General features: G+C 64.0%; 215 protein-coding genes, 2 tRNA genes and 2 pseudogenes (1 of these 219 only partly in view). 107 read left to right on the top strand and 112 right to left on the bottom strand.

Going from position 1 to position 221,544, the window contains the following annotated elements; genetic code table 11:
- From mmsB to araD1, 6 genes are all read right to left on the bottom strand, one after another.
- Window positions 1–697: the 5' portion of a multiple monosaccharide ABC transporter permease gene (mmsB, locus tag RTCK_RS01780; RefSeq protein WP_142520214.1), read on the bottom strand. 494 nt of this gene lie to the left of the window's left edge; the window shows 697 of its 1,191 coding nt (coding positions 1–697); its start codon is at window positions 695–697; its stop codon lies off the left edge, out of view.
- Window positions 694–2,256, bottom strand: a complete 1,563-nt coding sequence (gene mmsA / locus RTCK_RS01785; RefSeq protein WP_142591145.1) for a multiple monosaccharide ABC transporter ATP-binding protein — start codon at window positions 2,254–2,256, stop codon at window positions 694–696. The genes mmsB and mmsA overlap by 4 nt, the downstream gene beginning before the upstream one ends.
- 51 nt (window positions 2,257–2,307) lie before the next feature.
- Entirely contained in the window at window positions 2,308–3,363 is a 1,056-nt protein-coding gene (gene chvE, locus RTCK_RS01790) for a multiple monosaccharide ABC transporter substrate-binding protein (RefSeq protein WP_408004497.1), read from the bottom strand.
- Between the two features lie 89 nt (window positions 3,364–3,452).
- On the bottom strand, window positions 3,453–5,297 hold the full coding sequence (locus tag RTCK_RS01795) for an IlvD/Edd family dehydratase (protein WP_142591148.1): 1,845 nt from the start codon (window positions 5,295–5,297) through the stop codon (window positions 3,453–3,455).
- 48 nt (window positions 5,298–5,345) lie between these two features.
- Window positions 5,346–6,269, bottom strand: coding sequence for a Gfo/Idh/MocA family protein (locus tag RTCK_RS01800; protein ID WP_142591150.1), 924 nt, complete (start codon window positions 6,267–6,269; stop codon window positions 5,346–5,348).
- Between the two features lie 8 nt (window positions 6,270–6,277).
- Entirely contained in the window at window positions 6,278–7,267 is a 990-nt protein-coding gene (araD1, locus tag RTCK_RS01805) for an AraD1 family protein (RefSeq protein ID WP_142591152.1), read from the bottom strand.
- Between the two features lie 307 nt (window positions 7,268–7,574).
- Here araD1 and ytfQ point away from each other — a divergent pair, with 307 nt between their 5' ends.
- The 5 genes from ytfQ to RTCK_RS01830 all read left to right on the top strand — a co-directional run bounded on the left by ytfQ (window position 7,575) and on the right by RTCK_RS01830 (window position 12,937).
- On the top strand, window positions 7,575–8,534 hold the full coding sequence (gene ytfQ / locus RTCK_RS01810; RefSeq protein WP_142591154.1) for a galactofuranose ABC transporter, galactofuranose-binding protein YtfQ: 960 nt from the start codon (window positions 7,575–7,577) through the stop codon (window positions 8,532–8,534).
- A gap of 94 nt (window positions 8,535–8,628) precedes the next feature.
- The gene (locus RTCK_RS01815; RefSeq protein WP_142591156.1) at window positions 8,629–10,149 is read left to right on the top strand and encodes a sugar ABC transporter ATP-binding protein; all 1,521 of its coding nucleotides are present in this window, start codon (window positions 8,629–8,631) and stop codon (window positions 10,147–10,149) included.
- The gene (locus RTCK_RS01820) at window positions 10,149–11,177 is read left to right on the top strand and encodes an ABC transporter permease (protein WP_185927870.1); all 1,029 of its coding nucleotides are present in this window, start codon (window positions 10,149–10,151) and stop codon (window positions 11,175–11,177) included. Before RTCK_RS01815 ends, RTCK_RS01820 begins: the two co-directional genes overlap by 1 nt.
- Window positions 11,174–12,160, top strand: a complete 987-nt coding sequence (gene yjfF, locus RTCK_RS01825; protein ID WP_142520205.1) for a galactofuranose ABC transporter, permease protein YjfF — start codon at window positions 11,174–11,176, stop codon at window positions 12,158–12,160. Before RTCK_RS01820 ends, yjfF begins: the two co-directional genes overlap by 4 nt.
- Complete coding sequence (locus RTCK_RS01830; protein ID WP_142520204.1) at window positions 12,161–12,937, top strand: FadR/GntR family transcriptional regulator; 777 nt, start codon at window positions 12,161–12,163, stop codon at window positions 12,935–12,937.
- On the opposite strand, the gene RTCK_RS01835 is transcribed toward RTCK_RS01830, so the two are convergent.
- Window positions 12,934–13,431, bottom strand: a complete 498-nt coding sequence (locus tag RTCK_RS01835) for a metallophosphoesterase family protein (RefSeq protein WP_142520203.1) — start codon at window positions 13,429–13,431, stop codon at window positions 12,934–12,936. The two genes, RTCK_RS01830 and RTCK_RS01835, sit on opposite strands and share 4 nt — an antisense overlap.
- Window positions 13,432–13,589: 158 nt before the next feature.
- On the opposite strand from RTCK_RS01835, the gene RTCK_RS01840 reads away from it, so the two are divergent.
- Together RTCK_RS01840 and RTCK_RS01845 are read left to right on the top strand one after the other, a co-directional pair.
- Entirely contained in the window at window positions 13,590–13,790 is a 201-nt protein-coding gene (locus tag RTCK_RS01840; protein WP_328803891.1) for a CrpP-related protein, read from the top strand.
- Window positions 13,791–14,071: 281 nt separating this feature from the next.
- Window positions 14,072–14,779, top strand: coding sequence for a BA14K family protein (locus RTCK_RS01845; protein ID WP_185927872.1), 708 nt, complete (start codon window positions 14,072–14,074; stop codon window positions 14,777–14,779).
- A 16-nt stretch (window positions 14,780–14,795) separates the two neighbouring features.
- On the opposite strand, the gene RTCK_RS01850 is transcribed toward RTCK_RS01845, so the two are convergent.
- A tRNA-Ile gene (locus RTCK_RS01850) sits at window positions 14,796–14,871 on the bottom strand.
- A 149-nt stretch (window positions 14,872–15,020) separates the two neighbouring features.
- On the opposite strand from RTCK_RS01850, the gene RTCK_RS01855 reads away from it, so the two are divergent.
- On the top strand, window positions 15,021–15,773 hold the full coding sequence (locus RTCK_RS01855) for an SIMPL domain-containing protein (RefSeq protein ID WP_142591162.1): 753 nt from the start codon (window positions 15,021–15,023) through the stop codon (window positions 15,771–15,773).
- An 83-nt stretch (window positions 15,774–15,856) separates the two neighbouring features.
- On the opposite strand, the gene RTCK_RS01860 is transcribed toward RTCK_RS01855, so the two are convergent.
- The 4 genes from RTCK_RS01860 to RTCK_RS01875 form a co-directional block, all read right to left on the bottom strand.
- On the bottom strand, window positions 15,857–16,210 hold the full coding sequence (locus RTCK_RS01860; protein ID WP_142591164.1) for a hypothetical protein: 354 nt from the start codon (window positions 16,208–16,210) through the stop codon (window positions 15,857–15,859).
- Between the two features lie 128 nt (window positions 16,211–16,338).
- Window positions 16,339–16,761: a secondary thiamine-phosphate synthase enzyme YjbQ gene (locus RTCK_RS01865; RefSeq protein ID WP_142591166.1), complete on the bottom strand. Its 423-nt coding sequence runs from the start codon at window positions 16,759–16,761 to the stop codon at window positions 16,339–16,341.
- 41 nt (window positions 16,762–16,802) lie between these two features.
- Window positions 16,803–17,156, bottom strand: coding sequence for a DUF1428 domain-containing protein (locus RTCK_RS01870; protein ID WP_142520149.1), 354 nt, complete (start codon window positions 17,154–17,156; stop codon window positions 16,803–16,805).
- A gap of 89 nt (window positions 17,157–17,245) precedes the next feature.
- Entirely contained in the window at window positions 17,246–18,286 is a 1,041-nt protein-coding gene (locus RTCK_RS01875; protein ID WP_142591168.1) for a zinc-dependent alcohol dehydrogenase family protein, read from the bottom strand.
- A 104-nt stretch (window positions 18,287–18,390) separates the two neighbouring features.
- On the opposite strand from RTCK_RS01875, the gene uvsE reads away from it, so the two are divergent.
- Complete coding sequence (uvsE, locus tag RTCK_RS01880) at window positions 18,391–19,476, top strand: UV DNA damage repair endonuclease UvsE (protein WP_235988470.1); 1,086 nt, start codon at window positions 18,391–18,393, stop codon at window positions 19,474–19,476.
- 2 nt (window positions 19,477–19,478) lie between these two features.
- On the opposite strand, the gene RTCK_RS01885 is transcribed toward uvsE, so the two are convergent.
- The gene (locus tag RTCK_RS01885) at window positions 19,479–20,399 is read right to left on the bottom strand and encodes a DUF930 domain-containing protein (protein WP_142591170.1); all 921 of its coding nucleotides are present in this window, start codon (window positions 20,397–20,399) and stop codon (window positions 19,479–19,481) included.
- Window positions 20,400–20,455: 56 nt separating this feature from the next.
- On the opposite strand from RTCK_RS01885, the gene RTCK_RS01890 reads away from it, so the two are divergent.
- Window positions 20,456–20,845 (top strand): DMT family transporter, encoded by a 390-nt coding sequence (locus tag RTCK_RS01890; RefSeq protein ID WP_142591172.1) that lies wholly within the window; start codon window positions 20,456–20,458, stop codon window positions 20,843–20,845.
- Window positions 20,846–20,903: 58 nt separating this feature from the next.
- On the opposite strand, the gene rpoD is transcribed toward RTCK_RS01890, so the two are convergent.
- The 3 genes from rpoD to RTCK_RS01905 form a co-directional block, all read right to left on the bottom strand.
- Entirely contained in the window at window positions 20,904–22,955 is a 2,052-nt protein-coding gene (rpoD, locus tag RTCK_RS01895; protein ID WP_142591174.1) for an RNA polymerase sigma factor RpoD, read from the bottom strand.
- Between the two features lie 421 nt (window positions 22,956–23,376).
- A complete protein-coding gene (gene dnaG / locus RTCK_RS01900; RefSeq protein WP_142591175.1) occupies window positions 23,377–25,383 on the bottom strand; it encodes a DNA primase in 2,007 nt (668 codons plus the stop codon).
- A gap of 155 nt (window positions 25,384–25,538) precedes the next feature.
- A complete protein-coding gene (locus tag RTCK_RS01905) occupies window positions 25,539–25,988 on the bottom strand; it encodes a GatB/YqeY domain-containing protein (protein WP_185927885.1) in 450 nt (149 codons plus the stop codon).
- 323 nt (window positions 25,989–26,311) lie between these two features.
- Here RTCK_RS01905 and carA point away from each other — a divergent pair, with 323 nt between their 5' ends.
- Entirely contained in the window at window positions 26,312–27,517 is a 1,206-nt protein-coding gene (gene carA, locus RTCK_RS01910) for a glutamine-hydrolyzing carbamoyl-phosphate synthase small subunit (protein ID WP_142520142.1), read from the top strand.
- A 30-nt stretch (window positions 27,518–27,547) separates the two neighbouring features.
- Here carA and RTCK_RS01915 read toward each other — a convergent pair whose 3' ends face one another.
- The 4 genes from RTCK_RS01915 to RTCK_RS01930 form a co-directional block, all read right to left on the bottom strand.
- Entirely contained in the window at window positions 27,548–28,930 is a 1,383-nt protein-coding gene (locus RTCK_RS01915; RefSeq protein ID WP_142591177.1) for an MATE family efflux transporter, read from the bottom strand.
- 117 nt (window positions 28,931–29,047) lie between these two features.
- Window positions 29,048–30,304, bottom strand: a complete 1,257-nt coding sequence (locus tag RTCK_RS01920) for a TCR/Tet family MFS transporter (protein WP_142591179.1) — start codon at window positions 30,302–30,304, stop codon at window positions 29,048–29,050.
- A gap of 213 nt (window positions 30,305–30,517) precedes the next feature.
- Entirely contained in the window at window positions 30,518–31,429 is a 912-nt protein-coding gene (ypfJ, locus tag RTCK_RS01925) for a KPN_02809 family neutral zinc metallopeptidase (protein WP_142591180.1), read from the bottom strand.
- A gap of 63 nt (window positions 31,430–31,492) precedes the next feature.
- On the bottom strand, window positions 31,493–32,710 hold the full coding sequence (locus RTCK_RS01930) for an MFS transporter (protein WP_142591182.1): 1,218 nt from the start codon (window positions 32,708–32,710) through the stop codon (window positions 31,493–31,495).
- 305 nt (window positions 32,711–33,015) lie between these two features.
- On the opposite strand from RTCK_RS01930, the gene carB reads away from it, so the two are divergent.
- Together carB and RTCK_RS01940 are read left to right on the top strand one after the other, a co-directional pair.
- Window positions 33,016–36,501, top strand: a complete 3,486-nt coding sequence (gene carB / locus RTCK_RS01935) for a carbamoyl-phosphate synthase large subunit (RefSeq protein WP_142591184.1) — start codon at window positions 33,016–33,018, stop codon at window positions 36,499–36,501.
- Between the two features lie 190 nt (window positions 36,502–36,691).
- Window positions 36,692–37,351 carry a DUF6766 family protein gene (locus tag RTCK_RS01940; protein WP_142591185.1) on the top strand — a complete coding sequence of 220 codons (660 nt, stop codon included), beginning with the start codon at window positions 36,692–36,694 and terminating at the stop codon, window positions 37,349–37,351.
- A gap of 1 nt (window position 37,352) precedes the next feature.
- On the opposite strand, the gene RTCK_RS01945 is transcribed toward RTCK_RS01940, so the two are convergent.
- Together RTCK_RS01945 and RTCK_RS01950 are read right to left on the bottom strand one after the other, a co-directional pair.
- On the bottom strand, window positions 37,353–38,843 hold the full coding sequence (locus tag RTCK_RS01945) for a UdgX family uracil-DNA binding protein (RefSeq protein WP_142591187.1): 1,491 nt from the start codon (window positions 38,841–38,843) through the stop codon (window positions 37,353–37,355).
- A complete protein-coding gene (locus tag RTCK_RS01950; RefSeq protein ID WP_142591444.1) occupies window positions 38,843–40,075 on the bottom strand; it encodes a putative DNA modification/repair radical SAM protein in 1,233 nt (410 codons plus the stop codon). Before RTCK_RS01950 ends, RTCK_RS01945 begins: the two co-directional genes overlap by 1 nt.
- A gap of 231 nt (window positions 40,076–40,306) precedes the next feature.
- Between RTCK_RS01950 and greA the strand changes: the two genes are divergently transcribed.
- From greA to RTCK_RS01970, 4 genes are all read left to right on the top strand, one after another.
- Window positions 40,307–40,783, top strand: coding sequence for a transcription elongation factor GreA (greA, locus tag RTCK_RS01955; RefSeq protein WP_142520134.1), 477 nt, complete (start codon window positions 40,307–40,309; stop codon window positions 40,781–40,783).
- 8 nt (window positions 40,784–40,791) lie between these two features.
- Window positions 40,792–41,841 carry a glycosyltransferase family 4 protein gene (locus RTCK_RS01960; RefSeq protein WP_142591189.1) on the top strand — a complete coding sequence of 350 codons (1,050 nt, stop codon included), beginning with the start codon at window positions 40,792–40,794 and terminating at the stop codon, window positions 41,839–41,841.
- A 61-nt stretch (window positions 41,842–41,902) separates the two neighbouring features.
- Complete coding sequence (locus tag RTCK_RS01965) at window positions 41,903–42,703, top strand: hypothetical protein (protein WP_142520132.1); 801 nt, start codon at window positions 41,903–41,905, stop codon at window positions 42,701–42,703.
- Between the two features lie 46 nt (window positions 42,704–42,749).
- The gene (locus RTCK_RS01970) at window positions 42,750–43,484 is read left to right on the top strand and encodes a hypothetical protein (RefSeq protein ID WP_142520131.1); all 735 of its coding nucleotides are present in this window, start codon (window positions 42,750–42,752) and stop codon (window positions 43,482–43,484) included.
- A gap of 22 nt (window positions 43,485–43,506) precedes the next feature.
- On the opposite strand, the gene RTCK_RS01975 is transcribed toward RTCK_RS01970, so the two are convergent.
- On the bottom strand, window positions 43,507–43,974 hold the full coding sequence (locus RTCK_RS01975; protein WP_142520130.1) for an Lrp/AsnC family transcriptional regulator: 468 nt from the start codon (window positions 43,972–43,974) through the stop codon (window positions 43,507–43,509).
- Window positions 43,975–44,206: 232 nt separating this feature from the next.
- On the opposite strand from RTCK_RS01975, the gene trxB reads away from it, so the two are divergent.
- The 4 genes from trxB to RTCK_RS01995 all read left to right on the top strand — a co-directional run bounded on the left by trxB (window position 44,207) and on the right by RTCK_RS01995 (window position 48,005).
- Entirely contained in the window at window positions 44,207–45,181 is a 975-nt protein-coding gene (trxB, locus tag RTCK_RS01980; protein ID WP_142520129.1) for a thioredoxin-disulfide reductase, read from the top strand.
- 9 nt (window positions 45,182–45,190) lie between these two features.
- Window positions 45,191–46,093 carry a LysR family transcriptional regulator VtlR gene (locus RTCK_RS01985; RefSeq protein WP_142591191.1) on the top strand — a complete coding sequence of 301 codons (903 nt, stop codon included), beginning with the start codon at window positions 45,191–45,193 and terminating at the stop codon, window positions 46,091–46,093.
- Window positions 46,094–46,534: 441 nt separating this feature from the next.
- A complete protein-coding gene (locus tag RTCK_RS01990) occupies window positions 46,535–46,843 on the top strand; it encodes an ArsR/SmtB family transcription factor (RefSeq protein ID WP_142522827.1) in 309 nt (102 codons plus the stop codon).
- Window positions 46,844–46,883: 40 nt separating this feature from the next.
- The gene (locus RTCK_RS01995; protein ID WP_142520127.1) at window positions 46,884–48,005 is read left to right on the top strand and encodes an alkene reductase; all 1,122 of its coding nucleotides are present in this window, start codon (window positions 46,884–46,886) and stop codon (window positions 48,003–48,005) included.
- A gap of 106 nt (window positions 48,006–48,111) precedes the next feature.
- On the opposite strand, the gene RTCK_RS02000 is transcribed toward RTCK_RS01995, so the two are convergent.
- On the bottom strand, window positions 48,112–48,381 hold the full coding sequence (locus RTCK_RS02000; protein WP_142520126.1) for a DUF2188 domain-containing protein: 270 nt from the start codon (window positions 48,379–48,381) through the stop codon (window positions 48,112–48,114).
- A 202-nt stretch (window positions 48,382–48,583) separates the two neighbouring features.
- Here RTCK_RS02000 and RTCK_RS02005 point away from each other — a divergent pair, with 202 nt between their 5' ends.
- Window positions 48,584–49,711 carry a calcium:proton antiporter gene (locus RTCK_RS02005; protein WP_235988479.1) on the top strand — a complete coding sequence of 376 codons (1,128 nt, stop codon included), beginning with the start codon at window positions 48,584–48,586 and terminating at the stop codon, window positions 49,709–49,711.
- A 140-nt stretch (window positions 49,712–49,851) separates the two neighbouring features.
- Complete coding sequence (locus tag RTCK_RS02010; RefSeq protein ID WP_142591194.1) at window positions 49,852–51,114, top strand: PQQ-dependent sugar dehydrogenase; 1,263 nt, start codon at window positions 49,852–49,854, stop codon at window positions 51,112–51,114.
- A 27-nt stretch (window positions 51,115–51,141) separates the two neighbouring features.
- On the opposite strand, the gene RTCK_RS02015 is transcribed toward RTCK_RS02010, so the two are convergent.
- From RTCK_RS02015 to RTCK_RS02025, 3 genes are all read right to left on the bottom strand, one after another.
- Window positions 51,142–51,528, bottom strand: coding sequence for a type II toxin-antitoxin system VapC family toxin (locus tag RTCK_RS02015; protein WP_142520123.1), 387 nt, complete (start codon window positions 51,526–51,528; stop codon window positions 51,142–51,144).
- The gene (locus RTCK_RS02020) at window positions 51,525–51,797 is read right to left on the bottom strand and encodes a type II toxin-antitoxin system Phd/YefM family antitoxin (protein WP_142520122.1); all 273 of its coding nucleotides are present in this window, start codon (window positions 51,795–51,797) and stop codon (window positions 51,525–51,527) included. Before RTCK_RS02020 ends, RTCK_RS02015 begins: the two co-directional genes overlap by 4 nt.
- 86 nt (window positions 51,798–51,883) lie before the next feature.
- Entirely contained in the window at window positions 51,884–53,086 is a 1,203-nt protein-coding gene (locus RTCK_RS02025) for a pyridoxal phosphate-dependent aminotransferase (RefSeq protein ID WP_142520121.1), read from the bottom strand.
- A gap of 209 nt (window positions 53,087–53,295) precedes the next feature.
- Here RTCK_RS02025 and RTCK_RS02030 point away from each other — a divergent pair, with 209 nt between their 5' ends.
- The 3 genes from RTCK_RS02030 (at window position 53,296) to RTCK_RS02040 (ending at window position 55,312) form a co-directional block, all read left to right on the top strand.
- Window positions 53,296–53,631: a hypothetical protein gene (locus tag RTCK_RS02030; RefSeq protein ID WP_142520120.1), complete on the top strand. Its 336-nt coding sequence runs from the start codon at window positions 53,296–53,298 to the stop codon at window positions 53,629–53,631.
- A 126-nt stretch (window positions 53,632–53,757) separates the two neighbouring features.
- On the top strand, window positions 53,758–54,654 hold the full coding sequence (locus tag RTCK_RS02035; RefSeq protein WP_142591196.1) for a DMT family transporter: 897 nt from the start codon (window positions 53,758–53,760) through the stop codon (window positions 54,652–54,654).
- Between the two features lie 442 nt (window positions 54,655–55,096).
- On the top strand, window positions 55,097–55,312 hold the full coding sequence (locus tag RTCK_RS02040) for a cold-shock protein (protein WP_046633016.1): 216 nt from the start codon (window positions 55,097–55,099) through the stop codon (window positions 55,310–55,312).
- A gap of 15 nt (window positions 55,313–55,327) precedes the next feature.
- Here the strand turns inward: RTCK_RS02040 and RTCK_RS02045 are convergent, their stop codons facing one another.
- Window positions 55,328–56,020 (bottom strand): MBL fold metallo-hydrolase, encoded by a 693-nt coding sequence (locus RTCK_RS02045; protein WP_142591198.1) that lies wholly within the window; start codon window positions 56,018–56,020, stop codon window positions 55,328–55,330.
- Window positions 56,021–56,104: 84 nt separating this feature from the next.
- Entirely contained in the window at window positions 56,105–56,293 is a 189-nt protein-coding gene (locus tag RTCK_RS02050) for a hypothetical protein (protein ID WP_142520117.1), read from the bottom strand.
- A gap of 298 nt (window positions 56,294–56,591) precedes the next feature.
- Between RTCK_RS02050 and RTCK_RS02055 the strand changes: the two genes are divergently transcribed.
- Genes RTCK_RS02055 through RTCK_RS02065 form a run of 3 tightly spaced genes read left to right on the top strand, consistent with a single transcriptional unit; the run spans window position 56,592 to window position 59,169 of the window.
- A complete protein-coding gene (locus RTCK_RS02055; protein ID WP_142591448.1) occupies window positions 56,592–57,059 on the top strand; it encodes a MarR family winged helix-turn-helix transcriptional regulator in 468 nt (155 codons plus the stop codon).
- Window positions 57,059–57,754 carry a response regulator gene (locus tag RTCK_RS02060; RefSeq protein WP_142520116.1) on the top strand — a complete coding sequence of 232 codons (696 nt, stop codon included), beginning with the start codon at window positions 57,059–57,061 and terminating at the stop codon, window positions 57,752–57,754. The genes RTCK_RS02055 and RTCK_RS02060 overlap by 1 nt, the downstream gene beginning before the upstream one ends.
- A 38-nt stretch (window positions 57,755–57,792) precedes the next feature.
- The gene (locus RTCK_RS02065; protein WP_142591200.1) at window positions 57,793–59,169 is read left to right on the top strand and encodes an ATP-binding protein; all 1,377 of its coding nucleotides are present in this window, start codon (window positions 57,793–57,795) and stop codon (window positions 59,167–59,169) included.
- An 18-nt stretch (window positions 59,170–59,187) separates the two neighbouring features.
- Here RTCK_RS02065 and RTCK_RS02070 read toward each other — a convergent pair whose 3' ends face one another.
- The 4 genes from RTCK_RS02070 to RTCK_RS02085 all read right to left on the bottom strand — a co-directional run bounded on the left by RTCK_RS02070 (window position 59,188) and on the right by RTCK_RS02085 (window position 61,505).
- Window positions 59,188–59,529, bottom strand: coding sequence for a tRNA-binding protein (locus tag RTCK_RS02070; RefSeq protein WP_142520114.1), 342 nt, complete (start codon window positions 59,527–59,529; stop codon window positions 59,188–59,190).
- Between the two features lie 7 nt (window positions 59,530–59,536).
- Window positions 59,537–60,358 (bottom strand): pyrroline-5-carboxylate reductase, encoded by an 822-nt coding sequence (proC, locus tag RTCK_RS02075; RefSeq protein WP_142520113.1) that lies wholly within the window; start codon window positions 60,356–60,358, stop codon window positions 59,537–59,539.
- Window positions 60,355–60,855: a type III secretion system chaperone family protein gene (locus RTCK_RS02080; protein ID WP_142520112.1), complete on the bottom strand. Its 501-nt coding sequence runs from the start codon at window positions 60,853–60,855 to the stop codon at window positions 60,355–60,357. Before RTCK_RS02080 ends, proC begins: the two co-directional genes overlap by 4 nt.
- 392 nt (window positions 60,856–61,247) lie before the next feature.
- Window positions 61,248–61,505 (bottom strand): accessory factor UbiK family protein, encoded by a 258-nt coding sequence (locus RTCK_RS02085; RefSeq protein WP_142520111.1) that lies wholly within the window; start codon window positions 61,503–61,505, stop codon window positions 61,248–61,250.
- Between the two features lie 199 nt (window positions 61,506–61,704).
- Between RTCK_RS02085 and lgt the strand changes: the two genes are divergently transcribed.
- The 8 genes from lgt to RTCK_RS02125 all read left to right on the top strand — a co-directional run bounded on the left by lgt (window position 61,705) and on the right by RTCK_RS02125 (window position 70,321).
- Window positions 61,705–62,520 (top strand): prolipoprotein diacylglyceryl transferase, encoded by an 816-nt coding sequence (gene lgt, locus RTCK_RS02090; RefSeq protein WP_142591450.1) that lies wholly within the window; start codon window positions 61,705–61,707, stop codon window positions 62,518–62,520.
- Between the two features lie 15 nt (window positions 62,521–62,535).
- Window positions 62,536–63,633 (top strand): class I SAM-dependent methyltransferase, encoded by a 1,098-nt coding sequence (locus tag RTCK_RS02095; protein ID WP_142591203.1) that lies wholly within the window; start codon window positions 62,536–62,538, stop codon window positions 63,631–63,633.
- A 124-nt stretch (window positions 63,634–63,757) separates the two neighbouring features.
- Window positions 63,758–64,552, top strand: a complete 795-nt coding sequence (pgeF, locus tag RTCK_RS02100; protein ID WP_142591205.1) for a peptidoglycan editing factor PgeF — start codon at window positions 63,758–63,760, stop codon at window positions 64,550–64,552.
- Window position 64,553: 1 nt separating this feature from the next.
- On the top strand, window positions 64,554–65,705 hold the full coding sequence (locus tag RTCK_RS02105) for a M24 family metallopeptidase (protein ID WP_142591207.1): 1,152 nt from the start codon (window positions 64,554–64,556) through the stop codon (window positions 65,703–65,705).
- A gap of 79 nt (window positions 65,706–65,784) precedes the next feature.
- Window positions 65,785–66,516 carry a hypothetical protein gene (locus RTCK_RS02110; RefSeq protein WP_142591209.1) on the top strand — a complete coding sequence of 244 codons (732 nt, stop codon included), beginning with the start codon at window positions 65,785–65,787 and terminating at the stop codon, window positions 66,514–66,516.
- 111 nt (window positions 66,517–66,627) lie between these two features.
- The gene (locus RTCK_RS02115; RefSeq protein WP_142520106.1) at window positions 66,628–67,560 is read left to right on the top strand and encodes a ribose-phosphate pyrophosphokinase; all 933 of its coding nucleotides are present in this window, start codon (window positions 66,628–66,630) and stop codon (window positions 67,558–67,560) included.
- A gap of 110 nt (window positions 67,561–67,670) precedes the next feature.
- Complete coding sequence (locus tag RTCK_RS02120) at window positions 67,671–69,941, top strand: methyl-accepting chemotaxis protein (RefSeq protein WP_142591210.1); 2,271 nt, start codon at window positions 67,671–67,673, stop codon at window positions 69,939–69,941.
- A gap of 128 nt (window positions 69,942–70,069) precedes the next feature.
- On the top strand, window positions 70,070–70,321 hold the full coding sequence (locus tag RTCK_RS02125; protein ID WP_142520104.1) for a hypothetical protein: 252 nt from the start codon (window positions 70,070–70,072) through the stop codon (window positions 70,319–70,321).
- 31 nt (window positions 70,322–70,352) lie between these two features.
- On the opposite strand, the gene RTCK_RS02130 is transcribed toward RTCK_RS02125, so the two are convergent.
- Window positions 70,353–72,407, bottom strand: coding sequence for a putative bifunctional diguanylate cyclase/phosphodiesterase (locus RTCK_RS02130; protein ID WP_142591212.1), 2,055 nt, complete (start codon window positions 72,405–72,407; stop codon window positions 70,353–70,355).
- A 263-nt stretch (window positions 72,408–72,670) separates the two neighbouring features.
- On the opposite strand from RTCK_RS02130, the gene RTCK_RS02135 reads away from it, so the two are divergent.
- From RTCK_RS02135 to RTCK_RS02150, 4 genes are all read left to right on the top strand, one after another.
- A complete protein-coding gene (locus tag RTCK_RS02135) occupies window positions 72,671–73,279 on the top strand; it encodes a 50S ribosomal protein L25/general stress protein Ctc (protein WP_142520102.1) in 609 nt (202 codons plus the stop codon).
- 235 nt (window positions 73,280–73,514) lie between these two features.
- Window positions 73,515–75,887: an EAL domain-containing protein gene (locus RTCK_RS02140; protein ID WP_142591214.1), complete on the top strand. Its 2,373-nt coding sequence runs from the start codon at window positions 73,515–73,517 to the stop codon at window positions 75,885–75,887.
- Window positions 75,888–76,116: 229 nt separating this feature from the next.
- Window positions 76,117–76,833 (top strand): aminoacyl-tRNA hydrolase, encoded by a 717-nt coding sequence (gene pth / locus RTCK_RS02145; protein ID WP_142591216.1) that lies wholly within the window; start codon window positions 76,117–76,119, stop codon window positions 76,831–76,833.
- A gap of 54 nt (window positions 76,834–76,887) precedes the next feature.
- Window positions 76,888–77,811: an oxygenase MpaB family protein gene (locus RTCK_RS02150; protein ID WP_142591218.1), complete on the top strand. Its 924-nt coding sequence runs from the start codon at window positions 76,888–76,890 to the stop codon at window positions 77,809–77,811.
- Here RTCK_RS02150 and clpS read toward each other — a convergent pair whose 3' ends face one another.
- Window positions 77,812–78,126: an ATP-dependent Clp protease adapter ClpS gene (gene clpS, locus RTCK_RS02155; protein WP_142591220.1), complete on the bottom strand. Its 315-nt coding sequence runs from the start codon at window positions 78,124–78,126 to the stop codon at window positions 77,812–77,814. It lies immediately after the preceding gene.
- Between the two features lie 151 nt (window positions 78,127–78,277).
- Here clpS and ychF point away from each other — a divergent pair, with 151 nt between their 5' ends.
- The 3 genes from ychF to RTCK_RS02170 are packed head-to-tail and all read left to right on the top strand — an operon-like array spanning window position 78,278 to window position 80,331.
- The gene (ychF, locus tag RTCK_RS02160; protein ID WP_142591222.1) at window positions 78,278–79,381 is read left to right on the top strand and encodes a redox-regulated ATPase YchF; all 1,104 of its coding nucleotides are present in this window, start codon (window positions 78,278–78,280) and stop codon (window positions 79,379–79,381) included.
- A 15-nt stretch (window positions 79,382–79,396) separates the two neighbouring features.
- The gene (locus RTCK_RS02165; RefSeq protein ID WP_142591224.1) at window positions 79,397–79,867 is read left to right on the top strand and encodes a MaoC family dehydratase; all 471 of its coding nucleotides are present in this window, start codon (window positions 79,397–79,399) and stop codon (window positions 79,865–79,867) included.
- A complete protein-coding gene (locus RTCK_RS02170) occupies window positions 79,864–80,331 on the top strand; it encodes a MaoC family dehydratase (protein ID WP_142591226.1) in 468 nt (155 codons plus the stop codon). Before RTCK_RS02165 ends, RTCK_RS02170 begins: the two co-directional genes overlap by 4 nt.
- A gap of 23 nt (window positions 80,332–80,354) precedes the next feature.
- Here the strand turns inward: RTCK_RS02170 and RTCK_RS02175 are convergent, their stop codons facing one another.
- The 4 genes from RTCK_RS02175 to petA form a co-directional block, all read right to left on the bottom strand.
- Complete coding sequence (locus RTCK_RS02175; protein ID WP_142520094.1) at window positions 80,355–80,894, bottom strand: adenine phosphoribosyltransferase; 540 nt, start codon at window positions 80,892–80,894, stop codon at window positions 80,355–80,357.
- A 116-nt stretch (window positions 80,895–81,010) separates the two neighbouring features.
- Window positions 81,011–81,889, bottom strand: a complete 879-nt coding sequence (locus tag RTCK_RS02180) for a cytochrome c1 (protein WP_142591227.1) — start codon at window positions 81,887–81,889, stop codon at window positions 81,011–81,013.
- Window positions 81,890–81,914: 25 nt separating this feature from the next.
- Window positions 81,915–83,210, bottom strand: a complete 1,296-nt coding sequence (locus RTCK_RS02185; protein WP_142520092.1) for a cytochrome b — start codon at window positions 83,208–83,210, stop codon at window positions 81,915–81,917.
- A 10-nt stretch (window positions 83,211–83,220) separates the two neighbouring features.
- A complete protein-coding gene (gene petA / locus RTCK_RS02190; RefSeq protein WP_142520091.1) occupies window positions 83,221–83,799 on the bottom strand; it encodes a ubiquinol-cytochrome c reductase iron-sulfur subunit in 579 nt (192 codons plus the stop codon).
- 349 nt (window positions 83,800–84,148) lie between these two features.
- Here petA and RTCK_RS02195 point away from each other — a divergent pair, with 349 nt between their 5' ends.
- The gene (locus RTCK_RS02195; protein WP_142520090.1) at window positions 84,149–85,084 is read left to right on the top strand and encodes an endonuclease/exonuclease/phosphatase family protein; all 936 of its coding nucleotides are present in this window, start codon (window positions 84,149–84,151) and stop codon (window positions 85,082–85,084) included.
- A gap of 6 nt (window positions 85,085–85,090) precedes the next feature.
- Here the strand turns inward: RTCK_RS02195 and RTCK_RS02200 are convergent, their stop codons facing one another.
- On the bottom strand, window positions 85,091–86,953 hold the full coding sequence (locus tag RTCK_RS02200; protein WP_235988482.1) for an ABC transporter ATP-binding protein: 1,863 nt from the start codon (window positions 86,951–86,953) through the stop codon (window positions 85,091–85,093).
- Window positions 86,954–87,089: 136 nt separating this feature from the next.
- Entirely contained in the window at window positions 87,090–88,943 is a 1,854-nt protein-coding gene (locus RTCK_RS02205; RefSeq protein WP_142591231.1) for an ABC transporter ATP-binding protein, read from the bottom strand.
- Window positions 88,944–89,305: 362 nt separating this feature from the next.
- On the opposite strand from RTCK_RS02205, the gene RTCK_RS02210 reads away from it, so the two are divergent.
- Together RTCK_RS02210 and RTCK_RS02215 are read left to right on the top strand one after the other, a co-directional pair.
- Complete coding sequence (locus RTCK_RS02210) at window positions 89,306–89,767, top strand: tRNA (cytidine(34)-2'-O)-methyltransferase (RefSeq protein ID WP_142591233.1); 462 nt, start codon at window positions 89,306–89,308, stop codon at window positions 89,765–89,767.
- 119 nt (window positions 89,768–89,886) lie between these two features.
- Window positions 89,887–91,539, top strand: coding sequence for a Na/Pi cotransporter family protein (locus RTCK_RS02215; RefSeq protein WP_142591236.1), 1,653 nt, complete (start codon window positions 89,887–89,889; stop codon window positions 91,537–91,539).
- 17 nt (window positions 91,540–91,556) lie between these two features.
- Here RTCK_RS02215 and RTCK_RS02220 read toward each other — a convergent pair whose 3' ends face one another.
- Window positions 91,557–92,792: an MFS transporter gene (locus RTCK_RS02220; protein ID WP_142520085.1), complete on the bottom strand. Its 1,236-nt coding sequence runs from the start codon at window positions 92,790–92,792 to the stop codon at window positions 91,557–91,559.
- Window positions 92,792–93,361 (bottom strand): NADPH-dependent FMN reductase, encoded by a 570-nt coding sequence (locus RTCK_RS02225; protein WP_142591238.1) that lies wholly within the window; start codon window positions 93,359–93,361, stop codon window positions 92,792–92,794. The genes RTCK_RS02220 and RTCK_RS02225 overlap by 1 nt, the downstream gene beginning before the upstream one ends.
- A gap of 85 nt (window positions 93,362–93,446) precedes the next feature.
- Here RTCK_RS02225 and soxR point away from each other — a divergent pair, with 85 nt between their 5' ends.
- Entirely contained in the window at window positions 93,447–93,929 is a 483-nt protein-coding gene (soxR, locus tag RTCK_RS02230; protein WP_142520083.1) for a redox-sensitive transcriptional activator SoxR, read from the top strand.
- On the opposite strand, the gene RTCK_RS02235 is transcribed toward soxR, so the two are convergent.
- The gene (locus RTCK_RS02235; RefSeq protein ID WP_142520082.1) at window positions 93,930–94,184 is read right to left on the bottom strand and encodes a hypothetical protein; all 255 of its coding nucleotides are present in this window, start codon (window positions 94,182–94,184) and stop codon (window positions 93,930–93,932) included.
- Window positions 94,185–94,329: 145 nt separating this feature from the next.
- Between RTCK_RS02235 and hemF the strand changes: the two genes are divergently transcribed.
- The 3 genes from hemF (at window position 94,330) to RTCK_RS02250 (ending at window position 95,964) form a co-directional block, all read left to right on the top strand.
- Window positions 94,330–95,244, top strand: a complete 915-nt coding sequence (hemF, locus tag RTCK_RS02240; RefSeq protein WP_142591240.1) for an oxygen-dependent coproporphyrinogen oxidase — start codon at window positions 94,330–94,332, stop codon at window positions 95,242–95,244.
- Window positions 95,245–95,488: 244 nt separating this feature from the next.
- Complete coding sequence (locus tag RTCK_RS02245) at window positions 95,489–95,689, top strand: hypothetical protein (protein ID WP_142591242.1); 201 nt, start codon at window positions 95,489–95,491, stop codon at window positions 95,687–95,689.
- An 89-nt stretch (window positions 95,690–95,778) separates the two neighbouring features.
- Window positions 95,779–95,964 carry a DUF1059 domain-containing protein gene (locus RTCK_RS02250; protein WP_142591244.1) on the top strand — a complete coding sequence of 62 codons (186 nt, stop codon included), beginning with the start codon at window positions 95,779–95,781 and terminating at the stop codon, window positions 95,962–95,964.
- Window positions 95,965–95,976: 12 nt separating this feature from the next.
- Here the strand turns inward: RTCK_RS02250 and RTCK_RS02255 are convergent, their stop codons facing one another.
- Genes RTCK_RS02255 through RTCK_RS02265 form a run of 3 tightly spaced genes read right to left on the bottom strand, consistent with a single transcriptional unit; the run spans window position 95,977 to window position 98,490 of the window.
- Window positions 95,977–97,239, bottom strand: coding sequence for a CCA tRNA nucleotidyltransferase (locus tag RTCK_RS02255; protein ID WP_142520078.1), 1,263 nt, complete (start codon window positions 97,237–97,239; stop codon window positions 95,977–95,979).
- Window positions 97,236–97,871 carry a CoA pyrophosphatase gene (locus RTCK_RS02260; protein ID WP_142520077.1) on the bottom strand — a complete coding sequence of 212 codons (636 nt, stop codon included), beginning with the start codon at window positions 97,869–97,871 and terminating at the stop codon, window positions 97,236–97,238. The genes RTCK_RS02255 and RTCK_RS02260 overlap by 4 nt, the downstream gene beginning before the upstream one ends.
- Window positions 97,864–98,490, bottom strand: coding sequence for a DUF1285 domain-containing protein (locus tag RTCK_RS02265; RefSeq protein ID WP_142520076.1), 627 nt, complete (start codon window positions 98,488–98,490; stop codon window positions 97,864–97,866). The genes RTCK_RS02260 and RTCK_RS02265 overlap by 8 nt, the downstream gene beginning before the upstream one ends.
- Window positions 98,491–98,656: 166 nt before the next feature.
- On the opposite strand from RTCK_RS02265, the gene RTCK_RS02270 reads away from it, so the two are divergent.
- The 5 genes from RTCK_RS02270 (at window position 98,657) to RTCK_RS02290 (ending at window position 106,003) form a co-directional block, all read left to right on the top strand.
- On the top strand, window positions 98,657–99,670 hold the full coding sequence (locus RTCK_RS02270; protein WP_142591246.1) for an AAA family ATPase: 1,014 nt from the start codon (window positions 98,657–98,659) through the stop codon (window positions 99,668–99,670).
- Between the two features lie 26 nt (window positions 99,671–99,696).
- Window positions 99,697–100,617 carry a DUF58 domain-containing protein gene (locus RTCK_RS02275; protein WP_142591248.1) on the top strand — a complete coding sequence of 307 codons (921 nt, stop codon included), beginning with the start codon at window positions 99,697–99,699 and terminating at the stop codon, window positions 100,615–100,617.
- The gene (locus tag RTCK_RS02280) at window positions 100,614–103,424 is read left to right on the top strand and encodes a DUF4159 domain-containing protein (RefSeq protein ID WP_142591250.1); all 2,811 of its coding nucleotides are present in this window, start codon (window positions 100,614–100,616) and stop codon (window positions 103,422–103,424) included. The genes RTCK_RS02275 and RTCK_RS02280 overlap by 4 nt, the downstream gene beginning before the upstream one ends.
- A gap of 13 nt (window positions 103,425–103,437) precedes the next feature.
- The gene (locus RTCK_RS02285; protein ID WP_142591252.1) at window positions 103,438–105,504 is read left to right on the top strand and encodes a hypothetical protein; all 2,067 of its coding nucleotides are present in this window, start codon (window positions 103,438–103,440) and stop codon (window positions 105,502–105,504) included.
- A gap of 79 nt (window positions 105,505–105,583) precedes the next feature.
- Window positions 105,584–106,003, top strand: a complete 420-nt coding sequence (locus RTCK_RS02290) for a GNAT family N-acetyltransferase (protein ID WP_142591254.1) — start codon at window positions 105,584–105,586, stop codon at window positions 106,001–106,003.
- Between the two features lie 6 nt (window positions 106,004–106,009).
- Here RTCK_RS02290 and RTCK_RS02295 read toward each other — a convergent pair whose 3' ends face one another.
- Together RTCK_RS02295 and RTCK_RS02300 are read right to left on the bottom strand one after the other, a co-directional pair.
- Window positions 106,010–107,323 carry an MFS transporter gene (locus tag RTCK_RS02295; protein ID WP_142591256.1) on the bottom strand — a complete coding sequence of 438 codons (1,314 nt, stop codon included), beginning with the start codon at window positions 107,321–107,323 and terminating at the stop codon, window positions 106,010–106,012.
- Window positions 107,324–107,396: 73 nt separating this feature from the next.
- Window positions 107,397–107,912: a GNAT family N-acetyltransferase gene (locus RTCK_RS02300; protein WP_142591452.1), complete on the bottom strand. Its 516-nt coding sequence runs from the start codon at window positions 107,910–107,912 to the stop codon at window positions 107,397–107,399.
- Window positions 107,913–108,160: 248 nt separating this feature from the next.
- On the opposite strand from RTCK_RS02300, the gene RTCK_RS02305 reads away from it, so the two are divergent.
- Window positions 108,161–109,144, top strand: coding sequence for a glutathione S-transferase family protein (locus RTCK_RS02305; protein WP_142591257.1), 984 nt, complete (start codon window positions 108,161–108,163; stop codon window positions 109,142–109,144).
- A 1-nt stretch (window position 109,145) separates the two neighbouring features.
- On the opposite strand, the gene RTCK_RS02310 is transcribed toward RTCK_RS02305, so the two are convergent.
- Window positions 109,146–109,634: an NUDIX domain-containing protein gene (locus tag RTCK_RS02310; protein WP_142520068.1), complete on the bottom strand. Its 489-nt coding sequence runs from the start codon at window positions 109,632–109,634 to the stop codon at window positions 109,146–109,148.
- 64 nt (window positions 109,635–109,698) lie between these two features.
- Here RTCK_RS02310 and RTCK_RS02315 point away from each other — a divergent pair, with 64 nt between their 5' ends.
- Window positions 109,699–110,652, top strand: coding sequence for a metallophosphoesterase family protein (locus RTCK_RS02315; RefSeq protein ID WP_142520067.1), 954 nt, complete (start codon window positions 109,699–109,701; stop codon window positions 110,650–110,652).
- A gap of 82 nt (window positions 110,653–110,734) precedes the next feature.
- Window positions 110,735–111,352 (top strand): hypothetical protein, encoded by a 618-nt coding sequence (locus RTCK_RS02320; protein WP_142520066.1) that lies wholly within the window; start codon window positions 110,735–110,737, stop codon window positions 111,350–111,352.
- Here the strand turns inward: RTCK_RS02320 and RTCK_RS02325 are convergent.
- The 12 genes from RTCK_RS02325 to RTCK_RS02380 form a co-directional block, all read right to left on the bottom strand.
- Window positions 111,280–112,122, bottom strand: coding sequence for an alpha/beta fold hydrolase (locus tag RTCK_RS02325; protein WP_185927874.1), 843 nt, complete (start codon window positions 112,120–112,122; stop codon window positions 111,280–111,282). The two genes, RTCK_RS02320 and RTCK_RS02325, sit on opposite strands and share 73 nt — an antisense overlap.
- A 4-nt stretch (window positions 112,123–112,126) precedes the next feature.
- Window positions 112,127–113,845, bottom strand: a complete 1,719-nt coding sequence (gene leuA, locus RTCK_RS02330; protein WP_142591261.1) for a 2-isopropylmalate synthase — start codon at window positions 113,843–113,845, stop codon at window positions 112,127–112,129.
- Between the two features lie 309 nt (window positions 113,846–114,154).
- The gene (gene brnA / locus RTCK_RS02335) at window positions 114,155–114,394 is read right to left on the bottom strand and encodes a type II toxin-antitoxin system BrnA family antitoxin (RefSeq protein ID WP_185927875.1); all 240 of its coding nucleotides are present in this window, start codon (window positions 114,392–114,394) and stop codon (window positions 114,155–114,157) included.
- Window positions 114,372–114,644, bottom strand: coding sequence for a BrnT family toxin (locus tag RTCK_RS02340; protein WP_142522822.1), 273 nt, complete (start codon window positions 114,642–114,644; stop codon window positions 114,372–114,374). The genes brnA and RTCK_RS02340 overlap by 23 nt, the downstream gene beginning before the upstream one ends.
- A gap of 39 nt (window positions 114,645–114,683) precedes the next feature.
- Window positions 114,684–115,865, bottom strand: a complete 1,182-nt coding sequence (locus RTCK_RS02345; protein ID WP_142591263.1) for a benzoate/H(+) symporter BenE family transporter — start codon at window positions 115,863–115,865, stop codon at window positions 114,684–114,686.
- Between the two features lie 120 nt (window positions 115,866–115,985).
- Window positions 115,986–117,710 carry an ABC transporter ATP-binding protein gene (locus RTCK_RS02350; RefSeq protein ID WP_142591265.1) on the bottom strand — a complete coding sequence of 575 codons (1,725 nt, stop codon included), beginning with the start codon at window positions 117,708–117,710 and terminating at the stop codon, window positions 115,986–115,988.
- Between the two features lie 22 nt (window positions 117,711–117,732).
- Window positions 117,733–119,718: a Fe(3+)-hydroxamate ABC transporter permease FhuB gene (gene fhuB / locus RTCK_RS02355; protein ID WP_142591454.1), complete on the bottom strand. Its 1,986-nt coding sequence runs from the start codon at window positions 119,716–119,718 to the stop codon at window positions 117,733–117,735.
- Window positions 119,711–120,568, bottom strand: a complete 858-nt coding sequence (locus RTCK_RS02360; protein WP_142591456.1) for an ABC transporter substrate-binding protein — start codon at window positions 120,566–120,568, stop codon at window positions 119,711–119,713. Before RTCK_RS02360 ends, fhuB begins: the two co-directional genes overlap by 8 nt.
- Before the next feature lie 32 nt (window positions 120,569–120,600).
- Window positions 120,601–121,380: an ABC transporter ATP-binding protein gene (locus RTCK_RS02365; protein WP_142591458.1), complete on the bottom strand. Its 780-nt coding sequence runs from the start codon at window positions 121,378–121,380 to the stop codon at window positions 120,601–120,603.
- Between the two features lie 26 nt (window positions 121,381–121,406).
- Entirely contained in the window at window positions 121,407–123,593 is a 2,187-nt protein-coding gene (locus tag RTCK_RS02370) for a TonB-dependent siderophore receptor (protein WP_142591267.1), read from the bottom strand.
- A gap of 132 nt (window positions 123,594–123,725) precedes the next feature.
- Window positions 123,726–124,607, bottom strand: a complete 882-nt coding sequence (locus tag RTCK_RS02375; protein WP_185927876.1) for a helix-turn-helix domain-containing protein — start codon at window positions 124,605–124,607, stop codon at window positions 123,726–123,728.
- 146 nt (window positions 124,608–124,753) lie between these two features.
- A complete protein-coding gene (locus RTCK_RS02380; RefSeq protein ID WP_142520060.1) occupies window positions 124,754–125,341 on the bottom strand; it encodes an ATP-dependent Clp protease proteolytic subunit in 588 nt (195 codons plus the stop codon).
- A 212-nt stretch (window positions 125,342–125,553) separates the two neighbouring features.
- On the opposite strand from RTCK_RS02380, the gene RTCK_RS02385 reads away from it, so the two are divergent.
- Window positions 125,554–126,141: a HupE/UreJ family protein gene (locus tag RTCK_RS02385; protein ID WP_142591269.1), complete on the top strand. Its 588-nt coding sequence runs from the start codon at window positions 125,554–125,556 to the stop codon at window positions 126,139–126,141.
- Window positions 126,142–126,203: 62 nt separating this feature from the next.
- Here the strand turns inward: RTCK_RS02385 and queF are convergent, their stop codons facing one another.
- The 4 genes from queF to RTCK_RS02405 all read right to left on the bottom strand — a co-directional run bounded on the left by queF (window position 126,204) and on the right by RTCK_RS02405 (window position 130,150).
- Window positions 126,204–126,668 carry a preQ(1) synthase gene (gene queF, locus RTCK_RS02390; RefSeq protein WP_142591271.1) on the bottom strand — a complete coding sequence of 155 codons (465 nt, stop codon included), beginning with the start codon at window positions 126,666–126,668 and terminating at the stop codon, window positions 126,204–126,206.
- The gene (locus tag RTCK_RS02395; protein ID WP_142591273.1) at window positions 126,665–127,603 is read right to left on the bottom strand and encodes a cation diffusion facilitator family transporter; all 939 of its coding nucleotides are present in this window, start codon (window positions 127,601–127,603) and stop codon (window positions 126,665–126,667) included. Before RTCK_RS02395 ends, queF begins: the two co-directional genes overlap by 4 nt.
- 137 nt (window positions 127,604–127,740) lie before the next feature.
- On the bottom strand, window positions 127,741–127,890 hold the full coding sequence (locus RTCK_RS02400) for a hypothetical protein (protein ID WP_185927877.1): 150 nt from the start codon (window positions 127,888–127,890) through the stop codon (window positions 127,741–127,743).
- A gap of 70 nt (window positions 127,891–127,960) precedes the next feature.
- Entirely contained in the window at window positions 127,961–130,150 is a 2,190-nt protein-coding gene (locus tag RTCK_RS02405) for an anthranilate synthase (protein ID WP_142591275.1), read from the bottom strand.
- 260 nt (window positions 130,151–130,410) lie between these two features.
- Here RTCK_RS02405 and RTCK_RS02410 point away from each other — a divergent pair, with 260 nt between their 5' ends.
- On the top strand, window positions 130,411–131,406 hold the full coding sequence (locus tag RTCK_RS02410; RefSeq protein ID WP_142591277.1) for an extensin-like domain-containing protein: 996 nt from the start codon (window positions 130,411–130,413) through the stop codon (window positions 131,404–131,406).
- Between the two features lie 64 nt (window positions 131,407–131,470).
- On the opposite strand, the gene RTCK_RS02415 is transcribed toward RTCK_RS02410, so the two are convergent.
- Both RTCK_RS02415 and RTCK_RS02420 read right to left on the bottom strand, forming a co-directional pair.
- A complete protein-coding gene (locus RTCK_RS02415) occupies window positions 131,471–132,382 on the bottom strand; it encodes a bifunctional GNAT family N-acetyltransferase/nucleoside diphosphate kinase regulator (RefSeq protein ID WP_142591280.1) in 912 nt (303 codons plus the stop codon).
- 225 nt (window positions 132,383–132,607) lie between these two features.
- The gene (locus RTCK_RS02420) at window positions 132,608–134,284 is read right to left on the bottom strand and encodes a formate--tetrahydrofolate ligase (RefSeq protein WP_235988484.1); all 1,677 of its coding nucleotides are present in this window, start codon (window positions 134,282–134,284) and stop codon (window positions 132,608–132,610) included.
- Window positions 134,285–134,447: 163 nt separating this feature from the next.
- Here RTCK_RS02420 and RTCK_RS02425 point away from each other — a divergent pair, with 163 nt between their 5' ends.
- Complete coding sequence (locus RTCK_RS02425) at window positions 134,448–136,010, top strand: DUF2235 domain-containing protein (RefSeq protein ID WP_142591284.1); 1,563 nt, start codon at window positions 134,448–134,450, stop codon at window positions 136,008–136,010.
- A gap of 78 nt (window positions 136,011–136,088) precedes the next feature.
- Here RTCK_RS02425 and RTCK_RS02430 read toward each other — a convergent pair whose 3' ends face one another.
- Window positions 136,089–138,308, bottom strand: a complete 2,220-nt coding sequence (locus RTCK_RS02430; RefSeq protein WP_142591286.1) for a TonB-dependent hemoglobin/transferrin/lactoferrin family receptor — start codon at window positions 138,306–138,308, stop codon at window positions 136,089–136,091.
- A gap of 375 nt (window positions 138,309–138,683) precedes the next feature.
- Between RTCK_RS02430 and RTCK_RS02435 the strand changes: the two genes are divergently transcribed.
- On the top strand, window positions 138,684–139,409 hold the full coding sequence (locus tag RTCK_RS02435; protein WP_235988494.1) for a helix-turn-helix transcriptional regulator: 726 nt from the start codon (window positions 138,684–138,686) through the stop codon (window positions 139,407–139,409).
- Between the two features lie 4 nt (window positions 139,410–139,413).
- Here RTCK_RS02435 and RTCK_RS02440 read toward each other — a convergent pair whose 3' ends face one another.
- From RTCK_RS02440 to RTCK_RS02455, 4 genes are all read right to left on the bottom strand, one after another.
- Window positions 139,414–140,556 carry a DUF2333 family protein gene (locus RTCK_RS02440; RefSeq protein WP_142591289.1) on the bottom strand — a complete coding sequence of 381 codons (1,143 nt, stop codon included), beginning with the start codon at window positions 140,554–140,556 and terminating at the stop codon, window positions 139,414–139,416.
- Entirely contained in the window at window positions 140,549–141,451 is a 903-nt protein-coding gene (locus RTCK_RS02445; protein WP_142591291.1) for a hypothetical protein, read from the bottom strand. The genes RTCK_RS02440 and RTCK_RS02445 overlap by 8 nt, the downstream gene beginning before the upstream one ends.
- A gap of 84 nt (window positions 141,452–141,535) precedes the next feature.
- Window positions 141,536–141,985, bottom strand: a complete 450-nt coding sequence (locus tag RTCK_RS02450; RefSeq protein WP_142520045.1) for a pseudoazurin — start codon at window positions 141,983–141,985, stop codon at window positions 141,536–141,538.
- A gap of 79 nt (window positions 141,986–142,064) precedes the next feature.
- Window positions 142,065–142,655 carry a thymidine kinase gene (locus RTCK_RS02455; protein WP_142591293.1) on the bottom strand — a complete coding sequence of 197 codons (591 nt, stop codon included), beginning with the start codon at window positions 142,653–142,655 and terminating at the stop codon, window positions 142,065–142,067.
- Window positions 142,656–142,845: 190 nt separating this feature from the next.
- On the opposite strand from RTCK_RS02455, the gene RTCK_RS02460 reads away from it, so the two are divergent.
- The 9 genes from RTCK_RS02460 to RTCK_RS02500 all read left to right on the top strand — a co-directional run bounded on the left by RTCK_RS02460 (window position 142,846) and on the right by RTCK_RS02500 (window position 151,366).
- Entirely contained in the window at window positions 142,846–143,793 is a 948-nt protein-coding gene (locus tag RTCK_RS02460; protein ID WP_142520043.1) for a choline ABC transporter substrate-binding protein, read from the top strand.
- Window positions 143,794–143,890: 97 nt separating this feature from the next.
- Window positions 143,891–144,727, top strand: coding sequence for a choline ABC transporter permease subunit (gene choW, locus RTCK_RS02465; RefSeq protein WP_408004498.1), 837 nt, complete (start codon window positions 143,891–143,893; stop codon window positions 144,725–144,727).
- Entirely contained in the window at window positions 144,724–145,782 is a 1,059-nt protein-coding gene (choV, locus tag RTCK_RS02470) for a choline ABC transporter ATP-binding protein (RefSeq protein ID WP_142520041.1), read from the top strand. The genes choW and choV overlap by 4 nt, the downstream gene beginning before the upstream one ends.
- Window positions 145,779–146,582 carry a HugZ family pyridoxamine 5'-phosphate oxidase gene (locus tag RTCK_RS02475; protein ID WP_142591295.1) on the top strand — a complete coding sequence of 268 codons (804 nt, stop codon included), beginning with the start codon at window positions 145,779–145,781 and terminating at the stop codon, window positions 146,580–146,582. The genes choV and RTCK_RS02475 overlap by 4 nt, the downstream gene beginning before the upstream one ends.
- A 99-nt stretch (window positions 146,583–146,681) precedes the next feature.
- Window positions 146,682–147,002, top strand: coding sequence for an ArsR/SmtB family transcription factor (locus RTCK_RS02480; protein WP_142520039.1), 321 nt, complete (start codon window positions 146,682–146,684; stop codon window positions 147,000–147,002).
- A gap of 173 nt (window positions 147,003–147,175) precedes the next feature.
- Entirely contained in the window at window positions 147,176–148,504 is a 1,329-nt protein-coding gene (locus RTCK_RS02485) for an aspartate aminotransferase family protein (RefSeq protein WP_142591297.1), read from the top strand.
- 211 nt (window positions 148,505–148,715) lie between these two features.
- Window positions 148,716–149,528: a cyclase family protein gene (locus RTCK_RS02490; RefSeq protein WP_142591299.1), complete on the top strand. Its 813-nt coding sequence runs from the start codon at window positions 148,716–148,718 to the stop codon at window positions 149,526–149,528.
- A gap of 12 nt (window positions 149,529–149,540) precedes the next feature.
- Entirely contained in the window at window positions 149,541–149,957 is a 417-nt protein-coding gene (locus RTCK_RS02495; protein WP_142520036.1) for a carboxymuconolactone decarboxylase family protein, read from the top strand.
- 302 nt (window positions 149,958–150,259) lie between these two features.
- The gene (locus tag RTCK_RS02500) at window positions 150,260–151,366 is read left to right on the top strand and encodes an ABC transporter substrate-binding protein (RefSeq protein WP_142520035.1); all 1,107 of its coding nucleotides are present in this window, start codon (window positions 150,260–150,262) and stop codon (window positions 151,364–151,366) included.
- 141 nt (window positions 151,367–151,507) lie between these two features.
- On the opposite strand, the gene RTCK_RS02505 is transcribed toward RTCK_RS02500, so the two are convergent.
- From RTCK_RS02505 to RTCK_RS02515, 3 genes are all read right to left on the bottom strand, one after another.
- A complete protein-coding gene (locus RTCK_RS02505; RefSeq protein WP_142591301.1) occupies window positions 151,508–151,810 on the bottom strand; it encodes a hypothetical protein in 303 nt (100 codons plus the stop codon).
- A gap of 181 nt (window positions 151,811–151,991) precedes the next feature.
- Window positions 151,992–152,669: an SDR family oxidoreductase gene (locus tag RTCK_RS02510; RefSeq protein WP_142520033.1), complete on the bottom strand. Its 678-nt coding sequence runs from the start codon at window positions 152,667–152,669 to the stop codon at window positions 151,992–151,994.
- A gap of 101 nt (window positions 152,670–152,770) precedes the next feature.
- Complete coding sequence (locus RTCK_RS02515; RefSeq protein ID WP_408004499.1) at window positions 152,771–153,016, bottom strand: DUF982 domain-containing protein; 246 nt, start codon at window positions 153,014–153,016, stop codon at window positions 152,771–152,773.
- Between the two features lie 122 nt (window positions 153,017–153,138).
- Here RTCK_RS02515 and ade point away from each other — a divergent pair, with 122 nt between their 5' ends.
- Window positions 153,139–154,833: an adenine deaminase gene (gene ade / locus RTCK_RS02520; RefSeq protein ID WP_142591303.1), complete on the top strand. Its 1,695-nt coding sequence runs from the start codon at window positions 153,139–153,141 to the stop codon at window positions 154,831–154,833.
- Window positions 154,834–155,445: 612 nt separating this feature from the next.
- Window positions 155,446–155,757 carry a helix-turn-helix domain-containing protein gene (locus RTCK_RS02525; RefSeq protein WP_142520030.1) on the top strand — a complete coding sequence of 104 codons (312 nt, stop codon included), beginning with the start codon at window positions 155,446–155,448 and terminating at the stop codon, window positions 155,755–155,757.
- Between the two features lie 116 nt (window positions 155,758–155,873).
- Here the strand turns inward: RTCK_RS02525 and RTCK_RS02530 are convergent, their stop codons facing one another.
- Window positions 155,874–156,080: a hypothetical protein gene (locus RTCK_RS02530; protein ID WP_142520029.1), complete on the bottom strand. Its 207-nt coding sequence runs from the start codon at window positions 156,078–156,080 to the stop codon at window positions 155,874–155,876.
- Window positions 156,081–156,546: 466 nt separating this feature from the next.
- Here RTCK_RS02530 and RTCK_RS02535 point away from each other — a divergent pair, with 466 nt between their 5' ends.
- Window positions 156,547–158,421: a HAMP domain-containing methyl-accepting chemotaxis protein gene (locus tag RTCK_RS02535; protein WP_142591305.1), complete on the top strand. Its 1,875-nt coding sequence runs from the start codon at window positions 156,547–156,549 to the stop codon at window positions 158,419–158,421.
- A gap of 54 nt (window positions 158,422–158,475) precedes the next feature.
- Here the strand turns inward: RTCK_RS02535 and bglA are convergent, their stop codons facing one another.
- Window positions 158,476–160,128 carry a beta-galactosidase BglA gene (gene bglA / locus RTCK_RS02540; protein WP_142591307.1) on the bottom strand — a complete coding sequence of 551 codons (1,653 nt, stop codon included), beginning with the start codon at window positions 160,126–160,128 and terminating at the stop codon, window positions 158,476–158,478.
- Between the two features lie 155 nt (window positions 160,129–160,283).
- Here bglA and RTCK_RS02545 point away from each other — a divergent pair, with 155 nt between their 5' ends.
- Both RTCK_RS02545 and RTCK_RS02550 read left to right on the top strand, forming a co-directional pair.
- Window positions 160,284–161,195: a sugar kinase gene (locus tag RTCK_RS02545; RefSeq protein ID WP_142591309.1), complete on the top strand. Its 912-nt coding sequence runs from the start codon at window positions 160,284–160,286 to the stop codon at window positions 161,193–161,195.
- Window positions 161,196–161,303: 108 nt separating this feature from the next.
- A complete protein-coding gene (locus RTCK_RS02550) occupies window positions 161,304–161,603 on the top strand; it encodes an oxidoreductase (RefSeq protein ID WP_142591311.1) in 300 nt (99 codons plus the stop codon).
- A 65-nt stretch (window positions 161,604–161,668) separates the two neighbouring features.
- On the opposite strand, the gene der is transcribed toward RTCK_RS02550, so the two are convergent.
- From der to RTCK_RS02565, 3 genes are all read right to left on the bottom strand, one after another.
- Window positions 161,669–163,096, bottom strand: a complete 1,428-nt coding sequence (gene der, locus RTCK_RS02555; RefSeq protein WP_142591313.1) for a ribosome biogenesis GTPase Der — start codon at window positions 163,094–163,096, stop codon at window positions 161,669–161,671.
- Between the two features lie 33 nt (window positions 163,097–163,129).
- Window positions 163,130–163,801 (bottom strand): tetratricopeptide repeat protein, encoded by a 672-nt coding sequence (locus tag RTCK_RS02560; protein WP_142591315.1) that lies wholly within the window; start codon window positions 163,799–163,801, stop codon window positions 163,130–163,132.
- 98 nt (window positions 163,802–163,899) lie between these two features.
- On the bottom strand, window positions 163,900–164,484 hold the full coding sequence (locus tag RTCK_RS02565; RefSeq protein ID WP_142520022.1) for an NnrU family protein: 585 nt from the start codon (window positions 164,482–164,484) through the stop codon (window positions 163,900–163,902).
- 127 nt (window positions 164,485–164,611) lie between these two features.
- Between RTCK_RS02565 and RTCK_RS02570 the strand changes: the two genes are divergently transcribed.
- Genes RTCK_RS02570 through mazF form a run of 3 tightly spaced genes read left to right on the top strand, consistent with a single transcriptional unit; the run spans window position 164,612 to window position 166,283 of the window.
- The gene (locus tag RTCK_RS02570) at window positions 164,612–165,595 is read left to right on the top strand and encodes a polysaccharide deacetylase family protein (protein ID WP_142591317.1); all 984 of its coding nucleotides are present in this window, start codon (window positions 164,612–164,614) and stop codon (window positions 165,593–165,595) included.
- A 59-nt stretch (window positions 165,596–165,654) separates the two neighbouring features.
- Window positions 165,655–165,918, top strand: coding sequence for a type II toxin-antitoxin system antitoxin MazE (gene mazE / locus RTCK_RS02575; protein WP_142591319.1), 264 nt, complete (start codon window positions 165,655–165,657; stop codon window positions 165,916–165,918).
- Window positions 165,918–166,283: a type II toxin-antitoxin system toxin MazF gene (gene mazF / locus RTCK_RS02580; RefSeq protein WP_142591321.1), complete on the top strand. Its 366-nt coding sequence runs from the start codon at window positions 165,918–165,920 to the stop codon at window positions 166,281–166,283. Before mazE ends, mazF begins: the two co-directional genes overlap by 1 nt.
- Before the next feature lie 343 nt (window positions 166,284–166,626).
- Here mazF and sbmA read toward each other — a convergent pair whose 3' ends face one another.
- The 5 genes from sbmA to RTCK_RS02605 all read right to left on the bottom strand — a co-directional run bounded on the left by sbmA (window position 166,627) and on the right by RTCK_RS02605 (window position 172,149).
- Window positions 166,627–167,904: a peptide antibiotic transporter SbmA gene (gene sbmA, locus RTCK_RS02585; RefSeq protein ID WP_142591323.1), complete on the bottom strand. Its 1,278-nt coding sequence runs from the start codon at window positions 167,902–167,904 to the stop codon at window positions 166,627–166,629.
- Window positions 167,905–168,019: 115 nt separating this feature from the next.
- A complete protein-coding gene (locus tag RTCK_RS02590; RefSeq protein WP_142591324.1) occupies window positions 168,020–169,201 on the bottom strand; it encodes a YbfB/YjiJ family MFS transporter in 1,182 nt (393 codons plus the stop codon).
- Between the two features lie 451 nt (window positions 169,202–169,652).
- On the bottom strand, window positions 169,653–170,408 hold the full coding sequence (gene map / locus RTCK_RS02595; RefSeq protein ID WP_142520016.1) for a type I methionyl aminopeptidase: 756 nt from the start codon (window positions 170,406–170,408) through the stop codon (window positions 169,653–169,655).
- 4 nt (window positions 170,409–170,412) lie between these two features.
- Window positions 170,413–171,483 carry an LLM class flavin-dependent oxidoreductase gene (locus tag RTCK_RS02600; protein ID WP_142591326.1) on the bottom strand — a complete coding sequence of 357 codons (1,071 nt, stop codon included), beginning with the start codon at window positions 171,481–171,483 and terminating at the stop codon, window positions 170,413–170,415.
- A gap of 195 nt (window positions 171,484–171,678) precedes the next feature.
- Window positions 171,679–172,149: an SRPBCC family protein gene (locus RTCK_RS02605; protein WP_142591328.1), complete on the bottom strand. Its 471-nt coding sequence runs from the start codon at window positions 172,147–172,149 to the stop codon at window positions 171,679–171,681.
- 191 nt (window positions 172,150–172,340) lie between these two features.
- Between RTCK_RS02605 and RTCK_RS02610 the strand changes: the two genes are divergently transcribed.
- On the top strand, window positions 172,341–172,646 hold the full coding sequence (locus RTCK_RS02610; protein WP_142520014.1) for a hypothetical protein: 306 nt from the start codon (window positions 172,341–172,343) through the stop codon (window positions 172,644–172,646).
- 41 nt (window positions 172,647–172,687) lie between these two features.
- Here RTCK_RS02610 and RTCK_RS02615 read toward each other — a convergent pair whose 3' ends face one another.
- From RTCK_RS02615 to RTCK_RS02625, 3 genes are all read right to left on the bottom strand, one after another.
- Complete coding sequence (locus RTCK_RS02615) at window positions 172,688–173,938, bottom strand: RNA polymerase sigma factor (RefSeq protein ID WP_142591330.1); 1,251 nt, start codon at window positions 173,936–173,938, stop codon at window positions 172,688–172,690.
- Window positions 173,935–174,309, bottom strand: a complete 375-nt coding sequence (locus RTCK_RS02620; RefSeq protein WP_142591332.1) for a YciI family protein — start codon at window positions 174,307–174,309, stop codon at window positions 173,935–173,937. Before RTCK_RS02620 ends, RTCK_RS02615 begins: the two co-directional genes overlap by 4 nt.
- A gap of 86 nt (window positions 174,310–174,395) precedes the next feature.
- Window positions 174,396–176,069 carry a BCCT family transporter gene (locus tag RTCK_RS02625; protein ID WP_142591334.1) on the bottom strand — a complete coding sequence of 558 codons (1,674 nt, stop codon included), beginning with the start codon at window positions 176,067–176,069 and terminating at the stop codon, window positions 174,396–174,398.
- 279 nt (window positions 176,070–176,348) lie between these two features.
- Between RTCK_RS02625 and RTCK_RS02630 the strand changes: the two genes are divergently transcribed.
- The 5 genes from RTCK_RS02630 (at window position 176,349) to RTCK_RS02650 (ending at window position 179,348) form a co-directional block, all read left to right on the top strand.
- Complete coding sequence (locus RTCK_RS02630) at window positions 176,349–177,053, top strand: glutathione S-transferase N-terminal domain-containing protein (RefSeq protein WP_142591336.1); 705 nt, start codon at window positions 176,349–176,351, stop codon at window positions 177,051–177,053.
- 10 nt (window positions 177,054–177,063) lie between these two features.
- The gene (locus tag RTCK_RS02635) at window positions 177,064–177,519 is read left to right on the top strand and encodes a GFA family protein (protein ID WP_142520009.1); all 456 of its coding nucleotides are present in this window, start codon (window positions 177,064–177,066) and stop codon (window positions 177,517–177,519) included.
- 86 nt (window positions 177,520–177,605) lie between these two features.
- Window positions 177,606–178,034 carry a VOC family protein gene (locus RTCK_RS02640; protein WP_142520008.1) on the top strand — a complete coding sequence of 143 codons (429 nt, stop codon included), beginning with the start codon at window positions 177,606–177,608 and terminating at the stop codon, window positions 178,032–178,034.
- Window positions 178,035–178,243: 209 nt separating this feature from the next.
- Window positions 178,244–178,735, top strand: a complete 492-nt coding sequence (locus tag RTCK_RS02645) for an invasion associated locus B family protein (RefSeq protein WP_185927878.1) — start codon at window positions 178,244–178,246, stop codon at window positions 178,733–178,735.
- Between the two features lie 40 nt (window positions 178,736–178,775).
- Window positions 178,776–179,348: an SH3 domain-containing protein gene (locus RTCK_RS02650; protein WP_142591338.1), complete on the top strand. Its 573-nt coding sequence runs from the start codon at window positions 178,776–178,778 to the stop codon at window positions 179,346–179,348.
- Window positions 179,349–179,369: 21 nt separating this feature from the next.
- On the opposite strand, the gene glpK is transcribed toward RTCK_RS02650, so the two are convergent.
- Window positions 179,370–180,863: a glycerol kinase GlpK gene (gene glpK, locus RTCK_RS02655; RefSeq protein ID WP_142591339.1), complete on the bottom strand. Its 1,494-nt coding sequence runs from the start codon at window positions 180,861–180,863 to the stop codon at window positions 179,370–179,372.
- A gap of 85 nt (window positions 180,864–180,948) precedes the next feature.
- Window positions 180,949–182,403: a TrkH family potassium uptake protein gene (locus RTCK_RS02660; protein WP_142591341.1), complete on the bottom strand. Its 1,455-nt coding sequence runs from the start codon at window positions 182,401–182,403 to the stop codon at window positions 180,949–180,951.
- Window positions 182,404–182,613: 210 nt separating this feature from the next.
- On the opposite strand from RTCK_RS02660, the gene RTCK_RS02665 reads away from it, so the two are divergent.
- From RTCK_RS02665 to RTCK_RS02680, 4 genes and pseudogenes are all read left to right on the top strand, one after another.
- On the top strand, window positions 182,614–183,060 hold the full coding sequence (locus tag RTCK_RS02665; RefSeq protein WP_142591343.1) for a DUF2231 domain-containing protein: 447 nt from the start codon (window positions 182,614–182,616) through the stop codon (window positions 183,058–183,060).
- A complete protein-coding gene (locus RTCK_RS02670) occupies window positions 183,057–184,688 on the top strand; it encodes a PQQ-dependent sugar dehydrogenase (protein ID WP_142591345.1) in 1,632 nt (543 codons plus the stop codon). The genes RTCK_RS02665 and RTCK_RS02670 overlap by 4 nt, the downstream gene beginning before the upstream one ends.
- 114 nt (window positions 184,689–184,802) lie before the next feature.
- On the top strand, window positions 184,803–185,813 hold the full coding sequence (locus RTCK_RS02675; RefSeq protein ID WP_142591347.1) for a 2-hydroxyacid dehydrogenase: 1,011 nt from the start codon (window positions 184,803–184,805) through the stop codon (window positions 185,811–185,813).
- Between the two features lie 276 nt (window positions 185,814–186,089).
- Window positions 186,090–186,484 (top strand): annotated as a pseudogene (locus tag RTCK_RS02680) (RidA family protein); the annotation flags it as partial.
- Window positions 186,485–186,493: 9 nt separating this feature from the next.
- Here RTCK_RS02680 and RTCK_RS02685 read toward each other — a convergent pair.
- Window positions 186,494–187,030, bottom strand: coding sequence for a DUF2380 domain-containing protein (locus RTCK_RS02685; RefSeq protein WP_142591348.1), 537 nt, complete (start codon window positions 187,028–187,030; stop codon window positions 186,494–186,496).
- A 158-nt stretch (window positions 187,031–187,188) separates the two neighbouring features.
- On the opposite strand from RTCK_RS02685, the gene RTCK_RS02690 reads away from it, so the two are divergent.
- From RTCK_RS02690 to xdhB, 3 genes are read left to right on the top strand one after another with little or no spacing between them, the layout of a single operon-like run.
- Window positions 187,189–187,965: a 3-hydroxybutyrate dehydrogenase gene (locus tag RTCK_RS02690; protein WP_142591350.1), complete on the top strand. Its 777-nt coding sequence runs from the start codon at window positions 187,189–187,191 to the stop codon at window positions 187,963–187,965.
- A 14-nt stretch (window positions 187,966–187,979) separates the two neighbouring features.
- Window positions 187,980–189,452 carry a xanthine dehydrogenase small subunit gene (xdhA, locus tag RTCK_RS02695; RefSeq protein WP_142591352.1) on the top strand — a complete coding sequence of 491 codons (1,473 nt, stop codon included), beginning with the start codon at window positions 187,980–187,982 and terminating at the stop codon, window positions 189,450–189,452.
- 1 nt (window position 189,453) lies between these two features.
- Window positions 189,454–191,790: a xanthine dehydrogenase molybdopterin binding subunit gene (gene xdhB / locus RTCK_RS02700; protein WP_142591354.1), complete on the top strand. Its 2,337-nt coding sequence runs from the start codon at window positions 189,454–189,456 to the stop codon at window positions 191,788–191,790.
- Window positions 191,791–191,801: 11 nt separating this feature from the next.
- Here xdhB and RTCK_RS21150 read toward each other — a convergent pair.
- Window positions 191,802–192,056, bottom strand: a pseudogene (locus RTCK_RS21150) (sunset domain-containing protein); the annotation flags it as partial.
- Window positions 192,057–192,168: 112 nt separating this feature from the next.
- Window positions 192,169–193,107 carry a GGDEF domain-containing protein gene (locus tag RTCK_RS02705; RefSeq protein WP_142519997.1) on the bottom strand — a complete coding sequence of 313 codons (939 nt, stop codon included), beginning with the start codon at window positions 193,105–193,107 and terminating at the stop codon, window positions 192,169–192,171.
- A gap of 172 nt (window positions 193,108–193,279) precedes the next feature.
- Here RTCK_RS02705 and xdhC point away from each other — a divergent pair, with 172 nt between their 5' ends.
- A complete protein-coding gene (gene xdhC, locus RTCK_RS02710; RefSeq protein ID WP_142591356.1) occupies window positions 193,280–194,104 on the top strand; it encodes a xanthine dehydrogenase accessory protein XdhC in 825 nt (274 codons plus the stop codon).
- 323 nt (window positions 194,105–194,427) lie between these two features.
- Window positions 194,428–195,324 carry a LysR substrate-binding domain-containing protein gene (locus tag RTCK_RS02715; RefSeq protein WP_185927879.1) on the top strand — a complete coding sequence of 299 codons (897 nt, stop codon included), beginning with the start codon at window positions 194,428–194,430 and terminating at the stop codon, window positions 195,322–195,324.
- 10 nt (window positions 195,325–195,334) lie between these two features.
- Here RTCK_RS02715 and RTCK_RS02720 read toward each other — a convergent pair whose 3' ends face one another.
- Complete coding sequence (locus RTCK_RS02720; RefSeq protein WP_142591360.1) at window positions 195,335–195,673, bottom strand: hypothetical protein; 339 nt, start codon at window positions 195,671–195,673, stop codon at window positions 195,335–195,337.
- Window positions 195,674–195,955: 282 nt separating this feature from the next.
- On the opposite strand from RTCK_RS02720, the gene puuD reads away from it, so the two are divergent.
- The 4 genes from puuD to RTCK_RS02740 all read left to right on the top strand — a co-directional run bounded on the left by puuD (window position 195,956) and on the right by RTCK_RS02740 (window position 200,208).
- Window positions 195,956–197,185, top strand: a complete 1,230-nt coding sequence (puuD, locus tag RTCK_RS02725) for a urate hydroxylase PuuD (RefSeq protein WP_142591362.1) — start codon at window positions 195,956–195,958, stop codon at window positions 197,183–197,185.
- On the top strand, window positions 197,182–198,510 hold the full coding sequence (gene guaD / locus RTCK_RS02730; protein ID WP_142591364.1) for a guanine deaminase: 1,329 nt from the start codon (window positions 197,182–197,184) through the stop codon (window positions 198,508–198,510). The genes puuD and guaD overlap by 4 nt, the downstream gene beginning before the upstream one ends.
- A 16-nt stretch (window positions 198,511–198,526) precedes the next feature.
- Window positions 198,527–198,907: a helix-turn-helix domain-containing protein gene (locus RTCK_RS02735; protein WP_142591366.1), complete on the top strand. Its 381-nt coding sequence runs from the start codon at window positions 198,527–198,529 to the stop codon at window positions 198,905–198,907.
- Window positions 198,908–199,062: 155 nt separating this feature from the next.
- Window positions 199,063–200,208 carry an alpha-hydroxy acid oxidase gene (locus RTCK_RS02740; protein ID WP_142591368.1) on the top strand — a complete coding sequence of 382 codons (1,146 nt, stop codon included), beginning with the start codon at window positions 199,063–199,065 and terminating at the stop codon, window positions 200,206–200,208.
- A gap of 28 nt (window positions 200,209–200,236) precedes the next feature.
- Here RTCK_RS02740 and RTCK_RS02745 read toward each other — a convergent pair whose 3' ends face one another.
- From RTCK_RS02745 to RTCK_RS02795, 11 genes are all read right to left on the bottom strand, one after another.
- Window positions 200,237–200,416, bottom strand: coding sequence for a DUF3606 domain-containing protein (locus RTCK_RS02745; RefSeq protein ID WP_142591370.1), 180 nt, complete (start codon window positions 200,414–200,416; stop codon window positions 200,237–200,239).
- Window positions 200,417–200,544: 128 nt separating this feature from the next.
- Entirely contained in the window at window positions 200,545–201,351 is an 807-nt protein-coding gene (locus tag RTCK_RS02750; protein ID WP_142591372.1) for a hypothetical protein, read from the bottom strand.
- Window positions 201,352–201,428: 77 nt separating this feature from the next.
- Window positions 201,429–201,785, bottom strand: coding sequence for a hydroxyisourate hydrolase (gene uraH / locus RTCK_RS02755; RefSeq protein ID WP_142591374.1), 357 nt, complete (start codon window positions 201,783–201,785; stop codon window positions 201,429–201,431).
- Window positions 201,782–202,276, bottom strand: coding sequence for an ureidoglycolate lyase (locus tag RTCK_RS02760; protein ID WP_142591376.1), 495 nt, complete (start codon window positions 202,274–202,276; stop codon window positions 201,782–201,784). Before RTCK_RS02760 ends, uraH begins: the two co-directional genes overlap by 4 nt.
- Window positions 202,277–202,278: 2 nt before the next feature.
- Window positions 202,279–202,641 carry a HepT-like ribonuclease domain-containing protein gene (locus tag RTCK_RS02765; RefSeq protein WP_142591377.1) on the bottom strand — a complete coding sequence of 121 codons (363 nt, stop codon included), beginning with the start codon at window positions 202,639–202,641 and terminating at the stop codon, window positions 202,279–202,281.
- The gene (locus tag RTCK_RS02770; protein ID WP_142591379.1) at window positions 202,638–202,931 is read right to left on the bottom strand and encodes a nucleotidyltransferase family protein; all 294 of its coding nucleotides are present in this window, start codon (window positions 202,929–202,931) and stop codon (window positions 202,638–202,640) included. The genes RTCK_RS02765 and RTCK_RS02770 overlap by 4 nt, the downstream gene beginning before the upstream one ends.
- 67 nt (window positions 202,932–202,998) lie before the next feature.
- Window positions 202,999–203,358: a HepT-like ribonuclease domain-containing protein gene (locus tag RTCK_RS02775; protein ID WP_142591381.1), complete on the bottom strand. Its 360-nt coding sequence runs from the start codon at window positions 203,356–203,358 to the stop codon at window positions 202,999–203,001.
- Window positions 203,355–203,648 carry a nucleotidyltransferase family protein gene (locus RTCK_RS02780; RefSeq protein ID WP_142591383.1) on the bottom strand — a complete coding sequence of 98 codons (294 nt, stop codon included), beginning with the start codon at window positions 203,646–203,648 and terminating at the stop codon, window positions 203,355–203,357. The genes RTCK_RS02775 and RTCK_RS02780 overlap by 4 nt, the downstream gene beginning before the upstream one ends.
- 58 nt (window positions 203,649–203,706) lie before the next feature.
- Window positions 203,707–204,204, bottom strand: a complete 498-nt coding sequence (gene uraD, locus RTCK_RS02785; RefSeq protein ID WP_142591385.1) for a 2-oxo-4-hydroxy-4-carboxy-5-ureidoimidazoline decarboxylase — start codon at window positions 204,202–204,204, stop codon at window positions 203,707–203,709.
- Window positions 204,201–205,127 carry an allantoinase PuuE gene (puuE, locus tag RTCK_RS02790; RefSeq protein ID WP_142591387.1) on the bottom strand — a complete coding sequence of 309 codons (927 nt, stop codon included), beginning with the start codon at window positions 205,125–205,127 and terminating at the stop codon, window positions 204,201–204,203. The genes uraD and puuE overlap by 4 nt, the downstream gene beginning before the upstream one ends.
- Before the next feature lie 65 nt (window positions 205,128–205,192).
- Window positions 205,193–206,398 (bottom strand): NAD(P)/FAD-dependent oxidoreductase, encoded by a 1,206-nt coding sequence (locus tag RTCK_RS02795; protein WP_142591389.1) that lies wholly within the window; start codon window positions 206,396–206,398, stop codon window positions 205,193–205,195.
- Between RTCK_RS02795 and mnmD the strand changes: the two genes are divergently transcribed.
- Complete coding sequence (gene mnmD, locus RTCK_RS02800) at window positions 206,391–207,101, top strand: tRNA (5-methylaminomethyl-2-thiouridine)(34)-methyltransferase MnmD (protein ID WP_142591391.1); 711 nt, start codon at window positions 206,391–206,393, stop codon at window positions 207,099–207,101. The two genes, RTCK_RS02795 and mnmD, sit on opposite strands and share 8 nt — an antisense overlap.
- A gap of 52 nt (window positions 207,102–207,153) precedes the next feature.
- Here mnmD and RTCK_RS02805 read toward each other — a convergent pair whose 3' ends face one another.
- Window positions 207,154–210,798: a response regulator gene (locus RTCK_RS02805; protein ID WP_142591393.1), complete on the bottom strand. Its 3,645-nt coding sequence runs from the start codon at window positions 210,796–210,798 to the stop codon at window positions 207,154–207,156.
- A 353-nt stretch (window positions 210,799–211,151) separates the two neighbouring features.
- Here RTCK_RS02805 and RTCK_RS02810 point away from each other — a divergent pair, with 353 nt between their 5' ends.
- Together RTCK_RS02810 and RTCK_RS02815 are read left to right on the top strand one after the other, a co-directional pair.
- Window positions 211,152–211,478, top strand: a complete 327-nt coding sequence (locus RTCK_RS02810; RefSeq protein ID WP_142519975.1) for a hypothetical protein — start codon at window positions 211,152–211,154, stop codon at window positions 211,476–211,478.
- Window positions 211,479–211,773: 295 nt separating this feature from the next.
- Window positions 211,774–213,324: a DEAD/DEAH box helicase gene (locus RTCK_RS02815; RefSeq protein ID WP_185927880.1), complete on the top strand. Its 1,551-nt coding sequence runs from the start codon at window positions 211,774–211,776 to the stop codon at window positions 213,322–213,324.
- 62 nt (window positions 213,325–213,386) lie between these two features.
- Here the strand turns inward: RTCK_RS02815 and RTCK_RS02820 are convergent, their stop codons facing one another.
- The 3 genes from RTCK_RS02820 to RTCK_RS02830 form a co-directional block, all read right to left on the bottom strand.
- Window positions 213,387–214,136, bottom strand: a complete 750-nt coding sequence (locus RTCK_RS02820; protein ID WP_142591397.1) for an SDR family oxidoreductase — start codon at window positions 214,134–214,136, stop codon at window positions 213,387–213,389.
- Window positions 214,137–214,215: 79 nt separating this feature from the next.
- Window positions 214,216–215,088, bottom strand: coding sequence for a DMT family transporter (locus RTCK_RS02825; protein ID WP_142591398.1), 873 nt, complete (start codon window positions 215,086–215,088; stop codon window positions 214,216–214,218).
- 210 nt (window positions 215,089–215,298) lie between these two features.
- Window positions 215,299–215,625: a hypothetical protein gene (locus RTCK_RS02830; RefSeq protein ID WP_142591400.1), complete on the bottom strand. Its 327-nt coding sequence runs from the start codon at window positions 215,623–215,625 to the stop codon at window positions 215,299–215,301.
- Window positions 215,626–215,787: 162 nt separating this feature from the next.
- Here RTCK_RS02830 and RTCK_RS02835 point away from each other — a divergent pair, with 162 nt between their 5' ends.
- A complete protein-coding gene (locus RTCK_RS02835) occupies window positions 215,788–216,273 on the top strand; it encodes a hypothetical protein (protein ID WP_142591402.1) in 486 nt (161 codons plus the stop codon).
- Here RTCK_RS02835 and RTCK_RS02840 read toward each other — a convergent pair.
- Both RTCK_RS02840 and RTCK_RS02845 read right to left on the bottom strand, forming a co-directional pair.
- Window positions 216,255–216,482: a DUF3329 domain-containing protein gene (locus RTCK_RS02840; RefSeq protein WP_185927881.1), complete on the bottom strand. Its 228-nt coding sequence runs from the start codon at window positions 216,480–216,482 to the stop codon at window positions 216,255–216,257. The genes RTCK_RS02835 and RTCK_RS02840 overlap by 19 nt on opposite strands.
- A gap of 4 nt (window positions 216,483–216,486) precedes the next feature.
- Complete coding sequence (locus RTCK_RS02845) at window positions 216,487–217,710, bottom strand: ROK family transcriptional regulator (RefSeq protein WP_142591404.1); 1,224 nt, start codon at window positions 217,708–217,710, stop codon at window positions 216,487–216,489.
- Window positions 217,711–217,913: 203 nt separating this feature from the next.
- Here RTCK_RS02845 and xylF point away from each other — a divergent pair, with 203 nt between their 5' ends.
- The 4 genes from xylF to RTCK_RS02865 all read left to right on the top strand — a co-directional run bounded on the left by xylF (window position 217,914) and on the right by RTCK_RS02865 (window position 221,469).
- A complete protein-coding gene (xylF, locus tag RTCK_RS02850) occupies window positions 217,914–218,954 on the top strand; it encodes a D-xylose ABC transporter substrate-binding protein (RefSeq protein ID WP_142519968.1) in 1,041 nt (346 codons plus the stop codon).
- A gap of 156 nt (window positions 218,955–219,110) precedes the next feature.
- Window positions 219,111–220,424 carry a sugar ABC transporter permease gene (locus tag RTCK_RS02855; protein WP_142519967.1) on the top strand — a complete coding sequence of 438 codons (1,314 nt, stop codon included), beginning with the start codon at window positions 219,111–219,113 and terminating at the stop codon, window positions 220,422–220,424.
- A gap of 13 nt (window positions 220,425–220,437) precedes the next feature.
- On the top strand, window positions 220,438–221,223 hold the full coding sequence (locus RTCK_RS02860) for an ATP-binding cassette domain-containing protein (protein ID WP_142519966.1): 786 nt from the start codon (window positions 220,438–220,440) through the stop codon (window positions 221,221–221,223).
- A gap of 169 nt (window positions 221,224–221,392) precedes the next feature.
- A tRNA-Arg gene (locus RTCK_RS02865) sits at window positions 221,393–221,469 on the top strand.
- Window positions 221,470–221,544: the final 75 nt, after the last annotated feature.

Consider the following 221,544-nt stretch of genomic DNA (forward strand, 5'->3'; position numbering starts at 1 on the left):
CGATGATCGCGAAGATCACGAGGTTCTTGACGAGGAAGAAGCCGAAGGGTTCAGTCTCCACGTCATGCGAGATGCGCCGCGCCCGGCTCTTGAAGTTCTGCCACACGAGCAGCACCGCAAGCCCCAGTCCAAGCACCAGCGAGGTGACATAGATGCCGTTGGCCGAGCTCACCATCTCCGGGATATAGCCGGACGAGAGCTTCTGGAAGGTCGGATCGAACGGCCCGATCGAACGGCCGCTGAGCACGGCGATCATCAGGCCGCGGAAGACCAGCATGCCCGCGAGCGTCACGATGAAGGACGGGATCTTGAAGTAGGCGACCCAGAAGCCCTGTATGGCACCGATTACCCCGCCCAGCACCAGGCAGAGGATTGCCGCAATCACGAAGTGAACGTCGTACTGCACCATCAGCATCGCGGCGACGGCACCGATGAAGCCGGCGACCGAGCCCACGGACAGGTCGATATGGCCGGTGACGATCACCATCAGCATGCCCAGCGCCATGATGACGATATAGCTGTTCTGCAGGATGATGTTGGTGAGGTTGAGCGGCTTGAGGATCACGCCGTCGGTCGTGAAATAGAAGAAGACGACGATGGCGACCAGCGAGATCATCATCCCGTATTCGCGCAGGTTCTCCTTCCAGAACCCGGTGCCGCGCTGCGGGGCAGCCATGGTATTGGGCGGGTTGCTCATTGATCCCTCTCCTTGCGGCGCATGATGGCGCGCATGATGTTTTCCTGCGTGGCCTCCTCTCCGGCCACCTCCCCGACGAAATCGCCCTCGTGCATCACCATGATCCTGTCGCAGATGCCGATCAGTTCCGGCATTTCAGACGATATCACGATGACAGCCTTACCGGCGTCCGCCAGTTCGTTGATGATCGAATAGATCTCGTACTTGGCGCCGACATCGATCCCGCGGGTGGGCTCATCGAGGATCAACACGTCCGGGCCGGTGAACAGCCACTTGGACAATACTACTTTCTGCTGGTTGCCGCCGGAAAGCTTTCCGGTTTCCTGGTAGACGTTGTGGCTGCGGATGCGCATGCGGTTGCGGAACTCCTGCGCCACCTTCATCTCCCGGATGTCGTCGATGACGGCACGCGTCGAAACGCCGCCGAGATGGGCGAGAGAGATGTTCTTGCGGATGTCCTCCGGCAGGATGAGGCCGAGTTGCTTCCTGTCTTCCGTGACGTAAGCAAGGCCCGCCTTGATCGCCTTGTGGACGTCGGAAAGATCGACCTCCTGCCCGCGGATACGCACCGTGCCGGTGATGTTGCGGCCCCAGGACCGTCCGAAGACGCTCATGGCGAACTCGGTGCGGCCGGCTCCCATGAGCCCGGAGATGCCGACGACCTCCCCTGCCCGCACCTGCATGGAAACCTTCTTCACCACCTGCCGTTCGGAATGCTGCGGATGGTAGACGGACCAGTTCGCCACCTCGAAGATCAACTCGCCGATCTTCGGCTCCCGCGTGGGGTATCGGCTCTCCAGGTCCCGATCGACCATCCGGCGGATGATCTCGTCCTCCTCCACCACGCCGTCATGGCAGTCGAGCGTTCCGACGGTCCGGCCGTCACGCAGCACGGTGATGCGATCGGCGACGGCGGAAATCTCGTTGAGCTTGTGCGAGATAAGGATCGACGTGATGCCCTGCTCCCGGAACTCCTTGAGAAGTTCGAGCAAGGCCGCGCTGTCCTTTTCATTGAGGCTCGCAGTCGGTTCGTCGAGGATCAGCAGGCGCACGTCCTTCGACAGCGCCTTGGCGATTTCCACCAGTTGCTGTTTGCCGACGCCCATATTGGTGATCAGCGTGTCCGGTGCTTCGCTGAGGCCGACTTTTGCAAGCAGCGCCTTTGTGCGCTCGTGGACGGCCGACCTGTCGATGATGCCGAAGCGCGACGGCGGGTTCGACAGGAAGATGTTCTCCGCGATCGACATCAGCGGAATGAGTGCCAGTTCCTGATGGATGATGATGATGCCGAGCGCTTCGGAATCGTTGATGTCGCGGAATTGGCGCTCGTGACCGTCGAACAGGATCGAGCCTTCGTAGCTGCCATGCGGATAGACGCCGGAGAGGACCTTCATCAGGGTCGATTTTCCCGCTCCGTTTTCCCCGACCAACGCGTGAATCTCTCCTTCGCGCACGGTGAAGCTAACGTCGGAAAGCGCCTTAACGGCGCCAAATGATTTCGAGATGCCACGCATCTCGAGAATGGGCGGTCGATCCGCCGAAACCACGGGTGCAAGCATCCGGAACTCCGTGTGAGATGAAGGCGCCCTCATCGGGCGCCTTCCGATGCCTTACTTGATCTGGTCGGCGGTGTAGTAGCCGCTGCCAACAAGCACTTCTTCCCAGTTGTCCTTGTTCACGACCACCGGCTTCAAGAGGTAGGACGGTACGACCTTGACGCCGTTGTCATAGGTCTTGGTGTCGTTGACTTCCGGCTCCTTGCCACCCATCACGGCATCGACCATGTCGACCGTCACCTTGGCAAGCTCGCGGGTATCCTTGAAAATCGTCGAGTACTGTTCGCCGGCAAGGATGGACTTTACCGAAGGCACTTCCGCATCCTGGCCGGAGACGATCGGCATGGGCATGTCGCCGGAACCGTAGCCGACGCCCTTCAGCGACGACAGGATACCGATGGAGATGCCGTCATAGGGCGACAGCACCGCATCGACGCGCTTGTCGGCATAGGTCGAACTCAGGAGCGCGTCCATGCGCGCCTGCGCAGTCGCACCGTCCCAGCGAAGCGTCGCCACCTTGTCCATACCCGTCTGGCCGCTGCCGACAACGAGCTCGCCGCTGTCGATCATCGGCTGCAGCACGCTCATCGCGCCGTCATAGAAGAAGTAGGCATTGTTGTCGTCCGGCGAGCCGCCAAAGAGTTCGATGTGCCAGGGGCCTTCCTTGCCGCTGGCCTTCAAGCCGTCGACGAGGGACTGTGCCTGCAGCACGCCGACCTGGAAGTTGTCGAATGTGGCGTAGTAGTCGACGTTAGCGCTGTCACGGATCAGGCGGTCATAGGCGATGACCTTGATGCCCTGGTCGGCCGCCTGCTGCAGGACGTCGGAAAGGGTCGTGCCGTCGATCGATGCGATGACCAGCACCTTGGCGCCCTTCACGATCATGTTCTCGATCTGCGACAGCTGATTAGGCACGTCGTCTTCCGCGTACTGCAGATCCGTCTCGTAGCCGCGCTCCTGCAGCACCTTCACCATGTTGTCGCCGTCGGCGATCCAGCGCGCTGATGACTTCGTCGGCATGGCAACGCCGACGAGGCCCTTGTCCTGGGCGCCGGCCGGAGCGGCGAACGCCATCGACGCCAGCATCGCTGCGGTCGTCAGCAGTTTCATCAATCTCATGACATCTCCTCCTCAAGGGCGGGTCTTCTACTCCCGCCGAAAAACCGGGCGACGGCCTCCTGCCGCCGCCCCACTCCAACTCAGTGGTTGTCGCGCGGAATGCCTTCCGTCTGCGCGATCCGCTGGTATTTCACGGCCGGCTCCAGCACGGCGCCGGTCTCCATCTGCCCGACAACGGACCGCTGGATTTCCTGCCAGGGCGTCTGGTGCTTCGGATAGCGGTAGCCGCCCTGCGCTTCCAATTCCCGGCGACGTTCCGCCAGTTCCTCGTCAGAGATGAGGATGTCCGCCTTGCCGCGGCCGACATCGATGCGCACGCGGTCGCCGGTCTTCAAGAGCGCCAGACCGCCTCCGGCAGCGGCTTCCGGCGAAGCGTTGAGGATGGAGGGACTACCCGAGGTTCCCGACTGGCGGCCGTCGCCGATGCAGGGAAGCGAAGTGACGCCCTGCTTGAGCAGGTAGTCGGGCGCACGCATATTCACGACTTCGGCGGCGCCCGGATAGCCGATCGGACCGGCACCGCGCATGAACAGGACGGTGTGCTCGTCGATGGCGAGCGCCGGGTCGTCGATCCGCTTGTGGTAATCCTCGGGGCCGTCGAAGACCACCGCCCTGCCCTCGAAGGCATCCGGATCATCGGGGTTCGACAGGTAGCGGTCACGGAATTCCGGAGAAATGACGCTGGTCTTCATGATGGCGGATGAGAACAGGTTGCCGCGCAGCACGCGGAAGCCGGCGCGCTCCTTGAGGGGCTGCTCGAACGGCCGGATGACTTTTTCGTCCTCGATGATCGCGCCGCGGCAGTTCTCGCCGATCGTCTTGCCGTTCACCGTCATGGCGTCCTCGTGAATGAGGCCCTGCTTCATGAGTTGGTTGACGACGGCCGGAACGCCGCCGGCATGGTAGTAATCCTCACCGAGATACTCGCCAGCCGGCTGCAGGTTGACGAGCAGCGGCACGTCCTCGCCATAGGTCTGCCAGTCGTCGACCGAAAGCTCGACGCCCATGTGCCGGGCCAGGCCGTTCAGGTGGATCGGGGCGTTGGTGGACCCGCCGATCGCTGAGTTGACGCGGATGGCGTTGATGAAGGCCTCGCGGGTCATGATGTCGGAGGGTTTCAGATCCTCCTTGACCATTTCCACGATCCGCAGTCCCGTCAGGTAGGATACTTCCTGCCGGTCGCGATAGGGAGCCGGGATGGCGGCGGAACCCGGCAACTGCATGCCGAGCGCTTCGGCCAGCGAGTTCATCGTGGTCGCCGTGCCCATGGTATTGCAGTAGCCAGTCGACGGGGCCGACGAGGCAACCAGCTTCACGAAGCCGGCATAGTCGATCTCGCCCTTGGCCAGCAGTTCGCGGGCCTTCCAGACGATGGTGCCTGAACCGGTGCGCTCGCCGCGGAACCAGCCGTTCAGCATGGGGCCGACCGACAGCGCGATCGCCGGGATGTTGACGGTCGCTGCCGCCATCAGACAGGCCGGCGTGGTCTTGTCGCAGCCGATCGTCAGCACGACACCGTCCAGCGGATAGCCGTAGAGCACCTCGACGAGGCCGAGATAGGCGAGGTTGCGGTCGAGACCGGCGGTCGGACGTTTTCCCGTTTCCTGGATCGGATGGACGGGGAATTCGATGGCGATGCCGCCTGCCTCACGGATGCCTTCGCGCAGGCGGTGGGCGAGTTCCAGGTGATGGCGGTTGCAGGGCGAGAGGTCCGATCCGGTCTGGGCGATGCCGATGATCGGCCGATCCGACTGCAGCTCCGCCTGGCTGAGGCCGAAGTTCATGTAGCGCTCCAGGTAGAGCGCCGTCATGTCGGCATTGGCCGGATTGTCGAACCAGGCGCGGGAACGCAGCTTGCGCGCTTCGCCCCGTGTTCGATCGGTCTCGGCGATCTCGGTGGAAGGCAGGTTTTCGGAGTTGCTCATGATCTTCTTCTCAAGCGTGAAATGAAAGGAAAGACGGCCGCAAGACCGTCAGTCCTCGAAAGCCTCGACGGCCGTTCGGCGTCCCAGCATGAAGGCATCGGCCACATGCACCAGCGGTGCAAAGTCGGCATCGATGCGCCCGTCACCGACCAGCGACACAAAGTGCCGGTAGAGGTTGCGGTATTCCCGGTCCTCCTCGACGATGCGCGGTTCCCCGTCCACCATCAGGCGGCTGCCGCCATGGGTCAGCACCACCGGCCCCTCCTCCGTTTCGATCCGGATGTCCCAGGTTTGCGGCCCGGTCTGCCGCCAGTCGAACTCGGCCTCGACGGGCACGCCGGACGCGGTCTGGAAGGCGAGGCTCGCGGCGATCGGCGCCGCACGGTTTTCTGGAAAGAAGAGTTCGCAGCACACGAGATGGAAGGTCTCGGGCAGGATACGGGTGACGATCGACAGCGCGTTGATGCCCGGATCGAAGACGCCCAGGCCACCGGGCTCCCAGATCCAGGCTTGGCCCGGATGCCAGTGACGTACGTCCTCCTTCCATTCGACCGCAACGCGGCGAATGGTCCGGCCGGCGAGGAGCGCCCGCGCCGGCTCGACGGCCGCGGCCTCGCGCGAATGCCAGGTGGCGAAAAGGGTGACACCCTTGGCCTTCGCAAGGGCCTCAAGGGCATGGACCTCCGCCAGCGTCGCGCCGGGAGGCTTTTCCAGCATCACGTGCTTGCCCGCAGCGAGCGCCGCCCTGGCCTGCGCGAACCGCCCCTGCGGCGGCGTACAGAGCGAAACGGCATCCACCCAGACGTCCGACGCCAGCAACTCGTCGATGTCGTTGAACGAGGCAAATCCCTCCAGCGCCGCATTGCGGCTCGCCACGGCGACAAGGTCGATGCCGTCGGTCGCTGCGATCGCGCCGAGATGCTGATCCCTGGCAATCTTCCCGAGCCCGACGATGGCGAGGCGGATGCTCATCGAACCCCTCAGAGCTTTCGGACGGAGACGGAGGTGGCGGCGGCGACCGTCAGCCTGTTGACGAGCGACAGCTTGAAGGGCTCGGCGGAAATCTCGAACACGTCACCCGGCTCGGTCTTCACCCCTTCGGAGAAGGAGAGCGTCGCGGTGCCGAAAAAGTGGACGTGCAGGTCGCCCGGCCGACGGAAGAGATCGTACTTGAAGTTGTGATGTTCGAGGTTGGCGATGGAGTGGGACATGTTTGCCTCGCCGGAAACGAAGGGCTTCTCGAAGATCACTTCCTCGCCGCGGCGGATGCGGGACATCCCCTCGACGCTCTGCGGCAGCTCACCGACGATCAGTTCCGGCCCGAGCGCCGCCTGGCGGAGCTTCGAATGGGCAAGCCACAGATAATTGCCCTTCTCCGTCACGTGGTCGGAGAATTCGTTGGCAAGACAGAAACCGAGGCGATAAGGCGTTCCGTTCGCGCCGATCAGGTAGATGCCGGCAAGCTCCGGCTCCTCGCCGCCGTCGAGCGCAAAGGCCGGCGACACGAGATCCTCGCCGGTGGCGCGCAACTGCGAGCCGTCTCCCTTGTAGAACCATTCCGGCTGCACGCCTTCCTGACCTTCGGAAGGCTTGCCGCCCTCGACGCCCATCTGGAACATGCGCATGGAATCGGTCGGCTTCTCCGCCGATTGCGCCGCCTTGTGCATCTTGTCGCGGCCGTCGGCCGAGCCGAGATGCGTGAGACCGGTGCCGGCAACGAAGAAATGCGCCGGATCGGGATGCGAGGCGGGAAGCCCGAGACGCCCTTCCCTCCGCGCAAGCTCCAGATCGACCTCCGCCCCGTAACCGAGGGCGTCGATTCTTTCGGCAAGCGACTGGCCGGCCTCGATGGCGCTCTTTGCCAGCTCATAGGTGGACGTCACGCCGCGAACGGCCCGCGCAGATCCAACACCATCCCATGCGACAACCACCTGGCCATCGCCATCACGCACCTGAAGAATTCGAAGCATGGATCCTCTACCTGAGCATTTGCCGCGATGCCGATGCGGCATCCTCCTCCCATCACCGGGTGACGGAACATAAATAGGACTATTTGAGGCGAGGCTTGCTTGTCAAGGCAAGAGCAAGACATCAGGCTGTCTGACAACTATATTCCGAGCAGTCTATTTCGATGATTGATATCAAGGCCTTACTGCGAAAATGCTGCAGCCGTCGACGAAGATTCCAGCTGACGGCTGTCAAAACCCCTTGCAAAAGTATGACAATATGTCGATGGTTGTGCTGTCCATACGCCATCATCTTCTGGGAGGATTAAAGATGAAGAAGGCTCTCGCGGCGTTCACCGTCGCCTTTTCCGCATGCCTTGCGTCGAGTGTTTCCGCACAATCTCTGACTGTCGGCTTTTCGCAGATCGGCTCCGAATCCGGCTGGCGCGCCGCCGAGACGACGGTCACCAAGCAGGAAGCCGAGAAGCGCGGCATCGACCTTAAATTCGCCGACGCGCAGCAGAAGCAGGAGAACCAGATCAAGGCGATCCGCGGCTTCATCGCCCAGGGCGTCGACGCCATCCTTGTCGCCCCGGTCGTCGCCACCGGCTGGGATGCCGTCCTGCAGGAAGCCAAGGAGGAAGAGATCCCGGTCATCCTGCTCGACCGCCAGATCGAGGCGCCCGAGGATCTCTATCTGACCGCCGTCACCTCCGATCAGGTTCACGAGGGCAAAGTCGCCGGCGACTGGCTCGTGAAGGAAGTCGGCGACAAGGAATGCAAGGTCGTGGAGCTTCAGGGCACCACCGGCTCCTCACCGGCAATCAACCGCAAGAAGGGCTTCGAGGAGGCCATCGCCGGCCACGCCAACATCACCATCGCCCGCTCGCAGACCGGTGACTTCACCCGTACCAAGGGCAAGGAAGTCATGGAGAGCTTCATCAAGGCCGAGGGCGGCGGCAAGGACATCTGTGCCGTCTATGCCCACAATGACGACATGGCGGTCGGTGCCATCCAGGCGATAAAGGAAGCCGGCCTAAAACCGGGCTCCGACATCAAGATCGTCTCGATCGACGCCGTGCCGGATATCTTCAAGGCCATGGCCGACGGCGAAGCCAATGCGACGGTCGAACTGACGCCCAACATGGCAGGCCCCGCCTTCGACGTGCTCGATGCCTACCTGAACGACAAGAAGGAGCCGCCGAAATGGATCCAGACGGAATCCAAGCTTTATACGGCCGCCGATGATCCGATGAAGGTCTACGAATCCAAGAAGGGCCTCGGCTACTGATCGACCCGGAGGAGAGGCTTGCCGTCTCCTCCCTCAATCCAACGGCCGGAACTGCCGCCTGCGGCTCCGGCCGCAGGCCGCAGGACGTCCGCACATGGAACAAACTCCCCTTCTGGAAGCGCGCGCCATCGGCAAGAGCTTTCTCGGCATACCCGCACTCGACAACGTCGATTTCACGCTGAACCGTGGCGAGATACATGCCCTGCTCGGCGAAAACGGCGCGGGTAAATCCACGCTCATCAAGATCCTGACCGGCGTCTATACCCGCGATCGGGGAAGCGTGACGCTGGAGGACGCGGAAATCGCACCCGCCAACGTCGCGGAAGCACAGGCGCTCGGCATCGGCACCGTCTATCAGGAGGTAAACCTGCTGGAGAACCTGACGGTCGCCGAAAACCTGTTCCTCGGGCGGCAGCCGCGGCGCTTTGGACTGGTCGACAAGCGGGAGATGCGCAGGCAGGCCCGAAGCCTGCTTGAGGGCTACGGCCTCGCGATCGACGTCGACGCCCTCCTCTCCTCCTACTCCGTCGCGATCCGGCAGATCATCGCCATCGCACGCGCTGTCGACCTTTCCGGCAAGGTCCTGGTGCTGGACGAGCCGACGGCCAGCCTCGATGCCCATGAGGTCGAGATGGTGTTCGCCGTGCTGCGCCGCCTGCGCGACCAGGGGCTCGGCGTCATCATCATCACGCACTTCCTGAATCAGGTCTACGCCATCGCGGACCGGGTGACCGTGCTGCGCAACGGCCGCCTCGTCGGCAGCCGGCCCACCGCCGAACTTCCCCGCATGGACCTGATCTCGATGATGCTCGGCCGCGAACTGCAGCACATCACCCGCGATCATCATGCGGTGGAAGCCACGGTCGACAAGGGCGAGGCGCCGATCCGCTTTTCCGGCTACGGCAGGCGCGGCAGCGTTGCTCCCTTCGACCTCGACCTTCGCCCGGGCGAGGTGGTGGGCGTCGCGGGCCTGCTCGGCTCCGGCCGGACGGAAACCGCCTTCCTGCTCTTCGGCGTGGAACCGGCCGACAGCGGCATCGCAAGCATCGACGGCCGCGAACTCCGCATCGCCTCTCCGGAGGCTGCCATCCGCCACGGCTTCGGCTTCTGTCCGGAAGAGCGCAAGACGGACGGCATCATCGGCGAGTTCTCCGTCAGCGAGAATATCGCGCTGGCGCTGCAGGCCAGGCAGGGCTGGGCGAAGCCGATCGCCTCCCGCGAAAAGCGCGCCCTTGCCCAGGAGTTCATCAAGTCGCTCGATATCCGCCCGCCGGATCCCGACCGGCCGATCAAGTTCCTCTCCGGCGGCAACCAGCAGAAGGCGATCCTGGCGCGCTGGCTCGCCACCCATCCGCGCCTGCTGATCCTCGACGAGCCGACCCGTGGCATCGACATCGGCGCCCATGCCGAAATCCTCAAGATGATCGAGAGGCTGTGCGCAGAGGGAATGTCGCTTGTGGTCATCTCCTCCGAACTTGAGGAACTGACGGCCGTCGCCCACCGCGTCATCGTGCTCTCCGACCGCCGCCACGTGGCGGAACTCACGGGCGAGGCGATCACCGCCGACAACATCATGAAGGCGATCGCCGCACCCTCGCAGACGGAGGCCGCCTGATGAACGCGCTGACCCGCCGCCTGCGCCGGATCGCACCGCAGCTCGCCGCGCTGGCGATCATCATCGCGCTGATCAGCCTTCTGTCGCCGGGCTTCCTTGACGTGACCTTCCAGAACGGCCGCCTCTACGGCAGTCTCGTGGACGTCATGGTGCGCGCCGCACCCGTCGCGCTGCTGACGATCGGCATGACGCTCGTCATCGCCACGCGCGGCATCGATCTCTCCATCGGCGCCGTCATCGCCATCTGCGGCGCCGTGGCGGCAACGCTCATCAGCGACGGTCACTCCCTGGTGACCGTCATTGCGGTATCACTCGCAGTCGGGCTGGTCTGCGGCCTGTGGAACGGCTTTCTCGTGGCCGTCCTGGACATCCAGCCGATCATCGCGACGCTGATCCTGATGGTCGCCGGCCGAGGCATCGCCCAGCTCATCACCGAGGGCGTCATCCTCACCTTCAACAACGAAGGCTTCGCTGCCTTCGGGTCCGGCGCGTTCCTGGGCGTACCGATCCCGATCCTGATGTGGATCGGCGCAGCGCTCCTCGTCGGCCTGCTGGTGCGCCGCTCGGCCCTCGGCTTTCTTATCGAGGCGACCGGCATCAATCGCCGCGCGGCCATGCTCGCCGGCATCCGCGCCCGCTTCCTCTTGTTCTTCGTCTATGCGGTGTCCGGCATCATGGCGGCGGTGGCCGGCCTGATCGTCACCGCCGACATCCGCGGCGCCGATGCCAACAATGCCGGGCTCTGGCTGGAGCTCGACGCGATCCTCGCCGTGGTGATCGGCGGCAATTCGCTGAACGGCGGCCGCTTTTCGATCCTCGCCTCGCTGATCGGTGCGCTGATCATCCAGTCGATCAATACCGGCATCCTCGTTTCCGGCTTTCCGCCAGAATTCAACCTCGTCATCAAGGCGGGCATCATCATCCTGGTACTGACGCTGCAGTCTCCGGCGGTCGGCACGCTGCTCGGCTTCCTGAAGCCGCTGCGACGGACGGCGCAGCCCGGCCAGGCCGAAAGGACGGTGCCATGATCCATGCCCGCAACCTTCCGTTCGTCGCGGCGCTGGCGATCTTCTTGCTCGCCTACCTCGCCTGCGTCTTGCAGTTCCCGAACATGCTGTCGACACGGGTTCTCGGCAATCTCCTGACCGACAACGCCTTCCTTGGCATTGCGGCCGTCGGCATGACCTTCGTCATCCTCTCGGGGGGCATCGACCTTTCGATCGGCTCGGTGATCGCCTTCACGAGCGTCTTCGTCGCCGTCATGGTCGGCAGCCTCGGCGTCAACCCGGTCCTGGCCTTTGTCGCCGTCCTCTTCATCTCCACCGCCTTCGGGGCAGCCATGGGGCTGATGATCCGCTTCCTTGCCATCCCGCCCTTCGTGGTGACGCTGGCGGGCATGTTCCTTGCGCGTGGTGCGGCCTACCTCATCTCGACGCAATCAGTGCCGATCTCCCACCCGGTTATCGATGCGATCCAGGGCTTCTATTTCCGCTTCCCCGGGGGCGGCCGCCTCACCGCCATGGCCATGCTGATGCTGCTCGTCTTCGCGATCGGCGCTTTCGTGGCCGGACGCACCCGCTTCGGCGCCAATGTCTATGCGCTCGGCGGCAATCCGCAGTCGGCAGAGCTCATGGGCGTGCCGATTGCCCGCACGACGATCGGAATCTATGCGCTGTCGGGTTTTCTGTCCGGCCTCGCGGGCATCGCCTATACCCTCTACACCTCTTCCGGCTATTCGCTGGCGACGGTCGGGGTGGAACTGGACGCGATCGCCGCCGTGGTCATCGGCGGCACGCTGCTCACCGGCGGTGCCGGCCTTGTGGCGGGAACACTTGTCGGCATACTGATACAGGGGCTCATCCAGACCTATATCGTCTTCGACGGCACGCTGTCCTCCTGGTGGACGAAGATCGTGATCGGCATCCTGCTGTTCACATTCATCGTGCTGCAGCGCGCCATCGTATGGTATTCGGATCGGAAGCTCGCCGAGGGTCGCCTGAAGGAGGTTTGATTGGGACTGCTGGAATCGACGATCACCGGACGCAAGCGGCGCAGCAGCCATGCGCATGTGGTCGCGGAACTCGGCAGCGCCATCGTATCCGGCCGCATTCCCGAAGGCTCGCTGCTGCCCGGCGACGCGGAACTCTCTTCCCGCTTCGGCGTCTCCCGCACGGTGCTGCGAGAGGCGATGAAGACGCTGGCCGCCAAGCGGCTGGTTGAACCCAAGGCAAAGGTCGGCACCCGGGTCGTCGACCGCTCGAACTGGAACTTCTTCGATGCCGACGTGCTGGGATGGCGCTGCGAATCCGGCTTGGACTTCGAGTTCATAGAACATCTCGCGGAGATGCGCATGGCGCTCGAGCCGGCCGCGGCCGCGGCCGCCGCCAGGCGCGCGTCCAACGACGACATCGTGCAGCTCTACGCGATCGCTGCCAGGTTCGACGACCTCGCCCATACGCCGGAAACCATCGCCAAGGTGGACCTGGAATTTCACCTGGCGATTGCACGCATGTCCGGCAATCCCTTCATGCGCTCCGCAAGCGCCATCGTGGAGGCGGCGCTCGCCATTTCCTTCCAGTTGTCCTCGCCTGCCGCCTCGCCTGAAAAAATCGACGAGGTGGCGACCAATCACCTGCGCATCGTCCATGCCATCGCCTCTCGCGATCCGGAAAAGGCCGTCCAGGCGATGCGCCACGTGATCGATGTCGGCAGGAGCCGCATTCGTTCGTCGCTTGCCTCCTCGCCGCATGCATCCGGTGAGACCGCGGCCCTCGTTCCTGTCCGCTAACGTTTGGAACCAGTCTTCAGCAGGTCTTCCAGCCGCACCGGGTGCAGACCCCGCGCATCGACCCCCACATCGAACTGGCGAGGCACGGGCTTCAACCTGCCGTGGGAATGGCCATGCAGGTCGATCGATCCTTTACCCATCTTGTTCCAGGTGCGGAAGGCATAGTGGCAGAGCACCAGCAGGTGCTCCCCTGCCCTCAATTCGGCATAGTGCTGGACGCTTGCCCATCCCTTTGCCTCGGTAACCGCAACCGGGTCGTTGTTGCCGATGACCAAATGCTTCGCGCCGTTAAGGCGCGCGAGCAGAAGATCGGGATCGCCGGCGCGCAACGACATGAAGTCTCCCAGATGCCAGACCTCGTCCTCCGTGGAGACCATCTGGTTCCAGTTTTCGATCAGCGCCTCATCGTGCTCCGCCATGTTCGCGAACGGCCGGCGGTCGATCCGCAGGACCCGCGGATCGCCGAAATGGGTGTCGCTGGTAAAGTGGATCATGCTGGTAAACGCTCTATTCCTTCGGTCGGCCGGAAGCGGCTGCCGAGGTGGCATTAGACTTTGGGTTAAAGGGACGCTTGCCGGGAATCAAAGCCTCTGCCATGGTCCGCGCGACCTTAGAATCATCTAATATGAATTTTCCGCCAGCAAGTTAGACAGTGTCGCCAGAAACGCTCGTACAGTATCAGCATGATGGAATGAAGGCGAGGTCACGCGGCCTCGACTACGGAAGCAACCCGTTCATGGCAAGGGATCGCATGCCGCAGGTTACCGGAGAGCCCGTTGCCGAATGGCGCCAGAAGGCCGAGGCATGGCTGTTCGGCTGGCTGCTCGAAAACACCTGGTGCGAGACGGACTAGCCGCCGTCACTTGTAGACGGGCGTCGTTGCCGGAGGCTGGTAGTCCGAAGGCGGTTTGGTGGCGCAACCGGCGAGCAGCAGGGCGGCGAACAGGGCAAGAGTCTTCACGGCAGTCTCCGAATCTCTGCCGAAGAGCTTACGAAACCCTCGTTACCAATCTCTGAATCCGCCTGCCGATAGCCGCGATGCCACCGCCCTCCGCGTCCCGCAGGAGCAGCTTTCAGGGGAACTCCTTCCGCTGGCCTGCATTCTACGCAGGAATGCCGAATGCGGAGAATGCCATGAAATCGCTCGTGTCTCTGGTGCTGGGCGTCAGCCTTGCCGTCGCACTCTTCATCGGTGCCGTTGCCGCCGTTGCATGGCTGATTTCGGAGCACAATCCGCATCGGTTCGCCAATCTGGATGAACGGCCCCTCTGGACCAACCGCCCGGTAAAGATCGATCCTGCCTCGCAGGACTACGAGCGGGTTGCCGCCGCCCCCGTCCCGCCAGTCTTCCAGGCCATGGCCGTCGATATTCCGGAAGATCAGGAAAGAGAGATGCGGATGGCCTCCCAGGCGCAATCGCAGGAGCCCGGCATAGACGAGACGACCACGGGTGCCGTTGACGCCAGCATGGAACTGGCCGGCACGCCGCATGCCGACTGGTGCTCGCAGAAGTATCGCTCCTATCGGGTCGGCGACAACAGCTACCAGCCCTATAGCGGCCCGCGCCGGCAGTGCATGTCCCCCTATATGGGCAGTATGCAGGTCACGACCGGCCCGGACGAGCCCCAGCCGGAGCCGGGCTTCCATGACGTGGCCGAGTCGGGCTACCCGTCCGAGGATCCCGTCTACGCCGCCAGCGACGCTCCACGCGGTCCCGGGTCGATGGAAGCGGACGCGCATCTCGAATGGTGCTTCGCCCGCTACAATTCCTACCGCCCGCAAGACAATACCTACCAACCCTACAACGGCCCACGCCGCCAGTGCACGTCTCCTTTCGGATGATCGATGGTAATGAGGGTGGTGGGCCCGGAGGGACTCGAACCCCCAACCAAGCGGTTATGAGCCGCCGGCTCTAACCATTGAGCTACAGGCCCTGCCCAGGGGGCATAGGGAGGCGCAATGGCTCGCCTGCCCCGGACGCCCGCTCTAACGCAATTCCGGCGATGCCACAAGCCGTCGCCGCAATAGCCACACAATCTCCGGCAAGCTAGTCTTCAGGGACAAGAACTGAAGAGGAATCATCATGCTCCGCTCCACCCGCTCGACGGTTGCCGCCTGGACACTCCCCGTCCTCCTGGCGTTCTCCACCACGACCATAGCCCTTGCCCAGGAACCCCCTGCCCCGCGCGAGCGGGTGATCCTCGTCTCGGCCGAGGGAGAGGCGAGCATCGCGCCGGACATCGCGATCGTCAGCTTCTCGGTGGTGCGCAATTCGCAAACCGCCCAGGTGGCGATGGATCAGAACAGCCAGGCGATGAATGCCGTCATGGCGGCGCTGAAGTCGCAAGGGGTGGAAGCCAGGGACATCCAGACCAGCAATTTCTCCATCCAGCCGCAGTACCGGCATTTCCAGCCCAAGGAGGACGGCACGATCGATCCGCCCGAGGTCGTGGGCTACGAAGTGACCAATACGCTAATGGTGAAGATCCGCGACATTGCCAAGGTCGGCACCATCCTTGACCGCGTGGTCAAGCTCGGCGTCAACCAGGGCGGGCAGATCGTCTTCACCAATGACGACCCTGAGGCCGCGTTCACCGAGGCGCGCAAGCAAGCCGTCGAGCGCGCGATTGCCAAAGCCCGCACCCTGACGGAGGCCGCGGGCGTCAGGCTGGGACAGGTCATCCAGATCGACGAGAACGCTCGGCCGCCGATGCCGCCGCAGCCCATGTCCCGCATGGCCATGGCCAAGGAGGCGGCGTTCGATGCCGTTCCGGTCGCCGCCGGCGAGAACACCTATGCGGTGCGGGTTGACCTCACCTTCGCGCTGGAACAGTAGAATGCACCAATGAGAAGCCCCCGCACGCCCAATGGGCCTGCGGGGGCGCCTCCTCCGTCAACGGGCGAATGGAGACGGAAGCCTTAACGGCGGATCAGCGGGCAGCCGCGGTCATTGGCGAAGACGACGCGGTCGCGCCCACGCCGGTCACGTCCCACGACGGTGACCGTACGGCGGTCGACATCGACGACGCGGGCGCGACGCAGGCCCATATGGCGCGCCTTTTCCTCCGCGAGCCAAGGAGCGCAACGGCCGCCACGGTCGCGGCGCGGCCTGTCCCACCGGTCATGATGACGATCGCGGCCGCGGTCATCCCAGCCATGCTGCACGAGGATGCGGAACTCCGAGCCCGATGCGGCAGCCGTCGAAGCGGAGGCGGAAAAGCCGGCGAGCGCGATGAGAGCGGCGATCCCGGTCTTCACGAGGATATTGGTCATGAATGTCTCTCCCGAAAGGGCCAGAAACTGGCGCCGTTAAACTCTCCCGTCTGCCGGGATTGAGAACACACTATCCAAGACCCGCTGAACGCTCTCCGAATCCTCCATTCAGCGCAGGTTCATCGACGTCAGGGGGAGAGATGCAATACGACACTGCGGCTGTGCGGGCGGTCGCGGTGTTCGAAAAGGTAGATGCCCTGCCAGGTTCCGAGCATCGGGCGACCGCCATTGACCGGAATGGTCAGCGATACGGCCATAAGGGCTGCCTTGATGTGGGCCGGCATGTCGTCGACCCCCTCCATGGTATGGGTGACCCAGCTCATCGACGGCGCGTCCGAAGGCGGCACGAGGCGCGAGAAGAAGGTCTTCAGGTCGCGCCGAACATCCGGGTCGGCATTTTCCTGGATCAGGAGCGAGCAGGAGGTGTGCTGCACGAAGACCGTCAGCACCCCTTCCTCTGCCTTCTGCCGCCTGACGAACTCCGCGACATCGTCGGTGAACTCGTAGAGCCCCTGGCCCCGGGTCCGAATCGTCAGTTGCGTCTGCGGCATCGATGTCCTTCCACCATGGCGGGAGCGCCCTGCGGGCCCCCCTATCGTGTCAGAAACGCTTGAAAGCCGCCATAGATCATGCGTTTTCCGTCGAAGACCTGCTTCCACTCGTCACCGGCCAGCCGCGGATCGGCCATCACCTTTGCGCAGATCTCGTCCCGCCGCTCGCGGTTCTCATAGGTGATCCAGGAGAAGATCACCGTTTCATCCCCGCTTGCCTGCACCGCACGCGGGAAGGACGTTACCTCGCCATAGGGGATGTCGTCGCCGATGCATTCCACATAGGAGAGCGCCCCGTGCTCCATCCAGACCTCTGCGCCCACCCGCGCCATCTCCTTGTAGGCCTCGAGATTCGCCTTCGGCACCGGGACGATGAAGCCATCCACATAAGCCATTGTCTTCCTCCTTCTGTTGCTCGAACGAAGATATGACGGATGACCGTCCGCGTGTCCGACACCGGCGGCGATTTTTCCCGGTGCCTGCGTCAGAAGCCGGTGATGACGCTGATCCCCGGCGCCGTCGCGCGATCCATCGCCATCAGTGCCGGCACCGCCTCTTCCAGGCTGATGCGTGACGAGATCAGCTTCGACGGCGCCATCCGGCCCACGGCGATCATCGACATCATGGCATCATAGCGCCATGCCTGCATGCCATGGCTGCCATAGATCTCGAGTTCGTGGCCGATCACCTGCGCCATGGGGATCTGCGGCGTTGAATGCTGGCCGAGCATAAGCCCGACCTGCACATGGCGGCCCCGACGGCGGAGGTTCTTGATCGAGTTGAAGCAGGTCACCGGATGGCCGAGCGCATCGATTGAGACATGCGCACCACCGCCCGTAATCTCCCGCACCGCCTCGACAGGATCCGCGACGCTGCTGGCGTTGATCGTGGCGACCGCACCGCAGGCGCGGGCGAGATTCAGCTTCTCGTCCGACAGATCAATCCCGATCGCATTCGCCCCGAGCGCCGTGGCGATCATGATGGCCGAGAGGCCGACGCCGCCGCACCCGTGCACCGCGATCCATTCCCCCGGAGCGGTGCGCGCCTGGTCAGCCACGGCGCGGAAGGAGGTCGCAAAGCGGCAGCCGAGGCTGGCCGCGGTTGCATCGTCGATCGTCTCCGGCAGGTGCACCAGATTGGTATCGGCATAGCCGATCGCGACATATTCGGCAAAGGAGCCCCAATGGGTGAAGCCGGGTTGGAACTGGTTCGAGCAGACCTGTTGGTTACCAGAATGGCATTCGCTGCAATGGCCACAGCCGGAGACGAAGGGCACTGTCACCCGGTCGCCGACCTTGAAGCGCATCACGCCCCTGCCGGTCGCCACCACTTCGCCGGCCAATTCATGGCCGGGCACATGCGGCAGGCGGATATCCGGATCGTGCCCCATCCAGCCGTGCCAGTCGCTGCGGCAAAGGCCGGTGGCACCGACCTTGATGACGACGCCGTCATCCGTCGGGGTGGGATCGGGAAGATTGAGGATTTCTGGTGCCTTCTCGAAGGCGTCGTAGAGCATGGCTTTCATGAGTCTACCTTCTGATGTCGTGCGCAGCATATTCGCGAGCTTCAAGCGGTCAACGACGGATCGGAACCGCGGCTTGTCCGTTACCGAAGATCGGGAGGTGCCGGATGGATCAGCATGGCGAGAAGCAGGTGGCGACGGGACAGCGAATGCGCCCAAGAAGGCTTGGCTTCCCCGTGAAGGTCATGGCGCGTGATGACCTCAAGAGCAATGACAGCCGCCGGTCCGTCAACAACCCGCACCTCAAGGTCTCGCTGGCATATGTCGACTGGATCCTTGATCACCTCCACCGGCATGACATCCGGATGTACCGGCTGTCTTCCGACCTCGCACCGTATGCGACGCATCCCGACTTGCCGCAATTCCATGACATGGTGGCCGAAAGCGACGCGGATCTAAAGGCGATAGGAGAGAAGGCGAAACGGCTCGATATCCGCCTCTCCTTCCACCCTTCGCAATTCGTCGTCCTGAACAGCCCGAACCCGGAACTCGTTCGCAAAAGTGTCTGGGATCTGCAAAGTCAGGCAGAGATGCTGGACCGGATGGAGCTTGGGCCTGAAGCGGTAATGGTGATCCATGTGGGTGGCACCTATGGCAACATCCAGGAGAGCCGCGCCCGCTGGGTTGACACTTGGCAGAGCCTTCCGGAGCCGGTCCGCCGACGCCTCGTGCTGGAGCACGACGATCTTCGCTTTTCGGCAGCCGATGTCCTCTGGATCCACGAGCACACCGGCGTGCGCCTCATATTCGATTACCAGCACTTCTGGTGCCTCAATCCAGAGCGCGCCGACCTGCGCGAGACGCTGGCCAAGATCCTTCGCAGCTGGCCGGATAACCAACAGCCAAAGATCCATTTCTCCTCGCCCAGGACGGAACTGCGCGAGCAGGTGCGGGTCGATCCGAAGACTCGCAAGAAGACAGTCAGGCATGTGGCACCGGTGTTCACGGGACATGCGGATTTCTGCAACCCCTTCGAGTTCGCAACCTTCATGCGAACGGCCGAGGGCCTCAACTTCGATGTGATGCTGGAGGCCAAGGCGAAGGATCTGGCGCTGCTACGGCTGCGCCCCGACCTCCTCCGTTATGCACCGGACGTTGCCGCCCAATTCGGCTTGCAGGCAGAAGAGGCGGAAACACTGGAAGAGGAAGCAGACGCCGTGATGGATGAGGGTGGCGAAGCCGGGGGAGCCTGATTTCAGGACCCGGGAAAGCCGCGCCGACGCCATTCGCTGCGCGGAACCGGAGCGCCGATGCTAAAGGCGAAGCTCACCACCTTCGTGGCATCTTCGTTGATCTCGCAACGGAAGCTCAGGTCGTACCATTGTTCCTCGGCCCGGAAAGCGGTCCGCCGCAGTTCCAGAACCGTCCCTTCCGACAGCGGCGAGCGAGGGATGAAGTCCGGATCCTGCGGCGGTGAGGCATTTCTTAGCTGCTCGGTCAGTTCAGTCTCACACAACTGCGTCGCCCGCATCGCGCGTGGCATCCCATCCATGGCAGTGCGCGCCACCGGATCCTCGGTCATGTCCGGGGAGAACAGCGTCTTGGCTTCGGCCAGTTCGTCGAGCGGTTCCTCGGTCGGCTGTTCCTCGGTCTCGGTCGCATCCTCCAACGTTTCGGGCGGGGCACTCGCCGCCTCTGCCGTCTCCGGATCCTCCTGCGGCGCGACGGTCAGCGGCTCGGGAGCATCTGGCGGGGCGCTTGCGGAAGCGTCAGGCTCCTCCTCGGCCGGCGCTTGGCCAGCTTCCTTAGAGGAATTGCCGCCGGGCGCATTCCTTGGTCCCGTCGTTTCTTCACCGAATTCGAAGACCGGACGCAGTGTCGGTATGGGCGGGGCTGCGGCCTCCTCCTCTTCGGCGGGCGTTTCCGCCTCAGGGGGTGGCGGGGGCGGTTCCGCCGGCTGTTCTTCGGCTGGCGGCGGCGGTGCGGGCGCCTCCTCCGCCGGCGGCATTTCCTCTTCCTCTTCCGCTTCCGGCTCAGGCTCCGGCGGCGGCTCGATGATCTCGACCGCCACCACCTCCTCTTCCGGAGGTGACGGCAGTTCTATCGGCAGGCCGAAGATGAGGATGACGGCGACAACGGCATGCGCGGCGACGGACATCGGGATGCCCCATCGCATGTCGCTTCGTCGCTTTTCAACCTCGTCTGCCATCGCACGGGATGTAAGATGGAATGATGCGCGGATCGAGTCCCGACGCATCAAAAGAACAGGGTGCCTCAATGAACCCCATGCTGTTGACCTATGTCTCTCTCGCTGCCGCGATCGTTCTCGAGGTCATCGGAACCACCTTCCTGCAGCAGAGCCAGCAGTTCAGCCGCCCGCTGCCGACGCTGCTCATGGCTCTCTGCTACGGCGCGGCTTTCTACCTGCTGTCGCTGGCGCTGCGCACGATGCCGGTGGGGGTCGCCTATGCAATCTGGAGCGGCCTCGGCATCGTCCTCATCTCTGCCGTCGGCTTCTTCGTCCTCGGCCAGCGTCTCGACCTGCCCGCCATCTGCGGGATCGGCCTCATCATCGCAGGCGTTCTGGTCGTCAACCTGTTCTCGTCGTCCGTCGGCCATTGAAAAGCCCCGGCAAGCTTTCGATCGCCGGGGCTTGAGGTCTTTCCGTTTCGAAGCCGGATCAGCTGTCGAGGAAGCTCCGGAGCTTCCTCGAACGGCTCGGATGCTTCAGCTTGCGAAGCGCCTTTGCCTCGATCTGGCGGATACGCTCGCGCGTGACCGAGAACTGCTGGCCCACTTCCTCAAGCGTATGGTCGGTGTTCATGCCGATGCCGAAGCGCATACGAAGAACACGTTCTTCACGTGGGGTGAGCGAGGCAAGCACGCGGGTCGTCGTCTCGCGCAGGTTCGCCTGGATCGCGGCATCGATCGGCAGAAGCGCATTCTTGTCCTCGATGAAATCGCCGAGATGTGAATCCTCCTCGTCGCCCACAGGGGTTTCGAGCGAGATCGGCTCCTTGGCGATCTTCAGGACCTTGCGGACCTTTTCGAGCGGCATGGCGAGCTTCTCGGCCAGTTCCTCCGGCGTCGGCTCGCGGCCGATCTCGTGCAGCATCTGGCGCGAGGTGCGGACGATCTTGTTGATCGTCTCGATCATGTGCACCGGGATGCGGATCGTGCGGGCCTGGTCGGCGATCGAGCGGGTGATCGCCTGCCGGATCCACCAGGTGGCATAGGTCGAGAACTTGTAGCCGCGGCGATACTCGAACTTGTCGACCGCCTTCATCAGGCCGATATTGCCTTCCTGGATCAGGTCCAGGAACTGCAGGCCGCGGTTCGTGTACTTCTTGGCGATCGAGATCACGAGGCGCAGGTTCGCCTCGACCATCTCCTTCTTGGCGATGCGCGCTTCGCGCTCGCCCTTCTGGACCATGGACACGATGCGGCGGAATTCGGCGATCGAAATGCCGGTCTCCGTCGCAAGGTTCTGGATCTCCTGGCGGATCTCGCGGATCGTCTGGTTCTCTTCCTTTGCGAATTCCTTCCAGCCGCGGGCGGACAGGTTGGCGATCGACTTCATCCAGTTCGGATCGAGTTCGGCCCCCTGGTACTGCTCCAGGAAGGAATCGCGCTTGACGCCGTAGGATTCCGCCAGCCGCAGCAGGCGCCCTTCGTTCTGCATCAGGCGCTTGGAGATGTCGTACAGCTGCTCGACGAGGCTCTCGATGCGGTTCTGGTTCAGCGACAGCGACTTCACCGCCGTGATCAGCTGATCCTTGAGCTCCTTGTAGCGGCGCTCCTGCCCGGACGACAGCGTGCCGGTGCAGGACAGGCGGGCCTCGACCTGCTGGTCCTGCAGCTTGCGCAGCTTCTTATAGGTATCGGCGATCAGGTCGAGGGTTTCCATGACCTGCGGACGCAGTTCCGCTTCCATGGCGGCGAGAGACAGGCTCGACTCGTCGTCGTCCTCCTCTTCCTCCTCGGGCGGAAGGCCTTCCCCGCCGACGGCGGTGATGTCGTCGTCGTTGGCGGCCGTCCGCGTCTTGCGCGCCTTTTCCTTTTCTTCGGCCGCCTTGCGGTCGGCCTCGATCTTCTCGGGGCTCTGGAACTGGGGGGCAGCCTTCGCCTCGGGACCGGAATAGGTGGTTTCCAGATCAATGATCTCGCGGAGGAGCGTCGTGCCCTCGTTGAGCTCGTCGCGCCAGATGATCAGCGCCTGGAAGGTCAGCGGGCTTTCGCAGAGGCCCGCGATCATCGTCTCCCGACCCGCCTCGATGCGCTTGGCGATCGCGATTTCACCCTCGCGGGACAGGAGCTCCACCGAGCCCATCTCGCGCAGGTACATGCGCACCGGATCGTCCGTGCGATCGGTGGGCTCCTTCTTCTTGGCCGTCGCCAGCGCCGTGCCGGACGTCGGAGCGATCTCGCCGCCTTCGCCTTCGCCGTCGTCCGAGCTATCGTCATCGTCCGAGGCGGCTTCTTCGACCTCGTCGTCCTCGACGACATTGATTCCCATGTCCGACAGCATGGCCATGGTGTCTTCGATCTGCTCGGACGTGACCTCCTCGGAGGGCAGGACCGAATTCAGTTCGTCCATCGTCACATAGCCGCGCTTCTTGGCGGCCTTGATCATCTTCTTGACCGCGTCATCCGAAAGATCGAGAAGCGGTCCGTCCTGCGTGCCTTCGCGCTCGGTTTCCGCTTCTTCGTTCTCTTTGACTTTGGTTGCCATGAATTTTCGCTTTCCCTGAACGCCACCTCGCCGCGGTGGCCGCCGGCTGGGATCAAGTCCTCAGCCGCGAATCACTGTTCAACACGTACGGAATGTTCTTTAATTCCGGATTACCACCGAGGCGGACGTCACCTGCAGAGACCGCTGGTCCACGCTTCGCCGCTCGTGGCCCGGTGTGCTTGACCCACTCCACCTTTTCTGCCTGATGTGGTGATTCCCACAAATTAACGCTCCGTCAAGCTTTTCTAAGGCGACCAGCCTATGAAAAGTGGAAAAACCGTCTCTCTAGGGCTTTTAGGGCTACGCGCACACGTTTCGCCCGATATGTAGGCAGTGACGGCCGGATGACAAGGGCGTTCTCCGGCTTCCCGCATCTCGGAACGAGGAGTTCCCCCGCGGCCGGAACCGTCATCCGATTCGCCTAACCGTGGCTGATCGCCGGCCCCTTCACCCGCCCGGACATCACACCGAAGCCGTCGATGATCGCCTCCTGGTTTTCAAGCCGCGCAATTTCCATCTGAACCTCCGAGAGAGCCCGGATGAGCGCCGTGCCGCGCTCCATTTCATCGGGGCCGGCCTCTGCCAATTCCCGCTCCAGCTCGATCTTCTGCCATCGCAGTTCCTTGTTGCGGGAATGCAGCGCATAGGCCTGACGATAGGCCTGCACCACGTCCTGAAGGTCCGCTTCCTCGGTGGCGGTCCAGAGGCGGGCATTGCGCACCTGCTGGTTCATGGACTTCAGAAGCGCCTCGAAGCCGTTTTCCTCGAGTTGCTCCTTCAGATGCTGCCGCTCCAGCCCGGCGCCCGCCGTGGCCGCCACCGTCAGAAGACAGGACCAGAAGCGCTGCAGGTCGCGGTTCTCGAACTCGATGCCGGCAATCTCGTCATAGTCTTCGAGGAGGAGTTGCGGATGGTTCGCGACGGTAAGCGCCAGCACGCTTTCGCGCAGCGCCGGCAGGTCCCGGTGCCCCCGCACGAGCCCCGAGCGGGCCAGCCGATCCGAAACGGCCACGCCCCGGCCTGCTGCTCTCGGCCCCTGGACGGCAGGGCCGCGCTGGGAGCCTGCCTGTCCCTGCCTGCCGCCTCTCGGCTGGAACGCCTGGCGCCGATCGCCTCCCCGCCCGGCCGCCTGGAAGAACCCATTCAAACGGTCGCGGACATCCTGCTGATAGTGTCGGCGAACGTTCTCGTCCGCGATCACGGACACGACCTGCTTCAGCCGCGCCTCAAGCTCGGCGCGCCTTTCGGGCGTATCGAAGCTGGCGCCTGCGGTCTCGCGCATCCAGATCATTTCCGCCAGCGGCCTCGCCTCAGCCAGCACCCGGTCGAAGGGCGCCCGCCCCTCGTGCCGGACGAGATCGTCCGGATCCTTGCCCTCCGGAAGCAGGGTGAACCGGACCGACCGGCCGGGCTTGAGGAATGGCAGCGCGAGGTCGGCTGCACGATTTGCAGCCCGCATGCCCGCGCCATCGCCGTCAAAGCACAGGATCGGCTCCGGGGACATCCTCCAGAGCAGGTCGAGCTGGTTTTCCGTGAGTGCCGTTCCGAGCGGGGCCACCGCGTTCTCGACCCCTGCCTGATGCAGCGCGATCACGTCCATGTAACCTTCGACGGCGATGACCGCGGCACTGTCGCGCTCGCCGGCCCGTCCTTGGGCACCACGCCGTGCACGGGCGACATTGTAGAGCACCTGCCCCTTGTGGAAGAGTTCGGTCTCGTTGGAATTGAGATATTTCGCCGGCGCATCCGGTGACATGGCACGCCCGCCGAAGGCGATGACCCTTTCGCGCGCCGAGAGGATCGGGAACATGATGCGGTCACGGAACCGGTCGTAGGAGACGGCAATCCCCTCCCCGTGCACGACCAGGCCGCAGGCCTCGATCTGCTCCTTCGGCACACCCTTGCCCGCCAGATGCTCCTTGAGGGCATTGCGGCTCTCGGGCGCATAGCCCAGCCGGAAGGTTTCGATGGTCCTGCCGGTCAGTCCCCTGTCCCGCAGATAGGCCCGCGCCTTGGCGCCGGCAGCGCTCTGCAACTGGTCCTGGAAGAACCGCGTCGCCATCTCCATCACGTCGAGGAGAGACGTCCGCTCCTTCTCGCGCCGCTCCGCCTGCGGATCGGGTTGCGGCAGCGCGACACCCGCCATGTCGGCGATCTGCTGCACCGCCTCCGGAAAGCTCATCCCCTCAAGTTCGGTCAGGAAGCGGAAATGATCGCCGGACACTCCGCAGCCGAAGCAGTGGTAGCGGCCCTTGCGGTCTTCACAATGGAAACTGGGGCTCTTTTCGCCGTGGAAGGGGCAACAGGCCCAGTAGTCGCCGCGCGAGACGTTGGTTTTCTTGCGATCCCACGTCACGCGGCGTCCGACGACTGCCGATATCGGCACCCGGTCCCGGATCTCGTCGAGAAAGCTGTTGGAGAAGCGCATTATGACCTCGAGGCAGGCCTCTTCTATAGAGCCTGCCGATGCAGCAATCCACCATGACCGGAATGATACACGGTTTCCACAGGCTCCATACGCCTCGAAACGAGAAAGGCGGGACCCGGTGCGGCCCCGCCTTTTAGATCACTGGAGGCTGCTAGTTACTTCAGCAATTCCTTCACCATCCCGGAGGCCTTGGCAAAGTCCATCTGGCCCGGATACTTTTCCTTCAGCGCGTTCATGCACTTGCCCATGTCGCGCAGGCCCTGTGCGCCTGTCTCGCTGATGACGGACTGGCAGAGCTGGCGGACCTTTTCCTCCGGCAGCTGTTCCGGCATGAAACTCTTGATGACGTCGATTTCCTCGCGCTCCTGCGTGGCGAGTTCGGCGCGGCCGGCCTCTTCGTAGATCTTGGCCGATTCCTCGCGCTGCTTCACCATCTTCTGCAGGATCTGCATGATCTCGTCATCGCCGACCGGATCCTTGCCGGCACCGCGATGGGCGATATCCCGATCCTTGATCGCCGTCTGGATGAGACGCACGGTGGAAAGGCGACGGCTGTCCTTGGCCTTCATCGCCTCTTTCAAGGCATTGGCGAGCTTGTCTCGCATCATTGTCTCTGCTCCTTCGGAAAGCCGTCGCTGGTATATGAATTGCGGCTTTTCCTTGTCATTCGGGCGGCCCTCATAGACAAGCATTCGGCTGCGATCAAATCAAATCCGCCAAGCCCTTGAATTTCATGGGAGCAGATTCCCATGTAGAAAGGACGAGGTCGACATTGACCGCTCCGCGCGCTTTGTCTATTTTCCGGCACCTGCACGAGATTTAAGTATTCAGGCTGCGCGGGTCGTCCTGCGCGCCTTTTTCTGCGACCATAGATGGCCCTGTTTTCCTGCGACTTCAAGTGGCGGGCCGGCAGGGCGGAAGGATAGAGATGACCGCGACCTCCCCTTGGACCAGCAAGAAACCCACCGCCGTTCTCGTTCTCGCGGACGGCACGGTCATCGAAGGCATCGGCGTCGGAGCAACCGGCAAGGCGACGGCGGAAGTCTGCTTCAACACCTCGCTCACGGGCTACCAGGAAATCCTGACGGATCCCTCCTATCTCGGCCAGATACTCACCTTCACCTTTCCCCATATCGGCAATATCGGCACCAATGACGAGGACATCGAGGATCTGACGCCCGCCGCGCGGCGGGGCGCCGTCGGCGTGATCTTCAAGGCCGACATCACCGAGCCCTCGAACTACCGCGCCGCAAAGCATCTGGACGATTGGCTGAGATCCCGCGGGATCATCGGCCTGTCGGGCATCGATACGCGTGCCCTCACCGCCTGGATCCGGGAGAACGGCGCACCGAATGCCGTTATCACCCATGATCCGAACGGCGTCTTCGACATCGAGGCACTCAAGGCCGAGGCCCGCGCCTGGAGCGGCATCGAAGGCCTCGACCTTGCGAAGGAAGCGACGTCCGGCCAGTCTTCGCACTGGACGCAGACGCCGTGGGTCTGGAACGAGGGATATGGTGAAGCGGATCCGGCCGAGGCGAAGTATCACATCGTCTGCGTCGATTACGGCGTGAAGCGCAACATCCTGCGGCTCTTTGCGGGCCTTGACTGCAAGGTGACGGTTGTTCCGGCCGAGACTTCAGCCGAAGACATCATGGCGCTCAACCCCGACGGCGTCTTCCTGTCGAATGGTCCCGGTGACCCTGCGGCAACCGGTGAATATGCCGTGCCGATGATCCGCGGGGTGCTCAACAAGGACATCCCCACCTTCGGCATCTGCCTCGGCCATCAGATGCTGGGCCTCGCGCTCGGAGCGAAGACGACGAAGATGCACCAGGGTCACCACGGCGGCAATCATCCCGTGAAGGACTACACCACCGGCAAGGTCGAGATCGTCTCCATGAACCACGGCTTCGCGGTCGACTCGAGCTCGTTGCCGGAAGGCGTTGAGGAGACTCACGTTTCCCTGTTCGACGGTTCCAACTGCGGACTGCGCGTCAGCGGCAAGCCGGTCTTCTCCGTTCAGCACCACCCGGAGGCCTCCCCCGGCCCACAGGACAGCCATTACCTCTTCCGGCGCTTCATCAACATGGTGCGCGAGCGCAAGGGCGAACCGGCAGTCGCCGAGCGCTGATCTCTCCCGAAGGCCCGCGCGCGGGCCTTCTCATTTCCGACGCACCAGAAGATAGAAGCGTCCGCAGAGCATGGCCGCCGCCGCCGCAAGACCGGTGACGAAGCCGAACCAGACGCCCGCACCGCCATATTCCAGCGGAAACGCGAAGATCCAGGCACAGGCAAAGCCGATCGGCCAATAGGCGATCAGTGCCAGGATCATCGGAATCGTCGTGTCCTTGAGCCCTCGCAGCAGACCCGCCCCCACCGCCTGCAGCCCGTCCGCCATCTGGAAAATGCCGGCGATGACGATGAGCGAGGCCGCAAAATCGAGCACCGCCACGGCATCTACCCTGTCGGTGTCCAGAAAGAACGATCCCAGCGCGCGCGGAAAGAGGGCAAACAGCGCGCTGCCGCAGATGGAGAAGCAAAGGCTGACCAGCAGCACCGTGATGGCCGCCTTGTGCACGCCCTGCATGTCCCCGCGCCCGTAGGCAAGTCCGACGCGGACCGTCGCCACCTGTGCCAGGCCCAGCGGTATCATGAAGGCGATGGACGCCAGTTGGAGCGCGATCCCGTGGGCAGCCAGTTCCATCGTTCCGATCGTGCCGATCATCAGCGAGGCCCCGGCAAACAGACTCGTCTCGGCCAGGATCGTAAAGCTGATTGGCAGTCCGAGCCACAAGTTCTCGCGGATCGCCCCCCAGTCTGCCCGCCAGAACCGAACGAACAATTCATAGGCCCGCGTCTCTGCCTGGCTGTTGATGTAGAGGATCATCGCGACGCAGCCGAAAGTGCTGGCACAGACGGATCCGACCGCCGCGCCCACGAGACCCCAGGCCGGTGCGCCGAAGTTTCCGAAGATCAAGGCGTAGTTCAGGACGGCATTGGTCAGAAACATGCCGATCGTCACGTAGAGGATGATGCTTCCCCGCTCCAACCCGCTGAGGAAGCTGCGCAGCACCATCAGTGTCAGGGCCGGGAAAATCCCCCACACGGCAACACGCAGATAGGCCTGGGCGAGAGCGGAGACCTGTTCGTCCTGGCCGAGCATCATCAGGATCGGTTTTGCAAAGAACAGGATCGGCGTCGTCAGCAGCCCATAGCAGAGAACCACCCAGATCCCCATCCGCACCGCACGTCGGACCGAAGTCACGTCCCCCTGCCCCATCGCATGCGCCACCATGGGCACGACTGCGGCCGCGAACCCGGAGCCGAAGATGAACACGATGAAGAACATCTGGCTTGCAAGAACCACGGCCGCAAGTTCCAGCGTGCCGAGCCAGCCCACCATGATCACGTCGGTGGTATTGATGGCCATCTGGGCCAGTTGCGCCCCGACGAAGGGGATGCCGAGACCGATGGTCGACCGGATATGATGCCCCCATGAATTGGCCTGCACAGAGGAAGCCGCGGAAGCAGAGAGGCTCGACATGACGGTTCTCCAGACGAAAAAAGCCGCTTGCGGGCATGGCGAGCGGCGATCCCGGAAGCTTTAGATCAGCCCCTGGCCACCGGCAAGCCAAGCCGGCGGCCCAGAAATATTTGTGGCCTATACTTCACCATAGGTGATGGTTGAGCTCTTGGCGGTTTCCCGGTCGGGGGTAATCCTGCGCGCCAGCACGAGGGCGGCCAGAAGGATGAATCCCGCTGCCAGGAGGTAAGCAGCACCCGCGAACTCGATGGGGGCGCCTTCTCCCGTAGAACTGCTGAACACCTGGGTGAAGATCAGCGGACCGATGATCGTCGTCAGGCTGGTGATGCTCGTCATCGCCCCCTGCAGTTCCCCCTGCGCGGACGGCGGGACCTTACCGGCAGCGATGCTTCGCAACGGCGGGTCCGCCACGTTCTCGATGGTCGTCAGGAGGATCACCGCGTAGACCATCCAGCCTTCCCAGGCGAGCGCGTAGCCGAGAAGGCCGATGCACGCGAAGCTCAGGCCCAGCAGGGCCGTCCGCCACTCGCCCAGCACCGGCACGATGCGTGGCAGGACGGTCGCCATCACCACCGCCGCACAGATGCCGAACAGGCCGAGCGAAAGGCCAATCTCTCCTTCGCTCCAGCCATAGCGATAGGCCGAGACGAACGCCCAGACAGAAGGGTAGACCGCATGTGCCAGCCAGTACAGGAACAGCACGGTCAGCACTGCGCCGATCCCCGGATAGTGGCGCATCTGCTTCAGCGCTCCCAGAGGATTGGCGCGCCGCCAGTCGAACCGCCGGCGATTGGCGGCGTCCAGCGTCTCGGGCAGCAGGAACCATGCAGCGACGAAGTTGACGAACGAAAGGGCCGCCGCGCCGAAGAACGGCACGCGGGGGCCGAACTCCCCGAGAAACCCGCCGATCACCGGCCCCACGGTAAAGCCGACGCCGAAGGCAATTCCGATCAGCCCGAAGTTCTTGGCCCGGTTCTCGTCGTTGCTGATATCGGCGATATAGGCCGAACAGGTCGCGAAGCTGCCGCCGCTGATGCCCGCGAGTACCCGGCCGAGGAACAGCATCCAGTAGCCGGTGGCGATCGCGCAGATGAAATTGTCGAGCGCAAAGGTAAGGACCGAGAGCAGCAGGATCGGCCGGCGGCCGAAGCGGTCGCTGAGGTTGCCGAGGAGCGGAGCGAACAGGAACTGCATCGCCGAGTAGATCAGCAGCAGCCAGCCGCCGTCCACCGCTGCGTCACTGACGCTGTCGCCGGTGAGTTCCTGAAGGAAGGCCGGAAGTACCGGCATGATGATCGCGATCCCGATGATATCGAGGAAGAGGATCATGAAGACGAGGAAAAGCCCCCGCCGGACGAATTTGGGATCAAGCATGGCGCGTCTCTCAACAAAATCCTCTCCGGAAAGACGAGCGGCTCGTCAGGCAGCCTACATAGCCGCCCGAGAAAAAGGAAACAATACGAGAACATTCAATGTTTTTGATGCTCCCGCCAAGAATGTTGATGATGTAACGGAACCTTCGCGGCACGAAGCCGGAACGGAGACAGGCCGCATGCGGAAGTCTGCATGCGGCCTCCTCCATGTCGGCTAGAGGTCGGCGGAGAAGGTATCGCAGGCGTTGACGTCGCCGCTTTCGAAGCCGCGGCGGAACCATTCCATCCGCTGCGCCGACGTACCATGGTTGAAGCTCTCGGGAACGACATAGCCCTGGCTGCGCTTCTGCAGCGTATCGTCGCCGATCTGCTGCGCCGCGTTGAGCGCCTCCTCCAGGTCACCCTGTTCGAGGATGCCTTTCTGGTCGGTGAACTTGCCCCACACGCCTGCGAAGCAATCCGCCTGCAGCTCGACGCGCACCGACATCTGGTTGGCCTCCACCTCGCTCATCCGCTGGCGCGCCTGGTTGAAGCGCGGCAAGACGCCGATCAGGTTCTGCACGTGATGGCCGACCTCATGGGCAATCACGTAAGCCTCCGCGAAATCGCCGGCGGCGCCGAACTGTCGGTCAAGTTCCTGGAAGAAGGCGGTATCGAGGTAGACCTTCTGATCGCCGGGGCAGTAGAAGGGCCCGGTAGCCGACGATGCGAAGCCGCAAGCCGACTGCACTTGTCCCGAGAAGAGAACGAGGGTCGGCTCCCGGTAGTCCTCGCCGCTCGCCTGGAAGATGCCGCTCCACGTATCTTCCGTTTCCGCCAGTACGGTTCGCACGAAGGCGGTCATCTCGTCGTTTGCGGGCGTCGAGGTGCCGGTCTGCTGCTGCTCGTAGCCGCCCCCATCGAGGCCCATGTCCCCGCCGGACAGGAGCGTCAGCGGGTTTATGCCGAGGACCCAGGAGATGATCAGGATCAGGATGATCCCGCCGATGCCGATGCCGCCCCCGGCCCGCCGCACGCCGCCGCGTCCGACGGGGATGCGCAGGCCGCCGCGGCCGAAGGGATTGCGCCCTCCCGCTCCGCGCCGGTCCTCGATATTGCTCGACTGGCGGCGACCTCTCCATTCCATCTGATGTTCTCCTCCGGGCTTTCTTAGGACGATACAACGCGGGGCGCGTGAAGACGATCCCTCTCACGCCACCCGCAAGGCCCGCTTTCCCGGAAGAAAGACGGTCAGCAGCCCGAGTGCCGGCAGGAAGGCGCAGATGGTATAGACGGTCGAGATACCGTGACGGTCCGCCAGCACCCCGAGCAGGGCGGCGGCTATTCCGCCCACGCCAAAGGCGATGCCGAAGAAGATGCCGGCGATCATGCCTACCCGTCCCGGCACCAGTTCCTGCGCCATGACGACGATGGCCGGGAAGGACGAGGCCATGAGGAAGCCGGTGATCGCCGAGAGCAGGATCGTCATCGGCAGGTTGGCATAGGGCATTGCGAGCGTGAAGGGCAGCACGCCGAGGATGGAGATCCAGATGACGACCTTGGAGCCGAACCGGTCGCCGACAGGTCCCCCGACGACGGTGCCGAGCGCCACCGCCCCCAGGAAGACGAACAGCATGATTTGGGACTGCTGCACGGACACGCCGAAGCGCTCGATCACGAAGAAGGTGTAGTAGCTGCTGATCGAGGCCATATAGGAATTCTTGGAGAAGGTCAGGATCGTCAGAACCACGAGCGCAATCACTACCGCGCGTCTAGGAAGACTGTGGGCGTGAAGTGCCTTCTTGCGTCCTTTGTTGGCCATCATGTGCGCCTTGTACCAGCGCGCGATCCAGGTCAGGACGACGATCCCGAGCAGAGCGATGCCGGAGAACCAGGCAACGCTGCCCTGCCCGTTCGGCACGATCAGGAAGGCCGCCAGCAGCGGCCCGATCGACTGACCGAAATTGCCGCCGACCTGGAACGTCGCCTGGGCGAAGCCGTAGCGCCCTCCGGCCGCCAGGCGCGCCACGCGGGAGGCTTCGGGATGGAAGACCGCCGACCCGATCCCGACAAGCCCTGCGGCAATGACCAGCATCCCGTACGACTGGGACCAGGCAAGCAGGATAAGCCCGATGAAGGTCGATCCCATGCCGACCGGCAGCGAATAGGGATAGGGCTTCCTGTCCGTGATGGTGCCGATGACGGGCTGCAGCAACGAAGCCGTGCACTGGAATGCGAGCGTCAGCATGCCGATCTGCCAGAAGTCGAGATTGAAGTCGGCTTTCAACATGGGGTAGATCGCCGAGATCATCGACTGCATGATGTCGTTGAGCATATGGCAGAAGCTCGCCGCGAGAATGATCGGCAGAACCGTCTTCTCCGGCGCGACATGCGGTTTGCCGATTGGCTTGGACGTGGCATCGGCCATGATGTCTCCTTTGAGCATATCGGCGGGCAATTTTCTGTGTGGTCGCAAACTGCTGGTCTATTCCGGCGCCGCCACCCTGTCCATGGCGATACATCGCAACCCGGTACGGCCCGGGGTGCATTTTTGTGCGCCCTCTCTGCTGCAGGACGCCGAATTCCTGTCGATTTCCAGATTCAGGGGTTCCGTTCATCAAGACATTTGCCTATAAGCCGCGTCTAGCCTCAAAAGACCATGCTCGCGCGCCCGGCCGGTGATCTCCCACCCTGGCCGGTTTTTCGCGCAGCCGGAAATAGCGGAAAGAGATCATGCCCAAGCGCCAAGATTTGAAATCGATCCTCATCATCGGCGCGGGTCCGATCGTTATCGGCCAGGCCTGCGAATTCGACTATTCCGGCACCCAGGCCTGCAAGGCCCTGAAGGAGGAAGGCTACCGCGTCATCCTCGTCAACTCCAACCCGGCGACGATCATGACCGATCCGGGTTTGGCCGACGCCACCTATGTCGAGCCGATCACGCCGGAGGTCGTCGCCAAGATCATCGCCAAGGAACGCCCGGACGCCCTGCTGCCGACCATGGGCGGGCAGACGGCCCTCAACACGGCGCTCTCCCTCAAGCGCATGGGCGTGCTCGACCGCTACAATGTCGAGATGATCGGGGCGAAGCCCGCGGCGATCGACAAGGCCGAGGACCGCGCCCTCTTCCGCGAGGCGATGGCCAAGATCGGGCTGGAGACACCGCGCTCCATGCTCGCCAACGCCACCGACATCAAGGATGCCGACCGCAAGGCGCACGAGGCCGAACGCGCCAAGCTGCGCGAGACCTTGTCCGGCGCCGAACTCGACAAGGCGCTCGACGAGCTCGAGAACCAGTGGAACCTCGGCGAAACCGACCGCAAGCAACGCTACATGAGCCACGCCATGGCGATTGCCGCGCAGGCGCTGGACGTTGTGGGCCTTCCCGCCATCATCCGTCCGTCCTTCACGCTCGGCGGCACCGGCGGCGGCATCGCCTACAATCGCTCCGAGTTCTTCGAGATCGTTTCGGGCGGGCTCGATGCTTCCCCCACGACCGAAGTACTGATCGAGGAGTCGGTGCTCGGCTGGAAGGAATACGAGATGGAGGTGATCCGCGACAAGGCGGACAACTGCATCATCATCTGCTCCATCGAGAACATCGATCCGATGGGCGTCCACACCGGCGATTCCATCACGGTCGCGCCGGCGCTGACGCTGACGGACAAGGAATACCAGATGATGCGCAACGCCTCGATCGCGGTGCTGCGCGAGATCGGCGTCGAGACGGGCGGCTCCAACGTCCAGTTCGCCGTCAACCCGAAGGACGGCCGCCTCGTCGTCATCGAGATGAACCCGCGCGTATCCCGCTCGTCCGCACTCGCATCGAAGGCGACCGGCTTCCCGATCGCCAAGGTCGCCGCCAAGCTCGCCGTCGGCTACACGCTGGACGAACTGGAAAACGATATCACCGGTGGCGCGACACCTGCCTCCTTTGAGCCGTCGATCGACTACGTCGTCACCAAGATCCCGCGCTTCGCCTTCGAAAAATTCCCGGGCGCCGAGCCGACCCTGACCACCGCGATGAAGTCGGTCGGCGAGGTCATGGCGATCGGCCGTACCTTCGCAGAATCCCTGCAGAAGGCGCTGCGCGGCCTCGAAACGGGGCTGACCGGCCTCGACGAAATCGAGATCCCCGGCCTTGAGGACGGCGAGAACGCCAACAATGCCATCCGCGCCGCGATCGGCACCCCGACGCCGGACCGGCTGCGCATGGTCGTCCAGGCGCTGCGCATGGGCATGTCGGAAGCCGATGTCCACGAGGGCTGCAAGATCGACCCCTGGTTCATCAGCCAGTTCAAGGCGATCGTCGACATGGAGGCCCGCATCCGCGAGCACGGCCTGCCGACCGACGCCGAGAACCTGCGCATGCTGAAGGCCATGGGCTTTTCCGATGCGCGCCTCGCCAGCCTCTCCGGCAAGCGGCCCAAGGAAGTCGCCGAACTGCGCAACGGCCTGAACGTCCGCCCGGTCTTCAAGCGCATCGACACCTGCGCTGCCGAATTCGCGTCGCCGACGGCCTACATGTACTCGACCTACGAGACGCCGTTCGTCGGTGCCCTTCGCTCGGAAGCCGAAGTGTCGACCGCCAAGAAGGTCGTCATCCTCGGCGGCGGCCCGAACCGTATCGGCCAGGGTATCGAGTTCGATTATTGCTGCTGCCACGCTGCCTTCGCGCTGAAGGATGCCGGCTATGAAGCGATCATGATCAACTGCAACCCGGAAACCGTGTCGACCGACTACGACACCTCCGACCGCCTGTATTTCGAGCCGCTCACGGCAGAAGACGTGATCGAGATCCTGCGCGCGGAACAGGAAAAAGGTGAAGTCGTCGGCGTGATCGTCCAATTCGGCGGCCAGACGCCACTGAAGCTCGCCGAGGCGTTGGAAAAGAACGGCATCCCGATCCTCGGCACCGCGCCGGACATGATCGACCTCGCCGAAGACCGCGACCGGTTCCAGAAGCTTCTCATGAAGCTCGACCTCAACCAGCCGAACAACGGCATCGCGTACTCGGTCGAGCAGGCGCGCCTCGTCGCGGCCGAGATCGGTTTCCCGCTGGTCGTGCGCCCGTCCTACGTTCTCGGCGGCCGGGCGATGCAGATCATCCATTCGGAATCCATGCTGCAGACCTATCTGCTCGACACGGTTCCGGGCCTCGTGCCGGAAGACATCAAGCAGCGCTACCCGAACGACAAGACCGGCCAGATCAACACCCTGCTCGGCAAGAACCCGCTGCTCTTCGACAGCTACCTGACCAACGCCGTGGAAGTGGACGTAGACGCGCTCTGCGACGGCACGGACGTCTTCGTCTCCGGCATCATGGAGCATATCGAGGAAGCCGGTATCCACTCGGGCGACTCCGCCTGCTCGCTGCCCACTCGCTCGCTGTCGAAGGAGACGGTCGACGAGCTGGAGCGCCAGACGACGGCACTCGCCAAGGCGCTGAATGTCGGCGGCCTGATGAACGTGCAGTACGCCATCAAGGACGGCACGATCTATGTGCTGGAGGTCAATCCCCGCGCTTCGCGTACTGTGCCGTTCGTGGCGAAAACCATCGGCGCTCCGATCGCCAAGATCGCCGCCCGCATCATGGCAGGCGAGACGCTCGATGCGGCAATCACCGCCTATGGCGCCAGGCCCGACCCGCGCAACCTGAAGCACATCGCCGTCAAGGAAGCCGTCTTCCCCTTCGCCCGCTTCCCCGGCGTCGATATCCTGCTCGGACCTGAAATGCGCTCGACCGGCGAAGTCATCGGCCTCGATACCGATTTCGCCTTGGCCTTCGCCAAGTCGCAACTGGGTGCGGGCGTCGAACTCCCCCGGGAAGGCACGGTGTTCGTGTCCGTCCGCGATGAAGACAAGCAGCGGGTCCTGCCGGCAATCCGCATCCTGACCGAAATCGGCTTCAAGGTCCTCGCCACCGGCGGCACCCAGCGCTTCCTTGCCGAACAGGGCATTGCCGCGACGAAGATCAACAAGGTTCTGGAAGGCCGTCCGCACATCGAGGATGCGATCCGCAACCGGCAGGTCCAGCTCGTCATCAACACGACGGACGGCAACAAGGCGATCTCGGATTCGAAGTCGCTGCGCCGCGCGACGCTGATGCAGAAGGTCCCCTACTACACGACCATGGCCGGTGCCGAAGCCGCCGCCATGGCGATCCGGGCGCTCAAGGCCGGAAATCTCGAGGTTCGGCCGCTGCAGAGTTATTTCTGAGCCGCTGCCGGAAACCCGCGCCTGCATCAAGGGAGGCCCGCACCCGCGGCGCCTCCCTTCATGTTTGGAACGTACCGGAACGGACGACTTGACCTCCGGCGGAACTGACGGCCCGCGGAAACGTTCCAGAGCCCACCACCACCGGTCATCACGAGCCGGTGAGGTCACGGCTTCACAGCGGGTTTCGAACATGACCTTCTTGCGCAACAACGGTCTCAGCATCGCCCTTCTCCTGGCAACGCTCCTCACGCTCATAGGCATGCTCTTCAGCGGCTGGCACGTCGGCCAGGAGGAAGCCTTGCAGCACGGCGACCTCCCACCCCCTCTTTGGGAATATGCAACCTCGGGCGATTTCCTGTCCGCCCTCTTCGAAAACTGGGAAAGCGAATTCCTGCAGATGGCCATGTATGTCTGCCTGACCGCCTTTCTCTACCAGAAAGGCTCGGCGGAATCGAAGGATCCGGAAACACCGCATGAGGAGGTCGATGAGGATCCGGTACTCCATAAAGACGACCCGGAAGCCCCGTGGCCCGTGCGGCAGGGGCCAGTGATCCGCGGCCTCTATTCCTATTCGCTCGGCATCGTCCTCGCCCTGCTCTTCGTCGCCTCCTTCATCCTCCACCTCGTCAACAGCGCAGCGGCTGCCAGCGAGGAGGCCGTGCGCCACAATCAGCCGGCGACGACCGTGGCCGAGCATCTCGTTTCGGCGCAGTTCTGGTTCGAATCCTTCCAGAACTGGCAGTCCGAGTTTCTGTCGACCCTCGTTCTGGTCGTCCTGTCGATCTTCCTGCGCTTCCGGGGGTCGCCGGAATCGAAGCCTGTCGCCGCCAGCTATGGAAAGACCGGCTAGCTCACGGAGAGGGTGAGCTTGCTGAATCGATTGATGCGAAACTCGCGACAAGCCGTTGAATGGATTCCATATCCTTTTGGAAGCGCCTGAGCTCCGCCGCTTTGCGCGCAGCATCCGGAATCCGGAGAAGATAGGAGGGATGCACCGTCACGAACAGCGTCCGCCCGTCCGGAAAGGGAAGTGGTCGGCTGCGCACGTCCTCGATCCGCTCCTTCTGATCGGTCAGGGAATAGAGCGCCGTCGCGCCCATTGCTACGATCAGCTTCGGCTTCACCAGCTCGATCTCCCGGGTCAGCCACCAGCGGCACTGCTGGATCTCGCTCTGGTTCGGCTTCTGGTGGATGCGTCGCTTGCCGCGCGGCTCATACTTGAAGTGCTTGACGGCATTGGTCACGTAGAGCGCTTGGCGGTCAAGCCCTGCGTGACGGATCGCCTCGTTAAACACTTGTCCCGCGGGACCTACAAACGGCACGCCCGCTAGGTCCTCCTGATCGCCCGGCTGCTCGCCGACGATCATGACCTTCGCCTCCGCCGGCCCCTCCCCGAACACCGTCTGCGTGGCCCGGCAATGCAGGTCGCAGCGTGTGCAATGGCGCGCTTCCTCCTTCAGCGCCGCGAGCGTTCCCGCCGACAAAGGTTCCGGCTGCGGCTGACGTGCGGCAACCGCCTGGAGCCGGTGATGGAACGGTTGCGGCTCGCTGGCGGCCCGCTCCGCCATCTGCAAGACGCTTGATTCCGCCCCGGCGATCAGTTGCGGAATGAGCTCGGCTTCCGGCAGGTTCCTCCAGTATTTCTTCGGCATCTCCGCCGTCATGGCCTTCACCTTCAACCGCGCCGGGTTGAAGATCGAGGCATAGTAGGTCCGCCAGAGATCGTCGGTGTCATCCTGGAGATCAGGCTTTTCCGCCGGCTCCTCCGTCGTCCGCAGCGTCCGGCCGTCCCAGGAGGCGGATCCCTTCGGCGTGGCGATCAGCCAGTCCATGTCGTTGAACCGGCGCTGGAAGAAGGGTGCTACCCGCTCGACAATGTAATGATCCGGCTCGAACCAGGCCACGAACTGCCGGCGCGCCGCCGTATCGGGTGGCAACCGCAGTTCCTTGAAGCGCACAAAGGCCGTCATCTTGTGATAGTCGCGCCCCACCGACTTCGCCATCTGCCGTGCCGCCACGACATCCGCATCGGCGGCCATCGAAAGCAGCTGGCGATTGCGGCTCAGCCGGAAAAGGAGCCGGTAGAGCAGCGAAAACCGCGCCGGATCGCTGTGGCAGACCACGGTAGCGGCGAGCTTCAGGAAATCGGAAGAAACGGTGATGGAACCGTCGTGAGGCAATGCCGGCGGAAGATCGGCGGGCGCTGCTGCGAAAAGGCTTCTTTCCTGCTCCAAGGTGCGCCAGAGGATCTGCTCCGGCCGCACCCCACCCTGCAGCAGTGCCCGCGCAGCATCCCGCCACTCCTCCAGATCTCCCCTGCCCTTCAACGTGATCGTGTACATCAAAGCAGCGACAGTTGTTCCGGCTTCGGCTCGAACATCGCCCGCAGGTCCGGCCGGTCAACCAGCCGGTGCGGCGTCCACCCTTCCGCCGTGATGAACGGCTGAACCTTGCGCAACGACACACCGAGCCGCTTCAGGTCGTCGAGCCGGAGCCGGGAGAAGCGGCGCGCCGCGATGATCGCCTTTACCGTCTTGGTGCCGAGCCCCGGCACCCGAAGCAGCATTTCCCGCTCCGCCCGGTTGATGTCCACGGGAAACCGCTCCCGATGCCGGAGCGCCCAGGCAAGCTTCGGGTCAAGGTCCAGATCGAGCATTCCGTCCGGCCGCGCCGACGTAATCTCGCCGATCTCGAAGCCGTAGAAGCGGTAAAGCCAATCCGCCTGGTAGAGCCGATGCTCACGCATCAGCGGCGGCTTGATGAGCGGCAGGTTCTTCGACGAATCTGGGATCGGGCTGAAGGCCGAATAGTAGACGCGCTTGAGGCCGTAGCTGCCATAGAGGCGTGCGCTCGTGCCGAGGATGGTCGCGTCATTGGCTCCGTCCGCGCCGACGATCATCTGCGTGCTCTGGCCGGCCGGCGCGAACCTCCGCACCCGCTTCGTCTGCATGGTCGGCTCGCTCATCTCCTCGATCTTGAGGCGCAACTCCCCCATCGACCGGCGGATGCTGTCCGGCCGCTTTTCAGGCGCATAGCGGGTGATGCCGGCATCGGTCGGCAGTTCGATGTTGAGCGACAGGCGGTCAGCGTAAAGCCCCGCCTCCTCGATGAGATGCGGCGACGCTTCGGGAATCGACTTGAGATGGATATAGCCGCGGAAGTTATGGGTGGTGCGCAACTCCCGCGCGATCCGCACCATTTCCTCCATCGTGTGGTCGGAGGAGCGGATGATGCCGGAGGACAGGAAAAGGCCCTCGATATAGTTGCGGCGGTAAAATTCCAGCGTCAGCCAGATCACCTCCTCCACCGAAAAACGCGCTCGTTCGACATTGCTGGAAGATCGGTTGATGCAATAGGCGCAGTCGTAGATACAGAAGTTCGTGAGCAGGATCTTCAGGAGCGAGATGCACCGCCCGTCCGGGGCATATGCATGACAGATGCCGGAGCCTTCGGTAGAGCCGAGGCCTCCCGACGCGCCGGAATGGCGGCGGGCGGTACCGCTCGAGGCGCAGGACGCATCGTATTTCGCAGCATCGGACAGGATGGCCAGGCGTTCTTTGAGCGACTTCTTCATTAGCTTGTTCACTATATGTTCCGGCTCCGCCAGTCAACCATTCGCGTGTCGACGAAGAGAACGGTGTTGAAACCGGCCCTGCCGCGCCTATTTCGAAAATGCTGGAAATCGCAGATCGTCCTCTGCTATAGTTCCCGAAATTTAGCTGTGTGGATGGTTCCGAAGTTTCACTCCGGAACCTGTTTCTTTTTGTGGCCGCGCCCGGCGCGTCCACTCGCGAAGGACAAGGAAATGGTCGAAAAGGTACCGATGACGCAGAACGGCTTCAACCAGTTGCAGGAGGAACTGCGCTGGCGCCAACAGGAGGAGCGTCCCCGCATCATCGAGGCGATCGCCGAGGCGCGCGCCCATGGCGACCTTTCGGAAAACGCCGAATACCATGCGGCCAAGGAAGCCCAGAGCCACAACGAGGGCCGCATCACCGAGCTCGAGGACCTGATCGCCCGCGCCGAGGTCATCGACCTGTCGAAGATGTCCGGCTCCAAGATCAAGTTCGGCGCCACCGTCAAGCTTGTCGACGAGGATACCGACGAGGAGAAGACCTACCAGATCGTCGGCGACCAAGAAGCCGACGTGAAGGCGGGCCGCATCTCCGTCTCCTCCCCCATCGCCCGTGCCATGATCGGCAAGGAGGTCGGCGATTCGATCGAGGTGAACGCACCCGGGGGCGCCAAGGGCTACGAGATCCTCTCCGTCAGCTGGGGCTGACGGCCCCATTGGTGTCCCTGCGCCACATCACCGTGATTGCGCCGCACTTCAAGCGGCGCCTTTCCGGCGTGACTTCGACTGTCGTGCAACTCGTCCCCGAACAGGTGCGGCTCGGCCGCGGCATCGTTACCCTCGGCCCCGGCCTTCCCGACCACCTGCCGAAGATGCTATGGAGGCAGCTTCCCGCGCTCTGGCGGCGGCCCGAGCAAGCCCGCTGGCGGGTCTGGCCTGCCCGCCGTAACACTGAGATGTTGCCCGGCATCCTGATGCGGTCCGTGCTGCGCATGCCGCTGAAGCTCCTGTTCACCTCGGCCGCACAGCGCAAGCATTCGCGGTACACGAAATGGCTGATCCGCAACATGGATGCGGTGGTGGCGACGAGCGCGCGCTCCGGCTCCTTCCTGGAAGTGCCGCACACGGTGATCCGCCATGGAATCGATCTCGAGGTCTTCCATCCTCCTCGATCAGCGGACGATGCGATGGCCGCGACCGGATTGCCCGGACGGTACCTGATCGGCTGCTTCGGGCGCGTCCGCCATCAGAAGGGAACGGACCTTTTCGTCCGCGCCATGATCGAACTCCTGCCGCAGCATCCGGACTGGACGGCAGTTGTCTGCGGCCGCGTTACCGCCGAGCACCACGCCTTCGGGGAAGAATTGAAGGCTGCCGTCGCGGCTGCCGGCCTGTCCGACCGTATCCGGTTTCTGGGCGAGGTCGACGACATCAAGCCCTGGTACCGCCGCCTGACGCTCTACGTCGCCCCCTCCCGCAACGAGGGCTTCGGGCTCACCCCTCTGGAAGCCATGGCCTCCCAGACCGCCGTGGTCGCAAGCGATGCCGGTGCCTATTCCGAGCAGATCGCTATTGGCGAGACGGGTGCGGTCGTCCCCGCCGGAAACTACGAGGCCCTGCGCGACGCGATACGTCCCTACCTGGCAAATCCCCGCCTGGCACAAGAGCATGGCCGCAAGGGGCTGGAGCACGTGCAGGCAAACTTCGCCCTTCGCCGGGAGGCTGAGGCGCTGGAGGAGGTTTACAGTGCGATGATCAGTCTCTAACCCCACCGGCTGAGTGATCCTGCCACTCGTTTCTGTCTCTGTTTGCTGGTATCGGCACCCCATGAACACTTCCAAATCCAACGACCTCGTCAACGTGATCTGCATGAAGTGGGGAACCCTGTACGGCCCGGAATACGTCAATAACCTGTTCCATGGCGTAACTCGGCACCTGCGGCGCCCGCATCGTTTCATCTGCTTTACCGATGATGGCTCCGGTCTGGAGACGGACATAGAAGTGCAGCCCCTGCCAATCTTGAAGATGCGGCTGGGAGAGACGGACCTCCGCTGGCGGAAACTCTCTGTCCTGGCCGTCGATCTCGCAGGCTTGAAGGGTCCCACCCTCTTCCTCGACCTGGATCTTGTCGTCATCGACTCCCTTGATCCGTTCTTCGATCTGGAGGGACGCTTCTTCATCATTCGCGACGATGACCTGTTCAGGTCCAAGCCGTTGAGAAAGGTCAACCCTTCTCGCGATCGCTTTCTGGCAATGGTCGGAAACAGCTCCGTCTTTCGCTTCGAGTTCGGGAGCCATGCGGATATTCTGGAAGACTACCTGGCCGATCCGGAGAAGGCGGCACAGGATTTCGAACATGAGCAACAATTCCTGAGCGATCGCATCTTCAAGGCGGGACAACTGAGATACTGGCCGGCGGAATGGTGCGTCAGCTTCAAGAATGCCTGCGTCCCGCGCTATCTGAAGAGCTTCCTTGCCGATCCTTCGCCACCCGCGGGCGCGCGCATCATCGTCTTCGCCGGCAATCCGAAGATGAGCGACGTGTTGGCCGGAGGCGGTCAGAAATGGTACCGGCGGATTGGAAACGTGGACTGGCTAAAGCGGGCCTGGCGGACAGGACAGGTATGACGCTAGAACGACAGAGATGGATGGCTGTGGGCAATGAGCACGTGTGATGCCGAGAAAAAAGACCAAATTTGAAAACTTCTTCTCATTCACCCGGCACCAGCGCCGATGGGGCGGACGCAAGCATTCAGAACTTCCTGACGACCTCGAAGGTCTGAAGACGATACTGGTCGAGACGGACGCCAGGCCGGCCGAGATGGGCCAGATCAAGTCGCTCGACAAGCACGTGGAAAACCTGCGCATTCAATTCTCGGGCAAGCCGGAACTTCTCTTCCACCATGCTAAGCTGATTGTCCTCGTCCGGCGGGAATTCGATACGAAGGAGAACTACAAGCGCTTCCGGGGTCTCTGGGATCAGGAGAGTGCCTTCCTCCGCAAGCAGTCCGATCTCCGATGGCTGATATCGGCCGCGGACACCTTTGCCGACCACGACGAGGATCCCCTCACGCGGTCCATCGCGATGATGACGTCGCTGCTGGTCAATACGATCAAGGTCTGCGAGACCGACCGTTTCATCCGCGGTTGCGAGACTGCCCCCGTGATCGGTGAACGTATCGAACGGATCAACAACGGCCATCGCGCGCTCTTCGACGGCATTACCTTCATCAATGTCGGGATCGACGACACCCTTCGTAACATGCGCTGGAGACTGGAGTCCTATTTTCGCCATGGGCCTGCCGGAGAGATCGCGGCAGAGGTGTTCGCCCGCCTTCAGGAGCATGATACGGCCTATGGCCGGTTACGCGCGCTTCACCACCGGGAACGAAACAACTGGTGGGACTGACGTTACCGGAGAGGACGACGTCTCACACCTCCACCAGCCCCAACTGCTTCACCTGCCGGATCGTCAGCATGGTGCGGACGGTATCGACGTGTTCGTCGGCGGTCAGCACTTCGATCACGAAGTTCTGGAACACGGTCAGGTTCTCCGCCGTGCAGCGCAGCAGGAAATCGCTGTCGCCGGAAACCATCCATGCCTCGCGCACGATCGGCCAGGCTTCCACCCGCTTCGCGAACGACTTCAGGTCGGCGTCGGACTGGCGCCTCAGGCCCACCATGCAGAAGGCCACGAGGTCGAAGCCGAGCTTCGGGCCGTTGAGAAGAGCGTGGTAGCCCTCGATGATGCCGGCCTCTTCGAGCTTGCGCACGCGGCGCAGGCATGGCGGCGCCGAGATGCCGACCCGTTCGGCAAGCTCCACATTGGTCATCCGGCCGTCGCGCTGCAACTCGCGAAGTATCTTGATGTCTATTGCGTCCAGGTCGGCGCGAAGCACGGGCATCCCCTTCGTTTTCCCGAAGCTTTTAGCCGAAAGTGGATTGGACGCAAGGATCGGGCGCGGCATATTTCCCGTGCCGTGCCAACTGATCTGTTGTTAACGCAAGGCTGCCCTTGATGTAGCGCATGGATCATCCTTAAATGACGCGGCACAGGCGGCAGATCGCCATCCGCTTCTTATATGAGAGACGCGCGAGCGCGCGACGATCGGCCCGCTGAAAGGAAAGTCAATGTCAGCCCGTCATACCGAAGTCCTCATCATCGGTTCCGGCCCCGCCGGTTATACCGCCGCCATCTATGCTGCCCGCGCCATGCTGAAGCCGGTGCTGATCGCGGGCATGGAACAGGGCGGCCAGTTGATGATCACCACGGATGTCGAGAACTATCCGGGCTTCGCCGATCCGATTCAGGGACCCTGGCTGATGGAGCAGATGCTCAACCAGGCCGTCCATGTCGGGGCGGAGATCGTCAATGATCTGGTCACCGAGGTCGAGCTTTCCCGCCGGCCCTTCACGATCAGGACCGATTCCGGCGCCGTCTGGACGGCGGACACCCTTGTCATCGCAACGGGCGCCAAGGCGAAGTGGCTCGGCATCGAGAGCGAGCAGCGCTTCCAGGGCTTCGGCGTCTCGGCCTGCGCCACCTGCGACGGCTTCTTCTACCGCAACAAGGACGTGATCGTGGTCGGCGGCGGCAATTCCGCCGTCGAGGAAGCCCTCTACCTGTCCAACATCGCCAAGTCCGTCACCGTGGTGCACCGCCGCGACAGCTTCCGTTCGGAAAAGATCCTGCAGGAACGCCTCTTCCAGCGGCCGAACGTCAAGGTGCTGTGGAATACGGAGATCGCGGAGATCACCGGGGAACCGGCAAAGCCGCCGATGCCGCCGTCCGTCAACGGCGTACGCCTGCGCGACACGCGCACAGGGGTGGTGAGCGAACAGACGATCGACGGCGTGTTCATCGCGATCGGCCATGCACCGGCAACCGAACTTTTCAGGGACAAGCTCAAGATGAAGCCAAACGGCTATCTCTGGACGGCGCCCGATTCGACCGCCACCAGCCTTCCCGGCGTCTTTGCGGCTGGCGACGTTACCGACGATACATTCCGGCAGGCGATCACCGCCGCCGGCATGGGATGCATGGCGGCCCTCGAAGCCGAGCGCTACCTCGCCGGCATCCAGCCGATCGTTCAGGCTGCGGAGTGATGGGTTAGCATGGGGGTACCTCTCGACTGGGACAAGTTGCGAATTTTCCACGCGGCCGCGGAGGCGGGTTCGTTCACCCATGCGGCCGACAAGCTGCATCTGTCCCAGTCGGCCATCAGCCGGCAGGTCAGCGCACTGGAGCAGGATGTCGGCGTAAAACTCTTCCACCGGCACGCCCGCGGCCTGATCCTGACGGAACAGGGCGAACTCCTGTACCGGACGGCCCATGACGTGCTGCTGAAACTGGAAACGGTCAAGGTCCAACTGACGGAGACCACGGAAAAGCCTTCCGGCAAGCTCCGCGTCACGACGACTGTCGGCCTAGGCCAGGGCTGGCTGACCGACAAGGTGCAGGAATTCCTCCAGCTCTACCCGGAGATGTCGATCCAGTTGATCCTCGACAACGAGGAACTGGACGTCAACATGCGCCATGCCGACTGCGCCATCCGCCTTCGCCAGCCGCAGCAGTCGGACCTGATCCAGCGCAAGCTGTTCACGGTGCACATGCACGTCTATGCAGCGCCCTCCTACATCAACCGCTTCGGCGAGCCCCATACGATCGAAGACCTCGACGATCACAGGGTCATCACCTTCGGCGAGCCGGCACCCAACTACCTGCTCGACGTGAACTGGCTGGAAACGGCTGGGCGATCTTCGGACAATCCGCGCGCGCCGCATCTGCAGATCAACAGCCAGACATCCATCAAGCGCGCCTGCCTTCTCGGCATCGGCATCGCCGTGCTGCCGGACTATATCGTCGGCCGCGATCCGGGCCTCATCCAGTTGCCGCTTTCAGCCGACATCCCTTCCTTCGACACGTATTTCTGCTACCCCGACGAGATGAAGAACGCCGCGAAGCTGAAGGTCTTCCGCGATTTCATCGTGGCCAAGGCGCGGAACTGGAATTTCTGACGCATCCGTGCCGAGAAATCTGCATCGGCCAAGGGGTGCGCCATCTGCATGGCTGTCCTGCACATTTATGCATTGTTCGCTGCACAAAAAACCACCATATCGCACACAGCTGATGCACATGGTGGCTTTCCTCCCAGTTCCACCGCAGCAGCTGTTCCCCTCTGGAGGTTTTTTGACCTTCACACTTATAGGGCCCTGGAGCGATCCGGTGGCCCTCTTTTTTTGCCTTTCATCAAAGCCGGCTGCCCCCTTGCCGGCGAGCAACCTCTTCCCATATTGCGCCCGGTTGGCTGCTGACGGCGACTCCCGGTTGCCTTGCCAGCTGTTCCCCTCTGGAGGTTCAACCTTCACACCTAAGGGCCAGGAGCGATCCGCGGCCCTTCTTTTTTGCCTAGGTCTTTAAATCGCCTTTTCACGATCCATATATCGTCCATGGTCGATATGAACCCCTGCCCCGTGAAGGTCGAAATCCTCAAGGCACTGGCCCACCCGGCACGTCTGGAATTTCTGGAGTGGATGCGGGAGCCCCATCGGCATTTCGCCTCGCAGGTCCATCCTCTTGAGATGGGTGTTTGCGCCCAGCAGTTCGAACGGCGCTGCGGCCTCTCCCAATCGACCGTTTCGGCCCACCTCGCCGCATTGGAACGAGCGGGACTGGTCGTGATCGAGCGCGTCGGGCAGTGGTCCTTCTATCGCCGCAACGAAACCGCCATCCAGGGCTTTCTCGCCGAGCTCGCCAGGACGCTCTGATTACCTCGCATCATCCTCCCAGGACAATAAGGACATTGCAATGACCAGTCTCTTCGACCCCATCAAGATCGGCGACATTGAGCTTCAGAACCGTGTGGCGATGGCACCACTGACGCGCAACCGGTCACCAAAGGCCGTTCCAAACGACCTCAATGTTACCTATTACGAGCAGCGCGCGAGCGCCGGCCTGATCATCACCGAAGGGACGCCCGTCACCCAGCAGGGCCAGGGCTATGCGGATGTTCCCGGCCTTTACCTGCCGGAGGCGGTCGAAGGATGGAAGAAGGTGACGGCCGCAGTACAGGCGAAAGGCGGCAAGATCGTCACTCAGCTCTGGCATGTCGGGCGTGTGTCGCACGTCTCTCTGCAGCCGGACGGACAGGCGCCGGTCGCTCCGTCCGCTATTCCTGCCGGAGGCAAGACCTACATCGTCAACGACGACGGCACAGGCGCTTTTGTCGAAACCTCGGCACCCCGCGCACTTGAAGCCTCCGAAATTCCCGGCATCGTCGAGGACTTCCGCAAAGCAGCCCGCGCAGCGATGGATGCCGGCTTCGACGGCGTCGAGATCCATGGCGCGAACGGCTACCTCATCGACCAGTTCCTGAAGACCGGCGCCAACCAGCGCACCGACGAATACGGCGGGTTGATCGAGAACCGTGCCCGGTTCCTGCTTCAGGTCGTGGACGCCGTTGCCGGAGAGATCGGCGCAGGGCGGACCGGCCTTCGCCTGTCGCCGACCACGCCCGCCAACGGCATTTCGGACAGGGACCCGCAGCCGCTCTTCAGCTACGTGGCTGAGCAACTGGCCAAGCGCGAACTATCCTTCATCCACGTCATCGAAGGCGCGACCGGCGGAGACCGTGGCTTCCAGTACGATGGGACCACGTTCAACTATGACGCCTTCCGTGATACGTATCGCAGGGCAGGCGGCAGGGCCGGCTGGATGGTCAACAACGGCTATGACCGTGAAGCGGCCATGGAGGCCGTTGCAAGCGGGCGCGCCGATCTGGTTTCGTTCGGCCGCCTCTTCATCGCCAATCCCGACCTTGTCGAGCGGCTGAAGGCTGGGACCGTTCTCAACGACCCGGACCGCAATACCTTCTACGGCGGCGGCGCGAAGGGCTATACCGACTATCCGTCGCTCGACGCGGCAGCCTGACGGATGCCGGGGCGCCTTCGGGCGCCCCTCCCCGCCGAACCTCCCCTATCCGGCCTCCGCCGCTCGGGGCCGGCGGCCCCGCTCGCTCGTCGACGGAAGTTGAGCGTCACGCCTGGTTCTGTTCGACCTCGTCATCGCCGTCGACCACCTCGGCTTCGGGCCGGTCGCCACCGTCACTATATTCGGTGTGCCAGACTCCCTTTTCGTCCTGCCAACTGATCTCTTCCGGCTCTCCGCCCACCTGCTGTTCAGCCGCGACGATGCGCGCCGCCTGCAAGGCGTCGGAATGTGTCGGAAAGGTCTCTGAATAGACATCGCCAAGACGATAGGCCCATCCGCCGTCATGCTGGACGACCTTATAGACAACCTTGGTCATGCTCCCTCCTGTCCTTTCTCCTTTTCCCATCGCGCCGGGCACCCCGCGGCGCGTCGGTCATGAGAAAGCGCAGTCGGCGCCGCAAGGTTCCAAGCCACCTGCGGAATATGACAGCAAAAGCCAATCCCGCAAACGAGACCGCCGCACCGCTTGATGGACAGCCACATCGCCATAGATACCCCGGCGAAGCAAGGAGCAGCACGTGGCACTGCCGTCCATTCTGAAGCAGGAGAAACTTCTTCCCATTGCCGCCGTCGCTGCGGTTCTTGCCTACTTTTCCGAGAATCCCCTCATGGAAGGCGGCAAGACCGTCTCCCTGCTTGCTGCGGCCGCACTCATCGCCGTTATCATCCTGGCCTCCACGCGGGTGGCGCATCATGCCGAGGTGCTGGCACGAAAGGTTGGCGACCCCTACGGCACGATGATCCTCACCCTGTCGGCCGTCGCGGTGGAAGTGCTGATCCTGGCGATCATGATGCGAACCTCCACGTCGCCGACGCTGGTGCGCGACACGATCTATGCGGCGGTCATGCTCGACATCAACGGCATCCTCGGGCTGGCCGCCCTGCTCGGCGGACTGCGGCACGGCGAGCAGGCCTATAACGACGATTCCAGCCGCACCTACAGCGTGATGATCCTGACAGCCATGGGCATCTCCATGGTCGTTCCTGAATTCGTGCCGCGCGACCGCTGGCACATCTATTCGGCCTTCACGATCGGTGCGATGATCGCTCTCTACGCCCTCTTCCTGCGCATGCAGGTGGGCACCCACAGCTATTTCTTCAGCTACAGCTATCCCACCGCCCGCCGACGCACGCCGCCCGGCGAACCGCCCGTGGCAGAGGAACCCGATCATGAACACGCCGCGGAAGAAGAATCCGCTACTGCTTCAATCGCAATCATCCTCGTCGGCGTGGTCATCATCGGCGTGCTGGCCGAATTCATGTCGGCTCTCCTGAGTACGGGCCTGGAAGGAAGCGGGGCACCTCCCGCCCTGATGGCGGTCGTCGTTGCGACAATTTCCGCCGCGCCGGAGATCCTGACCGCCCTGCGGGCGGCGCTTCGCAACAGGATGCAGGCGGTGGTCAACATCGCTCTCGGCGCCTCGCTTTCCACCGTCATCCTCACCGTGCCGGTGATGGAGGCGATCGCGCTCTATACGGGGCAGCCCTTCCTGATGGCAATGACCCCGGTGCAGACGGTGATGGTCGCGATCACGCTAATCGCCGCCGCGATCAATCTCAACGACGGCCAGACGAACGCCATCGAAGGCATGACCCACTTCGTCCTGTTCGCCACCTTCGTGATGCTGACAATTCTCGGATTGTGAACGATGCCTCCACGCTTTCCGAGATAACCAAATCTTGAAGAACACGTGTAGGGCAAGCCGCAGCGCCCGACCTAGATCATTCGTCGCTGCGGTATCGCCAAGGTGGCCGCACCGCTGAAGGTGAAAAAGGGAGATTTTCGATGAACCGCCTGATCGTTCTGTTGTCCGGAACCATCCTTTCGGCCGCCCTGCTCGCGGTGCCCGTTCAGGCCCAGCAGGGCGTTCAACCGGCCACGGGCGCGGAAAACAGCAACGCCGGCGAACCGGTCGAGACCGAACCGGCCAATGCGCCGGATCAGGAGCCGGCCTTCGGCGGCCAGACCCGCGCGCCGCAACCGGCCGAAATGCCGGAAGTCCAGACGGAGGTCGTGGCGGACGGATTGCCCCACCTCTGGGCCATGGAATTCCTGCCCGACGGCCGCATGCTGGTGACCGCCAAGGAGGGCGCCATGCACATCGTTTCGCCAGACGGCGACGCCGGGCCAGAGATCGAAGGCGTTCCCGAGGTTCTGTCCGGTGGACAAGGCGGCCTTCTCGATGTCGCCCTCGCCCCCGACTTTCAATCCTCCGGCATGATCTTCTTCTCCTTTTCCGAGGAACGCGAAGACGGCAACGGAACATCCGTCGCCTCCGGCAAACTTGTCATGGACGGGCAAGGCGGCGGGAAGCTGGAGAACGTCGAGGTCATCTTCCGGCAGATGCCGAGCTATGATGGCAACAAGCACTTCGGTTCGAGGCTGGTCTTCGGCCCGAACGGCGAGCTCTACGTCACCGTCGGCGAGCGGTCCGACCCGGAGCCGCGGGTTCAGGCACAGGATCTCTCCAGCGGTCTCGGCAAGATCTTCCGTATCGACGCGAAGGGCGAGCCGCTGCCGGACAATCCGTTCGTCGGCCAGGACGGCGCACTGCCGGAGATCTGGAGCCTCGGCCATCGCAATCTCCAGTCAGCGACACTGGATGCTCAAGGCCGCCTCTGGACCGTCGAGCACGGACCGAGGGGTGGCGACGAGTTGAACCGGCCGGAAGCCGGCAAGAACTACGGCTGGCCCGAGGTCACCTACGGTGTCGAATACAGCGGCGATCCCGTCGGCGAAGGCATCACGCAGCGGGCGGAGACCGAGCAGCCGGTCTATTACTGGGATCCTGTCATCGCCCCTTCCGGCATGGCCTACTACGATGGCGACGCCATTCCGGAATGGAAGGGCGCCTTCCTCGTCGGCGGCCTCGTCTCCCAAGGCCTCGTCGTGCTGCACATGGAGAACGATCGGGTGAAGTTTGAGGAACGCGTGCCGCTCGAAGCCCGCATCCGCGACGTGAAGGTCGGCCCTGACGGCGCCGTCTACGCGGTGACCGAACAGCGCGGCGGTGGCGGGTCAACGATCCTCAAGCTGACGAAGGGGTGACGTGCCGAAACGGCACGTTTCCTGGCTCTAGAAACGGAAAGCCAAGCGATGGTCGGCGAGAAGGCGGTCCACCGTCACGAGCAGAAGACCTTCCGCTTGGCACTGCCCCAGGAGCAGACGATCGAATGGATCGCGCGTCCCTGGTTCGGGTTCAACAGCCTTGATGACGTGGGGAACGCCGATCGGCATGATGGTAAGGCCGGAGGCCTGCAATACCGAGGGCATATCGTCCAGCGCCATGCCAGGATCGAGTTTGCCAAGCCGCCACTTGATCGCGATCTCCCATAAGCTGGCTACGCTGACGAAACCATCAATGTCGGCCTCGTCAAAGAATTGGGAAAACCGAGGAAAGCGGGAAGGAAAATCCTTCCGAAGGAAGGCCAGCACGAAGTGAGTGTCAAGGAGAAGCCTCATCTCGCCGGCAGAGGTTGAATCAGGAAATCCTCCGGGAGCGGATCATCGAAATCATCAGCGATATAGGAAACCGGATCGCTGATGCCTTTGGTTCGCAGATAAGCCTGTCCCGCCTCGAAATCGATGCGCCGCTTGGGCTTATCCTGATGCGGCACCAGGTCGAATACGGGTTTCCCATCCCGCGTTACAGTCACGGTTTCGCCCTGCGCTACATCTTGCGCGAGTTCGTCCAGGCGAGCCTGAGCTTCACGAAGGGACACCGTCTTCATAGACGGGAATGTAATTCCACTCCCGCACCTCGTCAACGAAGGCAGGAGCAAGAGGCCCGCCAACTCCTTGGGGGCCTCTGTCGCTATCAGCGGCAGGCGGCGCAGAAGCGCTGGATGCGCTTGCAGGCTTCCTCGAGCTGCTCCTCCGACGTTGCATAGGAAATGCGGAAGTTCGGGCCGAGGCCGAACGCGGAGCCGTGCACCACGGCCACGCCTTCCGACTCCAGCAGTTCGGAAACGAAATCCTCGTCCGTCTCGATGACCTTGCCCGAAGGTGCGGTTTTGCCGATCAGGCCTTCGCAGGACGGATAGACGTAGAAGGCGCCCTCCGGCGTCGGGCATTTGAGACCCTTGGCCTGGTTGAGCATCGACACCACGAGGTCGCGGCGGCCTTCGAAGATCTTCTTGTTCTTCGCCACGAAATCCTGCGGCCCCTTCAACGCCTCGACCGCCGCCCACTGCGCGATCGATGATGCACCCGAGGTCTGCTGTCCCTGGATCATATCCATGGCCTTGATGAGTTCGATGGGGCCTGCGGCATAGCCGATACGCCAGCCGGTCATCGCGTAGGCCTTGGAGACACCGTTCATCGTCAGCGTGCGGTCGTAGAGTTTCGGCTCCACCTCGACGGGCGTCACGAACTTGAAGTCGCCGAAAGTCAGGTGCTCGTACATATCGTCGGTCAATATCCAGACATGCGGATGCTTCAGCAGCACGTCGGTCAGTGCCTTCAGTTCGTCCTGGCCATAGGCGGCACCGGTCGGGTTCGACGGCGAGTTGAAGATGAACCACTTGGTCTTCGGCGTGATGACGCTTTCCAGTTCCTCCGCCGTCAGCTTGAAATTGTTCTGCTGCTTCGTCTCGACGAAGACCGGCGTGCCGCCGCACAGCGCCACCATTTCAGGATAGGAAACCCAGTAGGGAGCGGGAATGATCACTTCATCGCCCGCATTGAGGGTCGCCATGAAGGCGTTGAACAGGATCTGCTTGCCGCCCGTGCCGACGATCGTCTGCTCCGGCTTGTAGTCCAGCCCGTTCTCGCGCTTGAACTTCTCCGCGATCGCCTTGCGCAGCTCGGGAATGCCCGACACCGGCGTGTACTTCGTCTCGCCGCGGTTGATCGCGTCGATGGCTGCCTTCTTGACGTTGTCCGGCGTATCGAAATCCGGCTCGCCGGCGCCGAGACCGATGACGTCGCGTCCCTTGGCCTTGAGCTCACGAGCTTTCTGGGAAACGGCGATGGTGGCGGAAGGCTTTACGCGGGAAAGGGCGTCGGCAAGAAAGGCCATTATCGTGGTCCTGAGGGTCGGTTGAACAAGGCGGAGCCGCGCGCCGGAACCGCCGAAAGCTGTATGTCGAATGTAGGTCAGGGTTTCAAGCCGAAACCGACAAGGTATGGGACTGACGCCAGGACGGATAGGTGGAGGACAGCAAGCACGGTGGCGGCACGGCTGCCTAAAATCCGCCCTTCTTGCATTGCCTCCTGCTGTCATCAGTGATGCGCCGGAGACGGGCACTGTTCATCGACGAGAGAAAGCGGCCCGGAAAGTTCGACCTGTTGCGCTCGCCGTTCGTGATCGCGCTCGGTGCGCTCGGTGCCTGCATCACGATGATGACGGCGCTGGTCGAGGACCCGGCACTGGCGGGCGCGGCGGTGGTCAGCTTCCCGACGGCGCCGACCCTTCATGCGGCGAACCTCCTTTCGGACGATCGCCTGGCCTTCCTCGTTCTGCTCGGCGGTTTCATTGTGATGGCGGGAGGGTGCTTCGTGCTGTCGAGGCGCAGTCTGCGGGATGTGCTGAGGGCCGAAAGCCAGCGGACCAAACCTCGGTAAAACCCGACCCTGGAGGCGGCCGCCGCTTGATGAGCCTCGGCGCGGCTGATACGGCATCGTCTCCACGCCAACCGCAGCCGCTGCCGGTTTCCCTCACCTCTTTCAAGGTCTTCCCCAAGGTTTTCCATGACGCGCATCCAGGCGAATCTCGTTCTTCTGCTAGCAGCCGCGATCTGGGGTGGCGGCTTCGTGGCGCAATCGACGGCAATGGACGACATCGGGCCGTTCTGGTTCGTCGGGCTGCGCTTCGCGATCGCCGCGATCGCCGTCATGCCGTTCGCCTGGCTGGAAGCGCGCAGGGCGGAGGTCCGCCTGACCCGCCGGGACTGGCTGTCCTTCGCGGCGGTGGGGCTTGCGCTGTTCGCAGGCGCCATAACCCAGCAGATCGGGCTCTTGACCACGACCGTTACCAACTCCAGTTTCCTGACAGGTCTCTACGTCGTCTTCGTCCCGCTCATCACCGTGGTGGCCCTGCGGCGGTATCCGCACTGGATCATCTGGCCGGCTTCGGGAATGTCGCTTCTCGGCATCTTCCTGATGAGCGGCGGGCAACTGGCGAACCTGACGCCGGGCGACCTCCTCACCATCGTCTGCGCGTTCTTCTGGGGCATCCAGATCATCCTCGCTGGCCTCTTCGTTACTTCCACCGGCCGGCCGTTGGCCTTGTCCGTCACCCAGTTCGCCGTCTGCTCCCTGATCTGCCTGGCAATCGCGCCCATGACGGAAACGATAAGCTTCGACATCGTCCGCGCATCCTACCGTGAGATCCTCTATGTAGGCCTGGTCTCCTCGGGGCTCGCCTTCGTGCTGCAGGTGATCGGCCAGCGTTACACGACCGCACCGCAGGCCGCGATCTTCCTGTCCAGCGAGGCGCTTTTCGGCAGCCTCCTCGGAGCCCTCCTGCTCGGAGACGTGCTGCCGCCGGTGGGCTATGTCGGCTGCGCCATCATATTTGCCGCGATGCTGATGGTGGAAGTCGTACCCGAACTCACGCGGCGAAAGTCCCGTCTTCCGGCCGCCTGACAGGATGCGACATTTATTTTTCCCGCAACGCCGGAAATGATCTTCCAGCGAGGATAATTCCGAACAACGATCGGCAGCGGGAAAAATAATGCTGGATATCTACTGAAATTCCACTTTGGTTCCTGCCTTTGATCTTGACCTGGGAAGGAGCCGGCCGCCGCCCGGAGGGCGACTCAAAACTTTTTCTTGCCAATTCCCGATAAACACAGCAATCTGTGAATGTTCGGGCAATTTTCGAGCATGGGAAGACCTATAATAATGCGCTCCGAAGGCGTCAAAACTTCGGGCGGAGTTCTGGGGGGGACGGTCATGAATCTAATCCATCCAGATACCGCGGTAACGACAGGGACCCTTTCTTAAAGCTGCCTGCCGCCCACCCTACGGGGTGTTACTGTGATGCTGTCCGCCGCTGAACACGGACAGATAGAAAAGGACCTGATGCATGGCCGAAACTGGCACTGTAAAATTCTTCAACACCGACAAAGGCTTCGGCTTCATTAAGCCAGACAATGGTGGCGCCGATATCTTTGTTCACATCTCCGCCGTACAGGCTTCCGGCCTGTCCGGGCTTTCAGAAAATCAGAAAGTAAGCTTCGACACGGAACCGGATCGTCGCGGCAAGGGGCCCAAGGCGGTCAACTTGCAGATTTCCGGTTAAGCCAAGGAAGGCTTTCTATTCGAGTTGAGGCCCGGCAGTCATGCCGGGTTTTTTTATGTCGTCCATCCCCTGCAGGAACGGATTGGTGCGCCGCTCGTCGCCAATGCGCCCGCCCGGCCCGTGGCCGCACAGGAAGCCGACATCGTCGCCGAGCGGCAGGACCTTTTCGCGGATGGAGCGCAGCAGCGTCGCATGATCGCCGCCCGGCAGATCGGTGCGTCCGATGGAGCCGTTGAAGAGAACATCGCCGAGATGCGCGAAACGCTGCTCCCGATCGAAGTAGATGACATGCCCGGGCGCATGGCCGGGGCAGTGGAACACCTCGAAAACATGCCCCTCGAAGGAAACGGTGCCACCGTCCTCCAGGAACCTGTCGGGCGTGACGTTGCGGACCGTCATGGGCACGCCGAACATCCGGGCCTGCGCCTCCAGCCCCTGAAGAAGCGGCATGTCGTCCCTGTGCGGGCCGATGACCGGGACGCCGAGGGCTTCCCTCAACTGGTCGGCACCGCCGGCATGGTCGATGTGGCCGTGGGTCAGCCAAATCTCACGGATGGCCAGGCCGTTCCGCTCGATCACATCGATGATCTGCTCGACGTCGCCGCCTGGATCGACCACGACGCCGACCTTGGTCTCCTCGTCGAAGAGTATCGTGCAGTTCTGCTGGAAGGGTGTCACCGGTACGATGCCGGCTTGCAATCTGCCCATGATCGACTCCAGGATTGTCGGGCGGATCTATAGCGGCTTCCGGCTGGCGGCGAAAGGATAATGGGAACGCGGGGCGCCTTTCCTCTAGTTCATCGTGGCCATGTAGCTTCCGTTGGCCGAAACGGGCGGCGCGAAGCTGACCGTGGCGAGCAGGAAGGCTGAGACGACCACCTTGGCGGTGAAGACGGTGACCAGCAGAGGCCGAAGCGAATGGGAAGGGCTGGTCTGAATCGATGGGGCTGTGGCTGCCGTGGATTGCGAAAGGGTGGTCATGTCTCTCTCCGATCATTTTGCTCGTGGCAACGACGCTCGCTCGTCAAAAGTTCCGCTCTTTCGCATGCATTCATGCCCGACCTCCGCACGAAGGCGCATCATGGGAAACATCAGGTGATCCCCTTCCCGCCGGAGCGGCCAACAATCCAGTTGATTGTTCCGGCCGTTCGCGCTTTATCGATCCAAGTACGAAGGAAGAAGAAGCGGCGTCTCTGGCAAGGTCGCGGAACGAGGGCGAAAGGACACGGGTGTGTCGCGATCACCGGCAGCGAAAGCAGTGAAGAAGAACCAGCCGTCCATGCCGCCGGTCGATGAAGCGCAGATCGATTTCGAGACCATCGAACTCCTGTTCTTCGCCTATCGCGACTTTGTTTCCGACCCGGACGCCATCCTCGCCGGGATCGGCATGGGGCGCGCGCATCATCGCGTCGTCTACTTCGTATCGCGCCGCCCGGGCATGATGGTCACAGACCTCCTCGACATCCTCCAGATCACCAAGCAGAGCCTCGCCCGGGTCCTCAGGCAACTGATCGAAATGGGCTATATCCGCCAGATGGCCGGCGCGAAGGACCGCCGGCAGCGACGTCTCTATCCGACGCTTGCCGGCCGCGAACTCGCCCTTGCCCTTTCCGAGCCACAGTCTCGTCGCATCACCCATGCGATGCGGTCCCTGTCTTCGGAGGGTCGCAGCGCCGTTCTGGAATTTCTGCGCGAGATGCGGGGGCGCGACCCGGATCTGCAGGTCATTGAAAGCGAGCTGGATTGATGGCGGTACTTCTTTCCGACGATGCCCCTCACCTTCTGGTGGTCGACGACGACACTCGCATCCGCGACCTGCTCAGCCGCTATCTTGCCGAGCAGGGCTTTCGCGTCACGGTGGCGGCCGACGCTGCTGAGGCGCGCCGAAAGCTGGACGGACTGCAATACGACCTGATCATCCTCGATGTGATGATGCCCGGAGAATCGGGGCTCTCCCTGACGGAATCCCTCTACCGCGACAAGAAGACGCCCGTCATCCTGCTGACCGCGAAGGCGGAGGCGGATTCGCGCATTGCCGGGCTGGAGGCCGGTGCCGACGACTACCTGTCCAAGCCGTTCGATCCGCGCGAGCTCGTGCTCAGGATCAACAACATCCTGCGCCGCAACGCGGTCCCGGATGCGCCCAAGATCGAGCAGGTGATGTTCGGGCCCTTCACCTTCTCCATCGTCCGCAAGGAACTGCGCAAGGCGGCGGAACACATCCGGCTGACGGACCGCGAACAGGAGATCATGATGCTGTTCGCATTGCGCGCGGGCGACACCATCCCCCGCCACGAACTGATCGGCGACGATGCCGAGGTCGGCGAGCGGACCATCGACGTCCAGATCAACCGGCTGCGGCGCAAGATCGAGGAAGACCCAGCCAATCCCGTATATCTTCAGACGGTCCGAGGCATCGGTTACCGGCTGAGCATCGACTGACGCCGGGCCGGCCGATGGGGAACAGAAGCAGCAAAGCGATGGCATGGTTCGATGCCTTGCGGCGAGGTGCCCGGCATCTTCAGGTTCCGGGATGGCGCAGGTTCAAGCGCCGCGCGAAGCGCCTCCTCCCGACCCGGCTCTACACCCGTTCCGTCCTGATCGTGATCATCCCGATGCTGCTGCTCCAGTCGGTGGTGGCAGCGGTCTTCATGGAGCGTCACTGGCGCATGGTGACCGAGCGGCTTTCGGAAGGCGTCACCCGCGATATCGCAGCCCTGATCGCTACAATCGAGATCTACCCGAACGATCCGGGCTATGCCAATATCTCGCGGATCGCCGACGAATTGAACCTGACGGTCGCGATCGAGGAAGGCGGCCAACTGCCTCCGCCGCGCCCCAAGCCCTTCTTCTCCATTCTTGACGGCATCCTTGCCGACCAGATCAGCGCCCAGATCCAGCGGCCGTTCTGGATCGATACCGTCGGCGACAGCCGCCTTGTCGAGATTCGCGTCAAGCTGGAGGACAAGGTCCTGCGCGTTTTCACTCGCCGCAACCAGACCTATGCCTCCAACACCCACATCTTCCTCGTCTGGATGGCGGGCACGGCCCTCGCGCTCATCGGCATTTCCATCCTCTTCCTTAGGGGGCAGATCCGCCCGATCCTGATGCTGGCCCAGGCGGCGGAAGCCTTCGGCAAGGGGCAGAAGATGCCCGAGTTCACGCCACGTGGTGCCGATGAGATCCGACTGGCGGGATCGGCATTCATCCTGATGCGGGAACGCATCGAGCGGCAGATCGAACAGCGTACCGCCATGCTCTCCGGCGTCAGCCATGACCTGCGCACCATCCTCACCCGCTTCAGGCTGCAACTGGCACTCGCGGGCGACAGGCCTGAACTCCAGGGCATGGCGCAGGATGTAGACGACATGCAGAAGATGCTGGAGGGCTACCTCGCCTTCGCCAAGGGAGACGCCGAGGAGGATGTCGGCAGCCTGCAGTTGAGCGAGCTCCTGGAGAAGATCAGGAGCGACTTTGCGCTCAAGGGCAAGCGGATGACCTATGAGGTAGAGGGCGAGGATGTCATTGCCGTGCGGCCCAATGCCTTCGGAAGGCTCGTCCACAATCTCGCCGCCAATAGCGAGCGCTATGCGGATACGCTGCATGTGGAGGCAAGGCATACGGCACGCTGGCTGACCCTCACCTTCGACGACAACGGACCCGGAATTCCGGAAGGGTCGCGCGAGGAGGTGTTCAAGCCGTTCTTCCGCCTGGACGAGGCCCGCAACATCGATACGTCCGGCACCGGACTGGGCCTCTCGATCGTGCGCGACATTGCGCATGCCCATGGAGGCAACGTCACCCTCTCCGACAGCCCCCGGGGGGGGCTGCGGGCGGTGGTCCGCGTTCCGGCCTGAAACGGGCCGGGATCTGGATCACATCAGCTTCTTGCCGTCCGGCACCGGCCGCTCGACGGCGGCAAGAACGATGGCACCTGCCTCGTCCTCGAAACCCAGCGTCAGCACTTCCGAGCGGAACGGCCCGATCTGGCGCGGAGGAAAATTGACCACCGCCAGAACCTGCCGTCCGACAAGGTCCTGCTCGGCATAGTGCACGGTGATCTGGGCCGACGATTTCTTTACGCCGATCTCCGGACCGAAATCGATCTTCAGCTTCCAGGCTGGCTTGCGGGCTTCGGGAAAAGGCGAGACCTCGACGATCGTACCGGCGCGGATGTCGACCTTCTCGAAGTCGCCATAGGAGATTTCGTTCGTCATCAACGCCTCAGCTTCCGAGTTCTTCCGCCCGCCGGCGAGCGGCGGCGATCGCCTCGTCGAACAAGGGCTGCATGCCGTCCTCCGCCATCAGCACGGCCAGCGCTGCAGCCGTCGTGCCGCCGGGTGACGTGACGTTCTGGCGAAGACGCGAGGCAGGCTCGGGGGACCGGTTCAGCAGTTCGCCGGCCCCCGAGACAGTTTCCCGTGCGAGACGCATGGCGAGGTCCGCCGGCAGGCCCAGTTTTCGGCCTGCCTCCGCCATGCACTCGACGAGATAGAAGACATAGGCGGGTCCGCTGCCGGAAACGGCCGTCACCGCATCGATATCCCGTTCGCCCGCAACCCACTCCACGGGGCCGCTGACGGCTAGAAGCGCCTGCACCTGCGCCCGCTGGGCCTCGCTGACCTTGGGATTGGCATAGGCGCCGGTCACACCCCGGCCGATCATGGCCGGCGTATTGGGCATCGCCCGCACCATTCCCGCCTCGCCCAGATGGGCTTCGATGGACGCCAGCGTCTTTCCCGCAGCGACTGAGACGACCACCGTATCCGCTGACATCACCCCTTTGAGCGGCGGCAGAACCGCGTCCATGACCTGTGGCTTCACCGCGATGAAAATGATCTCCGGCTGAAGACCGGCGGGAGGAGTGACCGCATGCCGGGCGCCGGCTTGGCTGATCCTGTCGGCTATCTCCGGTGACGGAGACGGGTCGATCACGGTTATCACTTGTCCCGGTACGCCGCTGTTCAGCCATCCGGTCAGCATGGCGCCGCCCATGTTTCCGGCGCCGACCAGCACCAGCGACCGGAATGGAGGCAGTGACGTCATGCTTCCCCCACGGTCTCGAACAGAACCGCTTCCATGGCGCTCTTGGCGTCCATTCCCGACCAGACCACGAACTGGAAGGCCTGGAAATAACTCTCGCAGGCGTCGAGGGCGCTGGAGAGAAGCACCTCCACCTGCTGGCTCGTGGGCTCGGCGCCGCCCGCCAGGAGCAGCGACTGACGGAAGATGACGACGTCTTCCTGCCGCCACAGGTCGAAATGCCCCATGAGCACCTGACCGTTGACATGCGACAGCAGCCGGATGACCTCGTTCACCCGTGCGTCGGGAATCCTGATGTCGAAGGCGCAGGCAAGATGCAGCGCCTCGAACTCCTCCATCCAGGAAAAGGAGACATGGTAGTCTGCCCAGCGCCCCTCCACCGTCATGGCGATCTCGTCTTCGCCGGAGCGCTCGAATGTCCAGTCGTTGGATGCCGCGACGACTTCGATCATGTCGACGGGGTTTGACTGACGACCGAATTCAAATTCCATAAGGCTCATGCCGCACCTTTTCGACCGGAATGAATCTGACGTTCGTGAAGGACGCGAGACGCAAAACACATCACCGGAAAACAACACCTCAGATGATCGTCCGACCTTGGCAGGATACTGCCGCGAGTCTGCCCGGAGCTTACCGGGCCGTTTCGAATCATCATTTAAAATCAGTGTATAGTTGGAGAGTCCGGCTGCCAGCCCCTCGCCATGATTTTGAAGTGGAGAGTGTGTCGGAACAGTTCCCGCGCGGCTTCAGCCGGGAGTCATAAGCGACTCTGGAGATTGTCTTTTTTGAGCCTGTCCACAGGCCGGAAATTTATTCGAAATTAACCACATGCGATACCCCGGGAAACTCCCGGGGCCAAGATCCTGCCGATGGCACCGGACGCCTGCGCGCCTCAGCCCTGTGCTGCAAGCTTCGCTTCGAGCGCCTCGATGCGCGCCTTCAGCGCATCGTTCTCGTCACGGGCCCGCGCCGCCATTTCGCGGACCGCCTCGAACTCCTCCCGCTTCACGACATCCATGTTGTTGAGGAACCGCTCCGCCTGAGACTGGAATGCCGTCTCGACCTCCCGCCGCAGCCCCTGGGCCGCGCCCGCCGCATCGGTCATCAGCTTGGCAAAATCATCGAGGATACGGTTCGTGCCGTTGGACATGGTCTTGTGCTCCCATCATTGCGGCCGAAGCCGTATTCGTCGCTGTAAATGAAGTAGGGTCTGGCGCCTTGCGATGCAAGCGTCACATCCTGCCGGGGAAATTCGCCTTGACCGCCGATTTGGGTGTCGCCATGTTCCCGCCCTGTCGCATATTAGGGAAGGCCCTTCCTTGACTGAAATCTTGAAGACGTTCGCCCTCATGCCGTTCCCGCAGATCGATCCGGTCGCATTCTCCCTCGGCCCCATCGCCGTGCACTGGTACGGCCTGGCCTATGTCGCCGGAATCCTGTGCGGATGGCTTTACGCACGACGGTTGGCGGCCAACGATTCGCTGTGGCCCCATGAACGGTCGCCGATAACGGCCGCGCACCTGGACGACTTCCTGGTCTGGGTGGCCGTCGGCATCGTCCTCGGCGGACGTCTGGGCTACGTCCTCTTCTACGATCTGGCGGCGGTCTCGGAGAATCCGGTTCGGGCGCTCGAGATCTGGAACGGCGGCATGTCCTTCCACGGCGGCTTCCTCGGCGCCACATTGGCGATGGTCTTCTTCTCCCGCCGCAACGGCATCCCTGTCCTGAGCATGTTCGACATCGTCTCCGCGGTCGTCCCGTTCGGTCTGTTCTTCGGGCGCATCGCCAACTTCATCAACGGCGAACTCTGGGGCCGGTTGAGCGACGTGCCCTGGGCCGTCGTCTTCCCGACGGGCGGCCCCTTCTCACGCCATCCGAGCCAGCTTTACGAGGCCGCACTGGAGGGAATCCTTCTGCTTCTCGTCCTGGCGGCGCTCGTCTTCGGGATGAAGGCCTTCAAACGTCCCGGCTTCGTCTCCGGCGCCTTCGTCTGCGGCTATGGCCTGTCGCGGATTTTCGTGGAATTCTTCCGGGAGCCCGACGCGCAACTCGGCTACTTGGCGTTTGGTTGGCTCACCATGGGCATGCTGCTGTCGCTGCCGATGGTCGTTCTGGGTCTCTGGCTGATGCTGCGGACCCGCCTCAGAGCTGCCGCGGATGCCTGAAGGAAAAGGTGCACCATGAGCACGCCGCTCGCCGGGAAGATCAAGGCGCTGATCCGCGCAACCGGGCCTCTCAGCGTGGCCGACTACTTCGCAATGTGCCTGTCGGATCCTGAACAGGGCTACTATCGGACCCGCGAGCCCTTCGGGACGGCAGGCGACTTCATCACCGCGCCGGAAATCAGCCAGCTGTTCGGCGAGATGATCGGCATCTTCATGGTTCATGCCTGGCAGCAGCACGGCGTCCCCGGAAATATCCGGCTGGTCGAGATCGGCCCCGGCCGCGGAACGATGATGGCGGACATGCTGCGCGTCATCCGGCGGATCGCCCCTCCGCTCTTCGACGGCATGACCGTGCACCTGGTGGAAACCAGCGAGCGGCTTCGCGGCGTGCAGCGGGTGACGCTCGAAGCCTATTCCACGAAGATCAACTGGCACGATCGCCTGGAGGATGTGCCGGAAGGACCCGTTCTCATCGCCGCCAACGAGCTGTTCGACGCCATTCCGATCCGCCAGTTCGTCAAGACGCAGGGCGGCTTCCGCGAGCGTCTCGTCGGCCTCGACGGCGATGACGAGCTGACATTCACGGCCGGCATCGCTGGTCTCGATCCAGCCGTCCTCCCCTCTCCCGCCACGCCCGTGCCCGACGGCAGCATCTTCGAGTTCGCGCCGGCGCGCCAGGCGATGATGGCGATTCTCTGCGACCGCCTGAAGGCCGCGGGCGGCACGGCCCTCGTCATCGATTACGGTCACATGGTCACCGGCTTCGGCGACACGCTCCAGGCCCTCCACCATCACCAGTTCGATCCGCCCCTCGCACACCCCGGTGAAGCGGATTTGACGAGCCATGTGGACTTCGAGGATCTGGCACGGGTCGCGCTGGATGCCGGCGTCCACCTCAATGGCGGACTTAGGCAGGGGGATTTCCTGCGCGGGCTAGGGCTTGCCGAGCGTGCCGCAGCGCTTGCGAACGGCAAGGAGCCGGCGGACCAAAAACTCATCGCCGCGGCGGCGGATCGCCTTGCCGGCGAGGGAGCCGGCAAGATGGGAGAGCTCTTCAAGGTCATGGCGGTCTCCCATCCCGCCCTGGACCTTGCACCCTTCCGGACGCGGTGATCTGCTCGGCGATTGACACGCAGGGCATGCTTGCGCAACATCCGCGCGAAACGAAGCAGCAGCATCACAGCCTGCGCCGCCGCCCGATGGCTCGCCCCTCCAGCCCCGAAAGATATGCTCGCCGATGAAGGACCAGTCCTCGCCGACTCCCCTCCAAAGCCCCCTGCTGAAGCAGCATGGCGGCTCGCGCATCCGGCATGGCTACTTCACCCGGCAGGGCGGGGTCTCGAACGGAATATATGCAGGGCTGAATGTCGGTGTCGGCTCGAATGACGAGGCGGAGAAGGTCCAGGAGAACCGCTCGCGTGTCGCCGCCTGGTTCGGCCAGCCGGTGGAACGGCTGGCAACCGTCCACCAGGTGCACTCGCCGGACGTCGTCGTGGTCGACGGCACCCATTCCGGCGAGCGGCCGAAGGCGGATGCTCTCGTTACCGCAACCCCGGGCATCGTCCTTGGAGTCCTGACGGCCGACTGCGGCCCGATCCTGTTCTGCGACGGCATCAACGGTATCGTGGGAGCCGCCCATGCGGGCTGGAAAGGCGCACTGGGAGGCGTCCTGGAAAACACCGTCGAAGCGATGGTCAGCCTGGGAGCGGACAGGGACGCCATCGTCGCCTGCCTCGGCCCCTCCATCGGCCCGAGGAGCTATGAAGTGGGACCGGAATTCATCGAGCGTTTCCTGGCCTTCGATGCGTCCTACGACCAGTTCTTCTCGCCCTCGGAAAGAGACGGCCACGCCTATTTCGACCTGCAGTCGCTGACGCTCCGGCGGCTGACGGCTGCGGGCATCCGCGCCACCCACCTGGACCTTGATACCTATCCGGATGAGGAAATGTTCTTTTCCTATCGCCGCACCACCCATCGGGGGGAGCCGGACTATGGGCGGCAGATTTCGGCAATCGCGATCACGGAGAACTGAGATGGCTCTGCATTTCGAACGGGACGAATACGCCGGCCGCCTCGAACGCCTTCTGGAGAAGATGCGGGAAGAGAAGCTGGACGCGCTCCTGCTGTTCGCACAGGAGAGCATGTACTGGCTGACCGGCTATGACACCTTCGGCTACTGCTTCTTCCAGACGCTCGTCGTGAAGGCGGACGGCACCATGGCGCTCCTGACCCGCTCCGCGGACCTCCGCCAGGCCCGCCATACGTCGATCATCGAGAATGTCGTGGTCTGGGTGGATCGCCTCAACGCCGACCCCACTCTCGACCTCAAGAACCTGCTGAGCGACATGGACCTGCTCGGCGCCCGCATCGGGGTCGAATACGATACGCACGGCATGACGGGACGAATCGCCCGCCTGCTCGACAACCAGTTGGCATCCTTCGCACAGATCATCGACGCCTCCTACCTCGTCAGCGGCCTGCGTCTCGTGAAGAGCGCGGCCGAGGTCGCCCATGCGAAGCGGGCGGCGGAACTGGCCGACGATGCGCTGGATGCCGCCCTGCCGCTGATCAAGGCCGGCGGGAGCGAGGCCGATATCCTGGCTGCCATGCAGGGTGCGGTCTTCAGCGGCGGCGGCGACTATCCGGCAAACGAATTCATCATCGGGTCGGGCGCCGACGCCCTGCTCTGCCGTTACAAGGCGGGCCGCAGGACCCTCGACGGAAACGACCAGCTCACCCTCGAATGGGCCGGCGCCAGTGCCCATTATCATGCGGCCATGATGCGCACCGTCGTGATCGGCGAGCCCAGCGCACGGCACCGCGAACTCTACAAGGCATGCGTGGAGGCCATTACCGCCATCGAGGATGTCCTGCGTCCCGGCAACACCTTCGGCGACGTCTTCGATACCCATGCACGGATCCTCGACGAGCGCGGCCTCACCCGGCATCGCCTGAATGCCTGCGGCTATTCGCTCGGCGCCCGCTTCTCTCCGTCATGGATGGAGCATCAGATGTTCCATGTCGGCAACCCACAGGAAATCCTGCCAAACATGACGCTGTTCACCCACATGATCATCATGGATTCCGACGCGGGAACGGCCATGACGCTCGGCCATACCTACCTCACCACCGACGGTGCGCCGCTGGCGCTGTCCCGCCACCCGTTGGACCTGATCCAGAGGTAGCCCTTCCACAGGGTGGATTTGACACCCGCGACTCTCGCCCCCTAAGTTTGCGTCGGCGGACTGAGGAACGGAGGCAGGCATGCGGATATCTGGAACGGCAGCATTGCTCGCCGTATCTGCAGCACTCCTTTCAGCCTGCAACACCACCGACGCGCTGACACCGCCGGCCGACGTCGGCGGCGGGCTTCGTGCCTCAAGCCCGGTGACGCAGGACGAGGCGGACCGGCTCGCACGCTCGGCGGAGCCGCAGACCTATCCCGTCTATCCTCAACAACAGGCGGATCGACAAAGAGCGCCGCAGAACACGCTGGAGGCGCAGGCTCAGGCGCTGCAGTCCGGCAACGCTCCCGCTTCCCCTTCGCCCGCCTCGCAAGCGGCGCAGGCGCCGCCATCTCTGAGCACGGCCTCCCCCTCTCAGCCTTCGTCCTCCGGCGAAGCCGCTGCGCAAGGCACGATCCGCTTCCTTCCCATCATCGGGGCGCCGGTCCAGGCTGTCACTCCCCTCTCCCGCAGGCTCGGCTCCCAGGCGCGCGTAAGCGGCCTCTCCATCCGCGCGTCGGGAGACAACAGCACCGACCATATCCTCAAGGGCTACTTCTCCGCTTTCTCCGACGGCGATGCCGTGACCGTGGTCTATGTCTGGGACATTCTGGATAACACCGGTTCCCGCCTCCATCGCCTGCAGGGACAGGAGCGCCTGCCGGGTGCCCGTGGCGACCCCTGGGCGTCCGTGCCCGCCGCCACGATGGAGACCATCGCGACCAAGACGATCAACGAGTATGTCGCCTGGAAGAACGCTCGCGCAGGCTGATGCGCGTCACCGATCGTTCATAAAAAAACGGGACGCGGGATCAATCGCTCTTGCATTCGCCTTGTGCGACGGTAAAAGGCGCCCATCCAGCGTCAGAACGGGCGGACCGCAATGAAGGTTTTCGCAGGCAATTCGAACCGGCAGCTTGCCGATGCGATCTGCAACTATCTTAACGTACCAGTCGGAAAAGCCAGCGTCAGACGCTTTGCAGACCAGGAAATTTTCGTAGAGATCCAGGAAAACGTCCGCGGCGAGGATGTCTTCGTGATCCAGTCTACATCCTTCCCGGCAAACGACCACCTGATGGAACTGCTGATCATGATCGATGCATTCCGCCGGTCGTCGGCCAAGCGCATCACGGCGGTTCTGCCCTATTTCGGATATGCGCGGCAGGATCGCAAGGCCGGCCCCCGTACGCCGATCTCGGCCAAGCTCGTCGCCAACCTGATCACCGAAGCCGGCGCCGACAGGGTCCTGACCCTCGACCTCCATGCGGGCCAGATCCAGGGCTTCTTCGACATCCCGACCGACAACCTCTTCGCGGTTCCGATCCTCGCCCGCGACGTCAAGGAAAACTATGACGTGAAGAACGTCATGGTCGTCTCGCCGGATGTCGGCGGCGTCGTTCGCGCCCGCTCGCTGGCAAAGCGCATCGACTGTCCGCTTGCGATCGTCGACAAGCGCCGCGAACGTGCCGGTGAATCCGAAGTGATGAACGTCATCGGCGAGGTTGCCGGCAAGGACTGCCTGCTCGTGGACGATATCGTCGATTCCGGTGGAACCCTCTGCAATGCCGCCGAGGCGCTCCTGAACAAGGGCGCTACCAGCGTCACCGCCTACATCACCCACGGCGTTCTATCTGGCGGCGCAGTCGCCCGCATCACCTCTTCCAAGCTCCGCGAGCTTGTAATCACGGATTCCATCCAGCCCACCACGGCCGTCCAGTCGGCCCATAACATTCGCGTGGTGACGACGGCGAACCTGCTTGGCGAAGCGATCAACCGGACGGCATCCGAGGAGTCGGTATCCAGCCTGTTCGACTGATGTCCAGCTGCCGATGATGGCAGTATACCGGAGTCGACATTAACACTGCCGCAATGAATTCCTGACAAAGATTCAACACCATTAGTTTGTGTGTGGGGGAAATCATTGCCATGTCGCAGCCATTCAAGCCTGCCGGCGCAGGAAAGTCGTGGTCTATCAAGGCCAAGTTCGCCGGCCTCGTCGTCGGCGCCACCTTCGTGTCCTGCTTGTCCGTCGGCCTCCTGAGCTACCAGATCGGCAAGGGCGGTCTCATCGAGGCGAGCCAGCTTCGGCTGGAATCGGTTGCCGGCAACCAGTCGAAAGGTCTGGCGACCTATCAGGCCCGGATCACCCAGGCGCTGACCGAGCTCGGTCAGAATACGGCGATCGGCCAGGCGGTCGATACGATGACCAACATCATCCCGAGCGAAACGAAAGACATCAAGGCCGCCTATCAGCAGGCCGAACTTTCACCCGCGGAGCGTGCGGAACTCGACGGCGCCGGCCTCAAGCTTCTTTATGCGATCCACCACAGCGCCATCCACGGCACGATTGCCAGCGCCTGGAAAAACTCGGGCGTCAGCGACATCTACATCGTCGACATGAAGGGCCAGGTGGTCTACTCGGTCACCAAGGGCCCTGAACTGCTCGAGCAGGCTTCCGCCATTCCCAGCATCAACGAGATTGTCGGCCGCATCAACAGCGGCTCCGCCGAACAGGTCCACACCTCGGCATTCGCCGCCTATGACGCGGATGGCGGCAAGCCTTCGGCGCTGATCGGCAAGCAGTTGGCCGTCTCCTCATGGGGCGATACCGTCGTCAAGGGCGCGGTGATCTTCAGGGTGTCCGCGGAGCAGTTGAGCCGCGCCGTCACGCCGGAGGAATACGGCAAGTCGATCGACGAGGCGCTGCTGCTCGATGGCAAGGGCGCCTTCCGGAGCGGCTCCTTCGTCGGCGGACAGCCGCACGAAGTCCCCGCCGAGCTTGTGGAAGCAGCCGGTGCACAGACCTCGGGATCGGCTTTTGCCACCGTGGCCGACAAGCCCCTGTTCTTCGCCTACCAGCCGGTTTCCCTTTTTGGTGAAAACCATCTTCTCGCCATGGGCCAGGACGAGGGCCAGGTGCTGGCATCGGCGCGCGACCTCGCCTACTGGGCAATCTTCGCCACGCTGGCGGTCCTCCTCGTCATGGGCGTCGTCGGCACCTATATCGCCGCCCGCCTCACGCGGCCTCTGACCGAACTCGCCAAGCTGATGAACCGCCTCAACGACGGCGACAAGTCCATCGTGGTCGACTATGTTGGCCGCGGCGACGAAGTCGGCACCATGGCGCGCGCACTGGAATCCTTCCGGCAGGGGGCGCTCGACAAGGAGCGCATGGAAGACGAAGCGCATCGCAAGAGCGAGGAGCTCGACGAGGAGCGTCAGCAGCGCGAGGCCGAGAAGGCCGCGAGCGCCCGCGAAATCGAGGAGGCCGTTTCCGCCCTCGCAACCGGCCTTGCCGCCCTGTCGCGCGGCAAGCTGGATCAGCGGATCACCAAAGCCTTCGCGCCGTCCCTCGACCATCTGCGCCACGACTTCAACAACTCGCTTGCGGGTCTTGAAGCGACCATCGCGTCCATCGGAAGCAGCGTCACCACGATCCGCGCGGGATCGAGCGAACTGAAGATGGCCTCCGACGACCTGTCGCGGCGCACCGAGCGGCAGGCTGCCGCCCTGGAAGAGGCCGCCGCCGCACTCGCGGAAATGACCGGCGCCGTCAACAGCGCCCTCACCCGTTGCGAAACGGCGGTGGACGTCGCGGCCGATACCTTGAAGGGTGCCCACACCTCCACCGATGTCGTCCGCAACGCCATCCAGGCCATGGAGCGCATCGAAAGCTCGTCTTCCAAGATTCGCCAGATCATCGACGTCATCGACCAGATCGCCTTCCAGACGAACCTGCTCGCGCTGAACGCCGGGGTGGAGGCCGCCCGTGCCGGCGAGGCAGGCAAGGGCTTCGCGGTGGTGGCGCAGGAAGTGCGGGAACTGGCCCAGAAGTCGGCAACCGCCGCCCGCGACATCGGCGCACTGATCACGGCCTCGGCCTCCGACGTGGAGAATGGCGTGGCCCTCGTCCTGAAGACAGGAGAAAGCCTGGAGCACATCCAGGGCAACATCCAGTCGATCAACGAGCATATCGGTGCAATCGTCGGCTCTTCCCGGGAACAGTCGTCGCGCCTGAACGAGATCAACTCCGCCGTCAGCGGGCTTGACCAGGTCACCCAGCAGAATGCGGCAATGGTCGAGGAAACCTCCGCGTCTGCCCATTCGCTCGCCAACGAGGCGGAAGTGCTGAACGAGCAGATCAGCCACTTCTCCGTCGGCAGCGGGCCTGCTGCACAGGACCGGCAGGCGGCTTGACGCCGCTGCTTTCCTCTATCCTCGCCCATCGTCAAACGCCGGCTGCCAGCAGCCGGCGTTTCTTTTTTCTTGCATCCGCGGCCTGCGTGGCTAGTTCTGCAGCCGACCACGACAGAGCTGGAGAAGGCATGGCAGCGCGCGACCGCTATTCGAGAAAGCTGGAATGTTCGGAATGCGGACATTCTGGATATGCCGAGGTGTCGGAAAGTGATGAACGTCGCGCCGGCAACCGGGATTTCCGCATCGACGAGATGCCGGCAGGCTTCTCGCCGGAATTCCCGTCATCGGACCCGCGCAAGTACATGGTCCGCTGCCAGTGCGGGCACAAGTTCCGGTTCGAGCGGAAGACGGTCTACCCGCCGGGCGGCGAGCCGGCCTGACGAAGAGCGTCAGCCCGCTCGGAAGCTCGCGTCAGGCAACCTTTTTCCGACCGGGTGGGTGGTCGGGGATGGAATTGACGATCGTCTCGATCTCGGCGCGCGGCACGGGCTGGCCGAAGAAAAAGCCCTGCAGTTGTACGCAGCCCTCCTCCCGCAGGAAGTTGACATGGGCGTCCGTCTCCACCCCTTCAGCCAACACCGGGATTTCGAGGCTCGAGGCCAAGATGAGCGTCGAGCGCACGATGGCCGCGGACTGCGCGCTGGTGGCGACGCCGTCGACGAACTGACGATCGATCTTGATCTTGTCGAAGGGAAAGGCAAGCAGCATGGAGAGCGAGGAATAGCCGGTTCCGTAGTCGTCCATGGCGATCCTGACGCCCAGGCTCTTCAAGTGGCGTATCGTCTGCAGGGCCCGCTGATGGTCGGCGATGATGCCGGTCTCGGTGATTTCCAGTTCCAGGCGCGCCGGATCGAGCCCGCTCTCCTGCAATATCTCCTGCACGAGGCCTGGAAAGCGGGGATCGGCCAGTTGCTGGGTCGCGATGTTGACGGCGATCGATAGCGGATTGCGCCAGCTTGCCGCTTCCCGGCAGGCTTCCCGAAGTACCCATTCCCCCAGTTCGACGATGAAGCCGCTGCGCTCGGCGATCGGTATGAATTCGGCGGGCCGGACGCTGCCGCGATCCGGGTGGTTCCACCGGAGCAGGGCTTCGAAACCGACCACGGCGCCGGTAAAGGTATCGTTCTGCCGCTGATAATGGAGCTGGAATTCACCCCGCCGAAGCCCTGCGCGCATGTCCATCGCCAGCACGTTGCGTTCCCGCACCGCACGATCCATCGAGGGGTCATAGAAGCAGACGGCATTCGAGGCGGTTTCCTTGGCGCGATACATGGCGACGTCCGCCCGTGCGAGGAGGTCGTCCACCGCCACGTCGTCGTCCAGTACGGCGATGCCGACGCTGGTACCAATGTTCAGTGTGTTGCCGTTCCATTCGATCGGCTTGACGATCTCGGCGATCATCCGCGCAGCCAGGCGCGAGGCGTCGGCACGCGCATAATAACGGCGGGTCAGGGCGACGAACTCGTCGCCACCGATGCGCGCAACGAACTCGTCGTCACCGATGGCGCTCGCCAGACGGTCGCCGATGGCACGCAGCACAGCGTCGCCCGCGATGTGCCCGTGCACGTCGTTGACCTCCTTGAAGCGGTCGAGATCAAAGGAAAGGATTGCGACCCTTACCCCCAGTCCGGCCGGATGATCCGAGGCATTCGACAGTTCCTCCTGGAACGCGGCGCGGTTCGGTAGCCCGGTCAGCGGATCCTGGAGGGAAAGCTGTCGGTAGCGCTCAACCGCCTCACGCATCGCGCTGGCATCGATGAGATAGCTCGCCGCCGCAAGCGCCAGCAGTACCATCATCAGACCGAGCACTCCGAGCCCGAGCATGGCCGGCGAGATCACCGACTGCGGGACCTGCAACGTAGCGTCCGGCACGACGTCGACGGCAGCCATGCCAATGAAATGCACCGAAGCGATCGCCAGGATCAGCGCGGCGATCGAGCTGTAGCGGCAGAACCGAGTGACCGGTCGCGCTGCACGGTTCATCGCCACCGCGGAGAACACGGCGCTCGCCAGCAGCGATATCACGACATAGTCGAAGCGCCAGACGAGGTTGCCCTGGATCTCGTAGGCAGCCATGCCGAGATAGTGCATGGCACCTATCCCGAGGCCGAGCACCACACCGCCGGCCTCCAGCATCCGGCTCCGCCCGGCATAGGCGGAAATCGCGAGGCCCGCCGTGACACTGCCGATCGCCACCGCAAGGGAGGCCAGCGTCAGGCCAGGCTCGTATCCCGCGATCCCGCCCGTCGTGTATCCCAGCATCGCCAGGAAGTGCGTGCCCCAGGTGATCGACCCGCCGATGAAGCCGGCAAGGAACAACCACATTCCCCTTTCCATTCCCCGGCGCCTGGTGACCCGCGAAAACAGCCGGATCGTCAGCGTCGCCCCCATAGCAAGAACAACAGCGGCGGCGGCGAGGTAGCGTAGATCGTGTTCGACAAAAAGGCAGGAGAGAATGCGCGACATGATGAGCCGGTCCAATGGGAATATGAACGGCTCCTAACATCCCACTGGTGTCCTATCCGTTCGCACACATGGTAAAGACTTGAAGAACGCCAGGCACTGCAGGGCCGGCTTGCCATCCGGCACCCTTTGTATTATAGCCCGCCGGTCCGCGTAGACACCCTTGGAGGCAACGCGGATGGAGAGCATCGCGAGGTGTCCTCCCAGTCTCCTCCGTGCACCGGTTGCATGGTCAGACTCTCCAAACAACCTCGAAAGGACATGCCATGAGCCAGGAATCATACGAGCTCAAGGCCGAGGCGCGCGAACGGGTCGGTAAGGGGTCCGCCCGTGAACTTCGCCGCAACGGTTTCATCCCTGCCGTCATCTACGGTGACAAGCAGCCCCCCATTTCCATCGCACTCTCGACCAACGAAGTGACGAAGCGCATCCACGCCGGCGGCTTCATGACCACCATCGCCACCATCGACGTCGGCGGCAAGAAGTACCAGGTCCTGCCGAAGGACTACCAGTTGGATCCGGTGCGCGACTTCACCATGCACGTCGACTTCCTGCGCGTCTCCAAGGACACCGAAGTAACCGTCGAAGTGCCGGTCCACTTCATCAACGAAGACAAGTCCGGCATCAAGATCGGCGGCGTCCTGAACGTTGTTCGCCACACGGTCGAGTTCCAGTGCCCGGCCGATGCGATCCCGGACTCCATTACTGTTGACCTCGCCGGCCACAAGATCGGCGACAGCCTGCATATCTCGCACGTTACCCTGCCGAAGGGCGTCAAGCCGGTCATCACCGACCGCGACTTCACGATCGCAACGATCGTCGCTCCGGCAGCTGGCGTTGAGGAAGAACAGGCAGAAGGCGAAGCTTCCGAATAAGCTTCCATCCTCTCCACCAAGGCCCGCCTCCCTCGAGGCGGGCTTTTTTTGTTTCGTATTTTTCCGCCGATCCTCTTTCCGGACCGACGTCAGGCGACCGGAGCGCTTCAGCTTGGCATGAAGTTTCACGATCAGCTTTAGCGAAGTTTAACAGGTTTTTGGCAAGACTGCTCCCCTAGCGCCGGAGTCCGGCTAGCCGCGACGGGGTCAAACAAGAGGGGACGCAGGGGAGACAATGACGCGCTCGGTGGAAAGCCGGTTCATTGCCATCGTGTCGACCGCACTGCTCGTCGTGGTCGCCCCCCTCTTCACGTTGTTTCTGGCCCTTTCCTCGCAGAAGGCGACGGAGACGCTTCGGGAGCAGGTCAGGCTGATCCTCGCCACCAACGCCCATGCCCTGGGCAAGCCTGTCTGGGAACTGGACGCCGAGAGCATTCGCGGTACGGCCCTTGCCATCCTCGCCGAACCCACCGTCCGCAGCGTTTATATAGATGACGAACTGGGCAAGGTGACCGTCGTCGAATCGGACATCAATCCGGCGGATTTCCGCGGGCTGGAAACGATGTCGATGCCCATCACCTACAGATCGCCGGACGGCGAGAAGGTGGTCGGCAACGTGACCGTCTATGTGCAGACGGGGGGATGGTTCGCGGCGCTCGACGAGATGGAGCATGCGTTCATCGCGATCTTCGTGCTCGCCGTCCTCACGGTTTTCCTGGCGGCGATATTCGGCAACCGGATGATGGTCATCCAGCCGCTCATGCGCCTGACGGCGGCGATCGAGGCGACCCGCAGGCTCGGCTCGCGCCACCACGTCGACTGGCAATCCAATGACGAGATGGGCCGGCTGGCACAGTCCTTCAACGAGATGCAGACGCTTCTGGAGCGCGACGAGCGTGATCTGCGGCGGGCGCACCGGCATGCCACCGAGACATACAACCGGACACCGGCCATGCTGTTCTCGCTGGATGGCGCCGACCTGATCCTGGCCGTAAGCGACTACTGGCTGCTTGCCACAGGCTATGATCGCGAGGAGATCATCGGCCAGCCCTTCATCCGGTTTGTCGTGCCGGCGGACCATCAGATCTTCGCCAATCGAAAAACCCGGAACCGCATGGAAAGCCGTCCCGTGGAAGCAACTGTTCGGTTCATGTGCAAGGATGGCCGCGTCATGGACGTCCTCATCGTGGAGCGTGAGATGGACGCCGACTACGACGCGGCGAGCTCGCTGAACGTCATGACCGACGTGACGGAGCTTCGACAGTCCGAACTGCGCAACGGGCGCCTTGCAATCACCGACCATCTCACCGGGCTGGTAAACCGCCAGGGCTTCGAAGGGATTCTCGAAGAGCGGATCCGCGAGGCGGACGAGGCGGGCGTTCCCCTCGCCTGTCTCTTCGTGGATCTCGACCGTTTCAAGTCGGTCAACGACAATTTCGGCCACGCAGCTGGGGACGACGTCCTGCAACAATTCGTAGAGCGTGTGAGGCCCCTGCTGCGCGAGGAGGACACTCTTTCGCGCCTCGGCGGCGACGAGTTCGCCATCCTGATCGGCAACCATGATGCGCAGGCCGCCGCAGAGACGCTCTGCGGGGAGATAATCGCCATCTTCGACGCACCCTTCCTCGTCAACGGTGCTGCCGTGCGCCTCAGCGCCAGCGTTGGTGTTGCCTTTTATCCAGATCATGCCGGGGACGCCGCGGAACTCCTGCACAAGTCCGACCTGGCAATGTACACGCGCAAGCGCGAGGGCAAGAACGGCGCACAGATCTTCGATCCGGTGATCCTCGACCGCACACGCCAGAGGGCGGAAATCGAACACGACATCCATGAAGCCCTGGACAACGACTGGTTCGAGGCGCATTTCCAGCCGATCGTTGACACATCGTCGGGCGAAGTCGCAGGCTTCGAGGCGCTGATGCGGATGCGCCATCCCGACAAGGGGCTGCTGTCACCGGCCGGAATCATCGAAGTGGCGGAGGAGACGGCCATCATCGGCCGCATCGGCGACCGTATCCTCGAAGCGGCCATCGCCAACCTGGCGCGGCTCACCTCCCATACGGGCATGAGCGACACCTATGTGGCGGTCAACTTCTCGCCCATGCAGTTCGAAAGCCCGCTGCCGCTGCGGCTGGTGCGCCTGCTCGATCGGTACGGGATACTGCCCCACCGCCTTGTGGTCGAGATAACCGAAGCGGTCCTGATGCATGACAATCCCGAAATCCGGACGATTCTGAACGAGATCCACACCCTCGGCTGCCGGATCGCCCTGGACGACTTCGGGACGGGCTATTCTTCCCTGAGCTACATGAGCCGCTTCCCCGTCGATATTGTGAAGATCGACCAGTCCTTCGTGCGGTCGATCGAGGACGGCAGCGGGATCGGCCAGAAGAATCGTATGCTCGTGGAAGGCATCGCCGCCATTTCCCACAAGATGAACTGTCTGGTGGTTGCCGAAGGCGTGGAGACTGCAGCGCAATACGGCGTGCTGAGGGAGATCGGCATCGACTGCGCCCAGGGCTATCACTTTGCACGGCCGCGTCAGGTGGATGACATCCTTGCAGAGCTTCAGCAGCGGAAACATATCGTGCCCCAAAAGGGTTCGTGAACAACCTGCTTCCCCATGCTTCTGACGCGCATGGCATCGACCGGTCTCACGGAGCGTTCGGAACGGATACGGGCGCGCGCAAGATCGCTGAACGAAGCTGATGCAGGGCAAAGGCCGTCGCAGCATCGGCGGCTCCCGCCTTTGCTACCGTGAAGACCATCGGGAAATCGGTTGACTTCCTCCCGCGTTCACGGTGGAGAAGGAGATCGGATCAAACGGAATTTTCCCCATGCAGATCATCGCCGGCCTCGGCAATCCCGGGACGAAATATGCGGGCAATCGCCATAACATCGGCTTCATGGCGGCCGATGCGCTGCAGCGGCGACCGGCCTTCGGGCCGTGGTCGAAGAAGTTCAGGGCGGAAATCTCCGAAGGCGAGATTGCCGGTGAGAAGGTCCTGCTGATGAAGCCGCAGACCTACATGAACCTCTCGGGCGAAGCCGTCGGCGAAGCGATGCGTTTCTACAAGCTTGCGCCGAAGGACATACTGGCGATCTATGATGAACTGGATCTCGCTCCCGGCAGGGCTCGCCTCAAGACCGGAGGCGGCCACGGGGGACACAACGGCGTCAAGTCCCTGGACGCCCATTGCGGAAAGGAATACCGCAGGCTTCGCCTCGGTATCGGCCACCCGGGGGCCAAGGAACTGGTCCACAATCATGTACTCGGGGATTTCGCCAAGGCCGACCGGGCATGGCTCGAGCCTCTTCTGGATGCGATTGCCGACAATGCCGAAATGCTGGTGCGCGGCGAGGACTCCCAGTTCCTGAACAAGATCGCCCTGGCCGCCGGTGAAAAGTCCGCTCCCCCACCCGCCACGCCTGCTCCGCGGAAGGCAACGAGCCAGTCGCACATCCATCAGGCGCGAAGCGGCAAGCTTGCCCTCCCGGCCACCGGACCGATGGCGGACATGCTGAAGAAGATGTTCGGCGGCAAGGGAGACTAGGCCGGAACCATTGGGCGCAACCGGCTTTTCCCTTGAACAAGGAGACGCCGCCAGATGCTCGACCTCGCCGTTCTGCCCCTGCCTCGCCCGGTTCACGACCGGCTGGATAGCGTCGCGGAGGGCTTCCTGGCCGACGCCGGCATCCGCTTCGACTTCACCTCCCCGCCGGGCGAACCCGCCCTGGTGCCTCCCGATTCCGTTTCATGGCGCATCTTCAAGAACCAGGTCGCTTTGTTCATCGGCGGGGTCGCAGCCGTCCTGCTCGAACTGGGCGAGCCGAAGGTCAGGGACGGCGTCTGGCATCATACGACATTCCGAACCGAGCCGTTGAAGCGCCTCCAGCGCACCGGCTTGGCCGCCATGGTGACGGTCTATGGCGCGCGAAGCCGTGCCGAGCAGATGATCGGCGGCGTCGTGCGAGCCCATGACCGCGTCACGGGCATCACGTCGGAGGGTGAGCCATATCATGCCAACGACCCCGTTCTCCTGGACTGGGTCCAGGCGACCGCCGGTTTCGGCTTCATGGAGGCCTATCACAGCTACGTCCGCCCCTTGTCGCCGATGGAACGGGAATCGCTCTTCGCTGAAGCTGTCCCGGCCGCTCGCCTGTATGGCGCCACCGGAGCCCCCTCCTCCGAGGCGGAATGGAACCGGCTGCTGGAGAGCATGCGGGAGCGCCTGGCCCCCTCCCCCGTCATCTTCGAGTTTCTCGACATCATGAAGCGGGTCGACGCGCTGCCGCGGGTCGCCAATCCGGTGCAGGTGGCTTTGGTGAAGGCGGCCGTGGAGCTTCTCCCTCCGTGGGTTGCGGCGCGGCTGGGAATCGGGACCGAATACCGTCTCTCCACCCGCGAGCGGATCGTCGTCGGTCTTGCGGCAAAGGCAGCCGACAAGCTTCTGCTCAGGTCGTCGCCGCCGGTACAGGCCTGCCGGCGCCTCGGGCTGCCGGACGATTATCTGTACCGCCGATCCCGCTGATCACTCCTCGGGTTCGGTCGTGAACATCAATGGATACCCGGCCTCCTTCGCCAGATCCACGGCCTCCTTTGCCCTGGTCTCGGCAATGTCCTTGGCGCAAACCACCACGACGGCGGCTCCCATCCGGTGTGCCGTCAGCATGACCCGGTAGCCCGTCTCTTCGCCCATGCGGAAGACGGCCTTGAGCACCATCACCACGAACTCCCGCGGCATATAGTCGTCGTTGACGAGAATGACCTTGTAGAGCTTGGGCCGCTCCACCTTCGGCTTCGTCACCGTTTTCGGCAGGAGGATCGTGTCGTCCTTCGTCGGCATCCGCGACTCGCGATGACGTCTCTTGATGGAGCAAAATATCGCATTCCCGAGGCAGGCGATCAAGCCGCCGCCGGACTACGACCCTTGACCCCTGGGGCCGTTTATCCCATAGCCAAGCCAAAGATCGTTCCAGCAACAGGTATATCTACCGATGGGTTTCAAGTGCGGCATCGTGGGCCTGCCGAATGTCGGCAAGTCGACGCTCTTCAATGCTCTGACCAAGACGGCTGCGGCGCAGGCGGCCAACTATCCCTTCTGCACCATCGAGCCGAATACCGGGGAAGTGGCCGTGCCGGATCCGCGCATGCAGCAGCTTGCGGCCATTGCCGGATCGAAGGAGATCATCCCGACCCGCATCTCCTTCGTCGACATCGCCGGCCTGGTGCGCGGCGCCTCCAAGGGTGAAGGCCTCGGCAACAAGTTCCTCGCCAACATCCGCGAGGTCGATGCGATCGTTCATGTGCTGCGCTGCTTCGAGGACACCGACATCACCCATGTCGAAGGCCGTATCAATCCCGTCGGTGACGCCGAGACCATCGAGACCGAACTGATGCTGGCCGATCTGGAAAGCCTGGAGCGGCGCGTCGAGCAGACCCGCAAGCGCGCCACCGGGAAGGACAAGGAAGCGCTGGCGCAACTGCCGGTCATGGAAGCCGTCATCAAGCTGCTTCAGGACGGAAAGCCCGCCCGCCTGCTCCTGAAGAGCTCGAGCGCGGAAGACATTGCCGTCCTGAAGGGACTGAACCTCCTGACCTCCCACCCGGTCCTCTATGTGTGCAACGTCGCCGAAGCCGACGCCGCCACCGGAAACACGCACACTGAAGCCGTCGCAAGGATGGCGGCCGAACAGGGTGCGGAATGCGTGATCATCTCCGCCGCGATCGAGGCGGAGGTCGCACAGCTGCCGGAAGGCGAAGCAGAGGAATTCCTCTCCGCGCTCGGCCTCGAAGAGGCCGGCCTCGACCGCCTGATCCGCGCCGGCTACCACCTGCTCGACCTCATCACCTACTTCACCGTAGGCCCGAAGGAGACGCGCGCCTGGACGATCGTCCGCGGCACCAAGGCTCCGCAGGCGGCGGGCGTCATCCATACGGATTTCGAACGCGGCTTCATCCGCGCCTTCACTATCGGCTATGACGACTATATCGCCTACAAGGGCGAAGTCGGTGCGAAGGAAGCCGGTAAGGGCCGCGACGAAGGCAAGGAATATGTCGTCCACGACGGCGACGTCATCCACTTCCGCTTCAACACGTAGCCTTTCGGCGAGGCGATGTCCGCTATTCTCTACCACTTCGAGGACTTTACGCCCGGACGCATCTTTCCCCTGCCGGAGCGACAGGTGAGCGCCGAAGAGATCGTCGCGTTCGCGGCGGAGTTCGATCCGCAGCCGATGCATCTCGACGAGGCGGCGGGAAAGGCCAGCATCCTCGGCGGCCTCTCCGCCTCCGGCTGGCATACGGGCAGCATGTTCATGCGCATGATGTATGACGGGTGGCTCTCCCGCTCCTCCTCCGAAGGGTCTCCCGGCATCGAATTGATGGAGTGGAAGAAACCGGTGTTGGCCGGCGATACGCTTTCCGGGCGCTCGACGGTGGTGGCGAGCCGCGTGCTGCGCTCGCGGCCGGGCATCGGCCTCGTCACCTTCCTTCACGAGGTTGAAAGCCAGCGGCGCGAGGTCGTGATGAAGGGCGAAAACCCGATCATGATGCGCCTTCGTTCTCCGGACGGAGTACCGGCATGAGGCTGATCGAACTGTCGCCGCCCGGCAAGAAGGTCACCACCGGAACCCTGCTCTTCACGGCCGAGGACATCATTCGCTTTGCCCGCCAGTATGACCCGCAGCCCTTCCACACCGATCCGGAGGCGGCAAGGCATTACGTCTTCGGCGCTCTCTGCGCCTCCGGCTGGCACACCTGCGCCGGCTGGATGAAGTGCTACGTCGCCTACTGGAGTGCCGAGGTGTCGAGGCTGGAGAGCGAGGGCCTGGTCGCGCCGAAGCTCGGCCCTTCGGCCGGCTTCAAGAAGCTGCAATGGCTGAAGCCCGTCTATTCCGGCGACAGCATAACCTATTCGGTCGAGGTGGTGGACAGCCGCCCGCTCATGTCGCGTCCCGGCACCTGGATCAACTTCACGACGAACGACGGCGTGAACCAGCACGGCGAGGTCGTGATGCGTTACGACGGCACCGTGCTGGAATTTGAGTAGGGCGCCGGAGGCTGTGTGAGGGCCTAGTGTCCCTCGAACTCCATCAGCGTGCGCACTTCGACCCCGAGTGCCTCGAGTTTCCTGCGTCCGCCCAGATCCGGCAGATCGATCACGAAGCAGGCGGAGACAATCTCCGCCCCCTGCTGGCGCAGCAGTTTGACCGCCCCTTCCGCCGTCCCGCCGGTGGCGATCAGGTCGTCCGTCAGGATGACCTTCTCGCCCGGCTTGACGGCATCCACATGCATCTCCATCTCGTCGACGCCATATTCCAGGCTGTAGGCGATCCGTACCGTCTCGTGCGGTAGCTTTCCCTTCTTGCGGATCGGAATGAAACCGGCCGAGAGCTGGTGCGCCAACGCCCCTCCCAGGATGAAGCCGCGCGCCTCTATACCGGCGATCTTGTCCACCCCCAGCCCCGTATATGGCCGCACAAGCTCGTCCACCGCCTGGCGAAAGGCAACCGCGTCGCCAAGCAGGGTGGTGATATCCCGGAAGATGATGCCGGGCTTCGGATAATCCACGATCGAGCGGACGGAAGCGGCGAGGTCGATGGACTTTGTCATGGGGATCCGGTGCTTTGGATTTTGAATTCGGCAGAACTTACCAAGGAGGACGTATCGTCCCAACTAAAAAGGCGGCCCGAAAGCCGCCTTTTCCTGTTCGTTATCGAGGACCTGCCTCAGTGTTCCTTGCTCGCATAGACCGACTTCTTGGTCAGGTAGATGAGCCCGGTGAAGATCAGCAGGAAGACCATGACCATGAACCCAGTCCGCTTCCGGTCCTCGAGATGCGGCTCGGCGGCCCACATCAGGAAGGCGGAAACGTCCTTGGAATACTGGTCCAGCGTCTCCGGAGAACCGTCGTCATAGGTGACCTGCCCGTCCGAGAGCGGCGGGGCCATCGCCAGCGAGGCGGAGGCGATGAAGTACGGGTTGTAGTAGGTTCCTTCCGGCACCTCGACACCTTCCGGCGGCTCCTGGTAGCCCGTCAGCAGCGAATAAATATAGTCAGGGCCGCCTTCCTGGTACTGCGTGAACATGTCGAACACAAACTGCGGAAAGCCGCGGGTCACGCCGCGCGCCTTGGCGATCAGCGAGAAGTCCGGCGGAGCCGCGCCGTTGTTGGAGGCGGCCGCCGCCTGGGCGTTCGGGAACGGCGACGGGAAGTAATCCGACGGAACCGCGGTCCGCTCGAACATGTCGCCATCGTCGTTCGGGCCGTCCGTCACCTGGTAGTTGGCGGCAAAGGCCTTCACCTGCTCCTCGGAATAGCCAAGGTCCTCAAGGGTGCGGAAGGAGACCAGCGACATCGAATGGCAGGCGGCGCAGACTTCCGTGTAGACCTTCAGGCCGCGCTGCAACTGTCCCTTGTCATAGTGACCGAACGGTCCGGCGAAGCTCCAGTCCACTTCCCGCGGCTTGTTGATCGGATAGTGCGGCGTCGCCCCTTCTGCATGGGCGTCGCCCTCAGCCGCGTGATCGTCCTGCGCCAGGGCGGCAGTGAAGCCGAGACCCGCCACGAAGGCCAGCGAAAGGAGGCTTGTAACAAGCTTTCTCATAGTTCTTATTCCCTCTCGGTCTCGGCTATCGGACGCTCGCTTCGGCGGGCGGCAGCTTTTCCATGTCGGACTTGTTCTTCTTCGCCAGCACGGCCTCGGTGATCGAGTTCGGAATGCGCCGGGGCGTTTCGAACAGGCCGAGAAGCGGCATGATGACGAGGAAGAAGCCGAAGTAGTAGAGCGTGCCGAGCTGCGACAGGATGACGTAGATGCCTTCCGCCGGCATTGCACCGAGCCAGCCCAGCATGATCGCGTTGGCCACGAAGATCCAGAAGAACAGCTTGTACCAGGGACGGTAGACGGCCGAGCGGACCTTGGACGTGTCGAGCCAGGGCAGGAAGAACAGCACGATGATCGAGCCGAACATCACCAGCACGCCGCCGAGCTTGGAGTCGATCGGGCCGATGTTGAAGGTGATGGCGCGCAGCATCGCGTAGAACGGCAGGTAGTACCACTCCGGAACGATGTGAGCCGGGGTCTTCAGGGCGTCGGCCGGGATGTAGTTGTCCGGGTGCCCGAGGTAGTTCGGCATGTAGAAGATGAACCAGGCGTAGACGATCAGGAAGACCGACACGCCGAGCGCATCCTTCAGCGTCGCATAGGGCGTGAAGGCGACGGTGTCCGTCTTCGTCTTCACCTCGACGCCGGTCGGGTTCGTCTGACCCGTGACGTGCAGCGCCCAGATGTGCAGCACGACGACGCCGGCGATCATAAACGGCAGCAGGTAGTGCAGCGAGAAGAAGCGGTTCAGCGTCGGCTGATCGACGGCGAAGCCGCCGAGCAGGAACTGCTGGATCCACTCGCCGACCAGCGGGAAGGCGGAGAAGAAGCCGGTGATGACGGTCGCACCCCAGAAGGACATCTGCCCCCAGGGCAGGACGTAGCCCATGAAGCCCGTTGCCATCATCAGCAGGTAGATGACCACGCCGAGGATCCACAGGATCTCACGCGGCGCCTTGTAGGAGCCGTAGTAGAGACCGCGGGCGATATGCAGGTAGACGGCGATGAAGAAGAACGACGCGCCGTTGGCGTGCATGTAGCGCAGCAGCCAACCGTGGTTGACGTCGCGCATGATCTTCTCGACGGAGTTGAAGGCGACGGTCGTCTCGGCCGCGTAGTGCATGGCGAGAACCACGCCCGTCAGGATCTGCACGATCAGCATCACCGACAGCATGGCGCCGAAGGTATAGGCATAGTTCAGATTGCGGGGAACGGGATAGGAGACGAAGCTGTCGTGGATCATGCGCGGCAGCGGGAGCCGCGAGTCGATCCATTTCTCGATGCCGGAGGCCGGCTGGTATGTGGAATGACCGCTCATTATCTAGAACCCCTCACCCGATCTGGATCACTGTGTCGGACGTAAACGTGAAAGTCGGCACCGGCAGATTGGTCGGTGCCGGACCCTTCCGGATGCGGCCGGCCGTATCATAGTGCGAACCGTGGCAGGGACAGAACCATCCGCCGAAATCGCCGGCCTGGCCGAGCGGCACGCAGCCGAGATGCGTGCAGGAGCCGATCATGACGATCCAGTTCTCCTTGCCTTCACCGGCGGAGCGGGCGAGATCGGTCGCCTCCGCGCTCGCGTCGATGTTGTCGTTGCGGGCGATCGGGTCCTTGAGCTCGTCGAGCGCCACGGCATTGGCCGCTTCGATTTCCTGCTCGGTCCGGTTGCGGATGAAGACCGGCTTGCCGCGCCACTTGACCGTCAGCGACATGCCCGGCTCGACGCCCGATACGTCGACCTCGATCGAGGCCAGCGCCAGAGTCGAGGCGTCCGGCCGCATCTGGTCGATGAAAGGCCAGGCCACTGCCGCCGCTCCGACCGCGCCGGCCATGCCGGTGGTCAGGTAAAGGAAATCACGGCGAGTGGGCTCGCCCAGTGTTTCGCTGTGTGTCTCGTGCTCGCTCACGGCTCAAACATCCTTCTCACGCAATTCGCGAAAACCGCATTTGCCCCTCAGCCGGAGAAGTGGAACTGGCCTTAATTGGAACACAGATTCCCCCGGCAATCCGGCGCGTTCTATGCTTGATCGTGAAATATGTCCAGCCTTGGCAAGCCGATAGGAGCCAGTTTGTCGCGGCCTTTCCGAACACTCTCAGACACCGTGGCGCCCCCATTGGCCGAGGCTCATTGAGCCGCTCTCCGTACCCGCCGCGGCCGTGATTTGCCGGTTAACCGCTGCACTGCCTTTGCATTGCGACGCAGCAACCCGCATGGTACAGCCCGACGCGCGGAGGCGACCCTGGGGATCGGGCTGGATGAGACACCTACTGTCGGTGGCATTATGCGTCATCGTGTCGCTTGTGCTCCTGGGGATCGGCGCCCGCTATGTCAGCGGGTTCTGGCTCTTTACCACCCTGCACAGCCTGCAACTGCATCTCTCCCTCCTTTGCGCGCTCGCCCTTGTCCTGGCGCTTCTGCTTCACCGCACGAGGCTGCCCGCCGTGCTTCTGGCGTCATCCCTGGGAATGGCGGGGCACGCGATCTGGATGACGCAGGATCTGGCGCAGGACGACTGGAGAGGCGCAGGTTCTCCCGTCCTCAGGCTGATGTCCTTCAACATCCTGATGGACAATCTCGAGAACGCGCCGGCGATCCGGGACGCGATCCTCGGATCGGGGGCCGATGTCGTGAACATCATGGAGGCGGCGCCGCTGAAGCCAGAGCTCCCGGCACTATCGGCGGTCTACCCCTATCGTATCGGCTGCGGCGAGATGACGAAGCACTGCGATCTGATGGTCCTCTCGAAGACGCCGCTGGAAGCCCGCTCCATCCATTCGCTGAGCACCGTATTCGAAGAGCGCATGATCGTCTCCGCCCTTTCCTGGCAGGGCACGACGATCCATCTTGCGGCGATCCACACGACCAAGCCTTATTTCGACAGCTTCCAGACCCATGAACTGGTTCGCGCGGCGCAGGTACTGGAGCGCCTGGAAGGCCCGCTGCTGGTATCGGGCGATTTCAACGCCTCCAGCCTCGCGCCCAACATCCGCATGTTCCTCCATTGGACCGGCCTGCGGACGGCCCTGTGGGAGCCCGCCACATGGCCGCAATGGGCCGGCCGGCTGGGCGTGCCAATCGACCATGTCTATGTGCGGCAACCCCTGCGGATAAGGTCGCTGGAACGCCTTTCGTCCTCGTTCGGCTCCAATCACCATGGCCTGGTAGCCGAGATCGTCCTCGGCGATCGCTGAAGGAGGTTATTGCGCGGCATCCGCGGCCAGAAACCCGCCGGACTGGCGCGCCCAGAGGTCTGCGTAGATGCCGTTGGCCGCCACCAGTTGCGCATGCGTGCCCTGCTCCACGATACGCCCCTGGTCCATAACGATCAGCCTGTCCAGCGCGGCGATCGTCGACAGCCGGTGGGCGATGGCGAGCACCGTCTTGCCCTGCATCAGCCGCTCCAGATTGGATTGGATCGCCGCCTCCACCTCCGAGTCGAGCGCCGAGGTCGCCTCGTCCAGCACCAGGATGGGAGCGTTCTTCAGCATCACCCTTGCAATCGCGATCCGCTGCCTCTGGCCGCCGGAGAGCTTTACGCCCCGCTCCCCCACATGGGCATCGAAGCCCTTCCGGCCACGCTGGTCTTCCAGTTCGGCGATGAAACCTTCCGCTTCCGCGCGCCGCGCCGCCTGCCGCAACTGGTCCTCGCTCGCGTCCGGGCGCCCGAACAGGATATTGTCGCGGATCGACCGGTGCAGGAGCGACGTATCCTGCGTGACCATGCCGATCTGCGCCCTGAGCGATTCCTGCGTCACACCGGCGATATCCTGTCCGTCGATCAGGATGCGGCCCTGCTCCAGTTCGTAGAAGCGCAGCAGGAGATTGACCAGCGTCGACTTTCCGGCTCCGGAGCGTCCCACGATGCCGATCTTCTCGCCCGGACGAATGGTGAGGCACAGATCCTCGAGCACGCTCCTGCCCTTGCCGTAGTGAAAGCTGACGTTCTCGAACCTGATCTCCGGCGCACGCACGGTCAGCGTCTCCGCGTCCGGCTTGTCGACGAGTCCGATCGGCTGGGAAATGAGCTCCGCCGAGTTCTGGACTGTGCCCAGATTGCGCATCAGCCCGTTGAGCTGGGTCATCAGCCGGCCGAGCAGGAAATTGAGGCGCAGCATCAAGGCCATGGTGAAGGCAACGGCCCCGGAACTGATGAGACCGCCGAGCCAGAGGTGGATGCTGAGCGCTCCCATCATCACGATCATCGTGCTCGACAGCAGCGCCATGGAGGCGCGCACACCGGTCAACAGGCGGGTGAAGCGGAGGATCGTCGCCTGGAAGCTCTCGAAACCGGAACGCATGTAGCGGTCGTTGGCTTCGTCGCTGCCGAAGAGGCGAAGCGTCTGGATATTGGAATAGGAGTCCACCATGCGTCCGCTGATCATGGAGCCGGCCTCCGCCGAAAGCTTCGAGTGCTCCCGGATGCGCGGAACGAAATATCTTGCCAGGAATGCAAAGACGATCAGCCAGATCAGGACGACAACGGCAAGGCGAAGGTCGAGCTGCGCGACCAGCACCAGCGTCGATACCGAATAGATCAGCACGAACCACAGGCTTTCCATCAGCGTCGTCAGCACATCGCCGGCCGCCTGCCCCGCCGACCAGACCTTGGTGACGATCCGGCCGGAGAAATCGTTCTGGAAGAAGGAGAGCGACTGGCGCGAGACATGGACATAGGATTGCCAGCGCACCAGGTTGTAGAAGCCCGGCGTGATGATCTGCTGGTCGACGAGCGCCGTGAGAGAGGCGATCACGAAACGTCCGACACCGATCACCAGCGCCATCAGCAGCAGTTCCCCGCCATGCGCCTCCATCAGGCCTGACCATCCCGCGGCCCGGTCGATGGTGGCGAGGATGTCGACGACGCGGCCGACGAACCAGAACATCGCCGCCTCCACGCCGGCGGCTGCCCCGCCGAGCACCAGCATCGCCAGGAACGGCGCCTTCGCCTGCCGCACATAAAACCAGATGAAGGCCGAGAGACCGGGGGGTGGATTGAGGTCGTCGCACCGTTCGAAGGGGCGGATCCAGTTTTCGAAATAGCGGAGGACGGACTTGATCATCGACGGGATATAGGTGCTTTCCCTCTCCCGGCAAAGCCGAGGCAAGCTCCAAAACGGCTTGCATCTTGGCAAGGTCTGCCGGAGCAGCAAATGCTTGGACGACGTCGCGGCGGCCGGGAACAGGCATGGCGGCGGATCATTCCGCCGCCGCCTCCTCGATTTCGTGGCTGCCGAGGAAGCCGCCGGACTGGCGGCTCCAGAGGTCGGCATAGATTCCGCCGGATGCAGCCAGTTCCTGGTGCGTGCCCATCTCCACGATCCGGCCCTTGTCGAGCACGATCAGCCGGTCCATCTCGGTCAGCGTCGACAGCCGGTGGGCAATGGCGATCACCGTCTTGCCCTCCATGAGAGCGAAGAGGTTCTCCTGGATCGCGGCTTCGACCTCGGAGTCCAGGGCAGATGTCGCCTCGTCGAGAACCAGGATCGGCGCATCCTTGAGAAAGACGCGGGCGATCGCGATCCGTTGCCGCTGTCCGCCGGAGAGCTTCACGCCGCGCTCGCCGACATGCGCGTCGAGCCCAGTCCGGCCCTGCATGTCGGAGAGGCCCTGGATGAATTCCCAGGCATTAGCTCGCTTGGCCGCCTCGATGAGGTCGGTATCGCTCGCTTCCGGTTTGCCGTAACCGATGTTGTCGCGGATGGACCGGTGCAGCAGCGACGTGTCCTGCGTCACCACGCCGATCAGCGAGCGGAGGCTCTCCTGCGAGACCTGCGCGATATCCTGGCCGTCGATCGTGATCCGGCCCGCCTCCAGATCATAGAAGCGCAGCAGCAGGTTCATCAGCGTCGTCTTGCCGGCACCCGAACGTCCGACCAGCCCGACCTTCTCGCCGGCGGCGATATCGAGCGTCAGGTCCTCAATCACGCCCTTCTTCTTGCCGTAGTGGAAACGGACGTTCTCGTACCGGATATGGCCCTTCTTCGCCTGCAACTGCGGCGCGCCCTTCTTGTCCGTTACCTCATGCGGCTTCGTCATCATCGACATGCCGTCATAGACGGTGCCGATCGCCTCGAAGAGCGCCGAAATCTCCCACATGATCCACTGCGACATGCCGTTAATGCGCATTGCAAGGCCGATCGCCACCGCGACCGAGCCGACCGAGACCTCGCCCGTCAGCCAGAAGCCGATGCTGGCCGCTGCCACCGCGAAGATCGTCACCGCATTGTTGAGATCGACGCAGATGTTGAGAAGCGAGATCTGCCGCATCTGCCGGTGGACCGTTCCCAGGAACTCGTCCATGCCCTCGCGCGCATAGGTCTCCTCCCGTCCCGCGTACGAGAACAGCTTGACGGTACCGATATTGGTATAGCTGTCGACGATCCGGCCCGTCATCATCGAACGCGCGTCTGCCTGCTCGCTCGAAAGCTTTCGGAGCTTCGGGATGAAGTGCCAGAGGATCAGGCTGTAGAACACGAACCACAGCACCAGCGGCACGACGAGCCGCCAGTCGACGACGATCACCAGCGCCAGCATCGAGACGAAGAAGCTGATCGCGTAGACAAAGACGTCGATGATCTTCAGCACCGCCTCGCGGATGGCGAGCGAGGTCTGCATCACCTTGGTGGAAACGCGGCCCGCGAACTCGTTGGCGAAGAAGGTCATCGAATGCCGCAGCAGGAAGCGGTGCATCTGCCAACGGGCGATCATCGGGAAATTGCCGGCCAGCACCTGGTGCATCGTCATCGTATGGAGCGCACCGGCAAGCGGCAGCACGACGAGCAGCACCGCCGCCATCCAGAACAGCCTGCCGCCCTCCTGCTCAAGGAAAGTCGCGCGGTCGGCATCCGACAGCCAGTCGATGATATTGCCGAGGAACTGGTAGAGGAACACCTCGGCGATGGCGATCACCATCGAGCAGATCCCGAGCAGCAGGAGCCAGGGGGCCGTCGGTTTCGTATAGTGCCAGCAGAAGGCGAAGAGCCCCTTCGGCGGAAGGCCCGGCTGGTCCTGGGGATAAGGATCGACGCGACGCTCGAACCACGAAAACATCGTCATTCTCCATAATGACTGCCCGGGACAGGCCCACGAAATCGGCGTGGCAGTCCGGAAGGCAAGAGAAACCTAGATATGAGGCGGCAGGCGGCCGCAAACAAAGCAGAAGGAGACAGGAGGAAGACCGCGCCTAGGCTCGCAAGCGGGCGGCCCCTGACAGAAGGCGGGTACTCACGGCAAGATCCATGGGGGCCTCCTGATGCTGGCTTGAAAGGGTTATCTAGCCATGTTCGTCGCAATTTGGAAGGGTCAATCACCGCAGGCTGAGGAGACCGCCCTGCCGCCGCCTGTCCGTTGCCAGCCCCTCCAGCCGCCCTGCCGGCTTTGACTACCGCCGCCGGATCGCCTAAGGGCAGATCATGTTGGATCTTCACATCGCACTCTATCAGCCTGATATTCCGGGCAATACCGGAACCATCCTGCGCCTTGCCGCCTGCCTCGGGCTGAAGGTCCACATCATCGAACCCACCGGCTTCGACATCTCCGATCGCAACCTCAGGCGAGCCGGCATGGATTATCTGGCGAGCGCCTCCTTGACCCGCCACGTCAACTGGCAGGCGTTCCAGGAGTGGCAGCAATCCTCCGGTCGCAGGCTGATCCTGGCTTCCACAAAGGCCGCCTTGCCCTATGTTAGGTTCGAGTTCCGTCCCAGCGACGTGCTTCTCTTCGGTCGTGAGAGCGCCGGCGTTCCGGATCATGTCCATGAGGCGGCCGATGCCCGCCTTCTCATTCCCATGGTGGAAGGGCAGAGGTCGATCAACGTCGCCATGTCCGCGGCCATGATTGCCGGAGAGGCATTGCGCCAGACGATCTGGTCCTGAGGCCGGAACTGCACGGAAGACAGTCGCATGCGACATCTTCCTTAACCAATCTTCCGGCATATTTTCTTTAGCCGGCAACAGAACTACGTTGTCCTGAACGGACCGCTTCGGAATTCGGCATGGAATCGACGATCGTCATCATCAATCTCTTCGGCGCGGTGGCCCTGCTGCTCTTCGGCCTCGCCCAGGTGAAGGACGGCGTCACCCGCGCTTTCGGCTCCCGACTTCGCAGCGGGCTCGCGACCGGCACCCAAAGCGGCCTCCGCTCCTTCGTCTCCGGCTTCCTCGCGACTATTGCGCTGCAGAGTTCGACGGCGACGGCGCTGACCGTCGCCTCCTTCGTCGAACGCGACCTGATCCGCCCGCGCATGGCGCAGATCGTCCTGCTCGGCGCCAATGTCGGCACCGCCGTCACCGCATGGATCGTCGCGACCGGCATCGAGTGGCTCTCGCCGCTTCTGATCCTCGCCGGCGTCGTCATCCACCGCGGCGGATCCAGTGCCCGCAAGGGCGGCGGTACGGCCCTGATCGGCATCGGCCTCATGCTCCTGTCGCTCCATCTCCTGTCCATGGCGACGGAACCCATGCGGGAATCCCCGGCGCTCGCCGCCTTCGTGCGCCTGCTGGACGGCGCCTGGCCTGTTGCGCTGGCGCTGACCGCCGTGCTGGCCGTGGTGTCCTCCTCCAGTCTCGCCGTCGTCGTCCTCGTCCTGTCGCTCTCCTCCACCGGTGCACTGTCCACCGAACTCGTTATCGTCCTGATCCTCGGCGCCAATCTCGGCGGCGCAATTCCGCCGGTGCTTGCAACATTCTCGGGCCCCGCCTCCGCCCGCCGCATCACCACCGGCAATCTTGTGGTCCGGGCCATCGGCTGTCTGATCGCCCTGCCGCTGGTCGTCTTTGCAGCCGAACTGCTGGAAACGCTGCCGCTCAATCCGGCAAAGCTGCCGGTCGACGCCCATCTGGCCTTCAACATCGTCCTGGCGCTCCTCGCCTGGCCCTTCTCGGGCCTTCTCTCCAATTTGATGAAGCGTCTCATTCCCGCCGCCGAAGATCCGGACACCGGCCCTAAGTTCCTCGACGCCCAGGCGCTTTCCACCCCTGTCGTGGCACTCGCCAACGCAACGCGCGAGGTTCTGCGCGTCGGCGACCTCATCGAGCGCATGCTCATCCGTGTCGAGAACGCCTTCAAGAACAACGACCTCGCGCCGCTCGCAGAGATCGAAGCACTGGAGAAGCGGGTCGACAGCCTGCAGCAGGAGGTCAAGATCTACCTCTCCAAGCTTGGCCGCGAGGGGCTCGAGGGAGAGAACCTGCGCCGGTCGCTTGCCGTGATGGACTATGCCATCAACCTGGAGCACACGGGCGATATCATCGAGAAGGGTTTGGGCGAGCAGGTCCGCAAGAAGATATCGAGCAGCCTCAAGTTCTCAGAGGACGGCTACCAGGAGTTGAAGAACCTCTTTGACCTCACCATCGAAAACCTGCGCATCGCCCAGACCATCTTCGTCACCGGCGACTTCGACCTCGCACTCAGGCTGATGGAGATGAAGGTCGACGTCCGCAAGGCCGAGAAGCTGTCGGCAGAACGACATCTGGAAAGGCTCCGGGACGGGCGCGTGGAGAGCCTGCAGACGAGTTCCCTGCATCTCGACATCCTCCGCGACCTGAAGCGCATCAACGCCCATATCGTCTCCGTCGCTCACCCGATCCTGGACGATAGCGGTCTGCTGCGGGAGAGCCGCCTGCGCCAGGCCGAGCCCGGCGCCTGAAGTCGCAAGCCTCGTCGTCATGACGCGCCTCCCCGCCTGACCTGAGCAAGGACCGGCATCCCAAGCCGCACGGCCAGCGAACCGCATGCAACGGCGAGTGCCGCGAGCCCGGCCAGACCCCATGCTGCGGAAAATCCCGCGGCCCCGATCACCGGTTGCGAAATGAGCGGCGACAGGAACTGGCCCAGGAAGATGCTGGAGACCAGCAGGCCGGATAACCGGCCACGCATCTGCGGCGGCGCAAGCAGCATCACCACTCCGGCGAAGTTCGGCATTACGGTTCCCATGCCGATGCCCGAGATGGCCAGCGCCATCAGCACCCCTGGGTAGCTGTCCGCGAACGACAGCAGCGCGAAGGCCGACCCGATCGACCCGAATGCCAGTGCAAACACACCCATCACACCCAATCGCTGCCGTACCCTTGCGAACAGCAGCGCGCTGATTACGCCCACTCCCTGCCCGAGACCGATCGCTCCGCCGGCCAGGCTCGGTGATGGATGTCCCATCGACTTCAGGAAGAAAGGCAACTGCGTCGGGATCATGTAGAAGACGACCATGTTGAAGATCGCGCCGACCAGCAGCAATCCGAGGAGGATCGTCGTTCGCCGGTCGAGCGGCCGCGCCTCCAGCATCCTCTGTGCCGCCGTCGACCGTTGCGGTTCGGTGATGAAGAACAGCGCGGCCGGAAGGAGCAGGAAGGCGAGCGCATACACCAGGAACGGCATGCGCCAGTGGATTTCGGCGAGCAATCCGCCGCCCGTCAGGAACAGGGTCCCGCCAAGGCCCACGAACGCCTGCTGCAGGCCCATGTAACGGTCACGAGCAGCGCCGGCAAAATAATCCCCGACGAGCGCCGTCGCCGAGGTCATGATGCCGCCGACGGCAATGCCCAGCACCGCACGCCCGATCAACAGGCCAGGCAGCGTCTCGGCAAACAAACCCGACGATCCGGCGAGTGCGAAGGTCGCCAGCGCGAGGATGAGCAGGGGCTTGCGCCCGAACCGGTCGATCAGGAAGCCGGCGACCGGCGAGAACCCGGCGATGAAGATCGCCGACAGCGTCAGGACGAACCGGCTCAGCAGGTCGACATTCGGCGTGCCCTGGAAATTGGCCTCTATGCTCGGCAGCGACGCGGCGATCGCTGCGCCCGACATGATTGTCAGCGAACTGACGGCCAGCATTGTCGCATTGCGGGCGCGGTGGGTTTCCGGGGCCAGGACAGGCCCGGCAGACGGAAGTGAACGGAAGGCCATCACGCCACCTCCCTGAGGACGACCTTGTCCCGGCCGTGTTTCAGTGTCGTCATCCACCAGCCCAGTTGCACGACGAGCGTGCGAAGACGTCGCAGCACGTCCTCCGGCTCACGGGGATTTCCCTCCGCGTCAAACCGTTCCCAGGCATTGGCGAAGCTGACCGTCTCGCGGATTGTCGCAGCACCAACCTCGGCGAATACCTGTCGCAACTGCTCGACCGCTCGCAAGCCGCCCGACACGCCGCCATAGCTCACGAAGGCCACCGGCTTTGCCGACCAGGGCTTCTGGTAGCAATCGATCAGGTCCTTCAGCGCCGCGGGGTAGCCATGATTGTATTCGGGCGTCACGACGAGGAAGCCGTCCGCGCGGGCAAGGTCGCGGCCGATCCGTCGCTCGACCTCTGTCCGTGCCATTGAAGATCCGGCATTCAGATGGGCGGGATCCACCGTGAGGATATCGGCCGGCATCATGTCCGGCAGGTGCTGAAGCAGCCAGTCCGCGACCGTGTCGCAGAAGCGGCCGTCGCGCGCGCTGCCATAGATGAGGGCGAGCGTCAGTCTTGGTTTCATGGGTTGCTCCCTGGTTTGCGTTCAAGAGAGCACCTGCTATAAAACCTCAACTATAGTTGAGGTCAACAGCGACAACCGAGAAAAAATGAACGAGAAGATTCACGAAGCCATCCGGCGGGAACTGTCGGTTGGAGAAATCGCCCGGCGCAGCGGCGTCGCGGTCTCGACGCTGCACTTCTACGAGACGAAAGGGCTAATCGAGAGCTACCGGAACAGGGGCAACCAGCGCCGCTACCGGCGCTCCGTGTTGCGTCGGGTCGCCGTCATCAAGGTCGCTCAGAAGACCGGCATCCCATTGGCCGAGATCCGAGAGGCCCTTTCCGTTCTGCCGCATGATCGCCCGGTCACCGCCGAGGACTGGCGCAGGCTGTCGGAGACCTGGAAGCAGAAACTGGATGAACGGATTTCCAGCCTGACGGCGCTACGCGACCACCTCACCGGCTGCATCGGCTGCGGCTGCCTCTCCATGACGGACTGTCCGCTGCGCAATCCCTACGACGTGGTGGGTGAAAAGGGTCCCGGGCCGGTATTCCTGGAGGAAGAGGCGGGAAAGCAGGTTTCGGACTGATCAGTCGGCGCTCGGCAGCCGCCGCATGGTGAACTCGATCTGGTCGCCGTCGAGCTGCCGCCAGCTCTCGACCTCCGTCCAGTAGGCGGCCTTGGGATATTCTTCGAACCATTCCCGCGCCTTCTCGCGGGCCTCCTCGCGCGACAGGCGGAAGGTTTCCCGCACGAACATCGACGGACGCCCGGCCTTTTCACGGCGGTGCCGATCGATCCTGCGCTTCAGGCCGTCCAGTGGCGGCGCGGTAAACTTCGTCACGCAATCTACCTCTCTGGGCTGAAGATAATGCGCTGGCTCGTCTAATGCGAGTCGGAATTGCCGCAGAGCGGGTGGGATTGGCCGTCGAAAGCCGTTGCTGCTAAAGGAGTTCTGAACAGAGAATCGTCGAACGAGGGTAAATCGTATGGAGCGGCCAGTTTTGCCGAAGGGTCTGCCGGCAGACATCGAGGAGAAGAAGGCGGCAGCGAAAGCCTGGTTCGAGAGCATCCGCGACACCATCTGCGCCTCCTTCGAAGCGCTGGAGGACGAGCTTGAAGGTCCTCTGTCCGATCAGCCTCCCGGACGTTTCGTGGCAAAGGATTGGCTGCGCGAGGAAGGCAAGGGCGGCGGCGGCCGCATGTCGATGATGGAAGGACGCGTCTTCGAGAAGGTCGGCGTGCACACGTCGACGGTGCACGGCGAGTTCTCACCCGATTTCCGCAGCCAGATGCCCGGTGCAGACGAGGATCCGCGCTTCTGGGCCTCCGGCATCTCGCTGATCGCCCACCCCGTCAATCCGAACGTGCCCGCGGTTCACATGAACACCCGCATGGTCGTCACCTCCAGCCAGTGGTTCGGAGGCGGCGCAGACCTCACCCCGGTGCTCGACCGGCGCCGAACGCAGGAAGATCCTGACAGCATGATCTTCCACCGCGTCATGGAAGTTACCTGCAAGCGCCACGAGGCCGTCGCCGACTACGACCGCTACAAGCAGTGGTGCGACGAGTATTTCTACCTGAAGCACCGCAACGAGGCGCGCGGCATCGGCGGCATCTTCTTCGACTGGCTGCATTCCGACGAGGAAAAGGGAGGCTGGCACGCCGATTTCGCCTTCGTCCAGGATGTGGGCCGCGCCTTCAACCTCGTCTATCCGCGGATCGTGCGCGCCAACCTCAACACGCCCTGGACGGAAGAGGATCGCGACGAGCAGCTTGTCCGCCGCGGTCGTTACGTCGAGTTCAACCTGCTCTACGACCGCGGGACGATCTTCGGGCTGAAGACGGGCGGCAACGTGGAATCCATCCTCTCCTCCCTACCGCCGGTGGTCCGCTGGCCATAGAAAATGCCGGAGAGACCAGTCGAAAGACGGCAGGATCAGACCCTGCGCGGCCGCTGCCACGACCGCACACGCAATATGTCGCATTTCTAACATTTGACATATTCAACGACGGCTATTGATGCTAGCCTTCTTCTGGTTGCACCGGAGGAGGAACGCGATGATTGCGTCGAATAGCATGCCAGTGCCGCAAAGGAGCGCCGCCGAAAGAGGATCGGAACGGGCTCGTCTCCCGGATACGCCCGAAATGATCGAGCACCTCGCCGAGGAACTCCGCTCGCGGGGAGATCCCTGCCTGCCGCGGGAATACTATCTTGAACAGGTCAGGCGGCAGCTTGCCGGCCGCACCGGTCTGACGGGCGCGGCAGCACGGGATCATGTGCTCGGCCGGCGGCATATTCCGCTTCAATCGGCCTCGGTGTTCCACGCCTGGGCACTGCGCGAGTAAGCCGGCGGGAACGCCTCCCTTTTTCTCTTGTTATCCCGAACGCGAAGGTATCTCCCGGATGCCTTCGCCGGCATTGAAAGGAGGACGCAATGAGACTGTTCGAATGCGGAACCCTGGTTCCCGGATGCTCCTGGCACACCCGCGCCGCAGAGGGCGCGGAAATTGTCCGTCGCGCGGTCGAGCATCTTCGTACGGCCCACGGTGAAGAGATCATCCGCGAAAACATGATCGAGAACATCAAGGCGCGAATCCGCGACGAAGCGGCGGCGGCCTGATTGCCGCCGGCTTCAGAGCGAGTTCCGTATCATCTCGTCTAGCCGCCCGGCCAAGGCGGTCCGGTCCGGCGTGAAATTTCGCTCGATCCAGAAGGCCTCCAGCACGGCCAGCACTTCACCGACGCGCTTCCCCGGCGGAACCCCGGCAGCGAGGACGTCGGCGCCCGTCAGTGGAAACACCGGCCTTCGATAGCTGTCGCAGCGCGCCAGAAGGACCGTCAGCCTTGCCGTCTTGCGCATCGCGACCGGATCGCCCGGCGCAGACGAGCGTGAGGCCGCCAGCGCCAACCTCAGGCGCATCCCGATCCCCTCCCTGCCGTGGCGATAGAGCAAGCGGTCGAACCCGACATCGGTCACCTCGTCCGGAAGGACTGGGGCCGCAGCCCAGGCCTGCAGCCTGGCAGCTTCGGCATTCGACATGCGCAAACGCCTGGACATCGCCTCCAGCCGGTCAGGATCATCGGGCACGATGGCCGCCAGCCGCAGCAGCGGATCGGGCTCCCATTTCAGCGCCTGCTCCGTCGCGACGAGCCCGTGCACCGCGTCGATGCCCCATTTCTCCGTCTCCGGCAGGATCTCCGTGAGCACCCCGGTTTGGCGCATCCATAGAAGGGCGCGGGACGGATCGGGAGCAGCCAGCAGCTTCTTCGTTTCGCTCCAGATACGCTCCGCCGACAGCGTCTTCAGCTTGTCCTTCGCCCTGGCCGACGCCTTGAGGCCTTCCGCATCCGGCCGTCCGCTGCCGTAATAGGCGAAGAAGCGGAAGAACCGCAGCACCCGCAGGTAATCCTCGGCGATCCGCGTCGCCGCGTCGCCGATGAACCGAACCGTGCGCTTCTCGATGTCGGCCAGTCCGCCGACGAGATCGATGACATCGCCCTTCTCGTCCGCATAGAGCGCGTTGATCGTCAGGTCGCGCCGTTCGGCGTCCGTCTTCCAGTCGGTTCCGTAGGCCACCTGCGCCCGTCTGCCGTCCGTTTCCAAGTCGCGGCGCAGCGTCGTCACCTCGAAGCCCTGGCCGTCCAGCACCAGAGTCACCGTGCCATGCTCGATTCCGGTCGGCACTGTCTTGATTCCCGCGGCCTTGGCACGCTCGACAACGGCCTCCGGCACCAGCGTCGTGGCGATGTCGATGTCACCCACCGCCATCCCCATCAGGGCATTGCGTACGGCGCCGCCGACGACGCGCGCCTCGCCGCCGCCAGCGTTTAAGACCTCCAGTATCCGCCGCAATGCCGGATCCCGGAACCAAGCCTGACCGGCGATCGAAGTCATGCATAGAGCCTTTCGTAGAGCGTACGGACAATGCTTGCGGTAATGCCCCAGATATACCGTTCATGATAAGGCAGTTCGTAAAAATGCCGTTCGCGCCCGTCCCACACACGGCTTCCGCGCCGGTGGTTTGCCGGCTCCATCAAAAAGGAGAGCGGCACTTCGAAGACCTCGTCTACCTCATCGGGATTGAGCTGCAGCTCGAAACCGCGCCGCACGACCGAAAGCACCGGCGTGATCCTGAAGCCGGTCGGCGCCAGGTAGTTGGGCAACCGCCCCACCGGCTCCACGAAGGCCGGCGAAAGGCCGATTTCTTCCTGCGCCTCCCGGATCGCCGCAGTCTCGGGCGAAGCATCGCCCGGATCGATGGCACCACCGGGAAAGGCGATCTGGCCGGAATGCTTGCGCAGCGTCGCCGTGCGCTGGGTGAAGATCACCTTCGCCCCGTCATCGTCGTCGACCACCGGTACGAGGACGGCCGCATCCTTCAGTCTGAGCCCCTCAATCACCGGCATGAGGTCAGGATTGAGAAGATGGTCTCCATGGTTGCGCCAGGACTGCTCTATCGGCCCGCCGTTCTGGTTGCCGGCGCGTTTCCTGAACTCGCCGGCAGAGTATAGAAGCGCATCATTCATGCGAAAGCATGTCCAGGTCTGCGGCAGGCATGATGGGAAACAGCTCGCCGGCCGATCGAACCGCGAACATGGCCACCCCTCCGACCTCCGCCGTTTCACCGAGTTCGACAAGATCGTACATCACCGCCCGTGACACCAGGGCTTCCAGCCTTCCGCGCACCAGCAGATAGGGCTTCAGCTCACGGTTTTCTCCCGCGATGACGAAGCGAAGCGGATGCTCCGCACCCGCCTCCACGACATCGCCGACATTAGTCCGGAAGGTCAGCACCTGCTCGCCGTCGCGTTCCGAAGCATTCATCTCGACGGCAAGAAAAGGCGCGTCCTGGACGCGGATGCCAACCTTTTCCACGGGCGTGACGAGATAGGTCCTGCCGTCCTCGTCCTTCCGAAGGACGGTCGAGAACAGGCGCACCAGCGGCTGCCGGCCGATTGGCGTACCCATGTAGAACCAAGTGCCGTCGGCGCGGATTTCCATGTCGAGGTCGCCGCAGAAAGGCGGATCCCATCTCTCCACGGGCGGCAGGCCGGGCTTGGCGCCCGTCTTCTGCTCCGCCGCACGCGATATCAGCGCAGCAAGTCCGGCGGCGTCTGTCGCTGTCTGAATGGTGTGGTCTGCCATCTTTCAGTCCCGGTTCCGCTCTAGCACTTCTGTCACGAGATAGTCATTCGAGGCGTTCTTGTCAGCCGCTTCTGCGGTAATAAGTTCTCCGGTAGGAACTGGTTGTTGCAGCGCAACGATTCGTCCCGGCCGGAAGAATACCCGGTAAGGCCTCAGGGAGAGCGACATGGGTCTGATGAATTCCACCGACACTGTTCTGGACGAGAAAGCCGTTGTCGCCGCAGCCGAACAGGCGCTCGCCGACATCGCCGCCGTGCGTGCCGAGGTCGCCAAGGTGATCTTCGGACAAGAACGGGTGGTGGAAAACACCCTGCTCGCGCTCCTTTCCGGGGGGCACGCCCTTCTGGTCGGTGTTCCCGGGCTTGCGAAGACGAAGCTGGTCGCCACGCTGGGTGCCGTGCTCGGGCTTGATTCCAGCCGTATCCAGTTCACGCCGGACCTGATGCCCTCCGACATCCTCGGTTCGGAAGTCATGGACCAGGACGATACCGGCCGCCGCTCCTTCCGCTTCGTGAAGGGGCCGGTCTTCGCCCAGCTCCTGATGGCCGACGAGATCAACCGCGCCTCGCCGCGCACCCAGTCCGCCCTGCTGCAGTCCATGCAGGAATACCACATCACCGTCGCCGGCCACCGCTACGACCTGCCGGCGCCTTTCCATGTGCTCGCCACCCAGAACCCGCTGGAGCAGGAAGGCACCTATCCCCTGCCGGAGGCCCAGCTCGACCGCTTCCTGCTGCAGGTCGACGTGCTCTACCCGGAGCTCGATGCCGAACGCCAGATCCTGCTCGAAACCACCGGCACCTCGGAAGCCAAACCACGCGGCATCATCACGGCGTCGCGGCTGCAGGAAATCCAGGCGCTGATCCGGCAGATGCCGGTGAGCGACAAGGTGGTGGATGCCATCCTGGCCCTCGTCCGCTCCGCCCGGCCCGGCCACGGCAATGCCGCGACGGACAAGAACGTCGCCTGGGGTCCCGGACCCCGCGCCGGCCAGTCCCTGATGCTCACCGCCCGCGCCCGCGCCCTCTACGAAGGCCGGCTGGCGCCCTCGCTCGACGACGTCTACGCGTTGGCCGAACCGGTGCTCCAGCACCGCATGGCCCTCACCTTCGCCGCCCGTGCGGAAGGCATGTCCATTCGCGACGTCATCGGCGGACTGGTCAAGCAGGCCAGGGGCTGACGGCGCACCCATAGGAAGGACTGCCTGTGGCACCGATCGGCGAAATCGTTCAGCAAACGTCGGGAAGCGAGGTCCTGTCGCGCGCGCAGTCGCGCGCCGCGCTCGTGCCGGACTGCATGGTCGAGGCCAAGCGGATCGCCAATACCGTGATCGCCGGCTGGCATGGCCGCCGCAAGCGCGGTGTCGGCGAGAACTTCTGGCAGTTCAGGCCCTATGCGGAAGGCGAAAGCCTCTCGCGCATCGACTGGCGCCGTTCCGCCCGCGACGATCACACCTATATCCGCGATCGTGAGTGGGAGGCCGCCCATACCGTCTGGCTGTGGTGCGACCTGTCGCCGTCGATGATGTACAAGTCGAGCTTCGGGACGGTCTCGAAGGAAAGCCGCGCCCTGGTGCTCATGCTGGCGCTCGCCGAAATCCTGGCGCGCTCCGGCGAGCGGATCGGCTGCCCCGGCGTCATGGAGCCCGTTTCCGCGCGCAACGCGGCCGAGCGACTTGCCGCTGCCATCATGCACGCACCCCCGACGAACGGCCTGCCGGAAACGGCGATGATCCGCGGCCACAGCGACCTGGTGCTGATCGGCGATTTCCTGGACGATGCCGACCGGATCATGGAGCGGCTCTCGCCGCTCGCCCGTCGCGGCCTGCGCGGGCATGTGGTGGAGATCGCCGATCCGGCCGAGGAAACCTTCCCCTATTCGGGACGCACGGAGTTCACCGATCCGGAAACCGGCGAGAAGCTGGTTTCCGGGCGCGCCGAAACGATCCGGGAGGATTATCAGCGCGCCTACCTGCTCCGGCGCGAGACGCTCGGGGATTCACTGCGCCGCCTCGGCTGGAGCTTCGTCTTCCACCGGACCGACCACCTCGCCTCCGAGGCTCTGATCGCCGTTCACGGATACCTATCCGGCATGCCCGCCGCCGCCGTTGCGGGGGGACGCCGATGAGCGCCTTCGCCTTCGCCAACCCCGCGATCCTTCTCGGCCTGCTGGCGCTGCCGGTGATCTGGTGGCTGCTGCGGCTCACGCCGCCGCGTCCGAAGACGGAGGTCTTCCCGCCGCTGCGCATCCTGGCAAGCGTTTTGAAGCGCGAGGAAACCCCGGCCAAGAGCCCGTGGTGGCTGACCCTGCTGCGCATGCTGCTGGCGGCCGCCCTGATCCTCGCGATCGCCGATCCCGTCCTCGATCCGCGTACCGGCTCGTTGAGCGCAGACGGTCCGCTGGTCCTCGTGGTCGACAACGGCTGGGCGACCTCGACAGACTGGGACCGCCGCATCGAGACCGCGGAAGCGCTGATTGCCGATGCGGAAGGCGCCGACCTGCCTGTGTCCATCACATTCACCGCGGACCCGACCCACGATGCCGTGCCGGCAAGTGCCGCCTCGGCGCGGGAAAAGCTGGCGGCCGCCCGGCCCCGGCCGTTGGTCCCCGAGCGGGAGCGTGCCGCCAATGCAATCGGCGAAGCGTTGAACGGCACCGCCCCGGGCACGCTTGTCATCCTTTCCGATGGGTTGTCGGCGGCCGGCGACGAGGCCGCACTTGCCACCCTGGGTGGTCTTGCACCAGCCGATATACGGCTCATCGCAGGAGACGGCGTGAGCGCCGTAGCCCTCACCTCCGCCACCAACAGTGCCGAAACCATGTCCGTCACGGCGACCCGGCTGCCGGATGCGGCGGTCCGCAGCGTTTCCGTCAGCGCCCTCGACATCCAGGGCCGCCCGCTCGCCTCCGGCACGCTGCAATTTGCCGCCGGGGCCGCGACCGCCACCGCAGAGATCGAGGCGCCGTTCGAGCTGCGCAACGATTTTGCGCGCCTCGGCATCGACGGGCTGGCGACCGCCGGCGCCGCACATCTCCTCGATGACGGCTTCAAGCGCCGCCGCGTGGCTCTGCTCGCCGGCGAAAGCGGCAGCGACTTCCAGCCGCTGCTCCAGCCGCTCTACTATATCAGCCGGGCCCTGCAGCCCTATGCCGACCTGATCGAGCCGACGACGGCGGATCTGTCGGTCTCCATCCCGCAAGTGCTGGAACGCAATCCGTCCGCCATCATCATGGCCGATGTCGGACGCCTTCCCGCCGGTGCATACGAACCGCTGCAGCGGTGGATTTCCAGGGGCGGCACCCTGATCCGTTTCGCCGGACCGCGCCTTGCCGCCGCACCCTCCGACGACCCGCTCGTGCCGGTCATCCTGCGGCAGGGGGAACGTACGCTCGGTGGTGCGCTCTCCTGGTCCGAACCGCAGCCGCTGGCAGATTTTCCGGATTTCGGCCCCTTTGCAGGGATGCCGCGCGCCGCGGACGTGACGATCAACCGGCAGGTGCTGGCGCAGCCGACACCGGATCTCGCCGAACGCACATGGGCAAGTCTTGCCGATGGCACGCCGCTCGTAACCACGAGGGAACAGGAGGCCGGCCGCATCGTTCTCTTCCACACCAGCGCGGAAGCCACGTGGTCGAACATGCCGCTGTCCGGAAACTTCGTTGAAATGCTGAGGCGTCTCGTGCAGATGGCACGCGCGGGCGGCGCCACCACAACGAGCGATGGAAGCGAGGCCGCTTCCTCCGCCCTTCCGCCCTATCGCCTGCTTGGTGCCGACGGCATACTCACCACCGAGACCGGAACCGCCAAGCCCATATCCATCACTCCCGGGCGGACGCCGTCCGCAAGCTTCGACCACCCGCCCGGCCTCTATGGAACCGAAGACGGCTTTTCCGCCGTCAACCTCCTTGCTCCCGGAACGGAACTGTCGGCCTTCCAGGCCGACCTGATCGGCCAGTCGGTCGTCCGCGAGGCGCTGGCGGGCGAAGAAGCCACGTCCCTGCGGCCGCACCTTTTCGCCCTCGCCTTCCTGCTGATCCTGCTCGACAGCCTGGTCGTGCTCTTCATGAACGGCGCCTTCTCGCGCCTTCCCCGTGTCAAACGCGCGGCAGCCGCGATAACCGCCTTGGCATTGCTCCTCGCATTCCATCCGGACCCGGCAGGGGCACAGGATGCGAAGCCCGGCGACGAACTGCTCATGCAGCGGCTGGACACGACGCATCTCGCCTATGTCGTCACCGGGGATGCGGAGGTCGACAGGCTTTCGGAACAGGGCCTGGCGGGGCTCAGCGAATTCCTCACCTACCGCACGACGCTGGCGCCGGGCGCCCCTGTCGGCCTCGACATCGCCACCGACGAGCTCTCCTTCTATCCGATGATCTACTGGCCGATTTCCGCCAGCGCTCCGATGCCGTCGGCGGCAGCGATCTCCCGCATCGACGCCTATATGCGCAACGGCGGCACCGTTCTCTTCGACACGCGCGACCAGATCTCCAGCCTCGACGGTTCCGGCACGACCTCGGCCAATGGCGAGCGGCTCCAGGCGATCCTCGCCAATATCGACATTCCGCCGCTGGAGCCGACGCCGGAAGACCACGTGCTGTCCCGGTCCTTCTACCTGTTGAACGACTTCCCCGGCCGCTACGCGGGGAGTCCGCTCTGGGTGGAGGCCCGGCAGGAGGCAGCGGAGACCAACAGCGAATTGTCGTCGTCCGGCGACGGGGTCACGCCCCTTCTGATCACCGGAAACGACTTTGCCGGCGCCTGGGCGGTCGACAATCAGGGTAACGCGCTGCTTCCCACCGTTCCGGCTGACGAGATGCAGCGGGAATATGCCTATCGTGCGGGCGTGAACATCATGATGTATATGCTCACCGGCAACTACAAGTCCGACCAGGTCCATGTGCCGGATCTGCTCGAACGGCTCGGGCAGTAGGGAGCGGCCGGAAATGACGCTTGATTTCGCCCCCTTCCTTCCCTGGCCCGTCCTTGCAGGACTTGCGGTCCTCGCCTTACTCTTCTCCGCGCTCAGCCTGTGGCGGCGCATCCGCGGCGCGACATTGCGGACAGTGGCCCTCGCGGCTCTCCTGCTCGCTCTCTCCAACCCTCTGCTGATGCAGGAGGATCGCGAGCAGCTTTCGACCATCGTTCCCATCGTCGTGGACCGCTCCCAGAGCCAGGCGATGGCAGGGCGGAGCGAACAGACCGACCAGGCCCTTGCCGAACTGGAGGAACGCTTCTCGCGTTTCCCGCGGATCGAGACGCGCATCGTGGAAGTCGAGGATGATCCCGACACCGATGCTCCCGCGACGCGACTGTTCGGCGCGCTCTCCTCGGCCATTTCCGACGTTCCTCCGGGGCGCGTCGGTGGCGCTGTCTTCCTGACGGACGGACAGATCCACGACCTGCCTCCCGTCAACCAGGAGCTTGCCGTCGGCGCCCCCATGCACGGTCTCGTCACCGGCCGGCCGGACGAATTCGACCGGCGTGTTCAGGTGGTGCGGGCCCCGCGCTTCGGCATTGTCGGCGAAGAACAGGAAATGACGCTCCGGGTCTTCGACGACGGGCGGAGCGACGGCGGCACTGCCGACATCACCGTCCGTATGAACGGCGAGAAGATCGCGACGCTGCAGGCAGCGCCGGGGGCGGAACTGCCCTTTTCCTTCACCGTGCCGCGGGGCGGCGGCAACGTCATGGAGTTCTCCGTCGCGGAGGTGCCCGGAGAAGTCACGGCCGTCAACAACCGCGCCGTCCACGTCATCGACGGCATCCGGCAGAACCTGCGCGTGCTGCTGGTCTCGGGGGAACCGCATGCTGGCGAGCGCGCCTGGCGCAACCTCCTGAAGTCGGACGCCTCCGTGGACCTCGTGCACTTCACGATCCTGCGTCCTCCGGAGAAGCAGGATGGTACGCCGATCAACGAGTTATCGCTGATCGCTTTCCCAACGCGTGAACTCTTCGTGGAGAAGATCGAGGACTTCGACCTCATCATCTTCGACCGCTACACCCACCGCAACGTCCTGCCGATCCTGTATTACGACTACATCGCCCAGTACGTGCAGAACGGCGGGGCGCTTCTCATCGCTGCGGGCCCCGAGCACGCGGGCGACAGTTCGATCGCTGCCACACCGCTCTCGCAGGTTCTGCCGGCCGAGCCGACCGGAGAGATCCACAATGCCGGCTTCTACCCCCGCCTGTCCGACGAGGGCCGCAAGCACCCCGTCACCCGCGGGCTCGACGGAGCGGGCCAGGAACCGCCCTCCTGGGGTCGCTGGTTCCGTTCCATTGATGTGGCGCAGCCGCAGGGCGAAACCGTTATGCTCGGCGACCAGGGTCGCCCCCTGCTCGTCCTCAACCGCGAAGCCGAGGGCCGGGTCGCCATGCTGCTGTCCGACCACGGCTGGCTCTGGGCACGCGGTTTCGAGGGCGGCGGCCCGCATGTTTCCCTTTATCGCCGCATCGCCCACTGGCTGATGAAGGAGCCGGAACTGGAGGAGGAAGCGCTGACCGCGCGGGCCGTGGGACGCACCCTGGAAGCGACGCGCCAGACCATCGGGGCAGACCCCGGCCCGGCGACAATCACCTATCCCTCCGGACGGAGCGAGACGGTACCGCTCACCGAAAGCGGGCCGGGTCTTTTCCGCTTCGAGCGCCGGATGGAGGAAACCGGGCTCTTCGAGGTGAAGAACGGCGAGTTCTCGACGCTGGTGCATGTCGGCACCGTCGATGCCCCCGAATTCAAGGCGATGATCTCGACCGAGGAGACACTGGCGCCCTATGCCGGGAAGTCGAAGGGCCTGGCGACGCGGGTGGCCGACGGTGACGGCATCGCTCTGCCCGATATCCTGCCGGTACGCGGCGAGGTCCGGGTGCAGGACCGCAACCGGATGGTGATCCGCCTCACAGACGAGACCGTGCTGCGGGGTATCAACACGATCCCGCTCTTTGCGGGCTTCGGCGGGCTGTCGATCCTGCTCTTCGCGGTCGCCGCCATGTGGTGGCGCGAAGGCCGTTAGGGATAACCCTTTTTCCGGCTTCCCTCCCCTTGCCGCTGCTGATATCCGGCACGCCGTTCCACCACGACCGGCGTGCTGCATGCTTCCCGAACTGACGATCACCGACCATTTCACTCCGGAGGAGGAGCAGGCGATACTCGACCGCCTGCAGGCCTACAACATCGAGAATTTCGGGCCAACGGACCGAAAGGATCTCGCCATCCTCCTGCGTGACGATGCCGGCGAGCCGGAAGGCGGACTTCTCGGGCGTACCGGCCGCGGCTGGCTCTACGTGCAGATGCTGTTCGTTCCGGAGCACCTTCGCGGCCAGGGCCTCGCAAAGAGGCTGCTGTCGATGGCGGAAGAGGAAGCCCGGCGCCGCGGCTGCGTCGGCGCCTATCTCGACACGATGAACCCGCAGGCGATGCCCTTCTACCTCAAGCAGGGATACGAGATCATCGGCACGCTGGAAGGCCTCACCGGAGGCCATTCCGTCACCTGGCTGAAGAAGCGGCTCTGATCCGGATCAGGCCAGCGAGGCCGCACGGGTTTCCGCATCGATCAGGAAGGCTGCCACGCCGGCCAGAAGCAGCAGTGCCGCGAAGATTGCGATCGCCAGGCCGAAGCTCTGCGCCACGACCAGCGCCATCAGCGACGGCGCCAGGAGCCCGCCGAAGCGGGCCATGGCGCCCGCCGCCCCCATGCCGGTCGCACGCGATGCCGTGGGATAAAGTTCCGGGGTGAAGGCATAGAGCGCTCCCCAGGTGCCGAGCAGCGCAAAGCTCATGATCAGCAGGGACGCGCCGATCAGGATCCCGCTGCCGGCAACGACGAAAAGAAGGCAGCCGATGGCCGACAGCAGGCAGAAGCCGACGAGCGTCGGCCGGCGCCCCCATTTCTCCACCCCGTAGGCCGCCAGAGCATAGCCGGGAAGCTGGGCGAGCGCGACGAGGACGAGGAATCCGTAGCCGCGCACGAAGCCGAAGCCCTCGCCCGCCAGCCGCGGCGGCATCCAGGTGAAGACGCCGTAGTAGGAAATCGAAACGAGGAACCAGATCGCCAGGATGAGCAGGCTGCGACGGCGGAGCTCGCCCGCGAAGATCCGCGCCTCGCGAACCGGGGCCGGCACCGCCAGTTGCTGGCTGGCCGCGATCGGATGCTTGCCGTTGACCACCAGGATCTGGTCGATGATCGACTTGGCCTCGTCGCCCCGCCCCGTCCGCATCAGGTAGAGTGGCGATTCCGGCACGAGGAAGCGCAGCCCGAAGCCCATCAGCGCCGGCAGCGCCGTGACCGCGAAGATGTAGCGCCAGGCATCCTCGACGCCTGCGAGGCTGGTCGCCCAGGCGGCGAGCGCGACGATCAGCGTTCCGACCGCCCAGAAGCCTTCGAGCAGCACCAGCCAGCGGCCGCGGTTCTTCGCCGGCAGGAATTCCGCCATCATCGCATAATCCACCGGCAGCGTGCCGCCGACCGCCATGCCCGTCAGGAAACGCAGGAGAAGAAGGACCGTGAAGTCAGGCGCGAAGATCGACAGCGTTCCGAAGATCGCGTCGCAAAGGACCGTGACGATCAGGACGTTCCGGCGGCCGATCCGGTCGGCGAGCCTGCCGAACCCGATGGCGCCGATCAGCATGCCGAGAAAGAACAGCGTTCCCGTCTGCAGCGCCTGCGGCACCGTCAGCCCGAAGGTCGCGGCGATCGATGATGCGGTGAAGCCGACAGCGAGGACCTGCATGGCGTCTGCCGCCCATACAAGCCCGAAAATGCCGATCAGTCTCTTCTGATACGTCCCCGCCCCGGCGCGGTCGAGCGCCTCGTCTATCGTGATCGTCGTCATACCACCGTCCCCTGTGCTGACGAAACACCGGCAGGCCTGAGGTCAGGCCGAAGCCTCACTTAGAGGACTTGTCCTATTCGCGCCAGAGAATTGTTCCTTTGAGACGCTCGTGGACGTCGCCGGCCATCGGCACCACGAGAACCCGTGCCGGATCCACCGGACCGGGAAATGCCAGCGCACCGTATGCCACCTTCTCGAATCCGAGCGGCATGTAATATGGCGGATCGCCGACCAGGATCACCGCTTCCGACCCTTTCCGCCGGGCCGCGTCGATTGCGATCCGAACCAGTTCGCGGCCAATTCCCCTGTTCTTGTGCGATGGACGGACCGCAAGCGGGCCGAGCAGGTGCCCCCTTACCGAACCGGCCAGCACCGGCGTCATCCTCACGGAAGCGATCGTCTCGCCGTCATCGGCGCAGACGAAGGACAGCGCCCGGTCATGCGGACCCTGCTCACGAATGCGTGCCGCCGCGCGCGTATGCCGTCCCGGCCCGAACGCTTCCGCGTTGATAAGTTCGATGACGGCATCGTGGGACGCGTCCTCGGTCAGGTAGACAAGATCGTGCTTGGGCGAAAGTTGCGGAGCCATGGTGAAACCGAAGCCTTGGTAGTTACGGGCAGGACAGATGATCTGGATGACGCTCATGGAGCGCCATGTCAGTGGATCAGCGTCGTCGCAGTGCCCGTGCTTCGGTCATGAGGGGTCCCGGAATTGTGGCAAGCCAGATAGCAGCAAATATTGCCGGCGCCAAGATGAAAAACACATCGTTCGCAGACCAGCCTCTCGCAATTCTCCGCACCTGCGGCAAGTATACCTGGCAGCGAAAGGAGATGCCGATGGGAAGACTGGTCGAGGGAGAATGGCAGGACGTCTGGTATGACACCAAGGCGACCAGGGGACACTTCAAGCGTTCGGAATCGCGGTTCCGCAACTGGATCACGGCCGACGGCTCCCCCGGCCCCAGCGGCGAAGGCGGCTTCAGGGCGGAGCCGGGGCGCTACCACCTCTACGTCTCCTATGCCTGTCCCTGGGCTCACAGGACGCTGATCTTCCGGAAACTGAAGCGCCTCGAGGACCTGATCTCCGTCTCGGTGGTCGACTACGTCATGCTGGAGAACGGCTGGGAATTCAAACGTGGCGAGGGATCGACCGGAGATCATCTGTTCGACTGCGACTTCCTCTATCAGGTCTATCTGAAGGCCGACCCCCGCTACTCCGGCCGGGTTACCGTGCCTGCACTGTGGGACCGGCAACGGAACACGATCGTCTCGAACGAGAGCGCCGAGATCATCCGCATGTTCAACGCCGCCTTCGACGGCCTCACCGGCTCGACTGACGACTACTATCCGCAGGATCTGCGGGATGGGATCGACGCGATGAATACGCTGGTCTACGACACCGTCAACAATGGGGTCTACAAGGCGGGCTTCGCGACAACGCAGGAGGCCTACGAGGAAAACGTCGTCCAACTGTTCGCGACCCTCGACAGGCTGGAGGAGCGCCTGGCAACCAGCCGCTACCTCTTCGGCGACCGGATCACCGAAGCCGATTGGCGGCTCTTCACGACACTCGTCCGTTTCGACACAGTGTATGTCGGGCACTTCAAGTGCAATATCCGCCGCATTGCCGACTATCCGAACCTGAACGGTTATCTTCGCGACCTCTATCAGGTGCCGGGCGTGGCTGAGACCGTGCACCTCGATCACATCAAGGGCCACTACTACCGCAGCCACACGACCATCAACCCAACCGGCGTCGTACCGGTGGGGCCGGCACTGGACCTCGACACGCCCCACCGGCGCGACAGCGTGGGGGCCTGACTCACCACATATCCGAGGGAGGCTCCTGCCCCGTCAGTTCACGAATGCGCCTCAGCGTTGCGGAGGTGACGTCCTTCGGCAGATCGTCCAAGGCAAAGAAGCCGCTTTCGGCAATCTCGCGGTCCGGCGGGCGCGGTGCGGTCTGCTCCACCTCGACCCTGTAGAAAAGCACGTGGTCGCGCTTGCTGACCAGCCGGTTGTAGTAGACGTGAAAAAGCTGCGGCGCGGCCGTCATCACCAGATTGCCTTCTTCGCGCAATTCCTTTTCGAGCGCCTGGAGCACCGTCTCGTGCCGCTCGACGCCGCCGCCCGGAAGGTACCAGCCCGGCACATAGGTATGGCGCACCATGAAAATGCGCCCCTCCCTGTCGAAGCACGCTGCGCGCACGCCGAGCGTCATGCCGCGCCTCAACATGAAGAACCTGTGGAAAAGCCACACCGCAAGACGGCTTTTGAGGCCGCTGACCTCCGGAATACCCGGCCCCGTCATCTCATGCTCCCGTGCGCCGAGAAAAGGGATAACGAAACGGCGGCTCATGCGTTATGTGTGCGCCATGTTCAAGTTCGCGCATATTTCCGACATCCATCTCGGGCCGCTTCCCAAACTGACGCTCCGTGAACTGTTCTCGAAGCGGATCACCGGCTTTGTGAACTGGCACCGCAACCGGCGCAAGCACCTTTTCGTCAACACGCTCGACCTGCTGCTGAGCGACCTGAGGACACGTGAGCCGGACCACCTCGTCATCACCGGCGATCTTGTCAACCTTGCGACGGGCATCGAGATCAAGCTGGCCGCGGAATGGCTGGAGACCATCGGAGACCCCCGGGAGACAACCGTCGTACCAGGAAACCACGACGCCTATGTGCGCGGCGCCCATGACCGTTCCGTCAAGGCCTGGTATCCCTTCATCATTGGCGACGAAGGCACGCGCAACTGGGACGACGAAACCAAGATCTTCCCGACCATCCGCCGCCGCGGGCCGGTCGCCATCATCGGCTGCTCGACGTCGGTGGCCACCCCTCCCTTCTCCGCCTCCGGCTATTTCAGCCCGCGGCAGGCCCGCGAGACGGTCAACCTCCTGAAGAAGGCGGGCGAAGAAGGACTGTTCCGGGTCGTGCTCATCCACCATCCGCCCATCCACGGCGCCGCCTCCTCCCACAAGCGCATGATCGGCATACGCCGTTTCGCGGCCGCGATTTCCACCGGCGGAGCCGAACTGGTCCTGCATGGTCATACCCATCTCAACACGATCTACTGGCTGAAGAGCCATCACGGGCAGGTGCCGGTCGTGGGAATTGCCTCGGCATCCCAGGGGCCATACGGGCACAAGCCGCGCGCGGCCTACAACCTCTTCACCCTGTCGGGGGAGCCCGGCGCCTGGAACCTCGTCTGCGACCGCTACAGCCTGACGGAGGCTGGCGATGCGGTCGCGCTCGATAACAGCCGCCTCTTCTATGGGGAGGCGATTTCACCGATGTCGGTCCCGGAAGCGGCACGGATGATTTAGGCGCCGGCGTTGTCGAATCGCCACAATCCCTTCATATCTGAAGGTTAACCACCTCGGCCATGAAACGAGTTCGTTCCAACGCATGACCCATTTCCACCCATCGCTGGACATCAGGCAAACGCGACACGCCCGCGTTTCGTCGGCCCCGGCCGTCTCGATCCGGTTGACGCGGTCCCGGATCGCTGCCGGCTGCCTTCTCTTCTTTGCCCTGGGCGGAGGCCTCGGCTACATGCTTGGCCTGCAGCCTGCCGCACCGGTCCGTCCGGCGATCGCCGACACGACCGACGACTGGCTGGACGACGTGGTGGCGCATTACCGGACCTTCTCGCGCCCCGGCGCGCGGCTGGCGGAGCTTTCCGCCTCCGATCCGGCGGCGATCGTGGAATGGCTGCTGGCCAATACGGGCGTGAATTTCCGCATTCCTGATCTGTCCGCGAACGGACTGACGCTCCAAGGCGCCCGGCTCCTGGTGGCAGGAGGGCTGCCCGTCGGGCACCTCGTCTACACCTCCGCCGATGGCGAGATCATCGGGCTCCTGTTCCGCAAGAACCTGCCGAACGAAGACGGATTCTCCGAACTGATCCGGGACAACATCGCCCTTCTCTCCTGGAGAAACGTCACCGCCACCTACGTCGTCGTCGGTCCCTCCTCGACCGCCTCTCTTGACGAGATTGCTGCAAAGGCCGCCGGGCTGATCTGATCTGCCGCGGCGATGATGCCGCGGAGCGCTTGCATAACCTCCTCCGGACGCTCTTCGACCAGCATGTGTCCCGCCCCCGCCAGCCGTCGAACCGCAACCGTCGGCGGCAGGTCATCGGCCTGTCCTGCGGGAAGAATGGGATCGGCGGTGCCCCACAGGACCTGCACCGGCATGGGCAGGCGTGCGAGGTCTTCTGTCGGCAGTACGCCCTGCGTCCGCCCCTCCGGATCGGCCAGGATGACCTTCAGGATCTTTGCCAGCGCCTCGCGCGCGCCGGGCAGCCGGCGTGCATCGAGAACCGCCTGGACCTGCCGGTTGTCGAGGCCATGGTCTGGCCCGCACATTGAACCCAGCGCCTTGGCCATCTGCGCGACGTCTTCGGCAAAGGCATAGCGGCGCAGTGCCGCGCCATTGATGTGCGGCCCGAAGCCGCCCGGCGCCAGAAGCGTCAGGCTGGCGAGACGCTCCGGCTGCCGCAGGGCAAGAAGCGCTGCCATGGCGCCGCCCATGGAATGACCGGCAAGGTGGAAGCGGTCGATGCCTCGCTCCTTGAGAACGGAGGCGATCGCCTTGGCCATGAACCCGGCCCCGCCGGTTCCGGCGGGAATCGATCCACCGTGCCCCGGCAGGTCGAGAGCGAGGACAGGTCGCTCCGTCGCCAGCGTCGCAGCCAGCGGGCACCAGAGGGCGGAGCACCCGCCGAAGCCGTGGAGCAGGACCAGCGGGATTTCTCCGCCAGCGCCCCCGCTCCACGTCTCGCAATGGAGCACGGGGTCAGCCCTTGGCCGCACGCTCTTCCAGCACGCGGTTGGCGGCAGAGACGATCGCCTCCAGGGAGGCCGCGACGATGTTCTTGTTCACGCCTGCTCCGAAAAGCTTGCCGCCGGGATGTTCCACCTCGACATAGGCGATCGCCGAGGCATTGGAGCCGTGCTGGAGCGAGTGCTCGGAATAGTCGTTCACCGAAAGCTCGATCCCGATATAGGCCGACAAGGCGTTGATGAAGCCATCGATCGGCCCGGTACCCTTCCCCTCGATCCGTTTCGTCTCGCCGCGATCGGTAATTTCCGCCGCCACGATCCGCACGCCCTTGTGGTCGGTGCCCGCCGGATAGGTGTGGTGATCGACGAACTTCAGACGCGCGTCGGGCTGCTCCACGTAGCGCTCGATGAACCGGTCGTAGATGCGCCGGGAGGGAAGCTCCACGCCTTCTTCGTCGGTGATGCGTTGGATGTCCTCGCGGAACTCGACCTGCAGGTTGCGCGGCAGGTTCAGCCCGTAGTCCTCCTGCAGGATATAGGCGATGCCCCCCTTGCCGGACTGCGAGTTGATGCGGATGATCGCTTCATACGAGCGGCCGACGTCCTGCGGGTCGATCGGCAGGTAAGGCACTTCCCAGACGGGCGAGTTCGCCTTGCGGATCGCCTTCATGCCCTTGTTGATGGCATCCTGGTGCGAGCCGGAGAATGCCGTATAGACCAGTTCGCCGACGTAAGGGTGGCGCTCCGGGATCGTCATCTCGTTCGAATATTCGTAGACGGCCTTGATCCGCTCGATGTCGGCGCAATCCAGTTCCGGATCGACGCCCTGCGTATACATGTTGAGCGCCAGCGTCACGATGTCGACATTGCCGGTGCGCTCGCCATTGCCGAACAATGTTCCCTCGACGCGGTCGGCGCCGGCCATCAGTCCCAGTTCGGTCGCGGCGATGCCCGTGCCGCGGTCGTTATGCGGGTGCAGCGAGACGATGATGTTCTCGCGGTTGTCGATGTTGCGGCACATCCACTCGATCTGGTCGGCATAGATGTTCGGCGTCGCCATCTCCACGGTGGACGGCAGGTTGAGGATCAGCTTGTTCTCCGCCGTCGGCTTCACCTCGGCGATCACCGCATTGCAGATCTCCAGCGCCACCTCCAGCTCGGTGCCGGTAAAGCTTTCCGGGGAATATTCGAAGCGGTATCCGCCGCCCGCCTTCGCCGCCATGTCGGTGATCATCTTCGCCGCATCGACCGCGATCTGCTTGATGCCCGCCACGTCCTTGCCGAACACGACGCGCCGCTGCAACTCCGAGGTAGAATTGTAGAAATGGATGATCGGCCTGTGCGCACCCTCAAGCGCCTCGAATGTCCGCGTGATCAGCTCCGGCCGGCACTGGACCAGCACCTGAAGGGACACGTCCTGCGGCACCCCGCCCTCTTCCACGCACCATCGCGCGAAGTCGAAATCCGTTTGCGAGGCGGAAGGGAAACCGATCTCGATTTCCTTGAAGCCCATGTCGAGCAGCAGCTTGAACATACGCGCCTTGCGGTCGTGACCCATCGGGTTGACCAGCGACTGGTTGCCGTCGCGCAGGTCGACGGAACACCAGATCGGCGCCTTGTCGATCACCTTCGACGGCCAGGTACGGTCAGGAATATTGATCTGCGGATAGGGCCGGTACTTTACTGCCGCGTCCGGCATGCCCTTGGCTGAAATGGGAGTTTTTGCATCCATTGTCGTCGTCTCTTCTCGCTCACGCACCGCCGGTCATATACCGTTGCGGGTGCGGACCCTCGCGGGTCTTCATGTGGTCCGTCTGAATGATTGTGAGAGGAGCTCTTGCGCCGGCATTGGCTTTTCGGCCGCCGGGCGCTCCTCAACGGACCCGGCAACCGCGCGTAAGGTCGAGGCTAAGAAGCGAGAGAGGCGCGAAAACCGTCGCGCCGGCTGCGGTGCAGCGGGCGGTCGAACGGTCGGACATGATCGCGCCTGTCATGGTCATGGGTAGAGTGATAACCTTTGAAGCAACAAGGTGCAAGCCTGTTACTCGGCGGCGGTGGAGGCTTTTTCCAATCGTTCGCGAACCCATTGCGAGATCAGCCGATCACGGCTGATGTTCAATCGAGTAGCTTCGGCATCAAGGGCCGCAAGCCGCTCCCTTGACAAATCCAGCTCGACAAGCTCGCGCTCGCTGTTGACGCGGCGGACTCGAGCCAAGTCAAAATACTGCAGCACGTCTTCTTCACCTTCATCGAAAAGCTTATCGAGATCTTTGGCTTTCATAAAGCGCAACCTCCTGCTTACGGGAACGGCGCACCGAGACGATCCTGACTCGCCCGTCTCGGCGAACGACGATGGCCGACCAATGCTTGTCCGCGATCCTGCCGATGACCATCATGCGCGGCTCATCCTTGTCGCGTGCCGGCAACTCAATCGAGAAGCTGTCCAGCCACAGGGCCTGAGCCTCGTCGAAATCGATCCCGTGCTTCTCCGTGTTGATGGCGCTCTTTGCAGGATCGAACTCGAACTCCATGACCAAACATAGCGCCGAGCAGGCTTCTTGGCGAGTCGGTCAGCCCCGGCGCACAACCACCCGCTGCAGCCCCATCATCAGCCCGCCGGCGAGCAGCCCCCAGAACGCACCGGAGATCCCCGCAAACGAGACGCCCGAGGCCGTGATCAGGAAGGTCACGGCCGCCGCCTCGCGCGTCTCCGGCTCCTTGAAGGCCGCCACGGCCGAACCAGAAAAGGCGCCGATCAGCGCAAGCCCCGCAACCGCCTGGATAAGGATCGGCGGCGCCAGCGATACGAAGGCCGTCACCGCTCCGGCCAGCAATCCCAGGGCCACATAACCGGCCCCGCCGATGATTGCCGCCCAGTAGCGCTTTGCCGGGTCGGGATGGGCATCCTCGCCCGCGCACATGGCCGCAGTGATCGCCGCCAGGTTGACCGCATGCCCGCCGAACGGCGCCGACAGCAGCGAGAAGACCCCGCTCGTGGCAAAAAGCGGCCCTGGACTGGGCTCGTAGTGGTTGACCTTCAGCACCGCGATGCCGGGGATGTTCTGTGAGGCCATGGTGACGATGAAGAGGGGCAGCGCGATCGAGATCAGCGCCGGCAGCGTGAATGCCGGCGCCACCAGTTCCACCGGCGGCGCAAGCGCCTGCGACCACTCAGCCATCGCCCCCTCCGGCAGATCGACGCCAAAAACCATGACGGCCACGAAGGCGGCGAGCGCGGCCGGGACCGCATAGAGCCGTTTCACCATGAGCACCGCCGCCCAGGCAACGAGGATCGGCAGCCCCAGGAGCGGATCGAAGGCGATCGCCTTGAAGGGGGCGAAGCAGAGCCCGAGGATGACGCCGGACAGCATGGCATTGGCGAGCGGCGCCGGGATGGCGGCCACAGCCCGGCCCAGTGGCCGGAACAGCCCGGCGATCACGATGAGCAGACCACAGACGAGAAAGGCTCCGACGGCGGCTGGAAAACCTCCCTCGACCGTTCCGGCCGTCGCCAGCAATGCCGCGCCGGGCGTCGACCACGCGATGGAGACCGGCAGCCGCGTCCAGCCGCTCAGCACGATCGCGCAGACTCCCATCGAAACCGACAGCGCCATCAGGCCAGAGGCAGCCTGGAGATCGGTGGCGCCGACACCCTTGAGCCCCTGTAGTACCACGGCGAAGGAACTGGCGAAGCCGACGAAGGCCGTCAGGCAGCCCATGAAGAAGCTCTGGGCGGAAAGGTCTTTGAGCATGGGCGACTCTGCAATGGCGGCTCTGAAAGTCGCTAGCGAGATCAAATAACGATGTTTTTGGCAAGCCGCCTCCGGCGCCCAACCGTTCGCGGACCTTCTGCGCGCATCGGATGGTTCCGCTCAGCCCATGCCCGCCTTGGCCAGCCGGTAGAAGGCGCCGTCCCGGTTGGCGACCAGCGCCTCATGTGATCCCTTCTCGATGATCCGCCGGCCGTCCACGACCAGGATGCGGTCCGCCTTTGTCACCGTCGACAGCCGGTGTGCGATGACCAGTGTGGTGCGTCCCTCGGAAAGCTCCGCAAGCGACGCCTGGATCGCCTGCTCCGTCTCGGTATCGAGGGCGGAGGTCGCCTCGTCGAGGATGAGGATCGGCGGGTTCTTCAGGAAGATGCGCGCGATTGCCAGCCGCTGCTTTTGGCCGCCGGAAAGCTTCACGCCGCGCTCCCCGACGATCGTGTCGTAGCCGTCCGGCAGAGCCGCGATCATCTCGTCCAGCCGCGCCCGCCGCGCCGCATGCCGCACCTCTTCCTCCGTGGCGTCCAACCGACCATAGAGGATGTTGTCGCGGATCGTGCCGGCAAACAGGAAGACGTCCTGCTGGACGATGCCGATATTGTCGCGCAACGACTTCAGCGTCAGGTCGCGGATGTCGATGCCGTCGATGGAGATCGATCCTTCAGTCACCTCGTAGAAGCGCGGCAGAAGCGAGCAGATGGTTGTCTTGCCGGCACCCGACGGTCCGACGAAGGCCACCGTTTCCCCCGCCGCGATCTCGAAGTCGAGGCCCTCCACCACACGGCGTCCGCCGCGGTAGCCGAAGCCGACGCGGTCGTAGCGGATGCGTCCTTCCGCTCGCGGCAGGTCCTTCGCGCCGGGACAGTCGGCAATATCCGGCCGGGTTTCCAGGAACTTCAGGTACCGCTGGAAGCCGGCGATGCCCTTCGGATAGCTTTCGATGACGGCATTGATCTTCTCGATCGGCCGGAAGAAGACGTTGACCAGCAGCAGGAACCCGACGAAGCCGCCCGCGGTGAGATCCCCCCGCGTCACGAACCAGGCGCCCGCCAGCATCACCACTACCTGCACGAAACGCATGGAGAGGTAGCTGAGCGAGGTCGCCGCCGCCATCACCTTGTAGGCCTGAAGCTTCGTATCCCGGTAATTGCGGTTGTCCTCGTCGAAGAGGCGTCGCTCGTGGTCCTCATTGGTGAAGGCCTGCACCACCCGGATGCCGCCGACATTCGCCTCGATTCGCGTGTTGAAATCCGCCACCCGTCCGTAGAGCGCATGCCAGGTGCCGGTCATGCGCTGGCCGTAGAAGGTCGTGACGATCGCCGTGAGCGGCACGATGACCGCCGTGATGGTCGCGAGCGGCGGATGCACCCACATCATCAGCGCAAAGGCGCCGATCAGCGTCATCACCGCCAGGAACAGATCCTCCGGTCCGTGATGGGCCACCTCGCCGATCTCCTCGAGGTCCTTGGTCAGCCGCGCCACGAGATTGCCGGTCTTCTCGTTGTCGAAGAAGCCGAAGGAGAGCTTCTGCAGGTGGTCGAAAGCCTTGCGGCGCATCTCCGTCTCGATGTTGATGCCCAGCATGTGGCCCCAATAGGTCACCACCACCTGCAGGCCCGCATTCAGCAGATAGACCATGAGAAGACAGAGCGCGGCGAGCGCGATGAGGTCCAGCCGCCCCGTCGGCAGCAGGCGGTCGATGAACAGCGTCACCGCCATCGGAAAGGCGAGTTCAAGCAGGCCCGCCGCCACGGCGCTCGAGAAGTCCATCAGGAAGAGCTTGCGGTGCGGCCGGTAATAGACGGCGAAGCGGCGGATGAGATCGGTCATGCGGAGGGCCTTCATGGCAGGATTACCCGTCGCTCTTACGGCCTAGCAGCCAAAGAAGATAGGGGCCGCTGATCAGCGCGGAAAACAGGCCGAGCGGTATCTGGTAGGGATAGATGACGAGCCGCGACAGCCAGTCCGCTGCGACGAGGAGGCCGGCTCCGATCATCAGTGCGGCAGCCAGTTGGTGGCCCGGGCGGCGAAAACCTGACATGCGGGCCAGATGCGGCGCCACGAGGCCGGTCAGGCTGAGCGGCCCGGCGACGAAGGAGCCGGCAGCGGTCAGAAGCGCCGCCAGCAACGCCAGCAGCAGGCGCGTCCCTGCCACCGGAAGCCCGACGCTGCGGGCGACATCCGGTCCGAGCGGCAGGAGCGCCAGCCAGCGGCCGAGGAAGAACAGCGGCGCCGTCAAGAGCACGAGCGCGCCGATCGTGATGGCCGCCTCCATCGCCCCCACCCGGTTGGTCGAGCCGGAAATCCACAGGAGCAGGATATAGCTGCGCATGTCGCCTTGGGCGAGCACCAGCGACACCAGCGCCATCCCGAGCGCGCCGGCCGCCACGCCGGCCAGCAGCACCCGTTCGGCGGAAAAACCGGAGCGGGCCATGAGCGCCATCATCATGAGGAAGGTGAGAAGCGCCCCGCCTGCCATGGAGCCCAGCATCACCGGCAGCGACGGGAAGGCCACCACGAAGAGCGCGACCGTCAGGCCGGCACCGGCGCCGGCGCTGACACCGAGCACCTCGGGGCTGGCCAGCGGATTGCCCGTGATCCGCTGCATCACGAGCCCCGCCGCCGCAAGCATTGCCCCTGCCCCACCGGCAGCGAGAAGCCGCGGCAGCCGGAACGGCAGGAGTTCCGTGAACGCAGGTCCCGCGCTCATCACCAGGCCGTCATCGGAAACGCCGAGCGTCAGCGTCAGCGCAAACAGGAGAATGAGACCGACAGCCAGGAGAGCCAAGCCGGTCTCCGGACGCCGGAGCCGGCGCAGCGGGACCGCCGTCGCCGTCTTCAGCCCGAGCGTGCTCCGCACCCGCGGCAGGAGGAGGAGCAGCAGCGGCCCGCCGAACAGGGCGGTGGCCGCACCCGCGGGAGCGAGATCGGAAAAGCCCGGTCCGAGGATCTGCATCAGGCTGTCGGCGGAAAACAGGAGAAGCCCGCCCGCAATGGCCGCCCCGAAGGCGATCTCGCCCGTGGTGCGCGCGCCACGGTAACGGGCGATGGCCGGTGCCGCCAGGCCGAGAAAACCGATGACGCCGACAATAGCCGTCACCGAGGCGGCAAGCCAGACGGCCAGCGCCAGGACGGCGAGCCGGGTCGCATGGATCGCCACGCCGAGGCTTCGCGCGGCCGAGTCGTCCAGCGACATCACCCTGAGCGGCCGCATCAGGAGCACGGTGGCGATCACTCCGAAGATCAGCCGCGGCACGAGCGACAGCACCCCGCTCCAGTCCTGTTGGCTGAGCGAGCCGGAGCCCCAGATGAAGATCGACATGACATATTCGCCGCGCGCGAGGATGATGGCGACGCTAAGCGCCGAGGCGATCATCGTCACGATCATGCCCGACAGCGCCACCGTCACCGGATCGAGCTGACGCCGCCAGCTCAATCCCAGGACCACAGCGAGCGACAGGAACCCGCCGGAAAAGGCGATCATCTCGCGCGGCAGCACCAAAAGCGCCGGCCAGAGCGCCAGCGCCACCGTCAGCGCCAGCTGCGCACCGGACGCGATCCCGAGAGTCGAGGCATCGGCAATCGGGTTGCGCAGCACATGCTGGAGCAGCGCTCCGGAAAGGCCGAGCGCCGCTCCGGCGAGAACCGCGAGAAGGGCGCGCGGCATCAGGCTCTGCCAGAGCAGGATCGACCGCAGCCGCTCGGCCTGCTCCGCGGGCCCCGGCACCGCCGGCATCATCCACACGGTCATAAGCAGCAGCGCCAGGCACCCGATGCCCGTCGCGGCAAACGCAAGACCACGCCGCTCTAACGGGCGCGGACGGGCGATCTCAGCCATTCCATGCACGGGTGAGCCCCTCCGTCAGAAGATCGGCGAAACGGCCGGCTGCGGGCAACGCCCCGTAGGGATTGACCGGTCCGAGGATCAGCACCCGCCCTTCCCTCACCTGCGGCAGTGCGTTCCAGAAGGCGCTCGTCTCCAGCGTCCCTATCGCATCCGCCGGATGCGGCGGAATGAGGAGGCCCCATGCGTCCGGCATCGTCGCCAGCGTCTCGATGCCGATCGGCGCCGTGGCGGTATAGGCGGTCGGCCCCGTCCAGGCATTGGCCAGTCCCAGCCGCGCCAGCACCTCGCCGAACATGCTGTCGCTGCCGAAGACGCGGAAATGCCGCGCATCGCCCAGATTGATCGGCAGCACCGGCCGGCCGTCGCCCGACGACAGCGCCCGGCGCTGGCGGTCGAGTTGCGCCGCCAGCGCCTCGATCATCGCCGTGCCGGCGGATAGTTCCAGCCGCTCCCCGATTGCCCGCGTCGCCTCGACGGCAAGCGCGAACGGGCTGGTTCCCGGCAGGTAGATCGAATGGGTCTCGACGGGCGCGATGCGGGCAAGCACCGGTTCGTTGGCGGCATAGAAGTTGGAATTGAAGATCAGTTCCGGGCGGGCGTGGTGGAGCGCCTCGAAATTCGGCAGTCCACGCAGCCCGAGATCGGTCACGCCAACAGGCACGTGAGGCTCCACCGCCACCTGCCGGAACTGGCGGAGCTCCGCACCCGCCACCACGTTGGCGCCGATCGCCAGGAGCGTTTCGAGCAGCGCCCAGTCCAGCGTCGCAACGCGCGGGCTCACGGATGCTGCAGCATGGGCACGCCCCGGCACGGCCAGGCCGGCTGTCAGCGCCGCCAGCATCTGCCGCCGCGTCAGGGAAGTGGATGCGCCGGTCACAGCAGGTAACTGACCGGCTGGCGGTGCTGCGGATGCTCGAAGACCCCCATCTCGACGCCGAAGATCTCTCTCAGCGGTTCCTGCCGCATGATCTCGGCGGGAGGGCCGCTCATCAGGATGCGGCCGCCGCCGAGCGCCGTGATCCGGTCGCAATAGCGGGCCGCGAGGTTGATGTCGTGCAGCACGACGATGACGGTCAGCCCACGCTCCTCCGCGAGGCTCCGCACCAGCGAAAGCACGCCGGTCTGGTGCGCAAGGTCGAGGGCGGAGGTCGGCTCGTCGAGGATCAGGCAGCGCGCGTCCTGGGCGAGCATCATGGCGATCCACGCCCTCTGCCGCTCGCCCCCGGACATCTCGTCCACACGGCGGTCGGCGAACTCCTCCAGTTCGGTCCGGGCAATTGCCTCCTCCACGGCGCGGGCATCCTTCTCGCCGAACCGGCCGAGCGTGCCGTGCCAGGGAAAGCGCCCGAGCGCCACCAACTCGCGCACGGTCATCCCGTCCGCGGCCGGCGTGAACTGCGGCATGTAGGAGACGTGCCTGGCGAAGGCGCGGTTGCTCCACGCAGAAGCAGGCCGCCCGCCCCACATCACGCTGCCGGAGGTGGGAACCACCTGCCGGGCGATGATCTTCAAGAGCGTGCTCTTGCCCGAGCCGTTCGGCCCGACGAGGCCGCAGACCGTGCCGGGCCCGATATCGAGGTCGATGCCGGACAGGATCGCCTTCCGCCCTGCCGAGAACCCGATATCCCTCAGCGAAAGAAAGTCTCGCCGCACCCCCTCATCCACCATCGGTTCTCCTGCTACCACGTCTTGCTCAGCTTGAAGGTCACGGTGCGTGCCTCGCCATATCCGCAGACGGTCAGGCCCTGGCACCCGCTGACATATTTTTTGTCGAACAGGTTGGCGACATTGAGCGAGGCCGTCCAATCGTTCTTCTGGTAGCGGATCGCCGCGTCGAAAAGGGTCGCGGCGGGCACCTTCTCCGTGTTTGCTTCATCCGCCCAGGACTCGCCGAGATAGCGAACGCCGGCGCCGATGCTCAAGCCTTCCAGCGCATCCGTCGTGAAGGCATAGTCAACCCATAGCGCGGCCGTCATCTCCGGGGTGATATAGGGCGAATTGCCAACCAGCGACGGGTTGAGGTCGTTCTTGACGATCTCCACATCCGTATACGCGAGGGAGGCAAGGAGCTTCCAGTTCTCGTCGATGTTGAACTTGCCTTCGAGTTCGAAGCCGCGCGATTCCACCTCGCCGAGTTGGTCCTGGGCGAAGGTGGCGGGATCGGTGACCGTGTAATTTTCCTTGGTGATATGAAAGACTGAGGCAGTGATCGAACCGTCGACGAATGCCGGCTCATATTTCACGCCGCCCTCCACCTGATAGCCCTCTTCCGGCTCCAGTGCGCCGGAGACGCCGGTTCCGATCAGCGGATTGAAGAAGCTCGCTACGCTTACATAGGGCGTCAGGCCGTTGTCGAATTCATAGGCCAGGCCGGCCCGACTGCTGAAGGCCCTGTCCGTCGTGTCGTAGATCGTGCCCACAACTGCATCGGAGTCCGTCGAGACCCAGTCATGGCGGCCGTTCAGCGTCAGCAGCCAGCCTTGGCCGAAGTGGATCTGGTCCTGCAGGTAGAGCCCGAGCTGCTTCTGCGTCACCACCTGGTCGATCTGGATGTCATTGGCCGGCTGCGCCACCCCGTAGACGGGATCGGTGGGGTCGATCGGTGTCGCGGTGGTCGGCCATGTCGGCCACCGCTGCACGTGATCGAGCTTGTAGTACTTGTAATCCAGCCCGGCGATGACGTTGTGTGTCGCGCCGCCGAACTCGAATTCACGCTCGGCTCTGTTGTCTACCGCGAAGCTGTCCGCTTCCGTCTCACCCTCGAAGCCGATGCGCCCCATCCAGTAGTAGTAGGGCGCCGTGGGGTCAGTGGTGTTGACGTAGCCGTTGCCGTAGGGACCGATCTCGTGCTTGTCGAGATGGCTGTAGCGGAGGTTCTGGGAGAGCTTCCACCCAATGTCAAACTCGTGCTCGACCTCGTAGCCGACCATCTTCTGAGTATACCTGCCCTCGTCGATATCCGGCTCGCCGACGAAGAAGTCCCGGTCGATCCGGCCGAAGGGTGCATCCACGACGGTACCGACATAGGGGAAAAAGCCGTTGCCGGTGTGGACCTGGTCGAGGCCTCCGAGATAGCCCCATACGGTCAGCTTCGTTGCATCGTCGGGCGAAACCGTCAGCTGCGGCATGATGAAGCCACGCAGGTCTTCGGAGTAATCCGAATAGTTGTCGCCGCCGGCCACCTTTCCGGTCAGGCGGTAGCGCATCGTGCCGTCTTCACTGACCGCATCGGAAAAGTCAAAGCCGAAGAAGGCGTTGCCGTTCGAGTTGATGCCGGTTTCCGTATAGTAGAGCGGCTCGTCCGTCGGCCGCTTGCGCACCATGTTGATGAGCCCGCCCGGATTGGCGCCGCCATAGAGCACCGAAGACGGTCCCTTGAGCACGTCGATCCGCTCCAGCATGAACGGATCGATCTGGAACCCGCCGAAGCCATAGCTGAAAAGGTTTAGGTTATCCAAATAGACACCCGTCTGCGTCGCGTCGAAGCCGCGGATGAAGTACCAGTCGGTGTCCGGATCGCTGCCGAAGGGCTGGCTGACCACACCCGGTGTGTATCGCAGCAGCTCGTCCACCTTGTTGGTGACGCCGCGATCCTGGAATTCCTGCTGGCCGATGACAGAGACCGATTGCGGGATCTCGTTAACCGGCGTGTCCCCCTTCGATCCGGCCGAGGAGGTCTTGGCCACATAACCTTTCAAGGGTGCAACGGCACTCTGGCTGTCGCCCGCGCCTTCCGTCTCGATGACGATCGTCTGGAGCTGCGTATCCTGCGCCCTCGCCGGCCCCGGCATCACCGCCGCGATTGCCGCAACGGCCGCACCCGCCTTCAAAAGCCCCGTCTTCACCTTCAAATCGCATGTCGTCATGAAACAACCCCACCTCGGCCGCAGCCCCTGCTTACGGCATAAATAAGATGAGCCGATAACTCATCTTTGTAGGCGCGGATTGAATGCATTTGCGTCTTTTGAACGATCCCGACAAATCCGGCGGCTTTTCGCCTATGTCTGTGCCTTGCGCCAATGGGCGGGGGTGGTCCCGACCACCTGCCGGAACATGCGCGTGAAATGGGCCTGGTCGGCAAATCCGGTTTCGGCCGCGATCTCGCTCAACGAATTTTGGCGCGACAGCAGCAGTTGCTGGGCCCGCTTGATGCGCATCCTCATCTGCCACTGGTGCGGCGAAGCCCCTGTCGAGGCCTTGAAGGCGCGGCTGAAGTGCGACTGGGAGAGCCCCGTCAGCGATGCCAGTTCTTCGAGCCGGATATTGCGCAGGCAGTTCGCCTCGATGAAGTCCAGCGCCCGCCGCAACTGCCATGAGGCCAGCGCACTCCGCGGCTTTGCGGGCTGGCGCGACAGCTTCATCGCATCGACGATCAGCGCCAGCGAAAGCCCGTCGCCGTAAAGATCGTGCAGCGGCTGCGGATTGGCACATTCCGCCGCGATCAGTTGGCCTAGCGCCAGGATCCGCTGGTCGCTGAACAGGAGGTTTGCATCCTCCAGCCGCCTCGGATCGAGATCCTCGCCCAGCCGCTGCATCACGACGTCCGCATCGAAGTGGAGGTCGAGATGGCGCATCCGGCGCACGCCCACGACATCCACCCAGAGGTCCATGCCCGCCGGCACGAAGGAAATCGGGCGATGCTGCGTATCCTGCGGCAGGCCGGCCCCGTTGGACGTCATCTTCACCAGCGGCCGCCCCTCGCCCTCCGCGTCCAGCAGAATGAAGAGCCGCGGGTCCCGTGCGACGTAGTAGCCGCCCGCATAGGGCGCGCACTCCACCTCGGTCAGGTCGGCGATGATGCCGTTCCACCGGCGGCTGTGGATCTGGCCCACGACCTTGAATCCGTCGATGCGGTTGTTCATCCGGGGCTGGAACGTCAAGGCAGGCGCCATAAGTGGAGTTTGAAGCGAAGCTTTCATGCGTGATGGCGGTGGCGCTGTCAATCCCGGACAGAGGCCCATTCAAGACGGCAAAAGCCCCGCCGAACCTGCCGGCGGGGCTTTTGATACTTCTACCGGCGATAGGGTCAGCCGATCTCGGACTGGTTCACCACAACGCGTGAGGCCAGGCCGTAGGCCACGCCCTCTTCGGCGGACAGCCAGTAGTCGCGGTCGATGTCCTTGGCGATCTTCTCCTCGCTCTGGCCGGTCGCCTTGGCGAAGATCTTGATCAGCCGCTCATTCATCTTGATGATCTCGCGGGCCTGGATCTCGATGTCGGAGGCCATGCCGCGCGTGCCGCCGGACGGTTGGTGCAGGAGGAAGCGCGTGTTCGGGAGCGCAATGCGGCGCTCCTTCGGAGCCGCGACATAGATCAGCGCGCCGGCGGAGGCGACCCAGCCGGTGCCGATCATCCAGACCTTCGGCTTGATGAACTTGATCATGTCGTGGATCGAGTCACCCGATTCCACGTGGCCGCCGGGCGAATTGACGTAGATGCGGATGTCGTCGTCGCTGGCTGCGGCGAGCGCCACCAGTTGCGTGTTGACCTTCTGCGCCAGTTCCTGGGTGATCGGACCATAGATGAAGATCGAACGCGACTTGAAGAGGTTCGCTTCCGTTTCCTTGCCGAGCGGCAATTCCTTGACCTTGTCTTCGTCGTTTTCGTCGTTCATCAGCATCTCCAGCATGGAATTGTCCTCAGGGACATAATGCGTTCGCGGCCGTAAAACAATGCGCGAAACCGACTAAGGTGAATGACGTAGGTGCAGCGCCTCCGTGGGTCCGTACCGCCATGGACACGCGCCCTCGGCCTGTCTTATCGTGTCCGCCGATATTGCTGCCTCGCGCCCGCCAGGGTCCGAGGCGTCTTCCAGAGGGTCAAAGAATGTTGAAACGCCTTTCCGTCGCCGCAGCCATGTCCGTCACTGCCGCCGCACCGGCCTTTGCGCATCTCGACCCCACAGAACACGGCTCTTTCATGGCTGGCGTTTCGCACCCGCTCTTCGGCGCCGACCATATTCTTGCGATGGTGGCTGTCGGACTCTGGGCCAGCCAGATTGCGGCAAACTCCGGAAATCGTCGCCCGCTCTGGATCGTTCCTGCAGCCTTCGTCGGCACTATGGCAGTCGGCTTCCTGGCTGCGGTGGCCGGCATCGGCCTTCCCTTCGTCGAGCCCGCCATCCTCGCTTCGGTGGTGGCGCTCGGCCTCCTCGTCGCGATGGCGGCTCGCCTGCCGGTCGCAGCCTCGGCCGCCATCGTCGCCGTCTTCGCCCTCTTTCACGGCCATGCGCATGGTGGCGAACTCGGCTCGGCCGGCACCCTGCAATTCGGCATCGGGTTCATGGCTGCCACGGCCCTGCTTCATGCCGCCGGTATCGGACTCGGGCTCGGCATCGGCCATGTGGCGCCCTGGGCAACCCGCCTAGCCGGCGGTCTCACCGCCCTTGCCGGTCTTACCCTCGCCTTCGGCTAAACCTCAGGCCAGAAGGGCACCCGACGAGGTGCCCTTCCTATCTTCAGTTCAACTGCCGCCGATCAGCCGCGACCGCGATAGCTCGCCACGCCCTGCTCCGGCAGCCACACGCCCTGCGGCGCGTCGCCCGTCTGCCAGAAGACGTCGATCGGAATACCCCCGCGCGGATACCAGTAGGCGCCGATCCGCAGCCACTTCGGCTCCAGCAGTTCCACCAGCCGCTTGGCAATGTAGATCGAGCAGTCCTCATGGAAGGCGCCGTGGTTGCGGAATGAATGCAGGAAGAGCTTCAGCGACTTCGATTCCACCAGATGCGCGTCCGGAATGTAGTCGATGACGATATGGGCGAAGTCCGGCTGGCCCGTCATCGGGCAGAGCGAGGTGAATTCCGGCGCCGTGAAGCGCACCACGTAATCCGTCTTCTGGTTGCCGTTCGGCACCTTTTCCAGCACCGCCTCCTCCGGGCTTGCAGGCGCATCCACCTGCCGGCCGAGTTGGGAGAGGCTCGAAGTGTCAGTCATGCTCACTGGGATGTTCCTTCTACCTTGACCTTGATGCCGTGCGCCCGCTCGCCCTCCGGCTCCACATGGATGGCGAGGCTTGCGCCCGGTATGACCTCCTTGATGGCGTCTTCCAGCCGATCGCAGATCTCGTGCGCCTCCGCCACCGGCATCTCCGCCGGCACGACCAGATGGAAGTCGATGAAGGCAGCCGCCCCCGCCCGCCGGGTGCGCAGGTCGTGCACGCCCAGCGAGCCAGCGGAATTGGCCTTGATCGCCGCGCGGATGGCCGCCTCTTCCTCGGGCGTCACGGCCCGATCCATCAGCCCGCCCAGCGAATGGGAGATCACCTTGTAGCCTTGGTAGAGAATGTGGACGGCCACGGCCATCGCCAGCAGCGGATCGAGGATCGCGTAGCCGGTCGACACTGCCAACAGCAGCCCGACGAAGACCCCCGCAGAGGTGACGACGTCCGACATGATATGGCGGCCGTCTGCCGCAAGCGCAGGCGACGCATGCTCCCGCCCCACCCGGATCAGCATGCGTGCCCAGACCAGGTTCACGACGCCCGCAGCGGCATTGATCCCGAGACCGAGCACCGGCGCATCGAGAAGCTTCGGTGCAAAGAGCTCGCCCCAAGCTTCCCGGAAGATGAGGAGTGCTGCGACGATGATCAGCGCGCCCTCCAGCACCGCCGACATATACTCCGCCTTGTGGTGCCCGAACTGATGGTCGTCATCCGCAGGCCTCGCGGCATAGCGGATCATGAAATAGGCAATGAAGGCGGCGACCACGTTGACGGTGGATTCCAGCCCGTCAGACAGCAGCGCCACCGACCCCGTCACCCACCAGGCGAACAGTTTCAGTCCCATGACCCCGAAGGCAAGCGGGATGCCCCAGAAAGCCAGTCTCTGGACAACCGGATCGGTTCTCGCTGTCACGTGCAAGCCCCCTCTGCGCATGCAAACCACTTGCAGGAGCCAGGCTCCTGAACAGCGAAACCGCCCGGGCGGGACCCGGGCGGTTTCGAATGCTGGGCGTATGGCCCACGATAGCTTGTTTGTCAAAGCGTAAGACGCGCTGGCCGACACGTCCGACGCTAATTTTGCGCCGGCGCCGCCGGATTCTGCTGCTGGTCTCCGACTGCCGGCGGCGGTGCGGTGTTGTCGCCGGATTCCGGCATCATCGTCAGCGCCATCACCACGACAACGAGGACGGCGACAAGTCCAATCAGTACGTTTCTGCTCATCTGTCTTTCCCGGTTTGAGAGGTCGGTCGACCCCTAAACCCGGCACCGGCACAAAGGTTGCGGCCGTCACTCAGGCGGCCTGTACCTTCCGCTTTCTCGACAGATGCGCCACGACGTTCTCGATCATCCGCATGCCGGCGTCCTGGCCGAGCGTCATGATCGATTCCGGATGGAACTGTACCGCGGCGATCGGCTCCTTCACGTGCTCGATCCCCATGATCGTGCCGTCCTCGCTTTCCGCCGTGATGGTGAAGTCGGCGGGCAGGGTCTTCGGGTCCGCGAAGATCGAGTGGTAGCGGCCGACCGTCACCTCGTTTGAAAGCCCCGAAAAGACGATGCCCGGCTCCAGGACCCGGATGCGAGACGGCTTGCCATGCATCGGCACGGCGAGTTGCCGCAGTTCCCCGCCATAGGCTTCCGCCAGCGCCTGCAGGCCAAGGCAGACGCCGAAGATCGGCAGCCCCTTCGCCCGAGCCGTCCTGATCGTCGTCTTGCAGTCAAAATCCTTTGGGTTGCCCGGCCCCGGCGACAGGACGACGAGATCCGGGTCGACCCGGTCGAAGATCTCCTCCGGCACCGGTGTCCGCACCGTCGACACCTCGGCCCCCGTCTGGCGGAAATAATTGGCAAGGGTGTGGACGAACGAGTCCTCGTGGTCGACGAGCAGAATCTTCACTCCCTGCCCGACCCGCGCCACGTCGCGCGCCACCTTGCCGGAATTGCCTGCACGTGCGTCACGGATTGCCGAAATCATCGCCGATGCCTTCAGTTCGGTTTCTGCCTCTTCCTCATGCGGGTCGCTGTCGTTCAGGAGCGTCGCACCCGCGCGCACCTCGGCAATGCCATCCTTGATGCGGATGGTGCGGAGCGTCAGGCCTGTATTCATGTCGCCGTTGAAGCCGACCATGCCGATCGCCCCGCCATACCAGGCGCGCGGGCTCTTTTCATGGTTCTCGATGAAGCGCATCGCCCACAGCTTCGGCGCTCCCGTCACCGTCACGGCCCAGGCGTGGCTGAGGAAGCCGTCGAAGGCATCCATGTCCTCCCGCAGCCGCCCCTCGATATGGTCAACCGTATGGATAAGCCTCGAATACATCTCGATCTGCCGCCGCCCGATCACCTTGACCGAGCCCGGCTCGCAGACGCGCGACTTGTCGTTGCGGTCGACGTCGGAGCACATGGTCAGTTCCGACTCGTCCTTCTTGGAGTTGAGGAGCTTGAGGATCTGCTCGCTATCGGCAATCGCATCCTCACCGCGGCGGATCGTCCCGGAGATCGGGCAGGTCTCGATCCGCCGGCCGGAGACGCGCACGAACATTTCCGGCGAGGCGCCGACCAAGTATTCCTGCTGCCCGAGATTGATGAAGAAGGAATAGGGCGACGGGTTGATCGCCTTCAGCCGGTTGGAGATCTCCGACGGCTTCGAATCGCAGCGTTCCATGAACTTCTGCCCCGGCACCACCTCGAACAGGTCGCCGCGGCGGAAGCTCTCCTTCGCCTTCACCACCAGTTCCGCATATTCGCCGGGCTTGTGGTCGCCCTTCGGCGGCGTCACGGTGGTGCGCTGGAACGGCTCCGGCGCAATCTCGCCTGACTTGCCGGCAGTGGTCACGCCGTCCTTCTCAAAATCATAGCGGTCGATCCAGGCCTTGGCCGCATGGTGGTCGACGACCAGGATCTCGTCCGGCAGGAACAGCACCATGTCGCGCTGGTCTTCCGGCCGCTGCATGGAAAGCTTGATTGCGTCGAACTGGAAGGCAAGGTCGTAGCCGAAGGCGCCGAACAGGCCGATGGCGGAATCCGCGTCGGAGTAGAACAGGTCGACCACCGCGCGCAGCACGGTGAACACCGTCGGCATCTTCGAGCGCTCTTCCTCGGTAAAGGCGCGGGTCGGCTCGTTGACGGTTAGTTCGAGGCGGCGGGCAGCGCGCATGCCGAGCGTCAGGTCTTCAACGGTTTTCAGCCTGTCGGCGACGAAGGCGAGCAGCACCTCCCCCCGTTCGTTATAGGCCTCGATCCACACCTTGCGGCAGTGTGATGAAATACCGAGCGGCGGATCCACGATCGCCGTATCCCAGCGGGTATAGCGGCCGGGATATTCGTAGTTGGAGGAGAAGACGGCGCCTCGCCGCTCGTCGAGCTTGTCAACATAGCCGGAGACGGCATCCGCGTAGGGTGTCGGCCGGCGCGTGCGGGTGACGGCGATGCCGCCCTTGGTCTCGTAGGTCTCCGAACCGTCGTCCCTGATGATCGTCACCATTTCCTGCTCTCCGTTTCCCTCACCCGAAACCGCGGACAACAAAAAAGCCGCCTCGGTTTTCGGGCGGCTTTGGGGTCTTGTCGATGGACATGACTGGTCAAGGCCGCGTCAGCGTGCCCACCACCAGTTGCCGATGTTCATCGAATTGATCATGCCGCAAGAAATACCGTGGCGGAGGTTTCTCCGCAAGCGGATTTCTCACGGCTGCGACCAAATCCGCTTTGAAGCGTTGGTTATGGCCGATCCACGGAGCCTAGCCGATGCAGCGTCTCCCCGTAATTCTCCTCTTGGCCCTGCCGCTTCTGACGGCCGCCGCCCTGCCGCGCACCGGTCCCGTACCCGCACCGAAGCCCGCGGTCGAGGACGAAAGACAGGACGGCACCGCGGCACCCGGGAAGACGGCCGAAGCACCTCCGCCGGGTGCCGCGACTGTTCCGACGCCCGAGCCAAAGCCAAAGACGAAAGCGCCTGCTGCACCCTCCCGCGCTCCGGAAGAACCCTCGGACGCCCAATCCGCTGGATCCCCGGCTGAAGAAGGCGCGGGCGGCAAGACCCCGCCCGTGACCGCCGACGGGAAAGAGGAGCAGGCCGAACCAGCCAGGGAAGAACCAGAGAAAGAAGCGGAACAGAACGGAGAGGAGTCCACAGAGCCGGCAAAGGAGTCAGAGGAGCCTCCACCCCCGCCGCCGGTCGCCAAGGAAGACCCGGAGGCCTTGAAGGCGTGCCTCGCCAATCTCGCTACTTTAGGGACGAAGTACGACACCGCCGCTCCCATCGACGACGGCGACGGCTGCGGCATAGACCAGCCGCTCGAGGTGACCGAAGTCCTGCCGGGCATCGATACCGGCGGCGCGCAGATGCGCTGCGAAACCGCCCGCGCCCTCGCCCATTGGCTGAAGGATACGGTGAAGCCAGCGCTCGACATCGCCATGCCGGGACGAAAGATCACCGGCCTCACCACCGGCTCCACCTATGCCTGCCGCCTGCGCAACGGCGCCTCCACCGGGGAGATCTCCGAGCACGCCCGCGGAAACGCCATCGACATCGCAGCCTTCCGGCTGGACGACGGCACGGAGATCACCATGAAGCCACGCGACGAGGACGGCACCATGGAAGGCGCCTTCCAACGCACCGCCACCGCCGGCGCCTGCTTACACTTCACCACCGTTCTCTCCCCCGGCAGCGACGCCGCCCACCAGGACCACCTGCATCTGGACGTGCTGGAGCGGGAGAGCGGATACCGATATTGCCGGTGATCGCACGGGCCAACCGCCATCTCGAAGCGGCGGACGGACCAGGCCTGCAGTCTGAACAGCACGGCTAGAGATGAAGATCACCTGAAGATTCCGGCTGGTAGATCACCTTCTCTATCCGGATGCGGCGCGTTCGATCCGTCACCATCCAGTCTATGGCATCACCTTCCTGGTAGCCCAGGATCGCTGTGCCGATGTCGGAGAGAACCGACAGTTTTCGAGCTCGGTCTTCGGCATCTTGCGGATAAACGAGAGCGACTTCCTCTCGCTCGTCGTCGAGATGCAGGACGACCCTGGAATTCATGGTTACGACATCGCCGGCAACACGCTGAGGCTCGACGACGATGGCTCGCTCGATCTCGTGTTCGAGGTCGACCCTGGGCGCCTCTTCCTCAAATGCCATCAGGCTCTGGAGCCGGGCCTTGTCAATCTCGGTCACATAGATCTCGGCTGAACCTGCCATGGCGCCGTCGCGCAGAAGCTGGCGATAGCGGCCAGCGCTCATCGCCAAGGAATTGAGCGTAGGCGTTTCGCGTTGAAGATGAAAGCCGCAGCGCTCGAAGCCCCTCAGCGAGCGCGTGTTGTTCGGGTGGATCTTGGCGACGACATTTTCGGCGCGCATGTCGAGGAAGGCGAGCTTCAGGCCCTCCCGGATGGTGCTCCCGCCCAGCCCCTGCCCCCAGTTGTCGTGCTCGCCGACGACCAGGACGATTTCACAATCGGCGCCGCTCTTGACGAGCCGCACGAAGCCGACCGGGCGATCGCTTCGGTCGTAGGCCATGAAGAAGCGACCACCCTGATTGAACAGATGCGTCAGGATCGGCATCTGAGCCCGATCGACAGCCTGTTCGATGAACCGGGAAACGCTGCTGGAATCGCTCAGGTAGCGCGTGACCCGTTCGTCTTTCATCCAGTTCATCAGGGTGAATGCGTGCGTCCGGGTGATTTCCGGACGCAGCGAAATAAAAGGCTTGTTCATCTTCGCCACCTTTGGTCGCAAGAATGAAAGCCTGTCACAGTGTGTGTACCGTGCTGGTTCTTTCGGGGGAGTGCTGAAAACAGGAAAGCTCCTTTAGCAAAGATCCACCCGCGATGGCCAGCGGAGAAGCGCATCCTCATATGCCGCCGGCGCAAGCTGCCTTGCTGTCCTTCCCTCCTTTGTCCCCAATCCGCCCGCGGCTACCGCGACAGTTGAATCCCTAGGTTAGAAAAGCCCCTCTATGTGTCCGTCCCGATTCAGGAAAATCCGTTCTGCAGAGGGTGAACTCGGCAGGCCGGGCATGGTCATGATCTCGCCGGTGATGGCGACGACGAACCCGGCTCCGGCGGCAAGCCGCACCTCGCGCACCGGCACCACATGCCCCTCCGGCGCACCACGCAGGTTGGGCTCGGTGGAGAAGGAATACTGGGTCTTTGCCATGCAGACCGGCAGGTGGCCATAGCCTGCCGCCTCCCAGGCCTTCAACTGGTCGCGCACCGCCTTGTCAGCCGTCACCTCGCCGGCATGGTAGATCTTCGACGCCACCGTCTCGATCTTCTCCATCAGCGGCATGTCGTCCGGGTAGAGCGGCCGGAAGTCCGCCTGCCCGCTGTCGGCGAGTTCCGCCACGCGCTCCGCCAGTTCCGTGATTCCGGCCGAGCCTTCGGCCCAGTGGCGGCAGAGGATGGCATCGGCGCCGTGGCGCGCAACATAGTCCTGCAGTGCAGCCACCTCTGCGTCCGTGTCGCTGGTAAAATGGTTGATCGCCACGACCACCGGTACGCCGAAGCGCCGGACATTGGCAATGTGCCGGCCGAGATTGGCGCAGCCACGGGTCAGTGCCGCCACATCCTCCTGTCCCAGATCTTCCTTCTTCACGCCCCCGTTCATCTTCAGCGCCCGGACGGTGGCGACGATCACGGCGGCCGAGGGCGTCAGTCCCGCCTTACGGCACTTGATGTCGAAGAACTTCTCCGCGCCCAGATCGGCGCCAAAACCCGCTTCCGTCACCACATAGTCTGCAAGCTTCAGCGCCGTCTTGGTGGCGATCACCGAATTGCAGCCATGGGCGATGTTGGCGAAGGGCCCGCCATGCACGAAGGCCGGATTGTTCTCCAGCGTCTGCACCAAGTTCGGCTGCATGGCGTCCTTGAGCAGCACCACCATCGCCCCGTCCGCCTTCAGATCGCGGGCGAAGACCGGCGTCCTGTCGCGCCGGTAGGCGACGATGATCGAGCCCAGCCGCCGCTCCAGGTCCTGAAAATCCTCCGCCAGGCAGAGGATCGCCATCACCTCCGAGGCAACGGTGATGTCGAAACCGCATTCTCGCGGAAAACCGTTCGCCACTCCGCCGAGCGATCCGACCATCTGCCGCAGCGCCCGGTCGTTCATGTCCATCGCGCGCCGCCAGGTGATCCGCCGCACGTCGATGTCGAGCGCATTGCCCCAGTAGACGTGGTTGTCGATCATCGCAGCGAGCAAGTTGTGCGCCGAGGTGATCGCGTGGAAGTCGCCGGTGAAGTGGAGGTTGATGTCTTCCATCGGAACGACCTGCGCGTAGCCCCCGCCCGCCGCCCCGCCCTTCATCCCGAACGAAGGGCCGAGCGAGGGCTCGCGGATGCAGACGACGGCGCGCCGGCCGATGCGGTTCAGCCCGTCGACCAGTCCGACCGTGGTGGTCGTCTTCCCCTCGCCTGCGGGCGTCGGGCTGATGGCGGTGACGAGGATCAGCCTGCCGTCCGGCCGGTCACGCAGCGAGCGGATGAAGCCGGCGTCGACCTTGGCCTTGTCATGCCCATAGGGCGCCAGATGCTCGGCGGCAATGCCGAGCCCGGCGCCCACCGCCAGGATCGGCTTCTTCCGCGCCACCCGCGCGATCTCGATGTCGGACTTTACCGCCAATGTTTTCGTCCCCGTGGTCCCGTTACCGCCGACTTGGCCACAGAGCCGGCCGTCTGGCAAGCATCGGACCGGTACAGCGCAGGCAGATTCTACCTTATGGTGTAATTCGACTTGATATTTACTAATGGATGCAGCTACTGTCCTGCGGCTTGGGGAGGACACGATGAACATCATCGTCTGCTGCGACGGGACATGGAACACGCCCGATGCCATGGAGGACGGGCTACCCAGCCCCACCAACGTGGTGAAGCTCTATAATGCGCTGGCACATGTCGATGCCGCCGGGCAGGAGCAGAAATTCTACTATCATCCCGGCGTAGGGACAGACGGCACCTGGATCAGCCGCGCACTCAGCGGCGGCACCGGCAAAGGGCTCAGCCTCAATATCATGAGCGCCTACAACTGGCTGGCCCGCAACTATCGCGAAGGCGACCGCATCTGGCTCTTCGGCTTCAGCCGCGGCGCCTACACCGTGCGCAGCCTCGGCGGCATGATCTCCATGTGCGGGCTTCTGGATCTTTCGACGTTCAAGGGCCGTCCCAAGGATGCGTGGGACGAGGTGCAGAAGATCTTCGATGCCTACCGGGAGGAGAAGCCGGGGCGCATCAGCGCCTCGGCGAGGCACGCGTTCCATCACGCGCGTGCCGGCGAACCTCCGGCCGGCCGCACGCCGATCCATTTTATCGGCGTCTGGGATACCGTCGGCTCACTCGGCATTCCCGATGACATGGCGCTCCTCAATCTCCTCGACGATCCCGAAAACCACCGTTTCCACAACACTACCCTCGGGCCGGTCGTCCGCCATGCCCGCCATGCCGTGGCATTGGATGAATTCCGCCAGAGCTTCCTGCCGACGCTCTGGGAGAAGCCGGAGGGCTGGGACGGGACGCTGAAGCAAGTCTGGTTCCCCGGCGCGCACGGGGATGTCGGCGGCGGCTACAGCCAGTGCGGCCTTTCCGACGGAGCGCTCTATTGGATGATGCAGGAGGCGGAGGCGGAAGGCCTTTGCTTCAGCCTCGGGGCCATCAACCAGTTGAAGCCGGATCCCCGCGGCCTGCTGCACGATTCCGTGCAAGGTCTCTTCAAGGCGCTGAAGACGAGACCGCGGGCCACGCCGGCCGTCACGGAGGAAGCAACGGACGCGGTGCATGAATCAGCCAGCGACAGGCATCGCAACCCGCCCCTCACCCAGGGCCGTTACCGGCCACGCAAGCACCTTCCCGTCACGCTGGATATCTTTGCCCGCGACCACTGGAACGACACGGGCGTCTACCTTGAAGGCGGCAGGACCTATCACCTCGAGGCAAGCGGCGAATGGATGGACGGTGCCTCGATCAAGTGCGGCCCCGGCGGCGCCCGCGACGGCAAACTGCAGGCCGCTGAAATCGCCCATATTGCCTCCTCCGTCTGGGGCGGTATCGAGACGGTCTGGAAGAAGGTGACCGGCAACAGGCAGATCGACTTCTGGTGGACGCGGCGCGAGGAAGACATGCCTTGGTTCTGCCTCGTCGGTCTCGTGGCGAACAATGTGCCGCCTCCCAGGAAGGACGAGGACCAGAAGATCGAGCGCCTGCCGCACGAGGTGTTCAAGATCGGCGAGGGCCTGAAGTTGACACCGCGCAAGTCGGGCTATCTCTACTGCTTCGCCAACGATGCCTGGCACGCCTACGAGAACAACCGCGGCAGCGTGCAATTGACCATAACCGAAGTAGAAGGATCGGCCTGAGACGGGGCACTGCTTTCGCAGACCGATGGAGCGCGGCGCAATCTCCCGCGCCGCGCCTGCGGAAGGTCCGCCCTGCCCCTAGAACCGCTGGGTCAGCGAGATCTTGAACGTCCGGCCCGGCTCGGAATAATACTCATCCGGCTGCGGCGTCTGCCGCGTGGCAAGGTTCACCGCGTCGTAATAGGTCTTGTCGAACAGGTTGTAAACGCCGGCGCGGATGGTAAGCCCCTTCGTCTGTTCGGGCTCCCACCATCCGGTGAGGTCGAAGATGCCGTATCCGGGCGCGTCGATCGTGTTGGCGTCGCCATCATCGTCCACCCCCTGCGCGGCGGTGAAGATCAGGTCCGCTCCCCAGGTCTCCGTCGCATAGCCGGTTCCGAGAACGACCTTCAGCGGCGGCACCGAGCGGATGTCCTCGTCCGTGTCGAGATCCACGCCGTCCGCGAACGACAGGGCACCATAGACACGCATGCCGTTGTCGAAGCGCTTGTGACCGGAAAGCTCCACCCCATAGATCCGCACCTTGTCACGGTTGAAATACTGCGTGATGCCTTGCGGATAGGTGCCTGTGGGATCGGTGCGCGTCTCGCTGTCGATGAAATTGCGATAGCGGTTGTAGAAGGCGCCGAGATGGCCGCCGAAATCGTCGTCGCCTAGATTGGCGCCGATTTCGAAGCCGTTGCTCGTTTCCGGCTCGAGGTTCGGGTTTCCGGCGCGGAAGTAGGTTCCGGGGGCGCCGAAGTTGAGGTAGAGCTCGGAGACGTCGGGGGCGCGGAAGCCCATTGCCCACTGCGCATAGAGCTCGACCCGAGGATTCGGTTCGTAGGAAGCGCGAAGCTTCGGCGAGAATTGACTGTCCGACTGGCCGGGCGGCATGCCGGTATAGTTGGCGCCGTTCGTATAGGCATCGGTTTCCTTCGGATCGTAGTCGTACCAGTCGAACCGCAGGCCGGGCGTCAGGTAAAAGGCGCTGTCGCCGAGGCCGATCTTGTCTTCGATGAACAGCCCGACCGTCCTGCCGTCGACATCCGGCATGTCCGACTGGTTCGTATGCAGGAAGTTGCAGGAGTAGAAGGGCAGCCAGGGCGGGGTCGGATATGGCCCGGCCGGGCATGCGTCCTCACCGGCCGAATACTGGGAGGCCTTCGACCAGGCGACGCTGAGGCCACCCGTCAGGCGATGGGTAAGGTCGCCGGTGACGAAGGACTTCTCCGCATTGCCGGCGAAGCCGATGCTGCGTTCCTGGAACTCGTTGTCACGCGAATAGGCACCGACCGGCGAAGAAGACCGGTAGCCCTCGGCACCGCTCTCCCGCAGCACGTCCTGCCAGTAGAAGACGGCATTGGCACTGTCGACCCAGGCCTCGTCACCCACTGCCTCGAAGCGGTAGTCGAGCGACAGCCGGTCGCGCCTGATGTCTTCGTTGCCGTCGAGGTTGCCCGGCCGGTAGGTCCCGGTCAGGCTCTGGCCGGTCATGTTGTGGAAGCTCTCGTCCCGATCATAGCGCTCGCCCGTGAAACCGAAGACATGGCCTCCTTCCGCCTGCTGGCGCAGCTTGAACAACAGGTTATATTGGTCGAACTCTGCCGGATTGGGTTCGCTGCGGGCCGTCGAATAGCCGCCGACATCGCCTTGGTTGTCGCGCTCCTGCCCCCTGCGATAGCCGCCCTGGAACAGGATCGAGGTGTTCTCGATCCGCTTCGCCACTGCCGCCGAACCGCCGAAACTGCGATCTTCGCTGTCATAGAGGGACTTGGCGACACCGCCCCAGTCCCTGCCCTCGCCGATCAGGTCTTCCGGTTCCAGTGTCCGCAGCACCACGGCTCCACCCAGCGCCCCGGAGCCGGCACGGCTGGAATCGGCCCCACGCACGATGTCGATGGTGGATAGCGAATTGAAGTCGAAGCTGTCCGCGCCGCCGTCGGCATCGCGGGCCCCGTCGATCAGATAGGGGATCGGAATACCGTCGATGCTGGTCAGGATCCGGTTCTGCTCCAGTCCGCGGATGTTGACGCTGCGCGTCTCCCGGTTGAAGGACACGCCGGGCTCCAGGCTGCGGCCGAGATCCTCGAGGCTGGTGATCTGTCTTTCGTCGATCTCCTCCGCCGTGGTCTGCGAGGTGAGCGGCGTATCCGCCACGTCGCCTGCCGGCACGGCGATCCGCTTGCCCTTCAGCACGATCGTCTGCAGCACGGTCGCCTGGCCGGAGGCGGCATCCTGAGCCGTAGCGGGAGACGAAGCGACGATCACCATGGCCGTGCACGTCAGCAGGAGCGATCTGGTGGTCCGGGAGCTCATGATAATCCTTTCTCGAACCGGCATGCGACATCGACGGCGCGCTTGGGCACGCCGGGCAGGAGGTCCTTCCGGTGCTGGTTGGCAGGGCTGGGAGGCGGGCGGCCTCACTCCCGCCATCTAAAAAACATGATTTTTATTGTCAACATTAAAGATGACAGAACTAGTCATATTTTAGGAGCGCGGGCGAGGCCGGCGGCGCTGCAAAGCCCCCGGCGCAATGCCCAATGTATACCCTCTACCAATGGCGAGATTGTCAGAACCGGACAATCCGGCTAATTAGCTAAAATCTGATGATATGTCGTAAATGGGTGGAAGGGCCCGCCCTGTAAGGTCGACGGCATTCAACGAACCGGGCGGACATTCGCATTGTCAGTAGTGAAGGTGGAAACGCTGGAAAGGCAGGCGGCGCTGAGCGGCGCGATCGCCGCTGCCGAATCCCAGGCCGAGGTCCTGGCCGCGCTTGAGCGCGCGGCGCACGCCTTCGGCTTCACCTATGTCACGCTGATGGTGAAGTTCAACGAGGACGACGAATATATGGCGCGGCTCATCATCCAGAGCACGCTGCCGGCGGATTTCGTGCGCGAGTTCGACCGCAACCGGTTCCTCGCCAAATGTCCGGTTCTGCCCACCCTCTTCGATACCATGCTGCCGCAGGCCTGGACGCTGGAAAACCTGGAGCGGGAGGGAGTCGTTCCGGCTCAGATCACTCAGTTGTTGCGCCGCTTCTCGCTGTTCACGACGGTGGTAATGCCGCTGCACTCGCTGGACGGCGAACGCTTCCTGCTGCGTTTCGACGGCAAGCGCCCGCCGCTGCGCCAGTCGGAAGTCAACGAGTTCGCGATGATCTCGCTGCATGCCTTCGACGTGTTCGAGAAGATCCGGCGAACGCACCGCATCGCCATCCCGAGCCCCCTTTCCATGCGGGAACTGGAGGTCGTGCGCTGGACGGCGCAGGGCAAGACTTCCGTCGAGATCGGCCGCATCCTCTCGCTCTCCGATCACACGGTCAACGCCCACATGACCAACGCCATCAAGAAGCTCGATTGCGTCAACCGCACGCAGCTCGTCGCCAAGGCGATCCGGCTCGGCCTGATCGCCTGACGGGCTAGCGGTCGAGCACTGAGCGCACCTCCACCAGATTGGAGCGCACCCTCAGGATATAGAAGCCCATGGTCGCGAGATGCGTCGGCATGATCCAGCCGTCCTCGCGACCGTTGGAGATGATCGCCGGCTGGATGCGCAGCGCCGAGCGGAACTGCTCGAGCGTCTCCGTCCACAGCGGGCCGAGATTGCGCTCGCGGATGACCTGCGAGAAGTCGGCGCCGGCCGCGGAAAGAATGGCATAATACCCGTAGAGCTGGCCGTAGGCGAACCAGAAGCGGTCGTCCGCCCGCGTGTCGAACCAGCCGGCATTGTAGTGCTCCGAGCGCTCGCGCAGGATTGCGGAGGTGCTGCCGAGATCGTTGGCGATGCGGTCCACGAACTGCACGAGGTTGTCGGCGCGGCTGTCGAAGGTCGCGCGGCAGGCGGCAAGATCGGTGTTGAACTTGCGGAAACTGTCGATCGCCGCGCGGTAGTAGCTCGGCGTCGGCGTTTTCGGGCCGAATGGGCTCAGGCCGAAATACCAGGAATATTCGTCGAACTGCAGGTTGTTTCGGGCATCCTGCAGGTCGTTGTTGATCCCGGAGGTACCCCGCACGCGGGCAAGCGTATCGACCAGTTCGACCGAAGTCCTGCGCACCGCCTGGTTCACGCCCCGCTGGAAGGATGCCTTGTTGTCGAGGAAGGGCGTGTGGTCCCAGTCTATTCCGAACAGCCCCAGCCGGTAGAGCAGCATGGAGGAGATCCAGGCGTTCTGGTTGACGTTGACGTCGATCATGTCCGCGACCACGTCGACAATGGCGGAGGATTGGCACTGTTGCCCGCCCGCCGCCTGCGTTCCGGATGCTGCGGGTGCGGGCGCGGCGATCTCTTGTCCGGCGGGAGCCGTCCGCTCCGACAGTCTGTACTCCTCCACGAAATCGGGATCGAAGCTGCTCCAGACCTGCGTCTGCCAGAAGAAGTAGCCGTAGAGCCCGACGAACAGCACGATGAACGCCAGAAGCGGTCCTTTGATCATCCAGCTCCGGTGCGAATACCAGCCGCGCGCCGCCATGAACGGCCAGACCAGCCACGCGACGGCGAGCCCGGCGCCCCGCCCGGCCGCTGAAAAGACCCGGCGGAAGAAACGTAGGATCGCATCAAGCATGATTTGCCTCCGGCCCTGTCCCAAATCCTAAAGCCGCCCGTGTGCCCGGAGGCGCGCCGAAGTGCTCCGTGAAACGGCTGTCGATTCCAGCCTTCCGCCGGTCTATCTCCCGGCTCGAAAGCATATCCTTCTCGTAGAGATCGATCAGCGGCGCCAGGTGCGGCAAAGATTCGCGGTGGCGGAACTGAGGTGGCCCCGTCTCGCCCGCAGGCGAGAGGATGCCGTCGAGCAGTATCCCCCGCTCCGCCTCGATCGTCAGCTTGTTCATGAGCAGGTTCACATCCGCCACCTGCCGGTTGATGTCCACCAGCAGCGTCTGGAGCATCTGCAGGTAGTCCTCCACCCGCGCCGCCGCCGCCGTGACCTCGCGTCCCTGCCGTTTCGCCTCCGCCAGGAGGTTGTCGGCAAGCGCCTGTCGATGCCCGGTGAGGTCCACCAGGTCCGCCTCGATCGAGCGCCGTGCCGTCATCAACCGCTCCCGATGCCGCGACAGCATATCTGACAGCGCATCCGCCTCGGTCAGCGCCTGCCGGAGCATCGCGGCGGGCGTCCGGACCTGCGGGCGAAAGCGAAGCGAGAGTACGGCACGCGCTGCGTGCTGCAGCCGCTCCTTCACGGTCGGCTGCGGGATATCCTCCAGCGGAGCCTGCGCATGGTCGATGAGGTTTGCGACGCGGCCGACCATGGATGCGAGGGATGTCGAAGCCGATGACCACGCCGTGGCGATCGATCCGGCCGCCACGTCCTCCGACTCATCCTCCCGCGCCGCCGGAACAAGCTTGGTGCGGGCGGCCTCCGCTACCGTCCGTGCAGCCCGGCCGATCCGCTCGTCCAGCTCCGTCAGCACGCCTTCGAGCGCTGCAAGTCCGTTCCCGCCGCGTTCGGTCCTGCCCATTCCGCTCCCCAAGACATCTGGCACAATAAAAAGGCCACCATGGACTTATACCATGGTGGCCGGATGTAAAGCGGGACGGTCCTGTCAGAGGCCGAGTTCGGCGATCGCGGCGTCGACGCGCTCGCGTGCCTTCTTCGGCAGCTTGCCGGTCTTGACGGCATCCAGGTTTGCCGGGGCGTCACCGACAACGATGACCGCGACCATGCCCATGCCGAGATGCGGCGTGCACTTCACGACATAGGCGCCTTCCTTGTCGAGCGTGACGGAGAGTTCCTGGTTCATCTTGCCCTTGAACTCCTCGGCACCCTCCGGGATCATGCCCTTCATGGCTGCCGCGTCATGGCCCTTGTCGGAGGGAACGAACTTGATCGTGTCGCCCGGTGCGGCCTTGATGGCGGCCGGTTCGAACACCATGGCCTGACCGTCGCTGCCCTTGTTGAGCATCTTGACCTCGATCTCAGCGCTGAGGGCCGGAACCGCATACAGGGCGAGGCCAGCGGCGAGGACGAAGGCGGTCTTTGCAGTCTTGAACATTTTCAATCTCCTGAAACGAGCCTTGGGAGGCGTCGGGGACCTTCATAGGGCGATCCCGGCAACAGCTCTTTGACGAAGATCAAGTAACTAAGACGCAGCGGATTTTGTCTTCCCAGTGCCGCCGGCAGAAGGAGACGTACTTCTCGTTGCCGCCGACATCCACCTGCGCCCCATCGCGCACGAAATTCCCCTCCTCGTCGAGCCGCGCCACCATGGTAGCCTTGCGCCCGCAGAAGCAGATCGTACGCACCTCCCGCAGTTCGTCGGCGATCGCCAGCAGTTCCTGGGATCCGGGAAAAAGCTTGCCCTGGAAATCCGTTCGCAGGCCGTAGGTCATCACCGGCAAGCCGAGCCGGTCGGCAAGGCGGGCCAACTGCCACACCTGCTCCGGCGTCAGGAACTGCGCCTCGTCCACGAAGACGCAGGCGACCGGCTCCTCCGCATGCATGAGCTCGACAAGCGCGAAGAGATCGTCGCCCGGCTCGAAGGGAATGGCATCGGCGGCCAGCCCGATCCGCGAGGCGACACGCCCGACCCCCGCACGGCTGTCGAGCGCCGCCGTCAGGATCGCGGTGCGCATCCCCCGCTCCTGATAATTGTAGGAGGCCTGCAGGAGCAGGGTCGATTTTCCCGCGTTCATCGACGCGTAGTGAAAGTAGAGTTTTGCCATTCCCGCCTTCTCCTCCGCATTGCCGCTGAGAAAAAGTCCACAGAAAGCTGAAACCACAGGAAAGCCACCGGCTCTGACCACTGCAAGCCCGCCCGTTGCAAAGTCGACACGAACTGACGCGCTCGGGCTAGCTTGCCTCGACTTCGCATATATTTATAAATGGCCGGGAACAAAGACAGGAGCGCCAACCATGAACCATCCGATGAAGATCCTGCTTGCCGGAGCCGTCTCGCTGCTGGTCCTGGGCGAGGCCGCCCAAGCGGCGGAACCGGAATCCTGCGGCACGGTCCGCTTCTCCGACGTCGGTTGGACCGACATCACAGCCACGACCGCCACCGCATCGGTCCTCCTCGAGGCGCTTGGATATGAGACGGACGTCAAGGTCCTCTCGGTTCCCGTCACCTACAGTTCGCTAAAGAACAAGGACATCGACGTCTTCCTCGGCAACTGGATGCCGACCATGGAAGCCGACATCGCCCCCTATCGCGCGGACAAGTCCGTGGAGTCCTATGGTCCCAACCTGACAGGCGCGAAATACACGCTGGCGACCAACGCCAAGGGCGCCGAACTGGGCATCAAGGATTTTAAGGACATCGCGGCACACAGCGATGAACTGGGCGGCAAGATCTACGCCATCGAGCCCGGCAATGATGGCAATCGGCTGATCCTCGGCATGGTCGAGAACGACACCTTCGGGCTCAAGGATTTCGATGTCGTCGAATCCTCCGAGCAGGGAATGCTGGCGCAGGTGGCGCGGGCAGACAAGGCGGGAGAGCCCGTCGTCTTTCTCGGATGGGAACCGCATCCGATGAACGCCAACTTCGATCTCACCTATCTCACGGGTGGCGACGACGTCTTCGGCCCGAACTTGGGCGGCGCCGAAATTTTCACCAACCTCCGCGCCGGTTACGCCGAGGAATGCCCCAATGTCGGTACCTTCGTTAAGAACCTGAAGTTCACGCTGGCAATGGAAAACGAGATCATGAGCGCCATCCTTGATGATGGGGAGGACGCCGAAGATGCCGCCCGGGATTGGCTGAAGGCAAACCCCGACGCCGTCACTCCTTGGCTCGCGGGTGTGACCACCAAGGACGGTGGCGACGCCCTCGCTGCCGTGAAGGCCGAACTCGGCCTCTGACGATTTCTACGGGTCGCCCCGGCGACCCGTTCTCTATTTCTCGCGCAACACTTACGGAAGAGGCAAGCACCGCGTGACCTGGCTTCCTGAATGGCTCGTGGATTCCGATGGCCAATTGCGCCTCGGCACCTGGGCGAAGGACTTCGTCGACTGGCTGACCGACAACGGCGCCTGGTTCTTCGACTGGCTGTCAAGCGTGCTTGCCACCGTTATCGACGGGCTGCTCTACGTGCTCCAGACGCCCCATCCCCTGGTCATCGTCGCGGCGATGACGGGGCTTTCCTGGTGGTTCCGCCGCTCCATCGGTGTGGCGCTGTTCACTGCCCTCGGCCTGCTCCTCATCATCAACCAGGGATATTGGGAGGAAACCACCGAGACTCTGGCGCTGGTGGTCGCCGCCACCGCCGTCAGCATGCTGGTGGGGATCCCGCTTGGCATCGCCGCCGCCCGCCGCGCCTGGATCTACGAGGTGATGCGCCCCGTCCTCGACCTGATGCAGACCATTCCCACCTTCGTCTATCTTATCCCGGCGCTGATCCTCTTCGGCCTGGGCATGGTGCCGGGCCTGATCGCGACCGTCATCTTCGCGATCCCCGCCCCCATCCGCCTGACCCGCCTCGGGATCGTGTCGACCCCGGAGGCCCTCACCGAGGCGGCCGTCGCCTTCGGCGCCACCCCCGGCCAGGTGCTGCGGAAGGTCGAACTCCCCTATGCCATGCCGCAGATCATGGCCGGGCTGACGCAGACCATCATGCTGTCGCTCTCCATGGTCGTCATCGCCGCCCTGGTCGGCGCCAACGGCCTCGGTGTGCCGGTGGTCCGCGCCCTCAACACCGTCAACATCGCCCGGGGCTTCGAGGCCGGCCTCTGCATCGTCATCCTCGCCATCATCCTCGACCGGATGTTCCGGCCGGCTTCGGGAGACCCGACATGACCGATGCAGTCGTTTTCAGGAATGTCGACATCGTCTTCGGGGACAAGCACGCTGAGGTGCTTGGCCTGATCGATCAGGGCAGAAGCAGGGACGAGATCAGCGCCGAGACGGGCATCGTCGTCGGGGTTGCAAACGCCTCGCTCTCGGTCAGCGAGGGCGAGATCGTCGTCCTCATGGGCCTATCCGGTTCCGGTAAGTCGACCCTGCTGCGCGCCGTGAACGGCCTCGCGCCGGTGGCACGCGGCGATGTCGAGGTAACGACACCCGATGGGCGGATCGATCCCTACAAGACCAGCGCAAAGACGCTGCGGCAGTTGCGCACCGACACGGTCTCGATGGTCTTCCAGCAGTTCGGCCTCCTCCCCTGGCGCACGGTCGAGGAGAATGTCGGCTTTGGTCTAGAGCTTGCGGGCGTACCCGAGAAGGAGCGCCGTCGGCGGGTCGGCGAACAACTGGAACTGGTGAACCTCAGCCAGTGGGCGGATCGCAAGGTAGGCGAGTTGTCGGGCGGCATGCAGCAGCGCGTCGGCCTCGCACGCGCGTTCGCGACCGGGGCACCCATCCTCCTGATGGACGAGCCGTTCTCGGCTCTCGACCCGCTGATCCGCACCCGCCTGCAGGATGAACTTCTGGAATTCCAGCGGCGGCTGAAGAAAACCATCCTATTCGTCAGCCACGATCTCGACGAGGCCTTCCGCATCGGCAACCGCATCGCCATCATGGAAGGCGGCCGCATCATCCAGTGCGGCACGCCGCAGGAAATCGTCCGGGATCCGGCCGATCAGTATGTGGCGGACTTCGTTCAGAACATGAACCCGATCACGATGCTGACGGCGGGCGACGTGATGCGTCACGGCGTTGCTGCCGGCGGACCTGCGAACGGTGTCGCCGCGACCGCGCGTGTCGACACTCCTCTCGTTGACATCCTCGACGCACTCGCCCGCCAGCCCGGCACGATCGGCGTCATCGACAACGGCGCGGTGATCGGCACCATTTCCGCCGACGACATCATCGCCGGCCTTACCCGGCACAGGCGAAGGAGCACCGCGGCATGAACGACAGGCCGGCTGACAAGCAGACCGAAGGGCAGACCGAAGGGCGGACGGACAGGCCGAGCGTGCTGCGCGAGACCGACGAGGAAGCTCGCCGCCTCGCCCGCACCCTCGTGCGCGGCGCGCGCCAGATGGCCCTCGCCGTCATCGATCCGGATACCGGCTTTCCCTCCGTGAGCCGGGCGCTGGCCGCCACCGATCTCGACGGCACGCCCGTCATTCTGGCCTCCGCCCTCTCCGCCCATACGAAAGGTCTGCTGGCCGACGATCGCTGCTCGCTCCTCGCCGGAGAGCCGGGCAAGGGCGACCCGCTGGCGCATCCACGCATGACGCTGCAGTGCCGGGCAGTTCCGGTCGATCGCGATGGCGACCTCCACCAGCGGCTGCGCGAGCGTTTTCTCGACCGGCACCCGAAAGCCGCGCTCTACATCGACTTTCCGGATTTCCGCTTTTTCCGCCTCGTGCCGCAGGTGGCTTCCTTGAACGGCGGCTTCGGCCGCGCCTATGCGCTCCCCGGAAGCGACCTCATCCTGTCCGACTCACTCGAAGTAATGAAATGGCGCGATCTGCAGGCAAGGCTGCGGGAAATGCCTGAGGCCGCCGCGCAGATTGCCGCACGCTTGTCTTCTGCCAAATCGGCAAAATGGCGTTTTGGGGGTGTCGATCCGTCCGGTTTCGATCTGATCGGCGGCGATATCCAGCTCAGGCAGGAGTTTGAAGCGCCGATTTCGTCGCCGGAGACGGCATTCGATCACATTTCCGGGATGGCTGATTCCATAGGCACATCCGCCGTTTCACCTTAAATTTAGGGATATACAATTGTTACTAACCCTTGTTAATCTAGAGCTTTCCATGCAGGGCATTTTTTGAAGCGTTCCCGCTTCGAGGGGAAATAAAGACTTATGGATACGCTGCCACTTTCCGAGCATTCGCTCGCCGCCGCAGGTTTGCTGTCTGCCATGGCAAATCCCAAGCGCCTTCTGATCCTGTGCTGCCTCGTCAAGGGAGAAGTTGCGGTCGGCGCGCTTGCGGTTCGCGTCGGGCTGAGCCAGTCGGCTCTCTCCCAGCATCTTTCCAAGCTCCGCGCGCAGAAGCTGGTGAAGACCCGGCGCGACGCGCAGACCATCTACTATTCCTGCTCTTCTCCGGCCGTCCTGAAGATTCTCGACTCGCTCGAGGATATCTACTGCCAGCCCGCCCAGGCGCAGTCCGCCGCCGCTTGATGACAGCGCTGACATGATGGATAGGCCGAGGCGGCGCCGGTCTGGCCCCGCCCCGTCTTTGCGGAACTTGCTATCGGATACGGTCTGATCGCCGCGGCTTGACGGCGCAAATGCCCCTGATAATTTGACCATGCAGTCAAAAAAGCCGGCCTCTGCCGGACGGGGAGCATTTCATGTCCAACCGCCTCAATACCACGCCCAACGATCTTCGGGCGTTCTGGATGCCGTTTACGGCCAACCGTCAGTTCAAGAAGGAACCGCGCCTCTTCGTCGGTGCAAAGGACATGCACTACACGACGCATGACGGGCGCCAGGTGCTGGACGCGACGGCCGGTCTCTGGTGCGTCAACGCCGGCCACTGCCGTCCGAAGATCACCGAGGCGATCCGCGAGCAGGCGGGCGAACTGGACTACGCGCCGGCCTTCCAGCTCGGCCACCCCAAGGCCTTCGAGCTTGCCAACCGCCTCGTCGACATTGCCCCGGAAGGCCTCAACCACGTTCTCTACACCAATTCCGGCTCCGAGTCGGTCGATACCGCCCTCAAGGTGGCGCTGGCTTACCATCGGGTGAAGGGCAATGGCGCGCGCTTCCGCCTGATCGGCCGCGAGCGCGGCTATCACGGCGTCAATTTCGGCGGCATCTCCGTTGGCGGCATCGTCGCCAACCGCAAGATGTTCGGCACGCTTCTGACCGGCGTCGACCACATGCCGCACACCCATCAACCGGGCAAGAACGCCTTTACCCGCGGCGAGCCCGAGCATGGCGGCGACATCGCGTCCGAGCTCGAGCGGATCGTCACCCTGCACGACGCCTCCACCATCGCCGCCGTGATCGTCGAGCCGGTGGCCGGCTCCACCGGCGTGCTGATCCCGCCGAAGGGCTACCTGCAGAAGCTCCGCGACATCTGCACCAAGCACGGCATCCTCTTGATTTTCGACGAGGTCATCACCGGCTTCGGCCGCATGGGCACGCCGTTCGCCGCCCAGTACTACGGCGTGACGCCGGACATCATGACGACCGCCAAGGGCCTCACCAACGGCGTCATCCCGATGGGCGCCGTGCTCGTCAGCTCCGAAATCCACGACGCCTTCATGAGCGGGCCGGAGCACATGATCGAGTTCTTCCACGGCTACACCTATTCCGGCAATCCGATCGCCGCCGCCGCGGGCCTCGCAACGCTGGAAACCTACAAGGAGGAAGGCCTCTTCGACCGGGCCCGCGACATGGCGCCCTACTGGGAAGACGGCCTGCACTCGCTGAAGGACCTGCCGAACGTCATCGACATCCGCAATATCGGCATGATCGGCGCGATCGAGCTTGATCCGATCGCCGGCGAGCCCACCAAGCGCGCCTTCTCCGCCTTCCTGAAGGCCTATGAGAACGGTCTCCTGATCCGCACCACCGGCGACATCATCGCCATGTCCCCGCCGCTGATCGCCGAGAAGCACCATATCGACGAGATTTTCGGCAAGTTGCGCGAGATCCTGAAGTCCAACATCTGAGCGATCGTCGCCGACCTCCCGCCAATCGGGAAGAAGGCGCTGAGCCCTCCACTATCAAGAGGCCCGCCGGGGCCTCTTTTCTTTTTGCCTCTCCGGCGGAGGAATCTCTTCCTCCACCGGCCCACCTCCTGCGGAGGCTTGCCCTTGCTCCCCACCGGTTCTGGATTACTCTCAGGCGGCATCAAGTCTGCGGAAAAGAGGGGAATTCAAAATGTGCAATCACTGCGTCATCGAGAATGTGAAGCGGAACATGCTGTCGCGCCGGTCGCTGTTCAAGGGAGCAGCCTTTGCCGGAGCAGCCGCCATAGTCGCGACGGGCCTGCCGCGGGAGGTCGTCGCGCAACCGGCAAGCAAGGTCGTCGACCTCACCCATGCCTATGATTCGACCTTCCCGACCTTCGACGGCAAGCCGGGCATAGAATACGAGTGGGCCGTCGAGATGGCCCAGAGCGGCTACCAGCTTCACAAGCTGACCATCTTCGAGCACACCGGCACCCATATCGACGCCCCGCTCCATTTCAGCGCCGACGGCACCAGCGTCGATGAGATCGAGCCGGCAAAGCTCGTGGCGCCGCTCGTCATCGTCGACATCACGGATCGCGCGAAAGAAGACGCCAATGCCGCGCTTGAAGCGGCCGATATCGAGGCATGGATCAGCGCCAACGGCGATATTCCGGCTGGCGCCATCGTCACCCTGCGCTCGGGCTGGGCGAAGAAGGTCAAGGAAGCTTCCTTCCGCAACGACGAAGCCGGCAACTTCACCTTCCCCGGTTTCGCCAAATCGGCCACGGATCTGCTCCAGACCCTCGACGTCGTGGCCATCGGCGTCGATACGCTGTCGCTCGATCCGGGCAATTCCGCAGATTTCGCCGTCCACAACTCCTGGCTCCCGGCCGGCCGTTACGGCATCGAGGGCCTTGCCAACCTGGAGGAACTTCCGGTCAAGGGCGCCACGATCGTGGTAGGCGCACCGAAGCATCGCGGCGGCACGGGCGGCCCGGCCCGCGTGCTGGCGCTGGTCTAGGGAGACAGGAAGATGGCTGTCGTTCCCCTGTTGAATGACGAGGAGGCGAGCGCGGAAGCGCTCGCCGTCTTCAACGACATCCGCGAGGCTCGAGGCACCGATTACGTCAACAATTTCTGGCGCGCGCTTGCCCACGACCCTGGCCAGCTAAAGTCGGTCTGGGACAGGATACAGTCGGTCATGGCACCCGGCGCGCTCGATCCGCTGGTCAAGGAACTCATCTATGTCGCCGTCTCCACGGCCAATGGCTGCGGCTACTGCGTCCATTCACACACGGCATCCGCAAGAGCCAAGGGCATGACGCCGGACATGCATGCGGAACTGCTGGCGGTCGTCGCCATGGCAAGCCAGACCAATGCGCTGGCGACGGCCCTTGGCGTGCCAATCGACGCACCTTTCGAGGCCGAGCAGGCAAGGGCTGGAGACTAAAACCAGCCCGCCGCTCATCGGGAGCACCTGCGGAAGGCTTCTCCCGGCCTTCCCATGACATAAAACTCCCCTGCCGCTCAGATCTTCGGCAGCATCTCTTCGCGTGCGCCTCCATTTTCAGCAATATCCTTGCGAATGCCGCCCGGACGTCCTACCACAGGATCAAGCTCGCACGGCAGCCAGACATGGCCCGGCAAGCCAGGACCACGCTACGCAGCACCAGGAACGAGCAGAGGATCGAGGCGCTGCGGGACGGTCGTCGTTTTATATCGGGCGTTTTAGCCCAAGCAAGGAGAACGAAAATGAACCGGAAACTTCTCGCCGGCGCGACCATGCTCGCTTCGCTGGCTTTCGCCCCCCTCGCCCACGCCGAGATCGTCATCGGCCTCATCGCGCCGCTGACCGGTCCGGTCGCCGCCTATGGCGCGCAGGTCAAGAACGGCGCCGAAGTCGCCGTCGAGGAGATCAACAAGGCCGGCGGCATCAATGGCGAGCAGGTGGTGCTGAAGATCGCTGACGACGCGGGCGAGCCGAAGCAGGGCGTCTCCGCTGCCAACCAGCTTGTCGGCGAAGGCATCCGCTTCGTCGTGGGCCCGGTCACCTCCGGCGTCGCCATCCCTGCGGCCGATGCCTTGGCCGAAAACGGCGCTCTCATGGTCACCCCGACCGCCACTGCCCCGGACCTGACCGCCCGCGGCCTGACCAACGTCCTGCGCACCTGCGGTCGTGACGACCAGCAGGCGGAAGTCGCGGCGAACTACGTTCTCGAGAACCTCAAGGACAAGAAGGTCGCCATCATCAACGACAAGGGCCAGTACGGCAAGGGTCTCGCGGACGCCTTCAAGGCGACCCTCAACGCCGGCGGCGTGAACGAAGTCTTCAACGACGCCCTGACCCCGGGCGACAAGGATTTCAGCGCGCTGACCACCCGCATGAAGCAGGAAGGCGTCGAGGTCATCTATTTCGGCGGTTACCACCCTGAAGCCGGCCTGCTGGCCCGCCAGCTGGCCGATGCCGGCCTAGAGGCGACCATCATCGGCGGCGACGGCCTGTCCAACAGCGAATACTGGAACATCGCCAACGAGCAGGCCGCCGGCACCGTCTTCACCAATGCCACGGACGCCACCAAGAACCCTGACTCCAAGGCCGCTGCCGATGCTCTTGGCGCGAAGAACATCCCGGCCGAAGCCTTCACGCTGAATGCCTATGCCGCCGTCGAGGTGATCAAGGCCGGCATCGAAAAGGCCGGCAACGCCGAGGATACCGAGGCGGTCGCGGCAGCGCTCAAGGACGGCTCCCCGATCAAGACCGCGATCGGCGAACTCACCTATGGCGAGACCGGCGACCTCACCTCGCAGAGCTTCTCGCTCTTCAAGTGGGAAGACGGCAAGATCGTCGCGGTCGAATAACCGAGACAGCCGGAAACCAGGTGAGGCGTCCGCGAGGGCGCCTCACCTCTTTTGGGGGCATGGATACCTGCTGCGCGCTGGTATCGGCAGCAGTGGCAATGGGAGCCGCAGGGGTTCGCTCGCCTCCTTCTCGTCACATGCCTAGGACTGGCAGCGGCCCGATCCTCTGCCGGATTGCGCCACCTCATCCGGATGCCCTGGCTCTTCCCTTGGCCGATGTGCCGCACCGATCTCTTCCAGCGCCAGCGCATGCAGCAGGACCAGCAGGTCCCGCTTTATGTCCGGCCCGTCGAGAACGTCCGGATTTGTTGACGCCACCAGAATTGTTCTGCGGGCAATGCGGCTGGCGACAGCTTCGCATCGCGTGTATCTGCGGGCCCAGACCGTGAGCCAGGCAGCCACTTCGGGTTTCCGGGCGTCATCTGCGACGGTGGGAACGGCCATAGGCGCTCCTCCCCTGTCTCGGCAGGCGGGAGCACATAGTAACCCTCAGCCGTCACCGCCTACGAATTCATCTGGTGACGATGGCATTAGCATACGCGCATATCAACCAGAGTCCATCCCGCGGTAGAAATAACGGCAATGTCGATCGAGGCACCAGGGGGCTAGCGATTCCCCCGCGCCGTCACCCCGCGTAGATCATCTTCCGCATCATGCCGCCGTCCAGCGTCAGCACCTGACCGGTCATGAAGCCGGCGGACGCCAGGTAGAGAACGGCGCTGGCGATGTCCTGCGGACGCCCCACCCGTCCGGCCGGATGCTGCTCGTGGTCCACCGGCCGCAGGTCCGTCTCCCCCGAGATCCAGCCCGGCGCAATAGCGTTCACGCGGATCTTCGGCCCAAGGCTGATGGCGAGCGCATGTGTGAGCGCCACCAGTCCGCCCTTCGCCGCCGCATAGGCTTCGGTCTGCGGCTCAGACATGAAGGCGCGTGTGGAAGCCATGTTGATGATCGACGCCCCCTCCTCCATCAGCGGCACGGCCGAGCGCGTCATCAGGAAGGCGCCCGTCAGGTGGCTGTCGGTGACCCGCCGCCATTCGGAGAGCGAGAGCTCCGCGATCGATCCGTTGCCCGGTGAGGCGATACCGGCATTGTTGACGAGCAGGTCCAGCCTCCGCCAGCCCAGTTCACCGAAGGCGTCGGCCACCGATGCCTCGTCGGCCACGTCGCAATGGACGTGCCGCACACCCTCCGGTCCTGGCTCCATGTCGAAGGAGGCCACCTCATAGCCGTTATCGGTGAGGCTCCTGCAAAGTCCCGTGCCGATAAGGCCGGCACCGCCCGTGATGATCGCTGTCTTCATGGCGCCGAAGATAGGTCCCGCGCCCGCCCTGTCGAGCCGGCATGCTGGTTTTTGGAACTTCACGGAAGCAACGGAAGACGGTCGCTGCGGGTCGTGACCGGTTAGGACCGGACGAGGATGCCGGCTTCTGCCGCCGCCGCCACGAAGGCGGTCCGGGCATCTTCGGGCTTGCGCTTTCCGTCCGCCACCGAGGCGCAAACGAGAAGCGCCCGGTCGAGCGCCGGCCCCTCGTCGAGGGGCCAATCCTCGATCATCGCCCAGGAGGCGGCCTGCACGCTGTCGATGGCCGTCGCCACGGGCGGCTCGCCAATCGAGATCAGGACGGGGTTTTTCCAGCTCATCGGCAGACCTTTAGTCGATCTGCCCTGTCGCTTCCAGCACCATTTGGTCTCGCCCGCCCGACCGGACTTCCCTCGACGCCTGACAATCCTTAAAACCCTCGTGAAGACGAACTTTGCGGAGAAACGGTATGAGCCGGCGCCTCGAAAAGCTGATCGACCAGGGTACCGGCCGGGAGCCTGCCGATATCGTGCTGAAGAACGGTCGCTTCTTCGACCTCGTCACCGGCGAACTCGTCGCCTCCGACATCGCCATCTGCGGCGAGCGCATTGTCGGCACCTGCGGCAGCTATTCCGGGAAGACGGAGATGGACATCTCCGGCAGGATCGTCGTCCCGGGCTTCATCGATACGCATCTGCACATTGAATCGTCGCTCGTCACCCCGCACGAATTCGACCGTTGCGTCCTCCCCTATGGCGTCACCACCGCCATCTGCGACCCGCACGAGATCGCCAATGTGCTCGGCGAGGAAGGCATCCGCTTCTTCCTCGAATCGGCCGAGCGAACGATCATGGACATCCGCGTCCAGCTCTCGTCCTGCGTGCCCGCCACCCATCTGGAAACCGCCGGCGCCGACCTGCCCATCGAAAAGCTCCTGCCCTTCCGCGACCACCCGAAGGTGATCGGCCTTGCCGAATTCATGAATTTCCCCGGCGTCATCCACAAGGACCCCGGCTGCCTTGCCAAGCTCGACGCCTTCTGGGACGACCACATCGACGGCCACGCGCCCCTCCTGCGCGGCAACGACCTCAACGGCTACCTTTCCGCCGGCATCCGCACCGAGCACGAATGCACGACGGAGGAGGAAGCGCTCGAAAAGATCCGCAAGGGCATGCACATCCTCATCCGCGAAGGTTCCGTCTCCAAGGACCTCCACGCGCTGATGCCGATCCTCACCGAACGGCTGTCGCCCTTCCTGGCGCTCTGCACGGACGACCGCAACCCGCTCGACATCGCCGAGCAGGGCCATCTCGACTACATGATCCGCACCGCGATCGCCCACGGCGTCGAACCGCTCGCCGTCTACCGCGCCGCCTCGATCTCCGCTGCCCGCGCCTTCGGTCTGCGCGACCGCGGGCTGATCGCCCCCGGCTGGCGTGCCGACCTCGTCGTCGTCGACAGCCTCGATAGCTGCAAGGCAAGCATGGTCTTCTCCGCCGGCCGCCGCGTCACCGACGACCTCTTCGCCACCCGAAAGCCTGTCGCACCCGTCGGCCTCGACAGCGTCAGGGCCCGCCCGGTGCAGGCCATGCATTTCGGCGTGCCCGTGAGCGAGGGCGAGGTGCCGGTGATCGGCGTCGTGCCCGGCAAGATCATCACCGAGCACCGCCGCTACCGACTACCCGCCTCCGGCAACCAGACGGGCGTCGATCTCGACCGCGACATCATCAAGGTCGCCGTCATCGAGCGCCACGGCAGGAACGGCAACCATGCCAACGGCTTCGTCCAGGGCTTCGGGCTGAGGAGGGGCGCCATCGCCTCCACCGTCGGCCATGACAGCCACAACATCTGCATCGTCGGCGTCTCGGAGGACGACATGGCGCTCGCCGCCAATCGCCTCGGCGAGATCAAGGGCGGCTTCGTGGTGGTGGAAGACGGCAGGGTCACCGGCGAGATCGCGCTCCCGGTTGCTGGCTTGATGAGCCTGGAACCTTACGAAGTGGTGCGCGACACGCTGCACGACCTCCGCAAGGCCGCCTACGCCCTCGGCACGACACTGGAAGAACCCTTCCTCCAGGTGGCCTTCCTACCGCTGCCCGTCATCCCCCACCTGACGATCTCCGACAGGGGCATGGTGGACGTCGACCGGTTCGAGCTGATCTAGCGCGTGCAGCGCGCCGCCGGCGACGCCGCATGCCTGCCGATTTGGTACAAAGGGTCGCACATGCGCGCCCTTGTACTGGCGGATTCAATCACCAAGTTCATGATATGTCTAGTTTACTGCACAAACAGCTGCTCAAGGCAGATGCCTCCGCCCGGAGGGTGCGGGGCTCTTCCTAGCAGCCTGATCCTCCGGGCAACAACAGTCCAGATTTGCCTGTTTTGAAGTCGGGTTTCATCCCGGCGCCGGAGATATCATGCTTAGATCTAGAAACTGCCAGCTTTGCCATCGAAACCTGCCTCGCGCTGCCGTGCGTTGTCCTTGGTGTGCGAATGCCCCGACGGGCCTCATGCCGACGCAAGGCAGTAGGGGCGGCCCTGCCCCGACGAACCCCGTTATCACCTCCAGGCGCGCGTGGGACGCCCATCATCAGCGTTGAATGGGCTCCCATTCTTGCGGTGAGAAGTGGAATCCGGGGCTGCGCCCCCGTCACCGGGCCTGCGGCGCCAAGCGAACCGTCCATCTGGTGCGCCGCCTGGCTCCGACCTCGACCATGGCCTTCGCGATCGTCATTGAACGCGCGATGGCAACAATCGAATTGAGAAAGGAGACGTCATGATCAAGGGTGCTCAATGTCGTGCTGCCCGTGCACTTGTCGGTATCTCGACGGAGAAACTTGCAAAGCTCGCCAATGTCGATGCTGCGGTGATCCAGGCTTTCGAACTGAAGATTGCACGCCCCTCTGCGGACATCATCAGGAAGCTTGAGCGCGCCCTGGAATATGCAGGTGCGGTCTTCCTGCCCGAAGCAAGCGACGGAGTGGGCGTCGGCGTCCGCTTGAAGTTCGACAGCGCAACGGCGAGGCGCCTGGCAATTCTGGAAAATGAGGGCGGCATCGTTCGCCCCGACCGGCTTGCCTGGCCCTGAAGCCTCGGCCGAAACCCTGTTTCTGGCCGCTGGCAACGGTGGCGGGAGGCCACAGCTCCTGCATCGTCGAGCCTGACGGGCGAGGATGGCAGCCGGCCGGCTGCCATCTCACAAATCTAGAGCTTTGCCCCATCCAGAAGCGCCAGCAGCGAGTCACGGTCCGCGATCGACCGGACCCGTATCGTCATCTTCTCGCTTTTGACGGGCACTTGCGGAGGCAGGCTGAACGCTATGTCGGGGGCGTTTGCCGCCGCCCATTGTTTGAACCGCGGCAGCTTGTTCGGGCCGCTGATGGGGAAGGTGCAACTGCATCTGAAGGTCATGTCATCATCCAATAGGGCGCGATCATGCGCACCTCCCAGGAGGAGGCGCGGACTCGCACGAAATGAAAAAGGAAGGGTGCGAGACCTGGCACCGCTCTTGCTTGCGCAGGTAGTGGTGCCAGGCAACTAGCCGGTCTTGCGGCTAGCCCTGAAATTCATGGATCGGATGAACAGAAACCTGAACATGGCCAATCTCTCGGCCATTCGGAACGCAAAGTCAAACCGTCGCCACGCGTTGTTCTGCCGCAGCAGCATCGAGCAACCTATTCCCGGTCGCAATCAGGCCATCCGGAAGATTGGTTAGCGAACCGTTGCGCGATTTCCTTATATTTAACCATGCTGTTTTACGCTGTTCTTCATAGAGGCCTTCAGACGCGGCTCGGGGCGATATTCGGAACAGCGATGTTCTATTCCCCTACCCCGCGCGACGGTGCGTCAGCGGCTGCATTCTCAGAAGGGAACGGACATGAGAAGCATGAGAACATTCGGCGTCGTCGGGCGTCTGGCGGCAGGGTTCGGATTCCTGCTGCTTCTGATGGTAGGCCTGACCATCTATTCTACGATGCAAGTTGCGACCATCGACTCCAACCTGGAAGTGATCAACGACGTCAACAGCGTCAAGCAGCGCTACGCGATCAACTATCGGGGCTCCGTGCACGACCGGGCGATTGCGATCCGGGATGTCACGTTGGTGACCTCCGACGAAGAACGCAAGGCAGCGATCGATCTGATCGACAAGCTGGCAGCCGCCTATGCGGAAAACGAGACGAAGATGTCCGAGATGATGGCAACAGGCTCCTCGGCCGAGGAAACCGCCATCCTTGGTGAGATTGCCGACATCCAGTCGAAAACGAATCCGCTCGTCATGCAGATCATTGCTCTGCAAGGGCAAGGCGACGGAGAGACGGCCCGCAGGATTTTGCTGGAGCAGGCACGCCCGCTGTTTGTCGACTGGCTTGGGGCTATCAACAAGTTCATCGACTATCAAGAGGCTCTGAACAAGTCGATCGGAGCAGACGTGCGCAGCGCAGCGAGCGGTTTCCGCTCTCTTGCCGTAACCGCGCTGGGCCTCGCGATCGTTCTTGCCATCCTGGTGGCCGCCTTCACCGCTCGTTCGATCGTAACCCCGCTGGACAAGCTCCAGCGCTCGCTGAAATCGATGGCCCAGGGTGACCTGGAAGGCGATCGTTTCCTGGAAGGTCGCAGGGACGAGATCGGCATGCTGGCGAGGGCTGTTGCCGCATTGCGCGATGCAATTGCCGCCAAGGCCGCACGGGATGCCGAGAACGAGGCAAGGCGTGCGGGTGAAGAACACCGGCGAATCGAGGCCGAGGCCCGGGAGCGCCAGGAGCTTGCCGAGCAGACCGACAGGGCGGTCGAGCAGCTGGCCGGCGCCCTCCGGGCTCTTGCCGATGGCGACCTGACGCGGCAGATCTCCACGACGTTCCACGGATCGCTGGATCAGCTTCGGGTCGACTTCAACCAGGCGGTCGGCAAGCTCCGTGGCGCAATGCAGGATGTTGCCCAGAATGCCAGCGCCATAGCGGCCGGTGCCGCGGAGATCCGGTCCGCCTCCGACGATCTCGCCAGGCGGACGGAACAGCAGGCAGCCTCCGTCGAGGAAACCGCAGCTGCCCTGGAAGAGATCACCACCACGGTCACCGACTCCAGCAACCGCGCCCAGGAAGCGGGGCAACTCGTCCGGCAGACGAAGGAGAATGCCGAGCATTCCGGCCGTGTCGTGCGCGACGCCGTCCATGCGATGGGCAAGATCGAAGCCTCCGCCACCGAGATCGGCAACATCATCGGCGTTATCGACGAAATCGCCTTCCAGACCAATCTCCTCGCCCTCAACGCCGGTGTTGAAGCGGCGCGGGCGGGCGACGCCGGAAAGGGATTTGCCGTGGTCGCCCAGGAGGTCCGTGAGCTCGCCCAGAGGTCGGCTCAGGCTGCGAAGGAGATCAAGGAACTCATCAACACATCCAACAGCCACGTCAGGAGCGGGGTCGAACTGGTGGGACAAACCGGCATGGCCCTCGAACAGATCGTCGTCCAGGTCCAACAGGTGGACGGAAACGTCGGAGCGATCGTACAGTCGTCCAGGGAGCAGGCTGGCGGGTTGAGGGAAATTAACACCTCCGTCAATGCGATGGATCAGGGCACGCAACAGAATGCTGCCATGGTCGAACAGGCCACTGCGGCCGCGCATAGCCTGGCCTCGGAATCGGACGCCTTGTTCAAACTGCTGTCGCAGTTCAACATCGGTGTCGAGCCGTCCCATGGCCACGGACGGCCGGTGAACGTCGCATCCTTCGAACGCAGGAAGGCGATCGCCCGCTAGGGCAAGTCAAATCTGGGCTACGCTTCGAACCGAACCCGATGCGTAGCCCTCCTTTCATACCCTCCCGCAGAACGCATCGAGTGCCGCAAGCTTCACCGCACCACCCTCTACCGCGGGCGCAAAACCCGGCATCGGGATCGGCAGGCAGTTCCGCATCGTCGCCGGCAGAGGAAAATCCTGCGCCTCTCGGGTCAGGTTGAAGACGAAGAGCAGCCGCTCGCCCTCCTTCTCCCGGATGAAGGCCAGCAGGTCGCGGTTGTGCGTCTCGACGAAGGTCATCTCGCCGTCGAAAAGCGGCGGATGCGCCTTCCGAAATGCCAGTGCCTGCCTGTAGTGGTGGAGCACCGAATCCTGGTCCAGTTCCTGCACGTCGACGGCGGCGGTGGAATGCTCCGGCGGCACCGGCAGCCAGGTTCTTCCCGCTTCCGAGAAGCCGGCATGCTGCTTCTGCACCTCCCAGGGCATCGGCGTGCGGCATCCGTCGCGGCCCTTGAAGGCTGGCCAGAAGCGGATGCCGTAGGGGTCGGTCAGGTCCTCGAAGGCAAGCTCCGCCTCCGTCAGCCCCAGTTCCTCGCCCTGGTAGAGGCAGATCGAACCGCGCAGCGCCGCAAGAACGCTGATCGCAAGCTTCGCCACCCGCTCGCGCTCCGCCGGTGTTTGCGCAAACCGTGTCACGTGCCGCACCACGTCGTGATTGGAAAAGGCCCAGCATACCCAGCCGTTCACCACCGTATCCTGGAAGGTGGAGACGACGCGCCGGATGAAGCGGGCGGAAAACGCCGGCCCCAGGAGGTCGAAGGTGTAGCACATGTGAAGCTTGTCATTGCCGCTCGTGTAGATGGCGAGCGTCGTCAGCGAGCGCGGCCCGTCGCCCACCTCGCCTACCGTGGTGCGGTTCGGATAGCTGTCGATCAGCGACCTCAGCCGCTTCAGGAACTCGATGTTCTCCGGCTGGCTCTTGTCGTGCAGGTGGTTCTGCATCGAATAGGGATTGGTGTCCGATTCCAGCCCCGCCGTTTCCGTGTCGTAGATCATCGGCGGGTTGTCGCGCAGATGCTTGTCGTGGAAGTAGTAGTTCACGGTGTCGAGCCGGAAGCCGTCCACGCCGCGGTCGAGCCAGAAGCGCACGGCATCCAGCACCGCCTGCTGGACTTCCGGATTGTGGAAGTTGAGGTCCGGCTGCGAGGTCAGGAAGTTGTGCATGTAATACTGCTTGCGCACGCCGTCCCATTCCCAGCCCGGCCCGCCGAAGATCGACAGCCAGTTGTTGGGGGGCGTGCCGTCGGGCTTGGGATCGGCCCAGACATACCAGTCCGCCTTCGCGTTGCTGCGGCTGGCGCGGCTCTCGATGAACCATGGATGCTTGTCGGAGGTGTGGCTGATCACCTGATCGATGATCACCTTCAGCCCCAGCCGATGCGCCTCCGTCATCATCTCGTCGAAATCGGCAAGCGTGCCGAACATCGGATCGACATCGCAATAGTTCGAGACATCATAGCCCATGTCGGCCATCGGCGAGGTGAAGAAGGGTGACAGCCAGATCGCGTCGACGCCCAGCGATGCGATATACGGCAGCCGCTGCGTGATGCCCTTCAGGTCGCCGATCCCGTCACCATTGGTGTCCTGGAACGAGCGGGGGTAGACTTGGTAGATTACGGCGCCCCGCCACCAGTCTGCGTCTTCCAACCTGCTTCTGCCCGCTGCCATCGCAACCTCCTGTCTCGCATCGCGATGGCAACCTAGAGCCATGCCGCCAAAAGACAAACCCCTTCCCGTCCCCGTACTCCGATGCCGCCACGCCAGCTTGCCTTGGCCGAAAGTTCAGAATATTGCGAAACCAGACTGTTGAGGGGAGCGCGCGCGTGGCAGGACGTCTGTTATCCATCGGAGAATGCATGGTCGAGCTGTCGCAGGCGGGCGAAGGCCTGCTGCGCCGGGGCTTTGCCGGCGACACGTTCAACACCGCCTGGTATGCCCGCGCCTGCCTGCCGGCCGAATGGAGCGTCGACTACTTCACGGCCCTCGGCGACGATCCGATGTCCTCGGAAATGCTGACCTTCATGAAGGAAGCGGGCATCGGCACCGAAGGGGTCCGCCGCATTCCCGGCAAGACGCCCGGCCTCTACCTCATCACGCTCAAGAACGGCGAACGGACCTTCAGCTATTGGCGCGACACCGCAGCCGCCCGCAAGCTTGCCGACGACGCCGACCATTTGCGGAAATGCATCGAGGCGGCCGATATCGTCTACTTCTCCGGCATCACACTCGGCATCCTGACTGCGGAAGCGAACGACACGCTGCTCGCGGAGCTCCGCCGCGCCAAGGCGGCCGGCAAGCGGGTCGCCTTCGATCCCAACATCCGTCCGCGGCTTTGGTCCGACAAGGATACCATGCTGAAGACGATCAGCGACGGCGCGCGCGCCGCAACCCTCGTCCTGCCGAGCTTCGATGACGAAACCAACCATTTCGGCGACGCCTCGGTGGAGGAAACCGTCGCCCGCTACCATGGCCTGGGCGTCGAAGGCGTCGTCGTCAAGAACGGGGAGCACGGTGCGACGCTAAGCTTCGGCGCCGCCGCGACACATGTACCGGCCGTGACGGCACCGCAGGTGGTGGACACGACGAGCGCCGGAGACAGCTTCAACGGCGGCTTCCTCTCCCGCCTCGTCCGCGGCGCGCGCCCTGAGGATGCCGCCGCCTACGGAGCGGCCGTCGCCTCCGTCGTCATCGGCCACCACGGCGCACTGATCAGCCCGGCGCTGCTGCCGGGCTGAGGCACACCCGTTCGCATTCGCACCGGCTTATCCTGAAACATAATCCGGCCCGTGAGGTTCTGTCTCCGTCAAACCAGCCGGCACAGTCGGCTCAAACGGAGGAAACTCATGTATTCCAGACTTGCAGCCGCCCTCGCCCTCTCCCTCGGCCTTGCCGTCAGCGCAGCAGCCCAGACCAGCGGCGGAAGTGACGGCAGTGGCTCGGGTTCAGGCTCGGGTTCAGGTTCTGGCAGCCAGGGCAGCGGCTCCACGAGCGGCTCGTCCGATACGTCCGGCACCGGCACCCACAGCGGTGACCATAGCGACAACGCCGCCGGCACCGCCGATTGCGCGCCTGACAATCAGGCCGGTTCCAACACGGCAACGGCTGCCGGAACGCAAAATCCGGATAAGCCCGACAACTGCTGAGGTATCAGGCTGCGGTCGCAGTCACGGATGAATCAGCCTGTGAAGACCTTGAGGCGGCGGTACAGTTACCGCCGCTTCTTCTTTGATTCGAAAGGGTTTTCCGACGCTTTCAGATGAATGCGGATCGGCACCCCCGGCATCTGGAAATCGGTGCGCAAGCCATTGGTGAGGTAGCGCAGGTAATGTTCCGGCACAGCCTCGGGCCGCGTGCAGGAGATCATGAAGGCCGGCGGGCGCGCCTTCACCTGGGTCATGTATTTGAGCTTGAGGCGCCGGCCGGAAACCGCCGGTGGCGGATGCTGAACCTGTACGCCTTCCAGCCACTTGTTCAGCTTGGCCGTCGAGATGCGCTTGTTCCACACCTTGTCGGTGTCGATGATGTTCTGCATCAGCTTGTCGAGGCCGTAGCCGGTCTGGCCAGAGATCGGCACCGCGCGGATGCCACGCGCCTGCGGCAGGAGCCGGTCCGTCTTCTCGCGCAAGTCGGTGAGCACCGCCTGCGGCTCCTCGACCAGATCCCACTTGTTGAAGGCGAGCACTGCCGCGCGCCCCTCGCGCAGCACGAGGTCGACGATCTGCAGGTCCTGCTTCTCGAAGGGGATCGTCGCATCGAAGACGATCACCACCGTCTCGGCGAAACGGATCGCGCGCAGCGCATCGGCGACCGAGAGCTTTTCCAGCTTCTCCTGCACCCGCGCCTTGCGCCGCATGCCCGCGGTATCGAACATCTTGATGGTGCGGCCACGCCAGTCCCACTCGACGGAGATCGAATCGCGGGTGATGCCGGCCTCCGGCCCCGTCAGCAGCCGGTCTTCGCCGAGGAAGCGGTTGATCAGCGTCGACTTGCCGGCATTCGGCCGCCCGACGATGGCCACGCGCAACGGCTTCGTCTCGTCATAGGCCGGCTCGATCTCCTCATCCTCGTCGCCTTCCACCTCGGAAGCCCGAACGGTGACGTCGGTGACGGCTTCGTCCTCGTCATCGCCGAAGGCACGCTCCTCGCCAATCGCCTCGACGATAGCGTCGCGCAGGTCGATCATCCCCTGTCCGTGCTCGGCCGAGATCGGCACCGGCTCGCCGAGGCCGAGCGTATAGGCGTCGTAGAAGCCGCCGTCGGAGCCGCGCGCCTCGGACTTGTTGGCGACCAGCACCACCGGCTTGCCGCTGCGGCGCAAAAGTTCGCCGAAGGTCTTGTCCAGCGGCGTCAGCCCCATCTTGGCGTCGACGACGAAAAGCGTCAGGTCCGCCTCCTCGATCGCCAGTTCCGTCTGCGCCCGCATCCGGCCTTCGAGCGTGTCCGGTCCGGTTTCTTCCAGTCCGGCGGTGTCGATGATGGTGAAACGCAGGTCGACCAGCTTGGCGTCGCCTGGACGCCTGTCGCGCGTCACGCCCGGCGTGTCGTCCACCAGCGCGAGCTTCTTGCCCACCAGCCGGTTGAACAGCGTGGACTTGCCGACATTCGGACGTCCGACGATCGCGACGGTGAAGCTCATGCGTCTTTTCCTTCAGCCCATCCCTGCCGGGACTTAGGGCGCCTTGCCGGATGCGGCGATGTTGTCGAGCATGATCTGGGCGCGGCTTGCGACATTGCGGGGGGCGGTCGCGTCGTCGGCGATCGCCTGGAACCACTCCTTCGCTCGCGCCATGTCGTCGCCCTTGTAGGCGGCAAGGCCCAGTGCCTCCCGCGCGGAGTTGCGCAGCGCGTGGTTGCCGCCGGTCAGGACTTCGGCTTCCGCGGAAACCTCTTCATAGCTACCGGTATCGATCAGCAGCCACGCGGCACGCAGCCTCGCCACGTCGCGCATGGCTTCCGGTGCCGAACCTTCGGCGGCCACTGCCTTGAACGCCTGGACCGCACCCGCAACGTCATCCCTTTCCGCCAGGACCGCCGCCGCACGCATCTGCGCCAGGACCGGATAGGCGCCGCTGCCATCAGCTTCCAGCGCCTGGAAGGCAGCCAGCGCCTCGTCGTGCTTGCCTTCGGAAGCAAGGTTCAGTGCCGCCAGGAACCGGTCACCAGACTGGGATGCATTGTGCTCCTGCCAGTATTCATAGCCGCGATAGCCCGCCGTCGCGAGCACGATGACGACCGCGGCCCCGATGGCGATCTTGCCATAGCGGCTCCAGGCAGTCCTGAACTGGTCGGAACGCAGTTCCTCGTTCACCTCGCGGATAAAGCTGTCGTTGTCGTGCGCCATCAAAGTCTCCGGCCCCGCAGGGCCCATCCTCGTCCATCATGCGGAAAGGCGCCTTCTAGCGCATTTTCCGCATGATGTAAGGGGTGAGGCGGCGATTCTCAGATCGGCAGCGGCTGGACGCCGATCAGCCAGAGATGCAGGCGCCAGATGAAGAGGAGGTAGACGATCGTGCCGACCACCACGGCAGCGGCGTCATAGCGGGCCGAAAGGAAGGGCTTGCGCACCAGGTCGCCGCTCCGCTCGCGCCGCTTCAGGGCGATGCGCAGCACGACACCCCAGGCGAGAAATCCAGCGAACAGGATGACCGACGAGGTTTCACCGTTGGCGAGCAGATGCGCCAGCGCCCAGATCTTCACCGACAGCACCATCGGGTGCTTGGTCTTCGTGGAAATGTGCCCCGGCGGCATCAGGCTCGCCACGAGACAGATCATCGCCACCAGCATCAGCAGCGAGGAAAGATGCGCCATCCAGACCGGCGGCGTGTAGAGGATACCGGTCTCCTGGCGCGCCTGCCCGAAGGCGTAGATCACCAGGACGAGCGTCGCGATGCTGGCGACCGAATAGCCGAGTTTCCACGCGCGCTCACCCCTCGCCGCAATCACGGATGCCCGCCAGCCGGGCGCAACGACGCGGACGAGGTGGATGCCGAAGAACAGGATGAGGCTGATGACGAGCAGGAGCATGATCTTTCGTCCCCTTGAGTGAATCCCTGCTCTGGCATTAACCGCAAACGCAAAGACCTGCCAGTCTCTCCAAAGCTTCGCCGCATTCGCGCCACACAAGCACCCTTCCATTCTGTTTGCGGTGCCCATGCTTTATCGATTTTTCCTCTGCCTTGCGCTCGGCCTTTGCCTTCCCGCCCTCTCGCTTGCCTCCGAACCCGATCGGACGAGACAGCTTCTGCTGATCTCCTTCGACGGCGCCGGCGACAACGCGCTCTGGCAGCGAAGCCGAAACTTCGCCAGGACCGCCCAGGTCCGGTTCACCTATTTCCTCTCCTGCTCGCTGGTCATCGCCCGTGAGGACGCCGGCCTCTACAAGGGGCCGCACCACAAGGCGGGGCGCTCGAATATCGGTTTCGCGCAGACCCGCGAGGAAGCCCGCACCCGGCTTTTCCATGTCTGGCAGGCTCACCAGGAAGGCCACGAGATCGCCAGCCACACCTGTGGCCATTTCGACGGCGCCGATTGGTCTGTCTCGGACTGGAAGGCCGAGATGCAGAGCTTCCGCTCCATCCTCTCCGGCGCATGGGCAGCCAATGACGCCGCGACGGAGGAGCCGGAAGACTGGAGGAAATTCGTGGCCGGCATAGAAGGCTTCCGCGCGCCCTATCTCTCCGCGCCCGCCAGCCTCTTCGAGGCCGAGCGGCGGGAGGGCTTCGTCTATGATGCCAGCACGGTCACCAAGGGACCGCTCCACCCGTCCGAGAAGGGCGGCGTGCTGGCCTTCGGCCTGCCGCTCATCCCGGAAGGGCCGAAGGGCCGTCCCATTATCGCCATGGACTACAACCTCTTCATCCGCCATTCCGCAGGCGTCGAGAATCCGAGCCGCTCTGCGGAGTTCGAGGAACGCGCCTATGCGGCCTTCCGCGCCGCCTTCGACCGGCAATACGAGGGAGACCGCATCCCCCTGCAGATCGGCCTGCATTTCGTCAGGATGAACGGCGGCGCCTACTGGCGCGCCATGGAACGCCTCGTGACGGAGGTCTGCGGACGCCAGGACGTCGGCTGCGTCACCTACCGCGAGGCACTGCAGGAGCTCGGCTCGCACGCTGCGGATTCCTCTGGACTATAGCGTTTAATTGGAAACACTGGCCTGACGTGCTACATATGTTGCACATTCGGAGCGAGATGATGACCATCACCACTAAGATCAGGCGCCAGGGCGGAGCTGCCGTCGTGACCATTCCGCCGGCGGTCCTGAAGTTGATGCAGACGCAGGTCGGCGACCAGTTGTCGCTCGTGGTGGCAGACGGAGCTCTGGTCGCCCGGCCAGTTCAGAAGACAAGGAAGCGTTACACCCTCGGCGAATTGCTGAAGGGATCCGACGAGCTGCAGAAACTGTCCTCGGAAACGGCTCCGCTGGACGGTGATCCTGTGGGACGCGAGATCGGCTGATGATCCGCAGCAATGTGCCGAAGCGCGGTGACGTCTACTGGATCGACCCCAACCCCGTCGCCGGCCGCGAGATGAAGAACAGGCATCGCTATGTCGTCATCACGCCGCGAGAGATCAACGCGCTCGGCGTCTCCATGACAGTGCCCATAACGACGGGTGGAGCGTTCTCGCGCGACGTGGGCCTTGCCGTATCTGTGACTGGTCACGACACCACGGGCGTCGCCGTCTGCAATCAAGTCCGCAGCTTCGACATCCAGGCGCGAATACAGCAGCGGACGGCGCAGTACATCGAAACGCTGGACGAGGCCACGATGGCGGAAATCGTCACCCGCGTCATGAGCGCCATCGAACCGGAGTCGGATTGAGCAAGTTGCTCCGGGGATGTTTTCCACGCTCCCGCATTTTTTCCCTCTGGATCTTCAAAGACTTGGCGCCCGCCGCTCTGCCCGCTCATCCCCGCTGCCGCATCCGCTGCCACAATGGCTGCGTCATCGGACGGGGATGCCGGGTCGCGAACCGGCTGCCCACTTGGGTCAAGGCTCGGCGCCGATGATGGCTGTGAGGACTGCCGGATTTGCAGGAACGATTTCCGACAGAAACCACGGCCGGGGCAGGCGGAACGCCTGAAACACCAACCCCTTGTGCCACCGCCTGCCCTCTCCCCTTCCACCCGCGCGGAATTGTCCGGCGCGGGCGGCGTGCTGCGCGTTACGTCGGCCGGTCAGCCTCCAGTTCACCGCCGACGGCTTCCCGCTCCAGGTAATGCTGGTCGATCTCCGGCAGCGGCTCGTTGTCGATCGCCGCCTCGAAGGCGCGCAGGCGCTTGTAGATCGACAGAAGCTCGACGATCGTCGGCCAGGAGGACACCAGATACTGAAAGGATGACGTCACCTGGCCGAAGGCGCCGGAGATCTGGTTCAGCGCGCCAAGCGAGATCTTGCCGGCGATGATCGACGGCGCCAGGATCAGCAGCGAGAAGATGTTGTTGATCTGCAGGTAGAAGATGCGGGCGATGTTGAAATAGAGATAGTGGAAGTAGAGCGTGAAATAGTTACGCCGCACATTGTCGAAGAGCTCCGCCACCGTCATCGGCTCGGCCCGATCCGCATGGTCCTCGCCATAGACGAGTTCCTTCCGGTAAGCGGCCTCGACGCGCTGGTTGCGGAATTCGAGCCCCGGCAGCTTAATGCCCACCAGTGCCAGGAAGACGGTGCCGAACAGCGACCAGAGGATGGCCGCCGTCACCAGCGGGTAAGGAACCGCGCCGACCAGCGGCAGTTCCGTAATGTTCTGCGACAGGCGCATCAGCACCGGCGTGAACGCTATCAGCGTCATGATGGAATCGATGAAGCTGACGCCGAGGCCTTCCACAGTCGAGGAGAAGCGCATCGTATCTTCCTGCACGCGCTGGGAGGCCCCCTCGATATGGCGCAGCTTCGGCCACTGCGCCATGTAGTATTCGTTCATCGCCGTGCGCCAGCGGAAGATGTAATGGCTGACGAAGAAGCGCGTCATGACCGCGACCGCCACCGCCACCATGGCGATCCCGAGAAAGATGGCGATCTGCCCGTAAAATTGCTCGGCCGTTACCGGCGCCGACTGCGATACCGCCTGCTGCACGAGGTCCCAGAACGGCCCGTACCAGTTGTTGATCGCAACGCTCACCTGAACCTGGAAATAGGTGGTGAAGAGGATGAGCGCAGAGCCGAGGACCGACCACATCTGCCAGCGATGCGGCCGGTACCAGAACCAGAAGGCCGCAAAGATCAGCGTCACCAGGGCGAAGTAGATGTAGAACCACAGGAAGGCGGGCGACCAGAAGGTGGATATGCCGACCTCCGGCGCATCGTTGACGGGAACCGGCGGCATGCCGAACGAGGCGCCGAGGTCCTCGCCCATCGTGTACCAGAACACGATGGCGAGAATGGACCATATGGCGGTCGACGTGAAGAAGAGCTTCGGCTGCGGGAAGAATGACTTGAACACGTTGGCAGGCTCGCTTCGCTTTGTTTGCTGTCAAGGGCCGTCTGTCTGGTGGCGGCAAACTAGGGCAGAACGATGGGAGCAGCAATGGCGCAAGCCCCTTCTTACGGAATTGTAATCAGCCGCTTTCCTTCGGTCCCGCAAGCAGCGGCAGGACCAGTGCCCCCGAGAGCCCCAGGAGGGTTGCGGCAAGCACCGTCGGCAGGGTGAACGCGCCGCTGGCCTCCGCCAGCCACCCGGCCACAAGCGGTCCGATGATCTGCCCGGTCCCGAAGGCGGCGGTCATCAGCGCAAGCGCCCGCCTTGGGCTGCGGGGCGCCAGCCGGCGTCCGATCTGCAGGCCGTAGGCCGTGACGGCCATGAAGGTCAGACCGAGGAAGAGACCGCCGACGAGCGCGCCGGCCGCCGGAGGGAGAAGCACAGAGCCCAGCACGCCTGCCGCCTCGGCGGCCACGCAGGCGGCATAGGTGGCGACGAGGCCGAAGCGGCGCACGAAGCCGCGCCAGACGACCAGCGACACCGCTGCTGCCATCCCCGTCACCAGCCAAGCCAGGAACTCGGTCGTGGTACCGGCCGATGCATTGCGCGCCATCGTCACGAGAAAGGTCGAGGTGATCACGTAGCCGAAGCCGAACAGGCCGTAGGACGCGGTCACCAGCACGAGCGGCCGATCCCAGGCGAGCGGCGGCTCGCGCATCGCGCCCTGCCCGGCGGTCGGGTGGGGCAGAAGCCGCAGGGCGAGCATCACCAGCACGGCGGCGGCGATCGCACTGCCGGTCCACTCGTCCCGCCAGCCGTGCCCGGTGTCGCCGGCGACGAGGCCTATGACGAAGACCAGCGCCGAAGAGAGCGCGATGCCGAAGCCCACCCCGCCGAAATGGAGGATCTGCACCGCCTCGCTACGCGACGAATGCGCCAGCACGATGGAGGACGTGAAAACCATGGCAAAGGCGCTCGCCAGACCGGCGAGGAACCGGACCAGGGTGAAGGCCGCCAGGCCATCGACGATCGCCATGGCCGCAAGCAGGATGACGGTCGAGAGGAGGCCGCCGATTGCCACCGTCCTCTCCCGACCGGCTGCCCAGCCGAAGGCGGCAAGCACGGCGCCGAGCAGATAGCCGGAGAAATTGGCGCCGGCGATCAGTCCGGCATCGGCGGCCGAAAGGGACGCTCCCTCTATCATTCCCGGCAGGATCGGCGTATAGACGAACCGTCCGAAACCCATCGCCGCCGCCATGGCGGATCCGCCGGCAAGACCGGTCAAGATGGGCGAAGATAACGTCCGGGACGAGGAGGGCATGGCCTGCTTATCGCACTACCGTAGCCTCCCGGCAAACCAGCAGTTCTGGCGAACGATCTGCGCCGCTGATGGACCGTCACGCCCCTCCCCCCGCGACAGCAGACGGTTTTCCACAGGTCGCCTCCCTGCCCTGAAGCGACTAGTCCCATCCGTCCCGAACCGGGACATATCCGGCGCCCGCCGGCCGAATCCTGCGCCGCACGATTACCTTTTATTGACCTCGTCCAAGGAGTTCGGGACGGACGGCGAACCTAAAGCGGCTTTCGGACTTAGACTCGGATAGTCGGTTGAGTCGGACAGGCGACATGAGGTTGCTGGTGTCGGGGTGGCGGGTCTTAAGGCCCGCCACCCACTCGCGACGGTGCGGGATCCTGTCGAAGCGTGCCCAATGATTGGGCCGCCCGCCGGGCGTCCGCACCACAATTCTCCCGCCTTGCCTCGGTAGCCGGACTCAGCTCGCAAGCGTCAGGATGATCGGCCCGTTTCTGGTCGCCACGATCGTGTGCTCGTACTGCACGGTCAGCGCTCGCGGTTCGCTGTAGAGCGTCCAGGGGTCGCCGTTGTCCCCATCCTCGGCCCAGTCAGCGCCGAGCGACAGGAAGGGCTCGACCGTGAAGACCAGCCCCTCCTCGATCATCCGCCTCTCCGTCGGGTCGGGCCAGGTCGGCACTTCCTTCGGTTCGTCGTGGAGCGTGAGCCCGATGCCGTGGCTGGAAAGGTTCTGGATCAGCGTGTAGCGGTTCTTCTTGGCAAACGCCCCGATGGCATTGCCGATACCGGCGAGCGGCCGCCCGGTCTTCACCTGCTGCAGGCCGGTCCAGAGTGCCCGGCGCCCGTCGCGGCAAAGCTTCTCCACCTGCCGCGTCACCGGCGGCACCGCATAGGAGGCGCCGGCATCGCCGAAGAAGCCGTCCTTCACGGCCGAGACGTCGATGTTGACGAGATCGCCCGCCCGGATCACCCGCGCCCCGGGAATGCCATGGGCGACTTCCTCGTTGACGCTGATGCAGGTGGCGCCGGGAAACTTGTAGCAGAATTCCGGCGCCGACTGAGCGCCATTGTCCTCCAGCACCTTGCGGCCGATCCCATCGAGCTCGGCCGTGGTGATCCCCGGCTCCAGCGCCTTGGCCATGGTCTCTATCGCAACCGCGCAGAGGCGACCGACGTCCTTCAGCTTCTGCAGTTCTTCTTCAGTGGTAACGATCATTCCATCATCCGGTTTTGGCGGCCGGTTTCGCGCCATCCGCCGAGCCGGTCAATGCATTTCTGACGAGCGGGGCGACTTTCGTGCCGTAGAGCTCGATGCCGCGCATGATCTGGTCGTGCGGCATCAGCCCGATCGCCATCTGCAGGAGGAACCGGTCATTGCCGAACACCTTGTGGGCCGCGACGATCTTCTCCGCCACCAGTTCCGGATCGCCTACGAAGAGATTACCGGTCGGCCCGCGCGCCGCGTCGAAATGCGCGCGGTTCGTCGGCCCCCAACCGCGTTCTCGGCCGATGCGGTCCATCACCGCCGCCTGCGGCCCATAGAACTGATCCGCGGCAAGCTCCGTCGTATCCGCGATGAAGCCGTGGACGTTGATGCTGGTCTTCAGCATGGCGGGATCGGTCCCCGCCCGCCGCGCCGCCTCGCGATAGAGCTGGAAGAGCGGCGCGAAGCGCGGATACTCGCCGCCGATGATGGCAAGCGCCACCGGCAGGCCGAGCGCGCCTGCCCGCGCCACCGATTGCGGCGTGCCGCCCACGGCGATCCACAGCGGCAGCCTCTCCTGCAGCGGACGCGGATAGACGCCGCGGCCGTTGATCGGCGGCCGCAACTGCCCTTCCGACCACGTCACGACTTCCTCGTCTCGGATCGCCATCAGCAGGTCGAGCTTCTCGGCGAACAACTGGTCGTAGTCGCCGAGGTCGTAGCCGAAGAGCGGGAAGGACTCGATGAAGGAACCGCGCCCCGCCATGATCTCCGCCCGGCCGTTCGAGATGAGGTCGAGCGTCGCGAACTGCTGGAACACCCGCACCGGCTCGTCGGAGGAGAGCACCGAAACGGCGCTGGTGAGCCGGATGTTCTTCGTCTTCACCGCCGCGGCCGCCAGCACCGTCGCCGGCGACGAGACCGCATAATCAGGCCGGTGGTGCTCGCCCAGCCCGAACACGTCGAGCCCGACCTGGTCGGCGAGTTCGATCTCCTCGATCAGGTTCTTCAGCCGCCGCGCCCCCTCCGCTCCCTTGTCGGCGGCATTGGGATCGACATCAGCAAAGGTATAGAGTCCGAGTTCCATGGGGCGGCATCCGTTCCTTCTGTCTGAAGGGGAGATAGAGATCAGACCGGCAACGGCAAATGGGAATATCTCGAACGGTGCGTTCGAAGGAGTGGATAGCTGAGGCTTCCAATAATGGAACGAGAGAATGCCCGCAGAACTGAGGAACGGAAAAAGGAGAACCTTCCGTTCCTTTCCTATTATTCGATGGCCGCCTTACATCCGCGCAACGAGCGCCGCCAACTGGTCGGCCGCCTTGCCCCAGCCTTCGTGGAAACCCATCTCCTCGTGGGTCTTCTTGTCCGCTTCGGTCCAGTGGAGCGCCTTGGCGGTGTAGCGCGTGCGCCCGCCCGGCAGTTCCTCCAGGAGCACGACCCCCACCATGAAGGGCTTGCCGGTCGGCACCCAGCCTTCGGTGAAGGCGTCGGTGAAGACAAGCTTCTCATTCTCGACCAGCTCCAGATAGACACCCTCGTTCGGGATGACCTCGCCGTTCGGCCCTTCCATGACGGTGTTGCAGCGCCCGCCTGCCCTGAGATCCAGATCGGCCTGCGTCACCTTCCAGGGCTCCGGGCAGAACCACACCTTCATCAGCTCCGGCGTCGTCCAGGCCTTATAGATCTTCTCGCGCGGCGCATCGAATTCGCGCACCAGAACGAGTTCGTGGCCAGGTGTCTTGTTGGTCATGTCCATCTTCAATCCCTCCGATGATCTGATGATGCTTCAAGGACGGATGACGGTGGCGTTTGCCGACACGGCTGCCAGGTTATTCTCTCAGTGCCTGCATGTAAGAGACATTCTTCGTCCACCTTGACCATTTGTGGTTTGGATAGTCTCGGGTTAGATTATGGTGCCCTCTTGGTGTGAGTGAGGAACCCGTGTCGACAGAAACAGTCAGCCTCGAATTTCTCGCGAAGCAGGCAAAGCTCAACATGGACGAGTTACGTACCCTGCGGCGCGACCTGTCGGACATGATGCGTCTTCTGAACGCCAACTACGAGCTCACCAGACGGATCGAGCGGAGGGAGGGCGAACTCCGGGACGACCTCGAGCTGATGGTCAAGATGGAGCTTGGTGGCTCACTCGCCAACATCCAGACAGCAATCGAAGGCTCTCTGTCGAGAATCGAAGACAAAGTGGGCGACGTCATTCAAAGAGTTGAAGTCCTCGAAAAGAAGCCATGAGCAGCAGATCGTCCGGTGCTGCGGGTTGAAGACGGCGAAGATCACCCTACCGCCGCCTCTTCCTTCAGCTTGTCCAGTTCCTGCCGCACATGGGCGGCCTCCGCGGGCGAGCGGGCAAGGGAGATCGCCCGGCCGAAGGCCTCCCTCGCCTCCCTTGTCTCGCCTCTCTGGGCAAGCAGCGCGCCGCGCACGCCATGGAAGTAGAAATATCCGTCGAGCGCCTCCGCCAGCGGTTCCAGCATGGCGAGCGCCTCGGCAGGGCCGCGCAGCTTCGAAAAGGCGACGACTCGGTTGAGCGAGACGACCGGTGACGGATTGAGCTTTTCGAGAAGCTGGTAGAGGAGTTCGATTTCCTTCCAGTCCGTCGCCTCCGCCCTCTCGGCCCGGGCATGCAGCGCCGCGATTGCTGCCTGGACCTGGTATGGTCCTGGCTTGCGGTGGCGGATTGCCTTGTCGAGCAGCGCCAGTGCCTCGTCGATCTGCCCGCAGTCCCAGAGCGATCGGTCCTGATCCTCGAGCAGGATGATCTGTCCTTCCTGGTCGTGGCGCGCCTCGCGGCGGGAGTGCTGCAGCAGCATCAGCGCCGTCAGCCCCATAATCTCCGGCTCCGCCGGGAAGATGCGCAGCAGCAGCCGCGAAAGCCGGATTGCCTCCTCACAAAGCGCCGCGACATCCGGATTGTTCATGCCCGCGGAGTAACCCTCGTTGAAGACGAGGTAGATCATCGCCATGACCGGCGGCAGCCGCTCCGCCCTCTCGTTAGGGCTCGGCGCCTCGAAGGGCAGCCCGGCCTTCCCGACACGCGCCTTGGCCCGGGTGATCCGCTGCTCCATGGCGCTTTCGGAGACAAGAAAGGCACGCGCGATCTGCGTCACGCTGATGCCGGAAACGATCCGGAGTGCCAGCGCGATCTGCTGCGTGGCCGGCAGGCCCGGATGGCAGCAGATGAACATCAGCCTGAGGATGTCGTCGCGGTAGTGCGAACTGTCCAGCCGCTCGGCCATGTCGGCTTCAGCGTCGGAAAGGTCGGACAGCACCTTCTCGTCCGGCAGAGCGGTATTGCGCGCCGTCTTACGGATCTGGTCCACACCGCTGTTGCGGCCGACGAAGATCAGCCATGCGGTCGGATCGCGCGGCGGCCCCTTGTCCGGCCAGGTACGGATTGCCCTCAGGCAGGCCTCCTGGAAGGCTTCCTCCGCCGTATCGAGGTCGCGGAAGTAGCGCAGCAGCGCGCCCATGGCCTGCGGCCGGGCGGCAGTGAGCGCAAGATCGATCCAGGCGGGATCCTTCATGTGGGCGAACTCCCCGGATGGAAGACGTAGAAGGGCCGGATTTCGTAGGATGTGGAGCCCGGATTGGCGGCCGACAGCTCCTTGGAGAAGGCGATCGCCTCATCCAGGCTCTCGACATCCACGGTGTAGAAACCGAGCAGCACCTCCTTCGTCTCGGCGAAGGGGCCGTCGACGACCAGCGGCTCGTCCCTGCCCTTGCGCACCGTCGTCGCTGCCGTCGTCGGCATCAGCCGCCCGGTCGGACCGAGCTTGCCCGCCCTCGCCAGCGGCTCCTGCACGGCCTGGAGACGTCCCATCACGGCCGCCTCTTCCTCCTTCGACCAGGCGAAGACCTTTTCCTCGTCGGCATAGCAGAGGATGGCATACAGCATCGTGAACTCCTTCTCGCATGGAAGACGAAGGAGTAGCGCCCATGCAGACGGGACGCAGCAAAAAAATCTGCGGCCGGGAGCCTGCCTCAGGCGGCCTTGGGCGTACCGGACATCGGCCGTGGTTCCGCCATCAGGCCCTTGAACAGGCACCAGGTCGCTGCCAGCAGCACGATGGCGAACGGAAAGCCCGTCGAAACCGCCATGGCCTGCAGCGCCGCAAGCCCGCCGCCCAGCATCAGCGCGATCGCAACGAGTCCCTCGAACGTCGCCCAGAAGATCCGTTGAGGTACCGGCGCATTCACCTTGCCACCGGCCGCGATCGTGTCGATCACCAGCGAGCCGGAGTCGGACGAGGTGACGAAGAAGACGATCACCAGGATGATGCCGATCAGCGAGGTGAGCTGCGTCAGCGGCAGGTGCGCCAGCATTTCGAAGAGTTGGATCTCCAGCGCCGCGTCCTGCACCGAGGTCAGCCCCTGCGAAACGACCTGGCTGATCGCCGTGCCGCCGAGCGCTGTCATCCAGATCGTCGAGACGAGCGACGGGATGAGCAGCACCGCGATCAGGAACTCGCGCACCGTACGCCCCCGGCTGACCCTGGCGATGAACATGCCGACGAAGGGCGACCAGCTGATCCACCAGGCCCAGTAGAAGGCCGTCCAGCCATGGCGGAAATTGTCGTCATCGCGGCCGAACGGGTTCGACAGCGCCGGCAGGTATTCCACATAGGCGAGCAGGTTCAGGAAGAAGCCGCGCAGGATCTGCAGCGTCGGTCCGACCAGAATCACGAACATCAGCAGCAGGAAGGCGAGCGCCATGTTGACTTCCGAGAGACGCTTGACTCCTTTGTCCATGCCGGCGACCACCGAGGCGGTAGCGATCCCGGTGATGATGATCACCAGGAAGACTGTCATGCCCACGCCAGTGGGAAGGCCAAAGAGGAAGTTCAGCCCCGCGCCTGCCTGTTCTGCACCGATACCGAGCGACGTGGAAAGGCCGAAGATGGTGGCGAAGACCGCCAGGATATCCACGACATGACCGGGCCAGCCCCAAACCCGCTCGCCGAAGATCGGATAGAAGGCCGAGCGCAATGTCAGCGGCAGGCCCTTGTTGAAGGCGAAGAGCGCCAGCGACAGGGCGACGACGGCATAGATCGCCCAGGGATGTAGCGACCAGTGGAAGATGGTGGCGGCCATGGCGAGGCGCCGCGAGGCTTCAGTGTCCCCGGCAGTACCGCCCAGCGGTGCCCAGTCGGTCCGGACTCCGTCCTCGAATACCGGCCCTTCGAAGGCGGCGGTGTAGTTGCCGAGCGGCTCGGAGACGCCGTAGAACATGAGGCCGATCCCCATGCCGGCGGCAAAGAGCATCGAGAACCACGAAAGGCGGCTGTAGTCGGGCGTTGCCTCGGGTCCGCCGAGCCGGATGCGCCCGAGCGGCAGGAAGATCAGCGCGACGCAGACCACCACGAAGATGTTGCCGGCAAGAAGGAAGAACCAGGCGAGGTTTGAGGTGAGCGTATCCCGTATGGCGGTAAAGACCGGCCCAAGCGTCGTCTGGAACATCAGCGTCAGGAAGGTAAACGCAACAATGGTCAGCGCCGAGACGCTGAACACGACGTTGTGGATGTCGAGCTCAAAGACGAAGCGCCGGCGGTAATTGATGTTGTCCTGACCGATCTCGTAGTCGGTATCGATGATCTGCGTCCTGCCCTCCGGCGCGGGAATGGCTTCGTCTGCGCTGGAAGCGCTGATATCGGTCATGATTCACTCCAATCATTTTGCGATGCCGGCCGCAGGCCTTGTTACTCTGGAGTTGGGGAACACCCGGATGATGGCGCGGCACGCTTGGAAAATACCCGACAGCCGCGAAAGGCCAGCATGGCGCCGGCAGGCTGTGGGAGCGTCGAGGGGCGTAAATGGCGCATCGGAAACGGAAGGGCAACCCCTTCTGCCTCATTTTTGCCTTGAATGTCCTTGGGAGGTGGCCGAACCCGACGCAGGCCCTATAGTCTCACACGCTTCCAACCCGCGAGAACAATCATGGCTGATCTCTCCGCATTTCCGGTCACCAGCCGCTGGCCGGCGAAGAACCAGGACATCCTGCAGCTCTATTCGGCACAGACGCCGAACGGCGTGAAAGTGTCGATCATGCTGGAGGAGACGGGCCTTCCCTACGAACCGCACTTCATCAACATCGGCCAGGACGAGACCTGGGGCGCCGAATACCTGTCCCTGAACCCCAACGGCAAGATCCCGGCCATCCTCGACCCCGATGGCCCGGATGGCCGGCCGCTGGCGCTCTTCGAGAGCGGCGCCATTCTCATCTATCTGGCGGAAAAGACCGGCAAGTTCCTCCCAGCCGACTCCGGCCGTCGTTATGAAACCATCCAATGGGTCATGTGGCAGATGGGAGGCATGGGGCCGATGTTCGGCCAGCTTGGCTTCTTCCACAAGTTCGCCGGCAAGGACTACGAGGACAAGCGCCCGCGCGACCGCTACGCCAGGGAGAGCGCCCGGCTGATCCGGGTGCTGGAGACTCGGCTCGACGGCCGCGAGTGGATCATGGGCGACGACTACACGATCGCCGACATCGCCATGCTGGGCTGGATCCGAAACCTGACCGGCTTCTATGGCGCCGGCGAGTTGGTGAATTATGCCGAGCTGCAAAATGTGCCGGCATGGCTGGAACGCGGCCTGGCGCGGCCGGCGGTGGACCGTGGACTGAACATCCCGGCGAGACCGTGAGGAGGACGCCATGCCCATGCCCGCCCTGCCGATGGAGGGTTCCTGCCGCTGCGGACAGGTCCGAATCCGCATCCGCGTCCCGCCGCTCCTGACCATGGCCTGTCACTGCCGCGGCTGTCAGAAAATGAGCGCCGGCGCCTTCTCCTGCAGCGCCGCCATTCCGTCGCAGGGGTTCGAGGTGGTCGGAGGCGAGCCGGTGATAGGCGGTGCCCACGGCGACGACGTCCGGCACTACCACTGCCCGCACTGCAAGAGCTGGATGTTCACGAGGCCGGTCGGCATGGACTGGTTCGTCAATGTCCGTCCGACCATGCTCGACGACGTCTCGTGGTTCTCCCCCTTCATCGAGACCTATACGAGCGCAAAGCTGCCGTGGGCGACGACCGGCGCCGTCCACAGCTTTCCTGAGTTCCCGCCCATGGACGCCTATGAGGCGCTGACCAAGGAGTTCCTGGAGCGCGCCTAAAATCTCTCTCCGCGTGTCGGCTCCGCCTCCTCTCGCCCGTCCTTGAAGCACCCGCCCACGCGGGCGACCAACAGGAGGGTAATGAGATGGACACAACTGTTGACGCAAATACGGCACAGCAGGAACCCGAACCGGTGAAAGGCGGCATCGTCGCCTATCTCCAGGTGGACGGCGCGATGAAGGCGGCGGAGTTCTACAAGCGGGCGCTCGGCGCGGAATTCGCAGGCGCTCATCCGCCGGACGATCGGGGCCGTACCATGCATGTGCATCTTTATATCAACGGCAGTTCGCTGATGCTGTGCGACCCCTACCCCGATTACGGCTACCCGCTGGAAAAACCGCAGGCCTTCACGGTCATGCTGCCCGTCGAGGGCATCGACGCCTGGTGGAAGCGTGCCGTCGAGGCCGGCATGGAAGTGGTGACGGAGCTCCAGGTGATGTTCTGGGGCGACCGCTACGGCCAGTTGCGCGACCCCTTCGGCATCCTGTGGGCGATGAACGAGCCGGTGAAATAGAGAGTTTCGAGCTGGTATTGCGAGCGGGCAAGGCCGGGTGGCCGGCCGGTTCACGGACAGCCTCACCCGTTTGTGAGCGGGTGAGGCATCATTTCGGGGTGGGTATTAACTTCCCGCTAACCCTCCGCATCTGTATTAGACCCTCATCAGAGACGGCCGCGCAGCGACATGCGGGCCAAAATCCACGCACAGAAACAGATGGAGGCAAGATGTTCACCCGGACGTGCTGCTTTGCTCTTTCGCTCATGCTCGGATCGGCTGCGGTCGCCAGCGCACAGCCCACCAGGATCAAGCAATTCGACGCCTGGGGCGTCTATTCCTATACCGAGAACGGCCAGAAGAACTGCTACGCCCTGTCGGTACCCGTCACTCAGCAGCCGGGCAACGTCAACCACGGCGACAACTTCGTGCTGGTCGCGCCGCAAGGGTCGAGCTATGCGCCGCAGGCGATCATGGGCTACAACCTCAACCCCTCCTCCGAGGTGAAGGTGCGCGTCGACGACAAGAGCTTCACCATGGCGCCGAAGGACAACGCCGCCTGGGTGAAGAACCAGGCCCGCGAGCCGGAAATGGTCGACGCCATGCGCGCCGGCCGCGAACTCATCATCGAGGCGACCTCGCAGCGCGGCACCGATACCAGCTACGCCTATTCCCTGAAGGGCGTCACCGCCGCGCTGAACGAAGTGCGCAAATGCAACTGATGCGCACGGGTGCTTCCGCCGCCGGAGAGACGTCGACAGCATGAGCGGCATGTCATTTCCGCGGCGCTGCGCCGCCGCCGTCTTGGCGGCCATCACCGCATTCGGGCCTCTGCACCCTGTCATGCCGGCCGTCCGGCCGGCAGTCGCTGCGGATGTCGGATCCGGTTTCCGCAGCGGTCGAGAGACCGGCTATCCCGTCCCCCGCTTCGTCTCCCTGAAGGCGGCCAGGGCGCGCATGCGCATCGGTCCCTCCACCGACTATGCAACCAAGTGGATCTACACGCAGCGCGGCCTGCCGCTGGAGATCACCGAGGAATACGGCAACTGGCGCCGCGTGCGCGATTTCGACGGCGTTACCGGCTGGATGTCGGGCGCGCTGCTGTCGGGCGACCGCACCGCGGTCGTCGGGCCGTGGCTCCGCGAACCGATCCCGCTCCGGCGCGCCGGCGTATCCGGCGCGCGCATCACCGCGCAGCTTGCGCCAAAGGTCCTGATGCAGGTCGGCGGGTGCGACGGCAGGTGGTGCCGGGTCAGCCTGCCGCAGAACAACCTCGAAGGCTATGTCGAGCAGTCCTCCCTCTGGGGCGTCTATCCCGGCGAGCGCTTCGAGTGACCGCAGCCGTCACGGCGCACGTCAGGCATTCGTCAGCGTCCGCCTGACGGCGTCCTTCCAGCCGCGGATCTTCGCCTCCCTCACCGCCCCGTCCATCTGCGGCTCGAAGCAGCGCTGGCGCGCCCAGCGGCGGGCGAACTCCTCCCGGCCGGGCCAGACGCCGGCCTTCGATCCGGCAAGCCAGGCAGCCCCGAGCGCCGTCGTCTCCAGGATGGTCGGCCGGTCGACCGGCGCGTCGAGCAGGTCGGCAAGCCGCTGCATGGTCCAGTCGGAGGCGACCATGCCGCCGTCGACGCGCAGCACGGTCTGCCGGCCGTCGCTCTGCCAGTCCTTGTGCATGGCATCGAGCAGGTCGCGGGTCTGGTAGCAGACGGCCTCCAGCGCGGCGCGGGAGAGTTCAGCCGGTCCAGTGTTTCGGGTCAGCCCGAAGATCGCGCCGCGTGCCTCCGCGTCCCAGTGCGGCGCACCGAGCCCGGTGAAGGCCGGCACCAGATAGACCTGCTGCTCGGGGTCGGCGCTGTCGGCGAGTTGCCCCGTCTGCTCCGCCTTGCGGATGATGCCGAGGCCGTCCCGCAGCCATTGCACCGCAGCCCCCGCGATGAAGATCGAGCCCTCCAGCGCATAGGTCGTCCGGCCATCGAGGCGGTAGGCGATCGTGGTCAGCAGCCGGTTCCTCGACGGCACCATCTCGGAGCCTGTGTTCAGCACGGCGAAGCAGCCGGTGCCGTAGGTCGACTTGATCATGCCGGGCTCGAAGCAGGCCTGGCCGATGGTGGCGGCCTGCTGGTCGCCCGCCACGCCGAGGATGGGTATCGCCGCGCCGAACAGCCGCTCGTCGGTGACGCCGAAATCATCGGCACAGTCCTTCACCTCGGGAAGCATCGCCCCCGGCACGTCGAGGATCTTCAGCAACTCCTCGTCCCACCGGTTTTCGGCAATGTTGTAGAGCAATGTGCGGCTGGCATTGGTGGCGTCGGTGACGAAGCTCTTGGCCCCCGTCAACCGCCAGATGAGATAGGTGTCGATGGTGCCGAAGCAGAGCTCGCCGTTTTCGGCCCGCTTGCGCGCGCCCTCGATGTTGGTGAGCAGCCAGGAGAGCTTCGTGCCGGAGAAATAGGGATCGAGCAGCAGGCCGGTCCTTTCCGTGAAGAGCTGTTCCAGCCCCTCTGCCTTCATCCGCTCGCAGTCGCCCGCGGTGCGGCGGTCCTGCCAGACGATCGCATTGTGGATCGCCTGCCCCGTCTCGCGCTCCCAGACGACGACGGTCTCCCGCTGGTTGGTAATGCCGATCGCGGCGATTTCAGAGGCCTTGATGCCGGCCTTGCGGATCGCCTGGCGGATCGTCAGCACCACGCTGCCCCAGATCTCCTCCGGATCGTGCTCCACCCAGCCGGACTTGGGGAAGATCTGCGTGAACTCCTTCTGGCCGACGCCGGCGATCTTCATGTTCCCGTCGAAGACGATTGCTCGACTGGACGTCGTTCCCTGGTCGATCGCCAGCACATAACCCGCCATTCGGTCCTCCCTCACGCTCCTCGTTCCTTGCCACGGTTTGAGCAGATGCGCCGAAGGCCTGTCAACGGGTGGCGGCCCCGCCGCGTCAGTACCGCCAGAAGGTCGGCATTAGCAGCACAAGCACCGTCAGTACCTCCAGGCGCCCGAGCAGCATCAGCACCGACATCACGTAAAGAGCCGGGTCGCTGATCGTGGAGAAATTGCCGGCCGGGCCGATGATGCTGCCGATCCCCGGCCCGACATTGGAAAGCGAGGTGATCGACCCCGACATGGCCGTCATGAGGTCGTAACCGAGGGCTCCGAGCGCCATCAAGCCGAGCGCCCAGAGCAGCATGTAGAGGGCGAGGAACAGGAAGATGCTCCGCTGCACGTCGGGCTCCACCGTCTGGCGGCCGTAGCGCACGGAGGCGACGGAACTGGGATAGACGAGCCGCTGGAGACCTGCCCGCACGACGCCATAGAGGACGACGATACGATAGGCCTTGATGCCGCCGGCCGTGGAGCCGGTGCAGCCGCCGATGAAGGTGGCCATGAAGGCCGCGGTCACCGCGAACGGCCCCCACAGCGTATAGTCCTCGCTTGCAAAGCCGGTCGTCGACAGGATCGAGCTGATGTTGAAGAAGGCATGCGTCAGCGCCAACCCGATTTCCACGTCGTTGGTGAGATGATGATAGACGCCGACTGCCACCGAGAAAACCGTCAGGTAGCCCAGGAAGGCGAGGATCTGCGGATCGCGCAGCACGTTCAGCCGTTTTCGCACGGCAAGCAGGATCATCACCGAGAAGGGCAGGCTGCTGATCGTCATGAAGATGGTCCCGGCCCACAGCACGGCGAGGCTGTCGAAATGGCCGAAGGAGGCGTCGTGGGTGGAGTAGCCGCCGGTCGCGACGGTGGTCAGGGCGTGATTGACGGCGTCGAAGAGGCTCATGCCGGCCCAGGCATAGGCGAGCGTGCAGGCGAGCGTTATGCCCAGGTAGATCGCCATGAAGGCGCGCGTGAAGCTGGCGAACCGGGAGAAGGGCTTCTCCGTCGTATCGGAGGATTCCAGCTTGAAGAAGGACAGCCCGCCGACGCGCAGATTCGGCAGGATGAAGAGCCCGAGCCCGAGGATGCCGATGCCGCCGAGCCAGACGATGAGCGAGCGCCACAGCAGCAGGCCGGGCGGCAGGTTGTCGAGTCCGACGAGGACCGTGCCGCCGGTGGTGGTGATCCCCGAAACGGATTCGAAGACGGCCTGCGCCAGCGTCAGGTCATAGCTCGAAAGATAGAAGGGAATGGCGCCGACGATGGTGAACACGGTCCACAACACGTTGACGAGCAGGAAGCCGAAGCGCCGGGTGAAGACGGGCGGCGGGCCGCTCGTGGCGGCCGCGGTGAGCATGAAGACGCCTCCGCAGAGCGCGCCCGACAGGGCGAAGACCTGCCAGTCTGGATGTCCGACGTAGAGATCGGCCAAGGCCGGCACGAACATGGCGCTCGACAGGTAAAGGCCGCAGAGCGCCGCAATATGGAGGACGGAACGAAAAAGGGTCGCGTTCAAATTCAGGCCGTTCGATCCGCCGCCCGAAGACCTGAAGGTCCGCAGACTGCTTGGACAACTCCGGCGTCTCTAGCACGAGTCCGGGCCGCGCCAACAGCGCCGATGCGACAAGTTGCCGGAAAGCGGGGTCGGAAGGGTTATCGTCTTGGAACAAAATCGGCGCTCAGCCGTAAAGGCGGTGTCTGCCCCACCTGGATCCGAGGCGCCGCGATGACCACCACCTACACGACCACCACCACAGGAAGGGCCGGATTTCCGCTCAGGACCTTCTTCGTCCCCTTCCCGTTCGTCTGCTTCACCCTCGCCCTGATAACCGATATTGCCTACTGGCAGACGTCCTTCCTGATGTGGCACAATTTTTCCGCCTGGCTGCTCTTTGCCGGCCTCGTCTTCGGCGGCATCGGCCTGGTTGCCGGCGCAGTCGATATGTTCCGCCGGTCGACACGCATCCTGGGACCCGGATGGCTGGCCGCGATCGGCTACATCCTGATGCTTCTGCTGGCAGTCGTGAACAGCTTCGTCCATGCCGGCGACGGCTGGACGGCGATCGTGCCGAACGGCCTCGTTCTCTCCGCCCTCACCGTGGCGCTGGCGGTGCTGACCGTGATCTTCGCCGCCCGCCGCCGGTCCCGTGTGATCTGGAGTATAGAACGATGAACCGCCCCGCCCGATTGACCGCCCTCGCCACCGTCTCGCTCCTGGCACTGGCGCTTGCCGGCTGCAGCGACGACAATGGCGATTTCGACGTCACCCAGCAGATCGGCCCGGATCCGGTACTGCCGGAACCCAGGAGCGAACTCCTGCCGGATCTCAAGGTCGCCAAGGTGGTCGGCTGGCAGGACGGGGAGACGCCGACCGTCCCGGAAGGCTTGACCGTCACCGCCTATGCAACCGATCTTGCCAACCCGCGCACCGTCCACACGCTTCCCAATGGCGACGTACTGGTCGTGCAGGGCAAGGCACCGGAAGGCGGGCGCCCACTGGAGCGGCCCAAGGAGTTCGTGCGTGGCTGGGTCATGTCCCTTGGCCAGGGCGGCGGTGCGCCAAAGGAAAGTAACCTCATCACCCTGTTGCGCGACAGCAACCGGGACGGCGAGGTGGACGAGCGCCACGACCTCCTGACCAAGCTCGAGTCACCCTTTGGCGTCGCGTGGATAGACGACACGCTTTATGTGGCGGGAGGCGACTCGCTGCTCGCCTATCCCTATCGGCTCGGCGACAACGAGATCACCGGCGAGCCGCGCGTGATCACGGACCAGCTCAGCGGGCCGATCGATCACCACTGGACGAAGGACCTGGCGCTCAGCCCCGATGGCCGCTTCCTCTACGTATCCGTCGGCTCCAATTCCAACGCCGCCGAGCGGGGAATGGAGGCAGAGAGAGGCCGCGCGGCGATCTTCGAGGTCGACCGGCAAAGCCGGGCCATGCGCCTCTTCGCCTCCGGCCTGCGCAACCCGAACGGACTGACTTTCCACCCCGAGACCGGCGAACTCTGGACTGTGGTCAACGAACGCGACGAACTCGGCCCGAACCTCGTCCCGGACTACATGACCTCGGTCAAGGACGGCGCCTTCTACGGGTGGCCCTGGAGCTATTTCGGCAACCATGTGGACGAGCGGGTGCATCCGCCGCGGCCCGACATGGTGGAGAAGGCCGTCAAGCCGGACTACGCGCTGTCGAGCCACGTCGCCGCCCTCGGCATGACCTTCTCCCACGGCTCGGCCATGCCCGAGCCCTATGCGAACGGCGCCTTCATCGGCGAGCACGGCAGTTGGAACCGCAGTTCCTTCAACGGCTACAAGGTGATCTACGTGCCCTTCGAGAACGGCAAGCCGGCAGGCATGGCCCAGGACGTGGTGACCGGCTTCCTCGACGGCGACAATGCCCGCGGCCGCCCCGTCGGCGTCGGCATCGACGGTACCGGTGCGCTTCTGGTTGCCGACGATTCCGGCAACACCGTCTGGCGCGTGGCTCCCGCCGATGGCACGGTGATTCCCCAGCCGATCGCAACTGACCAGCCGCTGTCAGGTGCGCCCCCCGGCGCAGCCTCGCCTGCGGCATCCGGGGCTGCGCCGCCGGCACAGGCGGGGCAGACAGGCACGCCTCCCGCAACGCCCGCGGACGGTGCCGCTCCGGCGACGGCTTCGGAGACACCACCGCCTGCCACCGACCCCACGACCGATGAGCCTCCAGCCCCTGCGGCCGATGGCGAGGCCCCGCCACCTCAGCCGCAAACGGACGTGCCGGCCACCGAACCGGAAGCAGCCGTCGAGCCCGGCGGCTGACCCCCACTCGCTTTCCGGTCGCCCTCCTCCCCGGCGGCCGACGTGTCGCTCGCCGCCGGTGGACTGGCGGCGAGCGACATGGCATCGTCCGGGCGAATGACTGGGAGCTTATGGATGCGCGTCACCGTCTTCAGCACCAAACCCTATGATCGTCGGTTTCTCCATCGGGCATCAGGCGAAGGACTGGAACTGCAATACAGCGAGGCGCGACTGTCGCTCGATACGGCGCGTCTTGCCGAAGGCTCGACCGCGATCTGTGCCTTCGTCAACGATGACCTGTCGAAGCCGGTCCTGGAATACCTGACAGGAATGGGTGTGCGGCTCGTGGCCCTGCGGAGCGCCGGCTTCAACAACGTCGATCTGGCAGCGGCCGAAGCCCTGGGCATCGCAGTCGCGCGTGTGCCGGCCTATTCGCCGCACGCGGTCGCGGAACACACGATGGCGATCATCCTCGCACTCAACCGCAAGATCCACCGCGCCTACAACCGGGTTCGTGAAGGCAATTTCGCGCTCGACGGCCTGCTCGGCTTCGACCTCAACGGCAAGACGATGGGGATTGTCGGCACGGGAAAGATCGGCGCCGTCCTGGCCCGGATCGCCTCCGGGTTCGGCTGCCAACTGCTTGGACACGACATACGGCCGAACCCGGAATGCGAAGCGCTCGGCATGGCCTATGTCGGACGTGAAGAGTTGTTCCGGAGGTCGGACATTGTGAGCCTGAACTGCCCGCTGACACCCGACACCCGGCACATGATCAACGCCGAAACGCTGCCGGTGCTGAAGCCCGGCGTGATGCTGATCAACACCAGTCGAGGCGCGGTGATCGACGCCCAGGCGGCGATTGCGGGGCTCAAGGACGGGACGATCGGCAGCCTTGGCCTCGACGTCTATGAGGAAGAGGCCGACCTCTTCTTCGAAGACCTCTCCAACGAGGTGCTGCGCGATGATGTCTTTGCCCGCCTCCTGACCTTCCCGAACGTCCTGATCACCGGCCACCAGGCCTTCTTCACGCGCGAAGCGCTGGAGGCGATCGCCGAAACGACGATCGGCAACATCGTGAAGTTCCGCGAGACCGGTAAGCCGCTGCATGCGGTCACGGTCGAATATCTCGCCGCAAGGAACTGAGGCGTTTCGCCAAGGCATCCGGCAACACACCATCGAAAAGTATAAGTCTGAACCAGTTCCCTCTGCCCATATTCATCGGCAGATGCGCCAGGCCTCAACCTCGCCGGTCCATCAACTGACGCGCAGGATCAGCTGCGGCATGGCGGCGGGCGGCGCTACGGCCGCCCATCAGATCACACATACGGAGCGTATGTATCTCTCCGGTCCCATCAGCAGGCAGATGACCGGGCACCACTCCGGTCGCCCCGGCCCCCGTAGATTTGACAGGAGGCCAGGTCAGAACGCAACGCAGTCTTCCCCACCAATCGCCATGCCCTCTACGAACCGCACGGCTACTCCACCGCGATCCGGTCCGGCGATCTCTTGTTCGTCTCCGGCCAGGTTGGCAGCCGCGAGGACGGAAACCCTGAGCCGGATTTCGAAAAGCAGGTCGAGCGCGCCTTTGCCAATCTGCCGGCAGTCCTGGAGGCGGCCGGCTGCAGCTTCGACGAGATCATCGACGTCACGAGCTTCCATACCGATCCGGAGAACCAGTTCGAGACGATCATGGGCGTGAAGAACCGTGTCTTCTCAAGCCACCCTATCCCAACTGGACGGCAGTCGGCGTCAACTGGCTGGCCGGCTTCGACTTCGAGATCAAGGTAATCGCGCGCATCTCGCGGGACGCCTGACCGTCAGCCTCACGGGTGTGGAAGGCAATGCTTGGCGACATCCTGCGCGGCGTAAGCCGCGGCACGGCTCCATGCCTCGTCCGTATCGCCTCGGTAGCTGAGGAAGCGGTCGCAGGTCGGTCGGTTGGTATCGAGGTCGATGACCGCGAACTTCACGCCGCCGACCAGGGTGCTCATCTTGCGCACCTGACCGATGAGCAGATGGCTCGCCCCAGCCTCCACCGCTTGCCTGGAGAGGGCCTCGACGCCGGCGCTTCCGACAGTGCATTTGTCCGCGCAACCCAGCGGAACCGTCCTGAGGTTCTTCTCCGCGGCAAGGCTGTCGACGATGGTCCGGTCCAGCGCCTGAAGGCGACGGTCGTGCTCGGCGGTTTGATCCCGCATCTCGCCTGACGTGTCGACGAAGTCGAACCCTGCCGTGGCAACAGTGACGGGCTCTGCGGCCCAGGCGGGCACGGCTACCGTGACAGCCACTCCTATCGCGACGACAGCCGAACGGAGGATTGCGGTAAGCCGGTGGAATCCTGCATTCGATGCCTGTCGCATGCCTGCATCTCCTTCTCCCCGGCGTAGAAGATAGCATTAGTCAGCTTGGAGGCCAACAATGCAGCATGCGCCCGCCCTCATTGCCAGCGCCTGCCATTTGCGCATAACCTCACCAAATCAGTGCAGTGCACAACAAGCCACGGATTGGGAGGTCGGGCATGTCCAGAACCGTCGTCGTCACCGGCTCCACCAGCGGGATCGGGCTTGGGATCGCGAGAGCATTTGCAGCCGAGGGCTGTCACGTCGTCATCAACGGCTTCGGAAACCCCGGCGAGATCGAGGCGGCGCGGCGTGATATGGAGGTGCTCGGCGGCGGCCGGGTCATCTACCACGGTGCCGACATGACGAAGCCGGAAGAGATCGTCGACCTGATCGGCACTGCGAAGGAGACCTTCGGTTCGCTCGACGTCCTCGTCAACAATGCCGGCATCCAGCATGTCGCCAAGATCGAAGAGTTCCCGCCGGAAAAGTGGGACCAGATCATTGCCATCAACCTCACGAGCTCCTTCCACACCATGCGCGCCGCAATCCCGCTGATGAAGGAGAAGGGCAAGGGCCGGATCATCAACGTAGCCTCCGCCCACGCGCTGACAGCCTCCCCTTTCAAGTCTGCCTATGTTGCCGCCAAACATGGTATTTTAGGGTTGACGAAAACAGCAGCCTTGGAACTTGCCGAATTCGGGATTACCGTCAACGCGATCTGTCCCGGCTACGTGCTGACACCCCTGGTGGAGAAGCAGATCCCGGATACGGCCCGCGAGCGCGGCATTTCGGAAGAGCAGGTGAAGACGGACGTGATGCTGAGGCTGCAGGCGACGAAGGAGTTCGTGTCGATCGAGGAAGTGGCCGCGACCGCCGTCTTCCTGGCGAGCGACGCGGCACGGCAGATTACCGGCACCCATATTTCGATCGATGGCGGCTGGACCGCCCAATAAAGAGAACAAACGGAATGACAGACGCGATCCGCTTCATCCTCAACGGCGAGGATATCACCCTTGGCGGCTTCGGCCCGACGGAGACGCTCCTTGACTACCTGCGCCTCAAGCGCCGGCTGACCGGCACCAAGGAAGGCTGCGCCGAGGGCGACTGCGGCGCCTGCACCGTGCTGGTGGGACGGTTGATCGACGGGATCCTGCGCTATGAAACGGTGAACGCCTGCATCCGCTTCCTCGGTTCGCTGCACGGAACCCATGTGGTGACCGTGGAATATCTGGCGGCCAAGGATGGAACGCTGCATCCGGTGCAGCAGGCCATGGTCGACCAGCACGGATCGCAATGCGGCTTCTGCACGCCGGGCTTCGTCATGTCCCTCTATGGCCTCTGGCTGTCGAACGAAACGCCATCGCGGGCCGAGATCGAGAGCGCGCTGCAGGGGAACCTCTGTCGCTGCACCGGCTACGAGCCGATCGTGAAGGCAGCCGAGCAGGTGGCGACGGAGCGGCCAAGCGCACTGTTCGACCCGCTGGAACGCGACCGCATCGAGATCTCCGCGAAGCTCTGGGACATTCGCGCGCACCCCGAGACCATCGTCGTCGAAAAGGACGGCGCCCGATCCGTCATCCCCGCAGACCTGCAGGCCTTTGCCGACTTCCTGGCCGACGAGCCGAAGGCGACGATTGTCGCCGGCTCCACAGACGTGGGGCTGTGGGTAACCAAGCAGATGCGCTTGCTCGATCCGGTCGTCTTCATCAACCACCTGACGGAACTGCAGGCGATCAGCGCCGACGAGAGGGGCATCACGATCGGCGCCGGCGTCACCTATACGCAGGCTGTCGAGGTACTTTTCGAGGAACTGCCGCAGATGGCGCGTCTGATCGACCGCATCGGCGGCGGGCAGGTGCGTAACATGGGCACGATCGGCGGCAATATCGCCAACGGGTCACCGATCGGCGACACGCCCCCACCCCTTATCGCGCTCGGTGCTCAACTGACCCTGCGCTCCCACAGCGGCAAGCGGACCATGCCGCTGGAGGACTACTTCCTCGCCTATGGTAGGCAGGACCGCATGGCGGGCGAATTCGTGGAAAAGGTCTTCGTGCCGCGTCCGCGGGAGGACGCCTATTTCGCCGTCTACAAGATCTCCAAGCGACGCGACGAGGACATTTCCGCCCTCTGCGGCGCCTTCCATGTCGAGCTCGATGTGGAGGGCCGCGTGGCAAGCGCCCGCATCGCCTTCGGCGGCATGGCGGCGACCCCGAAGCGCGCGCGCCATGTGGAAGAAGCGCTGACCGGGCAGGACTGGAACTGGGCAACCGTTTCCGCCGTGCGGGACCTGTTCGACAAGGACTACCAGCCGCTCACCGATTGGCGTGCGACGGCGGAATACCGGTCGCTGACGGCCAAGAACCTGCTGACCCGCTTCTTCCTGGAGACCGCCGGCGCGCCGACTGAGTTGCGCCGCTTTGAATTGGAGGAGGCGTGACATGGACAAGGCAACTTTCGAGCCGAAGAACGTGATCAACGGGCCGATTCACGCCTCGATCCGGCATGACTCCGCGCACAAGCACGTCACCGGAACCGCCGAATATATCGACGATATTCGCGAGCCTGCAGATACGCTGCATGCAGCCCTCGGCATGGCCGACCGGGCCCATGCGGAGATCCTGTCGATCGACCTCGATGCCGTGAAGGCAGCCCCCGGCGTCGTCTGGGTGATGACGGCCGATGACATTCCCGGCTTCAACGACGTCGGCTCCACCGGCCGACACGACGAGCCGCTTCTGGCAACGAACAAGGTCGAATTCCACGGCCAGCCGATCTTCGCGGTGATCGCCGAGACGCGCGACCAGGCCCGCCGTGCCGCACGGCTGGCGAAGATCGAATATCGCGACCTGCCGCACTGGACCGACATCGAAGGCGCGGTCGAAAACGACGCACCGCTGGTCGTCAAGCCGATGACGCTGCAGCGCGGCGAGCCGGAAGCGGAGATCGGCAAGGCGCCACGCCGGCTGAAGGGCCGGATGGAGATCGGCGGCCAGGAGCACTTCTACCTCGAAGGCCAGATTGCCATGGCCATGCCGGGAGAAGACGATGACGTCATCGTCTGGTCCTCCACGCAGCATCCGAGCGAGGTGCAGCACATGGTGGCCCATGTGCTCGGCATCGCCAACAACGCCGTGACGGTCAACATCCGCCGCATGGGCGGCGGCTTCGGCGGCAAGGAAACCCAGGGCAACCACTTTGCCTGCCTTGCGGCGGTGGCGGCGAAGAAGCTCGGCCGCGCCGTCAAGTTCCGGCCGGACCGCGACGAGGACATGGCTGTCACCGGCAAGAGACATGACTTCCGCGTCGACTACGACGTCGCGTTCGACGAGGAAGGCCGCATCCATGCCCTAGACGCTACCTATGCCGCCCGCTGCGGCTGGTGCGCAGACCTTTCCGGACCGGTCACCGACCGCGCCCTCTTCCATGCGGATTCGAGCTACTTCTATCCGCATGTGCACCTCACCTCGCAGCCGCTGAAGACCCATACCGTCTCCAACACCGCCTTCCGCGGCTTCGGCGGCCCGCAGGGCATGCTCGGCGCCGAGCGGGTGATCGAGGAAATCGCCTATGCGCTGGGCAAGGACCCGCTCGACATCCGCAAGCTGAACTTCTACGGCCAGCCCGGCTCCGGCCGCACCACGACGCCCTACCACCAGGAAGTCGAGGACAATGTCATCGCCCGCGTGGTGGAGGAACTGGAACGCTCTTCAGACTATCAGGCACGACGCAAGGCGATCATCGAGTTCAACGAGAACAGTCCCGTCATCCGCAAGGGCATTGCCCTGACGCCGGTGAAGTTCGGCATCTCCTTCACCATGACCGCCTACAACCAGGCGGGCGCGCTGGTGCACATCTACCAGGACGGCTCGATCCACCTGAACCATGGCGGCACCGAAATGGGCCAGGGCCTCTACGTCAAGGTGGCGCAGGTGGTGGCCGACACCTTCAACGTCGACATCGAGCGGGTGAAGATCACCGCCACGACAACGGCCAAGGTGCCGAACACCTCGGCAACCGCCGCCTCCTCCGGCTCCGACCTCAACGGCATGGCGGCCTTTGATGCCGCGCGCCAGATCAAGGAACGGCTGATCGACTTCGCCATGCGCCAGTGGAACGTGCCACGCGAGGAGGTGGAGTTCCTGCCGAACCGCGTGCGGGTCGGCACGGAAGTGGTGCCTTTCGACACGCTGGTGCGCGCCGCCTACTACGACCGCGTGCATCTGTCCGCCGCCGGCTTCTACAAGACGCCGGACATCCACTGGGACCGCGAAGCGGGCCGCGGCCGGCCCTTCTACTACTATGCCTATGGCGCCGCCTGTTCGGAAGTGTCGATCGACACCCTGACCGGCGAGTACATGGTGGAGCGCACCGACATCCTCCACGACGTCGGCCGCTCGCTCAATCCGGCGATCGACATCGGCCAGATCGAGGGTGGCTTCGTGCAGGGCATGGGCTGGCTGACGACCGAGGAACTGTGGTGGGACGACAAGGGGCGCCTCAGGACCCATGCGCCCTCCACCTACAAGATCCCGCTTGCCTCCGACCGGCCGAAGGTCTTCAACGTCAGGCTTGCGGAATGGTCCGAGAATGCCGAACCGACCATCGGCCGCTCCAAGGCCGTCGGCGAGCCACCCTTCATGCTGGCGATCTCGGTGCTGGAGGCGATCTCCATGGCGGTCGCGAGCATCGCCGACTACCGTGAGTGCCCTCGCCTCGATGCACCTGCGACACCCGAGCGGGTGCTGATGGCAGTGGAACGGCTGAAGGCGCTGTGATGGTTACGGTGCGCCTTGCGCCATCCGGCGCGGCGCGCTTCCTCTTCCGAGCAGAACCAGCGCTCGCCATGTTCGTAGCGAATCTTGGTTGCCGCATAATATTCCTGTCCGGGCACGTGGTAGATGCGCTCCCCGGAATTGAGGGAGATATTTCCTTTGATGGTGCAAGCCGAGTCATAGGTTGCGCGCGGCAACAATGTATACCCGCCTGCGCCGATGAAGGCAGCGGCCGATGCGAGGACGACAACTCCGGTGAATTGGCTCATAAAGGCAGCTTAGCTGCGGTAACTTGCCGTTCCGTTAGGGAATTTCTTAAGATTCAATCAAGCGCCGGTGGCTAATTACGGAAATCGACCGCTTCCTCATGGCGATGCTCATTCAGCGGACGAGGTCGGCCACCTCGGTATCGGGAGCAACGACAAATCGGTCTCGTCCGCTGCGCTTGGCCTCGTAGAGAACCTTGTCCGCACGTGCGATCGCCGTTCCCAGACTGCCGATTGTAATCCCACCGGCGAAAACGCCGGCGCTGGCCGTCAGACCCGGCGTACCGCCCGCCTTCCAATGAAAATCCGCCGCGGTCAGGAGAGCGCGGATCCGGTCGGTCACAACGACGGCAGCATCAGATCCCACACCCGGGAGGAACAGGATGAACTCCTCGCCACCCCAGCGGCCGGCAAGATCATTGCCCCGGACACAGCCGCGAAGGATATCCGCAAACCGCACGAGGACATCGTCGCCGGCATCATGGCCGTAGCGGTCGTTGATGCCCTTGAAGTCGTCCAGGTCGAACAGCACGATCGCCGACGAGGCCGGCTGTCGCTCCTGCAGGCACCCGGCCACGCTGTCATGGAAGGCACGGCGATTGAGGAGGCCCGTAAGCGGGTCCGTCTGTGCCAGCCGCTGGAGCTCACGCTGATAGGAAATCCGCTCGGAGATGTCCCGGATGACCGCGATCATGATCGGCTCCGACGTCGCCGACGTCTTCAGAATCGTGATGCCGAGATGAACGTCGGAACCATCGGCACGCCGCCCGACGATCTCCGCTGTGCGGGAGCCCATGTAGCGCGCATCGTCTGCACCTACGCGGAAGTTCGAGACGAGCGCTTGATGACGTGTCCGCAGATGCTCCGGTAGCAGGACCTCGAGCGGCTTTTCCAGGAGCTCTCCGCTCCGCCATCCGAAAATGCGCTCCGCCGAGGGATTGCAAAGGCGAATGATACCGTCGGCATCTATGCCGATGACGCCATCATCGATTTCGAAGACGATTTTCCGGTAGACTTCCTGCGAGGCGGGCAGAAGCGAAGCGATCAGCGTCATGACATCATCTTTTATTCCGCAAGAGACCAGGCGGCACGGGTGTTTGACCGGCTGGCTCCCACGCTGGTTGTTAATAGCTGGATAGACATAAAATCTTAACGAAATCTCGATTCATACCGCTTGGGAGCACAGCAGATGCGTCGGCCCGAGCCACATGCTATGGTTTGCCGCCATGCTCCAGTCATCCCTCCTCACATTCCTTGCAGAACACCCGAATTCCGTCCTCGTCGAGATCGCGCAAGCAATGGGTTCGACCCCCCGTGAACAGGGTGCGTGGATGCTGGTGAGCGATGAAACGACCTGGGGCACGATCGGCGGCGGGCAGTTGGAGTTCATGGCCATCGACAACGCACGCGCCATGCTCGGAGGCGGCGGGAGCGAGGCGATGGACATCCCGCTTGGCCCGGAGATCGGCCAATGCTGCGGCGGACGCATTCGGCTGCTTTTCAAGCCGGTGACGGGTACGGTCGCAGCAGAGCTTGCGCACCGGCAAGAATGGGAAACACGGACCAACCCCGCTGTCTTCATGTTCGGCGCCGGCCATGTGGGGCTGGCCCTTGCGTGGGCTCTTGCACCGCTACCCCTGTCGGTGACGGTAGTGGAAACGCGGGCCTATGCGCTTGAGGGGTTGCCCCACGAGGTAATCGGGCGGGTTGTGGCCATGCCGGAAGCCCTGGTGCCCGACATTCCGGCGGGTGGCGCGGCGGTAATCCTCACCCACGACCATGCGCTCGATTTCCTGATTGCCCGCGAAGCCCTCGCCCGCGCCGACCTTCCCTATGTCGGCATGATCGGCTCGCGGACCAAGCGGGCGACCTTCGCCGCCTGGGCGCGGCGCGAGGGCATGGCTCCGGAGATGGCGGAACGGCTGGTGCTGCCGATCGGCGGGAGCGTCGTGAAGGACAAGCGCCCGGAAGTGATCGCCGCCATGGTCGCCGCCGAACTGCTGACGGTGCTGTCGGCCACCCGCCTCAGAGGCCACGCGGCGGAAAGCTGAGCATAGTCTCCCGCCAGGCGGAACCGCAGGAGTCCTGCCGATGAACAGGCCGCCCATCGCGCAGGCCGATATCACGCAGCACATCTTCGGGCAGCTCGCCGACATCAAGCCGGCTGATGCCTTGTCGGCGGAAGGCAACGTGCTTCCATAGCTGCGACAAGAAGTGCCTGCGATCCGGCAGGCGAGGCGCACCATGACGAGAGCTCAGGGAAAAAGCCATTGAAACACCCACTTCATTCGTTTGTCTGGTGGGGCTAGGATGCACCTCGGTGCAGGCATGATCCAATCGAACGATCGTCTGCATGGATCAAGAGAACTTATCGATGAAGCTGTCGAGACAATTCCCGCTCAACGCCCTGCGCGTCTTCGAGGCGACCGCGCGCCTGAAGAGCTTCACCAAGGCCGGCGAGGAACTCGGCATGACGCAAACGGCGGTGAGCTACCAGATCAAGCTGCTGGAAGACACGCTTGGCGAACCTCTGTTCCTGCGGCGCCCCCGTCAGGTCGCGCTGACAGGGGTCGGCGAGCGGCTGGCCCCGAAGGTTGCGGAAGCTTTCGACATGCTGGCGGAGGCAGTGGGCGGCATCCGGGACCAGTCGGAAACGACGTTGACGATTCACACCACCGCGACCTTCGCTTCCCATTGGCTCGCCCATCACCTCGGCACGTTCCAGTTCGAAAATCCCGGCATTGCCGTGCGGCTGGAAACCTCGCAGTCCGTCGTAGATTTCACCCGCGCCGAAGGCGACGTCGCCATCCGCTCCGGCAAAGGTATCTGGCCTGGAATGAAATCGCACTTCCTGATGAAAAGCCATTTCACGCCCATGCTGAGCCCGGCGCTGGCACAGACGATCGGCGGCATTCAGGAGCCCGCGGACCTGTTGAAGCTCCCGATCATCGACCCGCAGGACGATTGGTGGCCGCTGTGGTTCTCCCGGGCCGGCCTGCCCGACATCGATCTCTCGAAATATCCCGCAAGCCAGTACGGCGCACAATACTTCCACGCGGCGGCGGCCATCGCGGGCCAGGGCGTGGCGATCCTGCGGCCTGAATTCTACGTGGACGACGTCACCCTCGGGCGGCTTTATCAGCCCTTCGACCTGCTTGCGAGCGATGGCTCCGACTACTGGCTCGTCTACCCCGAGTCACGCCGCAATTCCCGCAAGATCCGCGCCTTCCGCGACTTCATGCGCAAGATGATGCCGGATTTCCGCGACTGATCGGGACGCCTCAGAACGCCATGTCGGGCGCGTAGAAGCAGCGCAAGGTATCCTCCGTCGGATAGAGGCAGATGTGATATTCCTCGTCCTTCGAGCGGCGCGCCTCGCTCTGCGGCAGGCTGAAATTGTGCGGACGCGTCACCAGCCGGTGATCGCCGGGGCCGAGCGAGATCTGATAGCCGCCATTGATGATCCGGACGTTCTTCGTCGAGATCATCTGGCAGTCACCGCTGTGGTTGTCGCCATTGCAGCAGAACTTGTCATACTCCCAGCCCGTATGGGCATCGTGGGCAACGGCCGGGGCGGACAAGAGGAAGACCACAAGAAAGGTCAGTGGTGGGTTGCGCATCTGCTCATTCTCCGTTGACGAATGATCAACAGCCGGCGAGCCCCTTTCCTACCCTTGTCACCGGCTGGCATGCACTTGCTTGAGAGGCAGGCTTTCATCGCGCCTGATCCGCTCGCCACGACTGAAGCGGAAAATGTTCCAGCGCCGTGTACTCGCGCTAACCGGAGGTCGCGGAGGAAGTTCCGGCCGCGAGATTTTATCCCTCTGCCTCGCCCCTTCCCTCGCCAGCTGTTTTTTCGCAATGTGGCGAGTCGGAGAACAGGGGTTCCAGAGGATTGCCGAATGTATGAATATGCCGTGGCCTGGGAATGGCTGTCGTTTGCCGCGCGCTGGCTGCACGTAGTCACCGCCATCGCCTGGATCGGCTCGTCCTTTTACTTCATCGCGCTGGACCTGGGGCTGGTGAAGCGGCCGCATCTGCCGGTCGGCGCCTATGGCGAGGAGTGGCAGGTTCATGGTGGCGGCTTCTACCACATCCAGAAATACCTGGTGGCGCCAGCGCAAATGCCGGAGCACCTGACCTGGTTCAAGTGGGAAAGCTACATGACATGGCTTTCCGGCCTCCTGATGCTGGCGATCGTCTACTATGCCGGGGCCGACCTCTTCCTGATCGACCCCCACGTAATGGAGCTTTCGCAGTGGCAGGCGATCGGCATTTCGGTGGCCTCGCTGGCGGTCGGCTGGATCATCTATGATCAGCTCTGCAAGTCGCCGGTCGGCAGGAACACCTGGGGCCTGATGGCGATCCTCTACGCCGTGCTGGTCGCCATGGCCTGGGGCTATACGCAAGTCTTCACCGGCCGCGCCGCCTTCCTCCATCTCGGCGCCTTCACGGCCACCATCATGTCGGCGAACGTCTTCTTCATCATCATCCCGAACCAGAAGGTGGTTGTCGCCGATCTGATCGCGGGCCGGACGCCCGACCCGAAATACGGCGTGATCGCCAAGCAGCGCTCGCTGCACAACAACTACCTGACGCTGCCCGTCATCTTCTTCATGCTGTCGAACCACTACCCGCTGGCGTTTGCGACGGAGTTCAACTGGATCATCGCCGCACTGGTCTTCCTGATGGGGGTCACGATCCGGCACTGGTTCAACACCACCCATGCGCGTAAGGGCAGGCCGACCTGGACCTGGCTCGTCACCCTCCTGCTCTTCATCGCGATCATGTGGCTCTCCACCGTTCCGAAGGTGCTGACGGGGGAGACGGAGGGGGCCGTACTTTCCCCGGTGCAGCAGAAGTTCGCATCGAACGCGCATTTCGAGGCGGCGCGCGACGTCGTCTTGTCGCGCTGTTCCATGTGCCATGCGGCGGAACCGGTTTGGGAAGGGGTGAACTTCCCGCCCAAGTCCGTGAAGCTGGAGACCGACCGGGAGATTGCGGCCCACGCCCGCGAGATATACATCCAGGCGGGCGCAAGCCACGCCATGCCGCCCGGCAACATCACAGAAATTTCGGCCGACGAGCGCCAACTGCTCGCCGCCTGGTATGAAAGCACAGTTTCGCGATGACGAAGACCCTGATCCGCGGCCGCCTGCTCTCCTTCAAGCGCGCGCCGCAGAGCCTGACCGACACCGACAGCTACCATTACGAACATGATGGCGGGCTGCTGATCGAGGACGGCATGATCGCCGCGATCGGCGACTATGCGGAGGTCCGGGCGCAGGCACCGGAGGGCACGCAAGAGATCGACCACCGGCCGCACCTCATCCTGCCGGGGCTGATCGACACCCACCTGCATTTTCCGCAGATGCAGGTGATCGCCTCCTATGCCGGCAGCCTCCTGGAATGGCTGAACACCTACACTTTCCACGAGGAATGCCGCTTCGTCGAAAGCGACCATGCCGCCCGCATCGCCACGCATTTCTACGACGAGATGATCCGCCACGGGACGACGACGGCCGCCGCCTATTGCTCCGTCCACAAGGCCTCGGCCGACGCCTATTTCGCTGAAGCCATGAAGCGCGGCATGTGCATGGTGGGCGGCAAGGTGATGATGGACCGCAACGCGCCGCAGGGCCTGCTCGACACGCCGCAGATGGCCTATGACGAGACGCGGGCGGTGATCGAGCAATGGCACGGCAAGGGGCGCAACCACGTCGCCATCACACCGCGCTTCGCCATCACCTCGACGCCGGAACAGATGGCGGCGGCGCAGGCGCTGGCGGAAGAGTTTCCGGACCTGCACATCCAGACGCACCTGTCGGAAAACCTCGACGAGATCCGTTACACCTCCGAGCTTTATCCGGAGGCGAAGGACTATACCGATATCTACGCGCGCTACGGGCTGCTCGGCCGAAAGACGCTGCTCGGGCACGCCATCCACCTGTCCGGCCGTGAGGCCGACGTCCTGAGCGAGACGGGTGCGGTGGCAGTGCATTGCCCGACCTCCAACCTCTTCATCGGATCCGGGCTCTTTCCGCTGAACGCCATCCGGCGGCGCGAGAAGCCGGTGCGGGTAGCCCTCGCCACCGATATCGGCGGCGGCTCGAGCTATTCCATGCTGCGCACGCTGGACGAGGCCTACAAGATCCAGCAGATCCTCGGGCAGCGGCTGAACCCGCTGGACAGCTTCCACCTGATGACGCGCGGCAATGCCGAGGCGCTGTCGCTCGAGGGCCGCATCGGCACGCTGGACGTCGGCACGGACGCCGACCTGGTGGTGCTCGACGCCGCCGCGACGCCGGCCATGGCGCTCCGGATGGAGACGGTGACTACCCTGCCGGAGGAACTCTTCCTGCTGCAGACCATGGGCGACGACCGCGCGGTGGCGGAGACCTATGTGGCGGGACGGGCGATGAAGAAGGAACACCTTGAACCCAATTTGGGCACATAATGCGGCAACGTGGAACATGACTGAGCTCAGACCCATCCGCAGCGAAGGCGACTACGAGGAGGCGGTGGCGCTCCTCGAGACCCTGTGGGGTTCCGAAACCGGAACGCCCGAGGGCGACAGGCTCGACCTGCTGGTCACCTTGATCGACATCTATGAAAGCGGCCGCGATCCGATTGACCTTCCCGACCCCGTCGATGCGATCGCTTTCCGCATGGAACAGCAGGGCCTTACCCGCAAGGATCTGGAGCCTATCCTCGGCAGCCGCGGCAGGGTCGCAGAAATTCTGAACCGGAAACGCCCGCTCTCGCTCGAGATGATCCGACGTCTCCATGCTGAGTTGGATATCCCGGCCGAAGTGCTGATCCAGCCCATCCGTCCAGCCAAGACGGCTGCGTAAGGAGACCTCAGTTTCCCCCGGTCAGCTATTTTGCCGCCATGACGCTTCGCCTTATGCGCAATGCATACAGCGTACGATTCTGGATGTCTTTTTTGCTGACGCGCCTGAATGACTCATGCTAGCTGACGGTACGTTCTGCCGGGGGAGTACCGATCATGTCCAAGCCGCTGACCATCGCCGATCTGAAGACGCGCGCCCGGCGCCGGGTGCCGAAGATGTTCTTCGACTATGCCGACAGCGGCTCGTGGACGGAAGGCACCTACCGCGCCAACGAGGAGGACTTCGCCAAGGTGAAGCTCCGCCAGCGGGTTCTGGTGGACATGACGAACCGCTCGCTTGCGACGACCATGGTCGGCCAGGAAGCGTCGATGCCGGTGGCGCTCGCACCGACCGGGCTTTGCGGCATGCAACATGCCGACGGCGAAATGCTGGCGGCGAAGGCGGCGGAAGAATTCGGCGTGCCCTTCACGCTCTCCACCATGTCGATCTGCTCGATCGAGGACGTGGCCTCCGTCACCTCCAAGCCCTTCTGGTTCCAGCTCTACGTGATGAAGGACCGCGACTTCATCAACAACCTGATCGACCGCGCCAAGGCCGCGAACTGCTCGGCGCTGATGCTGACGCTCGACCTGCAGATCCTCGGCCAGCGTCACAAGGATCTGCGCAATGGTCTCTCCGCACCGCCGAAGTGGACCGTCCATCATGGCATCCAGTTGGCCACCAAGCCTTTCTGGTGCATGGACATGCTGCGCACCAAGCGCCGCGGCTTCGGCAATATCGTCGGCCACGCGAAGAACGTCTCCGACCTGTCCTCCCTCTCTTCATGGACGGCGGAACAGTTCGACCCCCAACTGTCCTGGAAGGATGTCGCATGGATCAAGGAACGCTGGGGCGGCAAGCTCATCCTCAAGGGCATCCTCGACGAGGAGGACGCCCGCGCCGCAGCCGATAGCGGCGCGGACGCGATTGTGGTCTCCAACCACGGCGGCCGCCAGTTGGACGGCGCGCTGTCGTCGATCAGCATGCTGCCGCGCATCGTCGAGGCGGTCGGCGACAAGATCGAGGTCCACCTCGACGGCGGCATCCGCTCCGGCCAAGACGTGCTGAAGGCGGTGGCTCTCGGCGCCCGCGGCACCTATATCGGCCGTCCCTATCTCTACGGCCTCGGCGCCATGGGCAAGCCCGGCGTGACGACGGCGCTGGAGATCATCCGCAAGGAGATGGACATCACCATGGCGCTCTGCGGCAAGCGGGACATTCAGACGGTGGACCGCAGCGTGATTGCGGAGGTGGGGTTCTGACAGAACCGTGCGCTCCTAGTGGGCGGCGTCAGTCACCCTCTTCCAGCTTCGCCTCGACCTTGTTCCTGCTGTTGCCGACTTCAAGTACGGCGTCCCGGACGGCCGCTTTTGAGACGCCTTCCTTGTGGGCCTCGTAGCGAACTTCATGATCCTGCCCGGCAGCAACGCGGGCGCGATCCTGGGCGCGTCCCCGGTTTGTCTGGCTCATCCTTCAATCCTCCTGAAAACTGTATGCCTCTCCAAAATCCGTGAGGATTCAAAAGGTTCCAGCGCCGCGAAGATGAGCGAGGAGCGCCAGCATGGCCGGGAAGGAAATGCGGGCTTCCTTCGATAGATTCAGCACCAGCCGCCTGCTGAGCCGGGCCGCCGGGCGAGACCTTCGCGCACGAGGATATCCGAGAGCGAGACGCCGTTGCGGCTGATCGCCCGTATTCTCTGTCCGCTGCTGTCCTCGTCGCCGGCATTGGCGGCATGCACTTCGAAGGGGCCGGAATCGAGGAAGGCACGGACGCGCAGCTTCGCGTCGCTTGCCTTGATCCGTTCGGCTTCGCAACGCGGTTTCTTGATATCCGGGACCTCTATCCCGGCGATCCGGATCTTCTGGCCCTTGAGCATGAAGCTGTCCGCCGTGATGACGCAGTCGTCCTGCTTGGCCGTGCCGCAGAGGAAGAACTTCGTCCGGTGACGGTTGCCGGAGACGGGCATGTCCGGCTTCATCGCCGCAGGCGTCGGCGCGGTTCGTCGCTCCGGGGCCGGCCTGCCGATCGGCGCCGGCGGCGCGATCGCCGCCGTCTGCAGTGCATCGGAACGCTGGGGTACACCCTGGCGCTTTTCGCTCCTCTGCGCGGACGTGACGTTCCGCTGCGGAACGGGTGTATCCGGACGAACAGCGGCATTGCTCGGCGACACCGGCTTCGGCTGTAGCTTCAGGGCCGCTGGTCGGGCGGCGACCTTCTGCTCCACGCCGCCCGTCAGATTGCCTGCAAAGCGCCTTAGTTCGGCGGAGTTGTCATAGGCGGCCATACCGGCAACAAGGGCAACGAGCGCGGCACCCCAGAGCCAGGTGGATCCGCCGCGGCCACTGGCGGAACGCTTTTTCCTGCCGCCGCCCCTGCGCTGCGGCTTTCGTCTGGAACTGGCCATGGGGAACCTCTCATCGATTCCGGCGCAGTATCCTCTCCGATGGTTTCCGAAAGGTTTCCGCCGCGGCCGGGAGAGACTCAACTGCCCCGGTAGGTGGAATAGCCGAAGGGCGAGAGAAGCAGCGGCACGTGGTAGTGCGCCGTCGTATCGGCAATGCCGAAACGGATCGGGATCCGGTCGAGGAAGGCCGGCTCCGGTAGCGAATGTCCGGTCGTGCGCAGGTAGTCGCCGGCGTGGAAGATCAGTTCGTACTCGCCCGCCCGGAACGCGTCGTCCGCCAGGATGGGGCCACCGTCGACGCGGCCGTCGGCATTGGTGCTGACCGTCTTCACCTTCTCGCGCCCCTCTCCGGACAGGCGGTAAAGATCGATCTTCAACCCGTTTGCGGGTACGCCGCGGGCGGTGTCGAGGACATGCGTGGTGAGACCGGTCATGGGCTTGGCTCCGAGATCAAGTAAGGCGTGTCGTAGAAAGACTCTTCGAGGTTGTTTTCAGGCCGGTCGCGGTCGACGACCAGGAAATCGCTGGGCGATCCGATCACCATCAGGGGATGATGCCAGACATTGCGGCGGTAGTTGACCCCTTGGTCGCCGCGGGCGAGGAAGACCTGGGGCGCGCCGGGCCGGCCGCCGACATCCTCGGCGACTGCGACCAGAAAGGGGCGCCCCGAGAGCGGCGAAAAGCTCTGGCTGCCGAAGGGATGCCGCTCCATCATGTGGATGGCATAGGGAAACTGCCGGGGCTGGCCGCGAAACAGGCTGATGATGGCGCCCTCGCCTTCCGTCTCGACCATCGCGAGCCGATGAAACCGCTCGGTCGTGCCGTTGTTGATCAGGCGCATGGTGGCCGCATCGGCTTCGATGACATCGCCGAACGGGGCAAAGGCGGCCTTTGTGAGGGGCTTGACGGGAAGATGCTTGGCCATGGTCATTCGCCTTGCGGGCGCCAATGGTGGAGGGCGTTCAGTTGAAGGACCAGATCCGGCAAAGCCTTCCGCACCGTCTCGAAGACAACCGGCAGATCAAGCTTGTAGTAGTCATGCACGACGACATTGCGCATGCCCTTGATCTTGTTCCAGGGGATTTCTGGATGCTCCACCGCGAAGTCGGGATAGTGCTGCATGATCCGCGCGGCTGCGTCTCCGACCAAGACGAGTGTCATTCCGACGGCCATCTGCGTCCGCTCGTCCGCAATGAACTCGTCATACGACATATCCGAAACGAAGCCGTTCGCCTTGACGGCCGCTTCCCTCATCTGAGCGATGTAATCCGTCAGACGATTGGCGGTCATATGGCTTTTGCTTCCGCGAGCACCCGGTCGCGCATCCTGTCGCGTAAAGCGCCTGGAGTGGCTACGTCCACCTTCACCCCGCCAAAAAGCTGCTCCAGCTCTTGCTGCAGTCCGCCGAGATCGAACAAGGTCATGCCGGGCAGCGCATCCACGAGAATGTCGAGATCACTATCCGGGCGATCCTCCCCGCGCGCCACCGAACCGAAGACGCGCGGGTTCGCCGCGTTGAAGCGCTTCGTCGCCTCGCGGATCGCCTCTCGGTTCTTCTCAAGCACCTCTGACGGTCTCATGCCGGTCTCCTTCCGATGAGAATATAGGCGACCGGCGCCAGCGAAGGAAGGAGCCATCCATCGGCGGCTATTCGCCTTGAGGACGCCAATGGCGGAGGGCGTGAAGACGGTCGAGAAGCTCGGGGAGCGAGGTCTGCGTCGTTTCCCAGACAATCTTCATATCGAGGGTGAGGTATCCGTGCGCCGCACGGTTCCGCATGCCGATAATTTGCTGCCACGCGATCTCGGGATGATCGAGAAGCAGCGACGGATAATCGCGATCAAGACGCATCACCGCTTCGCCGAGGATGATGAGAGTCATCCCGACCGCCTTCTGGGTCCGGGCGTCCGTGAGAAAGGTGTCGAAGTCCATTCCGCTCGTGAACTGGCATGCCTCCCGCGCCGCCTGCTCCATCTGTCCAAGGTAGAGCTGAAGCCGTTCGCTCATATGGCCTTCGCTTCGGCGAGGACGCGGCTACGGATGCTCTCGGGCAATTCGCCGGGAGTGAGAAGATCGACCCTTACACCGTTCATGATCGTCGCGAGTTCGGAATAGAGCCCGCCGAGCGTAAACAGGGTGGATCCGGGCAGCGCATCCACGAGAATGTCGAGATCGCTGCCGTCCCTGTCCTCGCCGCGGGCGACCGACCCGAAGACGCGCGGGTTCGCCGCGTTGAAGCGCTTCGTCGCCTCGCGGATCGCCTCGCGATTCTTCTCCAGGACTTCCGACGGTCTCATGGCATCACCTCATATGCCTCCTCAATATAGGCAGGGAAGCGAATTGAGGAAAGCCGCCTCATCCCTCCGGCAGGAGGGCCGCGAGCCTGAGGCCGGCAATGCGTTCCACCTGGGCGCAGGCGGTGTCGAACTCCTCGTCGAGGCCGTTGCCGATACGGCGTTCGAAGGCGGCGAGGATATCGTCCTTGCCGAGCCCTTTCACGGCGATGATAAAGGGGAAGCCGAACTTCTCCGTATAGGCGGTGTTGAGTTCGGTGAAACGGGCGTGCTCCTGAGGGCTCAGCCGGTCTAGGCCGGCGCCCGCCTGCTCCTTGCGGCTGTCCTCGGTGAGTTCGCCGGCAATGGCGAGTTTCCCGGCGAGATCCGGATGGGCGCGCAGGACGCCGAGGCGCTCTTCGCGGGAGGCTTGACGGAAGACCGAGACCAGCGCCTGGTGCAGGCCCTTGGCCGTCAGGGGCACGAAGATCAGGCCCCGGTCGTAGGCGCGCTCTGCGATGAAGGGCGAATGCTCGAAGACGCCGCCGAAGCGGGCGATGAAATCCTCGCGGGCGGTCATGCGGCATCTCCCGGCTTGTGATGCTCGTGCCAGTGGCGGGCAATCTCGATCCGTTGCGGGATCCAGACCTTCTCGTGCGAGAGGACGTATTCGATGAAGCGCCGCAATGCCGCAGCCCGGCCGGGGCGGCCGACGAGGCGGCAGTGGAGGCCGACCGACATCATCTTCGGGGCACCCTCCTGGCCCTCCCGATAAAGGACGTCGAAGGCATCCTTTAGGTAGGTAAAGAACTGGTCGCCCGAGTTGAAGCCCTGGGGCGTGGCGAAGCGCATGTCGTTCGACTCGAGCGTATAGGGGATGATGAGGAACGGCTTGCCGTCCAGCCCCGGCACCCAGTAGGGCAGATCGTCGGCATAGGAGTCGGAGGAGTAGAGGAAGCCGCCCTCCTCCATGACGAGCCTGAGCGTGTTGCCGGACGGCTTGCCCTGGTACATGCCGTAGGGGCGCTCGCCCGCCAGTTCCGTGTGCAGGCGGACGGCTTTGCGGATATGCTCGCGCTCCTTGTCCTCCGAAAAATCCTTGTATTCGAGCCAGCGATAGCCGTGGCTGGCGATTTCCCAGCCGGCCTCCTTCATTGCCGCCACCGCTTCCGGATTGCGCGCCATGGCAAGCGTCACGCCATAGACGGTCGTCTGTACCTTGAGGTCGGTGAACATCCGCCACAGCCGCCAGAAGCCGGCGCGGGAACCGTATTCATAGATCGATTCCATGTTGAGATTGCGCTGGCCGTGCCAAGGAGCGGCACCGACGATCTCCGACAGCAGGCATTCGGAGGCCGGATCGCCGTCGAGAATGCAGCTTTCGCCGCCCTCCTCGTAATTGATGACGAATTGCACCGCGACATACGCGCCGCCGGGCCATTTGGGATCGGGCGGATTGCGGCCGTAGCCGACGAGATTGCGGGGATAATCGTTTGAGGACATCAAATCACCTTGCCGGAATAATGCCCCACGGTAGCCGACCGGTTCGGCCGGTGTCGAGATGAAAGCTAATCGCCTGCCGGTTCACATCCGGCCTCGGCAATCCGCAGATGCTCGGCCGCCGTAAACGACGGCGGCAGGTCCATCGGCCGCCCCTGGACGGCGGCCAGCGCGGCATCCGCAAGCCTGTGGGCGAGCCCGAAGCTGACCTTGAAGCCACCGGTGAGCGCGACGATGGACGGGTGATCGGGGTGCGGACCGACCATCGGCTCGCGGCCGACCGCCTTCGGCCGCAGACCTGCCCAGCGCTCGACGACCGGCGCATCCTCGAGCGCCGGCACCAACCGACGCGCCCGGTCCAGCACGTCGTCCAGCTTGCCATCGGTGGCGAACGCATCGGAGAACTCCTCCTCGCTGGTGCTGCCGATCGCCACCGTTCCGTCATCATGCGGCACGACATAGAGGCCGTTCAGGAAGATCACCGGCTGCGCCGGATCGATGTCGGCCTTCAGGAGCGCAGCCTGTCCCTTGACCGGGCGGCCGAGGGGCAGGCAAGCACGCGGCGCGAGCGCCTGCAGCAGGCGGAATGATCCGTGGCCCGCGGAAAGGATGCAGCGGCCGAAGGCCGCGCTCTCGCCGTTTGCGAAATACGCCCTGTTCGCCACCGGATCGATCCGCTCCACCGGGTGGTTCTCCGCCACCCGGACCCATTGCGACCGGCGAAGGTGCTCGGCGAGTGCCGCCGTCAACAGGCGGGGCGAAACGCGGCCGGAGAGGGTCTCGTGGACGAGACCGGCTTCGCTGAAGCCGCCGCTCACCCATCGGGCATCGGGTGCGGTCTCCAAGACGTTCCAGGCAAAGCTGCGGCCGCCGGCGACCCATCTGCGTGCGGCATCCTCGCCGTTGCGCAGGGCGATGTCGCGCAGATGCGGCTTCGGCAGCGGAATGAGTCGTCCGGACCGGCGGTAGCCCGTGGCAAGGCCCGTCTCCGCTTCGAGCCGCGCGATCTCCTGCTCAAGCGACACCAGCGCCTCGAGCTGGAACTGTTTCTTGTCGTTCCAGCGGTCCGGCGTGTGCGGCATCAGCGCGCCTAGGAGTCCGCCGCTTGCGCCGCTGCCGGTGCGCCCGGCATCGACGAGAAGCGTCGGGATGCCGAGACGATCCGCCTTGACGGCTGCCCACAGCCCCATGACCCCGCCGCCGAGGATGAGGAGATCGGCGGATGCGGGAAGCGATTGACCGGCTCCGCCGGCGGGATTATCGGCTATGGCCATGAGCGGCGAGATTTCCGGAAATTCTGACGGGAGCCTGGAATGGCATGAGGGCGATATGCCCTACTCCACCCAGTTTGGCGACCATTTTTATTGCCGCAGCGACGGCAGGCTCGAATGCGGACACGTCTTCCTGGCCGGCAACGGTCTGCCGGAGCGATGGCTGGCGGCAGCGGACTTCCGCATCGGCGAACTCGGCTTCGGCACCGGGCTGAACTTCTGCGAGACCTGGCGGCAGTGGAAGCTTCACCGTGGCACCGGCACCACGCTGCATTTCACCTCGCTCGAGCTTTACCCGATGCAGGCGGGGGAAATCGACCGGGCGCTGTCGCACTGGCCGGAGATCGATGCGGAGCGCCAGGCGCTGGTGGGGAACTGGCCCGAGAAGCCGGAAGGACGGGTGGACCTCGATCTGGACGGGCAGATGCGGCTGACGGTGGTGATCGGGCCCGCATCCAAGGGCGTTAGGGCGATGCAGGCCGGCTTCGACGCATGGTTCCTCGACGGCTTCGCACCGTCCCGCAACCCGGACATGTGGTCGCCGGAACTGATGCAGGCCATCTACGAACGGACTCTTCCCGGCGGCAGCTTCGCCACCTATGCCGCGGCCGGATTCGTGCGGCGCAACCTGCAGGCAGCGGGGTTTGCGGTGGAAAGACGGCCGGGCTTTGCCGGCAAACGCGAGATGCTGTGCGGGAGGAAATAGGACCCGAGCGGAGTTCTATCGCCGGGATGCGTGTGCCGGCGATCAGCAGGCCTCAAGCCGAGGACGCGGAGGCGGAGGCTTCCCCCAGCCACGCCTTGATCTTCTGCTCCAGCAGTTCGGGGCTGATCGGCTTGGACATGTAGTCGTCCATGCCGGCGGCAAGGCAGAGTTCCTTGTCGCTCTCCAGCGCATGCGCCGTCACGCCGATGATGGGGACATGCCCGCCCGTCTGCTTCTCCAGTTCGCGGATCTTCTGCGTTGCCTGGTGGCCGTTCATGACGGGCATGGAGACGTCCATGAGGATAAGCGCGGGGTCCTTCGCCTGCCAGGCCTCGACGGCTTTGGCGCCGTTCTCGACGATCTCGAAACGCCAGCCGGTCCCCTGCAGGATCTGGGTGAAGACGATCTGGTTGACCTCGTTGTCCTCGGCCACCAGAACGTCGAGCACGGGTACCGAGTGAACCACGGGTGTCGAGGCGAGCAAAGCGGGAGGTTGCGAAGGCATGGGTTCGGGGGCGGACTGGAGAACGGGCGCGGCCGGGGCGGCGCGCCGCTTCATCCGCACGGACCGCACGACATCGATGATGGTGGCGCGAAGGAGATTGGCGCGGGCCGGCTTCATCAGATGCGCCTGGATGTTCAGTTCGGCGAACAGGGTCTCGTCGCCGGCCATGTCCATGGAGGTCAGGAAGATGATGCCCAGGTCGTTGAAGCGCCGGTCGGCGCGGATATGACGGGCCGCGTCGAGACCGTTCATCTCCGGCATGTGGTAGTCGAGCACGACGGCATCGATGACGAGCCCGAGGCGTGATGCCTCGTTCATGAAGGCAAGTCCCTCGGCACCGCCATCGGCGGCCACGGTATCGAACCCCCACATGGTCAGCTGTTCGGTCAGGATGCGGCGGTTGACGGCGTTGTCGTCGATCACCAGCACCCGTGCGCCGGCGGTGTTGATCGGCAGAACCGTGTTGGTGCCGCGCTCGCTGACGACCGGGAACGGCAGGTGTACCGTGAAGACCGAGCCCTTGCCGACCTCGCTCGTCACCTCGATATGGCCGCCGAAGAGTTCGACGAGACCGGCGGTAATGGCAAGGCCGAGCCCTGTCCCCTCGTGACGGCGGGTCGAGGAGGTATCGACCTGCGAGAACTTCTCGAAGACCGACTTCAGCTTCTCGTCGGGAATGCCGAGGCCGGTATCCTCGATCCGCACGGTCAGCATCATGTCGGTATCACTGACGGCCTCCGAGTGGAGGTCGATGAAGACATGCCCCTTCTCGGTGAACTTGATCGCATTGCCGACGAGATTGGTGATGATCTGGCGGAAACGGCCGGCATCGCCGAGTACCGTCTCCTTCACCGACGCGTCGCCGCGGACGATGAGTTCGATGTCCTTCTCCGCAGCGGACGACGAGAGGAGCGTCGCCACGTCCTCGATCGCCTCGACCGGATCGAAGGGGGCCTTGCGCAGCTTCATCTGGCCGGCATCGATCTTGGAGAAGTCGAGGATGTCGTTGATGATCGTCAAAAGCGCGTTGCCCGACTTGACGATAATGTCGATGAAGGTCTTCTGCCGCGTGTCGAGATCCGACTTCGCCAGCAGTTCCGCCATGCCGAGAACGCCGTTCATCGGCGTGCGGATCTCGTGGCTCATATTGGCCAGGAATTCGGATTTCGCCCGGTCGGCCGCCTCGGCGCGGTCTACGAGGCGCGTCAGTTCCGCCTCGCGGTCCTTGACGTCCGTGACATCGGTGAAGACGGCAAGCCAATGCTCGCTGCCGCTAAGCTTGGCCTCGACATTGACCCACTTGCGGCCCTCGATACGGAAGGTCGCCTGGACCGACCGGCCCTCGCTGACGTTTTCCTCCCACCGACGCAGGATCTCCATCGCCTCGTCCGTGGGGCCGAGATCGCCACGCTTGACGCAGAAGCGGAAGACATCGCGCCAGAGCGACCCGGGTGCGCCGAGGCTTTCGGGGATCTCCAGCATCGCCGGCAGCGCGTTGTTGGAGAAGACGATCGTGCCCTCGTGCAGAATGAGCAGGCCCTGCGACATGGCGCTCGTCGCCTCGCGCATCAGGACGCCCTGGCGGTCGAGCGCCTGCTGGGCGGCCCGCACCTCCTCGTCGCGCTTGCGGATGGCGGTGATGTCCATGTAGCTCAGCAGCAGCTTGTTGCCGGAGAGCCTGGTGCCGGAAATGAGGATCACCCGTCCCTGGGCGCTCCTGGCCTCGATCGGAGGCCGCTCGCCCTCCTGCGTCAGGTCCGCGATACGCCGCTGGTAGATTTCCTCGAAGGAAAGAGTGCCGACATCGCCATAGATGCCGTTGTCGAACATAGCCCGCATGAAGTCGCGATAAGGACGGCCGACCAGTTCGAACTGCTCGCCGGCGTCCCAGAAGCCGTAGAAGGCGGGGTTGGCATATTCGAAGACGAAATCGCCATCGAGGATGCCTATGCCAACAGGTATGCCGTGCAGGATCGTCTGCATGTCCTGGCGCAGCTTCTCGGCATGCTCCTTGGCCTGCTTGTAGGGCGTGATGTCGGTGATGGAGCCGACGAGGTGGGGCTGCCCATCCGCGTCGACCACCCGCATCTGGCGGGTGATGACCGGGATGACGCGGCCATCGGGGAAGGTCTTGTCCTCCGCCTTCTCGACCGCCTCTCCCTCGGCGAGGATACGGTCGTTCTCGGTCTGGCTGCGCTCCGCCTTCCAGGGGAACATCTCGGCATCCGTCTTGCCCAGGATGTTCTCGCGCTTGTCGCCGAACATTTCCTCATAGGCGGCATTGACGAATTCGAGGCGCTGCTCGGCATCGCGCATGAAGACCGCGACCGGCAGGTCCTCGAGCACGGCGCGCAGGATCTCGGTCTCGCCGATATTCTTGCGCAGCAGCAGTTCCTGGTCCTTGAAGTCGGTCACATCCGACCGCAGCGTGATGACGAGGCCGTTGTCGAGCCGCTTGTTGACGCTCTTCAGCCAGCGGCCGTCCGAAAGTTGCTCGATGTTTTCCGAATAGGGAAGCCTGAACGTCCTGATGCGCTCCTGCACCCAGACGGACGAGTTGGGAGCCTCCCGGCCAGCGAGGCGCGGACTGTTCCTCACGCTCTTCTCGTAGACCTGCTCGCAGATCTGCGCAAACGTCACGCCGATCCGCAGCCGGACACCGAAGGAATCGAAGAAGTCGCTGAGCTGCGCGTTGTAGTAGACGAGGGTATCGGCCTCGTCGTAGATGCCGATCCCGACATCCAGGAGGTCCAGAGCATCCTCCAGCTGCAATTCCTGATCGTTCCCGTCCCCGGTCATTGCGTTTTCTCCCCCACCCGCGGATTTGAGCACCGCCACCTGACCGGCCTCCCCCGCCGGCTGGAAAGATCCGAACAGATATGTCCGGTCGTCTTCGGTGACGAAGCGCTCGATCGTGATCTCATGGCAGAGCGCGCCGGATGCGTGGAGGCAGCGAACCGTTTCCTCCGTGCCGAAGATCAGCGCACGGCATTCCTTTTCCTTGCGCTCCGGATGCTCCAGAAGCTGCGGTCGGTCGCGTGTCGGGTGACCGACGAGCTCGCGCGGCTCCATGTCGAACAGCGCCGCATAGGCGCGGTTGACGGCGACATAATTGAGCGTGCTGTCCTTGATGAACGCCGGTTCGTGCAGATCTTCGATCCGCGCGCACGCCGTCCTCAGGAGTTCATGCATCTCCACCGTCTCTGCTCCAACCGCATCCGGCCGGCGCCGCAGCGATTCTGTTGTCCTCCGATCCGGCGATAACACCATAGCGAGCGTTAACAAGTTGTTGCCGGAGGCCGGACGAGGCTTCAGTTTCTGCAGATCCTCGAAATTTCCCGCTCAAGGCGCGGCCCTTTCTTTGCCGGCAATCCGCCGCAATGACGGCACAATTCCCGCGATCGGACCGATAGAAAAGAATGCGCTCAATCCAGGCGTGCATCAGCCTGAATGGCTGTTCAGACTACTCCCGCTCCTCTTCCATCAAACTGCCGCCTTTTCCCGTGAGACTTGAACGGTGCCCTGGAAAGGGAAAGGAACAAGAGATGACAGTCCTGAAGAAAAGCGCTTCCGCAGGCCTCGCCGCGCTCACCCTGGCCGGCGCCATGATGGCGACCGTACCGGCTGCGCAGGCCGGTGGCCGGCACAACGACGAAGTCTGGGCAGGCGTCGCGGCAGGCCTTGCCGGCGGCATTATCGGTGGCGCCATCGCGTCCCAGCCGCGCCGCGTCTATGTCGAGCCGGAGTATGAATATGCGCCGCCTCCGCCGCCGGTCTACCGCCGCACCTATTATCGTGCCGCGCCGCCCTGCCATTACGAATGGGTGGAGAACGAATGGGGCGAAGCTTATCGCGCCCGTGTCTGCTACTGACGGACACCATTGATCCCATACGCAAGGCCCGTATCCGAAATCCGGATGCGGGCCTTCTTTTTGCGCTTGCGAAATCACAGCTTGACTTTCGGGCGCCCATCCACCACATGAGGCTCAGCTTTCACCTTCCGGCCGCCGCGTGAGCTGGCCCTGCGACAACCGATCGCGAAGAAGGAACAAGGCGCACAGACAGATCGCCCTCGCTCTCTGAGGGTTTACGCGCTGGGAAGCAATTTCCAACACACAAGTTCCCACTTCACGCGGGGTTCTTGACGCCAAGGGCAAACCGGACGGCATGGTGCCGTGGCCGGTCGTGCGTCTTTGGCGCCCCGAAAAGGTATTCGACTTGACGAATTTCCATGAGCTTGGCCTCGCCAAGCACCTCGTAGCCACCCTTTCCTCGCTCGGTTACGAGAACCCGACGCCGATCCAGGCGGAGGCCATCCCCCATCTTCTCCAGGGCCGGGATCTGATCGGCCTTGCCCAGACGGGCACCGGCAAGACGGCCGCCTTCGGCCTGCCGCTGATCGAGATGCTGTCGAAGGACCCGAAGCGTCCCGACAACCGCACGACGCGGACCCTCATCCTTGCGCCGACGCGCGAGTTGGTGAATCAGATCGCGACGAACCTGAAGAGCTACGTCCGCGGCATGCCGCTGAAGATCAATTCGGTGGTCGGCGGCGCCTCGATCAACAAGCAGCAGCAGATGCTGGAACGCGGCACGGACATCCTCGTCGCTACCCCGGGCCGGCTGCTGGACCTCATCGCCCGCAAGGCGATCGGCCTGACCACGGTCCGCTATCTCGTCCTCGACGAGGCGGACCAGATGCTCGACCTCGGCTTCATTCATGACCTGCGCAAGATTTCGAAGATGGTGCCGAAGAAGCGCCAGACCTTGCTCTTCTCCGCCACCATGCCGAAGGCGATCGCCGAACTGGCCGGCGACTACCTGACCGATCCGATCCAGGTCTCCGTGACGCCTCCGGGCAAGGCTGCTGACAAGGTCGAGCAGTACGTCCACTTCCTCGGCGGAAAGAACGACAAGACGGAACTCCTGAAGAAGACGCTGACCGCAAATCCCGATGGTCGCGCGATTGTCTTCATGCGCACCAAGCACACCGCCGAGAAGCTGATGAAGCATCTCGACCAGGTCGGTTACTCGGTTGCCTCGATCCATGGCAACAAGAGCCAGGGCCAGCGCGAGCGGGCTCTGAAGGGTTTCCGCGATGGCGAAATCCAGACGCTGATCGCGACCGACGTCGCGGCCCGCGGCATCGACATCCCGGGCGTCACGCATGTCTTCAACTACGACCTGCCGGAAGTGCCGGATGCGTATGTCCACCGGATCGGACGTACAGCTCGTGCTGGCCGTGACGGGATTGCGATCGCCTTCTGCACGTCGGAAGAGACCGGCCTGCTGCGCGACATCGAGAAGCTGATGGGGATCGAGATCACCACGGCTTCCGGAGAGCGCCCGGAGGGGCTCAACCGCCCGGCGCGCGGCAACAACAACCGGGGCGGCAATCGCGGCCGTGGCAACGGCCAGCCGGCCGGTGGTGAAGGACGCCCGCAGCAGCGCAAGCGTCCGGCCCGCAAGCCGTTCTTTGCCGCGGAAGGCGGCGAAGGTCGCGGTGATGGCCAGGAGCGGGGCGCCCAGCCTCAGGCCAACCGCCCAGCCCGCAAGGACCCCCGCAAGGGCAATGCTCCGGCAGCGCACGGTGCCCACGAAAGCGCCAACCAGCGCAACCGCAACGGCCATGGCCGGCCCGCACAGAAGGCCAGCGGCAATCCCGGTCCGGTTCGCTTCGGCGGCGGCAACGAAGGCCGCAGCCGCCGTCCGGCCTGAGCGGTTCGCTCGCCCAGACAGGATACGAGGGAGGCCGCCGTTGCGGCCTCTCTCCGTTTCGGCTACTTGACCGCTGAATTGCCTCCATCGGCAAACAGCGCCGTGCCGGCAACAAAGCTCGCCATCGGCCCGGCGAGGAAGAGCGCAGCCCGCGCGATCTCCTCCGGCTGCGCGATCCGCTTCAACGCATGCAGCCCCGCCGCCCACTCCTTCTGTGCCCCATCACCCGCGGCTGGCGTATCGACGCCGCCCGGCAGCAGCGCGTTGGCCCGGATGTTGCGGGAGCCGTAGTCGGCGGTGATCCCCTTCACCAGTCCCATGAGCCCGGCCTTGGCTGAAGCATAGGCTCCCATGTTCGGGATACCCACGCTCGTTCCGACGAAGGTGGAGGTGAAGATGATCGACCCGCCGCCCCGTTCCAGCATGGCCGGTATCTGCCGCCTCGCCCCGAGGAAAGCTCCCGTGAGATTGACGGAGAGCGTCTCGTCCCACTCCTGCGGCTCCACCTCCGCAAGCGGCCTGTAAGGACCGACGGATCCGGCATTGTTGAAGGCGATGTCGAGGCCGCCGAACACCTCGCGTGCCGCCTCGACCATCCGGACATGCGTCTCGTCCCGGCCGACATCGCCGGCCACCGCGCAGGCCCGCCCGCCGGCGGCTTCGATCTCCTCCACCACGGCACGGAGGTTTTCGGGGCGGCGGGCGTTGAGCACGACAGCCGCGCCTTCGGCCGCAAACAGTCTCGCGGCGGCCCGACCGATTCCGCTGGACGCGCCGGTGATGATGGCAACCTTGTTCTCAAGCATCTGGATCTCCTTTTCCGTTGAGACCCATTGCCTAACGAGGAGCGGAGTCGACCGACACCCGTTTCATGACCCGAAAAGGGTCCGGTCACCCCTTGCGGTTCACCATGTAGACGCCGGCGACGACGATGGCGGTGCCGACGATCATCGGCAGCGTCAGCGGCTCGCCGAACAGGAAGAAAGCCTCGATGGCCACGACCGGCGGCATCAGGTAGATCAGCGAGGCGGCGCGGGAGACCTGGCCGCGGCGGATGAGGTAGAGGAGCAGGCCGACGGCTCCCATCGAGATGCCGAAGACCGACCAGGCCATCGCGAAGATCGCCTCCCCGGTCCAGTCGAAGCGGAGATCCTCCACCAGAAGCGCCAGCGGCAGCGTGACGACGAAGGCGCCGATGAACTGCAGCACGGCGATGGAGAGAAGGTCCCCCTGCTGCAGGTGCCGCTTCTGGTACAGCGTGCCGTAGGTGACGGAAAACATCGCCAGCAGATTGACCAGCACCGGGAAGCCGAGCCCTGCCAGCCCCTTCGCGACCGTATCGAGAAGCTGCGGCGAGATGGCGATGAGGATGCCCATGAAGCCGACGACGATGCCGATCTTCTGGCGGGGCCGCAGCCGTTCGCTGATCAGGAGCGGCGCCATGGCGGCGGTCAGCAGCGGCTGAAGGCCGGCGATGATGCCGGAAAGTCCCGCCGGCACCCCCTGCCCGATCGCCCACCAGACGCCGGCGAGATAGAGGCCGTGCAGGAAGACGCCGGAGACAATGCCGTGCCAGACGGCAGACCGTTCACGCGGCCAGGCTGCACCGACGGCAAGGCAGAGGCCGGTGAAGGCGATCGCCGCCAGCGCATGCCGGGCTGCCATGAAGGTGAGCGGATCGGCGTGCGCCACGGCGAACTTGGCGACCAGCCAGCCGGTGGACCAGAGGAGGACGAAGAGGGCCGGAGCCAGGCGGTCGAGCATGCGAGAATTCCGGCACGAGCGGCATCGCCGCGGGAAAGGCTTCCATAGGAAGGCGGCGCCGCACGGTCAAAGCAGAAAATCTGACAGGTCGGATCAGCGCCGTTGAGGCTCGCGGAACGGGATCGGTCCGCAGGCCCTTGCCCGCCACCAGGCCATAGCCCGTGCACCTTCCGCGGGTTCGCGTCGGGGAGCGGCCGCCCACTTTACCGGCTATTCCGCCGCACAGGGTGGCGGTGCCAGCTGCCGCAGGCGGGCGCGGAGGACGTTGTAGGCTGCCTGCATCATGTCCATGTCCTGCTGCTGGCTGAGGGCAGCGAGAGCGATCATCAGGTTGCCCACCGAGGTAGGCACGTCTTCGGGCTCCCGCTCGAACGCCTTGTGCAAGAGCTTGTAACCGGCATCCTCGGCGCCGCCCAGGTCCCGGTAGAGCGCCAGCGACGCCTGCAGCATCTGGAGCCGGAAATCGGGCTGCCTTCCGTCGCGCGACGCCTGCTCCAGCTGCAGAAGCTTTATGGTCCGGTTCTGGATTTCACTCATGACGCCCCCGCCTATAATCCGCGGCAAGACCATAATGGGAGCGGTTTTACAGCTGGTTAAAACACTTGCTCTTCGTCAGGTACGATCGATCCGCTGCGGCAGGCTCGCCACAAGCCCGGCACCACCTCCGGATGATCTAGTCGACAGGAAGGAGCGCGAGGCATGCTGGTCGGACAATCGCTGTTCCAGTCGGTGCTGACCCGGCTGGACGAAGAAGACAAAGGAGAGGACGACGCATCCGCCGCGCCCGCCTTCCGGCTGGCCGGGCTCAGCGCCGGCTTCGTTGCCTCGACGACGTATGAAAACGCGCCGGAGGCGGTCCAGGTGCCGGATTCCTATCTCGAGCTCTTGTCCGACATGCCGCCGCCCAAGCCCGAAACCGGTCCGGAGCCTCCGGCGCGGGAACCGGAGCCGCCGCCGGTGCCGGCGTACCTCCTGCGCCTTTCCGAGGCGGAGATCGCCGAAGACCTCGCCATCGCCGCAGCCGATACGGCCGAAACGCTGGCTGAGAAGCGCCGCCGCTTTGCCAGAAACAATCACCCGGACCTTGTGCCGGAAATCTTCCGGGCCAGGGCGACGCTCAGGATGAAGACGGCGAACCTCCTGATCGACCGGGCCGTGAAGGATCTTTACTGGCGCTCGTCCTGAGCGCCCCCGCCGGACGAGTGGCCGCCCGTTCCCCTGCGATGGAATTCATAGAAAAGCTTGTAGGCGGCGTAGAGGCCGAGACCGCCGACAATCGTGCCCCAGAGCGGTGCGCCGCTCCAGAATTCCAACCCAGACCAGGCCAGGCACACGCCGACGATCAGCAGCCTTGCCCAGAGCGGCCGGTAGAACGGGTGGTCGAGATCGATCATTCTTTTACTCTCCTGCCGCCTGAAGCGGCGTCCGCAGGGCAAGGATATCCCCGTCTATGCGCGAAAACGCAAGCCCGAGATGGCCTTCGTAGACGAGTGCCGGCTCGTCCGCCACGACCTCCACCTGCGGCATTCCCGAAAGGCGCACGACATGGGTCTGCGCCAGCCCTTCCTGGATACCCGACTGCAGGAGATCGTAATAGCGCATGCCGGGACCCGTGATGAAGACCGGCATGTGGCCATGCAGGCTCAAGAGCCGCGAGATGCCGTTGCCGAGCGCGATGCCCGCCTGGCGGAAGGCAAACCCCGCCATGCGCTGGCCCTGGCGGGCCCGCACGGCGATCTTGTCGACCTCCGACAGCGGAACGATCTTGGCCGGGACCGTGTCGAGCGGCACTTCGAACGCAGCCCGCAGAACGGCATAGAAGCCGGCATAGGCCTCGATGCAGCCCCGCGCACCGCAACGGCACAATGCGCCGCCCGGTATGTGCAGCATGTGCCCGAAGTTCGGCGCGGAGAGTTCCGTCTCGCCCTCCCGGAGCGTCCTCGCGATGCCGAGACCGATGCTGTGCCCGAGCGAAATGGCCGCGAGATTGGCGGGCGGCACGGCGCCATGGGCCAGACGCTGCTGCAAGGCCTTCGCCACCAGCAGCGTTTCGTTGTTCAGGACGGCCTTGGCTCCCCATTCATGGCCGAGCGCCACCCGAAAATCGACTGCCCTGGAGCCCAGCATCGGCGACCAGACGAGCACCGGTGCCTCCGGACTGACGAGCCCCTTGCTGCTGATCGAGACGAGGAGAACCTCTTCGGGATCGACGGCCGACCGCTCAGCCGCCCGTTTCAGGCCGGCGGAAATCGCCGCGACGAATTCCTCCGGCGATCCCTCGCGGCGTATCTCCGCGAAACGGTCGAGCAGCGTCCCGGCATAGTCCACCAGGGAATACTGGATGGCATCGGAGGAGATGATGACGGTGATGAGATAGCCGCAGCCGCGCCTCTGGCTGAACAGGACCCGCGGCCGTCCGCGGCCGGTGGCAGCCTGCTGCTCGCTCTTCTCGATGATGGCGCAGCGCTCGAGATCGGCCGTTATGGCGGAGACCGTGGCCGAGGAGAGGCCCGTAGCTTCCGAGATCTGTGTGTGCGACAGCCGGCCCTGCCGGCGCAGCACCGAAAGGACCAGGGCGCTGTTCTGTTGCCGGACCAGCTCGGTGCTCGACTTGGCCAGCATCTATGCCTGCGTCTCCCTCGGGTTTCTCATCCGATAGTCTAAGAGGCGGCATCACTCAATCCACCTGATTGACTCCCCTGAAAATCTCTGACAGTTAATTTCTCGACTGTCGAGAAAAAAGCGATCCTGCTTTGACCGGCAGCTAATCTGGCGGGGGGAGAGCACGGAGGCTTTGGCCATCCGCCGTCACTCGGGAGGACAATATGAAGTCGATCGTCAAGCTGATGGCCGGAGCAGCCATCGTCGTTTCCATGCAGACCGCAGCGCTTGCCCAGGAACTGGTCGTGGGCGTCTCCTGGTCCAACTTCCAGGAGGAGCGCTGGAAGACGGACGAGGCCGCCATCAAGGGGGCCCTCGAGGCAGCCGGCGCGAAGTATATCTCGGCCGACGCCCAGTCGTCCGCCGCCAAGCAACTCACCGACGTCGAGTCGCTGATCTCGCAGGGCGCCAATGCCCTGATCGTTCTGGCGCAGGATTCCGACGCCATCGGCCCGGCCATCGAGAAGGCGACCGCCGAAGGCATTCCAGTGGTCGGCTACGACCGCCTGATCGAGAACCCGGAGGCCTTCTACATCACCTTCGACAACAAGGAAGTCGGCCGCATGCAGGCCCGCGAAGTATTCAAGGTGGCGCCCGAAGGCAACTACGTCTTCATCAAGGGTTCCTCGTCCGATCCGAATGCCGACTTCCTCTTCTCCGGTCAGTTGGAAGTGCTGAAGGAGGCCATGGACGCCGGCAAGATCAAGAATGTCGGCGAGGCCTATACCGACGGCTGGAAGCCGGAAAATGCCCAGAAGAACATGGAGCAGTTCCTGACGGCCAACAACAACGAGGTCGACGCTGTCGTCGCCTCGAACGACGGCACCGCCGGCGGCGCGATTGCCGCGCTCGACGCACAGGGTCTCGCAGGCTCCGTTCCGGTCTCCGGCCAGGATGCCGACAAGGCGGCGCTGAACCGTGTTGCGCTCGGCACGCAGACCGTTTCCGTCTGGAAGGACTCCCGTGAACTCGGCAAGAATGCCGCCGAGATCGCACTGGCGCTTGCCGGCGGCAAGACCATGGACGAGATCCCGAACGTGCAGACCTTCACCGGCGGGCCGAAGGGCGCCGAGATGAAGTCGGTCTTCCTCGCACCGCTGCCGATCACCAAGGACAACCTCAACGTTGTCATCGAGGCCGGCTGGATCAGCAAGGAAGAAGCCTGCCAGGGCGTGAAGGCCGGCTCGGTCGCCGCCTGCGACTGATCCGCAGCCTGAACCGGAAGATCCCGGCGTTACCGCCCAGGCCGTAACGCCGGGTTTCGTCATGAGGAGGCAGTTCGGACGAACTGCCCGCAGCCGGCGCGATCGAATCCGAAAGACAGGGCGATCGTCGCGTCCAAGAGGTGGGGAACGGCAGGAATGGCCGATACGATGCATTCTACGACAACCAGCGGACCGCGACAGTCGGACGCCAACCTGGTGACGCGCTTCTTTCGCGCCACCGAGATCGATACGCGCCTGCTCGGCATGGTCGGCGCCCTGCTGATCATCTGGCTGGGCTTCCACTTCCTCACCGGCGGACTATTCCTGACCCCCCGCAATCTTTGGAACCTGACCGTCCAGACCTCCTCCGTGGCGGTGATGGCGACGGGCATGGTCCTGGTGATCGTCACCCGCAACATCGACCTCTCGGTGGGTTCGATCCTCGGCTTCACCGGCATGATCATGGGCGTGATGCAGGCGCAGATCCTGCCGCAACTGCTGGGCTTCGACCACCCCGCCATCTGGATCCTCGCGCTTGCCGCCGGTCTCGTGGTGGGCGGACTGATCGGCACGTTGCACGGCGCCATCATCGCCTTCCTCGGCGTCCCCTCCTTCATCGTCACGCTCGGCGGGCTGCTGGTCTGGCGCGGTGCCACCTGGTTCGTCACGAGCGGCCAGACGGTCGCCCCGATGAACGCCACCTTCCGCCTCATGGGCGGCGGCACCGAGGGTTCGATCGGCGCCACCTGGAGCTGGGTGGTCGGCGTGGTAGCCTGCCTGGCCATCGTCGCGGCGATCGTCAACGCCCGCCGCCAGCGCAAGCGCTTCGCCTTTCCGCGCAAGCCCGTCTGGGCCGAATACGTGATCGGGGCGATCGGCTGCCTGATCGTGCTCGGGGTCGTGATGGTCGCCAACAGCTACTACTGGCCCGTCGCCATCGCCCGCCGCCATGCCGAGGCGAACGGCATCGATTGGCCCGAGGGCGGGCTGTTGATCTCGCACGGGATCGCCGTGCCGGTGCTGATCGCCATCGCCGTCGGCATCGTCATGACCTTCATCGCAACGCGGCTGCGCTTCGGCCGCTATGTCTTCGCCATCGGCGGCAATCCCGAGGCGGCAGAGCTCGCCGGCATCAAGACCCGCTGGGTGACGATCCGCATCTTCGCGCTGATGGGCATGCTCTGCGCCATCGCCGCCGCCATCTCCACGGCTCGCCTCAACGCGGCCACCAATGCCCAGGGCGAACTCGACGAACTCTACACCATCGCCGCCGCCGTGATCGGAGGAACCTCGCTCTCCGGCGGCATGGGCACGATCGCCGGCGCCATGCTCGGGGCGCTCGTCATGCAGTCCCTCCAGTCCGGCATGGTCCTGCTCGGCATCGACACGCCGCTGCAGCGCATCGTCGTCGGCGCCGTCCTGGTGCTCGCCGTCTGGCTCGACACCGTCTATCGCGCCCGCGCAAAGTAACAGGAGTTTCATCGTGACGGACCAACACACTCCGCTCGTGGAAATGAGGAACATTTCCATCTCCTTCGGCGGGATCCATGCCGTGGAGAATGCCAGCATCGATCTCTATCCGGGCGAGGTCGTCGCCCTGCTCGGCCACAACGGCGCAGGCAAGTCGACGCTGATCAAGATCCTGTCCGGCGCCTACCGCCGGGATGCGGGCGAGATCCTCATCAACGGGGAGCCCGCCGACATCAAGAACCCGCGCGACGCCAAGAAATTCGGCATCGAGACGATCTACCAGACGCTCGCCGTGGCCGACAACGTCGATGCCGCCGCCAACCTTTATCTGGGACGCGAACTGCAGACGCCCTGGGGCACGCTGGACGACGTCGCCATGGAGGCCAACGCCCGCAAGGTGATGGGGCGCCTCAACCCCAACTTCAAGCGCTTCAAGGAGCCGGTGAAGGCGCTGTCAGGCGGCCAGCGGCAGTCGGTGGCGATCGCCCGCGCGATTCTCTTCGACGCCCGCATCCTGATCATGGACGAGCCGACCGCCGCCCTCGGCCCCCACGAGACGGCCCAGGTGGGCGATCTCATCAAGCAGCTGAAGCGGGAGGGGATCGGCATCTTCCTGATCAGCCACGACATCCACGACGTCTTCGACCTCGCCGACCGCGTCTTCGTGATGAAGAACGGTCAGGTCGTCGGGCATGCCCGGACCGAGGACGTGACCAAGGATGAAGTGCTCGGCATGATCATCCTCGGCAAGTGCCCGCCCGGTGCGACACCCGGACCGGGCGCCATGATGGTGGCTTGAGCGGACCAGCCCCTCTCCGTCCCCACCGCGGCCGGCGGGCGGCTTTAGAGGCCGCTCCAGCCCGCCTCGATTTTTCCGCGTCCCTTCCCGCGATGGGGCATTGATGCGGGCGACGTCCTGGGGTAAGGAAGCACCCATCGGAGCGGCGGGCCAGACTCGCCGGCGGTTAGCACCCGTAGCTCAGCTGGATAGAGTGTTGGATTCCGATTCCAAAGGTCACAGGTTCGAATCCTGTCGGGTGCGCCATTTCTTCTCGTGTCCGACCCGGAGACATAGGTAACAGACTGTACCTAAGACATGGGTGACAACCTCGTGCCGAAC

It is taken from the genome of Pseudorhizobium endolithicum (assembly GCF_902153245.2).
GTDB classification, from domain to species: Bacteria; Pseudomonadota; Alphaproteobacteria; order Rhizobiales; family Rhizobiaceae; genus Neorhizobium; species Neorhizobium endolithicum.

What these genes read in the sequence shown, in the direction of transcription:
- mmsA (WP_142591145.1), bottom strand. Translation starts at nt 2,256, where the DNA reads ATGCTTGCACCCGTGGTTTCGGCGGATCGACCGCCCATTCTCGAGATG.
- chvE (WP_408004497.1), bottom strand. Translation starts at nt 3,363, where the DNA reads ATGAAACTGCTGACGACCGCAGCGATGCTGGCGTCGATGGCGTTCGCC.
- RTCK_RS01795 (WP_142591148.1), bottom strand. Translation starts at nt 5,297, where the DNA reads ATGAGCAACTCCGAAAACCTGCCTTCCACCGAGATCGCCGAGACCGAT.
- RTCK_RS01800 (WP_142591150.1), bottom strand. Translation starts at nt 6,269, where the DNA reads ATGAGCATCCGCCTCGCCATCGTCGGGCTCGGGAAGATTGCCAGGGAT.
- araD1 (WP_142591152.1), bottom strand. Translation starts at nt 7,267, where the DNA reads ATGCTTCGAATTCTTCAGGTGCGTGATGGCGATGGCCAGGTGGTTGTC.
- ytfQ (WP_142591154.1), top strand. Translation starts at nt 7,575, where the DNA reads ATGAAGAAGGCTCTCGCGGCGTTCACCGTCGCCTTTTCCGCATGCCTT.
- RTCK_RS01815 (WP_142591156.1), top strand. Translation starts at nt 8,629, where the DNA reads ATGGAACAAACTCCCCTTCTGGAAGCGCGCGCCATCGGCAAGAGCTTT.
- RTCK_RS01820 (WP_185927870.1), top strand. Translation starts at nt 10,149, where the DNA reads ATGAACGCGCTGACCCGCCGCCTGCGCCGGATCGCACCGCAGCTCGCC.
- yjfF (WP_142520205.1), top strand. Translation starts at nt 11,174, where the DNA reads ATGATCCATGCCCGCAACCTTCCGTTCGTCGCGGCGCTGGCGATCTTC.
- RTCK_RS01835 (WP_142520203.1), bottom strand. Translation starts at nt 13,431, where the DNA reads ATGATCCACTTTACCAGCGACACCCATTTCGGCGATCCGCGGGTCCTG.
- RTCK_RS01845 (WP_185927872.1), top strand. Translation starts at nt 14,072, where the DNA reads ATGAAATCGCTCGTGTCTCTGGTGCTGGGCGTCAGCCTTGCCGTCGCA.
- RTCK_RS01855 (WP_142591162.1), top strand. Translation starts at nt 15,021, where the DNA reads ATGCTCCGCTCCACCCGCTCGACGGTTGCCGCCTGGACACTCCCCGTC.
- RTCK_RS01860 (WP_142591164.1), bottom strand. Translation starts at nt 16,210, where the DNA reads ATGACCAATATCCTCGTGAAGACCGGGATCGCCGCTCTCATCGCGCTC.
- RTCK_RS01865 (WP_142591166.1), bottom strand. Translation starts at nt 16,761, where the DNA reads ATGCCGCAGACGCAACTGACGATTCGGACCCGGGGCCAGGGGCTCTAC.
- RTCK_RS01870 (WP_142520149.1), bottom strand. Translation starts at nt 17,156, where the DNA reads ATGGCTTATGTGGATGGCTTCATCGTCCCGGTGCCGAAGGCGAATCTC.
- RTCK_RS01875 (WP_142591168.1), bottom strand. Translation starts at nt 18,286, where the DNA reads ATGAAAGCCATGCTCTACGACGCCTTCGAGAAGGCACCAGAAATCCTC.
- uvsE (WP_235988470.1), top strand. Translation starts at nt 18,391, where the DNA reads ATGGATCAGCATGGCGAGAAGCAGGTGGCGACGGGACAGCGAATGCGC.
- RTCK_RS01885 (WP_142591170.1), bottom strand. Translation starts at nt 20,399, where the DNA reads ATGCGATGGGGCATCCCGATGTCCGTCGCCGCGCATGCCGTTGTCGCC.
- RTCK_RS01890 (WP_142591172.1), top strand. Translation starts at nt 20,456, where the DNA reads ATGCGCGGATCGAGTCCCGACGCATCAAAAGAACAGGGTGCCTCAATG.
- rpoD (WP_142591174.1), bottom strand. Translation starts at nt 22,955, where the DNA reads ATGGCAACCAAAGTCAAAGAGAACGAAGAAGCGGAAACCGAGCGCGAA.
- dnaG (WP_142591175.1), bottom strand. Translation starts at nt 25,383, where the DNA reads ATGCGCTTCTCCAACAGCTTTCTCGACGAGATCCGGGACCGGGTGCCG.
- RTCK_RS01905 (WP_185927885.1), bottom strand. Translation starts at nt 25,988, where the DNA reads ATGCGAGACAAGCTCGCCAATGCCTTGAAAGAGGCGATGAAGGCCAAG.
- carA (WP_142520142.1), top strand. Translation starts at nt 26,312, where the DNA reads ATGACCGCGACCTCCCCTTGGACCAGCAAGAAACCCACCGCCGTTCTC.
- RTCK_RS01915 (WP_142591177.1), bottom strand. Translation starts at nt 28,930, where the DNA reads ATGTCGAGCCTCTCTGCTTCCGCGGCTTCCTCTGTGCAGGCCAATTCA.
- RTCK_RS01920 (WP_142591179.1), bottom strand. Translation starts at nt 30,304, where the DNA reads ATGCTTGATCCCAAATTCGTCCGGCGGGGGCTTTTCCTCGTCTTCATG.
- ypfJ (WP_142591180.1), bottom strand. Translation starts at nt 31,429, where the DNA reads ATGGAATGGAGAGGTCGCCGCCAGTCGAGCAATATCGAGGACCGGCGC.
- RTCK_RS01930 (WP_142591182.1), bottom strand. Translation starts at nt 32,710, where the DNA reads ATGGCCGATGCCACGTCCAAGCCAATCGGCAAACCGCATGTCGCGCCG.
- carB (WP_142591184.1), top strand. Translation starts at nt 33,016, where the DNA reads ATGCCCAAGCGCCAAGATTTGAAATCGATCCTCATCATCGGCGCGGGT.
- RTCK_RS01940 (WP_142591185.1), top strand. Translation starts at nt 36,692, where the DNA reads ATGACCTTCTTGCGCAACAACGGTCTCAGCATCGCCCTTCTCCTGGCA.
- RTCK_RS01945 (WP_142591187.1), bottom strand. Translation starts at nt 38,843, where the DNA reads ATGTACACGATCACGTTGAAGGGCAGGGGAGATCTGGAGGAGTGGCGG.
- RTCK_RS01950 (WP_142591444.1), bottom strand. Translation starts at nt 40,075, where the DNA reads ATGAAGAAGTCGCTCAAAGAACGCCTGGCCATCCTGTCCGATGCTGCG.
- greA (WP_142520134.1), top strand. Translation starts at nt 40,307, where the DNA reads ATGGTCGAAAAGGTACCGATGACGCAGAACGGCTTCAACCAGTTGCAG.
- RTCK_RS01965 (WP_142520132.1), top strand. Translation starts at nt 41,903, where the DNA reads ATGAACACTTCCAAATCCAACGACCTCGTCAACGTGATCTGCATGAAG.
- RTCK_RS01970 (WP_142520131.1), top strand. Translation starts at nt 42,750, where the DNA reads ATGCCGAGAAAAAAGACCAAATTTGAAAACTTCTTCTCATTCACCCGG.
- trxB (WP_142520129.1), top strand. Translation starts at nt 44,207, where the DNA reads ATGTCAGCCCGTCATACCGAAGTCCTCATCATCGGTTCCGGCCCCGCC.
- RTCK_RS01985 (WP_142591191.1), top strand. Translation starts at nt 45,191, where the DNA reads ATGGGGGTACCTCTCGACTGGGACAAGTTGCGAATTTTCCACGCGGCC.
- RTCK_RS01990 (WP_142522827.1), top strand. Translation starts at nt 46,535, where the DNA reads ATGAACCCCTGCCCCGTGAAGGTCGAAATCCTCAAGGCACTGGCCCAC.
- RTCK_RS01995 (WP_142520127.1), top strand. Translation starts at nt 46,884, where the DNA reads ATGACCAGTCTCTTCGACCCCATCAAGATCGGCGACATTGAGCTTCAG.
- RTCK_RS02000 (WP_142520126.1), bottom strand. Translation starts at nt 48,381, where the DNA reads ATGACCAAGGTTGTCTATAAGGTCGTCCAGCATGACGGCGGATGGGCC.
- RTCK_RS02010 (WP_142591194.1), top strand. Translation starts at nt 49,852, where the DNA reads ATGAACCGCCTGATCGTTCTGTTGTCCGGAACCATCCTTTCGGCCGCC.
- RTCK_RS02015 (WP_142520123.1), bottom strand. Translation starts at nt 51,528, where the DNA reads ATGAGGCTTCTCCTTGACACTCACTTCGTGCTGGCCTTCCTTCGGAAG.
- RTCK_RS02020 (WP_142520122.1), bottom strand. Translation starts at nt 51,797, where the DNA reads ATGAAGACGGTGTCCCTTCGTGAAGCTCAGGCTCGCCTGGACGAACTC.
- RTCK_RS02025 (WP_142520121.1), bottom strand. Translation starts at nt 53,086, where the DNA reads ATGGCCTTTCTTGCCGACGCCCTTTCCCGCGTAAAGCCTTCCGCCACC.
- RTCK_RS02030 (WP_142520120.1), top strand. Translation starts at nt 53,296, where the DNA reads ATGCGCCGGAGACGGGCACTGTTCATCGACGAGAGAAAGCGGCCCGGA.
- RTCK_RS02035 (WP_142591196.1), top strand. Translation starts at nt 53,758, where the DNA reads ATGACGCGCATCCAGGCGAATCTCGTTCTTCTGCTAGCAGCCGCGATC.
- RTCK_RS02040 (WP_046633016.1), top strand. Translation starts at nt 55,097, where the DNA reads ATGGCCGAAACTGGCACTGTAAAATTCTTCAACACCGACAAAGGCTTC.
- RTCK_RS02045 (WP_142591198.1), bottom strand. Translation starts at nt 56,020, where the DNA reads ATGGGCAGATTGCAAGCCGGCATCGTACCGGTGACACCCTTCCAGCAG.
- RTCK_RS02050 (WP_142520117.1), bottom strand. Translation starts at nt 56,293, where the DNA reads ATGACCACCCTTTCGCAATCCACGGCAGCCACAGCCCCATCGATTCAG.
- RTCK_RS02055 (WP_142591448.1), top strand. Translation starts at nt 56,592, where the DNA reads ATGCCGCCGGTCGATGAAGCGCAGATCGATTTCGAGACCATCGAACTC.
- RTCK_RS02060 (WP_142520116.1), top strand. Translation starts at nt 57,059, where the DNA reads ATGGCGGTACTTCTTTCCGACGATGCCCCTCACCTTCTGGTGGTCGAC.
- RTCK_RS02065 (WP_142591200.1), top strand. Translation starts at nt 57,793, where the DNA reads ATGGCATGGTTCGATGCCTTGCGGCGAGGTGCCCGGCATCTTCAGGTT.
- RTCK_RS02070 (WP_142520114.1), bottom strand. Translation starts at nt 59,529, where the DNA reads ATGACGAACGAAATCTCCTATGGCGACTTCGAGAAGGTCGACATCCGC.
- proC (WP_142520113.1), bottom strand. Translation starts at nt 60,358, where the DNA reads ATGACGTCACTGCCTCCATTCCGGTCGCTGGTGCTGGTCGGCGCCGGA.
- RTCK_RS02080 (WP_142520112.1), bottom strand. Translation starts at nt 60,855, where the DNA reads ATGAGCCTTATGGAATTTGAATTCGGTCGTCAGTCAAACCCCGTCGAC.
- RTCK_RS02085 (WP_142520111.1), bottom strand. Translation starts at nt 61,505, where the DNA reads ATGTCCAACGGCACGAACCGTATCCTCGATGATTTTGCCAAGCTGATG.
- lgt (WP_142591450.1), top strand. Translation starts at nt 61,705, where the DNA reads ATGCCGTTCCCGCAGATCGATCCGGTCGCATTCTCCCTCGGCCCCATC.
- RTCK_RS02095 (WP_142591203.1), top strand. Translation starts at nt 62,536, where the DNA reads ATGAGCACGCCGCTCGCCGGGAAGATCAAGGCGCTGATCCGCGCAACC.
- pgeF (WP_142591205.1), top strand. Translation starts at nt 63,758, where the DNA reads ATGAAGGACCAGTCCTCGCCGACTCCCCTCCAAAGCCCCCTGCTGAAG.
- RTCK_RS02105 (WP_142591207.1), top strand. Translation starts at nt 64,554, where the DNA reads ATGGCTCTGCATTTCGAACGGGACGAATACGCCGGCCGCCTCGAACGC.
- RTCK_RS02110 (WP_142591209.1), top strand. Translation starts at nt 65,785, where the DNA reads ATGCGGATATCTGGAACGGCAGCATTGCTCGCCGTATCTGCAGCACTC.
- RTCK_RS02115 (WP_142520106.1), top strand. Translation starts at nt 66,628, where the DNA reads ATGAAGGTTTTCGCAGGCAATTCGAACCGGCAGCTTGCCGATGCGATC.
- RTCK_RS02120 (WP_142591210.1), top strand. Translation starts at nt 67,671, where the DNA reads ATGTCGCAGCCATTCAAGCCTGCCGGCGCAGGAAAGTCGTGGTCTATC.
- RTCK_RS02125 (WP_142520104.1), top strand. Translation starts at nt 70,070, where the DNA reads ATGGCAGCGCGCGACCGCTATTCGAGAAAGCTGGAATGTTCGGAATGC.
- RTCK_RS02130 (WP_142591212.1), bottom strand. Translation starts at nt 72,407, where the DNA reads ATGTCGCGCATTCTCTCCTGCCTTTTTGTCGAACACGATCTACGCTAC.
- RTCK_RS02135 (WP_142520102.1), top strand. Translation starts at nt 72,671, where the DNA reads ATGAGCCAGGAATCATACGAGCTCAAGGCCGAGGCGCGCGAACGGGTC.
- RTCK_RS02140 (WP_142591214.1), top strand. Translation starts at nt 73,515, where the DNA reads ATGACGCGCTCGGTGGAAAGCCGGTTCATTGCCATCGTGTCGACCGCA.
- pth (WP_142591216.1), top strand. Translation starts at nt 76,117, where the DNA reads ATGCAGATCATCGCCGGCCTCGGCAATCCCGGGACGAAATATGCGGGC.
- RTCK_RS02150 (WP_142591218.1), top strand. Translation starts at nt 76,888, where the DNA reads ATGCTCGACCTCGCCGTTCTGCCCCTGCCTCGCCCGGTTCACGACCGG.
- clpS (WP_142591220.1), bottom strand. Translation starts at nt 78,126, where the DNA reads ATGCCGACGAAGGACGACACGATCCTCCTGCCGAAAACGGTGACGAAG.
- ychF (WP_142591222.1), top strand. Translation starts at nt 78,278, where the DNA reads ATGGGTTTCAAGTGCGGCATCGTGGGCCTGCCGAATGTCGGCAAGTCG.
- RTCK_RS02165 (WP_142591224.1), top strand. Translation starts at nt 79,397, where the DNA reads ATGTCCGCTATTCTCTACCACTTCGAGGACTTTACGCCCGGACGCATC.
- RTCK_RS02170 (WP_142591226.1), top strand. Translation starts at nt 79,864, where the DNA reads ATGAGGCTGATCGAACTGTCGCCGCCCGGCAAGAAGGTCACCACCGGA.
- RTCK_RS02175 (WP_142520094.1), bottom strand. Translation starts at nt 80,894, where the DNA reads ATGACAAAGTCCATCGACCTCGCCGCTTCCGTCCGCTCGATCGTGGAT.
- RTCK_RS02180 (WP_142591227.1), bottom strand. Translation starts at nt 81,889, where the DNA reads ATGAGAAAGCTTGTTACAAGCCTCCTTTCGCTGGCCTTCGTGGCGGGT.
- RTCK_RS02195 (WP_142520090.1), top strand. Translation starts at nt 84,149, where the DNA reads ATGAGACACCTACTGTCGGTGGCATTATGCGTCATCGTGTCGCTTGTG.
- RTCK_RS02200 (WP_235988482.1), bottom strand. Translation starts at nt 86,953, where the DNA reads ATGATCAAGTCCGTCCTCCGCTATTTCGAAAACTGGATCCGCCCCTTC.
- RTCK_RS02205 (WP_142591231.1), bottom strand. Translation starts at nt 88,943, where the DNA reads ATGTTTTCGTGGTTCGAGCGTCGCGTCGATCCTTATCCCCAGGACCAG.
- RTCK_RS02210 (WP_142591233.1), top strand. Translation starts at nt 89,306, where the DNA reads ATGTTGGATCTTCACATCGCACTCTATCAGCCTGATATTCCGGGCAAT.
- RTCK_RS02215 (WP_142591236.1), top strand. Translation starts at nt 89,887, where the DNA reads ATGGAATCGACGATCGTCATCATCAATCTCTTCGGCGCGGTGGCCCTG.
- RTCK_RS02220 (WP_142520085.1), bottom strand. Translation starts at nt 92,792, where the DNA reads ATGGCCTTCCGTTCACTTCCGTCTGCCGGGCCTGTCCTGGCCCCGGAA.
- RTCK_RS02225 (WP_142591238.1), bottom strand. Translation starts at nt 93,361, where the DNA reads ATGAAACCAAGACTGACGCTCGCCCTCATCTATGGCAGCGCGCGCGAC.
- soxR (WP_142520083.1), top strand. Translation starts at nt 93,447, where the DNA reads ATGAACGAGAAGATTCACGAAGCCATCCGGCGGGAACTGTCGGTTGGA.
- hemF (WP_142591240.1), top strand. Translation starts at nt 94,330, where the DNA reads ATGGAGCGGCCAGTTTTGCCGAAGGGTCTGCCGGCAGACATCGAGGAG.
- RTCK_RS02245 (WP_142591242.1), top strand. Translation starts at nt 95,489, where the DNA reads ATGATCGAGCACCTCGCCGAGGAACTCCGCTCGCGGGGAGATCCCTGC.
- RTCK_RS02250 (WP_142591244.1), top strand. Translation starts at nt 95,779, where the DNA reads ATGAGACTGTTCGAATGCGGAACCCTGGTTCCCGGATGCTCCTGGCAC.
- RTCK_RS02255 (WP_142520078.1), bottom strand. Translation starts at nt 97,239, where the DNA reads ATGACTTCGATCGCCGGTCAGGCTTGGTTCCGGGATCCGGCATTGCGG.
- RTCK_RS02260 (WP_142520077.1), bottom strand. Translation starts at nt 97,871, where the DNA reads ATGAATGATGCGCTTCTATACTCTGCCGGCGAGTTCAGGAAACGCGCC.
- RTCK_RS02265 (WP_142520076.1), bottom strand. Translation starts at nt 98,490, where the DNA reads ATGGCAGACCACACCATTCAGACAGCGACAGACGCCGCCGGACTTGCT.
- RTCK_RS02270 (WP_142591246.1), top strand. Translation starts at nt 98,657, where the DNA reads ATGGGTCTGATGAATTCCACCGACACTGTTCTGGACGAGAAAGCCGTT.
- RTCK_RS02280 (WP_142591250.1), top strand. Translation starts at nt 100,614, where the DNA reads ATGAGCGCCTTCGCCTTCGCCAACCCCGCGATCCTTCTCGGCCTGCTG.
- RTCK_RS02285 (WP_142591252.1), top strand. Translation starts at nt 103,438, where the DNA reads ATGACGCTTGATTTCGCCCCCTTCCTTCCCTGGCCCGTCCTTGCAGGA.
- RTCK_RS02290 (WP_142591254.1), top strand. Translation starts at nt 105,584, where the DNA reads ATGCTTCCCGAACTGACGATCACCGACCATTTCACTCCGGAGGAGGAG.
- RTCK_RS02295 (WP_142591256.1), bottom strand. Translation starts at nt 107,323, where the DNA reads ATGACGACGATCACGATAGACGAGGCGCTCGACCGCGCCGGGGCGGGG.
- RTCK_RS02300 (WP_142591452.1), bottom strand. Translation starts at nt 107,912, where the DNA reads ATGGCTCCGCAACTTTCGCCCAAGCACGATCTTGTCTACCTGACCGAG.
- RTCK_RS02305 (WP_142591257.1), top strand. Translation starts at nt 108,161, where the DNA reads ATGGGAAGACTGGTCGAGGGAGAATGGCAGGACGTCTGGTATGACACC.
- RTCK_RS02310 (WP_142520068.1), bottom strand. Translation starts at nt 109,634, where the DNA reads ATGACGGGGCCGGGTATTCCGGAGGTCAGCGGCCTCAAAAGCCGTCTT.
- RTCK_RS02315 (WP_142520067.1), top strand. Translation starts at nt 109,699, where the DNA reads ATGTTCAAGTTCGCGCATATTTCCGACATCCATCTCGGGCCGCTTCCC.
- RTCK_RS02320 (WP_142520066.1), top strand. Translation starts at nt 110,735, where the DNA reads ATGACCCATTTCCACCCATCGCTGGACATCAGGCAAACGCGACACGCC.
- leuA (WP_142591261.1), bottom strand. Translation starts at nt 113,845, where the DNA reads ATGGATGCAAAAACTCCCATTTCAGCCAAGGGCATGCCGGACGCGGCA.
- brnA (WP_185927875.1), bottom strand. Translation starts at nt 114,394, where the DNA reads ATGAAAGCCAAAGATCTCGATAAGCTTTTCGATGAAGGTGAAGAAGAC.
- RTCK_RS02340 (WP_142522822.1), bottom strand. Translation starts at nt 114,644, where the DNA reads ATGGAGTTCGAGTTCGATCCTGCAAAGAGCGCCATCAACACGGAGAAG.
- RTCK_RS02345 (WP_142591263.1), bottom strand. Translation starts at nt 115,865, where the DNA reads ATGCTCAAAGACCTTTCCGCCCAGAGCTTCTTCATGGGCTGCCTGACG.
- RTCK_RS02350 (WP_142591265.1), bottom strand. Translation starts at nt 117,710, where the DNA reads ATGACCGATCTCATCCGCCGCTTCGCCGTCTATTACCGGCCGCACCGC.
- fhuB (WP_142591454.1), bottom strand. Translation starts at nt 119,718, where the DNA reads ATGGCTGAGATCGCCCGTCCGCGCCCGTTAGAGCGGCGTGGTCTTGCG.
- RTCK_RS02360 (WP_142591456.1), bottom strand. Translation starts at nt 120,568, where the DNA reads ATGCTGGCGGCGCTGACAGCCGGCCTGGCCGTGCCGGGGCGTGCCCAT.
- RTCK_RS02370 (WP_142591267.1), bottom strand. Translation starts at nt 123,593, where the DNA reads ATGACGACATGCGATTTGAAGGTGAAGACGGGGCTTTTGAAGGCGGGT.
- RTCK_RS02380 (WP_142520060.1), bottom strand. Translation starts at nt 125,341, where the DNA reads ATGAACGACGAAAACGACGAAGACAAGGTCAAGGAATTGCCGCTCGGC.
- RTCK_RS02385 (WP_142591269.1), top strand. Translation starts at nt 125,554, where the DNA reads ATGTTGAAACGCCTTTCCGTCGCCGCAGCCATGTCCGTCACTGCCGCC.
- RTCK_RS02395 (WP_142591273.1), bottom strand. Translation starts at nt 127,603, where the DNA reads ATGCGCAGAGGGGGCTTGCACGTGACAGCGAGAACCGATCCGGTTGTC.
- RTCK_RS02400 (WP_185927877.1), bottom strand. Translation starts at nt 127,890, where the DNA reads ATGAGCAGAAACGTACTGATTGGACTTGTCGCCGTCCTCGTTGTCGTG.
- RTCK_RS02405 (WP_142591275.1), bottom strand. Translation starts at nt 130,150, where the DNA reads ATGGTGACGATCATCAGGGACGACGGTTCGGAGACCTACGAGACCAAG.
- RTCK_RS02410 (WP_142591277.1), top strand. Translation starts at nt 130,411, where the DNA reads ATGCAGCGTCTCCCCGTAATTCTCCTCTTGGCCCTGCCGCTTCTGACG.
- RTCK_RS02415 (WP_142591280.1), bottom strand. Translation starts at nt 132,382, where the DNA reads ATGAACAAGCCTTTTATTTCGCTGCGTCCGGAAATCACCCGGACGCAC.
- RTCK_RS02425 (WP_142591284.1), top strand. Translation starts at nt 134,448, where the DNA reads ATGAACATCATCGTCTGCTGCGACGGGACATGGAACACGCCCGATGCC.
- RTCK_RS02430 (WP_142591286.1), bottom strand. Translation starts at nt 138,308, where the DNA reads ATGAGCTCCCGGACCACCAGATCGCTCCTGCTGACGTGCACGGCCATG.
- RTCK_RS02440 (WP_142591289.1), bottom strand. Translation starts at nt 140,556, where the DNA reads ATGCTTGATGCGATCCTACGTTTCTTCCGCCGGGTCTTTTCAGCGGCC.
- RTCK_RS02445 (WP_142591291.1), bottom strand. Translation starts at nt 141,451, where the DNA reads ATGGGCAGGACCGAACGCGGCGGGAACGGACTTGCAGCGCTCGAAGGC.
- RTCK_RS02450 (WP_142520045.1), bottom strand. Translation starts at nt 141,985, where the DNA reads ATGTTCAAGACTGCAAAGACCGCCTTCGTCCTCGCCGCTGGCCTCGCC.
- RTCK_RS02455 (WP_142591293.1), bottom strand. Translation starts at nt 142,655, where the DNA reads ATGGCAAAACTCTACTTTCACTACGCGTCGATGAACGCGGGAAAATCG.
- RTCK_RS02460 (WP_142520043.1), top strand. Translation starts at nt 142,846, where the DNA reads ATGAACCATCCGATGAAGATCCTGCTTGCCGGAGCCGTCTCGCTGCTG.
- choV (WP_142520041.1), top strand. Translation starts at nt 144,724, where the DNA reads ATGACCGATGCAGTCGTTTTCAGGAATGTCGACATCGTCTTCGGGGAC.
- RTCK_RS02475 (WP_142591295.1), top strand. Translation starts at nt 145,779, where the DNA reads ATGAACGACAGGCCGGCTGACAAGCAGACCGAAGGGCAGACCGAAGGG.
- RTCK_RS02480 (WP_142520039.1), top strand. Translation starts at nt 146,682, where the DNA reads ATGGATACGCTGCCACTTTCCGAGCATTCGCTCGCCGCCGCAGGTTTG.
- RTCK_RS02485 (WP_142591297.1), top strand. Translation starts at nt 147,176, where the DNA reads ATGTCCAACCGCCTCAATACCACGCCCAACGATCTTCGGGCGTTCTGG.
- RTCK_RS02490 (WP_142591299.1), top strand. Translation starts at nt 148,716, where the DNA reads ATGTGCAATCACTGCGTCATCGAGAATGTGAAGCGGAACATGCTGTCG.
- RTCK_RS02495 (WP_142520036.1), top strand. Translation starts at nt 149,541, where the DNA reads ATGGCTGTCGTTCCCCTGTTGAATGACGAGGAGGCGAGCGCGGAAGCG.
- RTCK_RS02500 (WP_142520035.1), top strand. Translation starts at nt 150,260, where the DNA reads ATGAACCGGAAACTTCTCGCCGGCGCGACCATGCTCGCTTCGCTGGCT.
- RTCK_RS02505 (WP_142591301.1), bottom strand. Translation starts at nt 151,810, where the DNA reads ATGGCCGTTCCCACCGTCGCAGATGACGCCCGGAAACCCGAAGTGGCT.
- RTCK_RS02510 (WP_142520033.1), bottom strand. Translation starts at nt 152,669, where the DNA reads ATGAAGACAGCGATCATCACGGGCGGTGCCGGCCTTATCGGCACGGGA.
- ade (WP_142591303.1), top strand. Translation starts at nt 153,139, where the DNA reads ATGAGCCGGCGCCTCGAAAAGCTGATCGACCAGGGTACCGGCCGGGAG.
- RTCK_RS02525 (WP_142520030.1), top strand. Translation starts at nt 155,446, where the DNA reads ATGATCAAGGGTGCTCAATGTCGTGCTGCCCGTGCACTTGTCGGTATC.
- RTCK_RS02530 (WP_142520029.1), bottom strand. Translation starts at nt 156,080, where the DNA reads ATGACCTTCAGATGCAGTTGCACCTTCCCCATCAGCGGCCCGAACAAG.
- RTCK_RS02535 (WP_142591305.1), top strand. Translation starts at nt 156,547, where the DNA reads ATGAGAAGCATGAGAACATTCGGCGTCGTCGGGCGTCTGGCGGCAGGG.
- bglA (WP_142591307.1), bottom strand. Translation starts at nt 160,128, where the DNA reads ATGGCAGCGGGCAGAAGCAGGTTGGAAGACGCAGACTGGTGGCGGGGC.
- RTCK_RS02550 (WP_142591311.1), top strand. Translation starts at nt 161,304, where the DNA reads ATGTATTCCAGACTTGCAGCCGCCCTCGCCCTCTCCCTCGGCCTTGCC.
- der (WP_142591313.1), bottom strand. Translation starts at nt 163,096, where the DNA reads ATGAGCTTCACCGTCGCGATCGTCGGACGTCCGAATGTCGGCAAGTCC.
- RTCK_RS02560 (WP_142591315.1), bottom strand. Translation starts at nt 163,801, where the DNA reads ATGGCGCACGACAACGACAGCTTTATCCGCGAGGTGAACGAGGAACTG.
- RTCK_RS02565 (WP_142520022.1), bottom strand. Translation starts at nt 164,484, where the DNA reads ATGCTCCTGCTCGTCATCAGCCTCATCCTGTTCTTCGGCATCCACCTC.
- RTCK_RS02570 (WP_142591317.1), top strand. Translation starts at nt 164,612, where the DNA reads ATGCTTTATCGATTTTTCCTCTGCCTTGCGCTCGGCCTTTGCCTTCCC.
- mazE (WP_142591319.1), top strand. Translation starts at nt 165,655, where the DNA reads ATGACCATCACCACTAAGATCAGGCGCCAGGGCGGAGCTGCCGTCGTG.
- mazF (WP_142591321.1), top strand. Translation starts at nt 165,918, where the DNA reads ATGATCCGCAGCAATGTGCCGAAGCGCGGTGACGTCTACTGGATCGAC.
- RTCK_RS02590 (WP_142591324.1), bottom strand. Translation starts at nt 169,201, where the DNA reads ATGCCCTCCTCGTCCCGGACGTTATCTTCGCCCATCTTGACCGGTCTT.
- map (WP_142520016.1), bottom strand. Translation starts at nt 170,408, where the DNA reads ATGATCGTTACCACTGAAGAAGAACTGCAGAAGCTGAAGGACGTCGGT.
- RTCK_RS02600 (WP_142591326.1), bottom strand. Translation starts at nt 171,483, where the DNA reads ATGGAACTCGGACTCTATACCTTTGCTGATGTCGATCCCAATGCCGCC.
- RTCK_RS02605 (WP_142591328.1), bottom strand. Translation starts at nt 172,149, where the DNA reads ATGACCAACAAGACACCTGGCCACGAACTCGTTCTGGTGCGCGAATTC.
- RTCK_RS02615 (WP_142591330.1), bottom strand. Translation starts at nt 173,938, where the DNA reads ATGAAGGATCCCGCCTGGATCGATCTTGCGCTCACTGCCGCCCGGCCG.
- RTCK_RS02620 (WP_142591332.1), bottom strand. Translation starts at nt 174,309, where the DNA reads ATGCTGTATGCCATCCTCTGCTATGCCGACGAGGAAAAGGTCTTCGCC.
- RTCK_RS02625 (WP_142591334.1), bottom strand. Translation starts at nt 176,069, where the DNA reads ATGACCGATATCAGCGCTTCCAGCGCAGACGAAGCCATTCCCGCGCCG.
- RTCK_RS02630 (WP_142591336.1), top strand. Translation starts at nt 176,349, where the DNA reads ATGGCTGATCTCTCCGCATTTCCGGTCACCAGCCGCTGGCCGGCGAAG.
- RTCK_RS02635 (WP_142520009.1), top strand. Translation starts at nt 177,064, where the DNA reads ATGCCCATGCCCGCCCTGCCGATGGAGGGTTCCTGCCGCTGCGGACAG.
- RTCK_RS02640 (WP_142520008.1), top strand. Translation starts at nt 177,606, where the DNA reads ATGGACACAACTGTTGACGCAAATACGGCACAGCAGGAACCCGAACCG.
- RTCK_RS02645 (WP_185927878.1), top strand. Translation starts at nt 178,244, where the DNA reads ATGTTCACCCGGACGTGCTGCTTTGCTCTTTCGCTCATGCTCGGATCG.
- RTCK_RS02650 (WP_142591338.1), top strand. Translation starts at nt 178,776, where the DNA reads ATGAGCGGCATGTCATTTCCGCGGCGCTGCGCCGCCGCCGTCTTGGCG.
- glpK (WP_142591339.1), bottom strand. Translation starts at nt 180,863, where the DNA reads ATGGCGGGTTATGTGCTGGCGATCGACCAGGGAACGACGTCCAGTCGA.
- RTCK_RS02665 (WP_142591343.1), top strand. Translation starts at nt 182,614, where the DNA reads ATGACCACCACCTACACGACCACCACCACAGGAAGGGCCGGATTTCCG.
- RTCK_RS02670 (WP_142591345.1), top strand. Translation starts at nt 183,057, where the DNA reads ATGAACCGCCCCGCCCGATTGACCGCCCTCGCCACCGTCTCGCTCCTG.
- RTCK_RS02675 (WP_142591347.1), top strand. Translation starts at nt 184,803, where the DNA reads ATGCGCGTCACCGTCTTCAGCACCAAACCCTATGATCGTCGGTTTCTC.
- RTCK_RS02685 (WP_142591348.1), bottom strand. Translation starts at nt 187,030, where the DNA reads ATGCGACAGGCATCGAATGCAGGATTCCACCGGCTTACCGCAATCCTC.
- RTCK_RS02690 (WP_142591350.1), top strand. Translation starts at nt 187,189, where the DNA reads ATGTCCAGAACCGTCGTCGTCACCGGCTCCACCAGCGGGATCGGGCTT.
- xdhA (WP_142591352.1), top strand. Translation starts at nt 187,980, where the DNA reads ATGACAGACGCGATCCGCTTCATCCTCAACGGCGAGGATATCACCCTT.
- xdhB (WP_142591354.1), top strand. Translation starts at nt 189,454, where the DNA reads ATGGACAAGGCAACTTTCGAGCCGAAGAACGTGATCAACGGGCCGATT.
- RTCK_RS02705 (WP_142519997.1), bottom strand. Translation starts at nt 193,107, where the DNA reads ATGACGCTGATCGCTTCGCTTCTGCCCGCCTCGCAGGAAGTCTACCGG.
- xdhC (WP_142591356.1), top strand. Translation starts at nt 193,280, where the DNA reads ATGCTCCAGTCATCCCTCCTCACATTCCTTGCAGAACACCCGAATTCC.
- RTCK_RS02715 (WP_185927879.1), top strand. Translation starts at nt 194,428, where the DNA reads ATGAAGCTGTCGAGACAATTCCCGCTCAACGCCCTGCGCGTCTTCGAG.
- RTCK_RS02720 (WP_142591360.1), bottom strand. Translation starts at nt 195,673, where the DNA reads ATGCGCAACCCACCACTGACCTTTCTTGTGGTCTTCCTCTTGTCCGCC.
- puuD (WP_142591362.1), top strand. Translation starts at nt 195,956, where the DNA reads ATGTATGAATATGCCGTGGCCTGGGAATGGCTGTCGTTTGCCGCGCGC.
- guaD (WP_142591364.1), top strand. Translation starts at nt 197,182, where the DNA reads ATGACGAAGACCCTGATCCGCGGCCGCCTGCTCTCCTTCAAGCGCGCG.
- RTCK_RS02735 (WP_142591366.1), top strand. Translation starts at nt 198,527, where the DNA reads ATGACTGAGCTCAGACCCATCCGCAGCGAAGGCGACTACGAGGAGGCG.
- RTCK_RS02740 (WP_142591368.1), top strand. Translation starts at nt 199,063, where the DNA reads ATGTCCAAGCCGCTGACCATCGCCGATCTGAAGACGCGCGCCCGGCGC.
- RTCK_RS02745 (WP_142591370.1), bottom strand. Translation starts at nt 200,416, where the DNA reads ATGAGCCAGACAAACCGGGGACGCGCCCAGGATCGCGCCCGCGTTGCT.
- RTCK_RS02750 (WP_142591372.1), bottom strand. Translation starts at nt 201,351, where the DNA reads ATGGCCAGTTCCAGACGAAAGCCGCAGCGCAGGGGCGGCGGCAGGAAA.
- uraH (WP_142591374.1), bottom strand. Translation starts at nt 201,785, where the DNA reads ATGACCGGTCTCACCACGCATGTCCTCGACACCGCCCGCGGCGTACCC.
- RTCK_RS02760 (WP_142591376.1), bottom strand. Translation starts at nt 202,276, where the DNA reads ATGGCCAAGCATCTTCCCGTCAAGCCCCTCACAAAGGCCGCCTTTGCC.
- RTCK_RS02765 (WP_142591377.1), bottom strand. Translation starts at nt 202,641, where the DNA reads ATGACCGCCAATCGTCTGACGGATTACATCGCTCAGATGAGGGAAGCG.
- RTCK_RS02770 (WP_142591379.1), bottom strand. Translation starts at nt 202,931, where the DNA reads ATGAGACCGTCAGAGGTGCTTGAGAAGAACCGAGAGGCGATCCGCGAG.
- RTCK_RS02775 (WP_142591381.1), bottom strand. Translation starts at nt 203,358, where the DNA reads ATGAGCGAACGGCTTCAGCTCTACCTTGGACAGATGGAGCAGGCGGCG.
- RTCK_RS02780 (WP_142591383.1), bottom strand. Translation starts at nt 203,648, where the DNA reads ATGAGACCGTCGGAAGTCCTGGAGAAGAATCGCGAGGCGATCCGCGAG.
- uraD (WP_142591385.1), bottom strand. Translation starts at nt 204,204, where the DNA reads ATGACCGCCCGCGAGGATTTCATCGCCCGCTTCGGCGGCGTCTTCGAG.
- puuE (WP_142591387.1), bottom strand. Translation starts at nt 205,127, where the DNA reads ATGTCCTCAAACGATTATCCCCGCAATCTCGTCGGCTACGGCCGCAAT.
- mnmD (WP_142591391.1), top strand. Translation starts at nt 206,391, where the DNA reads ATGGCCATGAGCGGCGAGATTTCCGGAAATTCTGACGGGAGCCTGGAA.
- RTCK_RS02795 (WP_142591389.1), bottom strand. Translation starts at nt 206,398, where the DNA reads ATGGCCATAGCCGATAATCCCGCCGGCGGAGCCGGTCAATCGCTTCCC.
- RTCK_RS02805 (WP_142591393.1), bottom strand. Translation starts at nt 210,798, where the DNA reads ATGCATGAACTCCTGAGGACGGCGTGCGCGCGGATCGAAGATCTGCAC.
- RTCK_RS02810 (WP_142519975.1), top strand. Translation starts at nt 211,152, where the DNA reads ATGACAGTCCTGAAGAAAAGCGCTTCCGCAGGCCTCGCCGCGCTCACC.
- RTCK_RS02815 (WP_185927880.1), top strand. Translation starts at nt 211,774, where the DNA reads ATGGTGCCGTGGCCGGTCGTGCGTCTTTGGCGCCCCGAAAAGGTATTC.
- RTCK_RS02825 (WP_142591398.1), bottom strand. Translation starts at nt 215,088, where the DNA reads ATGCTCGACCGCCTGGCTCCGGCCCTCTTCGTCCTCCTCTGGTCCACC.
- RTCK_RS02830 (WP_142591400.1), bottom strand. Translation starts at nt 215,625, where the DNA reads ATGAGTGAAATCCAGAACCGGACCATAAAGCTTCTGCAGCTGGAGCAG.
- RTCK_RS02835 (WP_142591402.1), top strand. Translation starts at nt 215,788, where the DNA reads ATGCTGGTCGGACAATCGCTGTTCCAGTCGGTGCTGACCCGGCTGGAC.
- RTCK_RS02840 (WP_185927881.1), bottom strand. Translation starts at nt 216,482, where the DNA reads ATGATCGATCTCGACCACCCGTTCTACCGGCCGCTCTGGGCAAGGCTG.
- RTCK_RS02845 (WP_142591404.1), bottom strand. Translation starts at nt 217,710, where the DNA reads ATGCTGGCCAAGTCGAGCACCGAGCTGGTCCGGCAACAGAACAGCGCC.
- xylF (WP_142519968.1), top strand. Translation starts at nt 217,914, where the DNA reads ATGAAGTCGATCGTCAAGCTGATGGCCGGAGCAGCCATCGTCGTTTCC.
- RTCK_RS02855 (WP_142519967.1), top strand. Translation starts at nt 219,111, where the DNA reads ATGGCCGATACGATGCATTCTACGACAACCAGCGGACCGCGACAGTCG.